The sequence below is a fragment of the Tropicimonas sp. S265A genome (genome assembly GCF_049800835.1).
Lineage (GTDB): Bacteria > Pseudomonadota > Alphaproteobacteria > Rhodobacterales > Rhodobacteraceae > Dinoroseobacter.
In genome coordinates, this window is the sequence record NZ_JBNAFU010000001.1 from 957,162 (window position 1) to 1,179,331 (window position 222,170).

Here is a 222,170-nt window from a genome sequence, read left to right on the forward strand (position 1 = left end):
CGGGGTAGGCATTGTGAATCCGAAACCCCAGTTTGCTTTTGGGGTCGCGTTGCAGAACGACGCGCGCGCCGTAAGACGGGATCGGTCTGCCGCCGGGCACCGCAGCCGTACCGATGCGTCCGCCTCCGGCATTGATGCCTTGCAGGGGCCTGGAGCCTTGCGTTCCCAGCGTCAACCGAGACCCCGGTTTGCCCTTCGATGACCTGAGCCACTGTGCAATCTGTTTGCTTTCGCCGCGAATGATGTTCTGCGTCGCCCTAACCGCCGCTTTCTTGTCGGTGAAACTGCTCTTGATCTTGCCGCTCTGGTTTGCAGCGGACTTCAGGGTCGACTTGCTTTGCCCGATATGGGTCTTGCTGTGGGTTGCAACGCGGGACAGTTCCTTGCCGACCCATTGCGCACGCGCCATCTTGCTGATCTGCGCGGCATTCGGTGTCGCATAGTCAGCAGCCGCGGAGGCAGTCGCGGCCAGCAGTGCGACAGTTGCCAGGGTATAAATCGTCTTCATGATCGTCTCCTTCAATGAGCGTATGCACCTCATTAAGGCGGGATTGCCGCGCGACAGCAGCCACACGGAATGGCATCAAAACGCCTGCGACCGGGATTAAATGGCAGATAAGTCCCCTGACCCAATTACTTCCCATTTCGTCCAGATTTCAGATTTGAAAACCGTGGCTTAGAGGTCCGATGTAGAGGCAGGCAACGGCACTGTTGTCCGTTTCAAACAGGAGAAGACCCAATGACCAAACCGACATTTTCCGTTCTGGCCGCCGCAACGGCGATCGGTATTTCGCTCGCGTCTTTCACGCCGGCAACTGCGCAGACCGCGTTTATCCCCGGCAGCGCACAAACCCAGACCAGCCAGGGTGCCGTTCACCCGGCCTTCGCGCATTTCCGTGAACCGCAGCTGATGACCGCGCTCTACCACGGTGATCTGCGCGCCACCGGCAAATCAAAGGTGGAAACGATGCACTACCTGATGAAGATCATCTCTGCATTTGACGAACCTCAGGTGTGGTTCCGTATCGGGCAGCATGCTGACGTGGCGCTCGACCCCGAACTTGCGCCGGTCGCACGCGGCATTTTCATGACCGATCCCTCGCTCATGCAACCGGCCGGAGAGGCCGCGCTGAAAGGTGTCCTCGATGCGTTCATCAACATGGGCCAAGAGCGCAAACGGCAGATGAACGGGGGCGAGTTCAACCCGTTCAAGGAGATCACCGCGTTCAACCGAGGCATGATCCAGAACACCAGCCCGTTCGCCCGGATCGCGGCGAATGCCGGGCATGATGCGAAGAACCTGATGTTGCTGGCGCAGGAGGACCCTGATGCCTTCATGCAGACCTACGGCGGCATTCGCACGTTCGTATATACCTATTGAGGCGCTGCGTGATGAACATCTTGAAATCTCCTCTTCCCTCGGTCGTTCTCATTGCAACCACACTTGCGCTCCTGGCAGCGACAGGGGCGGCCTCCGCCAAGCCGCCCTTTCTGAAACCCGGCTTCAATGCGGCCGCCAAGGGACCCAACCTCACCCCTAGGTTCAACGGCGCTGCAAAGCGTCCGGCCCCGGTCTCGCCCAAGTTCAACGGGGCGGCGTCTGGCAAACCTCCGGCGCTCAAGCCCACGTTCAATGGCGCTGCACGCAAACCCCTGGGGCCGCAACGCTCGACAACCGGGCGCGCAACGGGCTCCGCCGGGGGGAAAGCGGGGGCATCGACCCTCGGGCGGGCAGGACCGCGTTTCACGCCCGGAGGGTTCTGATCGCGCCATCCGGAAAAGCACCAACCCGATCGGGCCCGCGCCGCACCCCGCGACGCGGGCCTGAGTTGTTGTCAGCCGGCGTTTATTTGCTAGGTTGGCGCCATGAACAGCACGTGCCCTCACACATCCGAAAACAACCCGCTGAACGCAGCGGCACGTGCCCCCAATGCCCCACCCCGCAAGGGACGCCCCAGCGAAGCCCTCGGATCGTTCGATCTGCGCGACCACATTGACGTTGCAGCGCGGCTCCTGAGCTCAAAACCAAAAAATATCGACCGAGATCAATGGCTCCGGCAGGAATGGGCCGCGCGCAACCCCGCTGCCAGTCTGGAGGGGGAGACGTATTTCATTCGCAAGCTTCACGGCAAGCGCGATCTGGTAAGCCGGGATCTCAAGCAACTGCACGGTATCCTCGGGCTCTACAACATCGGCCTGATGGAATGTTGCGCGTGGCTGGACTTTGACGAAGGCTCTGCCGCACGCCGGGTGAAGTACTCCGCCGCGGAATTCGACGCAATCATTCGCGAGAAACTCAAGGACCATCAGAACCCGTTCGACATCTTCGTGCGCCACACCCGGCTTGAGATATTTGTAGAGTACGAACGCAGCGGTCTCGAGAACCTCGCGATGGTCGATGGGCACGAGACCACACGTCAGCCCGCAACCAATCCCCACACACGCCCCCGCAAGATCCGCGCGGGGGAGGCATACCGGCTGCTGACCGCCCCGCTGACGGCAGGTCACATGCTGATCCTGCATAACCGCGAAGGCAAAGACGTTGTGCAGGTCGCGAACGAGGCTTTCGGACTGGAACGGGGCGAGACGCTGGAACCCGGTGAGATGTTTGAAAGCCCGGTCGTCAATGCCCCACCGGACCCCGGATTACGCCAGGTGGTGATCGTGAACTGGCCAAGCGGGCTGGACCCCGCACACCATTCGTTGACCGACCTGTTCGATGCCAGCCAGTCGACCTTCGATTTGCAGGTCCTGAGCCGGATCGCCGGCGCTGTCCTGCAGACCCATCAGGCGCCAGACCCCGAGCGCGTCCATGTGCGGTTTCTGCCCATGGACGTTGTTACGGCGGCCTGAGCCGTCGCGGAACTGCAAAGCGCGTGCCGCTCGGCAAGGGTCTGATGGTCGCGCAAAGCCGGGTGGCGGAGAGACAGGGATTCGAACCCTGGGACCGCTCTCACGGTCAACGGTTTTCAAGACCGCCGCATTCGACCACTCTGCCACCTCTCCGGTGGGCCTGTTCGTAGCGCTCCGACTATCCGGGAACAAGACAAATGTGCCGCAACTTGCAGCAGATAATCGCAGAAGCGGGCGGATGTCTTTGCAACTTGCCGACAACACGGTAAGACTATTTTACGAATGGCGGAAACGCCGGGGAAACGGACCTCGCAGAAGGTCCACCCTTTCAGAGGCACACTGCGGGAGCAGGTTATGGGTAGACACACGGCAGGACGCGCTCTGCTACTCGGCACGCTATGTGTCGTGTTGGCCGCGTGTGAGGGGCAGGATCCTTTCGAATTTCTGAAGACTCCGCCAGCGTCCGAAAGCGGGGAAACGCCCGTTCAGACCGAAACGACCGGTCAGACGATCGAAGCCGAAGCCCCGGAGGTGTTCGGCGTCTCCGATACCGGGCTGTGGGATGGACGTCCTTCGCTTGGCGGTGTCTGGGTCGCCTATCCCGAGGTGGCCGATCCCGAGCGCGTGGTGATCCGGAATCAGGCCAACGGTTCGTTCGTGATCGGCGCGCTGTTCCGGCGCGAACGCGACAACCCCGGACCACGGTTCCAAGTTTCTTCCGATGCCGCGGCGGCGCTAAACATCCTTGCGGGTCAGCCGACCGAGTTGGAAGTTGTCGCCCTGCGAAAGGTCGTCACAGAGCGCGCGGCGCAGGAAGCCGAAGCCGCCGCAACCGCCGCTGCTGCCCCGGCACCGGAGCCGGAACCGGCAGGGATCGATCCGGCCGCCGTTGCGGCCGCCGCGATTGCCCAGTCAGAGGGGCGCGATATCGACTTCGACAGCGCGCTGCCGCAATCCGCCACCGCCGGACCCGTCGAAACAACCCCGTTGGAAGCCCCGGCGCCGGTCGCGTCCTCGCTTGAAAAGCCCTATATCCAGATCGGGATATTCAGCGAAGAAGCCAACGCGCGTCGCACGACCCAGCAGATGTCGGACGCCGGGTTGGCTGCGGAAACACTTGAGCAAGAATCCCAGGGTAAACAGTTCTTCCGGGTCATCGTTGGCCCTGCTCCGACGATCGAAGCGCGCGCCCAGGCTCTGGCCAGTGTGCGTGCTCTGGGCTTCACCGACGCCTATTTCGTCACGAATTAAGAGGCACGTGAGATGAAACGTTTGATCCTCGGCCTGTGCGCGCTGTTTGTGGCGGGCCTGCAACCGGCTTTCGCGGCGTTTGAGACACGCGCGAGTGCGGCCTATGTCGTAGACCTGACCACCGATACGGTCCTGTTGTCCAAAGACGCAGAGATCCCTCTGCCGCCCGCGTCCATGTCGAAACTCATGACGCTGTACATGTTGTTCGACGCGCTGGAAAAGAACCCCTCGGTCGACCTGGACACCCGGTTCGGAGTGTCCGCCAAGGCAATGGCCAAGGGCGGCTCGACGATGTTTCTGACAGAGCGCGACCGCCCGACCGTTGAAGAACTGATCAAGGGCATTGTCGTGCAATCGGGCAATGACGCGACCGTGGTGGTTGCCGAAGGCCTCGCCGGAACCGAAGACGCATTTGCCCGGTTGATGACCGAAAAGGCCCAATCGCTCGGGATGACCCAGTCGACCTTTGCAAATGCCTCCGGCTGGCCGGATCCGCGCCACCGGATGAGCATGAAGGATCTGGCCATCCTGACCGAGCGCATCATCGAGGATTATCCGCAGTATTATGGGTACTTCGCGCTGTCCGAATGGGGCTTTGACGAGCGTGCACCCAAGAATCGGTACAACCGTAACCCTTTGCTGAACCTCGGGATCGGGGCTGACGGTCTGAAGACCGGCCATACCCAGGAGGCCGGGTATGGACTGGTCGGATCGGCTCAACAAGGGGCGCGTCGGATTGTCTTTGTTGTTACCGGACTGGAAAGCGAGCGCGAGCGGGCGGAGGAATCCGAACGCATTGTCAGCTGGGCCTTCCGGCAATTCGTGCAAAGGCAGCTGGCGAGCGAGGGCACAAGGCTCGCCGATCTACCTGTCTGGGTTGGCGCTCAGAGCAGTGTCGGGGCAGTGGCCCCTGAAACGATCGCCCCACTCGTTCCCTTGCTTGCAACCGGTTCGCTGACCACGGAGGTGGAGGCAAACACACCGCTGGAAGCCCCGATTGCCGCCGGACAGGAGATTGCGACACTCGTCGTGAAGGGCCCGGAGATGGAGCCGCGCCGCTTCCCGCTCGTCGCTGAAACAGCCGTCGAAAAGGGCGGAGCGCTGGTACGGATGCAGGCTGCCGCACAAGTGCTGCTGCGCGAGGTTCTGGCAGATGATGAAGCCCAGGTCGAAACGCAATAGCCCTTCGTGACCGGACGTTTCATCAGCTTCGAAGGGATCGACGGGTCCGGCAAATCCACACAATCGCGACGTCTTGCGGACAGTTTGCGATCGCAGGGACACAACCCGCTTCTGACGCGGGAACCGGGCGGGTCCGCTGGGGCAGAAGACATCCGCGCGCTGTTGGTCTCGGGCGATCCGGACCGTTGGTCTCCGGAGACCGAGATCCTGCTGTTCACTGCGGCGCGGCGGGATCATCTGGAGCGCACGATTGCTCCCGCGCTGACCGCCGGGCGCGACGTGATCACGGACCGGTTTGCCGACAGCACCCGCGTCTACCAGGGCACCACGCGCGGCGACTTACGCGGACTGGTTGACGCGCTGCATGCGCAGGTGATCGGCACGGAACCCGATCTGACCCTGATCATCGACATGGACCCCGCCGAAGCGTTGCGGCGGGGCCTTGCGCGCGACAGTGGCGAGGATCGGTTCGAAGACTTTGGCCTGGATTTCCAGATGCGGTTGCGCGCGGGCTTTCTTGCACTTGCCGAAGAATACCCCGAAAGATGTGTCGTGATTGATGGCACCCGTGATGCCGACAGCGTGGCAGCGGACGTGTTGCAGACACTGGTGAAACGACACTGACACAGGCAGGCGAATGATGGACGTGCCCGCAGAGGCCCCTGCCCCCGAGGCAGACCGCCAGCCCGGCGCGCCCCACCCGCGCGAAACGACAACCCTGTTCGGCCAGGACGCGGCTGAGCGCGCATTTCTGGAGGCGTTCAATGCAGGGCGGCTGCATCATGCCTGGCTTCTCTCGGGTCCTGAAGGGATCGGAAAGGCGACGCTTGCCTGGCGTATCGCGAGGTTTCTCCTGACCCGGCCCCTTCAGAGCAGCAATGCAGGGGGCGGCCTGTTTGGCGAGGATCTGGCCCCCGCGCCGCCCCGGACGCTTGATACCGACCCTGATCATCCTGCGGTGCGCCGCGCGGCGGCCTTGTCCGAACCGCGGCTTTTTCTGCTACGGCGCCCTTGGGACGCTGAAAAGGGTCGCTTCAAACAGGACATCCCGGTGGACGAGGTGCGTCGCCTGAAGTCGTTTTTCAACTTTTCTGCGGTAGATGGCGGGCGGCGTGTCGTGATCGTGGATGCGGCGGACGACCTGAACACCGCCGCTGCCAACGCGTTGCTCAAAGTGTTGGAAGAACCGCCGCGGGACACAGTCCTTTTGCTGGTTAGCCACGCGCCCTCGCGGCTGCTTCCGACGATCCGCAGCCGGTGCAGGTCGCTGCCCCTCCGGCAGCTTGCAGATCAGGACCTGTCAGAGGCGCTGCGAGCCGCCTTTCAGGACGACGCGCCTGACCTGCCTGCTCTCATTGCGCTGGCAGATGGCTCCGCGGGCCGCGCTCTGCAACTGCATGAGGCAGGTGGGCCCGAGGCGTACGCCGCGCTGATTGCTCTGCTGTCCGACCTGCCGCGCCTTGACCGCCCTGCCATGGTCAAGCTAGCCGACAGCGCCGCTGCGCGCGGGGCGGAGGACCGCTTCGACCTGCTTCTGACCCTCACCGAGTTTTTTCTGCACCGTCTGGCGCGCACCGGCGCGATGGGTGCCGCGCCCTCAGAGGCTGTGCAAGGCGAGGGTGCCCTTCTTGCGCGGCTATGCCCGACACCCGCTCATGCACGGATCTGGGCGCAGACCGGGGCTGAGATTGTTCCCCGAGCGCGCGCGGGGCGTGCAGTGAACCTTGACGCTTCTGCGCTTCTGATCGATATGTTTCTTGGGCTGCAATCCACCGCTGCGGGGCCCGCGGCGGCCTGATCCTCCTGACCGTGGCCGCATTGAAAACGAAAGCCTCCCATGCCGCCTGCCGCCCTTGTCGACAGCCATTGTCATCTTGATTTTCCTGATTTTGAAGGTGAGCTGCCGCAGCTGATCGCGCGCGCCAACGCCGCCGGTGTGACGCGGATGGTCACGATCTGCACGCGCCTGCGCAACGAACCCATCGTACGCGCGATCGCGGAGGCCCACGCGCCGGTGTTCTACGCGGCAGGCACCCACCCGATGAGCGTGGCCGATGAACCGATGGCACGTGTCGAGGCGCTTGTGTCGCTGGCACAGCACCCGAAATTCGTGGGGATCGGCGAAACCGGCCTCGACTACCATTACACGTCCGAAACCGCCGCTGCACAGCAGGACAGCTTCCGCATCCACATCGAGGCCGCGCGCCAGACCGGCCTACCGCTCATCATCCACGCCCGCGCGGCGGATGAGGATATGGCGCGCATCCTGACAGAGGAATATCAGGCAGCCCCCTATAGCTGCGTCATGCACTGCTTTTCCTCCGGTGCTGGCCTTGCCCAAGCCGCGTTGGATCTGGGGTTCTACCTGTCGATGTCGGGCATCGCCGCGTTCAAGAAGAGCGCCGAACTGCGCGAGATTTTCTCAAGCGCACCAGTGGACCGCGTTTTGGTCGAAACCGACGCGCCTTACCTTGCGCCGCCTCCGCATCGAGGCAAACGCAACGAGCCGGCCTTTGTCGCCCTGACCGCGCAAACCGGCGCGGAGGTCTTCGGATTGACCCTCGATGCGTTCGCCGCGCAGACCAGCGCCAATTTCGACAGACTGTTTTCCAAGGCTGCCGCATGGGACGCGCAGCAAGGGGCGGCCTGATATGGATGAGTTGAAGTTCACCATTCTGGGCTGTGGATCCTCTGGCGGCGTTCCACGCCTTGGTGGGCTCTGGGGCGACTGCGATCCCGAAAACCCCAAAAACCGGCGCACACGCTGCTCGCTCTTGGTCGAAAGGACTGGCGCAGGGGGAACAACGCGGGTGCTGATCGACACCTCCCCGGATATGCGGGCGCAATTGCTGGACGCGGGCGTCGGCGCGCTGGACGCGGTTGTCTTCACCCATGCCCATGCGGATCATACCCACGGCCTCGACGATCTGCGGATGATCGTGTTCAACATGCGCAAACGCCTGAGTGTCTGGGCCGACAGCCCGACGCAGGCCAGCCTCATGGCGCGGTTCGGCTACGCGTTCGTCCAGCCCAAGGGCAGTTCCTACCCACCCATCCTCGACATGTACACGATCGACGGTCCGATCGAGATCGAGGGCCCGGGGGGCGTGCTGCGCTTGGAACCTTTCGAGGTGAACCACGGCGCGATCGACGCACTCGGGTTCCGTATCGCCGATGTCGCCTACTTGCCGGATGTTGCGGAACTGACGGACGAAGCGCGCGCCGCGCTACGGGATCTCGACATCTGGATTGTCGATGCCTTGCGCCGCGATCCGCATCCAACCCACGCACACCTGGCCAGGACACTGGAATGGATCAAAGCACTCGCGCCGAAGCAGGCCGTGTTGACCAACATGCATATCGATCTGGATTATGTGACGGTGGAGGCCGAAACGCCGGACCATATCACACCAGCCTATGACGGTATGGTGCTGCGCCGCCCCATTTCATGAGCGACCTGCTGCAAGTCACTCTGCCGGTGTTTCTGGTCCTGAGCGCCGGTTACGCCGCGGTCTGGCGCGGAGTCTTCTCTGACGACAATGTCGACGCGCTGATGCGGTTCACGCAGAATTTCGCAATTCCCTGCCTGCTGTTTGCCGCGATCTCGCGCCTTGATCTGCAGGCGACCTTCGACTGGCGGCTGCTCGTCAGTTATTACACCGGGACGGTTGCCAGCTTCTTCATCGGGATGGCCGGAGCGCGGCTGATCTTCGGTCGCCCGATGACGGATGCCGTGGCCATCGGGTTTTGCTGCTTTTTTGCCAACACCCTTTTGCTGGGGCTGCCGATCATGAGCCGGGCTTACGGCGAAGACTCGCTGGGGCCGGTGTTCGCGATCATCTCGCTGCATGCGCCGATCGGATACCTGCTTGGGATCACGACGATGGAAATGGTGCGCAGTTCGGGCAAGGGCGTCTTTCGGACGCTCACCGACATAGTCAAACAGATCCTGCACAACGCAATCATGATCGGTATTTTTCTGGGCTTTGTCGCCAACATCGGCCACATCACTCTGCCCGGCGTGGTGATGGAGGCGATCGACCTGATCGCGCGCGCGGGCCTGCCGGCAGCTTTGTTCGGCCTCGGCGGCGTGCTCTATCGGTACAAACCGGAGGGCGATCTGAAGGAGGTTGCTTTCATCTGCCTGACCGGGCTGGTTCTGCAACCCATCGTGGTCTGGGGCATGGCGCGCGGTGTGTTTTCGCTGAGTACCGAGGGGCTGCGGGCAGCGGTCGTTGTGGCTGCGATGGCGCCCGGCGTGAACACTTATGTGTTTGCCAACATGTACGGCGTGGCCAAGCGCGTGGCGGCAACTTCTGTCCTGCTGGGCACCGCCTTGTGCATTCTGACCACAGCTGTCTGGCTGACGCTTCTGCCCTAGTGCAGATTGTGCTGGCTGCCGGTCGCCTCCTCGTCGATCAGGTGCCCGGTCTCGAACCGGTCCAGCCTGTAGCGGGCCGCGACCTCATGCGGCTGATCGGTGGCCATCAGATGCGCCATGCACCAGCCTGAGGCCGGGACCGCCTTGAACCCTCCGTAGCACCAGCCGGCATCCAGATAGAGCCCCTCGATCGGTGTCCGGTCGATGATGGGGGAGCCGTCGGGTGTCATGTCCATGATGCCACCCCAGCTGCGCAATACCTTCGCCTTGCCGATCATCGGCATCAGGGTCATCGCCGCCTCCATCACGTGCTCGGCCATGGGCAGGTTCCCGCGCTGCGCATAGGAGGCGTAGAAGTCCAGATCGCCGCCGAACACCAACCCTCCCTTGTCGGACTGGCTGATATAGAAATGCCCCCGACCGTAGGTCACCACATGGTCCAGCACCGGTTTCAACCCCTCGGTCACAAAAGCCTGCAAGACATGGCTTTCAATGGGCAAACGCAAGCCCGCACGCGCCGCAAGCTGCCCTGAGCGCCCGGCGACAACCATCCCGACCTTGGGCGCGAGGATCGGACCGCGTGTAGTCTCGACCCCGGTGACCGCGCCGTTCCTGGTTGTGAAGCCGGTCACTTCGCAATTCTGGATCAGGTCCACGCCCAGCCGGTCTGCCGCGCGGGCATAACCCCAGGCCACGGCATCATGTCGCGCTGTGCCGCCGCGTGGGTGATACAGCCCGCCATAGATGGGAAACCGCGTATTCTCGAAATCAAGATAGGGCAGGATCCGTTCCACCCCGGCGCGGTCCAGCAGGATTGCATCGTCACCCTGGTTGATCATCGCGTTACCCCGCCGCGCAAAGGCATCGCGCTGGCTGTCGGAGTGGCACAGGTTGATGATCCCGCGTTGGGAGTGCATCACGTTGTAGTTCAGCTCCGCTTCCAATCCTTCCCACAGCTTGAGGGAGTGGGAATAGAACTCCGAATTGCCCGGCAGCAGGTAATTCGCCCGCACGATTGTCGTGTTCCGCCCTATATTGCCCTGCCCAAGCGCGCCTTTTTCCAGAACGGCGATATTGGTCATCCCGTGGGTCCGCGCCAAGTAGTAAGCGGTCGCCAGCCCGTGCCCCCCGCCACCGATCACCAGGGCATCATAGGCGGGTTTTGGCTCTGGGGTGCGCCATTTCGCGGTCCAGCCCCGGTTCCCGGTCAGACCCTGTCGAATGACTTCCCAACCGGAGTATCGCATGCATCCCTCCTGCGGCGGTGCGTGAACTCTAGCAGGTGAAAACACGGCATCTGAACCCGCAAAACGTCAAAAGCCCGCCGTTTTGCGACGGGTGCGGTTCCGTCGAGAAACCCGATTACGTCGGGCAATGTGGCGGAAATGTGGCGAGTACGCTGACCAGCTGTGGATAAACCCCATCGCGCATTGTTTCTGCGCCGGGTCAGGTGCCCCCGGTTTCCGCGATATTGACCGCCATTGCGACACGCGCCGAGCAACGGCGCTGGTGGGTGTCAGAATCCAAGGCGTGGAAACACTCCGTTGTGCATTCCGAGATGAAAACAACTAAGTCATTGATTTTACGTTGATTAACAAAGGGTTAACCATGACCCCGCAGCAATGATTAACCATCTGTATTCATTTGGTTTTAACAGTTCGGCGCGGATTCCTTGTTTGTCGCATCAAAAGTCAAACAATCGCCCGATTCATTTGGGAAAAGCAGGGGTGGTCCTAGGCGGACTCCGATGTTCGGTGTCGATTGGGAGAGTAACTGGAATGACGATGCATATTTGTTCTTACAAGCGTTTCATCGCGCGCGCTGCCCAAAGCGCTCGTACCTTTCGGCAGTCCGAAGAGGGCACGCTCACAGCGTTCTCACTATATATCTTCATCGGGATGTTCATGGTCTGTGGCCTGACCATCGACCTCATGCGCTACGAAGCTGTGCGCACCAGGCTACAATCCACCACCGACCGCGCCGTGCTTGCTGCGGCGGACCTCGACAACACCCAGGGTGCGAAGGAAGTCGTGGAAGACTATTTCGCGAAAGCCGGAATGTCAGAGTTCCTCAAGGGTGTGAATGTCGATCAGGGCCTCAACTACAAGGAAGTCACCGCGGTCGTGGAAGCAAAGATTCCGACGTGGTTCATGAACATGTCCGGCATTTATGAACTGGACGCGTTTGCGCAGTCCAAGGCCGAGGAGCGTATTCAGAACATCGAGATTTCGCTGGTGCTCGACATCTCCGGCTCGATGCGTGGAACCAAGAACGCCAACATGATCACGGCGGCCAACGAGTTCGTGGCCACCATCATGGAAGCCAACAACAACCTTGCCGCAGACGGCACGGGCCTCGCGGCGGTATCGATCATTCCGTATAATGCATCGGTCAGCGCGCCCGATTACCTGCTCAACCAGTACAACGTCAAAAACCATCAGACGTTTTCGAACTGCGTGCGGTTTGCGCCCAACGATTTCAATTCACTTTCGGTCAGCACGTCGCTGCTGCTGGATCGCCTGTCGCACTTTGACCGGAACAACAGCAACCTGAACGAAGTCAACGATCAGTTCCTGCTGAAACGGCCCTGGTGCCCGACAAGCGGTGCCGAAGACATCCTGCCGCTGTCGACCAACCTCGGGGACCTGCAAGCCAAAATCAGCTCGCTCGGGGCCGAAGGCAACACTGCAACCGACCTTGGCATGAAGTGGGCCGCAGCGTTGCTGGACCCGAATTCGCAAGGCATGGTGTCCAACCTCGTCAACAACAACGTGCTGGATGCGCGCCTCGATGGCCGTCCCGAGCCTTACGATGACATTGAAACCATCAAGGTCGTGGTACTGATGACGGACGGTGCGAACACTTCGCAGTATGACCTGAAATCCGAGTTCAAGGGCACCATGTCCCCGGTGTGGTATTCCGCCAACAACGATCGCTACTACGTCTACTTCGAGAACCGTGCCGACAACGGCGATCGCCCATGGTGGGATACCGGTCGTCGCCCCGACCAGGACACCAACGGCAATGACGAGGAAGACGGCTGGTGGCGCTGGAACCTGCCGAGCAGCGCAAACGATGCGGTGCAGCTGAGCCACACGGACCTCTTCTCGAATTTCAGCGTGCGCTACATCTCCGAGTTCTTCTTCCGGGTCGAAAACGACAGTCAGAAGTCTCTGCGCCAGAAATATCGCAATGCCTGGTATACCTATGCCGGCAACACCTCTGCGGACAACTACACCAAGAGCCTGTGCACCTTGCTGAAGAATCAGAACGTCCAGATCTTCACGATCGGGTTTGAAGCCCCGCAGCGTGGTCAGGACCTGATGAGCGCCTGCGCGACCTCACCCAGCCACTACTATGATGTGAACGGTGTCGAGATTTCCGAAGCGTTCAGCTCGATCGCAAACACGATCCAGCAGCTGAGGTTGGCGCTATGATCTCGCGTATCCGCAAGTTCTGGTCGCGGGACGAGGACGGCACCGCGACGGTGGAATTCGTCATCGTGTTCCCGCTGATCATGGCCGTCTTCATGTCGACCTTTGAACTGGCGATGCTGACGGCGAAGTACACGATGCTGGACCGAGCCCTCGATCAGACGATGCGGGACGTTCGGCTCAGTTCCGGCAACCCGCTGTCCTCGCAGGATGTGAAGAACTCGATCTGCAACCGCGCGCTGCTGATCAAGGATTGTCACGCTGAACTCGTGGTGGAGATGACGGATATTCTGCCCCCTGTCTGGACGTGGCCCACGACAACGACGTCCTGTGCCAACCGGGGCAACGGCACGCTGCCGGTCGTGAACTACACGCAAGCCACATCAAACAAGCTTGTTCTGGTGCGGGCGTGCGCACTGGTTGATCCCTGGTTCCCGCTAACGGGTCTGGGGATGCAACTGACCAAAGATCCGTCAGGGGCGTTCCAGATGACATCCGTATCGGCCTTCGTGGCCGAACCGTAAGAGAGTGAGTGTGTTATGTACCGGTTTCGCCTGAAGCCCCTGTTCCGCAGGTTCGCCCGTGAAGAAAAGGGCGCTGTGATCGCCGAATTCCTGTTCGCCATGTGCTGGCTCTGCTGGTGGTACGTCGCGGCCTTTGCATTCTTCGACGGCTTCCGGCAGTACAACGCCTCGATCAAGGCAACCTACACGGTTGGGGATATTCTGTCCCGCCAGATGTTTCCGGTCGACAGCAATTATCTTGAAGGCCTCAAGGGTCTTTACGAGTACTCCATCAAGTTCGGAAGCCTGCCGGAACTTCGGTACTCCTCCATCCGGTGGGTCGACAACCCGGGCCAGTACGAAGTGCACTGGTCGTATGCAACGGGGTCAAAGCCGACCCTGACAAATGCTGACATGCTGGAAATGCAGGCAAAACTGCCCATCCTGACCGACAATGAGCATGTTATACTGGTGGAAAGCAGCTCGATCTATCAGACGCTCTTTACAGTGGGCGTCCGCGAAGGTCTGGAGTTCAACAACTTCATGGTGACGTCCCCGCGTTTCTCGCCACGACTGGAATATGAACTCTCCGACGGCACGCTGGCAGGCAGCTGATCAAGGCGTATCGCGACGCACAAGCATGGTCGCTAGCGTCTCGGCCATGATGTTGGCGTCCACCTTGTTGGTGACGCCTCCAATACCCATCAGGTGCCCCCATCGCCACCACAGCCCCGGCGCCCAGCCCCGGGGTTGTTTCGTCTTGAGACGCAGAAGGAACCCGTTGGAGGGTTTGAAGGCAAAGGCGCCCCGCTCAACCGCACGAATATCGGCCAGATCGACCAGTCTCACACCATCCGCGCTGAAAAGACCGTCCTCGCGGAGGTGAAGGCTCTGGGCTGTTGCCTTTCCGGTGGCATTGGCCAAGACCAGCGTTGCCAGAGCAAACCCCCACAGAAACACATGCCAGCCCAGAGCAGCCGGTGGTTGAAACACCGCGACCCAAGCCAGCAAACCGGTCAGCAGGTACAGCATCGCCAAGGCGAGATAACGTTTCAACGGCACGGGTTTCAGTTCGATGACTGGCCCGGCGGGTGTTTGCGACATGCCTCTTCCTTCTGGCGTAGGATCCGCGCGCGCCTAGGCGGTGACCGGCGCCTGCACCCCGACAGCCTTGCGCACCATGTCCCAATAGATGTTCTGAATGTCTTCCCGGTCGAGGCGCCCATCCTCGCGAAACCAGGTCGTCAGCCCCGTCAGCATCGCGATCAGTCCCATCGTTGCCAACTTGGTATCGGGCACTTCGAAATCACCGCTCGCCTGCCCGCGCCTCAAGATTGTCTCCAGCAGGGTTTCGTACTGCCTGCGCAGTCCTTCGATGACGGCAAAATTCTCTGGCGTGAGGTTCCGCAACTCCATGTACGAGACAAACACCGCCTCCGCCCGGTCGAGGTGAAACTCGATGTGGAATCGCGCAAATGCCTCCAGCGCGCGCTCCGGGGCACCGGTCAGGTCGACACGTGTGACCGCCTCAAGCAATTCATCCATATGCGCTTTCATGAGGTCGAACAGCAACGTTTGCTTGTCCGGCGTATACAGATACAACGCCCCCGCCTGCACACCAACCTCGCGGGCGATCTGGCGCATGGAGACGGCCGCAAAGCCGTGACGCGCGATCAGACTGCGCGCCGCGGCGCGTACGCGCGGGCCGGTAATGTCGGAATGCGATCCAGTTTTGCGTGCCATGCTCGCGAGCCTATGTGAACGGACGTTCAATTCCTAGGACGAAATCCCGGTTTACCCGATTGCCTGCTGCGGCGGCCACACGATAGGAAGAGGGCATGCGCCTGCGATACACCCTGTTTCCCGCCATCATGTCGCTTTTCGCGATGAGCGGATGTGCCCCGCCGGAGGCGCTGGCCGTGGACATCACGCCCGAATCCCGGGACGCGCCCCGGCCGAAGATCGCGCCGCTCGGCCCTCTGTTGCAAGCGCCCGATCCGCGTCTCACGTCAGAGGATGCCGACCGGCTGATGGCCCGGGCACGGGCGGCACAATCCCGGGCGGATGCCGTACGCTGACCCATCGCTTTGACGCGTTGCGCCCGCCCCCCCAATTGGCTAGACGGGCGCAACATCCTTTCGTCCCTGTCACGATCGCCTGGAGGCCCCGCATGACCACCCCCCTTCGCCTAGGCATTGCCGGGCTTGGCACCGTGGGCGCAGGCGTAGCCAAAATCGTCGCCGCAAAATCCAATCTTCTGGCCGCCCGTGCCGGTCGACCGGTGGTCATCTCGGGCGTTTCGGCGCGCACGCGCGACAAGGATCGCGGTGTCGACCTGTCAGGCTACGCCTGGGAGGATGATCCGGTGGCGCTTGCAACACGTGACGACGTTGATGTGTTCGTCGAATTGATGGGGGGCGCGGACGGCCCTGCGAAAGACGCCACCGAAGCGGCAATCGCCGCTGGAAAACAGGTGGTTACAGCCAACAAGGCCATGCTGGCGCTTCACGGTCAGCACCTTGCCGAGACAGCTGAACGCGCCGGGGTGGCCCTCCGGTTCGAGGCAGCCGTTGCGGGCGGAATACCGGTGGTCAAGGCCCTGACCGAAGGACTGGCCGGCAACCAGATCACCCGGGTAATGGGCGTGATGAACGGCACCTGCAACTACATCCTCACACGTATGGAAACAGCCGGTCTTCCCTATGAGGAAGTGTTCGCCGAAGCCGACGCGCTGGGGTATCTGGAAGCGGACCCGACGCTTGATGTCGGCGGGATCGACGCCGGGCACAAACTGGCGATCCTTGCCTCGATCGCGTTCGGGACACAGGTGAATTTTGGCGCGATGCAGCTCGAAGGGATCGAACGCATCACCATCGAGGATATCCGCCAGGCCGCTGACATGGGCTACCGCATCAAACTGCTGGGCGTTGCACAGATGACCGGTCGCGGGCTGGAACAGCGCATGTCTCCGTGCCTTGTTCCCGCAGACTCCCCGCTGGGTCAGTTGGAGGGGGGCACGAACATGGTTGTCCTCGAAGGGGACGCGGTCGGCCAGATCGTGCTGCGCGGTCCCGGCGCCGGCGAAGGCCCCACGGCTTCGGCGGTTTTGTCTGACGTGATGGACATCGCGCGCGGCGACCGGATTTCGACCTTCGGTCAGCCCGCGGCGGATCTTGAACCTGCCGTCGGTGCCCAGACGGCCGTCCCGGCGCGGTACTACCTGCGGCTGGAGTTGCTGGACAAACCGGGGGCCCTGGCAAAAGTGGCGACGGTTCTCGGACAGGCCGGGGTCTCCATCGACCGGATGCGACAGTACGCGCACGAGGAAACCTCTGCCCCGGTTCTGATCGTGACGCACAAGACCGATCGCGCCTCCCTCGATCACGCGCTGGATGCGTTGCCGGGCACCGGTGTTCTGTCTGGACAGCCGGTGGCCATCCGGATCGAACAGGTGTGATCGGCGGAGGGCTGTTGCGATAGCGCACGGCACCGGCAAGACCGCCATCCGGGCGCTTTCCATTCGGGGCGCGGACAGGTATGCCAAGAGGCGACTGGACGACGTTTTTGCACAAGGTGCCTCATGACAAATTCTCCCGATTTCAATGACCGTATGCTTTCTCTGGGGCTTGCCCGCGTGGCCGAACAGGCTGCCCTTGCCTCTGCCAAGCTGATCGGTCGCGGCGACGAGAAAGCTGCCGACCAGGCTGCCGTCAACGCCATGCGTGATCAGTTGAACATGCTCGACATCAAGGGCGTTGTGGTCATCGGCGAAGGGGAACGGGACGAAGCGCCGATGCTTTACATCGGCGAGGAAGTCGGCTCTGGAAACGGACCGGAGGTCGACATCGCGCTCGACCCTCTGGAAGGCACCACATTGACCGCCAAGGACATGCCGAACGCGCTGACCGTCATCGCGATGGGCCCGCGCGGGTCCATGTTGCACGCCCCTGACGTGTATATGGACAAGCTGGCAATCGGCCCCGGATATGCCCCGGACACCGTGACGATGGATATGTCGCCCGGAGAACGCGTCCACGCATTGGCAAAAGCCAAGGGCGGCGACCCGTCGGACATCACTGTCTGCGTTCTGGAACGCCCGCGCCATCAGGATGTCATCGCGGAAATCCGCGAAACCGGCGCTGCGATCCGCCTGATCACCGATGGGGACGTGGCGGGTGTCATCCACTGTGCCGAGGCAGCGATCACAGGGATCGACATGTATATGGGCGAAGGCGGTGCGCCGGAGGGCGTTCTGGCCTCTGCCGCGCTGAAATGCATGGGCGGTCAGATGTATGGCAGATTGCTGTTCCGCAACGACGATGAAATCGGGCGCGCCCGCAAGGCCGGGATCGAGGATCTGGATCGGGTGTATACCCGCGACGAACTGGTTCGCAATGACGTCATCTTTGCCGCGACCGGTGTGACCGACGGTTCCGTCGTCTCCGGCATCAAGCGCGAGGTCGGGTATCTGACGACCGAAACCATTCTCATGCGCTCCAAGACCGGGTCCGTGCGCCGTATGACCTATCGGAACCCGACCAGCGCCATGTGAGATGAACGATGCTGCCGCGTTTCTGGGGGTCGCATCCTCTCTGACCGGGCGGCGCTGGACGGGGCTTAGCCCGGACCAGGACAGGCTCGCCGAGGCAATCCGTCAGGAGACCGCGCTGTCCGACCCGGTTTGTCGCATTCTCGCCCGGCGGGGTGTGCTGGCACAGGAGGCCGCGGCTTTCCTGGCACCGACCTTGCGCGACACGCTGCCCGATCCGATGGGACTGCGGGACATGGACCGGGCGAGCGCGCGGCTCGTACAAGCCGTGCAGGCGCGAGACCGGATTGCCATCTTTGCCGATTACGACGTCGATGGTGGGGCGTCGGCAGCACTCTTGCAGTGGTGGCTGCGCGCGCAGGGACATGGCGCAACGCTTTACGTTCCCGACCGGATCGATGAAGGATACGGTCCGAACCCGTCCGCGATGACGGCGCTGGCCGCCGACCACGACCTGATCATCTGCGTGGATTGCGGCACGCTCTCACACGAGGCGATTGGCGCCGCAAGGGCAGCGGATGTCTTGATCCTTGACCACCATCTGGGTGGAGAAACCCTTCCCGACGCGCTTGCCGTGGTAAACCCGAACCGGCAGGACGAAACCGGAGATCTGGCGCACCTTTGCGCTGCGGCTGTGGTGTTTTTGACGCTGGTGGCCGCAAACGCGCAACTGCGCGCGGCGGACCGACCGACACCGGATCTCATGGCGCTGCTCGACCTCGTCGCACTTGCCACCGTCGCCGATGTCGCGCCCCTGATCGGGGTAAATCGCGCATTGGTACGGCAGGGTCTGAAGGTGATGGGGCAGCGCACTCGTCCGGGGCTGCGCGCTCTGGCGGATGCGGCCCGGCTGGACACCGCGCCCGCCGCCTATCATCTCGGCTTCGTGCTTGGCCCCCGGATCAACGCAGGCGGGCGGATTGGCCAAGCCGATCTGGGCGCGCGCCTGTTGTCCACCGCGGACCCACACGAGGCAGACGCTCTGGCCGCGCGGCTAAGTGAGTTGAACGAGGAACGGCGCGATATCGAAGCACGGGTGCGCGCGGCGGCGTTGGCACAGGCCGAAGATCGGGGACTTGCGGGGCCACTGGTCTGGGCGGCGGGCGAGGGTTGGCATCCGGGCGTTGTCGGGATTGTGGCGTCACGCCTGAAGGAAACGACAAACCGGCCCGCAATCGTGATTGGTTTCGATGGCGGCGAAGGTAAGGGGTCGGGCCGATCCGTCACCGGCGTCGATCTTGGTGCCGCAATCCAAAGGCTTGCGAGCGAAGGCCTGCTGATCAAGGGCGGCGGGCACAAGATGGCCGCAGGCCTGACCGTCACGCGTGACAGGCTGGAGCCTGCGATGGCGCGGCTGTCGGAGTTGCTTGCAAAACAAGGCGCGGACCGGATGGGACCACGCGACCTGAAGCTGGATGGGCTGGTGATGCCCTCTGCTGCGCAACCTGAACTGATCACGCAGATCGAGGCCGCGGGCCCCTTCGGCGCGGCGGCCGCTGCCCCGCGATTTGCCTTGGCGGATATGGCGATTGCCTATGCCAAACGGGTTAGCGATACACATCTGAAACTCAGCGCCAAGGCCGCGGACGGGAGCCGGATCGACGCAATTGCCTTCGGGGCCTTCGACGGGCCACTGGGGGAGGCGTTGTCGGATACTGGCGGCACGCGGTTCCATCTTGCCGGACGATTGGAAATCAATACTTGGGGCGGGCGCCAAAGCGTGCAACTGCTGCTGGAGGATGCCGCCCCTGCTGCCTAGGCAGGGTGCAAGTTTCCTCAACCCCGGCGCCATTTTCCGCTTGCAGTGACAGCGCCCTTTTCCTAAACACCCCCTCACGACCCCGGTGGCCCGTTCGTCTATCGGTTAGGACGCCAGGTTTTCAACCTGGAAAGAGGGGTTCGATTCCCCTACGGGCTACCAATAATCCATTTTCCAGTTAATACTTGTAAAACAAGGGCTTTACAGCCTTTGTTGGTTACAAATTTGGTTACAAAACTGGATACAAGAGATGGCGAACCACCTCATAAAACGGGGCAGCACCTACCACGTGAAAGTGGCAATTCCTGACGATGTTTATGATCTGTTTGGCAAGCGAGTCTTTCAGCAAAGCCTAAAGACCTCGGACAGAGCGGTTGCAATCGCAAGGTCAGGTCCGCTGATCCTAGGTTTCAAGAAGCAGATCGAGGAAGCCCGTGGGAACCCAACACAGAAACTCGACGAGTATCTCGCGGACGTCCGAGTGTACCTCGAGGACCAGCGAGCGAACCCAAACTTTGACCCGGAAAGTGTAGCTTCACTCCAAGACGAGATAATCGACAAACTGGCGAAGTCGTTCGGAGCAAGGTACTCAGAAGAGCTTTCCGAGAAGCAGGAGGAACAGGCGGTCCGCGCTTACAAGATTGCTGACGGGCAGCTTACCCCGTTCGAGCGGCCCCTCGACGGCTACATCGCAAACCGCAAGGTGGAACCCAAGACAGAGCGCAAGGACCGCCACGCCGTTGGCAAGTTCGCCTCGAGTTGCCCGATGCTTGAGGACGTGGACCGTCAGGCTGTCAGGGCGTTTGTGAAGAAGCTCTCGCAGGAAGAGGGTCTCAAGAACCGGACCATCAAGGATAACCTGAGCACACTGCGGGTGTACTGGCGATATCTCGTCGAGACGGACATCGCGCCTGAGGACAAATCCAACCCATTCGAAAATGTCGCTCTACCTGCGGTGAACCGGAAGGACGCTGCGGAGAAGGTCCGCCTGCCCTTCACAGTCTCTGACATCCAGAAGCTCCGCGCAGCGATCTCCTCAGGTCGCAGTGAGATGATGCTCGCCACGTTTGAACTCGCGATCTACACGGGGTGTCGCCTAGAAGAACTGACGTCCCTCGAGACGGTGAACGTAACCGACGACGCGATCAAAATCGTGCGAGCGAAGACCGAGGCAGGCAACCGCACAATCCCTATCCATGACGCGCTAGGGCCGCTTGTGGCGGACTTGAGGGGACGTGGGAACAAGTACCTCCTACCGGGCCTCTCGCGAAACAAGTACGGCAAGCGAGGCGGTTCAATGTCGAAGCAGTTCGGGAAGGTAAAGAAGCGGCTCGAATACGATGAGAGATACGTGTTCCACTCGATAAGGAAGACGGTAACCACCTTGTTCGAACAGGCGGGTGTGCCTGAGAACGTCTCAGCGGACATCCTCGGGCACGATAAGCAGACCATGAGTTACGGCTTGTACAGCGGGGGTAGCTCGATGGATCAGAAGCTCGGGGCAATACGAAAGCTATACTATGGCTATCACTAGTAACTGAAGTTCGAGGGTCAGTGCACCTAAGAAGACGTATATCGCAACATCGCTTCCTCCATCTATAACCGCTTTGCGGACAAAGCGTGCTTTCGCTGTACTCGCTCGAACGACGGCAATGTGGTTTGCGCAACTGGTAACCCTGGTTCTCCGCATCTCCCAAAAGATTCAACCGGCTCTAGCACTACCATCCACAACATCTAGCCGCGCACAGAAAGAATCCCGTACAGCACTGCCATCGGGCCATAGAGTTCCGGCTTTTCAGTTACGACGCACCCTGACGCGTGGCAAAAAGCCAAGGAGGCATAAAGAACGCGGTGCGAGAAAACCGCGCTCAAAAACGCTTTTGCGTTAGTATTCTGTTTCTTCAGCTCGAACATCCTTTTTTACCTTTCGATGTTGAGCCGGGCCCGGCGGTTGAGAAAACGATATCGATGAGTAGGCTTGTGCCAGAGGTCGTTCGGACCGTCGTTTCTATTAGGTTACCGAGGTCAATAACTTTCGAGGGTCATGATGTCTGATGATGCTAAAGCGTTTGGAGCGTTGGTGCGACAGCGCCGGACAGCTTTGAAACTGACACAAGAAAACCTCGCCGATGCAGCGCTAGGTAATCTCGACCGCAAAGGCATGATCTCTCAGATCGAGAACGGCAAAATCCCCAATATTACAAGTGCTACAGTTAAAAAAGTGGCCGAAGCCCTTTCCATTGATGTGGAAGAAATCCCCACCTCTTTGCGCTGGTCCGAGGCCATTGAAGTAGCCACGGACACAAATACTGTCGTGCACAAATTGCAGGCGGCCTCAGAAAGGTCCCAAGCAATCGACGACAAGGTCCTGGCGAACACAGACAAACTGGTCGAACTGTTGTCCGAGCAAGCTCAGGACTTCAAAATCAAGGAGGGCATGTTGATAGCGCTCGCCAGGCGCTATGCAGAAGGAAGCCCGCATGATTTTGACGCGGCTTTTGCTGGGTTAGAGCAGGCATTGGAGGTTGCTGTTCAGGATCGGGAGCGGGGAAAGCTTCCCTCGAATACGGACGACGCGGTCAATGTAGTCATAGCTCGAGTCGATGCACTGAATGAAACAGGTGACATCGACCAAGCCGCAGCTCTGCTGGCAGAGGAAGAAGCCCGTGCTCAAGCTGGACTACTGCGTCTATACGAAAAGGCAATATCACAGGCGATTCTAACCCGCGACGTTGATGCAGCCGTGAGTTATGAACTCAAAAAACTGCCGCTGGAGGCACAGTCTCCATCACCTAAGGACAGCTACGCCTATCTGCGGAGTGTTTTTGTCGAGTGGTACAACAGGGGCGACCAAAGAGGCTTGAACTTCGATGGAGCGGTGGCCGTCGAGTTGATACGCGAGATGGTTCGCCGCTATCAAAATGATGAAGAGAGGATAGGATCGTGCCTCTCCAATCTTGGGCTAGCGCTTCACAGATTGGGTAGCCGCGAAGCCGATAGCCACAAAGTGTCGGAGGCCATAACTGTTTTTCGCGCTGCACTCGAAAAAACGGACGTTGACCACAATCCGCTCGATTGGGCGACGACCCAGATGAATCTTGGAAGCGCACTTAGAACTCTCGGGACAAGAAATAACTGCCCAAGGACACTAAATGAGGCAGTCGAAGCCTATCGTGCCGCGTTGACAAAAAGGACACGAGATCGGGTTCCCATGGATTGGGCGATTACAAAGACTAACCTGGGAAATGCGCTTTCAGTCTTGGGAGAGCGCGAAAGCGGAACCGAAACGTTAGAAGAGGCTTTGTCAGCCTACCGCGACGCTCTCAAAGAATTTACACGCGATCGAGCTCCTTCTAAGTGGGCAATGGTTCAGATGAACCTCTCAACAACTCTTCAAGTCATCGGAGAACGGGAGAACGGGACGGAAAAGCACAAAGATGCCGTTGCAGGCTACCGGGCTGTACTTCAAGAACTAAGCCGTAGCGATTTACCCTTGGAATGGGCTAGGACCCAAATGAACCTCGGTAATGCCCTGCAGGCCATTGGAGAGAGAGAAGTCTGTGCGAACAGTTTAGAGGAGGCAGCAACGGCATATCGGCTTGCTTTGGAGGAGTATACTCGTGACCGTGTTCCCCTTGATTGGGCTAGGGCTCAAATGAATCTCGGTGTCACGCTTCGTTCCCTAGGACAATTCGAAACCGGCACGCTACGGCTAGAAGAGTCCCTTATTGCTTATCGTAGCGCACTTGAAGAACTGACACGTGAGCGCGATTTAACAAGTTGGGCATTTACGAATGGAAATGAAGCGGTTGCCATGATGTATTTGGCCGACAGAACTGATAATGCCGCACTTGCAGCCCGCGCATTGGGTCAACTTGTTGAGACTGAATCGGCCTTGCAAAAAAATGGCCACGAAGCAGGAACCGAGGTGTTCGCTAAAAGTAGAATTGAAGCAGAAGCTCTTGTTGCTAAGCTGACCAACGCCGACTGACCAACTCCAGAAGTACATCTTCTTGTATTACCAGCCATTCAAACAGATTTCAGCATCGGTCAAAATGGGCTCGAAGCAAACCTTTGCTTCACCTCGGCACATGACTGCTGTGCGCTCAAAATTGTCATTAAGCGGTATCAACCTCGACCGAACTTTGTTGGAAAAATCTGAGGGGTATATAACACGTGAGCCTTCCGGTATTCCCCCCGTGGGGGCCTCGGGTGACCCCAAATTCACCGTAGTTACAACGGGGGGGGTACCCTTGTCGCTACCCGGGGCCGAGCCGCAGCGACAACGCCCGCCACCCCAGCCACCGCTTCGCCCGAATAGTCTCAATAGACCATGCCCGTGCGAGACGGCTCAACGGTAGCCCAAGAATGTCTCACACAGTCACCTATTGCACTTATGAGACATACGCCTTACATCGTCTTAGACTTTGTGAGACACTTGAGGAGCACTTGGAGATGATCGTTGGCTATGCTCGTACGTCCACGCTGGACCAGAAGGCGGGACTAGAAGCGCAGGAGACGGAGCTGGCTGCTGCTGGCTGCGAGAAGGTGTTCATAGAGCAGGTGTCCTCAGTGGACTTGGGAGCCCGTGAGAAGCTCGCTGAGGCGCTCGACTACATCCGGGAGGGTGACACGCTGGTCGTCACCAAGCTCGACCGTCTAGCCCGCTCAGTGGCTCACCTACTGGTCGTCTTGGAGACCATAGATACCAAGGGCGCATCCCTCCGCATCCTGTCGATGGGTATTGATACCGGCAACGCCACCGGCAAGCTGATGCTGACAATCCTCGGCGGGGTTGCTGAGTTCGAACGAGAGATCATGCTCGAGAGGCAGCGCGAGGGCATCGCCAAGGCCAAGGCCGCTGGCAAGTACCGAGGCAGAAAACCGACAGCGCAGGCCAAAGCGAAGGAGGTCAAGGAGCTACACGAGCAGGGCATCGGGGCTACCGAGATCGCCAAGAGGTTGGAGATCGGGCGTGCCAGCGTCTACCGGATACTGAACCCAGGATGATCTTAAGATGATCTCGGGTTCACTCCTGGTTACTAGCCCCGATACTTATGATATAGAAACTCCTAACATATTGTAATTAATGTATTTATTTGACATCTGCTCCGGCTGTGAGGTACTGGTTATGTGTTCCTGTCCGTCCCTGCGTCCGTGCTGGATGACGTAGACCAAGGACAGCGCTAATGATCCACTATTCATGAGAGAGCCATGTCACTTCTTCACTTCGGTACACCCCGCGAAGCAATCATCGCAGCACTCGACGAACACCTCTGTGATCTCAAGGAAGAACGCGCAGCGGCCATCGGCACCAAGTCTGAGCTGTACTCCGACGCCGAATACGAAGAACTCGAGGATAAGATAAGTGACCTCAAGCAGGTGCTATCGCAGACCAGAGAAGCACAGACTTTCCCGGCATAGGCTCTGGGAGCACCCGCAGCCCATGAGACCACGCTGTGTGGTGCCCGGTTAGTCGAGTGACCTAAGGTCCTGCCTGTTCGTGTATTTCCCTGAGGCACCACCGAAGAACTCAAAAAAGGGACCGATACGGACCTAAATCACTGTACAGTACTGCTGCCACTCGCACGACCAGAACTTGCCAAGTAAAACAGTGGGTTAAATTACTGCCCCCTCATGAGATGAAGACACCCTGAGATTTACGTATAGAGTGTACCTAGGGTGTTAGGATCAGGTGGTATTGGTCGGTGTTGTCCCACTCAAGTACACTCAGGTACACTCAGAGTTCACCTCAGTTGCTCCCACGGTGCACAGGTGCGGTAGATTACACGATCACATCAGCGTTGCACCTCTCAGCGTCCTGTCAGGTGCAACCACCACCAATCAACACCCCAAGTACACCCATGTACCCGGTCCATGCACGAACGTGATCTCGGTCTTCACCTCGCCAACAGCCGATGGAACAAGGCCGAAACGAATACTGCCCACTATCGATATAACGCCAAAACCTTGAGATGCGCCCAGCGTGTTTGCATCAAGGTGATTGCCTCTACTGGTCTCCGATCTTGAGTGCATCTCAAGACGCTCGGTGAGCACCCCGGCTCTCTTACCTATAGTGGCCTCCCGCTAAGGCCCCATTGCCCCCTCCCAAGAAAGAACCTTCATGATCGACACAACCTGCCATTGGTGCGGGGTGGTCTTCCCTGCCCAGCGTTCAACTGCAAGATACTGCAAGGACGCTTGCCGCAACGCTCAACGTGATGCGCTGAAGGGCCCACAGAACCGTACCACTTCCCCTACGAAAGCCAGACGCGAGGATGAACTCTTCGACCTACACATGGTCCTCACCGAAAGATACTACGGGATGCCCCCGAGTGACCGCCCGAGATACCTTGAGGAGTTGATCGACAGTGCCCGTGCTGGGGAAGCGAAGATCAAGGAGGTGCTAACAAACCTCCTGCTTCTGAAACCGCAAGAACCCCGCAGGCATACCCACTTCCGCAAGTCACTCGCGTATCCGACGTTAGCCCAGGAAGCGAACCGGTTCACCCGTTCGGAGTGGGGTGTGCACATCCGGGATGCCTGTACAGATCGTGGGGTACCGCCTTCCGCGTCTTAGTCAAAACCCAATGAAACAAGGCCGAAACGATTACTGCCCCCCCCATGAGATATCTATAACCCGAAATGCCCTCGCGATCACCGAGCTTCACCGCTCGCCATCGCTGGCTAGTGACCTCTCAAAAACTGGAGCACCCCCATGAACACTTGCCGCTGCCAATGCTGCTCTCGCGCAGTGATGGACCCTACGCCGCCCGAAGAGACCGAAAGCGTCCTGCCACAAGACGTGGTCTACGCCATTCTCGGCTTGCTTCTCAGAGCTTCCACGCAAAAGGGCTTTGGACCCCACGCATGGATGGAGATCAGGAAGCAGAAGCTCCATTAACGCCACACCGGAGGTGAACCATGCTTTGCGCCTCCGCACATTGCACGAACTCGCTCAGCCTCGCGTCCGTAACGATGCGGGACAGCAACAAGACTGGCCTTTGCGGAGGATGCTCTGCGATCCTATCAAAGCACGCCCTCCCAATAGGCGGCTTCATCCCTTCCCCTGCCCTACGTTCCCTCGCGAAGCTGGTCATTGCCAAGACCAACCCCACGCAAGCCGAAATCTCAGAAGCTATCCGCCATGCAAGAGGCCCGAGCTACCCCAACGGTCCTTGGGATAAGCGCCCAGCGTACCGGGTGAACCCTCTCGTGCATGGGAGGGCCACAAGGCGTTTGCCGCATATCCTGCTGGGCCGCAGAAAGGCTCCAACCGAGGTCACCATAGCGGCGTCATACATCCATGCAGCCCTTGCTAGAAGTGTCATCGGAACCGGCCCGAGATACCAGCGTTTTCTCGCGGGTGCTTCATTCTACGGGCGTCGCGGGGTCTGCCCCCCGAAAGGCAGAAAAGAAGAGGTCTTCCATGGGGGTCGAAAGGGGATTGGCTACCGACTTAGTAGCACCGACTTCGCGATGCTGGGAACTCACGCCCTGCGGTCAGCCAACAAACTCGGGTTGACCTTAAAGGACCGCTTCCTCCTCGAGTTCATAATGGTCACGTATCAGCGTGGTGTTTCGGATGGTCTTTACCACCCACCGGTCTCTGTCCCGCGACATGCCATCAAGACATGCCAAGCTGGGGACCACCCTCTCGACCATTTCCTAGCGGATAACTCAGGCGTACCGAGCCAATACCTCAGGAAGAACCGGAGAGCATCCGGCCTTATAGGCGGTCAGTGGCCAGTAGGAATTGATCCGTTGGACGAGCTTCTCCGCCACAACGATGCACCTCGGTCGGTACCTCCTGCAGAAGCGCTTCCGGTGAAGACGCCTGACACGAGGTGGATCTGGGCAAGCAAAGCCTAACGGGCGTTGCAAGCAACTCTCTCAACCACCGCCGATCAAACACTCCGAGCACACGAGGTGAACGCCATGCCCACCAAGCCGAAACCCAAGTCCGCCAAGGTATGCCTAGTGTGCGCGAAAGACTTCCTCGGTACACCCGCAGCCACCCGTTGCGACGACTGCCGAAGTGAGGGCCTCAAGGTTCCAACAGAGCTAAAGAGCGTGAGAGCATCTCGCTCTCCTAGTGTGCGCCCAGCGGAGCGTTCAGCGAAGTGTCCGAGCAGCAAGCATACGCAAGTGCACGAACGAACGTGCGGAGCCTGTCTCGAGATATTCACCACACACAAGCCGAAGGCCCGTAGGTGCCCCACGTGCATTGATGAGGACAGAAAGGTTCAACGCAGGATTTGCATTGAGTGCAACACCAGCTTCGCCCTGACCCATTCAGATCAAGTCAACTGCCAGTCATGCGCCTACAGGCTTGAGATCGGTATCACTGATATGACCCCCGAGCAGCGCGAAAGGTTCCGCGCCCAGCGCCGTCTCGAGGACTTCAAGCGTAGACGCGACGGGCAGTTAGCCTGGCTGGATAACCGCGCCAACCCCCCAAGAGGATACCCCCGCATGAAAAAGGCCGACTCCAAGAGTACCCTGAGCAAACTCTGGATCGCCATCTGTGCGTCAGATGGTGCCGCCTCTGCATCCATCGTTCGATCCTTGGGGGCGGACATCCAGCAGGAAGACCGGGTCTCACTACTGGTAGCATTCTTCAGACTGAGGGTCGACGGATACCACCCCACCGCACTCGCCAAGTTATGCCCCGAGGCGCTTCTGGGCGGTGCGCTCAAGTACCAAACAAACAACATCGATTTACCAGCGGTGAGCCTCGGGCTGACCGGGAAGGAACAAACAAAATGACCGTAACAGCAGTCACCTTAGGCCACGACGGAGAGTTCACCGACGGCACGGTGTTCTCCAACAAGCAATACGCCTCGAGCGAGAACTATCGGAGCAATTCGGTCGAGGTTCACCGCGAGGGTATGACCACTGCCGTGCAGTCCATGGACGATCTACGAGATACCGATATCGTTGTCATCCAAGGGATGCAGATGGATGTGGCAGGCGCTAAGAGCTTGGGCGTTATCGATCAAGTTTTCTCCGCGAACCACTCTCCGCAGACAGTTGAGCAGGCTCAAGAAGCCGATGAAGTCTCCAGCAAATCCAACACAGGCTTTCCGGTTTACGACAACGCCGTTGACGGCCTGAACAGCGCGGTTGAAGCGGGAGTTATGCAAATGTCGGAAGCACTCATCTACGATACTTCCGTCGCCGAAGTTGCGGGGACAGGCATGGACATTGACGAAGCCGCCGCTGTCATCGACGGTCTAGCATCAGGCGAAATAGCGGAAACTGAAGTTGATCCTGACACGCGATCCCTACTCAGCGCAGTCGAGCGATCCGTAGAGACAGCAGCCACGGACGCAGCCCGTGCGGAACTTGGTCGCGGACAATTCGAAGAGCTTGAGACACTCTCGTCGGTACATCCGGGTGTCACCGCTGTGATCCGACAGTACGCGATTGACCGAGCGAGCGGTCGTGCCGCCGACACCACGTGGACCGACGTCTACCACCACGTCCGATCTGAACTTGGTCTCTGATCTACGGGCTCAATGCTCACACAGGAACACGAACCTGTACCGTGTCCTGTGCGGGCAAAGATGAAGGATCAAAGAATGCTCAGCATATCCGAATGGGTGTGGGACACCGATATCCAGTCTGCGACCTTGGAAGTCGCTCGCTGCAGCAGGGAGACAGGCAACAGAGACTACTTCCTATCGACGGTCGAAACTGTAGAGCGCGGTCTGGACCCAGATACCCGACAACCCCTCACGCAGACTGCTCTACGCAGTTGGAAACATCGTTGCCTAGCGCCCCCTGCCCCAGCCCGAGAGGAGGCCACAGATGCAGATCAGCCCCGCATCCTCGTTCCTCAGAGTTGACCATCTCAAGACGCTTCCGCGAGAGGTTACAGAAGGCTTCATCGTTAACTACACAAACACCATCGCTGACCCTCGGATCGACGCTCACTTCTTCGATCACCTCGACGCCCAGCGCGGGTTCCTTGGGTGCGCGTTTCACTACATCGTCAAAACCAACGGAACGGTCGAGCTCGGGCGCGACCCTCTCACCGTTTCAACGAGAAGCAAGAACCACTTCGTTAGGGCAACACAGATAATGATCGGTGTGGTCGGGGGCCTCGATCATGAGACCGGCAAAGCGTCCAAGACGATTACGAAGGAGCAAGAAGCCGCTGTCGAGAACCTCATGCGACTGTTCACGGATGCACTCGGGGTCCCCTTAGCAGTGAGCTCATACGTGTCCCTGTCAGCCGACGAGCTAGAGCAAAACCACCTCGATCATCTGGCTGCAGAAGAGGAAGAGATGCTTCTGGAAGATGCGATGAACGAACTCGAACGAAACAAGCCCTAACACCTACCTCACATGTGCAAATGCAGCTCAAAAGATCATTGATTTTATTGAGAAATTTGCGTCACGAAACAGGGATGGAGACCTCCCGGCTATCACCATAGCTGACGGGCCGTAATCCCTGTCTCACAACCTCAGGAAAACCCATGTCCACCTCAGAACCAGTCGCTCTGTACAAGAGCGGCACCCCTTTGCGTGCCAACTCGAAACAACACAAGGAAGACCTACGGACCATCCGGGCCGCAACTCGGAAGATGGAAACCGCTGAGCGGCTTGTGCGCAAGCGACGGGACGACAGATTTGTTGCTCGTGTTGATGCGATGCTCTTCGAACTGCACGGCCGCAGAAAGCGGTATCCCTACGATCAAACGGCAGCGTTACAACTCGCCTACTTGGTCGATCAACCTTTGGACCCGATAACCCAGGTTCCCCTCTGGCGAGAACTAGTAGCCCTTACCAAGCACAGCCGGGTTGATCGCGCGACCTTCCTCAAGTTTGCGCGAAACATCCTTTGCCAACACAGCCTCTACGACAAGAAGTGGGTGTCTGATTGACACCTTGCGAGACCGGAGCCTGCTTGGCGTCCGACCCGCGACCTACACAACCCAACACCTCAAGAAAACATGGAGCCAACAATGGCGAAACAAACACGCGAAAAGACCGTTGAAGAAGCGGACCCGGAGCTGTCCACATGGGACATGGCCGTCGCTTGTCTCACGGCACTCCGTCAAACACACGCCCAAGCGCTTAGCGAGCGCAGCGAAATTTTGGCTGAGAGCGGACAGAACCCCTACGCTGCCGGGGTTGGTGTAAAAACCGACATCGCGCTGGCGGTTCAAGAAGCTGAGCAAGAGCTTGAGTGGACACTTTCTCGAGTGGCTAAATCCAACAACCTGCCGCTCCCCAAGTGACCATGGAGAACTCTTACTTACCCCCGTCCCGGCCCTCGGAAAACCTCACTGCCTCCTCCGCCACTTGGAAAGAACTCCTTAATACCATCGGCGACCTAAGACGCATCAGAACACAGCTTCTTGCTGAGGCAGAGCAAGCCCGACAGCAACGACCTCAGTTGGTATTCCTGCCTGCCAAAACAGATCGCCAACGACTCGCCACGTCGGTCGCCGAAGCGTCTGGGAAGTTACTGCAGGACATCCGCCAAACAGCCAAGCAACGAAGCATCGAGCTCCCCTCTGAGTATCGCGAGTTTTGAGCCCTTCTTGCCCAACAAGAAACAAGCAAAACACCACCTCCATTCCTGCAAGGCACAGAATCTATCAAGGTTGGCTTACACAGGTGCTTCCCTACACTGGCAGCGCTCGACCGGGTGTCGGAGGTCCGGTTTGCAGGACTTTCTCGACTTTCGCCGCGATTGCACCAACGGCGGCTCTCGTGAGAGCGCCAAAATCGGTCGTTTTCGCTCCGGCCACAAACCCTTTGCACAATCCAACACTTGGACGGTCTTCTAGCTAACAGGGAGGAGAAGCTAGTCATAATCACTGACATACAGTGTTTGTTGTGCTTTACCTCATGATCTTTGACGCCTAGTCCAGTTAGATCTACGGCATTTCAAAGTAGTTCACAGAATCCCGAACATGGTCAGTAATGATTTAGCCTTCTTATAGAGTTCAGAAGTCGTTTCGATTCTTTCGAGAAGCGAACCGAAGCGAGTCAAACAGGATTTAATGAAGCCTTCTTCAGCGTCTGCGCCCTTCGATATCTCGTCACGTGCTGATTGAATGAAACGCAGATAGGTTTCCTTTTCCTCTAGCTCTGAACGCTCTAGGATTGCTATCAGGTCATCTATTTCATCCACCACAGCTTGTGTGGACCTCTCTGCGCCGAGGTTACCCACCGTGCTGCTCGAGATTTCGGCACCTTTCGCGTGCTCTCCTTGCGTCGCGCCGGGCGAGTTCGTCTGTACGTATTTTGAGCTCATGTCCACAATCTCCGAAATTATGGTAATATTTCCTTGGTTTGTATTGCGAGCCGCGCCAGCCAGCTCACCAAGAAGCACCTTGTAGCTTTCCGCTACTGCTCGTTGTGTCTCGGCCTCATGTTTGGCCATAGATAGCCTCTGGTCAAGCGCAGATAGTATAAGCCTGTGTTCTGGACTATCGATCTCAACGGGTAGATCGGAGAAGTCACCACCGTTGCGCACTCGCTCAATGTACTCGGCTAAGTCAGATTTTACTTCTGAAGAGGTGATCTCTGTCTTTGCATCCAAAATGGTGAATTTCACCCCCACTCTGTCCTTTAAGGACGTATCGAGGGAAACAGATATACCGTATCCTCTCAACTTCGCGAAGCTTTCGAAACCAAGCATCGCTTCCCGAAACATTGCCTTTTTTTCTTCACCAACGTGAAAGTAGGTAAATTCGTGAGGCATCTCATTTGTTGGACCTCGCCTTCCAATGAACTCACCATCATCCATTCTGACTTGCTGAAGGTTAAAGATGCTTCTGACCGCGTTTTCCACGGCAACAACAATCATTGTCACGGCATCCAAAAAGCGGCGAAGAAAGGCGAGGCCAGAGTTCGAACGGAAGTAAAGCCAAAGCGAGATCAAGAAAACCCAGAATATGGCCGAGGACACTGCGATTTCACGCAGAGCGACTCCAACGCTACCTGATGGGATTTCAGAACGCAGGTATTCGTACAAGTTGTACCGTTGACAAATATCCACCTGCCGGAAGTAGAAAGCGGTGCTCTGACACTCCAATAACGCGCCGAGCACCCGGCCCAATGCGTGTTCGAGAGTTCGAGGGCTTTCGACGCTAATGCCTACTGCTTTATCGAGTACAACGCAGGATGCGAACAGATAGGTTAGCACCAAACGAAAGACGATCATTCCAAAGGGCGATTTTCGTTGGTCAACACCTTTGTTAATCTGTATGTCATCTGAAGGCATTTAGTTGGCACTCTTCTCTATGTGCTTCATCGGTGAATTGAGCGGACATCTAAAGCATAGCGCCTGCGGGGCCTTATTGCTGTAAAGCTGATAATCCAAGCCAGAGCACAATTATCTAGATCGGAAATTTGTTGCGTCAGTGAGGTTCTGGGCTTCGGCTGACCACCTGCTGCGTCTGAAGTACAAGGATGCTGATTAACTAGGTCTTGTATAGCCATCATCGTACCGGCCTCCCCGCGCCACTATCTCCAACCCATCATCTCGCAATGGCCTCTGAAGCCTCAGCGCCTCATCTTTGGGGGCGCGGAGCCATGTTTGAACCTCGTCCTGGTTCGTCAGAATGACCGGCATGGCTTTGGGGTGGATGGGCTTCACGACCGCGTTCGCATCGGTCGTCAGGAAGCCGTAAAGATTGTCTGTGGTTTCGCCCTCCTTCACCTTCCTGATAGATGTCCATCGCGTCCAGATACCCGCAAAGAAAGCCAGAGGACGGCTTTCATCCAGCGCAAACCAAATCGGACCCTTCTTCATATCGGGCAAGACGCCCGGTTCAGAAAAACTCGTGAACGGGACCACGCACCTGTTCTCTGGCCCTAGCCAACGCCGCCAGTGCCCGGAGGCGGTGTTCCTGATGTTCGTCAGCCCCGGATCGCGTCCACTGGCAGAAAGGCGGCTTTTCGGAGAAGGCATACCCCATCGCATCATTGTCAGCTCTGGTCCTCCGTCCTTCTGTCGGACAACTGGTGCCATCTGGTCGGGGTAGATCCCCGGTAGAGAGGGAAGGTTTCCGGTGGAATCGTTGAGTCCTTCGAAAAGCTGTCGGATCGCATCCTGAGCCTTTGTCATCGAGTACAGATTGCACATGGTTCACCTTTGGCTGCGCCTCAGCGCATTGGGCCTTCGTATCTCTCGCCAATCAAGGTGATATGGGGGCAACCCGCGACAAACATCACTGCGGTGTGCAAGTCACGAAAGTAGATGTTCACTGCACGTGTGGATGACCAGAGTGTTTTGGGGGCGCTGGCATAGTTGTGGCTGCCGACGTGCTTTTGCAGCCAGACGCGGGTCGCCTCGTTTTTTTCTGGCGTAGCCTTGACCGTTATTCGCACGGGGAACTCGCGGTCGATGATATCATATCGGTGTGGTTTTCGGCTTCCCATAAAGTGAGAACATTTCAGGAACAACCTGTGATCGCAACACTATCCTTCAACTTGCTCTCGACCGTTGAGGCGGCACGTTACCGTCTTGCCCCCCATAAGCTGATCGCGTTCAGTTCTTCGCTGATTGTCCGCCGGGTTCATCGTATTTGGACGGATGGAGTCCGTTGAGGCGTCCTTCGCGCCACCGGCAGCGATAGTGTGTCCGTCGAATACCCGGTCAACACGGCCCCTGATCTCGCAGTACCGCCGGAAGGCCAAGAGTGAACTCCCGGAACTCAAGGAACTCGAGGTGCAAGCCAAGCGGGACGCCTCCGGGCTCCTACGTCAGCAGAACCGAGAGTTCGACGCGATCCGCTTCCAAACTGTTCAGCAGATCGAAGCTGAGTTGTTCAGCGTGCCGAGCATCGAGGATGTGCAACAATAAGAAAGGAAGGAGCATTCGGTGAATTCCTCCTTTTTTGGGTCGCCTGAGCCTGACCTGCGTCAAAGGTTCTGTCGAACAACCAGCCTCATTGTGTGCAGTTCCTTGAGGCACTGATCAGCCCAACGAACGCAGTTCTCTTCCACCTTCATTGGGTCATCAAAGAAATCCCTGAGCCAGTCCTTCGACCACTGCACAGGGCTCTCAGTCACCTGCTCGACCTCTTCGTAGCACTTGTCTCCTGTGGAGTATTGGTTATCGAAAACAATCCCACGTTCTGTCCACTTCTGCCAGATCACTCGACCCATCGCTCGATGCAGCTTGTGTGCTTCCGCCTGATCGCCCTGACCTTCCGCCTCAGCCTTAGATACGGTTTCCATACCAACTGCAGCAAAAAGGAAGGCCTCCAAGGTTATCAGCCGTTTTGCCGAGAACCCGTCCAGCTTAGTCAGAGGTACACCGAGAGCCTCAGCATCAAGGTAGTTTTCAGAACCTTCGGCGGGCCCACCGCTGACGACAAGCGCCTCATAGAGGTTGTTCGCAAACTCCTCGTGGTATGGCGGCTTCTCTTTGAGCAGCTCTCTGAACCATCCCATGGTCGTCCTCTTAGAAACAATGAAAGCTGGAGCCTTGTCTAAGTTACCGTGCACCGAAAGGCGCTGGTTGCCAAGCGCGGAGACCGGCTTCAATAAGGCTACAGAAACCCGAAGCTCAACTTCTCCACGGCTTCTTGCCTCACTTTCAGGCTAGGCCCAGTTCCATACTGCCCAGCGACATCGCCAGAGCCATGCCCGTGATGAAGTCGTTGACCTCTTTGAATACCCCTGCTTGCTACTATTTTTGGTTACAATTTTGATTACAAATTATCAGCAACCATCCCTTCAAAACATTGTTTTTGTTTGCTTTTAACAATTACACAGAGAGTCCCCTACGGGCTACCACGAAACCCCCCTAGATTGTTGATGTGACATCACCGTTTAGGGAGGATCGTGTGCTGCTTTCAGCTCAGGTCGCCTGTCCTCTACATCACCGGCAATTCACGACACGAAACCCGTGATGCAACTCCGTGCAGTCCCGACCCTGTCGCCAGCGCGTAAGGTCCCTTGACCTGCGCGCGCCCTCATCGCGCGGCCGGTCCTGCTCCGTCGTCGTTGACGATGCGACCTTCCTCAAGCGTTACGATCCTGTCGGCAAGCTCCAGAACGCGGTTGTCATGCGTCACCATCACGGTTGTTGTTCCGCGCACCCTCCCGAGCGCTTTGAGCATTTCCACGACATTTCGACCCGAGTCCCTATCGAGCGCGGCGGTCGGTTCGTCGGCAAAGACGATCTCCGGGTTCGATACCAGCGCCCGGGCCACCGCAACCCTCTGCTTTTGTCCGCCCGACAGGTTCGACGGCAGGTAATCAAACCGGTCGGCAAGCCCGACCAGGCTCAAGGCATGGTGCGCAGCGCGTCTCTGTTGCGCAGCGCAGCCTCGCCCATGCACTTCGAGCCCCATCAGAACGTTCTGTGTCGCGGTCAGGCTTTCATGCAGGTTGTGGGCCTGAAAGATGAACCCGAGACGCCGGCGCAACGCCACGGCTTGCGCAGCGCTTGCGCCGTTAAGTTCCGCGCCCAGCAAGCGGACACTGCCTTTCTGCACCTCGCGCAGGCACCCCATCAGCGTAAGCACAGTGGTCTTGCCGGACCCTGAGGGTCCCATCAGGACTGTCAGGCTACCTTTGGCCACGGTCAGGTTCACATCCCAGATTGCCTGCTTGCGGCCATCTCCGGTGCCGAACCAATGATCGAGCCCCAGGACCGATATCGGGGGATCATTGCCGCCGACCTGCATCAGAAAAGGTCCGCAGGATCTGCGCCTGCCAACCGTCGCGTAGCGATTGCACCCGAAACGATACAGGCAACCACCGTGCCCAGAAAAACGAGACCGGCACGCACAGCATCCATTTCCATCGGCAGTCCCGTGGCAGCCGACATGCCACCATACAGCGCGATGGAGATCAGAAGCCCTGGCACGAATCCAAGAAGGGCCAGGATGACAGCCTCCTCGAAGATGATCCCGAGAAAGAAACGCTGATCGTACCCCATGGCCTTGAAGGTCGCATATTCCTTCAGGTGGTCGGCGACATCCGTAGACAGGATCTGATAGACGATCACGATCCCGACCAGAACACCGATGAGTACGCCAAACCCGAAAATGATGCCGGTGGGCCGTTCGGTGGTCTGATAGCTCAGATCGGCGGCGGCGGCGGCGGACAGAGTGTTCACCTTCACGCTGTCCGTCGGTAGCGCGCGCCTCAGTCGGTCAACAACGACCTGTGGATCAAGCCCATCGTGAACCTTCAGAAGGATGTGGTTCGGCGCCCCGGAGCTGCGGTTCGCAAACAGGCGCAGGAAGGTCTGATCAGACGCAAACAGTGTGCCATCAGCGGAAAACCCGCCCCCGACCTCCAGTGTGCCCACGGTCGACAGTGTCCGGCCGTTCGCCTCCAACACGAAGGGCTTTTCCGGGGAAACGTTCTGAAGTGCGCCAGACGGCAAGCCGCGCGTCAGGCGGTCGAGCAGGACGGTATCTTCCAGAACAAGCGTCCCGAAAACGTCAGCCAGCGGCGCAGTCAGAAAGCCCTTCGCATCCGAGGGCAGACCAAAAGATTGCAGGGTCGAGGTGGTACCATCCGGCCGCTGCCAGTCCAAGTTCGCGATGAAAACAGGGGTTCCGTCTGCAACCCCAGGGACACCAAGTGCCTGAAACAGGCGTTGGCGCGCGATATTGCTGCCGTCGGTCAGCGTTTTCGCATCGGACGAGGACACCATGATATCAGCATTCAGAAGCGCATATGGCGCAATCGTCGTCCCGTTGAGCGCGCCCAGGATGCCCAATTGCACGAAAACCAGAAGATTGGCGAACGCCACGCCTGCCAAGGCCGCAACCAGTCGCATCCGGTTGTGTAACAACTGCAACCATCCGATGGGCATACGCCCAAAGAGCGCGGTCAGCAAAGCCGTCATTGCGCCAAAAGCCCAGCATCAATGCGCGTGACGACTTGCAGGTTGGTCAACCTCTGCGCCTTGTCGCTGGAACCGGCATCGAGCGTCACAATGACATCGACGACGCGCGCATCCGTGTTTGCCGCCGGATCGTCGGAGGTGATCGACTGTCGGCCGATTTCCAACCCGATGGCCGTGACCTGCCCGGTCAGTTCCCCACGGATCGCCGGGGCGGTGACGGTCACCGGATCCCCGACGGCGACACGCCCGATCAGGGTCTGATACACTTCTGCCTCGACCGTCATCTGCGTGGTGTCCCCAAGATCGAGGACACCATCATTGCCTGGGCGTTCGCCCGCCTGCACGTCAATACTCAGGACCGTGCCAGAGATCGGCGCGCGGACGTAAGCTTTCTCCACATCCTGTTCGGCTTGAGTCACCTGCGCACGAGCCGCAAGAAGATTGGCCTGTGCCACGGCGATATCTGCCTGAACGCCGTCGCTGTTTACATCGTAGCGCGACAGGGTCGCGCGCGCCTTCTCGACGTCGCGCGTTGCTTCTGTTGCCCGCGCGATAGCAGCGTCCAGGACCGCCTTGGTCGTCACGCCACGGTCCACCAGTGACGTGGTGCGTGCCAGTGCTTCGGACTGCACACGTTCGGTCGCGAGGGCGCGTTGCAACGACGCCTCCGCCTCGTCTCGGCTGGCGCGAACGGCAGCGTCGGTCTGGACCAATGCGGCCTGCGCAACCGCGACATTGGCCCGCGCAGTCTCCAGTTGTCCTTCGAACTGTTGCAGGCTGTCGAGAACCGCAAGAATTTGCCCGGCTTCCACGGTCTGGCCTTCGATGACGCGGAACGAGCTGATACGCGCATCGCCCGCGCCGAACGGGGGGGCGACGGTAACAACATCCCCGCGGGGGGTGATCCGCCCAAGGGCAACAACATCGCCTTCGCTGACGACCGCAACCTCTTCGCCCTGTGTAACCTGCTGTGTGGCAACGGCAATCGGCGTATCTGTACCGCCTCCGGGTTCCAGACCGGTTGCACGAAACAGGCCCTGCAAACCGGGCGGCTGGAAATAAAGCCCCGTCACACCGCCTGCGAAAAACGTCAGGACGAGTATGCAGGCCAGCAGCACACGCCCTGGCCGGAACGAAGAGCGCCGCACTCCGTCTGCGATGTCGGATGCGCCGTTATCTATCAAAGGCAAATCGGTGGGATCTTTCGCCGTGTTGTTCATATGGCCGCCATGGTGGACTAGACTTATTACTGACACATATGTCATTAATATTCGAGAGACAAATGACACCGATGGGTTTCTTTTGGAAACCCGCCGTGCGGACGGTCAAATGATCGTAAGAATTCCTGCAGTTTTGATGCGTCGGGCCCCGGTGGCAATGACCCGCCCCACCGCGCATGTCACTGCACCAAGGCGTCGCTCCATGCTCCGAGAAAGGCTTCCCGATTTAACTTGTCGAGATATACGAGCAAGGCAGGACCAAGCCGGATCGGGCCGTAAGCCTTGGCTTCGGGCTGTGCGGCTGCACCGAGGGGCGGCAGAACCCAATCGCTGGTCGTCCGGCGCAAACCCTCTTGCAGGAGCCGGTCCACAAACAGGGCGGCGGCATCCACGTCTGTTGCCGTGACGGGTATCAGAACCGTGCGCAGCATGGCAGTCGCGTAATCCTCAAGCTCCAGGATCTCCAGACGGTCATCCCGGGCGATGCGTTCCTCAGCGTAGGAGCCCAGAACGTTATAGGCCAAAGCAAGTCGCCCTGCGGCCACCGCATCAATCATTTCGGCCGAACAACAATAGAGCTGCGCATTCCGGCGCCCAAGCAGTTCCGACAACCGCCAGAAAGTGTCCGAATTCCGCGCCTCCTGCGTCGCGAACAGATAGCCGAGACCACTGACCCGGACATCGTAAGTGCCGATGGCGCTGTCAAAAACCTCCGGATGCTGACGAAGCAGGGCAATCAGTTCCTGCCGGGTCTTTGGGCGCTCCAGCGCTTCGAAACGCGCACGAGATATCACGGTCACCGCAGGCTCTACGGTGAAGGCAAAGAGTTGATCCCGCCACCGCGCCCAGGATGGCAAGGCTTCTGTCACAGAGGACCGATAGGCTTGTGCCCCGCCGTCATTTGCAAGCTGGAACTGCAGATCCATCGCGGACGAGATCGCCACGTCGAAGGTCGCTCCGTTGCGGATCGCAGCATGCAACTGCGCGCTTGATGCGACCGTGTAATCGATGCTGATCCGGGGGTGTTCGGATTGAAACCGCAGGATGAACGGTTCGAAAACCGCAAGGTCCGCAGTCGAGATGACCCGGATCACGTCATCACTTATGCCGGGATAGAGCTTACGGTCCTCGATCTCCAGAGCCGGAAGCGCCCCGGCACCCAGGGTCGCCGCAAGAACGGCAATCAGGCAGCGGGCAAGATGAGCGAAACGCATGCGCCGTCTCCATCCTCAGGGGTGGACAATTCCAACCGACCGCCGTGGGCATGCAGCGCCTCTTCCGCGATCGTCAGTCCCAGACCCGACCCAACGATCTTCGTGGCGTTGCGCCCGCGTTTGAAGCGCACGGTCAGTTCGGGCAGCGGCTCGTCGGAGAACCCCCGTCCATGATCGCGCACGGTAAGCCGCCATGTGCCGGCGTCGGGCTCAAGCGTGACCGCGACTTCGGTTTCCTCGGCTGAATACTTCACCGAATTGTCCAACACGTTTCGGAGCGCGCTTTCCAACAAGATGGCATCTCCTCGCACCAGCGCCGGGCTGGTGGCGTGCAGCCGCAGGGTGATGTCCTTCATCTCCGCTGTCGGCTGAAGCGCGCCGGTCACACGCGCTGCAAGCTCTGCCAGATCTATGGGGTCTTGCGCCAGAGCATCCGCGCGCAGGCTGACCGTCGCATGATCCAGCAGCTGGCTGGCCGAGCGTGAGCTTTCGTCGACCGCGCGGATCATTTGCCGAAGCATCTTTTTTTCGCTGTCTTTTTCCACCGAATGCAGCGCCAACTCGGCCTGCGCGCGCACGGTCGCAAGAGGTGTCCGGATACGGTGCGCTGCCTCCGCGATAAATTCCTCGGATCGCCGAATGGACAACCCCAACCGGTCCATCAGACGGTTCAGGGCAGCCAGCAGAGGCGCAAGCTCATCCGGCACGCGGCGCTCAAGTGGCCGCAAATCTGACGGGCCGCGCCGCGCGACGGCTTGCGCAAAACTGTTGAGAGGTTGCAGGGAGCTGCGCGCCGCGACCGCGCCCAGAAAAACAGCGAGCACGAAAAATGCGACGGACAAAAGTGCGGCGGTGCGTGACAGCCCCAATCCGATCGCCTCCACCCCGCTGCGGGTCTGGGCGACCGTGACAAGCACGGGCACCGGTTGCTGATCGGCCAACACGGTCCGCCGCACGGTCACTGCACGAACCACGTCCTGGCGGAAATTGAGGGTATCGACCGCGACATCGCCAGGCCCAGTGGGTGAAGACTGCGGGATCAGATCATCATATCCCGTCAAGGTCGCCCCCTCTGCGGCGACCCGATAGAAAACCCGATCCTCGCCGATGGCATCGAGCATGGCGAACGCCGAATAGGGCAGCTCAAGCCGGATCTCGCCCTGTTCGCTGCGCAACGCCTCCGCGATGGTGGTGGCAGAGGCCACAAGAACGTTGTCTTGCGTCCGTTCGGCGGCCTCGTAGGCGAAGCTCGTGACCGTCCACCATGACAACGTCGCCAAGACCGCCGCCACCGCTGCAAGCAGAAGGGTCAGGCGCTGTCCGATGGATTGCCGCAGACGCGGCCCGATGGCCGCCCGCGTCATGGCGCGGTCATCCGGTACCCGACCCCGCGCACGGTTTCGATCTGAACGCCCGCTTGCTGCAACCGGCGGCGCAGGCGGCCGACATACACTTCAATGGCATTTTCCGTCACTTCGGCGTCTTGCGAAAACAGCCGGTCGAGCAGGTGCGACTTCGACAGAATCTGCCCCTTGTTGCGGGCAAAGACCTCAAGCAGGCGCAGTTCGCGATTACGAAGGCGCTGGCTTTCACCATCTTGGGTCAGTGTTCCGGAGGACGGATCAAACAACGCTGAACCCAGCGGGATCACGACAGGGGCCGGGGTGCCGCGCCTACGCAAGACCGCGCGGCAACGGGCCTCCAACTCAGCGAAATCAAATGGTTTTGTCAGATAGTCATCTGCACCCAGATCCAGCGTATCGACGCGGTCGGCGACCTGGCTGCGCGCGGTCAGCACGATGACCGGCAACCGCTCGGCCGTGCGCGTTTCGCGCAGGAAGCTCCGTCCGTCGCCATCGGGAAGCATCACGTCAAGCAACATCAGATCGTATTCCGCCACGGCAAGCCAGTCATGCGCCTCCGCAAGCGTCAGGGCGTGATCAACCGCATGCCCCTCCATCGACAACCATGCGACGACCGCGTCGCCCAGTTCGGCATTGTCCTCGACCAGCAGAAAACGCATGCAACCTCCCCGCCGCAGGCCTGTGGCCGTTTCCCGATCCGTGCTGTAGCCTGCACAAGGCCGTGTCAGGCTTGTGTCAGCTTGGCGTGCGGTAACTAGACCATGGGCGGCAGAGGACCGCCTGTCAAACGGGAGGAACACCAATGACATTCACCATGACCCGCCGGGTCGTGATGGCGGCGGCTGCCGCCACGATCGCATTCGCAAATCCGACCTTTTCCGGCGGCCATCAGGTCCTGGACGAAGTGCACTTCATCATCCCCGGCGGTGCCGGTGGCGGCTGGGACGGCACCGCGCGCGGAACCGGCGAAGCGCTGACCAACGCAGGCCTCGTGGGTTCCGCCAGCTACGAGAACATGTCCGGCGGCGGCGGCGGCGTTGCCATCGCGCACATGATCGAAAACGCGGATTCGCTGCAGAACACGCTGATGGTCAACTCGACCCCCATCGTGATCCGCTCGCTCACGGGCGTTTTCCCGCAGAGCTTCCGTGACCTGACCCTCGTGGCCGGAACCATCGGCGATTACGCGGCCATCGTCGTGAACACCGACAGCGATATCCAGTCCATGGACGACCTGTTGGCGGCCTACCGCGAGGATGGCATGCGCTTCGCAATCGGCGGCGGCTCGGTTCCGGGCGGCATGGATCACCTTGTGGCAGCGATGGCAATGCAGGCGGCCGGCGAAGACCCGACCGCCTTCAACTACATCCCCTATGACGCGGGCGGGGCCGCGATGGCGGGTCTGCTGTCAGGTGAAATCCAGGCGCTGTCCACCGGCTTCTCCGAAGCTGTGGCGCTGGCTCAGCAAGGTGAAGTGCGCATCCTCGGTGTGACCTCCGATGAACGTGTCGATACTTTCGCGGATGCACCGACGCTCAAGGAACAGGGCCTCGACACCACGTTCGTGAACTGGCGCGGGTTCTTCGCAGCCCCCGGTGTTCCGGAAGAGCAGGTTGCCAAGTTCCAGGATGCACTGGCGCAGATGTATGACACCGAAGCCTGGGAAGAGGTTCGGGCGCGCAACGGCTGGGTCAACATCCACAACAGCGGCGAGGATTTCCGGACCTTCCTGGAGAACCAGGAAAAGGTCATTGGCGACCTGATGAAGACGCTCGGGTTCCTCTGAAGCTACTCACATAACGACCGCCCCGCCATCGCGCGGGGCGGCTCATAACGATTGTTTCTGGGAGGGGACACCATGGCGCTCGACCGCTGGATCGCGCTCATCTTCGTGGCGTTTTGCTGCATCTATGGCTACGCCGCGTTTTTCACGATGGATCAACTCCTCCCCCCGTTCATGCAACGCAACCCGGTCTGGCCTTCGACCTTTCCCAAGGTGCTGGCCATTCTTGGCGTGATCGTTGGCCTGATTGTCCTGCTCGGCATCGAGAAGTCTGACGCGGATGACAGCGCGCCAAGCGCAACGGATATCAACTACCGCAAGCTGCATGAATATAAACTCGGGCAGGCCCTGATGCTGCTCGGCCTGATGGTCGCCTATGCGCTCATGCTTCGACCCGCCGGTTTCCTGCTGGCAACGACGGTGTTTCTGGTCGCGGGCAGCACGATCCTGGGCGAGCGCAAGTTTCACATCATGATCCCCGTCGCCGCCCTTGCCACCGGTTTCGTCTGGTACCTGGTGCAGGAGGTGCTTGGCATCTTCCTGCGGCCTTTTCCGTTCTTCATGGGGGCCTGAGCGATGATCGAAGGCATTCTGATCGGCCTGCAGGCCGCTTTTTCAATCCAGAACCTGCTGATGGTGATTGCGGGCTGTCTGATCGGCACATTCATCGGCATGCTGCCCGGGCTTGGCCCGATGTCCATTATTGCGATCATGATTCCGGTGGCGATCACGCTTGGTGATCCGGCGGCGGCGCTGATCCTGCTGGCCGGCGTCTACTACGGGGCGATTTTCGGCGGCTCGACCTCGTCGATCCTGCTGAACGCGCCTGGGGTCGCGGGAACGGTCGCCACCAGTTTCGATGGCTATCCGATGGCCCGCAAGGGCATGGCAGGCAAGGCGCTGACCATTGCGGCCGTGTCCAGTTTTGCAGGCGGGACAATCGGTGCGATCCTGTTGATGATCTTTGCCCCTGCCCTGTCCACCGTCGCGCTGTTGTTCCATTCGGCGGAGTATTTCGCCCTGATGGTCGTGGGCCTGTCCGCCATCGCGGCCTTTGCCGGCACCGGACAAGTGGCCAAGGCTCTGATGATGACGCTTCTGGGGTTGATCCTGGCGACCGTCGGCGAAGGCGCGCTGTTCAACATGCCGCGCTTCACGATGGGCCTGATGGACCTGCAATCGGGCATCAGCTTCATCACGCTTGCCATGGCGATGTTCGCCCTGCCGGAGGCCTTGTTTCTTGTGCTTAACCCGGCACGCGGGGCCAGCGGGTCCGAAGGGGATAGCAAGAAGATTACGAACCTGCGGTTTTCCCGCGCCGAGGGCAAATCCATGATCCCGGTGATCGGGCGCCAGTCCGTGCAGGGCTTCTTCATCGGCGTTCTGCCGGGTGCGGGCGCCACCATTGCGTCCTTCCTCGGCTACGCGGTGGAACGCAACATCGCCAAGGGCGACGAACAGGCAGAGTTCGGCAAAGGCTCCGTCAAGGGCCTTGCTGCGCCAGAGACCGCAAATAACGCGGCCTGCACCGGATCGTTCGTCCCGCTTCTGACGCTTGGCATCCCCGGATCAGGCACCACGGCGATCCTGCTGGGGGCCCTTATTGCCCTCAACGTCACACCGGGGCCGCGCCTGATGGTCGACACGCCCGAAATCTTCTGGGCGGTCATCATCTCGATGTTCATCGGCAACCTGGTGCTGTTGATCCTGAACCTGCCGCTGATCCCGTACATCGCGAAAATCCTCGCAATTCCACGTGAATACCTCATCCCGTTCATTTTGTTCTTTACCCTGATGGGGGCCTATATCGGGCAGAACAACGCCACCGAACTTCTGTTGCTGGTCGGGCTCGGGGTGATGGCGACGATTTTCCGGTTTGCGGACTACCCGCTTGCGCCACTGCTGATCGGGTTCATCCTCGGCACGATGCTGGAGGATAACTTTGCCCGCTCCATGCAGCTCTATCGCGGTCTGGGTTTCATTCTGGAACGCCCCATGACGCTTGGCCTGCTGGTTCTGGCGTTGCTGCTGGTGCTGCTGCCGAGCTACCGCGCGCGGCGCGCCCGAAAGCGGGCCGAGGGAGTTGCCGATGGCGATTAATCGGCGCACAAGGCCACCCAAGCGACCGACCGGATGACACCTGCGGCAAGCCTGTCCGGCATTCGCGTGCTGGACCTGACAAACGTTCTTGCCGGCCCGTTTGCCTGCCACCAGCTTGCCCATCTCGGTGCGGAGGTGATCAAGGTGGAGGCCGTCGGGCGCGGTGATCTGGCCCGCAACCTCGGCGCGGATCCCGAGTTGTCAGCCAAGGGCATGGGGGTCAGTTTTCTGGCCCAGAATGCAGGCAAACGCTCCATCGCGCTGAACCTCAAACACCCGGAGGGCAAAGCCGCGTTCCTGCGCCTTGTAAAAACCGCGGATGTTCTGGTGGAAAACTTTCGCCCCGGTGTCATGGCGCGACTGGACCTCGACTACGAAACGCTGCGCGAAGCGCAACCGAACCTGATCTATTGCGCGATCTCTGGCTACGGGCAGACCGGCCCGTGGGTGAAGCGACCGGCCTATGACCAGATCATTCAGGGGGCTTCAGGTGTGATGTCGATCACCGGGGACAGCGCCACCGCCCCCTTGCGCGTCGGCTATCCCCTGGCCGACACGGTCGGGGGCCTGACAGCGGCCATGGCGATCTGTGCGGCCCTGAACGCACCCAAGCGGGGGCAATTCATCGACGTGTCGATGATGGAGTCGTTGCTGGCGACCATGGGGTGGGTCGTCTCTAATCACCTGATAGCCGACGCACCACCACAGGCGCACGGGAACGAGAATCCGACCTCAGCCCCATCCGGGACATTCCAGTGCGCGGACGGCCTGTTGAACATCGCTGCCAACAAGGACGAGCAGTGGTATGCTCTGGCCCGTCACCTGAAACGCGCGGATTTGCTGGAACATCCGGATTATGCCACGCGCGAAGATCGCAAGCGGAACCGTGTGGCTCTGAAGTCGGAACTGGAGTCGGTGTTGCGCACCGGTACGGCCCGCGACTGGGCGCGCGCCTTGAACGAGATCGGCGTCCCTGCAGGCCCAGTTCTGGGCGTATCCGAAATCTTGAGCCACCCGCAAATCACATCGCGCGATTTTCTTGCGCAATATGCAGAGGTTCCGGACGTGGACCGCCCGGTCAAAGTTGTCCGTACGGGCTTCATGGTCGATGGCGAACGCCCGGGCGTTGAGGCTGGTCCGCCCACCCTTGGCGCCGACACCGACGAAATTCTGACCGATCTGGGATACGATGCAGACGAGATTGCACTGATGAAAGCCGAAAGGGCAGTACAATGACCGAAGGCCGGGATGTCTCCGACTGGTGGAAGACCGCGATCATCGACATGGAGCCCGGCCGGATCGCGTTTCGGGGCCGTCCGATCGAAGACATGATCGGAACGACGAGTTTTCCGCAGATGATCTGGTGGATGGTCATGGGGCAGAAGCTTGAGCCAGCCAGGGCGACCCTGCTCGAAGCTGCGCTCGTGGCAGCCGTTGACCATGGCCCGCAAGCCCCTTCGATCGCTGCGGCACGCATGGCCGCGACCTGCGGGGTCGGGCTCAACAACGCCATGGCGAACGGGGTGAACATGCTGGGCGATATCCATGGCGGAGCCGGAGAACAGGCGGTCGCCATGTATGCGGCCATTGCACAGGCTGGCCCGGAGATGCTTGCACGGACCCTTGATGCCTGGCGCGCGGACCATGGTCGCTATCTTCCGGGCTTCGGGCACCGGTTTCACAAACCTGTAGACCCACGCGCCCCGCGCTTGCTGGCGCTGGTAGACGCTGCCGCGACCGAGGGGCATGTTTCGGGTCGTTTTGCAGAGATCGGTCGGGCGGTCGAGGCACATCTCGCGCTTGAACGCTCAAAACCAGTGCCCATGAACATCGACGGCGCAACGGCTGTGATCTTCGCGGAGCTTGGATGCCCTCCGCCCGTTGCACGCGGACTGTTCTGCCTGTCACGATCCGTTGGCATCCTTGCCCACGCGTGGGAGCAGATGGAGCAAGGCGGTCGCAACAAGGGTCCAACACCGCCTGGCTATCGCTGGACCTATGACGGGCCGAATACGGCAGACTAGCCGCGTCTTCCGAGCGGCGCGAACGGTCCTCGGACGAAGCGTGCGGGCGCCACTTGGAGGCAACCCGGTTCTCTTCGATCCTATGTGAGATGCAGATTGCAGCTTGACCACAGCGACAACCACAACGACCTGATAGAAAACCCCGCTTGGGCGGCAGAAACTCAGGGAAGATCGATGATGACGACTTGGGCTAGATTTGGTTCGGTGGGGGTCGCGGTTTTTATGCTGTTGTCGGCTCCGCAGACAATGGCGCAGGAGGCTGCCAACGACAGGACTGCTGCCATCGAACTGGTCGAACGGGCGCAAAACACCCTCGACATCTTGCGGCCTCTCGTTGAACTGGAAACTGATCTGAAGACCCGGATTGCGGAGCTTGCGGGCGATGGGTCACGCGAGCAGAGCGAGGACACTGCAGAGGAACTCGAAGATCTGAACCGCGAGTTGAGCGACGTTCAGGAACAGATTTCAGTGCTGGTGACGGGCGTGTCCGAAGAAGGCTACCGGGCACTGGACGAAGCAGAGTTTGACCTGAACGCCGAGCTTCAGCAACTTGTGGAGCCGTTTGTGCTTTTGCTCAACCAGGCCACCAACGAGGCCCGCGCCCAGGAGCGCACGCGCCGCGATCTGGATATCGCAAACCAGCGTCTTGCGAGTGCCAACCTGGCACTGACGAACATCGAAGCTGCTCTGGACCGCGCAGGTGATCCAAGCGTGCTGGAGCGGCTGAACGCGAATGCGGAACTATGGCAGGACCGCCAGGCCTCCCACCAGACGCAGGTGGATGCCCTGACCCAGCGGCTGACTGACCTGCAAACCGAAAACGGGCCGGTCGGGCAGAACGTGAATTCGGCCTTTCAAGGTTTCTTTCAGGAACGCGGAACCAGCCTGATCATGGGGTTTGGCGCTTTTGTCGGGGTTCTGATTGCCACGCGCCTGTTGGCTTATGCCGGGCGCAGCGTTGCTGCCCGAAGGATCGAGAAACGAACATTCGCCATGAGACTTGGCGGTGTGCTGTTTGCCGTGTTCTCGCTCATTGCGGCGTTCGGCGCGATGATCTGGGTGTTCAACATGCGCAACGACTGGCTTCTGCTGGGGCTTGCCCTCTTGCTGCTCATCGCGGCTGTCTGGGTCGTTTTCAAGATGCTGCCCAGCCTGCTGGAACAACTCTCCGTGCTTCTGAACTTGGGCGCGGTGCAGGAAGGTGAGCGGGTGCTCTTCAACGATGTGCCCTACAAAGTACAGCGGCTGAGCTTTTTCACGGACCTCGTGAACCCGGCGCTCGATGGCGGAGAGTTCACCCTGCCCGTGCGTGAACTGGTCGGCATGCATTCGCGCCCCGCGGCCGAGGATGAAGCCTGGTTTCCATCCGAAAAAGGCGACTGGGTCCGCCTGGCCGATGACAATGCCGGTCAGGTTATCGCGCAGACCCCTGAAATGGTCGTGGTAGAGTTGTTGGGCGGCGCGCGCGTCACCTACCAGACTGCGGACTATCTGGCCGCGACCCCCGTGAACCTGTCCCATGGGTACCGGGTCGAGGTGGAGTTTGGCGTTGCCTACAAGCATCAGGACCAGTCAACGGACACCATCATCACACAGTTGCGCGACGGTGTCGCCGCGCATTTCGCGCGTCTGCTGGGTCCTGACGAGTTGCGCAACGTCGATGTGGAGTTCCTGCGCGCGGGGGCGTCATCTCTGGACTATGAGGTCGAGATTGATGTCGCAGGCTCTGCGGCCCACCGGTTCGAAGAGTTGGAGCGCGAATTGGCGCGCTGCCTTGTGCGCTTGGCCACCCGGCATGGATGGGAGATCCCGTTCCAGCAAGTCGTGATCCACAATCCCGAACCGCGGCAGGCCCACGCCGCACAGTAAAGCGCACAAGAAAGGCCCCGCATCACAGGATGCGGAGCCTTGGTACAAGACGGTCCGGCCCGAAGGGGCCAGTCCAATCCCCCGACCTTAGAAGAAGCCCAGTTTGTTGGGATTGTAGCTCATCAGGATGTTCTTGGTCTGCTGGTAGTGGTCAAGCATCATCTTGTGGTTTTCACGACCGATGCCAGACTGCTTGTATCCACCAAACGCGGCATGTGCCGGATAGGCGTGGTAGTTGTTTACCCAGACGCGACCGGCTTCGATGGCCCGGCCAAAGCGATAGCAGGTGTTCGCGTCACGCGACCAGACACCGGCGCCAAGGCCGTACATCGTGTCATTGGCAATCGCGAGGGCTTCGGCCTCATCCTTGAAGGTCGTGACGGACACGACCGGTCCGAAGATCTCTTCCTGGAACACGCGCATCTTGTTGTGGCCTTTCAGGATCGTCGGCTGGATGTAGTTGCCACCTTCCAGTTCGCCGCCCATCTGGGCTGCCGCGCCACCGGCCAGAACCTCGGCCCCTTCCTCGACACCGATGGTCAGGTAGGACAGGATCTTCTCCTGCTGCTCCTTGGACGCCTGCGCGCCGACCATCGTCTCGGGGTTGCGGGGATCGCCTTGCTTGATCGCCTTAACACGGGCAATGGCGCGCGCGATGAACTCTTCGTAGATGTCTTCCTGGATCAGTGCGCGGCTCGGGCAGGTGCAGACCTCACCCTGGTTGAAGGCGAACAGCACGAAACCTTCAACAGCCTTGTCGAGGAACGCGTCATCCTTCGCCATCACGTCCGAGAAGAAGATGTTCGGCGACTTGCCGCCCAGTTCCAGCGTGACAGGGATCAAGTTGACCGTTGCGGCCTCCATGATCTTGCGACCGGTTGCGGTGGATCCGGTGAACGCGATCTTGGCGATCCGCTTGGATGTGGCCAGCGCGCTGCCGACCTCTGCGCCGTAGCCATTCACGATGTTCAGAACACCGGCGGGCAGCAGGTCAGCGATCTTTTCCATCAGGACCAGAATGGCAGCCGGGGTCTGTTCGGCGGGCTTCATCACGATGCAGTTGCCGGCGGCCAGCGCAGGCGCCAGCTTCCAGGCCGCCATCAGGATGGAGAAGTTCCAGGGGATGATCTGACCGACCACACCCAGCGGTTCATGGAAGTGATAGGCGACAGTGTCATTGTCGATCTCGGACATATGACCTTCCTGCGCGCGCAGGGTGCCGGCGAAATAGCGGAAATGATCGGCTGCGAGCGGAATATCGGCGGCCATGGTTTCGCGGATCGGCTTGCCGTTGTCCCATGTCTCTGCCTGCGCGATCAGTTCGAGGTTTTCCTCGATCCGGTCCGCGATCTTGAGCAGAATGTTCGAGCGCTCGGTCGTGGACGTCTTGCCCCACGCGTCTTTTGCGGCATGTGCCGCATCCAGCGCCAGTTCAATATCCGCCGCGTCGGAGCGCGGGATCTCGTTGATCATGGCACCAGTGATCGGCGTGACGTTCTCGAAATAGCGACCGTTCACGGGGGGGACGAACTCACCACCGATGAAGTTCTCGTAGCGCAGCTTGAACGGCGAGGTATAGGTACCAAGCTCGGTTTGGGTCATATCATTCATTGAGTATTCCTCCTGATCCCGGGCAAATTTTCTCCGGGTGGTCCAGCGTTTGCCGTGTTCGTGCATGTGGGTCACCAGACGTTCCATGCCGCGACTGCAAAAGGTGTCTCAGCCCTGAGACAGGTGACCTCGCTTATCGTCCAATTGCAGACGTTTCATACGGCGGTAGAGCGTTGCGCGTCCGATCCCGAGATGTCGAGCGGCGGCGCTGACATTGCCGTTGGTGCGCGCAAGGGCCCGGACCACGGCCGCACGTTCCGCCTTCTCGAACCCAGATGGACCTTCGGTTCGGCCCAGAATATCGCTTGCGGGTTTGGGCGTGATGGTGCCGCTCGCATCGAGCGAGAAGACCCGCCGTGCGTCCTTGGTTGCGCCGATCACAAGGTCGTCGCTGTCGATGGCCAGCAAGGTGGCCGCTTCGGCATCCGTCCCCTCGGCCACGACGATCCGGGCGCTGGCATAGGTCAGTCGGAACATCGCTTCTTCGATGTACCGGGCCGTCTGAGTGACTTGTGCGGCGATCAGGTTGTTGAACGCCTCTGTCTGGTCGGCACGCGCCGAAGACACATCCAGCGCGGCAAGCACCTGCCCCTCGGGTCCAAAAATGGGGGCGTCAATGCAACTCATGCCGGTGTTGCGGGCAAAGAAATGGTCGTCGCGGTCGATGATAACCCGACGCCGCTCGGTCAGGCAGGTTCCGATCCCGTTCGTGCCTTCGCTCTTCTCGCTCCAGTCGGCCCCTTTGCTCAGACCCCAACTGTCGAAAACCGGCGCATCGGCGGCTTTGACCCGTTGTTCAAGGACAATCCCATCCGCATCGGTCAAAAGGACCGCGCAGCCCGACCACCCCACCAACCCGAACAGGGCATCGAGCCGGGGTGAGGCGATTTCCAGAAATTGCGCATGTGTCTCGAGCCGCAAGCACAAGTCGGATGCGTCAACACGCTCTGGCGCCCCCTGCCTGGCCGGGTCAAGCCCATGCACATCCACCGAGCGCCGCCAACTTGCCGCCAGACGCGATCTGGCCGCAGCCGACGAGGAGCGTAAAACCGCGTCTACTTTTTCAAGATGGTGCTTGGTGTAGAGTTGCAAACCGGGTCCACGCTGTGATTCAAGCCAATAGGCGGCACCATTTCACAGGCGACAGAAGTTTTGCATCAGACGTTCGTCGGTCTTACTTTGTCCTTTGGTCGCATAGGCATAGCCTGTTTTTTCGGCCTTGAAAGCTGCCGAAAAACATGGCCCGAAAATGTGTATTTTGCGCTTGTGCTTCCCCCGCCGGACCCGCAGGTTCCGCACAAAATGACATGGGAACAGTAAGATGAGCGGCTCGATCTACGACAACCTCAAGCAGTTGGGTGGCATGACGACCCTTCCCGACAGCCCAGAAGCGGCGGAACTGGAGCGTGTGGCGAACCCGCAACCGGATGTGTCGTACACCGTGCGGTTCACGGCACCCGAATTCACGTCGCTTTGCCCGATGACCGGCCAACCCGACTTTGCGCATCTCGTGATCGACTATGTTCCGGGCGCGTGGCTGGTCGAGAGCAAATCGCTGAAACTGTACCTCGGCGCGTTCCGTAACCACGGCGCGTTTCACGAGGATTGCACGATCTCGATCGCGCGGCGGCTGGTGACATTCCTGGAACCGAGCTGGCTGCGCATAGGCGGGTACTGGTACCCGCGCGGAGGTATTCCGATTGACGTGTTCTGGCAGACCGGCGCGCCACCCGAGGCGGTCTGGATACCGGATCAGGGCGTACCGCCCTATCGCGGACGCGGCTGATCCAGAAAAAAGAGCCGGCCCGTTGGCCCGGCCCTGAAGTGCGACGCCCCTTGTCCCCTAGCTGGCAATGGCCTTGCGACGTCTCAGCCCGCCAACGGCAGCAAGGCCAGTCAGCAACAACCAGGCTCCGGCAGGCAGGGGCACCGGTTCTAACGCGGCGCGAACTTCCGCGCCGATGATCGCATGGGCCGCCGAAGTGGGGTGGATCGGATCCCAGAACGGCGTGTCCGCGCAGTCAACCAGCGGTGAAAGTGTGCACGGGAAAAGGGTTGAGAACCCGAACGACGCCGGGTCAGCCACCGTCGCCCCGGTCAGCGAGAAAATGTCGATAAAGGTGATATTGACGTCAGTCGGCAAGATGGCCTGTAAGGTCGCATCAAACGCGCTCGACAGCAAAGACGCCTGCTGCTGCAAAGCCGGCGGAGCGGTGGAGGTCAGGGGAATTTTCCCCAGATCCGGCAGACCGAAGATCAGAAAGTCGCTGACACCATCGCCGATCAGAACGTCGACCTGCGCATCGATGGCGAAAGCTGCCGCCTGGGCATTGGCAAGGGTGAAATTGGCAAATGGCGCGTTGATGGGATCGTCCGGCAAAAGGTCATTTCCCCCGAACCAGAGCGAGACAAGGGGGCGGTCACCCTTGGGTGCTGCGAAGTTTTGGAACTGTGCCACCTGTGCCGCAAGATCGATCGCGCTTGTACCCGCAGCAGTCGCCCCGCCGGACGCAAGGTTCACGGATGTCTTTCCGGCAACTTCGAACTGCTCAAGCAGCGGGTCGTTCCAAACCGGACCGTTGCTGGAGACAGAGCCCACCGGCGCGGTGGTGCCGTTGTCGCTCAGACTGTCGCCGAGAATGAACAGACTGGTATAGATGTCAGGTAGTGACTTGGCTGCCGCAGGAAATGCGCTGGCCAGTGTGAACGTGAAGCAGATCAATCCTGTTTTTATCATTGAACATCCTCCTAGGTCGCGCAGGCAGTAAACGTCAGGAGTTGATCCGAAACAAGAATTGCTGACCCAACGTCACGTGCAGTCTGACGCAGGGTCAAAACACGCATATGACACGCTAAACAGCATAGCGGCGCCCCACAGGACGCCGCCTTGTAAGCTTGTGACAAACAGCTTAGAGGGCGACTTGCGTCGCTTCGCCCGTGGCGACGGCCTGCTCGGCGGCAACGGCCGCCACGGCAAGATCCTGAAGGCCAACCCCCGTGCCGTCGAACAGGGTGATCTCGTCATCCGAAGTTCGGCCCGGGTGATCACCATTGATGACCATGCCCACTGGCGTCACGTCCGCCTCCGAGATCAATCCCGCGGCGATGGCATGCTGGGTCTCGCCGATGGTCGTAGACTGCGCAACCTCGTCGGTAAAGAGCGTGGCTTTGGCCACGAGTTCGGTTGAAACCTCCTGCTTGCCCTTGGTGTCCGTCCCCATGCAGGCCAGGTGGGTGCCAGGCCGGATATAGTGCGCATCGATCAGGGACTCGAATGCAGAGGTGATGGTGATGATCACATCCGCTTCTGCCCCCAGTTGTTCCCGCTCTACCGCTTCGAATGGAATGCCCAACTCTCCGGCAACCTTGCCGAGGTTCGGGATCATCTCTGGATGGGCATTCCAGCACACGACTTTTTCGAAATCGCGCTGCTCGACGGCTGCGCGCAGCTGGAAGGTGGACTGATGCCCCGCACCGACCATGCCGAGAACCTTCGCGTCCTTGCGCGCCAACTGGTCGATGGACACCGCAGATGATGCCGCGGTGCGGATCGCGGTCAGGTAGTTGCCACCAACCAGCGCCTTGAGCTTGCCGGTGTCTGGGTCGAACAGAAACACCGTCGACTGGTGGTTGATAATGCCCTTGGCCATGTTGTTGGGCCAATAGCCCCCGGCCTTCACGCCCAGGACCATGCCTGCCTTGTCGAAGCCGGACTTGAAGCCATAAAGGGCATCCTCGTGGCCAATCGCCTCCCGGATGACCGGGAAGTTGTAAGCGTCCCCTCGGGCCATCGCCCCGAATACGTCCTTGACGGCATCAAAAGCCAGCGCGCGATCAACGACTTTCTGACAAACCTCTTCCGTGACGATCACGAGACCGTCGGTGTCCAGTTTCTGGAGCATGGCTGCCCTCCCCTCAGATGGCGGTCCGCTGGCAGGCATAGGGATGCCTCCGGCGGGAGTATTTCAGCAAAGAAGAAGGAGGCGACCTGCGCCCCCTGCTTCAGGTTTGGCTTAGTAGGCCAGACCGCGGGCCGTGACGGGCCACAGCGCCTCGACCTTGCCGCCGCGCACACCGACATACCAATCGTGCACGTTGCAGGTCGGATCGCAATGCCCGGGCACCAGCTTCAGCTTGTCGTTCACCTTGAGCTTGCCGTCGGGATCCATGATCACACCGTGCTCGTCCGAACATTTGACGTACTCGACATCGTCGCGCCCGAAGATGACCGGCAGGCCACTGTCCACCGACTGGGCCTTGAGGCCCGCATCGCAGATCGCCTTGTCTGCTTTCGCATGGCTCATGATCGAAGTCAGGATGAACAACGCGTTTTCCCATTCGCCCTGGTCAATGCGGTTGCCATTCTTGTCGAGGATACGCCCGTAATCCGCATCCATGAACGCATAGGATCCGCATTGGAGCTCGTTATAGACACCCGAGTTGCCCTCGAAGTAGTAGGAGCCGGTGCCGCCACCCCCAACGATGTCACATTCCAGACCTTCGGTTTTCAGCGTGTCGACCGCGTCTTTGACCATGGCGACCGCGATATCGATCTTGGCTTTGCGCTCGTCATAGCTGTCGAGGTGTTGCATCGCGCCCTGATAGGCCTGCAGCCCCGCAAACTTCAGGCCCGGCGCCGCGTCGATAGCCTTGGCAATTTCAACAACCTCGGGGGTCGTGGTCACACCACAGCGGCCTGCCCCGCAGTCAATCTCGACCAGGCATTCGATCTGCGTACCATGCTTCTGCGCAGCGGCAGACAGGTCGGCAACGTTTTCGACATCGTCCACGCAGCAGATCGCACGGGCGCCCAACCGGGGGATGCGTGCCAGCCTGTCGATTTTGGCCGGGTCGCGCACCTGGTTGGACACCAGGACATCAGTGATGCCACCGCGCGCGAAGGCCTCGGCCTCGGACACTTTCTGACAGCAAACACCGCAGGCACCGCCCAGTTCCATTTGCATCTTGGCCACATCGACCGACTTGTGCATCTTGCCGTGTACGCGGTGCCGGACGCCCATCTCCTTGGCGAACTGCCCCATCTTGGCAACGTTGCGCTCAAGTGCGTCCAAATCCAACACAAGGCATGGCGTCTGGATGTCGGCCTCGTCCATCCCGATGGCTGCCGGAATGTTGTAGCCGACTTCAAGATCCGCAAATTTTGCTTCTGCGTTCATGGTGGTTCTCCCCGCTTAGCTCATGATCCACGGCAGTTTGTCGAGATCGACATTGCCGCCAGTTACGATGACACCGACGCGCTTGCCGGCGAATTTCTCTTTGTTCTTCAGGATGGTGGCGAGCGGCACGGCGCAGCTCGGCTCCATCACGATCTTCATCCGCTGCCAGGTGAGCTTCATCGCATCGATGATCTCCTGCTCAGACGCGGTCAGGATGTCGGACACATGGTTCGACACGAAATGCCATGTCAGATCCTTGAGCGGCACTTTCAAGCCATCGGCAATTGTCACCGGCGCATCATCGGCAATGATGTGCCCGGCCTTGAAGCTGCGATAGGCATCGTCCGCCTGTTCGGGCTCTGCCGCGATGATTTCGACCTCGGGGGCGATGTTGCTGAGGGTCAGGCAGCAGCCAGAGATCATGCCCCCCCCGCCGATGGGCGCGATCACCATGTCCAGACCATCTGTCTGCTCCATGAATTCACGCGAACAGGTGCCCTGCCCCGCCACGACACGCGGGTCATTGTAGGGGTGCACGAATTCCGCACCGGTCCGTTCCTCGACTTCGGCAAACACGGCCTCGCGCGAGGTCGTGGATGGTTCACATTCGGTGATGAGACCGCCATATCCGCGCACTGCGGCTTTCTTCGCCTCTGGCGCCGTGCGCGGCATCACCACATGGCACGGTATACCCCGGCGACCGGCGGCATAGCTGAGAGACAGCGCGTGGTTGCCTGACGAGTGCGTTGCGACACCGCGTTCTGCCACGTCGTCAGACAAGCCGAACACCGCATTGGAGGCGCCACGGACCTTGAACGCGCCCGCCTTCTGGAAGTTCTCACATTTGAAGAACAGTTCCGCGCCAACCAGGTCGTTGAAGTAGGAGGAGGTCAGGACGGGCGTGCGATGGATGTAAGGTTTGATCCGCTCATGCGCCGTCACGACGTCGTCATAGGTCGGGATCACGGCTGGTTCGATGGTATCTTTCATGGTTTCCCCCGCTCGCCTGTCAGGCGGCTTTGGCAAGGCTCGCGCCTGCGGTTGTGCGATAGAACTGCTGAGCTGCGGCCACCCCTGACCCCAGCGTGATCGGATAGTCGAGATCCGCCATTGCCATTTCAATCGTCGCGAGGCCGGACAGAACGGTGACATCGGTCAACGCGCCCAGATGGCCGATGCGGAATGCCTTGCCGTTCATCATGCCGAGCCCCACACCAAACGACACATCGTATGTCTCGAGGGCATGCGCACAAAGCGCGTTGCTGTCGAAGCCCTCGGGAACGTAGATGGCGCTTACACTGTCGGAGTAAAGCTCCGGGCTCTGCGCGCACAGGGTCAGTCCCCACGCCTTCACGGCGCGGCGCACACCTTCGGCAAGGCGGTAGTGGCGCGCATACACGTTCTCCAGCCCCTCTTCCTCGAGCATGCGCAGGCTTTCTTCGAGGCCAAACATCAATTGGATCGGCGGCGTATAAGGATACCCGCCACCCGCGTTGGCGGTCATCATGTCATCAAAGCTCAGGAATGTACGCGGCAGTTGCGCTGTTTCGCGCGCTGCCAAAGCCTTGTCACCGATCGCCATGATGCACATGCCGGTAAACAGCATGAACCCTTTCTGGCTGCCGGTGATCGCGATATCAACGCCCCAGCCGTCCATGTCGAACGGCATGGACCCGAGAGAGCTCACGCAATCAACGAACAGCAACGCGGGATGGTTCGCTGTGTTCATCGCACGCCGTACCGCGCCGATGTCAGACCTCACGCCGGTCGCCGTTTCGTTGTGCGTGACAAGGACCGCCTTGATGTTGTGGTCGGTATCTGCGGAGAGAACTTCGGCGAACCGCTCGGCAGGCGCGCCGGTTCCCCACTCGCATTCAATGATCTGCACGTTCAGGCCATGACGCTCGCACAGGTCGATCCAGCGATGGCTGAACATTCCGTAGCGCGCGATCAAAACTGCGTCGCCAGGTGACAGGGTGTTGGACACGGCAGCTTCCCACCCGCCCGTCCCAGAGGCCGGGAAGAACAGGATTTCGGCTGCGCTTGTGTTGAAGACCTTGCGCACACCCGCCTTCAGCCGTGGCAACATGTCCGCAAACGCTGGCGACCGGTGGTCCACGGTCTGGCGATCCATAGCGCGCCGCAGCCGGTCAGGAACGTTCGTCGGTCCGGGAATGAAAATAGGGTTCTGATCGAACATGGGCCTTCCTCCTTGTACTTTCTATCTAGCAGGACGATCCATATTTTCCAATTTTTTTGGAATTATTTTTTATTTTCGAAGTAAATACATCAAGACTATGTTTATATTACTTATTTTGTTTTTCAGTACACGCTCAAGAATTTTATTGAAAATGTTTTTCAGAGAACAATACTTGTAGCCAAGACCAAGAGGACACGACATGAACGACCAATCGATTCCCAAACGCAGGGGGCGCGGGCGCCCGAAGTCAGCCTTTACCGACAGCTCTGCGAGCACGATTCAAGCTCTTGATCGTGGCCTTGCTGTTCTCAGTGCACTGGCGCGGGACGGCGGTGGAACTCTGTCGGACATGTCGATGCGGCTTGGAATGCCGGCTTCCACCGCGCACAGGGTGCTTGCCACGCTTGAAAAGCATGGGTTTGTCGACATGGACGAAGAAACACAGACGTGGCGCGTGGGGCTCGAAGCGTTCCGTGTCGGCTCAGCCTTCATGCAACGCACAAATCTTCTTGAGGTGGGCAGGTCCACAATGCGCGATCTGATGGAACACACCGGCGAGACGGCGAACATGGGCATTCTGGATGCCGATCACGTGGTCTTCATCGGTCAGGTGGAAACGCACAATCCGATCCGCGCCTTTCATCGTCCGGGCTCCCGCGGGCCAATGCATGCCAGCGGGATCGGCAAGGCGCTTCTGGCCGCGATGTCCGAGCAAGATACCCAGAAACTTCTGACACGGACCGGCTTGCAGCAATTCTCACCCAAGACCCTGACCGCACCCGAAGACCTGATGGCCGACCTGTCGGAAACCCGCATCCGGGGATGGTCGTTCGACGATGAGGAACGGTTTGAAGGCATGAGCTGCGTGGCCGCCGTGATCTATGATGGGTACGGCGAAGCCGTTGCGGGTATCTCCGTGTCCGGCCCTTCCGCCCGGTTTGCCGCCAGCGCCCTGCCCGGCCTCGGGGAGGCCGTGAAAGCGGCCGCTGCCGAAGTCACGAGCCGGATTGGCGGACAGATGCCAAGGGCCGCGGTTGCCCCGCCCTAGTCTTCGGCCAAATGACACGCCACACGGGCTCCGCCCAGGCCGCGCAGCTCGGGGCGTTCTTTTGCACAGCGTGCGACTGCTATCGGACACCGGGGGTGAAATGCACAACCCGTCGGCGGGTTGATCGGGTCGGGGATTTCGCCCTGCGGGGGATCAACCTCGCGCCCGAACCCGTCCATGCGCGGCGCCGCCGCCAACAGCATCTGCGTGTACGGATGGCGCGGGGTTTCGAACAGCTCAGCGGGAGAAGCCTCTTCCACCAGGCGCCCCAGATAGAGAACCCCGATCCGGTCCGCCATATGCTGCACCACGGTCAGGTCATGGCTGATGAACAGATATGTCAGGCCGAACTCGTCCTTCAGATCCGACATCAGGTTCAAGACCTGCGCCTGAACCGACACGTCCAGCGCGGACGTCGGTTCATCACACACGATCAGCTTAGGTCCCGAGGCCAGTGCACGCGCGATACATATCCGCTGCCTTTGCCCGCCGGAGAACTCGTGGGGGAATTTCAGGGCATCCTCTGCAGCCAGACCCACCTGCTCCAGCAGACGTTCAGCCAGTCCGGTTACATCCCCCCCCCGCGCCGAAACCGGCTCGTTGATGATATCGCGCACCCGCCAGCGGGGATTGAGGCTCGCGAACGGGTCCTGAAAGATCATCTGAATGTCGGAACGCACCGCATCCAGCTTGTCAGCATCGCTCTCGCGCGCAAGATCCGTGCCGTTGATCTCAACTCCGCCTTCCGACGGCGGCAGCAGCCCCACCACCATCTTGCCGATCGTCGACTTGCCCGAACCACTCTCGCCGACCAGGGCGTAGATCGTGCGGTTTTCGACATCGAAGGACACATCCGAAACCGCGGTCAGAATGGCTTTGGGCAGACGCTCCAGCATGCGGTTCAACCAGGGCTTTGAGACATCGAAGCGTCTGCTGAGGTTCTTGACGGAGACGAGCGTGGTCATGCCTCAACCTCCGCAGCGGTAGGTTTGAGCCCCTGCATGGGGAACCAGCACGCGGCGCGCCCGCCCGTGTCGCTGATCCTGGGTCCGGGGTCGGCCTGACACCGGTCTTCCACCCGAGGGCATCGGGCGGCAAAGGCGCAGCCCGGCGGCAACTGCCCAAGGCGCGGCATGGACCCCGGAATCTGGTGCAACCGTTTCCGTCCCTTGGAGGCCAGCGGCGTAGAGCCCATCAAGCCATAAGTATACGGATGACGCGGGTCGGTGATGACATCGCGTACCGGGCCCAGTTCTGCCAATCGCCCTGCATACATGACCGCGACCCGGTCTGCGGTTTCGGCAATCACGCCCATGTCATGAGTGATCAGCATGACGGCCGTCCCGCGTTCGCGACACAACCGCTTCAGCAATGCGATGATTTGCGCCTGAACCGACACATCCAGCGCGGTTGTCGGCTCATCGGCGATGACGAGGCTGGGCTCGGCACACAGCGCCAGCGCGATCACGACCCGTTGCCGCATGCCCCCGGAGAATTCATGCGGATAGGAATTGACGCGCTGGCGGGCGGCGGGAATGCCGACCTCTTCCAGCGCCTTGACCGCACGCTCCTCGGCTTCTTCCCGGGAGATCGGGAGGTGTTCCAGCATGGTTTCAGTCAATTGATCCCCGATCCTGAGCAACGGGTTGAGAGAGGTCAGCGGATCTTGAAACACCATCCCGATTTCCTTGCCACGCAAGCGCCGCATCTGCTCGCGAGACAAGCTGTCTATCCGCTGCCCGTTGAGCAAAATCTCCCCGCTCGTGATCCGGGCCGGTGGCGTGAGCAGGCCAATCACGGCGTTGCCTGCCATCGATTTCCCCGCACCCGACTCGCCGACAACACCCAGAATTTCACCCGCAGCAATGTCGTATGAAACAGCGTCGACGGGCCGCAGCAACGCGTGCCGGGTCGGAATCTCCACGACAAGATCGCGGATCGAGAGCACAGGATCAGTTTGCAATTTGCTTACCTTCTTCCTATATTTTTACCAGTGATGCCGGACACATCCGGCGTAGCAGGAGATCATCATGACGGGCCCAAAACCAACGGTTTGACGTCGTACCCGATCGCGCGCGTGTAGTCAGCGAGCGCGTCTTGTGGGTCTATACGCGCCAGTTCTTCAAATATTTCAGCGGCCTCTTCCGCGTTGTTGAAGCGCGTCCCATCTCCGCTCCGGATGAGTGTTGCAACCGCCTTATTATCATCCACATCCGACAGCAGACGTGCTGCGGCCGACCGGACATCACCGGTTGTCGGCAGATCCACCTGACCTTTGTCGATCAGATATGCCCTCAGCACCGCTTGCGCTCGAAGTGCTGCAAGCAGCGTCGTACGCCCGATCTCGCGGTAGTACACGACGGCCATCTTCTGGCGCTGAACTGCGATGCCGTTGAAGGCGCCGTCGCTCATGCGCTGCAAATAACGGTTCAGATAGAGATCGTTCTGGTAATAGCGCACCAGCGCGCGAATGACCGCATCGGGAAGTTCGTAAAGGCGGTCGGTATGATTGTCGAAAATGATATTCGGTTCCAGTGCTATACCACGCGGCATGGCTGTGGAACTGCCCGACGCGTCCAGAGCGTTATCAAGATTCGACCGGTCGACGGAGAGTTGATCCAGAATAGCGTCGTGGGTGAACTGCTCCGTCAGTCGCGACGCGCTTTCGCGGATCTCTGCACGCAAGGCGACCGCAAGGTTCACACGAAACCGCAGACGCTCCTGTTTGGCGTGGGCGTCTTCGCTCTCTCGTTCGGCGCGACGTTCATCTTCGCGCGCGGACTGTTGCCGGTTGAAGAGCAACACACCGACAATGGCGGACACCAATGTGCCAAGCACAGATAGTACCGAACCCACGAGGATGACCTGCGTGCGCGTACCGTCCGACCACAACAGTTGCGCGAAAGGCCAAAGCACCGCGAACACGACCAGCGCCCCGCCAAGCAGCAGAAAGCCACCGAAGCCCTGGCTGAAGTCGCGGTCTGCACCCGGCCTTGCCACTTAGCGCAGCCTCGGGTTCAACGCGTCGCGCAGCCAGTCGCCCAGCAAATTCACACTCAATGCCAGCGCCAGCAACGTGATGGCTGGAAACAGAAGGATCCACCACTCTCCCGAGAACAAGAAGCCCTGCCCGATACGGATCAATGTGCCAAGGGAGGGCTGTGTGGGTGGTGCGCCGACGCCCAAGAAGGACAGCGTTGCCTCTGCAATGATTGCCAGGGCGAGGGAGATGGTGGCGATAACGAGCACTGGCGACAGCACGTTTGGCAGGATGTGGCGCAGCATGATTGCGCCGGACCCGCGCCCGATAAGGCGTGCTGCCTGAACATACTCCTTGTTCTTTTCCACCAGCGTTGCGCCGCGCACGACGCGGGCGAACTGCACCCAGTCCGACAAGCCGATGGCCAGGATAAGCACCCAGATCGCCATCTGGTCGCGGTACTCAACCGGGGTGATGCCCTTGGCGATGCCAAAGATAAGCATCGCCACGAGGATCGCCGGAAAGGTCAGCTGCACGTCAGCCACACGCATGATCAGCGTTTCGACCCAGCCCCCCACATAGCCCGCGATCAGGCCCAGCGTGACGCCGAGGACAAGCGCAAAGCCAACGGCGGCGAAGCCGACGAACAGCGACACGCGCATGCCATACAGGATGGTGGAGAACACATCGCGCCCCTGATCATCCGTGCCCAACCAGAAGACGTCGCCTGTGAATGCATTTGGCTCCATCGGTTTCGAAAACCCGTTCATCAGGTTCAGCGAGGCCGGGTTGAACGGATCGTATGGTGCGACCCACGGCGCGAAAACAGCGGACAGGACCAGAACCAGGACGACAAAGGCGGACACAACGGCGACGGGAGACCGGCGGAAGCTGTAGGCGACATCGCTGTCCCAAGCCACGGCAAGTCGGGACTTGGCGCGCACCTCCGGGACGACAGGGGTCTCTTGCGGCAGATCGGTCATCAGTGTCCTCCGACAGTGCTGCGATCGGCGCGCAGACGCGGATCAATCGCGAAATAAAGCAGATCAACGATCAGGTTTATTCCGACAAACAGCACCGAGATGAGCATCAGGTAGGCGGCCATGACCGGAATATCGACAAACTGGATCGCGTTGATGAAGAGCAAGCCCACGCCCGGCCATTGAAACACGGTCTCGGTGATGATTGCGAACGCGATGATGGAGCCGAGTTGCAACCCCGTGACCGTGATTACAGGCACCAATGTGTTCTTGAGTGCGTGACGGAAATTCACTGTCTTCTCGCGCAGCCCGCGCGCGCGGGCAAACCGAATATAGTCCGCGCGCAGCACTTCCAGCATCTCGGATCGGACCAGACGCATGATCAAGGTCATCTGATACAGACCCAAAGTAATGGCCGGGAGTATGAGCGCCTTGAGCCCGCTAGACGTGAGGAACCCCGTCGTCCAGCCGCCCAGATCCACGACTTCCCCACGCCCGAAACTGGGCAGCCAGTTCAGTTCCACCGCGAAGATGTAGATCAAAAGGATGCCGATCAGAAACGTCGGCAAAGACACACCGATCAGTGAGACGGACATGATGACGCTGGAGGCCCAGCCATCGCGCCGGATTGCCGTGAAGATGCCCAGAAGGATCCCGAACCCGATCGCGAATAATCCCGATACCGCGGCGAGTTCCAGCGTGGCCGGCGCACGTTCCAGCAGGATTTCCGCCACCGGCCGCGACTGCCTGTAGGAAATCCCCAGGTCCCCCTGCATCGCGCGGCTCAGAAAGTTCCAATATTGCACCAGAAACGGATCATCGAGGCCCAGTTGAGTCCGCAGCCTCTCGATATCCTCAAGGGTGCGCTCCTGACCCAGCAGGTTGTCGATCGGATCGCCGACGAAACGGAACATCGAGAACGCCACAAGTCCGACAATCAAAAGTACGACGAACGACTGAAAGACCCGGCGAATGATATAGGCCAGCATGGCACCCCCACCATTTGATCAGGCAGTGTTCCCCTGCCGCGTGGTCAGCGTCAAGAGCCCCCGGGCCGGAGCGTTACGTCAGGCCGCCGCCACGCGTCAGTCGCAGCAGGCGGCCCGTTTTTTCGGCATGCTCAGTTTACAGTCACCCAGCGCAGGATGAAGAAGTTGTCCGGTCGTTGGGTCAGCGAAATATTGCCCTGCGCCCCCCAGAGCAACGGCTGGACGTACAAGGGTACATAGGCGGCGTCTTCCTGAAGGATCGCGGTCACTTCGTCCAGCATCGCCTGGCGGGTCGGCTCGTCGATTTCCGATTGGATCAGCGGCAGAAGCTCGTCGACCCGCGCGTTGGAGTAACCGCCGAAATTCCAGCTTCCCAGCTTCGTTTCATCGTTCGGCGTGGCTGCAAGGAACCGTACCGGGTGTTCGGCGTCGAACGTGCCAGGCGACCAGCCAAGCAGATACATGTCGAAATCGTCTTCGCGCAGACGCGGCCAGTACCCGCGCACGGGCATCGCTTCCAGTTGCGCCTCGAGTCCGACCTGAGCGAGCATGGAGGTGATCGCCTGACACACGGCCTCGTCATTCAGATACCGGTCATTGGGACATTTCAGCCCGAACGAGAACCCATCCGGATACCCCGCCTCCGCCAGCGCGGCACGCGCCGCATCCGGGTCGTGGGTGTAGGTCGCGGCGTTGGCCTTGGAATACCCGCGCATCGCCGGGCTGACCATCTGGCTGACAGCCTCCGCATTGCCCCGCATGATCGTTTGCAGGATCGCAGGCACGTTGATGGCCTGCGCGACCGCGCGACGGACACGCGGATCGGTGAACGGGTTGCCGGGATCATCGGTGACAGAGTATTTCAGCGCGTCCGCCTCATGCGCAAAACCCAGCATGATCACGCGCGCCTCGATCCCCTGGATCACCTGAACACCTGGTTGTTGCGAAAGACGGGCCGCATCCTGGATGGGCACCGGGTTGATCATGTCGATATCGCCCGACAAAAGCGCGGCCACCGCTGTTGCGGGGTTCTGGATCGGGGTGAACTCCGCACGTGTGATGTTGTGATCCACCTCGCCCCACCAGGCGTCGAACGGCTGCAATTCCGTGCGCAGACCCGGCTCGCGGGCAGTCACGCGAAATGCGCCGGTGCCATTGGTGTTCAGCGTTGCGAAGTTGCCTTGTTCCTTGTCCGGGCGGGTTGTTTCGTTTGCCTCTGCCCAACCGCTGTCCATGATCATCCAGTTCGCAATGCTGTCGGGAAAGATCGGATTGGGCGCAGTGGTCAGAATGTCGACAGTGAAATCATCCACGACACGCACCTCCGAGACCGGCGCAAACCAGCTGCGGGTGTCGGATTGCTCGGATGATGCCCGCTCATAGGAAAACAGCACATCCTCTGCCGTGAACGCCGCCCCGTCGTGAAACGTCACCCCCTCGCGAAGGGTGAAGCGCCACCCCTCTCCGTCGCCGATAGGCTCCCAGGACGTGGCAAGCGCCGGCTCGACAGCCATATCGCGCCCCCGGCGCACCAAACCTTCGTAGACATTGTTGAGGAACCCCAGCACCGGTGCCGAATTGACCGCGTGGGGGTCCATTGTTTGCGGATCGGTGGTCGATGACCAGCGAAATTCCTCGGCGGCGGCGGGCAGTGCGGTGCATATCGCTAGCACACTTGCGGTGAAACGGTTGAACATGGGACCCCCTGTGATCGGACGCGCGCCTTTGCGGCGCATTGCGCGCGAGTGTGACGCCGGATCGCCACCGGGTCATTGGCAAAACCGCCCGTTCACAGGGGTGTGATGACCTCGCACGGCTCAGGGTTTTGGAACCACTCCATAGGTGTCATGGGCGATCGCCTGCCGCTCCGCCTCGGTTCGATGCGGGAAAATCGTGTAGCTTGGCGCGCGAATGCGCGCGGTCCGTTCCACATCGACCACAATAAGCTGGCGAACCGGGTAATCGTCGCCGGCCATGGCGAGTACCACTGCGCCAATGCGGCGAAACTCTGTGCTGTCAGGTCCGACCAATTGCGCACGCCCATAAAGTTTATGCCCGCGTTGCCGAAAGACATCCACGAAACTGACGCAAACGCGCGGGTCAGCGCGGATGTTGCGCACCGAGTTGGGCGAGGCGATCTCGGCAATCACGACCCGGTCCGGACCGCTCGGCGCCCAGATCTGCTTGGGACTGACACTGGGCCAACCGTCCGCATCGGTTGTCGCCAACCAGCACAGAACCGATGTTTCGGCCTCGTCCAGTATCTCGGACGTAAAAAGCTGTGTGTCAGTCATAGGGAACCCCCAGTTTTGAGGTGAAGACCCATTTCCCATCGACAAGGTGGGCCTCCAGATCGTCATTCGGATAGCGCCCTTCGTCCCCGGCCGTGCGATCCCCGATTTCGAGGTACCGGACAGTGTCCCAGGTCTCGTTCACCAGATGATGCGCGATCCCGGCCGCAGGGAAGCCCGCGCACATGCCCGGTGCCAGCACGATCTCGCCCTGATCCGTTTTCAGGGTCGGATACCCGTCCAGGACATACACGAACTCATCCTGTTTGGTGTGACGGTGCAGCAAGGCGGATTGCGCGCCCGGAGCCAGTTCCGTGAGGTTCACACCGAAGTTGCGCACGCCGAACACATTGCCAAGCTGGCGCTTTGTCCGACCTGCAACGACACTGTCGAACGGGGGCGGATAGGCGGATTTGCTTATGCGCGGCGGAACGTTCAAGGCGGCAATTGCCAAGGGGGGATGGGGCATATTGGGTTCCTGTCTTGTCAGCCTGAAGGAGGTTTGCGCACGTCGCCCGGCGCCATTCCGAACCGGGCGCGAAACCGTTGCGAAAACCGCGAGGGCGAAGTGTAGCCAACCGCATGCGCGACCGAGGCGATCGGCCAGCGCGTGGTCTGAAGCAGGTGCAGGCCAGAGGCCAGACGCAACTCACGCAGCACGAAACTGAAAGCGGTTCCTTCGGCGCGCAGTCTGCGACGTATCGTGGAAGAGCTTATGCCAAGTGTGGCTGCCGCGCGCTCGGCTGTCCATGACCGGGAGATATCGGCGGCCAGACACTCCCTGAGCGTATCGGCAAAGCGTGTCGGCCTCGGATGGGGCAGGCACGCGCCGACAAGGGCCAGTTCCAGCGCAAGCCGCTCCGAAAGAAGATCAGTTCGCGGCTTCGGGGCGCCATTTGCAAGGCCCAGCATTGCGGCCTCGAAGGCCGCCGCGACCTCCGGTCCGGCAGCACAGGATTGAACGGTTTCCGCGCGGCCAAGAAGCATCGGATCGAACCTTGAATAGGCCGCTTCGAACACTGCACGGGAAAACGCGAGGGCGGTTGCCGCATAGCCCATACCGGGTTCCGGCAGGTTCTCGACGGTCATTTCGGTATGCTCTGGCAAAATCACGTAGGACCCGGCGCCGACAGAAAGCGTGTCTGCCCCGGCGCCGACCTTCTTTTCCCCCAACTCGACACGGATGACCCCCGGAAAAGGGCTGACGATCCGGTCGAACCGGGCCTGCCGGTACTGGCGAATATGCAAGCCCGGCATGATATCCTGAACAGAGGCGGTCATGGGGTCAGGCTACTGCGGCGGGCTCGCGCGAACCACAGCCGGTTTGCGCCCGAGCGGATCAATCCGCGCCTTTTGCGATCAACTGAACACGGTTGACCACAGGAATGATCGAAAAATGCAAAACGCCGGGCCATACGACCCGGCGTTTGTCGTCATGTTCGGGCCCGTCAGTTTAGTTCGAAGAACTTGAACTTTGGCTGGTCTTCCGGATCCACGTTCGGATACTTGACGTTCGCCTTGCCACCCCAGTTCAGCACCTGATGGTGTACCGGGATGTAAAGCTGCTGTTCCTGCACGACATTCCAGATTTCCGAGATCGTAGCATTCCGCGCAGCCAGATCGGTCTCGGAGGCGAGGCTCACGATCTTCGCATCAACGTCCGCATCGCTGAAGCCGGTGCCATTCCATGATCCGCGATCTCCACCACGGGTGTGAACGAGGAAGTTGAAGATATACTCGGAATCGTAGGTCGGCACCCCCCAGCCCAGCATGTAGAAATCCGTCTCGCCATTCTGAATGAGAGGGAAGTGCTGCGCCTTTGGTTTCGCATCAAGGTTCACGGTCACCCCGATCTGGCCCAACATGCCGACTGCCGCCTGACAAATGGCTTCGTCGTTGATGTAGCGGTCATTCGGGCAATCGAGCTGGATCGAGAACCCGTCCGCGTAGCCTGCCTCGGCCATCAGCGCCTTGGCCGCCTCGACATCGGTCGACGACATGGCGTCCATTTCGGCGGTCCAGCCGTTTACGAAGGGCGGTGCGATCATGCCGGCGGGCGCGGACTGGCCGCGCATCACGACTTGCTGGATCGCATCGCGGTTGATGGCCATCGACATTGCCTTGCGCACACGGACATCGGCAAGCGGGTTGGCGCCTTCGACGCTGTCACGGGTTATGTCATCAGCCCCGGAGTTCATTCCGAAGAAGATCACGCGGTTCTGCGGGGCGGTCCGGATCTCCAGCCCATCCGTACCAGCGACTCGGCCCAGATCCTGCACCGGCACATCCTGAATGAAATCGACTTCGCCCGACAGAAGCGCCGCGACACGGGTCGCCGCGTTCTGGATCGGCGTATAGATCACCTCCGTGACCTGCATCGGGAACTCGCCGGATCCCCAGTAGGTCTCGCTGGCCTGAATGACCGTGCGCACGTCAGGCTCGCGGACCACCAGCTTGTAAGGGCCGGTGCCGTTTGCGTTGGTCGCGGCAAAGGTCGTTTCGCCATTGGCGATGTCCTGCACCTTCGTCACGCCGTTCGCTTCGGTCCAGCCCTTGTCCATGATGAACAGGTTGGTGAAGTTGTTGGGCAGGATCGGGTTCGGTCCATCGGTGACGAACTCCACGGTGTAGTCGTCCACCGCGCGAATTTCGGTGATCGATGTCAGGAGTTCCTTCATCGCCGACGTTTCGGATTTTGCCCGCTCAAACGAGAACACGACATCTTCGGCGGTAAAGTCAGCGCCGTCCTGAAAAACCACGCCCTCGCGCAGCTTGAACACCCAGACGGTTGGGTCGTCGTCCTTGGGCCCCCATTCGGTGGCCAGCGCGCCCTGGAACTGACCAAACATGTCGCGGATGATCAGCGGCTCGTAGATCTGGTGCGCCAGCGCGTGGGTCGGTCCTTCGTTCTGCGCGTGGGGGTCCAGCGTCAGGCTGTCGCCCGCACGGGCCCAACGCAGCGTCTCGGCGCTGGCGAGGATCGGCGTGAGGACAAGGGCCGAGGTCGCCAGCAAAAGAGTGAGGTTTTTCATGATCGTCTCCCTGTTCGGTGATTGGTGCGCTGCGTGTCTGACGCACGCACAGCCCCAATGTGGCCGTTCTGACCCGGGCCTGCGCATTGGCAGCGCCCGACGGTACTGGGCAAAAGAATGACGCCCCATACGCTGAACGCAAGAGGCAATCTCAGGTAGCTCTCCGATCCCGTTGGGTTTTGAAAGGCTGGCGCGAATCACTAACAATTCACTAACGTTACGTCAGCCAAGCTTCCCATGCATTCGGACGGAATGCGGTCACTGCATCGGAAGAAGGCTTCAAACCTTTGAAACCAAGCAATTTTTCAGTAGCTAAATCTTTTGAACAAGGGCACTGTTCCCGCCCGACACGTTTGAAGAACCAAAAGCTGGAGTTGGACTTCGATGCACCCGCGTTTCGTTCGAATGCACCCTTCCCGGTGGAGCAACAGGGTCGCGGTCGTCCCCAGACGCAGCCTGCCCTTTTGCTCAACCCTATCGAACGGTGCGAAGTGAGTGGTCGCACAGCTCATAGGGACTCCCAACGGGTCAAGCTGTTCGTTCTTGGCCCGTTGGGACTTTTTTCTCCGACCGAACGGAACCTGACCCCGCGCGGGAAAAAGGCACAAGGCCTGCTGGCGCTGCTGGCACTGGCGCCACGCGGCACCCGGACACGGGTCTGGCTGCGCGACAAACTCTGGTCGGAGTCAGACGAGAAAAAGTCATCATCCTCGCTGCGTCAGACAGTGTTTGAGCTGCGCAAGGACCTTGGCGAGTACGCCGACGATGTTCTGGACATCAATCGTTTGTCGATCGGCCTGCGGCTTGACCGGGTGTGGATTGATTTTCACGCTGTCTCCGAAGACCCGGCCGTCTTCGCAGCACTCGACCTGAACGATGAAACCGACCTTCTCGAAGGCATGGACGTTGCCGACGAGGAGTTCGAGGACTGGCTGCAACTGGAACGGCAGGCCTGGTACGACAAGGCTGCGGCCTTTGACGAAGCCCCGGCCGCCACACCGGCAGCGGTGTCTTCCATCCTGTTGCCGACCGCCGCGACCGAGGGCGCGGAGGTGGTGCCGCAGGTGTCTTCCATAGGGTTTCTGCCCAACATTCAGCAGGGCTGTGATGCGCAAACAAGTTACCTTGCGGACTACGTCCTAGAAGGGGTGGCGCGGAACCTGCGTGAATTCGAACCCGTCGCCGTGTTCGATTTTCGTGACCCCGCCCTGCATTCGGACCACGTGAGCGGTGCGTTTGAGACCGAATACTATACCCGCGTGCGCACGCTTCAGGTGCGCGACAGCCTGACGCTCAGTTTTTTCCTGTACCGGTCTTCGCGCATGGCACTGGAATGGTCGCAATCGGTCCAGGCCAGCGTTGCGGAAATAACCGAGACCGGCATGCTTCTGGAAGGCTTCATCGCGCAGAACGTGGACCGCGTGGCAAAGTCGATCTTCGAGGACCGCCTGCGCATCTCTGATGGCGGGCAGGACGAGGGTGCGCCGCAGGTCGGCTACACCGCATTGAACCTGATGTTCAAGCTCGACGAAAACGCGCTGACCCATTCCGAAGACATCTTGCGGGATGGCGAGGCAGCAGGTGACAGTTCGATCTATCCTGCGCTGCGCGCCTATCTCGCGACCTTCAAACTGGGTGAGAACATGGGCGGCCTGAATCGCAGTGATCTGGAAGACGCCCGCATCATGGCGGATATGGCTGTCGGGGAAAATCCCTTCAATTCCATATCTCTAGCCTGTGTCGCTCATGTTTTCGGTTATCTTTTTCATGAGCATGATCTGGCCGGGAACCTGCTGGAACAAGCGTTGAATCTGAACCCGTCGCAACCCTTTGTCTGGGATCACTACGCGCTGCACAAGCTGTATACCGGCGAGTTCGAAGCGGCTTATGCGGCAGCGGAACGTGGCGCGACGCTGGGGGCCTTCAGCCCGATCAGCTACAGCTATGACACGACCCTCGCCATGGCGGCGACGATGGTCGGCGACAACCGGCGCGCGATCATGGCCGGGCAACGCGCATTGCGCAAACAGCCCCGGTTCGCGGCAGCCATGCGGTATTTGACCCTGAACTACGCACAACTCGGGCGCGAGATGGAGGCAGAAGCCATGCTGCACCGCGTGCTGGAGGTCGACCCCACGTTCAGCGATCAGGAAGTCCAGAAAGAACGCTTCCGCTTTGCTCATAAAGAGCATGAGCAATCCGTAATAAGTACTTTGCGTATGATAACAAATTAAAGGGAAGGTTATGGAACACGAGGACGGCGAGGGTCTGTTGCAGGACCACGAATTCATTGTCACGCGAACCGGGCTGAAGTTGACGAATGTGGCAATCGACATCTCCGGGGGCGAAGCGGTCGAGGCCCCTGCGCAAGCGGCGGCGTCCGGGGCGGTCCTGGTTGCGCTCAACCGGAACAGAAACCGCAACCGGAACCGCAACAGAAATCGCAACCGGAACAGAAACCGGAACAGAAACCGCAACCGCAATCGCAACAGAAACGACTTTCAGGAAGCGGGCGCGGGCATTCTGGAGCCATGGAAGGAACGCGAAGAGCTTCACAAGCGCCTGCACGAATGGGTCGACCTGCCGATGTCGCTGCCCCCAACACTGGAGCAATTGCGGCTTGAGGCTATCGATCTGCTGATCAAGCAGTACTACCTGCACAAGCCCGAGGGCGCAAAACGGCGCGAGGAAATCGCGATCGAAGCAAGCCTTGAGCTGTCCGGATATCTGCGCCCCCTCGGGATCGAGGAACTCGGTGGCTATGACAATACGGTGGGGCTGTTTCTGACCATCCTTGCGCTGACCGATGAGATCGGGTTGCGCTACAAGGCGCGCTACGAGGTGCCGCGCCCCAACCAGGTAGAGCCGCGCTTGCGTCCGGACCTGCCCAATCCGGCGCATGCCTCGTACAATTCCAACCACTCCTTCCAGTCGTTCGCCGTGGCTTTCCTGTTCTCACGCATGTTGCCGGAGCATCCGGCCAGCTCCGAGATTTTCCGCTCGGCCCGTCGGATCGCAGAGAACCGCGAATGGGCCGGGGTGCACTACGCCTCTGATACGCAGGCGGGGTACGAACTGGCGCGCCTTGTCGCGCCGGTTCTGGAAAAAGTTCTGAAACGGCAGATGCTTGCAGCACTGTCAGAGTGGATTTGAGGAAGACGCGTACGATGACGACAGGACAAGAAGACTACCCCGACTACGATGCGCTCTGGCATCTGGTGTCGATGGGCGTCCGCACCAAGGACAAGCACAAACCCAACGGCTGGAAGGCCAAGCGCACGGGCACGACGCGGGTTGCCATGATCGATACGTCCGCCGCGGTGGACCATCCGAACCTGAAGAAGGCCATCAACCGTGACCTCGCACTCGATCTGTTCACGGTGCCACTTGGCATTTTTGCATATCGCAGCCCTGCCGAACGGCTGGAGGATCTGGGCCTGAACACCGGAACCAGCGTTGCCGAGGGGCTGCCCGGGATCTCGGAGATTCTGGTCAAACTGATCGACCGTATGTCACACGGGGGGCTGACCTGGGCCGGGCGGCCGGCACCCGAAGGGCTGCCGATGCCATGGGATGGCACCATCTGGGAAGGGCTGGTCCAACCCACGGTGTCGCCTGAGTTTTCGAACCATGGCACGGCGATTGCCGGGCTTGTGGGCGCACGCGCGACGAGGGTCGAAGCCGCAAGGCCCGAGCCCCGCGAAGACGTGACCATGATCCCCCTGCCCTATGTGGGCGTGGATCCGCATTGCGAAATCGTTCCGATCTCAACCAATTTCGATCCAGACCCGGAAGTCCTGATCGTCGCCTTCCTGTATGCGGAGTTGATAGATGCGGATGTCGTCTTGTTGCCCCGCAGCATCCCGGACCCGGCCCGCACGGTCCCTGAACTGACGTCGACGACTGTTGATGACATTCCGCTGAACGAGGCGATTGCCCCGGCAGCCACCACACCGGAGGAGGCCCAGCTCTGGGCGGAACTCGCCCAATTGATCGTCAATGTCTCTTTGAACCGTCCGGTGGTTTGTGCCGCTGGCAACGCGAACGAGGATAACGGCATTTATCCCGCCAACCTCGCATCCGAACATAATGGGATCATTGCAGTCGGCGCGATGAATGCCAAAGGGTTCGTTTCGGGGTTCTCCGCAGTTCAGAACATGACCGTCATGGGGCCGTCCAACGATGCGGAGGTGTTTGACCGCCAGCAGGTGCGGCTGGACACACGGCAGCACGAATACGACCCCACCGGCGTGCCACCTGTGAATGAAAACGAGAAATACTCTCATTTCGATGTGATCAGCACGGATGTACCGGGGATGTATGGCTATTCAGACAGCCCGTTTGCATCTGCCGAGCCCGAGACGGGCATCCGGGAGTTCGGGTCGTATTTCTGTAGTTTCGGCGGCACATCCGCCGCATGCGCCTTGATCGCGGGGTTCCTTTCGCTTGCGAAGACATCCGGTGCCCTGGCGGTCGAGGCAGACGGTCTTGTCGCCAAGGCCTGGCTGCAGAACAACTGCACGGAAATCGAACACGACGGGCACGTCCTGCTCTATCCGGCCTGGAACGGCGATTACAGCTTCCCCGACGCCTGAGACGACGGCCACACCGCCCTTCATGAAAACCGGCGCTGCACGCGCCGGTTTTTTGCGCCCTGGACCAACTGCCATGCGCAACAAGGCGAAATTCCCACAATCATGACGCGAACATGTTCCGCCTTGGCCCTAACGCTGCCATGCGGCACCGCCATCTTTGCCGCAACGATTACAGTTTTAGTAAAGAGGTCTCCATGTTCCGCAAATCGCTTGCCGTTCTCGGCTTTGCTCTGCTCGCCGCCGCTCCGCTCAACGCCGCAACATACGATCCGCCACTTGGCATCCAAAGCGATGTCGAAGTGTCGGATGTTCTGTCCGGCGGCTGGAGCACCGTGTATTCCGGCACCTACGGCTCGTACGTGTCCTACAATGCCGCGTTCAACAACCTTGAGGATTGGCTCATCCTGGCCAGCCGCAAGGTCGGTTCCGCAACCTTCGATCTGCTCGCCGCCATCCGGGTAAGCGATTGGAATGCCCTGCCCACCGGTCGGAACCAGACCGCGTCGCATAACGGGGCAGAGTGGTACCGCAACGGCAGCTCGATGGGTTTTGCGCCCGAAGGCGCGGCAATCACTCAGAATTCCGCTGATACGGTTGACGCATTCGGCGGAGACGTGAGTGGCACGGGCGATTTCCGCCTGTCCTGGCACACCTCCGGTTACTACGGCGCGCCGACCGCGATCCGCGGCGGCTGGCGTTCGGGGAACAACATCTGGCTGAACTCCTCCAGCGACTGGGAACGCTATGTTCTGACAGCCTCGGACGCGGATCTGTCCGCAGTCCCGCTGCCCGCCTCCGGACTGTTGCTGGTTGCAGGTCTTGCCGGAGTGGCCGCGCTGCGGCGTCGCAAGACTGTCTGACCCGCACCTGCACCAAAATGAAAAGGGGGCCGAGATGGCCCCCTTTTTTGCGTCAGGCCAACCCGTGTTTCGAGAATGGCAGGTCCGTTACCACCTGCCCCGTTGCCGCGGCAACCGCATTGGCGACCGCGGGTCCGATGGGCGGTGTACCCGGTTCGCCGACGCCCGTCGGGTCTTCGGTACTTTCGATGATCTCGACCACAACCTCTGGCATATCTGTCATGCGCAGCGGGGTGTAATCGGGATAGTTGAATTGATCGACCTCCCCATCAGTCATGGTGATCTCCTCGCGCAGGACACCTGACAGGCCGTAGGCCATTGCACCCTCGACTTGCGCAACGACATTGTCCGGGTTGATCGCCACGCCACAGTCGATGGCGCAGGTGACTTTTTCGACCTTGACGGTGCCATCCTCGCGCATCCGGATATCAGCGACCTCACCGACATAGGAATTAAAGGACTTGTGCACGGCCACACCGCGATGTAGCCCTTCGGGCAGATCGCCCGCTGCCGATACCGCCCGGCGCAGGGCTGCGGCAAGGCGCGGCTCGCCCTCCAGATGGGCGAGGCGGAATTCCACCGGATCGCGGCCCGCGGCCCGCGCCAGCCGGTCCATCATCACTTCCATCACGTAGGCCGTGTGCGTGTGACCGACCGACCGCCACCACAGGATCGGCACGCCAACTTCCGTGTGATGCACTTCCGTGGACATGTCGGGGATCGCGTAGGGCGTGTCGACGACCCCTTCCACCGAAGAGTGGTCGACCCCGTCCTTGACCAGATATTCCTCGAACGCGGTACCAAAGAAAATGCCCTGGCCGACGATCCGATGGTCCCAGCCGCTGAGGTTGCCATCACCATCGACCCCCGCGCGCACGCGGTGCATGTGCATCGGTCGATAGTAGCCGCCCTTGATGTCGTCCTCACGGGAGTAGATCATCTTGATCGGCTGCGGTGCCCCGGTGGCCTCAAGCCACGCCTTGCCGATCATCGCAGCCTCGGCGGCGTAATGGCCATCCGCGATCGCACGACGCCCGAAGGAGCCTCCGGCCCAGGTGGTGTGGATTTCAACAGCATCCATCGGAATTCCGAGCACCGCAGAGGCGACGCTGTGATCGACTGTCTGCATCTGGAACCCGGACCAAAGCCGCGCGCGGCTGCCGTCGAACTCGATCGTGACATTGAGCGGTTCAAGTTGCGCGTGTGCGAGGAACGGAAAGGAGAAGTCCAGCTCAACGAGCTCTGCCGCGTCCGCAAGCTTGGCCGCGCCAGTCCCCCGTGTGCCTGCTGGCAGTCCGGTTTGGTCCAGCAGCGCCCGGTATTCGGCCTGCAACGCGTCGGTCCCCCGGTTCTCCGCGTTGGAGAAATCCCATTCGATGTTGAGCGCATCACGCGCCTGCATCGCCCGCCATGTATTGTCTGCCACAACAACAACACCCTGCGGAATGGTCAGAACCTGCTGAACGCCCGGCATCGCCAACGCCTCTGCGGCATCGACGGATACAACCGTGCCGCCAAAACGCGGGGGGCGTGCGGTGACGGCAATCAGAACATCGTCGGGCTGCACATCGACGCCGAACATGCCCACCGACCCCTTCGTCTTGGCAGGCAGTTCCACGCGGTTCATGGTCTTGCCGATCAGCACCCAATCCTCGGGTGCTTTCAAGGTCACGGCTTCGGGCACCGCTTGAGATGCGGCCGGTCCGGCCATCTCGCCAAAACTGGCGGAGTTTTCGCCACTGGTCAGGCGGCCTGCGGCCACCGTGATTGCGTCAGGTGCGACGCCCCATGCGTCAGCCGCGGCCGATACCAGCATGGCACGCGCAGCAGCTCCGGCTTCGCGGTACTGTGACCAGGAGTTGCTCATGGCGGTCGATCCGCCGGTGCCCTGAATTCCGAACGCAAGGTTTGCGTAGACCTGCGGGTTCGATGGCGCAAACTCGACCGCAACCTGAGCGGGGTCGGCATCCAGTTCCTCTGCCACAAGGGTGGCAAGACCGGTCGCGGCCCCCTGCCCCTTGTCCAGATGCTTGGAGAGCACGATGATCCGGTTGTCGGGCGTGATATGGACAAAGGGCTGGATCAGACCGTCATCGCCGTTCTGCGCCATGGCCGTATTTGGCAACTTCGCGCCCAGCAACAGTCCCCCAAGGGCACCGGCAGACAGCTTCAGAAAGCTGCGGCGCGACGGTTTCGGCGCGGCGAGCGCGTGTTCAAGGTAATGCAGCATCGCTCAAGCCTCCATGATTTCGGACGCGCGGTGGATCGCCTTGCGGATCCGCGCATAGGTGGCACAGCGGCACAAGTTGCCGTCCATGGCCGCGTCGATATCGTCATCGGTGGGTTGCGGCGTGTCTGCCAGAAGTGCAGAGGCGGACATGATCTGCCCTGATTGGCAGTACCCGCATTGAGGCACCTGCAACTCGACCCAGGCTTGCTGGATCGCGGCAGCGGCCTTGCTGTCTGCGCCTTCGATTGTCGTGACCTCGGTCCCGTCCACATCGGCAGACCAGGTCTGGCACGCGCGCGCAGGCGCGCCGTCAATATGCACGGTGCAAGCCCCGCAGGAGGCCACACCGCAGCCGAACTTCGTGCCGGTCAGTTTCAATTCGTCGCGCAGAAGCCAGAGAAGCGGCATGTCCTCCTCGACTTCGACGCTGACCGGATTGCCGTTAAGCGTAAAGCTGATCATGAAATTCCTCCTGTCAAATGCACCTCGTCGCGGATGCGTTGGTTGATTGTACCACGAGATATGCAACCTCGGGTGACATTCACCCCAAAAAACCGAAAAACACGAAAAAAGTGCGGGAATGGGCTGGAAGCCGCTGAGAATCCACCGCAGTCTGCGGCCTGCGCATTCATGCCTGTGGGAGGGACAAATGACCTGCGTTTTCGTACAGATCCGCTGCCGCCCGGGCACAGCCTATCAGGTGGCCGACGCCATCACGCTACGCGAAATTCATTCGGAACTCTACTCGACCTCGGGCGAGTACGACCTGCTGCTGAAGCTCTACATCCCGGCGGATGCCGATGTGGGCAAGTACATCAACGAAAACCTGCTCGACATCGACGGGATCGAGCGCACGCTGACAACGCTGACCTTCAAAGCGTTTTGAACACAGGGAGACGGGACAATGATCCTCAGGAAACTCGCACTTGCCGCTGGGATCGCGGCACTGAGCACAACGACCGCGTTGGCCGCAGGGCATGACACATCTGTCAAGGTGGGCATGATCACCACTTTGTCTGGCGGTGGCGCCGGCCTTGGCATTGATGTGCGTGACGGATTTCAACTGGCGCTGAAAATGGCTGGTGCCGACAATGTCGAACTGGTGATCGAGGATGACCAGCGCAAACCGGAAATCGCCGTGCAGCTGGCCGACAAGATGATCCAGTCCGAGCAGGTCGATGTCCTGACCGGGATCATCTGGTCTAACCTCGCCATGGCTGTCGTCCCTGCCGCAACCGCGCAGGGCAAGTTCTATCTGTCGCCCAATGCGGGCCCCTCGGCGCTTGCGGGCAGGGGATGCCATCCGAACTATTTCAACGTGGCGTGGCAGAACGACAACCTGCACGAGGCCGCAGGCGCCTACGCCAACGAGGCCGGGTTTGCGAACTCCTTCATCCTCGCGCCGAACTACCCGGCGGGACAGGATGCCCTGACCGGCTACAAGCGTTTCTACGAAGGCGAACTGGCGGGCGAGATTTACACCAAGCTCGGGCAGACCGACTATGCGGCCGAGATTGCGCAAATTCGGGCCAGCGGTGCCGACAGCGTCTTCTTCTTTCTGCCTGGCGGCATGGGAATATCGTTTCTCAAGCAATATGCAGGATCCGGTGTCGACCTGCCGGTCGTGGGGCCCGCATTCAGCTTTGATCAGGGCATCCTGCAAGCTGTCGGAGACGCTGCCCTCGGCGTCAAGAACACCAGCCAGTGGAACAAGGATTTGGACAATGCCGCGAACGTGGCGTTTGTCGCGGCCTTTCAGGAAGAATATGGCCGCCTGCCCTCGCTTTATGCGTCGCAGGGGTTCGACACTGCAAACCTGCTTCTGAGCGCGATTGCCAAGGCGCCCGTCTCGGACGCTGATGCGTTCCGTGCAGCCCTGAAAGAGGCGGACTTCGCCTCCACCCGCGGTGAATTCAGTTTCGGGCCGAACCACCACCCGATCCAGAACATCTACGTGCGCGAGGTGATCCGGGAAGGCGATGTCTTCACCAACAAGATCATCGCGACCGGGCTTGAGGCACGCGGCGACGCCTACGCAGAATTGTGCCAGATGTAACCTGACCCGGACGGCCCGCCGGCCCGCCCACCGGACCTTTTCCCATGTCGCTGCTGCTTGTTATCGAGCAGGTCCTCAACGGCCTGCAATTCGGGGTCATGCTGTTTCTGATGGCCGCTGGCCTGACGCTGATTTTCGGCGTGATGGGCCTGATCAATCTTGCGCACGGGTCGCTCTACATGATCGGCGCATTCGCAGCAGCGGCTGTCGCGGGCGCAACGGGATCCTTCCTGCTGGGGCTCGTGGCAGCGCTCACGGCTGCGGCGGCGATGGGGGCGCTTGTGGAACTGACGGTGATACGGCGGCTTTACAAACGCGATCATCTTGATCAGGTGCTCGCGACCTTTGCCCTGATCCTGATTTTCTCCGAAGGCACGCGCTGGCTTTTCGGATCTTTCCCGCTGTACCTCGATGTGCCCTCCTGGCTGGCCGGGCCGGTCACCCTGCCGGGCGGGATCGACTACCCGGCCTACCGGTTGGCGATTATCGTCGTGGGGTTTGCGGTGGCGGCGGGGCTTTTCTGGCTGATCGGGCGGACACGGATCGGAATCCAGATCCGCGCGGGTGACGCGGACCGCGAAATGATTGCCGCCCTCGGGATCAATATCGACAGGCTCTACACGCTGGTCTTTGCGCTCGGTGCGGCACTCGCAGGTCTTGCGGGTGCGCTGGTCGGCGCGATTCAGTCGGTGCAAGTGGGCATGGGCGAGCCGGTTCTGATCCTTGCTTTCGTGGTGATCGTCATTGGCGGGATCGGCTCGATCAAGGGCGCCTTCGTCGGCGCGATCCTGCTCGGCCTCACCGACACGCTCGGGCGATCTTTCCTGCCAGTGCTGTTCGGAACGGTCATGGACCCGTCGAGTGCCACGGCGGTCGGGTCTGCACTGGCCTCCATGCTGATCTACATCCTGATGGCGGGCGTTCTGGTGTTCCGGCCGACTGGCCTGTTCGGGCGGGCTTGATGATGCAGCGCGAAAGCACCGTAAACGCCGCGATTGCCCTGGGGCTGCTGCTTGTCCCGCTTTGGGCGCTTTGGGCCGGAGAGCCATTTACGATAACGCTGGCGACGAAGGTTGCCATTCTGGCGCTCGCCGGGGTCGGCCTTAACCTTGCGCTGGGATTGGGCGGTCTGGTCAGCCTGGGGCACGCGGTGTTTTTCGGCATCGGAGGGTATGCGATGGGCATTCTGGCCCACCACGCGCAGACCTTCGATCCGATCATCGAGGCCCCCTTTCTGGTTGAAGGCACCAAGTCCATGCCGGTGATCTGGCTGGTGGCAACGGCCACGTCCGCGCTTGCCGCGCTGGCGATCGGCGCGCTCAGCCTGCGGACCTCCGGCGTGTACTTCATCATGATCACCCTCGCCTTCGGGCAGATGTTCTACTACTTCGCGATCTCGTGGCCGGCCTACGGCGGCGAGGATGGCCTGTCGATCTACGTGCGCAACGGTTTTCCGGGGCTCAACACCCTGAACCCGATAGAGTTCTTCGCGATAGTCTACGTGCTGCTTCTGGCGGCTCTTTTCCTGTCGGCCCGCATCGCAACCTCGCCTTTCGGCCTCGCGCTGGATGCCGCGCGCCAATCGCCGCAACGGGTGGAGACGGTCGGCCTGCGCCCCTTCCGCCTCCGTCTGATGGTTTTTGTCATTTCCGGAACGATCACGGGACTGGCAGGGGCCCTGTTTGCGGACCTGAACCGTTTCGTGAGCCCAACCATGTTCAGTTGGCAGATGTCGGGTGAGATCATGATCTTCGTCATCCTCGGCGGTGTGGCGCGGCTGTTCGGTCCGGTTGCAGGTGCGGCCTTGTTCATTCTTTTGGAACACTGGTTGGGCGGTGTGTCGGAATACTGGCTGATCTGGGTCGGCGCGCTTCTGCTGGCAGTCGTTCTTTTCGCGCCGGGCGGACTGATCGGTGTTCTGACACGCCGGGGCAAACCATGAGCTTGCCGCTCCTCCAGGTCGACAGCGTGACCAAACGTTTTGGGGCGCTTACGGCGTCGGACGCGGTCACTCTTGACCTGCGCGCAGGCGAGATACACGCGCTGATCGGGCCGAACGGCGCGGGTAAATCCACGCTAATTGCCCAGATCGCCGGAGGGTTGGCGCCCGATGCCGGTCGGGTCTTGCTCAACGGGACAGATGTGACAGCACTCGACACCGCGGGGCGCGCGGCAAAGGGGCTTGCGCGGACATTCCAGATTTCCGCCCTCGCGATGGAGCACACGGTGCTTCAAAACGCGGTTCTTGGGGCACTCGGCGCGAAAGGCGGGCGGCTCGGTCTGTTTCGGTCCGTGCTGGGGGACCAAACCCTCCGCAAGACCGCAGAGGCCGCGCTTGAGCGGGTTGGGTTGAGCGACGCGGCCGGGACCGTCACTGCCGCGCTCAGCCATGGACAACGACGCCAGCTGGAGGTTGCTGTCGCCCTGACCCTGCGTCCGAAGGTTTTCCTGATGGACGAGCCGATGGCTGGCCTGGGGATGGAAGGGTCTGCCGCGATGACCACCCTTCTGGATGGCTTGCGCGCGGAAGCGCCGATCCTGCTGGTGGAACATGATATGGACGCCGTGTTCCGCCTCGCCGACAGGATCAGCGTGCTCGTCGCGGGCCGCGTCATTGCAACCGGACGGCCCGACGACATTCGCCAGAACGCCGAGGTGCGCGCGGCCTACCTTGGCGATGAGGCACTGCCATGACCGCTCTGATCTCGCTTTCCGATGTGCACGCAGGGTACGGGACCAGCACCGTGCTGGAGGGTGTCTCGTTCGCACTGGCCGAGGGCGAAACACTGGCCCTGATGGGGCGGAACGGCATGGGAAAGACGACAACCGTGCGGGTGCTGTGCGGCCTGTTGCCTGCCTCCGGAGGGGTGGTGCAGGTTGGCGGCACGCCGATCGCCGGAATGGCCGCGCACGCAGTCGCGCGCCTCGGTTTGGGACTGGTGCCCGAAGGGCGACGCTGTTTTGCCAATCTGACCGTCGCGGAAAACCTGACAGCCGCAGCGCGCCCTGGCCCATGGGATATGGCGCGCGTTGCGGGCTTGTTTCCCAGACTATCCGAACGCCGGGACCAGTTGGCGGCATCCTTGTCGGGGGGCGAACAACAGATGCTGGCCATTGGCCGCGCGCTCATGACCAATCCGCGCGCACTGATCCTCGACGAGGCGACAGAGGGGCTGGCCCCCGTTGTGCGCGGTGAAATATGGGCTGCGATTGCGGCGGTCAAAGCCGAAACCGGCCTTGCGATCATCGTGATCGACAAGTCTCTGACGGAGCTGCGCCGCATCGCGGATCGGGCGGTCATCCTTGACCGGGGGCGGAGTGTCTGGACCGGCAGCCTCCATCATCTTGAACCTCAGGAAGCTGCCCGACTACTGGGCGTCTGACCTACCAGCCAATCGCATCCGGCAACCAGGTGGCGATGCCCGGAAAATTGAACAGCAGCACAAGCGCCAGCGCTTGAATGGCGATGAAGGGCAGCACCCCTCGATAGATATCACTCGTCGACACCTCGGGCGGTGCGGCCCCTTTTAGGAAGAACAGCGCCCAGCCAAAGGGTGGCGTCAGGAACGAAGTTTGCAGGTTCAGCGCGATCAGCGCCGCCAGCCACACCATATCGACACCTGACGCTACGAAGAACGGGAGCAGCAAGGGCAGCGCAATATAGCTGATCTCGATCCATTCGAGGAAGAACCCCAGAATGAACAGGAGGACCATCAGGAAGATCAGAGCGCCAAGCTCCCCGCCCGGCATCAATGCCAGCGTATCCTGCACGATGTCCTCACCCTGCAGGCCCCGGAACGCGATGGAAAAGACCTGCGCGGCGATCAGGATAAAGAAGATCATCGCCGAGATGCGCAGGGCCGATTGCGCCGCGTCCCAGATCATCTGGAGGTTCAGGCGCCGGTAAAGGGCTGCGATCATGATGGACAAGGCCGCACCGACGCCGGCGGCCTCGGTTGGGGCGGCCAGACCACCGATGATCGTGCCGAGAACACCTCCGACCAGCAACAAGGGCGGCGCGAGCGCCATCACGGCCTTTTTCGCCAGATCCCATCCCTGAATGTCGGCGCGCTCCGCCGGAGGGATTGGTGGCATCATCTCGGGCTTCAGCTGGCCCAGAACCAGAAGGAAAGTGATATAGAGCCCTGCAAGCATCAAGCCGGGGACCATGGAAGCCGCAAAGAGCGTACCGACGCTTTCGCCCATGATGTCGGCCAGCAGGATCAGAACAAGCGACGGCGGAATGATCTGCCCCAGCGTCCCCGACGCGCAAATTGCACCCGCGGCCAGACCCTTGTCATAGCCCCGTCGAAGCAAAACCGGCATGGTCAGCATGGTCAGCGTCACAACCGTCGCCCCGACGATCCCGGTGGACGCGCCCATCAAGACACCCACGATGATGAGCGCGATGCCCATCCCGCCGTTGAGGCGCCCCGACAAGCGCCCGATGATTTCCAGCATGTCCTCGGCGACGCGGGATTTTTCCAGCATGACGCCCATGTAGACAAACAGCGGAATGGCGAGAAACTCGTATTTCGTGACCACCCCGTAGATGCGCGCAGGGGCGAGGTTGAACAGGAAGTCACCAAAGCCGATCCACCCGAAGATGAACCCGGCGGTGGCGATGCCGATACCCACCGGCATTCCGATCAGCAGAAACGCCATGAAGCCGAGCAGCATGTAAATGGCCAGCATGTCATCCATGGCGCAACTCCTTCAGCGCGGCCGCATGGCGGATCGCATTGGCCGCGCATTGCAGGGCAAACAGCGCAAAGGCCACCGGGATCATGCCCTTGACGAGATATCGCGCGGGCAATCCCCCCGGGTCAGGGGAGCCTTCGCGAATGGACCAGGCATTGTCTACAAAACCCCACGAATACTTGATGAAAAGGCAGGCAATCACCACGCCGCAGATCATCGAGAACAGATCGAGAGAGGACTGCCATTTCGGGCTGAGGCGATCGTAGACCATGTCCACGCGCACATGACCGTTTTCCAGCATCAGCACCGTGATACCCAAAAGAGCGATAGGGGCCATCAGGTGCCATTCCAGTTCCTGCGCCCAGATCGGGCTGGCGCCCACGACATACCGCCCGAACACGTTGAAAAACACCAGAGCGACCAGAGCCAGCAACAACGCCGCAGCAAGGCGCGACGCGCCTCGGGTGAGCCAGTCGATCCGGTCGGCCAGCCTGAGAGCAATTTCCATGGAAGTCCCCGTCCCCACAAAACGACGGGCACCGCGAAATGCGATGCCCGCCTGATCTTGTCTTCAACCGTTCAGCGGGCGCTTATGCGTCGCGCAGCTTGTCGTGCCACACCGCCTCCGAAGCCGCCGCCCAGATGTCATGCTCTTCCTTGAAGGTGAAATAGCTGTCCATCACCTTCTTGAACATCTCGTCATCATCGGCGAGGCCCGCATAGACCGGACCCATCGCCTCTTTGAGGGCTGCGATCACGTCGTCGGGCAGAACGCGCAACTGTGTCCCGTTGGCCTCGAACTCCTTGAGCGCCGCGGCGTTATTCGCCTCTGCCCAGGAATGGGAGATTACGTTACATGCGGCCGCGGCGTTCTCGACAATCGCTTGCAACTCTGGCGACAGCCCGTCCCACGCGGCTTTGTTGATCGACAATTCGGTGACGGTTGTCGGCTCATGCCAGCCAGTGGTGTAGTAGTACTGGGCTGCGGTGTTGAGGCCGAGGATCTTGTCCTGCGCCGGACCGACCCATTCGGCAGCATCGATGACGCCACGCTCAAGCGCCGGGAAAATCTCACCGCCTGGTAGAAGTTTCACATCCACGCCAACGGCCGAATAGGCGCGCGCGGCAAGACCGGGAATACGCATGCGCAGGCCCTGCAGGTCCTCAAGCGAGTTGATCTCCTTGTTGAACCAGCCGGTCATCTGGACGCCGGTTGCGCCGATGGGCATCGCGACAAGGCCGAGCGGTTCGTAGACCTCGTTCCACAGGTCGATCCCGCCGCCATTGTAGAACCAAGCGTTCTGGCCCTGGGTGGACATCCCGAATGGGACCGCGCCGAAGAACTGTGCTGCGGGCACCTTGCCCGCGCCGAAATAGCTGACCCAGCCATTCATCTGCACGATGCCTTGACGCACCGCGTCGAAGCCTTCGAACGCGGGGACGAGCTCTCCGCCGTGGTACACGGTGATATCCAGTGCGCCGTTCGACATGGCGCGGACCCGGTCCGTGAAATCCGTCAACGAGCCGGGGCCGGAGGAGTAGAAGGGCTGGCCTGGCGGAAAGGCCGTGGTCATACGCCATTCAACCGCCTGTGCGCGTGCAACGCTCGGTGCTGCCAGGGCTGCGGCGCCTACACCAACACCAGCTGTGCCAAGAAACTTACGACGATCCATTGTGGTTTTCCCCTGTGCTTGTCGCTTATTGCTTTTTACATCCGGGCACCTAGGCGCGCGTCGCGCACGAACTACCTGAGCGGCAACAAATAAGACGGAAAAATGGAAGGGTTTTCCATTTGCTGAAAAAACACGCAGTAATATCGATAAAGGGTCGCCTGATATGCAGGTTTTAACTTCATGCAGCACGCACCGATGAGGGAGAGCGTGCTTCCAAAACACGGGCGTTATGTCTATTCCCCGTTGCCGGATCGTCCCGACTTCAGCTGGCCCGAAGGACGCCGGCTCGCAGTGTATCTGGGCATGAACCTGGAGTGCTTCTCCTTTGGCGAAGGGCTTGGCGCGGCGTTGGCGCCACCGATCCCGCAACCCGATGTGCTCAACTACAGCTGGCGCGACTATGGCAACAGGGTGGGCGCATGGCGGATGCTGGAATTATTCGATGCTCTGCACCTGCCCTGCACGGCCCTTGTGAACTCCTATCTCTACGAGGAAGCCCCGGGCCTTGCAGAGGCCTTCGCTGCGCGCGGCGATGAAATTGCCGGTCACGGACGCACCAACGCGGAACGGCAGGGCGACCTGCCGGAGGCGGACGAAGCGGTTCTGATCGCCGAAGCCACGAGCGAACTGCGCCGCCGCACCGGGGTAGACCCCAAGGGATGGCTCGGTCCCTGGATCAGCCAAAGCCGCGTGACGCCGGACCTGCTGGAAGAGGCCGGGTACGAGTACCTGCTGGATTGGTGTCAGGACGATCAGCCGGTCTGGATGGCCACGCGCAGCGGGCGCCAAATCCTGTCAGTGCCCTATCCGCAGGAACTCAACGACATTCCGCAGATCGTGGCGCGCAAACGCGAGGGGTCGGAATTTGCGGACATGATCATCGACGCGTTCGACGTGATGCTGGCGGAGTCCGCGCGCCGCCCCTTGGTGATGGGCATCGCCCTGCATGGGTACCTGATGGGACATCCGCACCGGCTCAAGCATCTGGAGCGCGCCTTGCGCCACATGCAAGACCGCGCCGGCGAGACGGTTTGGTTCACAGCTGCCGGTGCGATCAACGACCATTACCGGCAGTTGGGGCTGTAGGTCAGGCGCCGAGCACGTCGCGCTTGCTGGCCAGAAAGTCCCGGATATCCATTTCGGATTTCTCATCGATCGAGACATAGACGAGGTGCATATTGGTCCGCTCACTGACCATGGATCCGGGAAATGGCAGGTAGCTGAGTTCCCGCGACCCGAAGGAGGGCGAGGCCGTGCCGACCTGCCACTCGGTGGTCAATTTCACATCCACGAGCTTCTGCGCAGTGGGCCCGGCGGACCCGGGCCGTTCCAGCGGCACACCAGCCAGCCGAAGATAGGCCGTCTTGTCTGCGGCCTGCTGGAACCCGTCGATGAACTGCGCGGTCAGAACCTGAAGCTCTGCCGCCGCGTCGGCGCTGTCGATATGAGAATGCAGATGGTCCGCGTGGTCATGGTTGTGGCCGATATGACCGTTGACGATGTCATGTGGCATTGGACCAGCGCCTCCCTTCAAAATCGCCATGCGGGATGCTGACGGGCTTGTCGATATGGGCCTTGTGCTTGCCAAGGGTGCCCGCGCTGACCATAGAGCCGAGCACATCCACGATCACGCGGGTGCCCATCAGCGCCGTGATGTCAGAGGTATCGTAGGGCGGGCTGACCTCTACCAGTTCCATCCCACAGATGCCCTCGGCGGCGACCTTGGAGGCGAGCGCCAAAGCCTCGCGCGGCAGGAATCCCCCCGGCTCCGGCCAGCCGGTACCAGGCACGAAGCCACAATCAATGCTGTCGATGTCGAAGGACATATAGACCATATCGACGCCGTCCCACGCCATCTCCAGCGCCATTTCTGCGGTCTTGTCGATGCCCATCTGCTCCATGTCCGACATGGTGATGATGTTCGTCTCACGTTCGCGCGCGACCTTCACCGCCTCCCGCGGGACCTGCCAGCCGCCGATCCCGACCTGCACGAGGTTCCTGGCCGGCACGTTGGGCAAGTTGGTCGAATGGAACCACGGCGTCGTGTGCATCCGTTCATCAAGGTCCTTTTCCTGAATGTCGGCGTGGCGATCGAAATGCACGATGCCGATTTTCTTGGACGTACACTCGGCAATCCCGCGCACGCAGGGAAAGCCGATGGAATGGTCGCCTCCGATCATGATCGGCAGGCTGCCGGAGCTGAACACATGGCTTACGGCCCGGCTGATCTGATCAAAGCTCTTTTCCAGATTGGCCGGGATGGTGAAAACATCGCCCGCATCGCAGAGCGTCATCTGCTCGCGCAGATCGACGCCCAACTCGTAGTTGTAAGGCGTGTAGAGCGCGGAGATTTTGCGCACGCCTTGCGGCCCGAACCGTGTCCCTGGGCGATAGGTCGTCCCACCGTCAAACGGAATACCCAGGACGGTGGCATCGTAGTGCCCGACCTCCAAGACATCCTCGGTATAGGGGGCCTTCAGAAAAGTGTTGATCCCTGCATAATGCGGCAACTCCCCCCGCGCGAAGGTCGGGATCGACTTGTCCTCGATCGTGTCCGCACCGGTCAGACCCATCCGCAAGGCCCAACGGCGCTCTTCGTCCCAGCGACCTTCGGGGATTTCCCCCTCTTTCTGCATCGCCTTCCAGCCAAGAAGCTTGGTCAGGTCGGGGTGGTGATGGCGCCGGTCATCGTGCCGCTGGTCGCTCGGATGATGGGAGCGCGTACGCTCCCCGCGAAATGGATGCATGAGGGGTCCTCCGTCCTCGGATATCAGGATGTTGTCGCCGCCGGGGCGGCGTCGGATGTTGCTTGCGCGGCCCCGCTCAGTCCGGGGGCTTGCGCGATCTGTTGAAACGGGATGCCGCCATCGCGGGCATCGAAATCGTAGGTGATCGTGGCCCCATAGGCTTCGGGGTCGTGCGGGTCCCAACGGGGCTTGTCGAACACCCAGACCCGGTCGCCGAGCTTGAACCCCTCTTCAAGATCATGGGTGACCATGAACACGGTCATGTTGGTCTCGGCCCGCAATTCCATCAGGAACGCGTGCATCTGCAAACGCGTGCCGGGATCGAGCGCGCCGAATGGCTCATCCAGCAACAGAATACGCGGGCGCGCGGCCAGCGCCTGTCCGATTGCCAGACGTTGCTGCATCCCACCGGACAGCGTCGCGGGATACTGATGTCCGACATGGGACAGCCCGATCCGGTCCAACGCAGCGTCGGCCCGCTCGGCGGCAGCCCGCTTGGCGCCCGGGCTGAATATACCAAATACATTCGCACTCAGGCCTTCGGCTGCCATGATATTTTGCCGCACGGTCATATGCGGAAACACGGAGTAGCGTTGAAACACGATGCCGCGTGTCGGACACGGCTCTCCCTTGAGGGGCTCGTTATCCACGAAGATATCGCCACGCGTCGGCCGTTCCTGGTCCAGAAGGAGTCGCAGGAACGTTGACTTGCCGCAGCCCGACGCACCGACGATGGAGATGAACTCCCCTTCTCCGGCGGTAATGTTGACACGCTCCAGAATGGGCCGCTGCCCATAGCTCTGAAACAGGTTTTCCACGCGGACGAAGCTCATAGCGATGCCTCCGTCCACGGGTACAGCTTGCGCGACAGCACTTTCAGCGCATAGTCGATGGCAAAGGCTAGGAACGTGATCCAGAGAACGTAGACGAGGATCACGTCCATCGCCAGAAAACGCCGCACAAGAAAGATGCGGTAGCCCAGCCCATCCTCTGACGCGATGGCCTCTGCCGCGATCAGGAACAGCCATGCCGGCCCGAGCGACAGGCGTACGGCGTGGATCAGGCGCGGCATGATCTGCGGCAACGCAACGCGCAAACCGATGGCCAGCGACGAGGCCCCCAGCGTTTGTGCCTTGATGATCTGTTCTGACGGCAACTCCAGCGTGCGCGCCGACAGGTCCCGGATCAGAAAGGGCGTGATGCCGATGACGATCAGGGCGACCTTGCTGACCTCCCCCAGCCCGAAGACGATGAACAGGATCGGCAGGATCGCGAGCGGCGGCACCATCGATACGACCGCCACGAAACCCGCCAGAGTTGACCGCATATATGGCAGAAGCCCGATCGCAAGCCCCGCGATCAGCCCGATCAGCGCTGCAATCCCGACCCCAAGTCCGAGCCGCGTCAGGCTGGACCAGGTATCTTTCCAGAACAGGATCTCGCCCGTCCGGCGACTGCCTTCGGTCGTCAATCGCGCAGCCGTGTCTGCAAGCGTCGACAGGGCAGGCAGCAGCTTGTCCTGCGGGTTGACCGCGAGACGCGCGTCCGATCCGAGTTTGTAAGCCAGCAACACGAGGATGAACGGCACCAGAAGCAGGAAAAGAGACAGCACCCGCCCCGGCTTTCGATTGATCAGTCGCATGGCACCCCCTCAAGGCTGGGCCGCCGGATCAGGGAGGGTGACCCGGCGACCTGCCTCTCCCCTCGCTCAAAGGGCGCCGTCTGCGGCCATCTGCATGTATGTCGTGTCAAACCGGAACTGGACGTTGTTCGCGTCCCCGGTGGTGGACCCGTCCGGATACTCCACACCGACAAAATCAGCGCTGGGGGCGCCCTCGCCCAGGATGCCCTTGTCAAACAGGAACTCGGCGACATTGGTCATTGTCGTTGGCAACTCGGGGGACTGTGTGAAGGCAACCGCATCAGCGGGCGCATAGAACATTTCGGTCGACGCGAGTTGCGCCTGGTACCCCGCCAAGTCCGTTCCGGACGCTTCCGCCATCGCCGTCAACGCGGCTTCGTCACCAGATGCCATCAGGCCCATGACCTCGTACCATGCTCCAACCAGGGCCTTGCCGAAATCGGGGTTGGCCTCCAGCGTGTCGGTGTTCACGACCATGAGGTCGATGATCTCGCCGGGGATATCCGAGCTGTCGAAGAGCTTGTTGGCGCCCGGTTCCTCGAGGATTGCAGACACCAGCGGATTCCATGTCACCACCGCTTCGACATCATCTGTGGCGAACGCGGCAATCATGTCCGCGTCGGACGTGTTGATCACACCGTCGAGGTCGGCTTCGGACAATCCGACGCTGTCCAGCCCCCGGGCCAGCAGGTAATGGCTGACCGACAGTTCCACGAGGTTGACAGGCTTGCCCGCAAGGTCGGCCAAGGTGCCGTCGCCCTTCAGGATGACCGCGTCATTGCCGTTCGAGTAGTCTCCCACGATCAACGCGGTCGTGTCGACCCCACCGCCTGACGGGATCGAAAGCGTATCCATGTTGGTGGCCGAGACTCCGTCAAACGCACCAGCAGTGTACTGGTTTATCGACTCGATGTAGTCGTTGATCTGTACGATCTCGACGTCGATGCCGTACTTGTCGGCCCATTTGTCCATGATACCGCTGTCTTCGAGGTACCCCCAAGGCATCCAGCCGACATAGATGGACCAGGCAACGCGGAATTCGGTTTTCTCTTGTGCCGCGGCTGGCAGGCTCAGCGCCCCTGCCAGCACGGCTGCGGTCAGGATAGTTGGTGTTCTCAGCATCGTCACGCTCCCTCTGGTTCTGCCATGGGTACTGAAGCTGTCCGCTGGCAGAACAAGGTAAGAGCGCGGACGAACCGACGCAGTAACCTCCCGGGATTTTGGCCCGCCGTGTACCCTGAGCGGAGTTTGCCGCGCGGGCGGCACTTCTCGGACCAGACCCGCACATTGCGGCGGAACCCTAAGTGCCCTGCATGACCTGCATAGGCATTGCACCCGGCACAGACCAAGTGCGCGGCCCGATCACTGGATACGCAGGCAGAAAAGCGATGAATTTACAGGCGAAAACACTCTGAACGTCTAGGAATTAAGCGCTGAGTCAGCCTTGAGCCGATCCATCAGGTCTGCCTTCAAGACGCAGATGGTGGCAAAAGCGAGTCCACCGATCAGCGACAACACGCCAAACAGAATGAATGCGCCAAAGGCCAGCAACAGCCCCCCGCCCGCATTCAGGGCTGCAACAGCTGCGGTGAGTCCGAGATAAAGACCGATCAAAACGTAAGACATGAAAAGGCTCCGCACCGAATTGTCATGGTGCAGAGCCTAGAGAACGGGTCTTGAAGCCCCGTTAAGATTTCCGTTCAAGTTTTAGCGGATCAACCGCGCCACTCCCAGGGTCGGGTGAAACTGCCCAAGACACCCGAAACGGCCTCGTCTGTGGCATCGCCGGTCTTGACAAGACGCGCGACCAACCCGCGTTTCTTGTCTTCGGTGACTTCCGCCACGACCGCTGCGACCCCGGCCTTGTCCAGCGCCTCGTTATAGGTGCGGGTGATCGCCGATTTGCGCAGGTCAGGCTTGAAGACCTTTCCGACAGCGGTTTTCGGCAGTTCGTCGAGGATCTCCACGTGTTTCGGGATCGCGGCCTTCTCGTGGATCGAGTCCTTCGCAAACTCCATCAATGCCTCGGGTGTGGTCGACTTTCCGGCGACAAGCTCCACAAACACCGCCGGCAACTCACCTGCGTAGCTGTCGGGCTGTCCAATTGCCCCGACCATCGCAACAGCAGGGTGGCCCATCATCGCTTCTTCGATAATGGCAGGATCAATATTGTGGCCGGAGCGGATGATCAGGTCTTTCGCGCGCCCGGTGATCCACAGATACCCCTCGTCGTCGATCCGACCCAGATCGCCGGTGCGCAGATAGATATCGTCGGCAAAAAGATCGAGGTTCTTGTCACTCTCGGTGTAGGTCGAGCCGGCGAAGACACCCGGGTTGGCGATACAGATTTCGCCGACCTCATCCAGGCCGCACTCCCTGTCGATCTTGCCGGTCTCGTCGCAGTGCAGGATGCGCACTTCCGTATGCGGGAGCGGGATACCAACCGAGCCGACCTTCTGCTTTCCGTCCATCGGGTTGCACGACACCAGGCAGGTCGCTTCGGTCAGGCCATACCCCTCAGCGATGCTGACCCCGGTCGCCTCCTTGAAGCGATTGTAGAGTTCCAGCGGCAATGGGGCCGACCCGGAAATCGCGATCCGCAGACTGGAAACGTCCGCATCCACCGGGCGCTGCATCAACGCGGCCAGCGCCGTCGGCACTGTAATCATGAAGGTGACGTTCCACCGCTCGATCAGTTTCCAGAAATTGTCGAAGACACCATCGCCCCGGTACCCTTGCGGCGTGGGGAACACCACGTGGCTGCCTGCCCCAATGACAGACATAAGAACCGGGTAGCATGCGAACACGTGAAACAGTGGCAGGGGGCAGATCAGCGTATCCTCGGGGCTGAATATCAACTCGGCACCCAGCCAGCCGTTGTAGATCATGCCCGAATACTTGTGCTGCGCGACCTTGGGCATGCCGGTGGTCCCGCCAGTGTGGAAATAGCCTGCCACGCGGTCCTCGAAACTGTCGGGGAAATCGAGGCCATCGCTGCGTTGCTTCGCCACCTCGGCGTTGAAATCGAGCACGGTCGCCTTGTGCGATACAGGGTTCTTCGGCCGCAGCAGACCGGCAATCCAGCTTTTGGGAGGGCTGAGATACCGCAGCAGGTCCACCTCTAGGACATGGGTCACCCCGGGCGCCATCGCAACAGCCTCCGCCGCCTTCTGCGCCACATCGGTTTTCAGAAAGCTCTTGAGTGTCACAAGAACCTTCGCCCCGGTTTCGTTCAGGATGGATGCGATCTGCTCGGGTTCCAACAGCGGGTTGATCGGGTTGACGATCCCTGCCGTTGCACCGCCCAACAACGCCCAGACAGTCTCGGACGCATTTGGCAGCATGTAGGCCACGACATCGTTCTCACCGACGCCTAGACTGCGAAACAGGTTTGCCGCCTGCGTGGCCTTCCCGTGCAAGTCTTCCCATGTCAGGGTTTCGCCCGCGTCCCGGGGGTCGGATGTCAGCGTGAACGTGACGGCCTTGCGTGCCCCGTACTGGGATTTTGCCTTGGTCAGGTATTCATATAGTGTGACCGCAGGTTGAACCTCTGCCCAAGGATGGCTCTGTTCGATATCGCTCTTGTCCTGCAACGTTCCTATGGAAATTGACATGCACGCCCTCCCCTGGTGATGTCCGGTGCGGCTTTTCGCGTTTCATTTTTAAGACCGCCCGCAACTAAGATAGGTGTTTCCCCGAGCCGCACAAGCAGCGGCGCGTCGGGGGCTATGTCACGAGGCGTGGCATGACCAGCGAAACGCTGCGTCATTCCTGCGAACGGCCTGGGTGGGCCCGTCAGCAGGGCAGATGGACATCGCGGCAACCACAGCCCCACAACCGCGAAAAGGCCAAGGGGTTATTCGGCAGCCAGTCCAGCTGTGAATTGCAGGCGCGCCAGTCGCGCATAGAGGCCACCTTCCGCCACCAGCGCATCATGGGTGCCTTCGGCGACGATCTGACCGTCGTCGAACACAAGGATCCGATCCGCCTTCTTCACCGTCGCCAACCGGTGCGCGACTATCAGCGTTGTGCGGTCTGCCGACAGCGCTTCCACGGCTTTCTGGACAGCCTGCTCACTTTCGGCGTCCAGCGCAGAGGTCGCCTCGTCAAGGAGCAGCACAGGCGCGTCGCGCAAGATCGCCCGGGCAAGGGCAATGCGCTGCTTCTGGCCGCCTGACAGCATCACGCCGCGCTCGCCCACATAGGTGTTGTAGCCATCCGGCAGCCGGCTCAGGAAGTCGTCGGCCGCGGCTGCCTTGGCCGCCTCCACCACTTCGGCATCCGTCGCATCGGGACGACCAAACCGGATGTTGTCCATGGCAGAGGCTGCGAAGATTACCGCGTCTTGCGGGACGAATGCGATCTGGCGGCGGAAGTCATCGCGCCGGAGGTCACGCAGATCGTGCCCGTCGAAACGTATCGATCCGCTGACAGGATCGAAGAAGCGCAACAAGAGTTGCAGAATGGTGGACTTACCCGCGCCGGAAGGACCGACAAGCGCCACGGTTTCGCCCGGCTTTATATCGATCGAGACATCGCGCAGAACCGAGACCTCGGGGCGGGCTGGATAGATGAACCCGACATTGTCGAACTCGATATGCCCAACACAGTCGGGCGGCAGAGCGATGGCAGCTGCCGGATCCTCGACATCGTCTTTCTGTGTCAGCAATTCGACGAGGCGTTCGGTAGCGCCGGCCGCGCGCTGCAACTCTCCCCAGATCTCAGAAAGCGCTGCAACGGCTCCCGCGACCATGACCGCGTAGATCACGAATTGCACAAGGGCCCCGGGTGTCATCAACTCATCCCGGACATTCCACGCACCGACCCACAAAACCCCGACGATGCCGGTAAAGATCAGGAAAATGACGATCACTGTCATCAGTGCGCGCACGCGAACGCGGCGCTTGGCACTGTCGAACGATTTCTCTGTCACATCCCCGAACTCGATGCGGCTTTCGGCCTCATGGGTGAACGCCTGCACCGTCTGGACGGAGGTCAGCGCCTCGGACGCATTGCCGGAGCTTGCTGCGATCCAGTCTTGGTTTTCTCGGCTCAGAACGCGCAGTTTGCGCCCCAGCACGATAATCGGGATCAGTACTGCGGGCACCAGCAACAGAACAAGTCCGGTCAGCTTGGCCGAGGTCAGGAGCATCAAGGCCAGGCCCCCGATCAGCAACAGCGCGTTGCGGAGCGCGATGGAGACGGACGAGCCGATCACGGACAGGATCAGTGTCGTGTCCGTGGTCAGGCGGCTCAGCACCTCGCCGGTCATGATTTTTTCGAAGAAAGACGGGCTCATGCCCAGCGTCCGGTTGAAGACCGCCTTGCGGATATCCGCGACCACACGCTCTCCCAGAATGGTCACGAGATAGTACCGAAGGCCGGTTCCGATCGCGAGAAGAGCCGCAATCAGGATCGCGCCCGAGAAGTATTGGTCGAGCAGTGCCGTATCCCGCGCGTCGAACCCGTCCACGACGCGGCGTACTGCCATTGGCAGCATCAGCGACAAGCAGGCGGTTGCAACAAGGGCCACAAGGGCCGCCACGATCAGTGCCTTGTAAGGCGCAATGAACGGGAAAAGCGTCTTGAGCGCGCCGATGTTCTTGGACTTTGCGCGGTCCTGATCCGAACTGGCGGTCGCAGGCTTTCGGGCCATAGGCGGCGGGCTCTCACTCAGACATCGGAGGGATGCGCGGCCCACCCCGGTACGCGGCCCCTCAGAAAATTTTGGAGCGGGCGGCGGGAATCGAACCCGCGTCATTAGCTTGGAAGGCTAAGGTCTTACCACTACACAACGCCCGCAGTCTGACGATTCACCTATTGGATGGCCCCGCCGAGGTCAAGGCTTCGTCACTGGGACAAAAAGGGACAGTTGAGCCAGAAAAACAGGGTCATCCGAAGCCCCGACCAATGTGCATGACAGGTCCGGCAGACGACCTTGCTTTGTTTGCGCGCGATCGGACCGTGCCCGTTCGCTTTTCGGACACCCGAGCGGGCATCCGGTTTCATTTGACACGAAAGTGCCACAATTCTGTCACCCCACGCCCAAGGTTCGCGCGCTAGCTGACACGCAGGGCGGTCTGCGCCGTGCACGCGCGCTGCCCTGTGCACACCGATTTCCCAAGTGTATCTCGCCGCCTTCGGGCGGCGCTTTTTTTGCCATCCTACGCTGCCAAAGGTGCGATCAGGCCAGGGCCAGATGCGCGATTGGAGTTCACCTGCGGATCGACCCGATAGTACGTAAACCGGCTGTTCGGCGCAGGGTGCATCAGTTGCGCAGCACCCTTACCGGCCTCTCCCAGCCAAAGCGGCCAGTCTTTTGCCTCCAGACTGAGGGGCATCCGGTGGTGGATGCGAGCCATGTGCGAGTTTGCCGCCGTGGTCACGATTGCGCATGTGGTCAGCATCGTATCGGCCTGTTCCCAGTCCTGCCAGATGCCGGCAAAAACTGTCGGTGCCCCATCTGATGCCGCAATGTACCAAGGCAGCCTGCTACCATCGGCATCCTTGGTCCATTCGTAAAACCCGGTTGCGGGGATCAGGCATCGCCGCGTACGGCAGGCGGCGCGAAAGGCCGGTTTGTCTGCCAGCGTCTCTGCCCGCGCGTTGATCAGCAACGGGCCATCCGTCGGTGATTTGTACCAATGCGGCAGGAATCCCCAGCGCATCGGGCGCAGACGGCGGCCATGTCCGTCCGCAGTGACCACGGCGACTTGGGTGGTGGGGCAGATGTTGAAATTCGGTATCGGTGGCAGATCATTCGATGGCGTCGCGCCAAATAGTTGCGCCATCGCCTCGGTGGGCAAAGTCAATGCAAACCGTCCGCACATGGCCCCAGCCTAGTCTGGACATCTGCGACAAACCAGCCTGATCACCCCGAAACCACGGTGACTTGCCCCAGATCATGGCGCGCCCCGCCCCTGTAAAGGAAACTTCGGGCCGGAGAGGGGACTACAATGCGGTACGCACGCATCTTTTTGGCCAGCCGGTGGGCGGTTCCAGCAGGCGTGTTCCTGTTGCTTTTGGCAAGTCTGATCGCACAGGGCATGGGCTGAGACGGGTTCGGACAGCGCCCGTGCAAATACATCTTGCTATTTCTGACTTTTTTAGTCAGCATTAGCGCCATGTGCACGTCCGACTTGGAACTTTCCGAATGAGCCTGGAACGCTGGAGCGCGTCCGGCCTTGTTCTGCTGGACGGCTTGCCCCCTACGCAGACGCAATTCATTCGCCTTATCCGCATGTGGACCACGGGCACAGATGGCAAGAACGCTGTCTGGACACTGCTGGCCAACAGACTGGGCACGCCGCGGGCACGGGTCGCCTTGCGCGCGATGGAACAGTCCGTGTCGTTGATCGATCGCTGTGGGCCACGACCTTTGACGCTGCGCCCCTCGGATGACGATCTGGTCAATCAGGACGAGCATTTGTTTGCAACTCTCGGAGAGGAGGCGCTGAGTCCGGACAGAGAGCATGCTTTGCTGCTGGCGATGCTTCTGGTGCGCCCGGATCTCGCACCGGCGCTGGTGGATCACATGACCCAGTTGTCTTTGCATATTCGCTGCATGGAACTGCCCGCACCTGATCGACGGACCCCGCGTACCCTGCACTAGCCGCGAGGCCGCGCGACCCAAAGCGTCAGCAGAGCCAGCAATCCGACTGCGGAGCCCGCGACGCCAAGGGCACCCTGCCCCGCCAGGTTCAGCACACCACCCCCAAGTGCGGATCCGACCGCAGCGCCGACATATATGGCCGCCGCATTCAAGGACAGGACCACGGGCGCAACATCAGGCGCGCGCGAGATCAGGCGTGCCTGCTGCGGGGCCATGAACGACCAGCCGCAGACCGACCAGGCGATAATCAGACCAAGCACCACCGGAAGGGCCAGCGGCAAAAAGGAAAACACCGGCATCAAAGCGATCTGGCTGATGCACAGCATCATCAGCGTGCGTTCCGGTCCGATGCGGTCGGCCAGCGCACCGCCGACGATGTTCCCGATCACGGCCCCGCCGCCGAAGATCAGCAAGGCGAGTGAAATCATCGTACTGCCGAAGCCCATCTGCGCGGCAAGAACCGGGGCCATGAACGTGTAAACAACGTAAATGGCACCCAGAAAAACCGACGTGAAAGCCACTGCCAGCATCAACGGTCCCTGCTTCAGAACCCGCCGGAGATCGACAAGTGCAACCGGCTGGAACTGCAAGCCGCGCGGCACACGGGTCCAGACCAGCCACAGGCATGGAACGGACAACGCCAGGACAACCCAAAAAGCCGGGCGCCACCCGATTTCGTACGCGATGAAAGCGCCCACCGGGATGCCCGCAACCTGCGCCAGCGTGATACCGAAAAACACGGCCGCCAGCGCGCTGGCCCTGCGCTCAGGCGCGCTGAGGCCTGCGGCCACGGCGGCAGACACGGGCGTGAAGATACCCGCCCCCGCAGCTGCAATGATCCGTGAGAGCCACAAAGCGCCCTCTGCGGTTGAAAGCGCGCAGCCCAGCATGCCGACCGCAAAAACACCGAGCCCCAAGAACAGAATCTTGCGTCGACCGACCCGCCCCGTGGCGGCAACAAGGATCGGTGAGGAAATCGCGTAGGCCAACGCATAAACGGTCATCATCAACCCGGCGCGCGCGGGCGTGATGCCCAGATCATCGGCCAGCGGCTCCAGCAGCCCCACGACCACGAACGCGCCCATTCCGATCACGAAATTCGCCGCCGACAGGATCGGGATCATGGATTTGGGGGCGCTCAGGGGCTCGGCCATTCAAACGTGGTGCCGTTTTTGCCCCGCCACGGCAACAAAAAACGGCGCGCAAAGCCTGCGCGCCGTTCGTGCCGAAAGTGGTCGGGGTTACTCGACCTGTTTGATCCGGCCTTCGGTAAACGGCTCATAAGCACCGCCCGCTTCGGCCAGATACTCTGCGACCACATCTGCAAGGTCTGGGCCAAAATCATAGGCGTTCTTGTCGTCGCCTGCGAACATGGCGTAACCATCGCCGCCGTTGCGCACGTAGTTGTTTGTGACCACACCATAAGTCGCTGCGGGGTCGATTGGGACGGAGGTGTCGCCATCAACCACCATAACTTCGGTGATCCGGCTGCCAGCCTCGGCGCTGGGGTCCCAGGTGAAGGTCATGCCGGCAACCTGCGGGAAGCGACCCGCCCCTTCGTCATACTTGCTGACCCCGTTTTCCAACGCGTCGATGAGCATTTGGCCAGTCGCCTGGAAGGTCGACAGCGTATTCTGGAACGGTAGCACAGTCAGCACTTCGCCCATGGTGATCTCACCCTCATCGATGGACGCACGAAGACCCCCACCGTTTTGGAACGCGATCTGAATGCCTTGGTCAGCAACGCGCGCAAGCATGGCGTCGGTGACAAGATTGCCCATCTCGCATTCCATCGCACGGCAAACAGACCGGTCCCCTTCGATTGGAGAGGCCGCATCCGAAACACGCTGCGCTTTCAATTCTTCAATCGGACCCGCCAGTTCCGAGACACGTGCGACAATCTCGGCGTCGGGTTCAATCGATGCGTCCAGTACGATGGTGTTGCCAGTAGCCGCAGTCACATTGCCTGCGTCGTCAAATGTCAGCTCAAGATGGCCGACGTATTTCGAATAGGCATAGGCCTGCACCACAGGCACATCGCCGACCATGACCGGATAAGGCGCCGAGGCGTCTTCATTGTCATTGCCAAGAAGCGTGTGCGAATGACCACCAACAACAGCGTCAAGCCCGGAAACGGCTTCCGCAATTGCCATGTCTTTTGGCAGACCGACATGGGTCAGCGCAATGATCTTGTTGACACCAGCGGCCTCAAGCTCTGACACGTCCTGCTGTAGGGCTTCGATCTCGTTCTGGAAGATCACATTCGGACCGGGCGAGGAGGTTTCGACCGTATCAACCGCCAATGCAGAGACGATACCAATCCGCTCGCCGCCGACCTCAAGAACCACATGGTCCATCACGTGGTCCTTTAGAAGCTCTTCGGCAGACAAATCCAGATTGCCTGAGATCACGGGGAAGCTGACCCGGTCGGTGAACTCGCGCAGCTTGATTGGCCCATCGTCGAACTCGTGGTTGCCGACCGCCATGGCGTCAAAGCCAATCTTCTCCATGAACTCTGCCTCGACCTCGCCTTTGTAGGTCGAGTACATCAGCGAGCCCTGAAACTGGTCGCCCGCATCCAGAACGATCACGTTCTGGCCGTCCGCGGTCAGCTGGTCGCGCAGCTCGTTGATCTTGGTGGCCACGCGCGCCACGCCGCCAAAGCACTTGCCTTCGCCCTCGTCCTCGGCCGAGCAGGTGCTGTCGAACCGGTTGATCGACTCAATCCGACTGTGCAGATCGTTGATGTGAATGATATGCAGACTGTACTCGGCGGATGCGATCCCTGAAGAGAGCGCCAAAACCGCGGCAGACGTCAGAATCCGATGCATTCGGATAACCCCCTGTTTAAAGCTTTTGTAACGAAAGCGTGGCGGCAAAAACCGGGAGTGTCAAAGGGCCTGTCGCGGTCGGCTTGACGTTGCCCAGCCGGGACCGCAAAGAAGGCCCATGCAAATCTACAAAATCTTCCGCGCCGAGGAGTTCTCGGCCTTCGAAGCGGCGGGCAAGACCGCCGGCGCCCCGGTCGATCTGGCCGATGGGTACATCCATTTCTCGACCGCCGCGCAGGTTGCCGAAACAGCGGCAAAGCACTTCGCCGGGGAGTCTGATCTGGTCCTTCTCGGGCTTGAGGCCGACGCGCTCGGCGATGCGCTGAAATGGGAGCCGTCGCGCGGCGGGGCTTTGTTCCCGCATCTTTATCGCGAGATGACATCGGCGGACGTTTTGTGGGTGCAACCCATACCGCTGGGGCCCGACGGTGTGCATGTCCTGCCTGAGGATTTGGGATGAGCCTATTGGAACAGGTCGGGCTGCGCGCCCTGCGCAGCCTTGATCCCGAAACCGCGCATGGCCTGGCGCTGAAGGCGTTGAACGCGGGGCTTGGCCCCCGGTCCGGACCGCTTACCAGCACGCGCCTGAAGACCGAGATTGCCGGTTTGGCGCTGCCGAACCCGGTAGGGCTGGCCGCCGGGTTTGACAAAAACGCCGAAGCCCTGGGGGCATTGGGCCGCGCGGGGTTCGGCTTCATCGAGGTGGGTGCCGCAACGCCGCGCCCGCAACCCGGCAACCCACGCCCACGCCTGTTTCGGCTGAGCGAGGACAAGGCTGCGATCAACCGGTTCGGGTTCAACAACGATGGGTCGGAGGCAATCGCCGCCCGCCTCGCCCGACGCCCCTCAGACGCGATTGTCGGACTGAACCTCGGTGCCAACAAGGACAGTGTCGACCGGGCGGCGGATTTCGCGGATGTCTTGCGGATATGCGGGCCCCATGTGGATTTCGCGACCGTCAACGTGTCCTCCCCAAATACCGAGCGTTTGCGCGACCTGCAGGGGGCAGACGCCCTTCGCAGTCTTCTGGAGGGCGTCGTGACCGCGCGGGACGGCCTCGACCACCCTGTCCCCGTGTTCCTGAAAATTGCTCCGGATCTGGATGAGGCGGGCTTGGAGGATATCGCTGCCATAACACGCGAAGGACAGATCGATGCGATCATCGCGACAAACACCACGCTGTCGCGGGCGGGGTTGGCATCCGCACACAAGACCGAAGGCGGCGGGCTGTCCGGCGCGCCCTTGTTCGATCGCTCGACACGTGTTCTGGCGCAGATGCGCCGCCTGACCGAAGGCACAGTTCCGCTGATCGGCGTTGGCGGCGTCGGCTCGGCAGAGCAAGCCTACGCCAAGATACGTGCCGGTGCTTCGGCGGTGCAGCTTTACACCGCGCTTGTTTATGGTGGGATGAGTCTCGTGGCCGGTATCGTCACTGGCCTCGACCGGTTGCTTGCACGGGATGGCTTCGAGACGGTGGCCGAGGCTGTCGGGACGGGAATGGAGGATTGGCTGTGACTGATGTGACGCTCTGGCATAACCCGCGATGCTCGAAATCGCGGGCGGCTCTGGCCCTTTTGGAGGATGCCGGACACACGGTTCTCGTGCGACGCTATCTTGAGGACACACCGAGCCTGCAAGACCTGCGCGACGTCCAAGTCGTGCTTGGCCTCACCGCGCTCGGCATGGCACGCACCCGTGAGGCTGCCTTCAAGGAGGCGGGGCTGACGAGGGCGTCGGATGACGCGGCAGTGCTGGCCGCAATGGTTGCCCACCCGATCCTGATCGAACGACCGGTTGCGATCACGCCAAAAGGTGCCGTGATTGGTCGCCCGCCGGAGCGTGTTCTGGAGGTGGTGTAACAGTGCGCATGTTGAGGCCGCAGGTTGCCAGTCGCCGGACGACTTAACGGCTTGAACCCATGGCGGGGGCGAGGCTTGCTTCCAACGCCGGGTAGCGCCACGCAAGGGTCAGCGCGCGGACCACGAACATCACCATCATCGCCGCCCACAGTCCGTGGTTGCCAAAGGCGGGCAGCAGAACAGCAAGCGCGACCAGATAGGTGAGAAAAGACAGCGCCATCATGTTACGCATGTCGCGCGTGCGGGTCGCGCCGATAAAGATGCCATCCAGCATCCAGGCGGCAACACCTAGAAGCGGGGCGACCACCATCCAGGGCAGGTAAGCGCGCGCGGCATCGCGCACATCCGGCGCGGTTGTCATCGTGTCGATCAACCACGGACCTGACAACGCGAAGCCAAGCGCAAGGGCAACAACACTGACCAGTGCCCAGACCGTCGCCAGTCGTGCGCCTTGCCGGAGCCGTGCAACGGAGGCAGAGCCGACCGCCTGCCCCACCAGCGCTTCGGCCGCAAAGGCGAACCCGTCGAGCGCATAGGCGGTGATGTGCAGGAATTGTAGCAGAACCTGATTGGCGGCGAGCGTCACATCGCCGAGACCTGCACCAAAGAACAGAAAAGACACGAATGCGGCTTGCAGAAGGACCGAGCGGATCAGGATATCGCCATTGACGACGCTCATCTGGATCAGCCGCGTCTTGTCGAACACCCGCGCGGCATTGCGCCAGTCAGGCTGCCGAAACGCAGCGCGACATAGCCACAGGCCCAACGCCAGACCGCTCCACTCAGCGATAAAGGTGGCGATGGCGACGCCTTCGACCCCCCAGCCAAGGCCGAGGACAAACCAAAGGTCCAGCACGATGTTCACGCCATTCATCCAGACCTGCAGAACCAGCACAGCCCGCGTGCGTTCTGCCGCGATCAACCAGCCTGTAATGCCGTAAATCGCGATCGCCGCGGGGGCGGACCAGATTCGGATGTCCATGTAGGATCGCGCGAGTGCCTCGACCTCGGGGCTAGCAGGGGCAAGCTGGAAGGCACCCCAGAAAACCGGCACGCGCAGCACGATCAGCAGAACGCCGAACACTCCGGCAATCAGCAACGCACGCGACAGAAGCGCGGCAACTTCGGGCAAGTCCCTGCGCCCGAGGGCTTGCGCCGCCAGACCAGTGGTGCCCATGCGCAGGAAGCCGAAAATCCAGTAGATCGCGGTAAGAATGATCGCCCCGATCCCGACCGCGCCAATAGGCGCAGCTTGCCCCATCTGCCCCACCACGCCCGTGTCCACCGCCCCAAGGATCGGCACTGTAGCGTTCGAAATGACAATTGGCACAGCGATGTTGAGCACCCGCCGATGGGTGAGCGGTGCCGTGTCGCGCATGATCCTAGACGTCACGCGCAGGCATCAGGAAGTGCACTGTTGCTTGCGCAAAAGGACGTTGCGCATTGTCCTGCCATGCTTCGGCAAACACCGTTGCATAGCGGCGGCCGAGCCGGGTGACGCGCGCACGCGCATACGCGTCCCGCGGCAGGCCCGAACGCAGATAATCCACGGTGAAATCGATGGTTTTGGGCAGGCGCGGCAGAGTTTCTTGCGACAGCGTCGTCGCGTCGATGCGACCCGCCTCCAGATCGTCCCACAGCATCGCCCAGCTGACCTCTATCTGGGCGGTGACTTCCAGGAAGGCGGCCGTGACGCCGCCGTGGATCGCGGGCAGAAGCGGATTGCCAATCAGCTTGTCATCAAAGGACAGGATTGCCGTCAACTCATCCCCGCGCCGGTCAACCGTCACCCCCAGAAACTGCACATAGGGCACGCCTTCGACAAGCGCGCGCAAGGCCCCGTCGCGGCGTTGCTTGACCACTTGCATCGGCTCGGGCTTCGCGCGGCTCATGATCCGTCCCCTTTGGAAGGCTCAACAGTGAAGGCCCCTGTGGCCATGGCGACCGGGCGCTCCGTATCCTCGTCCATTGCGACGGCGCGCACGAAAGCCACGTTGCGGGTGATGTGGTGACATTCCGCCCGTGCGGTGATCCGGTGATGGGGCGTGGCCGCGCGCATATAGTCGATCCGCAAGTCGATCGTGGCGGTTCCCCCGGGGGCGTCCGGGTGGCTCATGACCGCAGCCCCGCCGCAGGTATCCATCAATGCCGATACCGCGCCGCCATGGATCACTTCGGTGCGGGTGTCGCCGACCAGTTTTTGGTCATAGGGCATGGAAATCACGGCAACTCCTTCGCCGACTTCCTCGATGCGCATGTTCAGCGCCTTGGCGTGCGGAAGAAACGCGATGAACTGTGATGCGATGCGGGCTTTGTCTGTGCCTGTCATGAATCCTCGGGCAAGTTTCCCTCGTGCGGCCATTGCCCTTGCACCCTTAGCGCGTTGCGTCAAATATAAAGAACGCCGGAAGCCAAGCCTTGGGAGGGAGCATGGCGGAGGAAACGATCAGCTTCAAGGACATGTGCGCCCGTTTCGACGTGACGCCGCGTACCTTGCGTTACTACGAGTATATCGAACTTCTCTCCCCGATCCGGGAGGGACGAGCGCGGTTCTACACTGCGCGCGAGGTTGCACGCATGAAGCTGATCCTGCGCGGACGCCGGTTCGGGTTCAGCCTCGAAGAGATCCGGCAATGGCTGCTGATGTACGACCATCAGGGCACGGAAGTGCAGAACAAGGTCTGGGTCGAAAACGCGACGCTCAAGCTCGAGGAGCTTCAGAGGCAGCGCGACGAGTTGGACCGCACGATCGAAGACTTGCGAACCCTGCGCGACGAGGTGGCCTCCGCCGGAGATTGACAGTGTCGGCGGTGGTGTCGGTCCAACGCCCTGTCAAGCCCGATGCACACGGATCTGGTTGCCCAGACAGTTCGCCATGGGCCGCAATTAAACGCAGGGTGGTTCGATTGTCCGTATTTCGCAGGATGCGCCTGAAGTGACGCGACGTCCCGCTTACGTAAACGTCATCTGATCTTGTATATCGCATCCTGCGGAGGCACATGCACCCTGCTTCCGAGGAGAATGTTGTTATGACCGATACCGAGTACAAATCCATCAGGGACATGTGTGACGATTTCGATGTCACCCCTCGTACCCTGCGTTTTTACGAATCCAAAGAACTGCTCTTTCCCAAGCGCGACGGCCAGAAGCGCCTGTTCACGCGTCGCGACCGCGCACGTCTGAAACTGATCCTGCGCGGCAAACGCTTCGGGTTCAGCCTCGAGGAAATCCGGCAGTTGCTGGACCTCTATGACCGGGGCGACCGGCAACTCGCACAGTTGACAAAAACCTATGACATCGCGCGCGAGCGGCTTGCCGATATGGAACGCCAGCGTGCCGAACTGGACGAAGCCATCGACGAGCTTCGCGAACAACTCAAATGGGGGGAAGAGATGATCGTTTCCCTCAAAGCCAAAGAAAACGCCGCCGCCTGAGCGCGCACCCGACGGGAGACCACAATGCCGACCTACACCCCGCCCACCAAGGACATGCAGTATCTGTTGCACGACGTGCTGAACGTCTCGGCGCGCGATATCCCCGGCTATGACGAACTGGATCGTGATTTCACCAATGCGATCCTAGAGGAAGCCGGGAAACTGGCGACCAACGTCTTGCAGCCGCTCAATACGGTGGGGGACGCGCAGGGCTGCACCTTGGAAAACGGAGTCGTACGCACACCCGAAGGGTTCAAGGCCGCCTATGACGAGATGCGCGCAGGTGGCTGGACCGGTCTCGATATGGATCCTGAGTATGGCGGCCAAGGCATGCCGAACATCATGCTGACCTCCACCGGTGAGATGTTCAGCGCCGCCAACATGGCGTTCCAGATGTACAATGGCCTGACGCACGGGGCGATGTCGGCAATCCATGCGCACGGATCAGAGGCGCAGAAGGCCACGTATCTGCCCAAGATGATCGCTGGCGACTGGTCCGGCACCATGAATCTGACCGAGCCGCAATGCGGTACCGATCTGGGCCTGATCCGCACCAAGGCAGAACCGCAGGACGACGGCACCTACGCCATCACCGGGCAGAAGATCTGGATCTCCGCCGGTGAACACGACATGACCGATAATATCATCCACCTGGTGCTTGCGAAGATCCCGGGCGGACCAGAAGGTGTCAAAGGCATCAGCCTGTTCATCGTGCCGAAATTCATCGTCAACGAAGATGGCAGCCTGGGCGAGCGAAACGCACTTTCCTGTGGCGGTCTTGAACACAAGATGGGCATCCACGGAAACGCCACCTGCGTCATGAACTACGACGGCGCCAAGGGCTACCTGATTGGCGAGGTGAACAAAGGCATGCGCGCCATGTTCACCATGATGAACGAGGCGCGTCTGGCGGTGGGCACCCAGGGCTACGCACAAGGCGCGGTGGCCTATGAAAATGCGCTCGGCTTCGCGCTTGACCGCTTGCAGGGCCGCGATGTGACCGGCGTGAAAGCACCGGAAAAAGCGGCCGACCCGATCATCGTGCACCCTGATGTGCGCCGGAACCTCATGGACCAGAAGTCCTTCGTCGAGGGCGCGCGGGCTTTTGCGTTCTGGGGTGCGACCCTGATTGATGAGGCGCACCGCAACAACTCCAAGGAAGCCGAGGACATGATCTCGCTCCTGATCCCGGTGCTGAAGGGCTTCCTGACCGACAAGGGATTCGAGACCACGGTGCTGGCCCAGCAGACGCTTGGCGGGTCAGGTTTCACGCAGGAATGGGGTCTGGAACAATTCGTTCGCGATGCCCGGATCACGATGATCTACGAAGGCACAAATGGCATCCAGTCGCTGGACCTCGTCGGGCGCAAGCTGGGTCTGAACGGCGGCAAAACCGTCATGGATTTCTTCGCGCTGGTGAAGGGCTTCATCAAGGAAAACGAAGGCAACGCCGATCTGAAAACCGGCTTCCTCGACCCGCTCAAGACCGCGTCGAAAGACCTGCAAGCAGCCGGCATGTACTTCATGGCCGAGGGTATGAAGAACCCCAATAACGCGCTCTCCGGGTCCTATGACTTCATGCATCTCTTCGGCCATGTGTGCCTGGGTCTCATGTGGGCGAAGATGGCCAAGGCGTCGATGGCGGCACTGGACGCCGGGGACACCGATACCGAGTTCCACGAGACGAAGATCGCGACAGGTCGCTACTACATGGCGCGGCAACTGCCGATGACCGGGACGCATCTGGCGCGCATCACGTCTGGTGCGGAGCCTGTGATGGCGCTGGAGGCTGCGAACTTCTAAGGTCCGGGTCCGGCCCGATCCGGCCGGCCCCACCTAAAGGAGAGACATCAATGGCCAAACGCATCCGCCTCACCCGACGCTTCCCAGCCGCCATGACCGAGGATGGCTACCGGCGGCTTAGAAAACTGGCGGGCGAAGCGCAGATGAGCGAAGGCGATTTCCTGTCTTTCGTGTTCGAGAATTTCGACAGCGTCACGGATGACGACAACCTTACGCATCGCCTGCGACTTTGGCAGGCGGCGCTGGCCCATCAACGAGACTGACAAAACAACCGGGGGGACCATGAGCACAGATTGGATGACCGAAGAGCACGCGATGCTCGCGGAGATGACCAACAATTTCATCACGACCGAATGGGCCCCGCATTTCGAGCGGTGGCGCGACCAGGGCGAGATGGATCGTGAAATCTGGCAGCAAGCGGGAGAGTTGGGCTTGCTGTGCCCCTCGATCCCCGAAGAATACGGCGGACCGGGTGGCGATTTCGGGCACGAGGCCGCCATCCTGATCGAGATTGCGCGCACCAATCTGTCCGCATGGGGCGCAGGCCACGGCATCCATTCCGGGATCGTGGCGCATTACATCCTCGAATACGGCTCGGAAGAGCAGAAGAAGAAATGGCTGCCAAAAATGGTGTCGGGAGAAATGGTCGGTGCGCTTGCCATGACCGAACCGGGCGCAGGCTCGGACCTGCAAGGCATCAAGACCCGCGCGATCAAGGACGGCAACGCGTACAAGCTGAGCGGATCGAAGATTTTCATCACGAACGGGCAGCACGCCAACCTGATCGTGGTCGCTGCAAAGACGGACCCGTCCGAGGGCGCGAAGGGCGTGTCGCTGGTCGTGCTGGAAACCGAGGGCGCCGAAGGCTTCTCCCGCGGCAAAAACCTGCACAAGGTCGGCATGCACGCAGCCGATACGTCCGAGCTCTTCTTCGATAATGTCGAGATACCGCCGGAAAACATCCTTGGCGGGGAAGAAGGCCGCGGCTTCTACCAGATGATGACGCAGCTTCCGCAGGAACGGCTGATCATCGCGGCCGGAGCGGTTGGCGCGATGGAAGGCGCGGTCGAACGCACCATCGCCTATGCCAAGGAACGTCAGGCTTTCGGTGGCCCGATCCTGCAATTCCAGAACACGCGGTTCAAACTGGCCGAATGTCAGACCAAGGCCACCGTGGCCCGCGCGTTTCTGAACGAATGCATCTCGGAGCACATGCGTGGCGAGTTGTCAGTCGAGAAGGCCGCCATGGCCAAGTATTGGCTGACTGACACACAGGGAGAAGTGATCGACGAGTGCGTGCAACTGCACGGCGGCTATGGCTACATGGCCGAATACGACATCGCCCAGATGTGGTCGGACGCGCGCGTGCAGCGCATCTACGGCGGCACGAACGAGATCATGAAAGAACTGATCGGGAGGGCGCTGTGAGCGCGCTTCACGAAACGCTCGGCCAGAACAGACACGGTCGCCATGAGTATTTCGACAAAGAAGAAGTGAAAGGCGCGCCCCTGCCAATACGCCTCTGGTTAGACGGCCGCAGGGGCGACTTCTCCTTTGGCGGTCATCGGCTCTCCAGCCTGTACCGCATGCTGAAGGTGCACGTGTTAAGGTTAACGGCGGCTTTCTTCGCGTCTTCTTTGCAAAAATACTCGAAGTACAAACCATCCAGTGGCGCAACGAAGGGGGCGGACGCATGACCATGCAGCTTTACTGCTTCGGTGAATCCGGACACTCCTACAAAGCCGCCCTTGGCCTGACCCTTGCCGGGATTGACTGGGCGCCTGTGTATGTCGACTTCTTCAAGGGCGCGGGCCGCAGTCCGGAACACCTCGCGCGGAACGAGATGGGCGAATGCCCCGTTCTTGTCGACGGTGATCTGACGCTGACCCAATCGGGCGTCATCCTCGACTACCTGTCCGAGAAGACGGGTAAGTTCGGGTTGCAGGATACAGCCCAGCGGCGCGATGTGTGGCGCTGGGTGCTTTGGGACAATCACAAGCTGTCCTCGATGCTCGGCGTGACCCGGTTCATGATGAACTTCGTCCCCGAGGACAAACGCCCGACCGAGGTCATTGGCTGGCTTCAGGGCCGCAACAAAGGCGCGTACAGGACGCTGGAGGGCGCGCTCGAAGGGCGCGAGTGGCTGGTTGGCAACGCGATCACCGCCGCTGATATCTCGTGTTGCTCGTACCTTTATTATCCCGAGCCCTTCGGGTTCGACCGCAAAGACTTTCCCAATATCGACCGCTGGCTGGACGGCATTGCCGCCCAACCCGGCTGGAAACACCCCTATGACCTTATGCCCCGCGCCTTTCCGGCGGCGGCATGACCGGAGGACCTATGACCGAAGCTTACATCTATGACGCCGTGCGCACCCCTCGCGGCAAAGGCCGCAAGGATGGCAGCCTGCATGAAGTGACCGCAGCGCGCCTGTCCGCTTTGACGTTGAACGCCGTGAAAGACCGCAATGGCCTCGAAGGGCATGCGGTCGAGGACGTGATCTGGGGCAATGTCACGCAGGTGATGGAACAGGGCGGCTGCCTCGCCCGCACGGCCGTGTTGGCCTCTGACCTTGACGAATCCATCCCCGGCCTTGCCATCAACCGGTTTTGCGCATCCGGGCTTGAGGCGGTGAACATCGCGGCAAACCAGGTGCGCGGCGGCGGAGGCGATGCCTATATCGCCGGCGGGGTGGAGATGATGGGCCGCGTGGCCATGGGCTCGGACGGAGCGGCAATCGCCGTTGATCCCTCCATCGCGATGGACAGCTATTTCGTCCCACAAGGCATCTCGGCTGACATCATCGCGACCGAGTACGGGTTTTCACGCGATGATGCCGACGCACTTGCCATGGCCTCCCAACAGCGCGCGAAGGCAGCCTGGGATGACAAGCGGTTCGACAAATCGATCATCACCGTGCGCGACCAGAACGGCCTGCCCATTTTGGATCATGACGAATACATGCGCCCGCAAACGGACATGCAGTCGCTCGGCGGGCTGAAGCCGGCGTTCAAGGACATGGGGGAGCAGATGCCGGGCTTTGATGCCATCGCGCTGATGAAGTACCCGCATCTGGAAAAGATAGAGCATATCCACCACGCCGGGAACTCCTCCGGCATTGTGGACGGGGCGGCGGCCCTGTTGATCGGCAACAAAGCTTTCGGTGAGGCGCACGGGCTCAGGCCCCGCGCGCGCATCAAGGCGACGTGCAAGATCGGCACGGATCCCACGATCATGCTGACCGGGCCTGTTCCCGCCACTGAAAAGATTCTGGCCGATACGGGCATGAGCATCTCGGACATTGATTTATTCGAGGTTAACGAGGCTTTCTCGTCCGTCGTTCTGCGCTTCATGCAGGCGTTCGACGTGGACCATGACAAGGTCAACGTGAATGGCGGTGCGATTGCGATGGGCCACCCGCTTGGCGCGACCGGCGCCATGATCCTCGGCACGCTGCTGGACGAGTTGGAACGCTCCGGCAAAGGAACCGGCCTTGCCACCCTCTGTGTGGCCTCCGGCATGGGTGCCGCCACCATCATCGAACGCGTGTAAGGGAGACGGACAGATGAGCGATTTTTCTTACGCAGTGGACGCCGACGGCGTCGCGACAATCACATGGGATGTGCAGGGCAAGTCCATGAACGTGATGAACCAGCAGGGGTTCGTTGACCTCGATGCGCTGGTCGACAAAGCGCTTGCCGATGACGCGGTCAAAGGCATCATCATCACATCGGGCAAAGACAGTTTTGCCGGCGGCATGGACCTGAACGTCATCGCCAAGATGAAGGACGACGCGGGCGACAATCCTGCGCAAGGGCTGTTCACCGGTGTGATGGACATGCACGCCATCCTGCGCAAGATCGAACGCGCGGGCATGGACCCCAAGACCAACAAAGGCGGCAAGCCCATCGCGGCCGCCCTGCCCGGCACGGCGCTTGGTATCGGGTTGGAAATCCCGCTGGCCTGCCACCGGATCTTTGCCGCCGACAACCCGAAAGCCAAGATCGGCCTTCCGGAGATCATGGTCGGTATCTTCCCCGGCGCGGGTGGCACCATGCGGATCTCGCGCAAGCTGGGCCTGATGCAATCGGCCCCCATCCTTCTGGAAGGCAAGCTCTCAGACCCCAAGAAAGCCAAGATGGCGGGGATCGTCGACGAGGTTGTCCCCGCAGACGAGTTGCAAGCCGCGGCCAAGGCCTGGGTGCTGTCGGCGACTGATGCCGATATCGTCAAGCCCTGGGATCAGAAGGGGTACAAGTTCCCCGGCGGTGCGCCGTATCACCCCGCGGGTTTCATGACATTCGTCGGCGCCTCGGCGATGATCCACGGCAAGACCAAGGGCGCGTACCCGGCGGCCAAGGCGCTGCTGAGCGCCGTCTACGAAGGGGCGCTCGTCCCCTTCGACACCGCCCTGAAGATCGAGGCGCGCTGGTTCACCAACGTGCTGATGAACCCGTCTTCGTCGGCGATGATCCGGTCTCTCTTCATCAACAAGGAAGCGCTTGAAAAAGGCGCGGTGCGTCCCGCAGGCGTTGACGACCAGAGAGTTCAGAAGGTCGGCATTCTGGGTGCAGGCATGATGGGCGCCGGCATCGCCTACGTCTCGGCCAATGCCGGGATCGAGGTGGTGCTGATCGATGCGGCCCAGGATGCTGCGGATCGGGGCAAGGCTTATTCCGAAGGCATCCTCGACAAGGGGATCACCCGCAAGAAAGTCACGCCCGAGAAAAAGGAACAGGTCCTGTCGCGCATCACTGCGACCACGGACTATGCCGCGCTTGAGGGCTGCGACCTGGTGGTCGAGGCCGTGTTCGAAGACCCCGGCGTGAAGGCCGAGGTGACCGCGAAGGCAGAAGCCGTGATCGCGGACACCGCCATCTTCGCGACCAACACCTCCACCCTGCCGATCTCTGATCTCGCCAAGGCGTCCTCACGCCCTGAGCAGTTCATCGGCATCCACTTCTTCTCGCCAGTGGACAAGATGCTGCTGGTGGAGATCATTCGCGGCAAGCAGACCGGAGACCGCGCGGTGGCCAAAGCTCTCGATTTCGTGCGGCAGATCCGCAAGACACCGATTGTGGTCAACGACGCGCGGTTCTTCTACGCCAACCGCTGCATCATCCCCTATATCAACGAAGGCATCCGGATGGTCGCCGAAGGTGTGGAGCCGGCATTGGTTGAGAACGCAGCAAAGCTGCTCGGCATGCCGCTGGGTCCGCTGCAGCTGGTCGATGAGACCTCGATCGATCTGGGCGTCAAGATCGCCAAGGCCACCCGCGCAGCAATGGGCGATGCCTATCCCGATGGCGCGGTGGACGAGGTTCTGTTCTGGATGGCGGACGAGGGTCGCTTGGGCAAGAAATCCAACGCAGGCTTCTACAGCTATGATGACAAGGGCAAGCGCGGGCTTCTCTGGGAAGGTCTGGCCGACAAGTTCACGGTGGCTGACAACCAACCCGACCTTATCACCGTGCAGCACCGTCTGTTGATGGCACAGGTGCTTGAAGCGGTGCGCGCATTGGAAGACGGCGTCCTGATGGACATCCGAGAAGGGGATGTTGGCGCGATCCTCGGCTGGGGCTTCGCACCTTGGTCGGGCGGCCCCTTCAGCTGGCTGGACATGATCGGCGCGGAAAAGGCTGTCGAGATTTGCGATGGCCTGACCGAAGCGCATGGCGCACGGTTCACCACCCCTGAGTTACTGCGCGATCTGGCCGCCAAGGACGAAAGCTTCTACGGGCGGTTCGGGGCACCGGCAAAGGCTGCCGCTTGATCCGACACGCGGGACACCGGCAAGGCTTTTGCGGCGCTGGTGTCCCGCATCTTTCTGCTGCGGGACGCTACGGCTCCGGCTTGCGACTGCGCACCAGGATGACCACGCCAGCAACCACGATCAGGGCGATGCCGATCAGCGCCGGAGCGTCCGGCAATTCGCCGAAAACGCGCCATGCCCACAGACCGGCAAAGATCAGAAATGTATACTCGAAGATCGTCGTGAAGCTCGGGTCGGCGATCTGGTAGGCCCGCACAAGGCAGGCGACCGCCACGAGCGATCCGATCGCCTGCAAGGCGGTAAGCTGCAGGAACCGCGGGGTGATCGGCTGCCAGCCAGTCCGAAAGAAGTCTGGCCCATCCGTCGCGCCAAGAACCACAAGGCCTATGACGCCGAAAAGCCCCACCATTGCAAAGAACGCGGCGGTCAGAACGTGCGGCTCCTCCTGCGCGCAAAGTCGGCGGGTCGCAAGCGTGCCGCTCGCGTAAAATGCGCCCGCGAGGATCGCGATCAATGCGACCGGCTCGAATCCCGCGCCACCGGGGCGCAGGACCAGCAGCATCCCGCAGAACCCGATCAGAACCGCCGCAATCCGCCATGGGCCAACCGGTGCGCGCAGCACAAGGACCGAAATCAACAGCACGAAGATAGGCGAACTGAACAACCCCGCCCCCGCTGTCGCAATCGGCAGAACCGCCAGAGCGCCGAAATAAAGAAGTATCGATGTCGCAACGAGGCTGGATCGGAACAGGACCGCCCAGGGACGCACGACGCGCCAGCGCCATCCCAGAACCAGCCCGCCCCCGAAGACCAGCACCAGAACCATCACGCTTCGCACCGCGTGGAACTGCCACAAACCGGCGTCTTCGGCGATGAACCGCACGTAGTTGTCGATGACGCCGATAATGGCCATCGCCGCAACGATCAGGGCGGCGGACTCCTTTATGCGATTTTCCTCGACTGACATTGACCTACCCTTCGCGCTCGGGGGAGTTGACCACGCCCGCCCCGGGGCGTCTATTCGGAAAAAACGGTCGGGGAGGATCGATATGGGATGGCTGAGTGATGAGGGCGGGCTGAACAAGCGGGCCGCAAACCATGTGCCGCTGACGCCGCTGTCGCATTTGCAACGGGCCGCCCGGGTGTTTCCCAACCGCGAAGCGATTGTGTACGGGGGGCGCCGGTTCAGCTACGCCCAAATGCATGACCGCGTTAGCCAACTGGCCTCGGCCCTCGCGCAATCCGGGATCGCGCCCGGCGACGTCGTCGCCACCTTGCTGCCGAACGTCCCCGCCCAGATGGAGGCGCATTTCGGTGTGCCTGCCTGTGGCGCGGTGCTCAACACGATCAACATCAGGTTGGATGTCGATACAGTCGCCTACATCTTCGACCATGGCGGGGCGAAGGCTGTACTGGTTGATCCGCAGTTTCTACCCCTCGCAGCGGCCGCCTGTGACCTGATGGACGGGCCTGCACCCGCACTGATCGAGGTCGCAGATGATGCAGCGGGCGTGCACGCCACCGGCGCCTATCCAGAATACGAAACCTTTCTTCAGGGCGGCGACCCGGCATTCCCTTGGCTCATGCCGGAGGATGAGTGGGAAAGCCTCGCGCTGAATTACACATCAGGTACCACAGGCCGGCCCAAAGGCGTCGTCTACCACCATCGCGGGGCCTATCTGATGACGATGGGCACCGTGATCTCCTGGCGTATCACGCTCTACCCGCGCTTGCTCACGATTGTACCGCTCTTTCACTGCAATGGCTGGAATCATACGTGGATGATGCCGCTGCTCGGGGGCACGATCATCTGCTGCCGCGATGTCACCGCCGACGCGATTTATGCAGCGATCGAAGCCGAAGGCGTAACCCACATGGGCGGAGCGCCCATCGTGCTCAACATGATCGTAAACGCTCCCGACAGCGCGCGCCGTCCATTCGATCACACGATCGAAGTATATACGGCAGGCGCTCCGCCAGCGGCCGCCACCCTCGCCGCCATCGAAAAACTCGGGTTCAATATCACGCAGGTCTATGGGCTGACGGAAACCTACGGCCATGTCACCGAATGTGTCTGGGACCCGGCGTGGGATGCCAAGCCCGGAGAGGAGCGCGCAGCGATCAAGGCCCGACAAGGCGTCGCCTTTCCGATGATGGAAGAGATTACCGTCTTGGATGATCAGATGTCCCGGATCCCGCTGGATGGGCAAACCACCGGCGAAGTGATGATCCGCGGCAACGCGGTGATGAAGGGATACTTTAAGAACCCTGACGCCACCGAGGAGGCTTTTGCAGGTGGGTATTTTCATTCCGGAGACATCGCCCTCCAACACCCCGATGGCTACATCCAGATCGCAGACCGCGCCAAGGACATCATCATCTCCGGTGGCGAGAACATCTCGTCGGTAGAAGTCGAAGGCGCCTTGATGCACCATCCCGCAGTCATGCTGTGCGCCGTCGTTGCCAAACCGGATGACAAATGGGGGGAGGTCCCTTGCGCATTTGTCGAATTGAAAGATGGCCAGATGACCAGCGAAGAAGACCTCATCACCTTTGCGCGCGAGCGCCTTGCAGGGTTCAAGACGCCAAAGCAGGTCGTGTTTCAGGAGCTTCCCAAAACCTCCACAGGCAAGATCCAGAAATTCGAACTGCGCAAAATCGCAGCACGCCTCTGACCGGCTTCTTTTGTGCGCAAATACCTCGGGAGCGCGAGGGCAGAGCCCTCGCTCCCGGATTGAGCCAGACAGAGCAACCGGCTAAGGGTAAACGCAGCAGGCAATACAAAGGCACACAACAAGGCAGGCCGACGACGTGACCGCGCTCAAGGAGTATCTGAGGCTGGAGTCCACAGGCCTCTGGCGGCCTTCGGTGGAAGGCCAGAGGCGCGACGTCTACGTGTTCGTCGGCCAGGCGACCCTTGTCATCGCGGACAAGTCCGAAGCGCCGCTCAGCCACTGGTCGCTGGCCGCAATCGAACGCGTCAACCCAGGCGGGCGTCCTGCGATCTTCGCCCCCGGACCGGATGCCGACGAGACCCTCGAAGTGGCGGATCCCGATATGATCAATGCGATCGAGCGGGTTCAACGGGCTGTGCGTCGGGCGGACCCGAAACCGGGCCGTTTGCGGCTGCTCACGGCCAGCCTTTTCGGCTTCGCCGTGCTGGCTATCGGCGCGCTCTGGCTCCCCCGCGCCGTTGCCGATCACGCCGCGCGCGTGGTTCCGGAGGTGCAACGTGCGGCGGTGGGCGAGGCGCTCTTTGCCGAGATGCAGCGCTTGACCGGCCCGCCCTGCGGGCGCCCCGGGGATGCGGCGGTGCTGACCCGGCTGGCCACGCGTAGCCTTGGTCCGGGCGCCCCACCCGTACGGGTGCTGCGCGACGGGGTGGCCGACAGCCTGCAATTGCCGGGCGGTATGATCCTTCTGTCGCACCGCCTGGTCGAAGACTTCGAAACCGCATCACCTGCTGCCGGATTCCTGGTTGCGGCGCGCGAACGCGCGGAACGTGCGCCCCCGTTTGAAGTGCTGCTGGAGGAGGCCGGGGTGGTCGCAGTGCTGCGGCTGCTGACCACGGGGCAGATGCCGCAACAGGCCTTGCGAACCCATGCCCAGACCCTGGCCCGGTCCGCCCCTGCACCGCTGCGGGATACGGCGCTGGTGGAGGGTTTCGCCCGCGCGCGCCTGCCCACAACCCCTTACGCGCGCGCCATAGATATCACCGGCGAGACGACCAGCGATCTGATCGCAGCCGACCCGTTTGCCGATGGCGCGGCACCGATTGTTCTGGACGACAATTCGTGGGTGATCCTGCAAGGAATCTGCGGCAACTGAACCGATCAGCCAGTCCCGAATATGCGATCCCCGGCGTCCCCCAGACCCGGTACGATATAGCCGTTCTCGTTGAGCCTTTCGTCCAGTGCTGCGGTCACGATCGGAACATCGGGATGCGCGTCTTTCATCCGGGCGACGCCTTCCGGAGCAGCAAGCAGGCACATGAAACGGATTCGCTTTGCGCCTGCATCCTTGAGCAGATCAATCGCTGCGACACTCGAATTTCCCGTTGCCAGCATCGGGTCCAACGCGATCACGTCGCGTTCTCCGAGGGCATCAGGAACCTTGAAGTAGTACTGAACCGGTTCCAGCGTGTCTTCGTCGCGATACAGGCCAACAAATCCGACGCGCGCCGACGGAATAAGTGGCAGCACACCGTCGAGCAACCCGTTGCCCGCGCGCAGTATCGATATCAACGCCAGCTTCTTTCCCGCCAGTTTCGGTGCCTTCATCTCCGACATCGGGGTCTGTATGGTCACCGCGCCAACCGGCAGATCGCGCGTCACTTCATATGCCAGCAACAGCGCCACCTCCTGCAACAATCTGCGAAACTCCGGCGTCGGGGTTGCCACGTCTCGCATGATCGTAAGCTTGTGCTGCACAAGCGGATGGTCGACGACGGTCAGGTGCTGGCTCATGAAAGGTCCTTGTTTTCGCGGTCGGATGAGAGGGTTTTGCGAAGTCTCGCACGGGTCTGTTCGTCACAGAACGCAGCCTCCAGCGCGGTTTCCGCAACCGTGTTGAAATCCGAGACGTCCCAATCGAATGCAAGTGCAAGCTGTTCGAACTCAGCCGTCATCGTGGTGTGAAAGAATGGCGGATCATCGGTGGAGACTGTCACGGGCACTCCGGCCGCGCGCAACGGTTCTATCGGATGACGCGACAGGTCTGGATAAAGCCCAAGAGCAACATTGGAGCTTGGGCAAACCTCCAGAACCGTGCCGCGATCGGCAAGCTCGCGCACAAGCGCAGGATCCTCGATGGCGCGCACCCCATGCCCGATACGCTCGACCCCCAGATCCTCGATCGCCTCGCGCACAGACTGCGGCCCACCCCATTCGCCGGCATGGGTTGTCAGGCGCAAACCGGCTTCGCGGGCGCAATCGAAGCTCCACGCGAAATCGCCCTGATGGCCCTTGGTTTCATCACCGCCCATCCCGAAACCTGTCAGGAACGGTCCGGCTGTTTCGGCCGCGCAGATGGCTGTTTCCTTCGCAGCTTCGGGTCCGAAGTGGCGTATGCACGTGACAATCCCCCGCATCACGATCCCGTCCTGCGCTTCAGCATCTGACGCCGCTTCGGCAATGGCCGCCAGGTATTCCCGCCAGGCCGCCACGTCACGCTGCCCACAAAAATCGGGACTAAGAAACGCCTCGGTGTAAATCACGCCGTGCGCAGCGCTCTCTGCCAGGACCGCGCGCGTCAGGCGATAGAAATCCCTTGGGGACCGAAGAACCGTGCAGGCCGCTTCGTACACCTTAAGAAACTCCGGGAAGTCGCGATAGGCGTATCCACCCTGACGGTCGAAAATACCGCTCAGGTCGATGTTCTGTTCCGCCGCCAGACCACGAATGAAAGAGGGCGGAGCAGCCCCTTCGAGATGCATGTGAAGTTCGATCTTCAGAATACTGCGCATCACAGGAAACTCCGCCCCGAACCGCGCTCGGAAAGTCCCAGATGCGTTGCAACGGATGCCGCGACATCCTCGAACGCCACCTGACCGATGGCACGGGCGCCCACGCCGCAGCCCACGACGGGCACGCGCTCGCGTGTGTGGTCCGTGCCGTCCCATGTCGGGTCATTTCCGTGGTCGGCGGTAAAGAGAGCCAAATCGCGAGGGCGCAAACCCGAGAAGAAACGCGGTAGACACCTGTCGAACCATTCCAGTGCGCGCGCGTACCCTGCCACGTCGCGCCGGTGCCCATAGAGACTGTCAAACTCCACGAAATTGGCGAAGGTCAGGCTGCCTTCGTGGGAGGTTTCAGTGGCCGCAACCAGGTGCTCCATCAACCGCGCGTCCGGTCCTTTGACCACATCGGCGATGCCGTGCATCGAAAAGATGTCGCCGATCTTGCCAATCGCATGGACCGCGCGCCCGTCCTGCGCGGCCCAGTCGCACAAGGTCGGCTTTGGGGGCGCAACGGCATAGTCGCGCCGGTTTGCGGTGCGGGTAAATCCTGTCTCCGGGGTGCCCACGAACGGACGCGCGATCACGCGCCCCACACGCTGTGCATGAAGCGATGGCGCGAGCGCTGCGCATAGTTCAAGCAGCCGGTCGAGCCCGAACGCCTCTTCATGCGCTGCGATCTGAAAGACGCTGTCGACCGAGGTGTAGCAGATCGGCCATCCGGTGCGCAGATGCTCCGCCCCGAATGCAGCAATGACTTCGGTGCCGGAGGCATGGCAATTGGCCAGCGTTCCGGTCATCCCCGCGATCTTTTGCACACGGTCGAGCAACTCGGCCGGAAAGGCGGGGTGCGTGTCGGGAAAATAGCTCCAGTCCCAGGGAACCGGCACTCCGGCAAGCTCCCAGTGCCCGGACGGTGTGTCCTTTCCGGGCGATACTTCGGTTGCCGCCCCCCAAAGTCCGACCGGGTCTGCATCAAGCCCCGGTGGGGCGAGACCCGAAGCCAGTTCAGTGGCCGCGCCCAAGCCGAGCCGCGCAAGGTTCGGCATGGCAAGCGGCCCTGCGCGTCCTTCATCGGCCCGTCCCGCTGCGCAGGCCTCGGCGATGTGTCCAAGCGTGTTTGAGCCGCCATCACCAAACGCATCCGCATCCGGCGCACCGCCGCATCCGACGGAATCCATCACGATCAGGAAGGCGCGCGTCATGTGGAGACCTCTTGCAGGACCAGCGGCTCCGGCGCGTACCGTGACCCGGTTGAAAACGCCTTTTGAACCTGGCTCAGCGCGCGGGCCGCATCCGTCTCTCGCGCGGCATGGATGCGGGCAAGCGGCTGACCGCGGACCACGGACGTGCCGAGCGGCAGAAGATCCGATAGCCCGACAGCCGGGTCAACCCGATCTGTCTCGCGCATCCGTCCGCCACCCAGTTGCACAACGGCCCAGCCGAGGACGCGGGTATCACAAGCGGTCAGTGTGCCATCCTCTGGCGCGGGCACCTCGACCACCACGGGCGCCTCCGGCAGTCGCGCCAGCCCCGCTGTCATCACATCCGGCGCGCCGCCCAAGGCAACGATCATGCGCTCGAACCGGTCCGCAGCACGACCGTCAGCGATTGATGCTGCAACCATCGACCCCCCTTCCTCCGCCGAGGCTGCCAAGCCGCCAAGTGTCAGCAAAACGCCGCCGAGGGCGCATGTCACCTCCAGCAAGCGTGAAGCGCAAGCCTGTCCATCGAGCACGCGCAGGACCACCGCAAGTTCCAACGCGTTTCCGGCAGCGGGTGCGAGGCTCTGGTTCATATCCGTCAGCAGGCTTCTTGTCGCGCATCCGGCACCTTGCGCGGCAGCGGTCAACGCCTGCGCCAACGCCTGCGCCTGTGCAAACTTCGTCAGAAAAGCGCCCGAGCCGCATTTCACATCCAGAACAAGGCCGTCCAACCCGGCGGCAAGTTTCTTCGACAGGATCGACGCCGTGATCAGGTCGATGCTTTCAACGGTCGCGGTCACATCGCGCACCGCATAGAGCCGACGATCCGCCGGAGCGATCTCTCCCGTCGCGCCGACGATCGCGCAGCCGACCTCTGCTACGATCCGGCGCAGGCGGTCTTCAGAGACCTGAACACGCAGGCCATCACATGCCTCCAGCTTGTCGAGTGTTCCGCCGGTGTGCCCAAGCCCACGCCCCGAGATCATGGGCACGTAGGCGCCGCACGCGGCAAGCGCCGGGGCAAGCAACAGCGACACGCAATCCCCGACACCGCCGGTGGAATGCTTGTCCAAGACAGGACCGGGCAGATCCCAACTCAAGGTGTGCCCACTGTCGCGCATCGCGCGCGTCAGGGCCACGCGCCCCTCGTCGCCGAGACCGTTTAGCAAGACGGCCATCGCAAAGGCTCCGGCCTGTGCGTCGCTGACATCCCCGGAGGCCAGACCGTCTGCAAAGGCGCGCAGATCATCCTCGGACGGGCATCCCCCATCCCGAACGGTCGAAATCACGTGCCGCGCGTCCATTTTCGATCAGTCCATATGATGCGCGGAAAAGGCTCCGGGCAGCAACTCACCGACGGTTGTGACCCGCTTTTGTCCGGCTGTGGTCGCCAGGGTGACAGGGATATCCCGTGCGCCAAACTCCGCCAGTTTCTGACGGCAACCGCCGCAGGGCGGCACCGGGTCGGGGCTGCCAGCGATCACTGCAACCTCGGCAATTTCGCGTTCTCCGGCCGCAACCATCGCGGCAATCGCGCCAGCCTCCGCACAGGTACCTTCCGGGTAGGCGACATTCTCCACGTTGCAGCCGACATAAACGGTTCCGGCCGAGGTTCGGATTGCGGCCCCGACCTTGAAGTTCGAGTAAGGCGCGTGTGCATTTTCCCGCACCGCTGCCGCCTCTGCGATCAAATCCATCCCAGCCCTCTCGTATTTGCCCGTGCAGACTGCGCCCGCTTTGGAAGGCACGCAACCCCGCCGCAGCGTATTTTCGAAGCGGCTGCCTCCCGACCAGACGGGGATTTTTTGTTTCCCCCACCCCGGCGTTGGTTTAGGCGTGAACCACATGAGGATCCGGGGGGAGAGGACACCATGAGCAGCTCGAAAGACCAAACCGCACGCGAAGCGGCCCTGTACTACCATGAGCACCCGCGCCCGGGGAAACTCGAAGTGCGCGCAACCAAGCCGCTCGCCAACCAGATCGACCTGTCGCGCGCCTACAGTCCCGGCGTCGCAGAAGCCTGCCTGGAGATCAAATCAGACCCGTCTACCGCCGCGCGCTATACCGGGCGCGGAAACCTCGTGGGTGTGGTATCGAACGGGACAGCAGTGCTGGGTTTGGGAAATATCGGCGGCCTTGCCTCCAAACCGGTGATGGAAGGCAAGGCGGTGCTGTTCAAGAAGTTCGCCAACATCGATTGCTTTGACATCGAGCTTGATGAGAAAGACCCCGAAAAGCTCGCCGACCTCGTCTGCGCCATGGAGCCGACATTCGGCGCCATCAACCTCGAAGACATCAAGGCGCCCGATTGCTTTATCGTCGAAAAGATCTGCCGCGAACGGATGAACATCCCGGTGTTCCACGACGACCAGCACGGCACGGCGATCGTGGTGGGCGCGGCTGCACTCAACGCAATGCGGGTCACGGGGCGCAGGTTCGAAGATGTCAGGATCGTCTCCACCGGCGGAGGTGCGGCGGGTATCGCCTGCCTCAACATGCTGCTCAAACTCGGGGTGCGGCGAGAGAACGTGACGCTGGTGGACGTGGCGGGCTGCGTCTACAAGGGCCGGACAGAAGAGATGACCCCGCAGAAGGAGGCCTTCGCCCAGGACACCGACCTGCGGACCCTGGCAGAGGTGATCAAGGGGGCGGACATGTTCCTCGGCCTGTCGGCCCCCGGCATCCTTACACCGGACATGGTGGCCCAGATGCAGGACAAGCCGATCATTTTCGCGCTTGCCAACCCGACGCCAGAAATCATGCCGGAGCTTGTGCACGAGGTCGCCCCGGGTGCCATTATCGCCACCGGTCGGACCGACTACCCCAACCAGGTGAACAACGTCTTGTGCTTCCCGTTCATCTTTCGCGGCGCGCTGGATGTCGGCGCAACGGAAATCAACGACCAGATGCAGATCGCCTGTATCGAAGGGATCGCGGAACTGGCTCGTGCCACCACCAGTGCAGAGGCCGCCGCCGCCTATCGCGGTGAACAGATGACCTTTGGCCCGGACTACCTGATCCCGAAACCGTTCGACCCGCGGCTGATGGGCGTTGTGGCCTCTGCCGTAGCGCGCGCCGCGATGGAAACCGGGGTCGCCACGCGCCCCGTCGAGGATATCGACGCCTACAAGGCCAAGCTTGACGGGTCTGTCTTCAAATCGGCACTCTTGATGCGCCCCGTTTTCGATGCCGCGGCCAAGGCGGAACGCAAGATCGTCTTTGCCGAGGGCGAGGATGAACGCGTGTTGCGCGCCGCGACCTCGATGATCGAGCAAACCACCGACATTCCGGTCCTGATCGGGCGCCCGGACGTGATCGAGGCGCGCTGCGAGCGCGCGGGACTGCCGATCAAACACGGGCGTGATTTCGATCTGGTGAACCCGGAAAACGACCCCCGCTACCGCGAGTATTGGGAGACGTACCACCACATCATGCAACGCAAGGGCGTCACACCCGATATTGCCAAGGCGGTGATGCGTACGAACACCACAGCCATCGGCGCCATCATGGTACAGCGTGGAGAGGCCGACAGCCTGCTTTGCGGCACGTTCGGCCAGTACCTTTGGCATTTGAACTACGTGGTGGACATCCTGGGCACGCGCGAACACCGACCCGTCGGCGCCCTGAGCCTGATGATCCTTGAGGACGGACCACTCTTTATCGCTGACACCCACGTGCACGCTTCGCCCACCCCGGACCAGATCGCCCAGACCGTGATCGGCGCGGCCCGGCATGTCCGGCGCTTCGGGCTTGCGCCGAAAATCGCGCTTTGCTCGCACTCCCAGTTCGGAAATCTTGATATCGATTCCGGACACCGCATGCGCGCGGCGATGCAGCAACTGGACCTGCGCGATGTCGATTTCGAGTACGAGGGCGAGATGCACACCGACAGTGCCCTTGACGAAGACCTGCGGGCGCGCATCTTTCCCAACTCGCGTTTGACTGGCGTTGCGAATGTGCTCGTTTTTGCCAATTCAGACGCGGCCTCGGCTGTGCGCAACATCCTGAAGATGAAGGCAAACGGCCTGGAAGTCGGGCCGATCCTAATGGGCATGGGCAACAGGGCGCACGTGGTCACGCCATCGATCACGGCGCGCGGGCTGCTCAATATGTCGGCGGTAGCCGGAACACCGGTCGCCCATTACGGTTGAGCCATTGCTGCGTTGCAGCCATTGCGACGCAGCAACTCCGTATGCCCCTGCATACCGCGCGGGATGCCACAGTATACAGAAAAAGTATTTGTTGACAGACACTTAGCCGAAGCCCACCTTTTGTGCGTTGGGGCCGTCCGCTCGCGCAGACAGCCTGGATACGGGAGGGGATATCATGGCACCAGTGGAAACACGGGACACGGTCGGCATTGCGGCGCACAGCGCGGGCTTGCGTGGCGCGGAGGCCATCGGACGCACCGAAACCCGATCTGGCCGGATCAGCATCCGCGAGGCCGCCCACCTTGGCGCGATCTTGCGACACCCATCCGAGCCGCCTCTTGGGAGTGGTGATGTCCTGCCGCTTCTGTGGCATTGGGCTGCTTTCCCCGATGCGGCCCCGATGGAGGCGTTGGGCGGCGACGGGCATCCGGCCCTCGGGACTTTCCTGCCTGATCTGAGCTTGTCGCGCCGGATGTGGGCTGGAGGAACCATGCAGTTTCTGAAACCGCTGCATGTCGATGCCGACCTCACCCGCCGGAGTGAAATTCGTAACGTCGAGCACAAAGACAGCAGTGCCGGCCCGATGGCGGTCGTCACCTTGGAGCATCAGGTCAGCGACGTTCAAGGACCCGCTATCATGGAAACGCAAACCATCGTGTATCTGCGCATCCCGGACAGGTTCTCACCGCCCCAGGCGATCCCCGCGCCGAGCCATCCGGTTCTGGACGAAACGGTGCTTGTCGATCCGGTTTTGCTATTTCGGTACTCGGCGGTCACGTTTAACGGACACCGCATCCACTACGACCGCGATTACGCTACGCAGATCGAGCATTATCCGGGGCTTGTTACACATGGTCCGCTTCAGGCAACCTTGCTGGCCGATGCCGCAACCCGCCACCGGGGGAGCCCACCGGTGCGATTCAAGTATCGAGGCGTACGCCCGATGTTCGACACTCACAACCTGCGCGTGCTGGCCGAAGAAGGCCCGGCGGGCGCGCTGCAACTCTGCACAGCCGCGGCACCGGACGGCCCGCAAGGCATGCAGGCAACAGCGGAGTGGGACGCATGACCGGAATTCTGAACGGCATGCGGGTTGTCGAGGGTTCGGCCTTTGTCGCCATTCCGCTCGCAGGAATGACACTCGCCCAGATGGGGGCTGACGTGATCCGGTTCGATCGGCTCGAAGGCGGACTCGATGCGCATCGGTGGCCCGTGGCACCGAATGGCAAAAGCCTCTTCTGGGCGGGGCTGAACAAAGGCAAACGGTCGATCGCCGTAGACATGAAGTCGCCCCGCGGCAAGGAACTGGTGACCGAGATCATCACGGCCCCGGGCGAGGATGCCGGGCTGTTCCTGACCAACCTGCGGGTACGTGGCTGGATGGATCACGAGACACTCAGCAAACTGCGCAAAGACCTGATCATGGTATCGCTGCTTGGGGACCGTCATGGGCGGCCCGCAGTGGACTACACCGTGAACCCGTCCCTTGGGTTTCCCGATGCGACCGGAATACCCGGATCATCGGACCCGGTCGCACATGTCTTACCCGCTTGGGACTGTATCGCCGGCAACCTCGCGGTGTCGTCGCTTCTGGCGGCTGAACGTCACCGCTTGCGTACAGGGCAAGGGCAGGATGTGGAACTGTCGCTCAAGGATGTTGCAGCGGCCATGATGGGCCATCTGGGCATTATCGGGGAAGTTGCTGTCAATGGCGTCACGCGTGAGAAGTCCGGAACAGCGCTCTATGGCGCGTATGGACAGGATTTCATCTGCGCGGATGGACGCCGGATCATGGTGATCGGGCTGACAGACCGGCAGTGGCGCGGGCTGGTCAAAGTAACCGGAACGCAAGACGCAATCGGGCGTCTGGAATTGCTGTTGCACCTTGATCTCGGCCAGGAGGGCGCGCGCTGGGAAGCCCGCGAAGCGATCACGGAAATTCTGAAACCCTGGTTCGCCGCACGTGGGGCGGACGAGATCGGCAAGACATTCGATGCCGCTGGCCTGACATGGTCGGAGTTCAGGGATTTCGGGCGCGCGGTGCGTGAGGACCCCGATCTGTCATCGCAAAACCCGATGTTCCAGGATCTGGATCAACCCGGTCTTGGGCGTTTCCCCGTACCGCGGAGTCCGGTCAGCTTCTCGCAAACCGACCGACCGGATGCCTGCCCTGCCCCGGAACTGGGCGCCCATACCGAAGAAATCCTAGGTGACGTCGTTGGCCTGCCGGACCGCGAGATTGCATCGCTTTTTGATGACGGGATCGTGGCCGCGCCCCACAAGCACATCTATTTCGCAGCGACGCACCACCCGAAACAGGCACGGGTCAGCTAGGGTTCAATCTAACTCATCCAGGTCCAACGCCTCGTCGAGGGTGAAGTATTTCACGCATCTGTCCGCCCCGACGCCACCGCAAGATCCGCCATGCAGATGCAGGGTTATGACCGGCATCGTCTGCGCCTCATAGCCGCGAATGTTCGTCTCAAGCAGTTCCTTGTAGCCGCCGGTTTCGAGCGCCACGAACAACCCGTGTACGCAGCCGGCGGACCCGCAATAGGGTGACATTGCCCCGGTCGTGCACCCAAGTGCGCCCCAGTTCACGACGAGATCCTCCCGCCCATCGCCGTTCAGGTCGGGCTTGGAGACAAGGTCATCCGATACCTTAAGTGCCCCGCCCATCTGCTGGCAAAACCCGGCGGCCTCTGCCTGTGCCCGTGCAACCGGGTCCATGACGGCGGGCGGCGGTGGCAGGGGGCATGTCCGCACGACGTTCACAATCGGGGCCTGCGCCCCGGCAAGCGAAAAATCATATCCGGCGGTCCAGTTCGGCGCGGCCAGCGTCAAACGCGCCGAGCCTCCACCAACAAGTTGATCGGACAAAAGCGCATCGCGGTCCGCCTCCCAGTTGGCCTGCAACTCCACATAGTCGGGCCGAGGTACTTCCATGAATGTGAAATCGGCAGCACGGCGCCCGTTGATGGACAGGGTTGCCTGTACAGCCCCGCCCGGACTAGCCCCGCCCGCATAGGTGATGGTCCAGGCGCGCGGACCGTCATGGGAGCACGCAAGGGCAAAACAGAAGAAGTTTCCGGTTTGCGCATCACTGGTCGGGCACACCGCAGCACCAGCCTTGATCTGGTCATTGCTGTAGCTTTGCCATGGCGTTTGCGCGACGGCGGCGGGGGCCCATGTAACCGCGCCGTACAAACACGCCGCGGAAAAGACCCGAACAAAAGGAAACATGACACGCTCCCACACGAAACATTCTGACCCAGTGAACCGATTTCTTCTCTGCTTGTCACGGTGTTAGCGCAATAGGTCGCATTTTCGGCCCTTGCGCGGTGGGTCGCAAAAACAAGACACTGCGCGGAATCGGAGTGAGGGCATTCGTGGAGGGACACCAAATGAGTTACAAAGACACCTATGCGGCGTGGCAGGCCGATCCAGACGCCTTCTGGATGGAGGTCGCGCAAGGCATCGACTGGGTCGAACCGCCGACCAAGGCTCTTTTTGACGAGAACGCGCCGCTCTACGAATGGTTTGTGGATGCCAAGGTGAACACCTGCTGGAATGCTGTCGACCGGCATGTCGAGGCTGGGAACGGCGACCGTGTCGCGATCATTTATGACAGCCCGGTCACCCACACGAAACAGGAGATCACCTATGCCGAACTGCTGGCGCGAGTGTCGACCCTTGCCGGTGCGCTGCGCGACAAGGGTGTGGAAAAGGGCGATCGCGTCCTGATCTACATGCCCATGGTCCCCCAAGCCTTGGAAGCGATGCTGGCCTGTGCCCGCCTCGGGGCGATCCATTCGGTGGTGTTTGGCGGTTTTGCGGCCAATGAACTGGCAGTCCGGATCGACGATGCGCAACCAAAGGCGATCATTGCCGCCTCCTGCGGGATAGAACCGGGTCGCGTCGTGCACTACAAACCGCTTCTGGACGGAGCGCTTGAACTGGCCGAGCATGAACCCGCGTTCTGCCTGATCTTCCAACGCGAGCAGGAGGTCGCCACCCTCACCGAAGGTCGCGATTTTGACTGGCACGAAGCGCAGGCAGGGGTGGAACCGGCAGAATGCGAGCCGGTAGACGGCAACCACCCCGCGTATATCCTCTATACGTCCGGGACAACCGGGCAGCCCAAAGGGGTCGTGCGCCCCACGGCGGGCCATCTGGTGGCGCTGCAATGGACGATGAAGGCGATCTATGACGTGGAGCCGGGCGATGTGTTCTGGGCGGCCTCCGATGTCGGCTGGGTGGTCGGCCACAGCTACATTTGCTACGCGCCGCTGATCAACGGCAACACCACCATCGTTTTCGAAGGCAAACCCGTCGGCACACCCGATGCCGGCACGTTCTGGCGCGTCATCTCCGAACACCACGTCAAGGCGTTCTTCACAGCCCCCACCGCGTTCCGCGCGGTGAAGCGCGAAGACCCGAAGGGAGAGTTCGTCAAGAAATACGACCTGTCCTGCCTGAAGAACGTGTATCTGGCTGGCGAGCGTGCCGACCCCGACACCATTCAATGGGCGCAGGATCAGCTGGGTGTTCCTGTCATCGACCACTGGTGGCAAACCGAAACCGGATGGGCCATCGCCGCCAACCCGATGGGGATCGAGGCCCTGCCGGTCAAGATCGGGTCTCCGTCCGTGCCGATGCCCGGCTATGATGTGCAAATTCTGGACGAAGGCGGGCATGAGGTCGAACCCGGTACGCTCGGGGCGATCGCGATCAAGCTTCCCCTCGCCCCCGGCACGTTGCCCACGCTCTGGAATGCAGAAGAACGGTTCAAGAAATCCTACCTGACCGCGTTTCCCGGCTACTACGAGACCGGAGATGCCGGATACAAGGACGAGGATGGGTACCTGTATATCATGGCGCGCACCGATGACGTGATCAACGTCGCAGGGCACCGCCTGTCGACCGGTGCGATGGAGGAGGTTCTGGCAAGCCACCCCGACGTGGCTGAATGCGCGGTGATCGGTATTGCCGACACGCTGAAAGGTCAGATGGCGCTCGGCATGCTCTGCCTGAACTCAGGCGTGAACCGGCCGCATGAAGAAATCTGCGCCGAAAGCGTCAAGCTCGTACGTGAGAAAATTGGTCCAGTTGCTGCCTTCAAGCTCTGTACCGTTGTCGACCGGCTCCCTAAGACGCGCTCGGGAAAGATCCTGCGTGGCACGATGGTGAACATCGCCGACGGCACCCCGTGGAAGATGCCCGCCACGATCGATGACCCCGCGATCCTTGACGAGATCACCGAAGCGCTCAAGAGCATGGGACTGGCCAAGAACGCATAGGCGAAAAACCGATCAGTTCACTTCTGGTCGGTTTTTTCTTTGTTTGTGGGGGTCGGCTGGCGTACGCTTTGTGCAACCTCGCCGGGAACAGTGGCGGGCCCCTTGATCACACAGACTGTGTCTTTTCACTATGCCGTTGCCTGAAGGCCCGTCTTCTAAATCCATTCTGGGTACAGAGAAATCGTCGGCGCGATCCGATCAGATCGCACTGCTTTCTCACGATATTCGCGGCGCAATGTCGGATGTGATCGGGGGATTGCGCCTGATCGACATGGATGAACTTCACCCGGACGTCCGCGCGCAACTGCTGCGTGTTCAGGCATCGGGCGAGACATTGGCCCGTTTGCTGGAACAAACGATCGCGCATCTGGCGGAAGAAGTCGGCGATCTGAGCCAGCCATCGGACTACCTCAACCTCGTGCGTTTCCTTCACGATATCGAAAGCAGGTGGGCCGGGCGCGCCTCTGCAAGCGGTTTGCGGTTCGTGATAGAGACCTCAGGAACCATGCCAGCACTCGTTCGGCTGGAGCGGATTACGCTGGAACGGATAATCGGCAACATTCTGAGCAATGCGTTCAAATACACCGAGAAAGGCAAGGTACAACTGGATGTCAGCCTGAATGACGATCAGGGCCTGGTGTTCTGCATTTGTGACGACGGCCCCGGGTTTTCGGAAGAGGCGCTGGAACGACTGTTTGAAATGCGCGGTCGTCCGCGCGGCTCGGAGAAACCGGGCTCCGGGCTTGGTCTGCACATTGTCAAAGATCTGTCGGATCAACTGGGGGCCGAGCTTGAGGTGCAAAATCGCAAGTCTTGCGGGGCGCTGATCACCCTGACCGTTCCCGATTACGTCTGGCAAACCCCGCAACGCGCCGCCACCGGGGGCGTTTTGCCTGATCTGAGCGGACGGCGCATCCTCGTCGCCGAAGACAATCCGACCAACCAGATGCTGACGGTCCAGATGCTTGAGGCCCTGCACGCGGAAAGCCATGTCGCCGAAGACGGGTTGGCTGCGTTGGAAGCGCTGGAGCAGTATGAGTTCGACATGGCGCTGGTGGATATCGAAATGCCGAGGCTCAACGGGATCGCCTTCATGCGCGAAGTCAGGGCGCGGCCCGACCACCTGGCGCGCATCCCGCTTGTTGCGCTGACCGCGTATGTTCTGCGCTCAAACAGGGAGGTGATCTACGCCGCGGGTGCGGACGCGATTGTCGCCAAACCAATCATGAGCATCGACCGGTTCGCCGAAACGCTGGCACAATACCTCGATATTGACGAGACCCGCGACGCAACCACGACCACGAGCAGTCTCGAAGACCACACGCTCATGAACCGCGATAGGTTGGATCGGCTTTTGGAGATTGCCGGCCCCGACGGAGCCTCCGAATTGCTCAAACGACTGGGCTCGGATTTGCGTCGGGTGCATCAAAATCTCTTGCGCGGCGTGGCCGAAATGGACCAACCTTTACTGCGGGCTGAAACACATGTGTTGATTTCCCTCGCCGGTGCCGTGGGAGCGGAGAGTTTACACGCTCTGGCCAATCGACTAAACGGCGCTGCACATCGATTTGACGAGAGCGAGATCGTTGCGCTGGGGAGCGAGGCGGATACGCGGACAAAGGCGCTCATTGCGCTTGTGGACCGTGAGTTGGCCGAAAGGACGGCGCCGGTATGAGGCACAATGACATCCTGCTGATCGAAGACACACCATCGCTTCAGATGGTGTACGAAGCGCTGCTACGCTCCGCAGGGTTGAGCGTTTACTCCGCGGGCACGGCTCAGGAGGGCGAGGCGCTGTTTCAGGAGATCTCGCCACGCGTCATAGTTCTGGACCTGATGTTGCCGGACCGCGACGGGCTCGAGTTGATGCAGAGTTTCCTTGCAAAGGCCCCGGACACTCAAGTGATCGTCATCACCGCGAACGGCTCGATCAATCGTGCCGTGGAGGCCATGCGCGCCGGAGCACATGATTTTCTGGTCAAACCCTTCGATGAGAGCCGCTTCGTGGCAGCGGTCGAAAACGCCTTCGTCGAAGGGGCGCGCCTTGCCCGCGACATGCCCCCCGCCAAAGACGCCGGGTATCACGGCTTCATCGGTCGTTCTCCGGAGATGCAGGAAGTTTACCGGAGGATCGATTCCGTCAGCCGCTCCATGGCGACGGTGTTCATTACCGGCGAAAGCGGCACCGGCAAGGAGGTCTGCGCCCAGGCAATTCATGACAGCTCTGCCCGGTCGGACAAGCCGTTCATCCCGCTGAACTGCGGCGCCATTCCCCGCGATCTGTTGGAGTCGGAAGTTTTCGGCCACCTCCGCGGATCCTTTACGGGTGCAATTGTCGACAAGGTCGGTGCCGCGGCAGCTGCCGATGGCGGAACTCTTTTTCTGGACGAGATTTGCGAGATGGACCTGAAGTTGCAGACGAAGCTGCTGCGGTTCCTGCAAACCTCTACCATTCAGCCGGTGGGCGCGAACAAGCCGCGCAAGGTCAACGTCCGGATCATATGTGCAACGAACCGTGATCCACTGGTTGAAGTACGCGAAGGGCGTTTCCGAGAGGATCTGTACTACCGCTTGCAGGTGGTTCCGATCCACCTGCCGCCATTGCGGTCTCGCGGCAGCGACGTCATCGAGATTGCGCGCGATGCTCTCAAGCGCCTGAGCAGCGAAGAGAACGGACAGTTCACCGGGATGACGCAGGAGGTCGAGACCCTGTTCAGCGAACTGCCGTGGCCCGGCAATGTGCGGCAGCTTTTGAACGTGATACGCAATATCGTGATCCTGAACACCGGCCCGCTGGTCAGCAAGAACATGCTGCCTTTGGAAATCCTGCATCATCACGAGGAAGTCGCGCAGCGTAGCTACGACGTACAGGGCACTTATGCCGCCGACGAAGCCACGTCAAACCCGTCGGCAGGTGGGCTGGTCGGGCGCACCATGGCCGAGATAGAACGCATCGTGATAGAGGAAACCATCGCCCGGAACGGCGGATCAGTGACCAAAGCGGCGCGGGTTCTCGACCTGTCTCCGTCCACGATCTATCGCAAACGCGAAAGCTGGGTCCGGGCAGCGGCCGAATAGCAGCTCAGACGAATTGCTCGCGGATCAGGCGTTCCTCCAGCCCGTGCCCCGGATCGAACAGGATGCGATGGCGGACGCTGGGTTCAGAACGAATTTCCACCGAGATGACCCCATGGTTGGACCGGCTGTCGGCATCGGCCATGACAGGGCGTTTCGATGGCTCCAGCACGTCAAATCGAACCTTTGCCGATTTTGGTAGCAGCGCCCCGCGCCACCTGCGCGGGCGAAAGGCTGACATGGCCGTCAGCGCCAGAACGTCAGATCCAATCGGCAGTATCGGTCCATGTGAAGAATAGTTGTAGGCGGTCGATCCGGCGGGCGTCGCCACCAGTGCGCCATCGCAGACCAATTCCTCCATCCGCACTTTGCCATCGACGGAAATACGCAACTTCGCAGCTTGCGGTCCCGCGCGCAGCAGCGACACCTCGTTGATCGCCAGCGCCTCGTGGATCTTCCCATCGCTGCCAATCGCCCGCATGTGCAACGGGTTAATGATCTCTTCATTGGCCATGGCAAGGCGTTCTGACAGGCCGCTCTCGTCATATTCGTTCATCAGGAACCCGACCGTGCCGCAATTCATGCCGTATACCGGTTTGTCGAGGTCTTGCGTCCCATGCAGCGTCTGAAGCATGAACCCATCCCCGCCCAGAGCTACGATCACGTCGGCGTCCTCTGGCGGAACAGCCCCGTGAGCGTCTGCCAGAGCCTTCTGCGCTTCCTGCGCGATGGCGGCGGAACTTGCCAGAAACGCAATCTTTTCGCGCGGTTGCATGCATGGGCCTTTCGTTTCCGAAAGTGTTCGCCTGCCGCGCATCGAAACACAAGCCCCCTGTCTTTTACCCGGTTCCGCCGGCTAGCGTCGCAAAACCGTCATTCAAGTCTTTCGACACGACCCACAATAAGCTAGAGAACGCGCCAAAGCGTCAGACCCGTCTGGCCCGCACACGCCCACTGCATGCAAGGAGCTGTCCCCATGAATGCCCCCCATCGCGACAATGGTTTCTTCACCGAACCGCTCGCCACCCGCGACACCGAGCTTTTCTCGGCCATCACGCAGGAACTCGGTCGTCAGCGCGACGAGATCGAGCTGATTGCATCCGAGAACATCGTATCGGCCGCCGTGATGGAGGCGCAAGGCTCGGTGATGACCAACAAGTACGCTGAGGGGTATCCGGGTCGGCGCTACTACGGCGGCTGCCAGTACGTCGATATCGCCGAGAACCTTGCGATCGACCGGGCCAAGCAGCTGTTCGACTGCGGCTTCGCCAACGTCCAGCCAAACTCGGGCAGCCAAGCCAACCAAGGGGTTTTCACTGCCCTCTTGCAGCCGGGTGATACGATCCTGGGGATGAGCCTCGATGCGGGCGGGCACCTGACCCACGGCGCCAAGCCGAACCAGTCGGGCAAGTGGTTCAACGCAGTTCAGTACGGCGTGCGGCAGGACAATCTGGAGCTGGATTACGACCAGGTCGCATCGCTGGCGGCAGAGCATCAGCCGAAGATGATCATTGCAGGCGGCTCCGCAATCCCGCGGGTCATCGACTTTGCAAAGATGCGTGAAATTGCAGACAGCGTCGGGGCTTACCTGCTGGTCGACATGGCGCACTTCGCGGGTCTTGTGGCAGCGGGGCTCTACCCCTCCCCTTTCCCCCATGCGCATGTGGCAACAACAACCACCCACAAGACCCTGCGCGGGCCCCGTGGTGGCATGATCCTGACGAATGACGAAGCGTTGGCCAAGAAGTTCAACTCCGCAATCTTCCCCGGTATTCAGGGCGGACCGCTGATGCATGTGATCGCCGGCAAGGCCGTGGCCTTTGGCGAAGCCCTGCGTCCCGAGTTCAAGGATTACCAGACCCAGGTGATCAAGAACGCGCAGGCCTTGAGCGACCAATTGATCAAGGGTGGTCTGGACATCGTCACCGGCGGCACCGACACACACGTGCTGCTGGTCGACCTGCGCCCCAAGGGTGTGAAGGGCAACGCGACCGAGAAAGCACTCGGCCGCGCGCACATCACCTGCAACAAGAACGGCATCCCGTTCGATACCGAGAAACCGATGGTCACGAGCGGAGTGCGTCTGGGCTCGCCCGCAGGCACGACCCGCGGCTTTGGTGAGCCAGAATTCCGACAGATCGCGGACTGGATCGTCCGGGTCACGGACGGGTTGGCGGCCAATGGCGAAGACAACAACGCCGAGGTCGAAGCCGAAGTGCGCGCCGAAGTGCTGGAATTGTGCGCACGGTATCCGATCTATCCCAACCTCTGAGACAGGCGCTGAGGGTGCGCTAACCTTGAGAGCGGACCAGTAGAACCAAAAGACTAAGAAAGATCGTCATGTTGACGATGATGACGGTGGCGATCCCAAGCCACCGTCTTTCTCGTTCGCGTTTCGGATCGACGCGTTCAAGGTACTTGCGCGCGCGGGCATGGGCGAGCTGAACCCGCTCCATATCGATCTGACGCGCCAGCTTCGGCGCGCCGAGGTGCTGCTCGGCCTCCATCGCATAACGCAGTTCCTTGCGGATCTTCGCAGGCATCTTGGACCACTTGATCACCGGTCCAAGCCCATCGCCGCTGAGACGCAACTTGCGACGCGCCTCTTCCGCCAGATGCGCGTTGGCCTCCGGAATATCCTCGATATTGATCAGCCGGGTCTGTTTCATCGCACCGCAATCATCGGGCGACCAAAGGGGCAGTGCAAGCCCGCTGTGCGCCTCGATGCTCTGGCAGTTTTCGCAGCACTGCGATAGCAGGGCGTGCAACAATCCAGTCAGCGGGTAAGAGATGCTCAACACAGTTCTACACGGGGAAGGTCAGCCGGGCCGCCCATTGATCATCGCTCACGGTCTATTCGGCTCCGCGAGGAACTGGGGCGCGATCGCAAAACGCATGGCGAAGGCACGGCCCGTTGTGGCGGTGGACATGCGCAACCATGGCGATAGTCCGCACTTGGCCACGCACAGCTACGCAGATATGGCCAGCGACCTCGCCGATGTCATCACAGAGCACGGAGGCATCGCAGACGTGCTTGGCCACTCGATGGGCGGAAAGGCCGCGATGGTTCTTGCGCTCAGTCACCCGCAAACCGTGGCGCGGCTGATCGTGGCGGACATCGCACCGGTTGCCTACAGCCACACGCAGACCGGCTACATCGACGCGATGGAGGGTGTTGACGTGTCCAGCATCAAACTGCGTCGCGATGCCGACCTTGCGCTGCAAGCACAAGTGCCCGACCTGCCAACGCGCGCATTCCTGACGCAGTCACTCGACCTGAGCGGGGAACCAGCCCGCTGGCGCCTGAACCTTCCGGTCCTGCGGGCGGAGATGGACAAGATCATCGGGTTTCCCGATGTTACCGGCTCCTTTGCGGGGCCAGCACTTTTCCTTTCGGGTGGTGCGTCAGATTACGTGAAAGACTCGCACCATGCGGGCATCAAAGCACTGTTTCCAAATGCAGAATTCAGTGACATTGCGGGGGCCGGCCATTGGCTCCACGCTGAAGCCCCTGCTCCGTTCATAGCGGCCCTATCGGAGTTTCTGGAACGTACGTCAGCCTAGTCTTGTGTCCGGGTCATACGTTGCAGAAGGCCCGAGCGTAGAACCTTCTGGTGGAAGATGACGGCGCCGATATGGGCAAAGATCAGGGCAACAAGGATCAGACGCAGGATTTCGTGCACCTTCGACAGGGCGTCGGACTCCATACCCCACGCCAACCCGCCTGTAACAGGCAGCAGGATCAGCACCACGTAGAAACCCAGATGGGCCGCATGACCGGCGCGCTTGAGCACCTCTGGCTCTGCGGCCGGCGGCGGCGGAACCCCTTGTTCCTGTCGAACGGCAAAGCGCCACATCGTCAACCCGAGGATGCAACCGCCGATGACAAAGTGGACAACCACCGGCATTGACAGGGAAAAAACGCCTGTGGCCTGTGCGCGGTCCCAGGCATTTGCCATGCCGTTATGCAGCACCAGTTGCAGTGCCACGAGGCCGACACTGACCCAATGCAGCGCAATCTGCGTCTTCGAATATCCGGGTGGTTCGCTCACTTCACATCCCTCCGCACGCACAGGCTGCGGGCTTGTGGCCCCTCATGCAAGTCAGAACTGCTGGTAAGACACGCAACAGGCCGGCGGCATTGCAGGGGGCATGAGACACGTCGCAGGGCGGGCCGGGATAACTTGTGCCGCGAGCGGCACCCCCATCACTCCCATCACCGGCTGCCTTCGCGCGAATCGCGCGCGCGACGTGCCTCAGGAGGATTATAGGCCGGGTAAATTGCTAGATCGTTGATCTAAGACAAACAATTTGTAAACGCCCGAAGCAGTGACGGTGTCAGGAAGCTTTGTCAAAGCGTGACTTCGCGAAGAACCAACTGATCGGCAGCGCGGCGAGCATCGCGACAAGCATCAATGCGAGAATTGCCTCTGCAGACCGTTCCCCGAGCGACAGGGCGAACACGCCGCTGCTGAGCGCGAGGGTTGCTGCGATCGTGGCGAAGAGAACGAAAACTGTCTTACCCATGTCTTTCTCCTTTTCACTTAGGCGTCCAGAGCCCGCGCGATGCCGATGGCCACCGGGATCGCAACCAGCGCACCTAAGGCCGCTGCCGCGAGAAGGGACCAGAGCTCTGTCGCCCCAAAAACCAGCGCCACCACGGCGCCGCAGCCGGTAAGTGTTGGCCCCACAAGGGAAAATACCATCAGGCCAAGGCGGTGCATTGGGCGAACTCCTGCAATGCGCCGGACATTATGCACACGCAGCAATTCTGGCTTTGATCTGGATCAGATGCGTGGGTTGAGATGGGTCAAAGCGTCGATCCGCGCGGGCTGGCAATGTAACGGTCCGGTGACATTTCCATGAAGGAGGGGGAGGAATGATCACGCTCGAGGACATCGAAGACATCACGTGCCTGACCCGGGAGGAGATCGCGGCAGTGGCCGAGCATGAGCATACGGGCCTGCTAAATGCTTCAATTCAAAGCGAATATTTGATGCAGCAGCACCATGGTCCGCAGCAGGTGCAGCAGATGATCTGCGAGGATATTCGTGAGGCGTTGCACAAGGATGATGTTGCACATGCAAAGGAGCTGTTCGCGGTCTTGCGGCACTTCATGGCAGAGCATCCGGAAGCGGCGCGCGGGGTATCGCCCTGAGCCACGCCGTGGTAGCCTTCTGAAAAATCGGGAGGGTTATCAATGGCTTGGTCCATACATCATGTGAACTTGCAGGCGAAGGACGTCCGCAAGACAGCGGCGTTCTATACGGAGATCCTGGGGATGCAGGAAAAGCCCTGGGAATTCCCGCAATCGCGCGGCTATCTGCCGGGGGATCCGGACAAACTCGCGCTGCTGGCCGACGGGCGGGAGGGGCATACGGGCCTGCACCTGATCGCGCCTGACCCGGATTTCGCCAATAAAAACAACTTGATCCACAACCCGAGCGTGGGCGGGCACGTGGCGTTTCACGTGGATGACCTGCAAGCAGTGATCGACCGGCTGACCGCGGCGGGCATCCCGTTTTCAGTGACCGGAGAGTTCGCGATCCCCGGTTTGCGGCATGTCTATGTGGAAGACCCCGAGGGCAACTTGATTGAGATCAACGGGAGGGTCTGACCGCACGGTGGATGCAGGCGTTTTTTACGTTTTGTAGCAATCCTGAAAGGGCGTTTTTACAAAATGTAGCAAAGTCCGGAGGGCCCGATGAAGCCGCTCTACCCCCTGCCCATCGACGTCTCGACCACGGAGGCGCGCACGCAGCTGCCCCGGCTGATCCACCTTGTGCAGCACCCCGAACGCAACGTGCTGCTGACACGACACGGCAAGGTGATGGCGGCGCTGGTGTCGTTCGAGGATTACCAACGCATCAACCGACAGGTCGATATGGAGAATTTCATGCACCGGGGGTGGAAGCCCAGTTCGTTCCTTTGGGGCAGAAACTGGCGCGGACGGACCACACAGGCGCAGCAGGCCGAGAAGGTCCAGCAGATCCAGTTCGATCGGGCGATGGAACGCTCGGTGCTGAAGCACGCGGGGCTGGAACCAGTGCCCGGCGGCGAGTTGATGCTCAGCATGGCTGAGGTACGCGGGCGCACATGGCCGTGGTGGCTGCGCCCGTTTCGACGGCTGATCCGGCGCAAGGTCAGGGTCGTTCCGACAGACAAAAACGGTGCGGAGGCTTAGCCCCCGCACCGGTGCGCCCGCCGGTGGGATGAGGTCCGGCGACCGCCACGTGCAAGCGGTCCCCCGCTAGGCACGATCCGTAATGGCGCGGGCCACGAGGTACGACGCCGGGATACCCGCCACGAACCCGAGGGCCGCGGCAAGAATGACCGGCTGCGTGGTGGTGTACCCCATCGTCAGGGCCGCGATCAGGAACGCGCCTGCCAGAGAGGTGCCGATCATCGCGTAAAGAATGAGTGCCAGCCGTACCATCGTGAAAACCCCCTCGGTTTAGGTGTATTGACGATGTGCATTCTACGACTTTGGTCGCGGGCCCGTCTTTGATCTGGGGCAAGCCCGGACCGGGCGCGGGGATCAGACCTCGGGTGCGGAGGGCTTGAGGGCAGCGTGTCGGTCGACCCGCGTCTCGTCCCATTCCGGATCACGGCGCTTGATCCGGCGCGACACGAGATAGGCCGACGGCCACGCCAGGACGAAGCCAACAAGGGCGGAAATCGCGATGCCCCAGGCGGAATAGTAGCCGAGCGAGAACAGCGTGATGACCAGCGCGCCGGTGATCATAGCGCCGCTCATGAGGGTCCGGAAAATGCTTAGACGGTCCATTGGAAGTCTCCTTTCAGTGGATCAACGCATCCCCTCCGGTCGAAGTTCCGAAAACCGCCTCAGCCCGCCGCGCAGGTGCGGCAGAGGGCGGCGGTGGGCACGGCGGCGAGGCGCGCGTCGGAAATATCGCCCCCGCATTTCAGGCAGATGCCGTAGGAGCCGTCCGCGATGCGTTTCAGGGCCGCGTCGATCTGGGTGAGTTCGGCCTGTTCGAGCGCCCCGTGCGCCTCAAGAACCTCATCCTCCTGCCGCTCGGACGCGCGATCCTCCCAATCCTTGGACGGGGTGTCGTCGAGCGCATCCTCGATCCGGGTCAGATCCCCGACAATCTCCGCCCGGCGGTCGCGCAGGGTCTTCTCGGCAAGGGTGGTGTCCATTGGGTGCTCCTCCTCGTGGTTGGAGGAGGAGTGTGGGGGAAAGGTGTGTTGGGGAGTATGATTTAGGTCAAAGAAACTGCAACAAGAAAATTTAAGTGAGGACAGCCGACCTCATGGTCCCCAAAAAGTGAATTCAAAAAAGCCAGGCATCATTTGAGTCTAGCAGCAGATAATTGAAAGATACAGTCGACTATTTCTGCAAATTTGGATTAAGAGCGCATCCCAAACGAGTGATAAGAATTCATAAAAATTATTGAAAAAATTCTTCACACACTTAATTTTATAGATTTCTTCGCCTTATGCGCTTCTCAAACACTTTACTACAGTAATTACTATTATCAACAATTTTCGTTTCACGAAAATTAATTGGAAGCGCATCACCTTGTGGGCTTTCTAAAAACTTTAGAAATGCATATGCATCAAATATGGCAAACCTATGGTCAGTTAATTGGTATGTTACACAAATTTCGAGAATATTTGCCCCTTCTGGCACTTGGAAATAATCAGTTTCTTTCATTTTACCAGCAAAAATATATGAACTAGTGAAATGCTCGAGCACTTGCATATCATTTCTCAACAAAACTTCAACTGAAATTGGAATTACGAGGTTGAGCCCAAAGTTAAAAAATCTTAGATTGAATTGCAGACCATTCCAATTATTGTAAAAACCGGATAAATTTGGAATAACAGCCTGAATAGTTGTTGGCAAGTTTGCTTCGCCGTCGACTAGTCTAGGCAATTCAAACCCAGCATACGACTCTCCCAAAGTTGCGTCATCTGACAAAAGCCACCTGTCAGTTGCGGCAAAATATAGGCTTACAACTCCGATGAAAAGTGAAAAGGCCCCCAGAACCAAACTTAAAAAAGCATATTTGCTTGGCAACTTCCAATTTTGGAACTGCGATCGAGTTGGGAGCAAATCTCTAAGCATCCTTTTCACAACTGTTCGCCCTTAAATTCGATAGAAAACACGAAATGATGTTATGTTTACTACAACAAGTTCTACCTTCAGCCCATATCGCCTATCTGGTACAACCGAGATCAAAATCATTCTTTAATGAGTAGGCAATATGCAACCAAAGAGTTAACTTTGCCGCTTTACGCCAGCTTCATGAGAACATAGAGCTTACGCGCGGGATATGAAAGAGCAATACCACCAATCAGTTCATGGCTATTCAAACAAACCGTTGACACCGAGTTAGACTGCCAAAGTGATTGACACAGCTAAGCTGAAACGCGTCGCTTAGGTACCGGCATGCCGTGGTTGGTGCGCCGCGAATCCTACTGCAGCCGTAAAGCGCCCGTTGCTTCGCAACCTATTTCGCCCGATCGCCCGGCAAAACGGTGGCTGCCTTTTGATGTCCGGGGCTCCGCCCGTTCGCGCCTCAATCGCTCCACTGGAGCGATTGCCGGGCACGCCCGGACCGGCGCTTACCCATCCATTTTGAGGGCGGATATAAACGCCTCTTGGGGGATATCCACCTTCCCGAACTGGCGCATCTTTTTCTTACCGGCCTTCTGCTTCTCCAGCAGTTTCTTCTTCCGCGTCGCGTCGCCGCCGTAGCATTTCGCGGTGACGTCCTTGCGCAGGGCCGAGAGGGTCTCACGCGCGATGACCTTGCCGCCGATGGCCGCCTGGATCGGGATTTTGAACATGTGGCGGGGGATGAGGTCCTTGAGCTTCTCGCACATGGCGCGGCCGCGCTGCTCGGCCCGGTCACGGTGGACCATGGTGGAGAGCGCGTCGACGGGCTCGTCATTCACGAGGATCTGCATCTTGACGAGGCTGTCCTCGCGGTAGCCGGTCATCTGGTAGTCGAAAGACGCGTAGCCCTTGGTCACTGATTTCAGGCGGTCGTAGAAGTCGAAGACCACCTCGTTCAGGGGCAGGTCGTAGACGACCATGGCGCGGGTGCCGGCATAGGTCAGGTCGATCTGGATGCCGCGGCGGTCCTGGCAGAGCTTGAGCACATCGCCGAGGTAATCATCGGGCACGAGGATGGTGGCCTTGATGCGCGGCTCCTCAAGGTGGTCGACATGGGTGAGGTCGGGCATGTCGGCGGGGTTGTGCAGTTCGATCATCGACCCGTCCTTCATGTAGATGTGGTAGATGACGGAGGGGGCGGTGGTGATCAGCTCGATATTGTATTCGCGCTCGATCCGGTCGCGGATGACCTCGAGGTGAAGAAGGCCGAGGAAGCCGCAGCGGAAGCCGAAGCCGAGGGCGGCGGAGGTTTCCATCTCGTAGCTGAAGGAGGCGTCGTTGAGGGCGAGCTTCTCAATCGCGTCGCGCAGATCCTCGAACTCGGCATTGTCGACGGGGAAGAGGCCGCAGAAGACGACAGGCTGGGAGGGTTTGAAGCCCGGCAGCGGGGTTTCGGTGCCCTTTTTCTCATGCGTGACGGTGTCGCCGACGCGGGTGTCGCGGACCTGTTTGATGGAGGCGGTGAGGAAGCCGATCTCGCCGGGGCCCAATTCGTCGATCTGTTCCATCTGGGGGCGGAAGACGCCGATGCGGTCCACGGGGTAGATCGCGTTGGTGGACATCATGCGGATGCGGTCGCCCTTTTTCAGCACGCCGTCGACGATGCGGACGAGGACGATCACGCCGAGATAGGCGTCATACCAGCTGTCCACCAGCATGGCCTTGAGGGGGGCGTCGCGATTGCCCTTGGGCGCGGGGAGGTGTGCGACGATGGCCTCCAGCACCTCGTGGATGCCCTGCCCCGTCTTGGCCGAGACCGGGATCGCGCCGGAGGCATCGATGCCGATGACATCCTCCACCTGCTCGGCGACGCGGTCGATATCGGAGGCCGGCAGGTCGATCTTGTTGAAGACGGGGACAAGTTCATGGTCGGCGTCGATGGCCTGATAGACATTGGCGAGCGTCTGCGCCTCCACCCCTTGCGTGCTGTCGACGACCAGAAGCGAGCCTTCGACCGCGCGCATGGAGCGGGACACCTCGTAGGCGAAATCCACATGGCCCGGCGTGTCGATCAGGTTCAGCACATAGGCCTCGCCATTGTCGGCGACATAGTCGATGCGGACGGTATTGGCCTTGATGGTGATCCCGCGCTCGCGCTCGATATCCATGGCGTCAAGCAACTGCTCCTTCATATCCCGATCCTGCACCGTGCCCGTCTCCTGAATGAGGCGGTCAGCGAGGGTGGACTTGCCGTGGTCGATATGCGCCACGATGGAGAAATTGCGGATATGCGCGAGGTCGGTCATGGCCGAGGATATGTAGGGGTTTTGGGGGCTTGGCAAGTGTCGAAGATGATCCGCGCCCCGAGCGGTGATCCGCGCGGGGGACGGATCGAATTTGAGACGGGCGGAGCCCTTTCGTTGGGACCAACACAAGCTAAGCTTGGGTAGATGACTTGAAAGGTCACAATGCATCCAGTGACGGCGCAGGCGTTGGACTGATAGGCTTGAGGATATCGACTGTCATTAGACGGCTGGACTTGGTCTCCTGTCTCGGCAAGGCAGTGCAAAAAAGAGCAAGCGGGCTATGCCTTCTTGAAGGTTTTGACGCCAAATCAAGAGAATGGGGGAATATTTTTCTAGTCGCGATCACCGTCACCGATACTAGAAGAATGCCTGAGCCAGCCAATAACCCACATTAAGGGATCTTCGAAGCAGCATCAGCGAAGTTGACGGAGAAGCGCGGGAAAACAGCAACCACACTGAGGAGTTTCAGTTGCACAAACCTTGGAAAGGTGCAGTTTAATTCTCAGAGCATGATGACCCATAGATGAGAGTGCAATGAATTTAAATATGACCTCAAAAAACTTTGTTTCGCTAACTGTGTTATTGTGGTTTGGGTCAGCGACAGTCAATTCTGCTGAGACAATGTCTCTTGGGCGAGCGGTTGATTGTGCGGCAGATGCTAAATATGCCGCTGACGTAATTGAGTATCTGCGCAACAGCGGACTTGAAGTGAGCTTTGACCAGGTCGAAGCGGCTCAAGCTTTCAGGGCCAGAGCTTTTGAAAATGCAGCTAGGATCGCTGTCGAAAACAGTCTCACGGAAGACGATTTCTCTAAGCAGTTAGCATCAACCAACGAAAGCAAACAGCAAGGGTTCAATACGATGGTGCAGAGCCTAGGGGCTGAACAAGCTATGAGAACTGTTGTAGATCGAGCCTTAGAGTGCAGAAGTGAATTTACGGAGCTAGGAATAGCGGTTTTCTAATTTTGCTTCTTATTGGCTTTCGAGCAATCAGGAATGACTGACTAGCAGGAGGTCGGAAGCGGAGGGGGTGGCAGAATCCACGCCCGCAGCGGACGCGGTTTCGCTCCTGATAGGTCAAGAAAACACCAGGTTTCGTGGTTTTGAGATTGCTCTTTCGAGTTTCATCGCAACATATTGACTTTTTCTGGGGCACTTGACACGGTGAGAGTTGATCCCGTGCGTCAAAGCTTCGGGACCCGGTGAACCTGATAGCCGGGGCCATTGCCGACATATGGCTGAAATGGTTGCGGTATTACGGATACACGCCGCGGATGGGACGCAGATAACCAAGAGGGACCTGCGGCCTGCAAATTGCGAAGCTATGCCTAGAGCTACGGTGCGCGGAACGCGCGACTAGGCACAACGACATTCAGATAACCCTACGTTTCCGCATAGCGGCGCGTGGGGTTTTTCGTGGCCCTGTGGGATCGGCTCACAGGGCTTTTCTGCGTTCGCGTAAGCGAACACTCCTATCCTGACAGGATGTTGGATGCTGGAAGACCTTATTATCGGGCTTCCGCTCAACCTCTTGGCGTGTGCCATATGGCACTACATCGCCAAGTGGCTTGACCGGAAATAATCCCGGACATCGACCTACTCCAAGGTAATTTACAGAGCTGAAAAAACCGCTCTTGAGCGTATGGGGACGGTGCGCCTTTGAAATATTATGTCAGCACTAATGACCTTTTTAAGCGGCGCTCGCGAAGAAGCCTTTTTCTAAAGGGAGCCTCAAGGGCAGCGCCCGGCCCGAGGGTGGGTGCGGAAGCGCCCGCCCTTGGGGGCGGGTCGGGCGCTGCCCGACGTGCCGCCGGGCGAGGGAGTTGGGTGGCGTGGTCCTCTTTTTCTTCAGTTTTCGCCGCATGAGGCGTGTGGGATGGGATTGCCTTTCTGGGCATCTGGGGCGCTGTGGTTAAGGTCTCTGGGGAGGCGGTGCGACGTTGGTTTGCGCCCAGCTTTGAAAGGGTGTGCGCCCGCAGTTGGCTTTGCCAACCGCGTATCCGCACGCGTTGACCGCGATTGCGCGGTCAACGGGGACAAAAACCCGTGTGTAAGTCATTGAAGGCTTGGGAAAACGGGCCATATCGCGGTATGGTTGTGGTGCGCCCCTCTGCGCCCGGAAAGGATGACATGCTCTCTGTGACCCGCCTTGTTGCTGCGCTGGCGCTTGTTGCGCCGACGGTTGCGCTTGCGCAGGACGCGCCGCGCGAGGGGCGGCAGGATGGATGGAGCCTCGGGCTCCTGGTCATTGGGGACACCAACCCGTACCTGGGGCAGGACGAAGATATCCTGCCGCTGCCGCTGATCAGTTTCCGGCAGGGCCCGTTCGCGGTCAGCACCGAAGGGGTGGAGTATTCGTTTCTGGAAAGCGGGCCATGGCGGCTGACGGCGGCGGCGCGGCCGCGGTTTTCGGGCCTGATCTCCACCGATGGGGACCAGCTTGACGGGATCGACCGGGAGGTGACCGGCGATCTGGCCCTGGAGGCGCAGTACGATATCGGGCGGTTTTATGCGCGCGGGGCGTTGCGGCAGGAGTTCACCGGCGAGCATGACGGGCAGGAGGCGCGGTTGCGCTTTGGCGCGCGGCAGCGGTTGGGGACGGTCGGCCTCGACTGGTCGGCAGGAGCCGCGTGGCAGAGCGGCGATCTGAGCCGGTACATCTACGGTGTGGACACGGATGAGGTGGCGCCCGGGCGTCCGACCTACGATCCGGGCAGCGTGGTGGTGCCGTTTGTCTCGCTCTCGGCGCGGTATCAGATCAACGAGAGCTGGAGCCTGCTTGGCTCGCTACGCGGCGATTTCTTCTCGGACGACATTACCGACAGCCCGATCATCGAGGATGACACGCTGGTCTCGGGCGGTGTCGGGTTCGTGTTCCGGTTCTGAGCCGGGCGTTTCGCAGCCTTGATTTCTGTCTGGGCGCAGGGTACGCCCAGCGCAGCACAACCGTGAAAGGGACGGCCATGATCGCCGTGACAGACATCCGACGAGGTTTGCGCCGCTAGGCGACCCCCTTCCCTGCCCCGCGCGCCGGGGCATTCCGTGCTGCAACTCAAATCGAAATTGACACTGGACGGGGCCCTTGGCACCAATGGGCCTTCCTGCATCCCGAGAGGACAGACCGATGATCCCTGCGATCCTGCCGACCTATAACCGTGCGCCTTTGAACTTCGTCAAGGGCGAGGGCACGTGGCTGATCGAGGCGGATGGGCGACGTTTTCTGGATCTGGGCGCGGGGATTGCGGTGAATGCGCTGGGGCATGCGCACCCGGGGCTGGTCGCGGCGCTGACGGCGCAGGCGGAGACGCTTTGGCATGTCTCGAACCTCTATCACATCGGGCCGCAGGAGAAGCTGGCGGAGATGCTGGTGGCAGCGACCTTTGCCGACACCGTGTTCTTCACGAACTCGGGCACGGAAAGCTGCGAGTTGGCGGTGAAAATGGCGCGCAAGTATTTCTTTGACGCGGGCCAGCCCGAGCGGGTGGAGATCCTGACGTTTTCGGGCTCCTTCCACGGGCGGTCGGCGGCGGGGATTGCCGCGGCGGGGTCCGAGAAGATGACGCACGGGTTCGGCCCGCTTCTGCCGGGGTTCCGGCATCTGCCGTTTGGCAACCATGAGGCGCTGCAGGGGGCGATTGATGATCGCACCGCAGCGATCCTGGTGGAACCGATCCAGGGCGAGGGTGGCATCCTGCCCCTGCCCGACGTTTGCCTGAAGGGTCTGCGGGAGCTGTGCGACGCCAATGGCATCCTGCTGATCCTGGACGAGGTGCAATGCGGGATGGGGCGGACCGGCAAGCTGTTCGCGCATGAATGGGCCGGGATCGCGCCGGATATCATGATGGTCGCGAAGGGCATTGGCGGGGGCTTCCCGCTGGGTGCGGTTCTGGCCACCGAGGATGCGGCTTCGGGCATGACGGCGGGCACGCACGGCTCGACCTATGGCGGCAACCCGCTGGCTTGCGCGGTGGGCTGCGCAGTTATGGAGGCGGTCACAGCGCCGGGCTTTCTTGAGGAGGTGACCGCGCGCGCAGGCCAGTTCCGGCAAGGGTTGGAAGGACTGGTCGCGGAGTATCCAAGCGTGTTCAGCGCAGTGCGCGGATCGGGTCTGATGCTGGGGATCGTCTGTGCAGCGCCGAACATGGACGTGGTGAACGCGGGCTACGGGGCAGAGGTTCTGATGGTGCCAGCCGCAGACAATGTCGTGCGCCTGTTGCCGCCGCTGAACATCTCCGAGGCGGAGGTGGCCGAGGCGCTCTCGCGGCTGCGGGCCACGGCGGAAACGGTGCAGGCCCATGCCGCCTGAGTACCGGTTTGAACCGGTCACGCGGGCGGATTACCCGATGCTGCGCGGATGGCTCGCCCTGCCCCATGTCCGGGCGTGGTGGGGCGATCCGGACTATGAGATCGGCCTGATCGAGGACGAGGTCGAGGGCGATCTGTGCGACATGCGCGTGGTCTGGGCCGATGCGCCCTTTGCGTTCGTGCAGGACTATCCCGCAAAGGCTTACGGGTCGCCGCAATATGGCTATCTGCCCAAGACAGCCCGCGCGATTGACACGTTTCTGGGTGATCCGGCCTATCTGGGGCGCGGGCACGCGGCGGGCTACCTGAGGGCGCGCGCGACGCAGCTTCTGGAGGGGGGCGCGCCGGTCGTGGTCGTTGACCCGGACCCGACAAACACACGCGCGATCGCGGCGTATGAGCGGGCGGGCTTTGTGGCCGGTCAGGTCGTGCCCTGCGAAGATGGCGAGGAGGTCCTGGTGATGGAAATGCAGCGCCAACACCCCACAAGCAAGACGGACGGGCCACGTGCGCCTGCAAAGGACGATTGAGATGACGCATTTTCTGGACATTCACAAAACCGACGCGGGCGAGTTGCGCCGCATGCTGGACCACGCCGCGGCGATGAAGACCGCGCGCGCCGGACGCCCCAAGGGCATGCCCGACGATGAAAGTCCGCTTGCCGGGCGTATGGTCGCGCTGATCTTCGAGAAACCCTCGACCCGCACGCGCGTCAGCTTTGACGTGGGCGTGCGCCAGATGGGCGGGCAGACGATGGTCCTGTCGGGCAACGACATGCAACTGGGGCATGGAGAGACCATCGCCGACACCGCCCGAGTTCTGAGCCGCTACGTCGACATGATCATGATCCGCACCTTCGAGGAAACCACGCTGCAGGAGATGGCCGATCACGCCACTGTGCCGGTGATCAACGGGCTGACCAACCGCACGCACCCCTGTCAGATCATGGCAGACATCCTGACCATCGAGGAGCATCGCGGGCCGGTTGCGGGCAAGAAAGTGGTCTGGTGCGGCGATGGCAACAATGTCTGCGCGTCCTTCCTGCATGCCGCCGGGCAGTTCGGCTTCGACATGGTGTTCACCGGCCCGCCGACGCTGGACCCGGAGGCCGAGTTCATCGAAGGGGCGCGCGCCAAGGGTGTCTCGGTCGAGATCGAGCGCGACCCGATCCGCGCCGTCGCGGATGCGGACGTGGTGGTGGCCGACACCTGGGTGTCGATGCATGACAGCCAGACGACGAAGGAACGCCGCCACAACCAGTTGCGCGCCTATCAGGTCAACACCGATCTGATGGCGCGGGCCAAGCCCGATGCCCTGTTCATGCACTGCCTGCCCGCGCATCGCGGGGAGGAAGTGACCTCGGAAGTGATGGATGGCCCGAACTCGGTGATCTTCGACGAGGCCGAGAACCGCCTGCACGCGCAAAAGGCGATCATGCGCTGGTGTCTGGGCGTCTAGCCGCCCTTGTGCCGAAACGGGGATTGAGGGATCGTCCCACCCTGTAAAGGTCGGAGGGTGCAGGTGGATATCGCGATTATCCTGGGCGCGTTTTGTGTTGGCGTGATCTCGGTCACGCTCGCCTACTGGCGCGGCGGGCGCAGTTGGACGATCCTCGGCGCGATCCGGGGGCCGTTGGACAAGGACGGCAAACGCGTGCGCCGTCTGAAATTCAAACCCCGCTCGGGCGTTTACGGCGAGATTCTTACCCTTTTCCTGCTGGCCGTGCTGGTATTCGGGGTCAATTTCCTGACCGACGATGTCAGCATCTGGGGCCTGGTGCAGCAGTTCCCGTCGGTCGCAGTGTCGTGTCTGACACTGATCTGCATCCTGGTGCTGCTGTTTGACAGCCAGATCATGCGGAAGGCGGCGCAAGACGGTCGAAGCCAACGCTATCGCACATGGCTCAAGGCGGGGTATGTCGCGTACTTCCCGTATGCCGTCGTGAATTTCTCGTTCATGATCCTGATCGTTGTGCTGGTTGTCGCGCAGACGTTCGCGTTCGCGCCGGATATCCGCGCCATAACATCCCTGCTGGACACGCAAGTGGCCAACCTGGGCGCGGCTGCGCTGTCGCCGGATGACAGGATGGTTGTCGTCGAAGAAATCTTCGGCACGATGGCAAAGGGCGCGGGACTGATGGTGGATCAGATCAACGCGCTCATCCTTTTGGTGCTGGCGAGTTTTTGCGTGCGCGTTCTGGTGCGCTATACACCGATTTCACAAGCCTATACCGAAACGTCTTTGCAGTGGTTCGACCGCCTGTTGTTCTTGTCCATCGCTTGCGTCGCGGCAGCGGCATGGTCTGTGCACTACTTCACGTATGACGGGTTTTTCGGCACGGCTCTGGTGGCGCTGGACCAGCAACGCGCGGCCATCGCAGCCGGCGGGTGGGAGATGTTGCAGCGGTTCAATGACATCTACCTGAGCCTCAGCAAACAACGCGGGCTGACCGGCTTCATGATCGCGCTGACCAGTGACCGGGGCGGGTTGCTTCTGGCATTGAGCCTTGCGGTCTGGCTGAGCGAGCGCCGCAAGACCCAGCTGGACGCGGACACAGACGCGCAGGATCGCGTGGTGCACGTACAGTGCCCGGCCACCGAGGCCGCCAAGACACGACAATCGGCCGATGCGTCCTAGGTTCCGGATCGGACGCGGCGCGTGAGCCTTTGGAGCGTCCTCACGGCCGGGCTGGTGGCCTACGTGGCTGCCGTGGTCTGGCTCAACCGGACAGCTGTGTCGGATGCGGGCCCGGTGGTTCTGACAGCGCAGGCTGCGTCGCGGGTTCTGGACCGGTCCGAAATCTCGGTGAGCACATGGAACCTCGGCTATGGCGGACTGGGGGCCGGTTCTGACTTCGTCGCAGATGGGGGCGCGCGGTTCTTTCCGCCTTCTCGCGCGGATGTGGCGCGCAACATAGACGGGATTGCCGCGATCGCCGCGGAGTTGGGCACGGATGTCATGCTCTTTCAGGAGGTGGCAGACCCCGGGCCGCTCACCCTCTGGCAGCCTTTGACCGCTGCGCTGCGCGACGCCGTTGCCGCGCCGGTTTTCTGGGTCAAGCCCGATGTCGCGACCCGGTTGCTGCCCTGGCCGTTCAAACTGCGGCACGGGATGGTCGTTGCGACCGACCTGACACCGACAGAGGGCCTTGTGACCCCGATTGCGGGGGAGCCGAAGCCGATGCTCGGGCTTCTGAACCGGCGCTACGGGCTGCAAACCCTGATCACCGAGGCAGAGAACGGCGCGCAGTGGGCCCTCGTCAACATCCACCTGTCCGCGTTCGACGATGGCGGGCATTTGCGTCGGCGCCAGATCGGGGCGGTGTTCGCGCATGCACAGGCGCTCCATGCGCGCGGGATGCATGTGGTGATCGGCGGGGATTGGAACATGCAGTTGACCGAGACGGATTTTCCGCACCAGACGCCGGACGACATGCTGTTCTGGCTGCACCCGTTTCCCGATGGCGCGCTGCCCGCGGGCTGGACGCTTGCGATCGACCCGACGACGCCCACGAGCCGCTCGTTGGACCGGCCATTCACGCCCGGGATCAACTACACCACCATTCTGGACGGGTTCGCGGTTTCGCCCAACGTCGAGGTCGTGTCGGTCACGACGCGCGACACGGGTTTCGAGATGTCGGACCACATGCCGGTCAGCGGGCGATTCCGGGCGCGCGTCCGCAAATAAGGCAGCGAATTGCAAACAGTAATCCGGAAATGCGCGGATTGCCGCCAGATCGGCTCCAGTTGGCCCATGACCTGTGGATTGTAGCAAGAATGCGCCACAAGCCCCGGCGAATGCAGCATTTTTTTGGCAAGGCCGTGCGAATCGCGGTATACAACGAAAAGTGTGTGTATTTGGGTGTCAAACCTGCCTGTTCATCGCGTTTTTCTGCTCATCGGCGCCTGCCGCCATTAACACAAGTTGATAATATGCTGCGTTCTACAACTCTTAAGCGAACAGCGCCCGCCTTCGTGCTTGCGACATGTCTTGCAGGCACCGTTGGCCATGCCGCCACCTGCGATACGGGCTGCACCCCGCTGACGATCGAGTTTTCTTCAGGCCCGTATGCGAGCACCATCTACAACCTGCCCGCACCGTTCGCGAAGCCGGGCGACGAGATCGGCCCCTACACCACAGGTATGGGCGCATCCGGCTCCGTGACGCTGGATGTGAGCGGCAAGACCGGGCCGGGTGCGCAACTCTTCCCGGTTCTGTCCTTTGGCGTCTCCGACGGTTTGTTTGACGTTACCGAAAAGATGCCCGATGTGTCTGCCTCTGCCGAAGCCGCAATTGACGAGGACGGCAACCTGACATTTTTCGAAGTGGTCCTTGGCTGGTTCGGCATTCTCCCGACCAGCGCCAACGGCATCGAGGTCAGCAGCGTGACCGGGACCAAGGTCGGGTATTCGACAGAGTATTTCGCGGATCAGTCCGCGGTATCGACCAATCCGGACGACGAGTGCTCGATCCTCGACGACACCTGCATCGTGTCCGCTTCCGCCAGCACGGATGCGCCCGCGAAAGTGTCGGTGAAGGACGACCCACAACTGAAACTGGCCGGTGCAGACCCGCTGACGGCAGTGCCGCTTCCGGGGGCGCTTCCGCTTCTTGTCATCGGTTTGGCAGGGTTCGCCGCCCTGCGTCGCAAGGCGTAGCGACCTTCGCAAGAGCGCAACAGGCCCCGGCATTGCCCGGGGCCTTTTTTTGCCGTTTGCATGCGACCTTCGGCAGGGCGCGGGTCATTTCCGCGGTTTCGCCCGCACGGTCGGGTCGGCGGTGGTCGGGTCCTCGGGCCAAGGGTGCTTGGGGTAGCGCCCGCGCATGTCCTTGCGCAAGTCCAGATACCCTCCCCCCCAGAACCCCGGCAAGTCAGAGGTCACGGCCACCGGCCGGTGCGCCGGGGACAGGAGGCTGAGTTTGACCGGCACGCGCGCCGGCCCCACGCACGGGTGCCGGGTCGTGCCGAAGAACTCCTGCACGCGCGCGGCGGCTTCGGGACCGGTCTCGGTATACTCGATGGGCAGTTTGCGCCCCAGAGGCGTCGTGATGTGCGGTGGGGCCAGATGGTCGATCTGCGCAAGCGTGTCATAGCCGATCCACCCGGCGAGCGCGTCATGGGGGTCGATCCCCTTGAGGTCGCTCGCCCCGCGTACCTCACCCAACAGCGGCAGAAGCCAGGCGTCGGCTGCCTCCAGAAGGCCGGTTTCGGTGACATCCGGCACATCCATGCCCCCGGCCCTGCACAAGGCGGCCCGGGCCAGCAGGCGCCGGGTGCGCCCGGACAGGCCAAGGGCTTGCAAACCCAGATCCCGCACCCCGTCCAGCGCGGCCGCGGCGCGGGCCTGCGCCGGTGCGTCGACCCAGGTCCGCGCGTCGAGCACAAGGGCACCGAAACGTTCCTCGTTCCGGGCAATGACACGGCGGTCGCGCTTGGACCAATGGCACGTGTCGTGCCAGGCGATCTGATCGGCGAAAAGCGCGCGCATGTCTGCATCGGAGATTTCAACGGCCTGGCGGATGCGCGCCTCGCGCGGGTCGCCGTCAAGATCGGTGGCCACCAGAAGGCGGGTTCCCGACAGGGCAGCACCGGGGGCCATGTACGCCCCCTTCCCGCCCGAAAGCAGCCAGCGCGGCGCGGCGCCCGCGCGCCGAAGACCAATGCGGTCGGGATAGGCCAGCGCGGCTTGCGCGCCAAGAGTCATGGGGACGGCGTCGGGCAAGCCTGCGCCAAGGCGCTTTGCCTCCGCCCGCACCCGGTCACGCGCGGTCTTGCTGGGCGCAGGGGCACGCCCGCGCAACACGTCGAGCCGCCGGTCGAGCCGCACGCCCGCGTCCCGGTCAAGATCCCGCTCCGACAGGAGGGCGGCCAGATCCGCGGCCTGCCGCCCGGCAACCCCCAGCATGTGCGCGATCCGCGGGTGGGTCGGGCGGGCCGCCACCGCGCGGCCATGCTCGGTGATCCGGCCCGCAGGGTCGAGGGCGCCGAGCATTTGCCCCAGGTGCACGGCCTCCGCCCAGGCCCCTTCCGGCGGCGGGGTCAGAAATGGCAGGTCGCCCGGCACCGCCCCCCACAAGGCGAGTTCCAGCACCAGCGCGCTCAGGTCGGTCATCTCGATCTCTGCCGGGGCGAAGGCCGCCAGCGCGCCTTCCTCCCCCTTGGTCCACATCCGGTAACACACCCCCGGCGCCACCCGGCCAGCGCGCCCGGTACGCTGCGTGGCCTCGGCCCGCGTGACCCGCTCGGTCACGAGGCGCGCCATGCCTGAGCCCGGATCGAATCGCGCACGCCGCGCGCGTCCGCCGTCCACAACGATCCGCACGTCTTCGATCGTCAGGGATGTTTCGGCGATGGACGTGGCCAGCACCAGCTTGCGCCCCGACGACACGGGCGCAATCGCGGCGCGTTGTTCGGACAGGGGCATCGCGCCAAAGAGCGGTCGGATCGCCATGTCACCGGGCACCCGCCCCGCCAAAAGCGCCGCCGTGCGACGGATCTCCCCCTCGCCCGGGCAAAAGACCAGCGCACTGCCCGGGGCTTCGGCAACCGCCTGCACGGTCAGATCTGCCAGAGCAGCCTCGAACCGCGCCTTCGGTCCCAGCGGTCTGGGCAGGTGGCGTAAGTCCACATCGAAGGCGCGCCCTTCAGACGTGATCACCGGCACATCGCCCATCAACGCCGCCACCGGGTCTGCGTCGAGCGTAGCCGACATCACCACCAGCCACAGATCGTCCCGCAGCGCGCCCCGCACCTCTAGCGCCAGCGCGAGGCCCAGATCGGCGTTCAGCGAGCGTTCATGGAACTCGTCGAAGATCACCGCCGCGATGCCGGGCAGGTCCGGGTCGGACTGGATCATCCGGGTCAGGATGCCTTCGGTCACCACCTCGATCCGGGTGGCGTTGCTGCGCTTCGACTCCCCGCGGATCCGGTAGCCGACGGTCTGTCCCACATCCTCGCCCAGGGTCGCCGCCATACGCTCCGCGGCGGTCCGGGCGGCCAGCCGTCGCGGCTCCAGCATCACGATGCGGCCAGCGATGCCGGCCTCCAGCAGTGCCAGCGGCACACGGGTGGTCTTGCCCGCGCCCGGCGGAGCCTGCAGCACCGCGCCGCCCCGCGCCCGCAGGGCCGCGACCAGCTCGGGCAGCACCCCATCCACGGGCAGGGATCCGTCAAGAACACTCATGTCCGCAGGCTTATCCCGGCGGTTACCGGCGGCGCAACTCCGCGCGGCCAAAGCTGGTCTGCGTGGTCACCCGCGTCACCTGCCAGTCGCCTTGCGGGCTTTGCGCATAGGTCATGGTGAAGGGAAACCGCGACCGCTCCGCCATTTTCTCGGGCGACCAGCCCTGAATGCGACGATACTCGCCCTGGCAGGTGATCGAGCCGTTGTCCTGCACGGCGGGGTTGCGCAACCGAACGCCGCTGCGGCGTTTTCCGTCGAACACCGTGATGTCGAGCGCACAGACACTGTCGCGCGGCTGGTCGCGCAGGCTGGCCCAGATCGCAGTCATCGGATCGACCGTTCCGCCCTGCCCCGACGGATCGACGGCAAACGGATCACTATCACGCGGCGGGGTATAGCGCTTGACGGACGGCGTCCCGCGCCGATAGCCCATCTCGGCGGTGGTGACCCCCTCCCCATCGTTGCGGGTTTCGGTGAACGAAAACGGGGTGTAGCGGCCGGGTCCGCGTTTCCGCCCGCGCGCGGTCGCCTCGTAGCTGGCGTCGGAGACGAACCGCGCCAGCCCGGTCGTGCGCAGGACACCGGTCACGGCGTATGCCGTACCTTGCGTGTTGGCGATGTATTCGACATTCGCCGCGGTCACGCCGCGCAGGCTGACATCGAACACCGCGCGCTCGGTTTCGGTGGCCGCAGCAGGCAGGCTCAGGGCAAGGCTCAGACAAAGGACGAGAGGGCGAAGAGGTCTGGTCATGGCGGGTTCAAGCCTCCGGAACGGCTGGTGCAAGGCTGGACAAGCCTGCCCTGCACAAGGCAGATAGGGCGCGTCCGTTCCCCTGACAGATGGCGCGCAGGGGGGTGCTAGTCCATAGCAGCGCCGAACTGAGAGCCTGAACGCCCCGTGACCGCCGAAACCGCCCCTGCCCGCACCCCCGACCTTGACACGCTGGCCACCCGCATCGCCGACGGAGAGCGTCGCGCGCTGGCACGGGCGATCACGCTGGTCGAAAGCACCCGGGCCGAAGACCGCGCCAAGGCGACCGCGCTGTTGCAGCGCCTGGCCGGGCTGAAGCGCGAGGCGCTGCGGATCGGCCTGTCAGGCACCCCTGGGGTTGGTAAATCGACATTCATCGAAGCGTTCGGCATGAGCCTGACCGCACAGGGGCTCAAGGTCGCCGTTCTGGCGGTGGACCCCAGTTCCACGCGCACGGGCGGCTCCATCCTGGGCGACAAGACCCGGATGGAGCGGCTGTCGCGCGAGCCGAACGCGTTCATCCGCCCCTCGCCCTCGCTATCGGAACTGGGCGGTGTGTCGCGCCGCACGCGCGAGGCCGTGGCCTTGGTGGAGGCCGCCGGATTCGATGTCGTGCTGATCGAGACGGTCGGGGTCGGTCAGTCCGAGACCATGGTCGCCGAGATGTCGGACCTGTTCATCCTGCTGCTCGCCCCGGCGGGAGGCGATGAGCTGCAGGGGGTCAAACGCGGGATCATGGAGACAGCCGACCTGATCCTCGTGAACAAGGCCGACGGCGATTTGAAACCGGCAGCCACCCGGACCTGCGCCGACTACGCTGGGGCATTGCGGCTGCTGCGCAAGCGCCCCGAGGACCCCGAGGGCTTCCCCAAGGCGCTGATGGTCTCGGCAATCGAGGAAAACGGGCTGGCGGAAGCCTGGGCGGAGATGACCGCACTGGCGGACTGGCGGCGCGAGACCGGACACTGGGCCCGGCGGCGTGCCGATCAGGCCCGAGGGTGGTTCGAGGCGGAGGTCCGTCAGGGTCTGCTGGCGCGCCTGACCGAGGATCACCGGACTCGCGCGCGCATGGACGCGCTTGGTGCACAGGTGGCCGAGGGCGCGGTGTCGGCCAGTCAGGCGGCGTCGGATATCCTCGCCGCACTTGAAAAACCGCACGAAAAGCCTTGATGAATCGCTTGACCTGCCCGGGCATCCATCGTATCCGGCACGCCTGAGATTTGAGGCGTGCCCTGCGCGCGCCCAGGACGACTGCGAGATCACCCGGATTTCAGGTCTTCCGAACCGAGACCGAAACGTAACTGAGACGAGGAGCGAGCCGATGTCGCGCCGCTGCGAATTGACTGGAAAAGGCGTCATGGTTGGCAACAACGTGAGCCACGCCAACAACAAGACCAAGCGGCGCTTTCTGCCGAACCTGAACGATGTGACCCTGCAATCCGAAGCGTTGGGTCAGGGTTTCAAGCTGCGGATCTCTGCTGCGGCGCTGCGCACGGTCGATCACCGTGGCGGTCTGGATGCCTTCCTTGCCAAGGCAAAAGACGCTGAGCTGTCCGCCAAGGCTCTGAAAATCAAGAAAGACATCGCAAAGGCGCAGGCCGCCGCCTGACGCGCTTGCACCGTTGCATGGGCATGTGCCCCGCCGGACCTCCGGCGGGGTTTTTTCATGTCATGCCGCCGGCAACGGCAACGGTTTGTTAAGCAGATTTCGCTAGCGTCCAGGGCAATCGCGGCCCGGATTCCTGTCCGGTCCGCCGTCCTCTGACCTGCGGGGTTCCCGATGCGCCTGTTCCTGATCGCTGTCCTTTGGGCTTTGATTGGTCCTGCCGTTGCGGCATCCGCTGCGACGCTGCAAGTCTATACCGACGAACAAGGCCTGCAGGCGGACCTGCGCAGCTATCAGGTTGAACGTTTCGCGCATGTGGTCGGGGATGGGGTCGAAACACCTTACAACGACTACGATATCCCCGCGGCCTTTCGCTACAATGGGTTCACGATCATCAAGACATATGCGCGTTTTGGCACGGGGTCCCTGCCGGGCACATGGCGGGGACGACCCAGCTCGGTTCAGCCCGATGTCATTGTCTTCGACGCCCCCATCACCGGCTGGGGCGCGCAGATCCTGACCCAGGATGGCGGCAACGGAACGGGTATCCTGATCTTCAATGGGTCCGACATGGTCGGCGCGGTCGGCACCGGCAAGACCATGAACAACGCCTATTTCGGCTTCGTGAGCGATACGCCGTTCACGGAAATCGTGCTGCTGTCGGGCCTGCGCAAACACGGCAAATCCGGAGCGGACACGTACCGGCTGGACAACATGACCTTCGGCAACAGCGTGAGCGTCGTTCCCTTGCCCGCGGGTGTCTGGCTGTTGCTGTCGGCTCTGGCAGGTCTGGCGATCGTGCGGCACCGACGCCCGTGACGTGCGCGGAACACGCCAGTCAGATCTTTACGCTGCGGTTGGCATCCATGACCTCTCGAAGGGCTTGAAGTTTCGGCGCGAGAGCCCGAACCGTATCTTCGGGCACGAGGGATGCAAGATGCGCGATATCCGGACCCAGCGCCGCAATGGCCTCGTCGCGAAAGCTGCGTCCCGCCGGAGTGATCCACACCTGCTTGGAGCGTTTGTCATCGGGGTTTGGACGGATTTCCACCAGCGCGGCGGTCTCCAGCCCGGACAGGGTGTGGGTCATGGTGGTCTTGGGCACCTGAAATGCCCGGGCCAGCGCAAGCGGGGTCTGCCCGTTCCGCACGCGGATCAGATGGTTGAGGACGGTGAAATGCGACACCAGGAACCCCTTGGGCAACCGCGCCTCAAGCAAGGTGCGGCTGAGTTGTTCCAGGATGCCTATTTCATTGAAAACCTTGAAATAAAGCGCATGTAAGTCGTCAGACATTCCGCAATCGCGTTTCCACTGGCCAGCGCGGGGTGCGCGGGGTCAGGGCACCGTAGCCGAGTAGGCCCAGCATTTGAACCGTCTCGCCCGGAGCGGCAAACTCGGCGTGCACCGCCTCGTGGAACGGCTGCACCTCGGCGTATTCCTGCAAGGCCTGGCTGACCGGGCGGAGGGCCAGCCCCGCAGCAGTGGTCGCGAGGTTCAATCGCAGCCAGCGGCGGCCCGTTTCGACCTGGTCCACGCGGGTGTTGCCGCGTGTCTTGAGCACCACCATGGCCGGGGCGCCTGCGATGGCGTTGGATGTGTCCTCGATCACGCCTCTGGTGCCCGGATTGTCGGGATCTGCCGCCGCCTCCCGCGAGAGGAGGCCCAGCAGTGCGAGACTTTCCATCATCGGTCCGCCGACATCGATGCCATCGGGGTGCGCGTTGATCTCGGCCTTGCCGATCCGCAGCAGGTCCACGCTCTCGTGCCACGCGGCTGGGGTGGCAGCCTCTGCCAGCCAGGCCTGCCGGGCGAGCTCGCGCAACCGGTCGCGGCGAGGGCCGCTGTCATGGATGTTGGCAAGGCGTGACAGAGAGGGCAAGAGTTCGGGGGGAACCGCTCGCGCCTCGAACCCATCCTTGTGCGACCGGCGGTTCATGACATGCGCAAAGAGCGGATCTGGCCTGGCGCGTCCGGCGCGAAACGTGCAGGCGGCAACCGGTCCCTCCTCCCCCGCCGGAAAAAGGTGTGTGTCCACAGCGAACCCCTCCTCGGCGGCGGCAATCTGCATCAGGCCCAGAAAGCACCCCATGCTGATCGTCAGTTGCCGGGCGTACGGGTCCGTGACCGGCAGATCGCGGGTCGGATCGCGCCAGATCGTGACCCTATCCGCGCCAGAGAGTTCGGCCAGCCAAGGCTGCCGGTTATGAGCGTTTGGCGCAAGCACGGCGAACGAGAGAGCCCGCAAACGCGGATCGGCGTACTGTCCTGCGGCGTCCCATGGCGCAAGGGCCCGGGTTGGCGTCCGTGTGGCCAGAAACGCTGTCGTCGGCAGAGCAGCCAGCACGACCCCTCCCCCGACCAGCCCGATCATCTTTCTGCGTGACATGGTCATGATATATCTCCGTCGTAATACCGTACGATATCGCACTATATACAATTCGATATCGAACTATCAAGCGCGTGTGCGAAAAAGTCACTGGCGAAGAAGAAGTGGAGCGCATACATCGACGTCATGCGGTACACGCGGGTCTTTTTTGCTGCGCTTCTGGCGGTGATCCTGGGGATCACAAGCATGACAATGGCCGTCGCCCGGGGCGAGATGGCATCCGGAGTGATGCTGCATGAGCTGTGCATCGATGGCGAAGCGCGCTTGGTGGCGATCGGACCGGATGGCGCACCGGTCGAAGACGGACATGTTTGCCCCGATTGCGTGATGGGTACGCTCGGGGCGCCCGGCACAGGGCAGCCGGATGCTTCGGTATCCACTGCGGCGCGCGCGGCTGACCCGCTTGCCCCGCCCGTCCGGCTTGTATCGCGCCGTATCTGGCAGGCCGCCCCCGCCCGTGCACCCCCTTCGTACGTCTGAACCCTTCCATCTTTTCAGACACATTCGGAGACTGACATGTCCTTCAAATCCTTCCTTCTGGGCGGCGCGGCGGCGCTGCTGACCCTGCCTGCTTTCGCCGGCGATATCCTCGTGAAAGACGCATACGCGCGATCCGCTTCCGCAGTTGCCAAAACCGGCGCAGCCTTCATGGAAATCGAGAACACGGGCGCCGTGGCGGACCGTCTGGTTGCAGTGCGGTCCGATGCGGCGGCGCGGGTCGAGCTTCACACGCACCTGAGCGGTGGCGACGGCATCATGCGCATGGTTGAGGTCAAGGATGGTTTCGAGATACCAGCCAACGGCGCGCACATGCTGAAACGCGGCGGCGATCACGTCATGTTCATGGGGTTGACCGGACCCCTGACAGATGGCGAGACCGTTTCGGTCACGCTGGTGTTCGAGCACGCCGGCGAGGTCGCCGTGGAGATCCCCATCGACAGCAAGCGTATGCCCGAAGGTCACGGAGGCCACGGGGCTCATAAAACGCACTGAGGCTTGGCGTGAACGGGGCGAGGCTCTAGGTCTCGCCCCATGAGCGTGCTGAGCTTCACCGACCGGGGGATCTATTGCGCTGCGGGCGATTTCTTCATCGATCCGTGGCGCCCGGTCGACCGTGCGCTGATCACCCACGGGCATGCAGACCATTCGCGCCCCGGCCATATGCGGTACTTGTCGACGCAGGCCGCGGCCCCGGTGATCCGGCACCGGCTGGGAGCCATCGATCTGGACACGGTTGCTTATGGTGAAGCACGCAGGATCGGCGATGCGCAGGTCAGCTTCCACCCAGCGGGCCACGTGCCCGGCTCCGCCCAGATCCGGGTGGAGGTGGATGGCGAGGTCTGGGTCGCCTCGGGCGATTACAAGATCGAGAATGACGGGCTGTCAGAGCCGTTTGAACCCGTGCCGTGCCATGCATTCATCTCAGAATGCACCTTTGGCCTGCCGGTGTTTCGCTGGGATGCGCAGGCGGATGTAATGGCCGCTGTGAACGCGTGGTGGGCGGCTTGTGCCGCGGCGGGCAAAACCGCGGTGCTGGGCGCTTACGCGCTTGGCAAGGCGCAGCGGTTGCTGGCGCATCTGAACACCGAACAGGGGCCAATCCTGACGCACGGCGCGGTGGAGGCGACAAACGCAGTGCTACGCACGCAAGGCGTCAGGTTGCCCGACACCGTGCAAGTGACGGCAGACGTCACCGCGAAAACCCACCCTGGAGCCATCGTGCTGGCCCCACCATCGGCCATGGGAACGCCTTGGATGAAGCGGTTTGGCACCGTGGAGACGGGCTTTGCCAGCGGCTGGATGCGGCTGCGCGGGGTGCGGCGCAGGCGGGCGGCGGACCGGGGGTTCGTGATGTCGGATCATGCCGACTGGGCCGGATTGAACACGGCGATCGCGGAGACAGGCGCCGAACGCATTTTCGTCACCCATGGCTACACATCCGTCTTTCGCCGCTGGCTGGAAACACAAGGCTATGACGCGCAGATCGTAGAGACCGAGTTTGAGGGCGAAAGCGTTGATGCCGCCGAGACCAGCGAAGAGGCCGAGGCATGACCGGTCTGAGCCCGATGGATCTGGCGATCCGTGCCTCTGCGCGCTGGGTCAGCAAACCGCTGATGGCAGCGCCCTTGCCCCCAACGGTGCTGCGCAATATCGCAGAAACCTCCGCCACCCTCAGTTCGCGCCCTCCGGCGGGCACTCGGACACGATGGGTCGGCGACTGCTTGTATCTGACGCCGCCCGGTGTACCGGAGGATGCAGGTGTGGTGTTTCACATCCACGGCGGTGGGTTCGTTCTGGGCAGCCCACGCACCCATGCCGCCCTTGCGGCGTACATGGCGCAGGCCGCCGGGTTGCGCGCGGTGTTGCCGCGCTATCCGCTGGCACCCGAGGCCCCGTTTCCCGCTGCACGTGACGCCTGCATCGCGGCGTGGGAAGCCGTGTGCGAAACGGGCAAAACACCGGTTGCGATCTCAGGCGACAGCGCGGGTGGATGCCTCGCCCTGCAAGTCCTGCTGCACGTCCGCGACACGGGGCGCACGCTTCCTGCGCGGGTTGGATTGATCTCACCGCTCGCTGATCTGACCGGCACCGCACCGGAGTTGCACGAGAACAGGCACAGCGAGCATCTGATCCCGGAGCGGTGGGCGCGGTCGTCGATCGCGGGGTATCTGGCAGGCGCGGACCCGACCTCACCCGAGGTCTCACCGCTGTTCGCGGACCTTTCGGGGCTTCCGCCCGCGCGCATCCAGTATTCGGAGACCGAAGTGCTGGCGGGCGATGCAAAGCGGTTGGCCAAGGCCCTGCCACAGGCAGAGCTGTCGCCGCTCCCGGACCTGCCGCATCTCTTTCATATCTATGCGGGCTTCAGCCCGGCAGCGCAGGACGCGCTGGCTGACCTGGGCAGGTTTCTGGGGGACCGGTCCCCGTGAAACGTTTTGCCGCTCTGTTCACCGCGCTGGACCAGACCACCAAGACCAATCGTAAGGTGGCCGCCCTTACCGAGTATTTTCGCACCGCCCCGGATGACGACAAGCTCTGGACCATCGCCCTTCTGTCTGGACGGCGGCCCAAGCGGGCGGTCAACACCACGCGTCTGCGCGAATGGGGGGCGGAGGCGGCAGGCATCCCGCTGTGGCTCTTTGAGGAGGCCTATCCGATTGTCGGCGATCTGGCCGAGACGATCGCGCTGGTTCTTCCCGAAGGCTCCGGAAGCTCGGACCGCAGCCTGTCGGACTGGATCACCGAGTTGCGCGGGCTGGCCACGCAGGAGGAACCCGCGCGCAAGGCCGCGGTGCTGGCGGCGTGGAGCAGCCTCGGACCCGTTGAGCGGTTCGTCTACAACAAGCTGCTGACCGGCGGGTTCCGGATGGGCGTGTCCGCCAAGCTGATGACGCGCGCGCTGGCCCAGGCCACCGAGGTGCCGGAAACCGAACTGGCGCACCGGCTCATGGGCGACTGGACACCGGAGACGGTCAGCTTCGAAAGCCTCGTTCTGACCCGCGATCCGGAGGCGGACCTTTCGAAACCCTATCCGTTCTATCTGGCCTACCAGCTGGAGGAGGACCCGCAGGCGCTCGGCCCCCCATCCGACTGGCTGGCCGAGCACAAATGGGACGGCATTCGCGGGCAGCTAATCCTGCGCGGGGGCCAGCATTTCGTCTGGTCGCGCGGCGAAGAGTTGATGACAGACCGCTTCCCCGAACTGGCCCGCGCGCTGGACTTCGTGCCGGGCGGCACGGTGTTGGACGGCGAAATCCTCGCCTGGGCGGACGATGCCCCCCTGCCCTTCAACGCGTTACAGAAGCGGATCGGGCGCAAGACGGTGCCGAAGAAACTGCTGGCCGAGGCGCCTGTGATCCTGCGCGCCTATGATCTGCTTGAGGAGGGCGGAACCGACCTGCGCGACCGCCCCATGGCTGAGCGGCGCAGCAGGCTGGAGGCGTTGCTGGCCGATCTGCCGATTGCGGCCCCGCTGCGCCTGTCGCCGAAACTGGGTTTTGCCACTTGGGAAGCGCTGGCGGAGATACGCGAAGGCGCCCGTGATCTGGGGGCCGAGGGCGTGATGCTGAAACGTCTGTCATCGCCCTACGGCACCGGTCGCAAGAAGGGTGATTGGTGGAAGTGGAAGGTCGATCCGCTGACCATCGATGCCGTGATGATCTACGCGCAGGCCGGTCATGGGCGGCGGGCGAACCTATATACCGATTTCACCTTCGCCGTCTGGCAGGGCAACGAGTTGGTGCCGTTCACCAAGGCCTATTCAGGGCTGACGGATGCGGAGTTCCGCCAGATCACGGCGTGGGTCCGCAAGAACACGCTGGAACGCTTCGGCCCGGTACGGCGCGTGAAGCCCGAGCACGTGTTCGAGATCGCCTTTGAGGGCATACAGGAAAGCCCGCGTCATAAATCCGGCGTCGCCCTGCGGTTTCCGCGCATGAGCCGGTGGCGTCAGGACAAGCCTCTGGCCGAGGCGAACACGCTGGAGGATTTGAAAGACATGCTGGCAATGTATGGCTAGGCATTGCAAATCCGTCCCCGCGCCTTAGGCTTTGCGGCACACACACCGAAGGCCCCCGCATGCGCCCAGTGTATTCTCTGATTGTCTGCGCGCTTGCGCTGGCTGCGTGTGACCAAACCGCGCTGCAACCCGGCCCAGACCCGATCACCGCCGCGATCTCCGGCAAGACACTGGTGAATGAGGACGCCACCTTCACCCTGAACCCGGATGGCACCGCAAGCGGCACCCTTGGCACCGAAACCTACGAGGGCACATGGCGCATCGCCCGGGGCCAATTCTGCGGCGCGGCCGTGAAACCGGAGCGGTTTTCCGGGCTGGGGCTGTGCCGTGACATCATCCTGAACGACAACGGTACCGTGACATTGGTCGGCGGAGGGCGTCGATCGGTTTTCGCGATCCGGTAAATCGCACCCAGTGCCAGAAAGTGCGTGTGCGCAGCACACTCCGCTGGATCACGCCCTTTCCTTTGGCGAGCGCCGGGCTTACCTCTAGGCCAACACGACATGACCCGGAGGTTTCACGATGTTCCACCTGCCCTTCCCCCTGCGCGACGTAGCGACCGAGACCGGGGCCGAGCCCTTGGGGGACCTGCCGGACTGGGACCTGAGTGACCTCTACCCCGCCCCGGATGCCGCGGAGTTCAAGCGCGATATGGACTGGCTGGAGGCAGCGTGTCGCGATTTCGCTGCGGACTACGAGGGCAAGCTGGCGGATCTGGATGCGGCGGGCATGCTCGACTGCGTGCTGCGCTATGAGCGGATCGATGTCGTCGGCGGGCGCATCATGTCCTATGCCGGTCTGCGGTACTACCAGAACACCACCGATGCCGAACGCGCCAAGTTCATGGCGGACGCGCAGGACAAGATCACGACCTTCACCACGCCGCTCGTGTTCTACACGCTGGAGATCAACCGCATCCCGGACGCGCAGCTCGATGCGATGTTCGCCGCGAATGCCGATCTGGGCCGCTACAAGCCGGTATTCGACCGGTTGCGTGCGATGAAACCCTATCAGCTGAGCGACGAGTTGGAGAAGTTCCTCCACGACACGTCAACCGTCGGAGCGGCGGCGTGGAACAGGCTGTTCGATGAGACCATAGCCGGGTTGGAGTTCACGGTCGACGGCGAGACGTTCGGCATCGAAGGCTGCCTGAACTTCCTGTCCGAGCCGGAGCGCGCCAAGCGCGAGGCGGCGGCGAAGGAACTGGCCAATGTGTTCGGGCGGAACATCAAGCTCTTTGCGCGGGTGCACAATACACTGGCCAAGGAAAAAGAAATCACCGACCGCTGGCGTGGCCTGCCTACTCCGCAGGCCGGACGGCACCTGAGCAATCATGTCGAACCCGAGGTGGTCGAGGCATTGCGCAACGCGGTCGTCGCAGCTTACCCGAAGCTGAGCCACCGGTATTACAAGCTGAAGGCCAAGTGGCTGGGGCTGGACACGTTGGAGGTCTGGGACCGCAACGCGCCCCTGCCGATGGAGGAAAACCGGCTGGTAAACTGGGACGAGGCGCGGTCGACCGTTCTGGACGCCTATGCGGGGTTTGATCCGGAAATGGCGCGGATCGCCGAGCCGTTCTTTGACAAGGGCTGGATCGATGCCGGTGTGAAGCCGGGCAAGGCCCCGGGTGCGTTTGCGCATCCGACCGTGTCGGAAGTCCACCCTTACGTGATGCTGAATTACCTCGGCAAGCCGCGCGATGTGATGACCCTGGCACATGAACTGGGCCACGGGGTGCATCAGGTCCTGGCCGCGGGTCAGGGGGAATTGCTGTCGTCTACCCCGCTGACGCTGGCGGAAACCGCGTCGGTCTTTGGCGAGATGCTGACGTTCCGCAAGCTGCTGGACGGGGCGGCGGATGACGCCCAGCGCAAGGTGATGCTGGCCGGCAAGGTGGAGGACATGATCAACACGGTGGTCCGCCAGATCGCGTTCTATGACTTCGAATGCAAACTGCATGACGCGCGCCGCAACGGCGAGCTGACCCCCGAGGAGATCAACGCGCTTTGGATGTCGGTGCAAGCCGAAAGCCTTGGCCCGGTGTTCAACTTCATGGACGGGTACGAGACGTTCTGGGCCTATATCCCGCATTTCGTCCACTCCCCCTTCTACGTCTATGCCTATGCGTTCGGCGACGGGTTGGTGAACGCACTCTATGCTGTCTACGAGGAAGGCGACGCGGACTTCCAGGCGAAGTATTTCGACATGCTCAAGGCGGGCGGATCAAAGCACCACAAGGAGCTTTTGGCTCCGTTTGGTCTGGACGCGTCCGATCCGGCGTTCTGGGACAAGGGCCTGTCGATGATTTCCGGCTTCATCGACCAACTCGAAGCGATGGACTAAACCCGGCCGGTCCGAGGCGGGTCATTTCACCCGCCTCGGCATTCTTCAGAGAATTCTTTCCCATGGACCTTTCTTTCATGCTGATTTTCCGAAACCTTCTGCCGAGCAACGTCTGGTTGCGCCCCCTTGCGCTTGCTGTGTGTTGCGTCACCTCTGCCGCCGCGGCGCAGACCCCTGACTACAACCGTGTGGAACGGGAGGGGATCTCCTTTCAAACGGCGCTGCCGGATCAGCTTTGGTGTTCCGAGCATGTGGCGGTCAAGGCAAGCTATACGCCCGAGCGGTATCCGCCTACGACCGAGCGGGTTCATTCCAGGTTGTTGGTGCAGCAGGGACAGGCGTTTTCCTGGGTGCCGCCGGTCTCTGCCTATCTTCAGGCACTGGCCGCCCGGTGCCCGCAGATGCGCAGCGCCGACGTCCAGACAAGACCCGTCGGCCAGCAACCGATGCGGCTTCCCGTGACCCGCACCACGCGGCTAAGCAATTACACGCGCGTATATCAGGAGTTCGGCAAGATCGAAGGGTTGGTCGGGATTGTCACAGAACCCGTGACCGACTGCGACCGGGTTGGCGGTATTCGGAACGATCCCGACCTGCCGGTCGGTGTCGAAGGCGTCGCCCCCCATGGGGAAGGATGGAACCCCGAGGCCGTACTTGCCGCCTGCGGCACCGCGATTGCGCAATACGGTCAGAAACGACGGTTCCTGTCACAGGGTGGGCGTGCCTTGCTGTTCGTTGGCCGGTTCGAGGACGCCAAGCTGTATCTTGAGGCCGCTCATACTCTGGGCAGTCCGATGGCTCCGAGCATGCTGGGCACCCTCTATGCGCAGGGTTGGGGCGTACGCCCGGATCTCGGCAAGGCCAACGCGCTGTGGCGTGCGGATGATCACTACGCGGTACCGCCGATGGGCGGATTGGATGACGCCGTGAACCGGGCCAATAACCGCCAGTCCCAACAGGAAATCGAACGTCAATCCGAGCGCGATGCGCTCATGCGGCTTGCGACTGGCATCGGGCTGGCGATGGGGGATGCCAACGCATCCGTCACACTGTGCAACAAGGGCGGGTCCGACTTGCGTTACGGGTATGTCGCTGCAGTCCCGGTGAAATTTGCCCGAATGGACTCATTCGGGTTCGAGACCATTTCCTCAAACACCTGTTCGACGGTCAGTCCCCTCCACCCGAGAACCGTTCTCGGATTTGCCGTGCTCAAGCAGGACTCTCAAGGCGCATGGCGCCCCGTTGGCTACGATATTCCGCCAGACCAGCCTATCCCTCACAAGTTCGACCACCTCTGCGCCCCTGCGGATATGAGCGGTTTCGAGCGAATGTTGGGGGAGTTTCCAGATGAAATCAGTTGCGAGGACGGCGATCTGCGGTATCCGCTTTCGTTTCATGTGCGGGTGGGTACCAGTCGTCTGACTTTGGACCTGAACTGACTTGGGACGTGCCGTGGCGGCCCGGGCAGGCTATCCTGCCCACGCCATGACGAAACCGACCGATCCAGACAGACCCTCCTCGTTGCGGGCGTTCGTGACACTCGCGCGGGACCGGGTGGCGCGGGTCGTCCCACCTGGCTTTCGCTGGCTGGTCGGCGTCTTGTTGATGCTTGGTGGCGTGCTGGGGTTTCTGCCGATCCTTGGGTTTTGGATGATCCCGCTCGGGCTCGCTGTCGCGGCGCTGGACGTCATGCCGCTCTGGCGCCGCTTGCGGAAACGGAGTTAGCCTTGGGGTGGCCAGTGGGGCCTTGGGCCGAACGCGTTGTCGCCCGGATCGCTGGGGCGGGTGAAGAAGTAGAGAAGCACCAGAAAACCCACAAGTGGGATAAGACCCAGCAACAACCACCACCCGCTGCGCCCGATATCATGCAACCGGCGGGCGCCGACAGCTACGTTGGGCAGGATCAACGCGAGGCTGGCCAGGAATGACAGAGGTTGCGACGGGTTTTCACCGGTTCCGTCGATCCCGAGGAGCGGGGCCACGACAAACGCATCCAGCACCCCGAGGCCAAGCATGAGCAGAAAGATCGAGAGCGCCCACCACCAATAGGCCGGGCGTGAGTCCCTACCGGAAAAGGTCGCATAGTTCGACAGTGCGGATCGGACGGCGAGAGAGAGATTTTCCATGGCGTACCTCGTTATACCTCAGTTCGTGAGTGCGCCGAGCCCCGATGTGTCCATGCCGTCCACGGTTTCCTGTGCGATACGGTCGAAGTCCTGAGACTGCTCGATCTCGCGCTGCATTTCGGCCGCCTCCATGTCACGGACAACCTCTTCGGACAGCGCCTCGGCCTCTTCGTCGCTCAGACCACACCCGGCAAGCAACAGGGCGCCCAACACGGCGGCAAGTCGCACAGTACCAGACATCGCATCAGGTTTCATGTGGCACTCCGGGCGGTTGAAGATGTCACGATATGTAGAGCCGAACACGCGTAAAGGGTCAAGCAGCGTGGCTCAAAGCGTGTTGTGCGCGCCGTCACATAACGGGGCGGTCGCAGTGGCCTTGCAGCCGCAAAAGAACAGCCGCTTGTCCTCGGTCGCCTCGTACTTCATCGGGGCAAGCCCGGTCTCCTTGTGCGAGCCGTCGCAAAAGGGTTGCGTGTCGGAGCGCCCGCACGTGCACCAGAAATACGTCTTTCCGGCGGTCACTTCGACAGGGTACGGGCCTTTTTGCGCGATAATGGGGGCGTCTGCCATGGGAACCTCTTGCGTTGGTATCCATCACGTAGCTTTGCAGCCGCCGGCGTCGAGGGCTGGGGCCGATGGTGTGGCCACAGCCCGAAGCCGTGCGTTCCGGGACCTTCGGACCAACAGGGCGCGGGGCCTCTCAAAGGTTCGGGCATTCCTTTCGGGCGATGGCCCGGATCCGCCCCTCTTCCTGACGTCTGGGGTTCCCGTAGCCCACGTTCCGCGCAGTGGTGCGCGGTCGTGGACCCGCCGTGCGGGCGGATTTGATGGCGGTCAAAGCAGACAGGGACAGGTTTTGAATGCATTCATCCGAAACGCCTGCCCTGCGCATGGAAGACGTGAGTTGGGCGCGCAATTGCTCGGTGCCGGCATTGGTGCCGGGGGCGGTGGTGGTTTCGCACCCGGCAAGAAACATGACGGCCAGTCCTGCGGTAAGTGAGCATGCTTTCTTCAAGACGGACCTCATTTGACGACGGGGCGCTGCCCAGCCTGCGGCTTGCGGAACACTCTGGCAAGTCAACTCTTGGCGAAACAGCATGCGCAAGGAAGCGGCCGCGAGGCTAATCGAGGTCGGTCCAGGGCCACGGTTTGACCTCGGACGCGGCGGTCTGATAGCGCGCGGCCTTGGCGATCCAGATGCCCAGATCGGTGCCAAACTCTGACAATCGCGCGTTGGGCTGGCGGTTGTTGACCAGCATGATCACAAACTGAATGACCGTCAGCGCGGTGAGAACAGTCGAAGCAAGGCTGAGCATCAGCGCTATCAGCACCACGTGCACAAGGCGCATCCCCATGTTGTCCTGCGCGCCGGGATCGGGCTGTTCACCGTGAATGCGCCCTGAAACCTTGTCTTCATCGCTTGATGTCATCGTCGCGCCCCCGTGTTTGTCAGCAAGAGTTTATACCGGGGGATTGGCCACTGCATAGACCGCATCAAGCGCCGTCTGCGTCCCGGTCGCGTCTGCAAGAGACCAGGGGAAAGGCGCCTCCCCGCGCAAGGCCGCGCCGAAAGCCTCGACTTGCAGGATGTAATGATCGACACCCGGAAACCGCTCGACCCGCAGACCGTTTGCGTCGGACAAGTGGATTTGCGCCTCGGCAAAACTGCCCGGATTGAACGGGGCGGGCATGTGAATTTCCCCGTCTGTGCCATGAAACGTCATGCTCTGCCGCTTGGCCATGCGCATGGAGACGAGGATATTGAGTTGCGCCCCCGCAATCCCGGCGCGCACCTGAGCTGTCGCATCGACCCCGTCCTCCCACTTGATCTGGGCGGACGTGATCGTCGGCTCAGCCGCCAACGCATACCGCGCAGCGCCCATCGGATAGACCCCGACATCCGGCAAGCCGCCGCCACCCGTTTCGGCACGATTGCGGATGTTTCCCGGATCCGAACGGTTGTCGTAGGTGAACGTGCCGTCGATCTGGAGGATCTCGCCTATCGCACCGCTCTGGATCAACGCGCGTACACGGTGCCATTGCGGGTGATGTACGATCATGTACGCCTCTGCCGCCAACAGCCCCGTCTCTGCCTGGGCAGCAACCAGGGGGTCAATGTCGGCCGCTCTGAGGGCGAGTGGCTTTTCAATCAGCACCGGTTTGCCGGCATGCAGCGCCTTGACGCCCCAAGGCACATGGAGGGTATGCGGCAATGGGACATAGACCGCGTCGATCTGCGGATCTGCCAACAGCGCGTCGTAGCTGTCATGTACACGGATGTCCGGGCAGAAATCGAACAGCGCTGCCTTGGCCGGGGTCCGCGTGGCCACCGCATCCAGCACCGCGCCGCGTGCGCTGTGGATCGCCGGACCCATCGTGGTGCTGGCGAACCTGGATGCCCCCAGAATGCCCCACCGGATCGTCTTCATCAGAAATCCTCCCCCTGACTGTTAGCGCCAACAGTGCGGTCTGGAGCCTGATTTCGCAAGACCCGCGCAAAGAAAAGGGGCGCCGATGTCCGGCGCCCCTATGTCTCGGCTTGGGTTTACCTCAGGCGGTCATCAGGCCCTTCTCCCGGGCGAGGTCGCGCATGGCCTTTTGCAGCTTTTCAAAAGCACGCACCTCAATCTGGCGGATCCGCTCCCGGCTGACATTGTAGACCTCCGAAAGATCCTCCAGTGTCACCGGCTTGTCCTGCAAGCGCCGTTGGGTCAGGATATCCTTTTCGCGGTCGTTGAGGACATCCATCGCCTCGGCCAAGAGCTCGCGCCGGACATTCATTTCGTCTTTTTCTGCCAGATCGCTCGCCTGGTCGGCATCTTCGTCCTCAAGCCAGTCCTGCCATTCGGTGGCCCCTTCGCCGTCCGAACCGATCATCGCGTTAAGCGACGCATCCCCCCCCGACAGACGCCGGTTCATGGAGATGACCTCGGTTTCGGTGACGTTCAGATCATTGGCAATGCGCGCGACGTTTTCCGGGCGCAGGTCGCCCTCTTCCAGTGCGCCGATGCGGTTCTTGGCCTTGCGCAGGTTGAAGAACAGTTTTTTCTGCGCGCTGGTCGTGCCGAGTTTCACAAGGCTCCAGGACCGCAGGATGTATTCCTGAATGGAGGCGCGGATCCACCACATGGCGTAGGTCGCGAGGCGAAATCCTTTTTCAGGATCGAAGCGTTTGACAGCCTGCATGAGGCCCACATTGGCCTCCGAGATGACTTCTGCCTGCGGCAGGCCATATCCACGATAGCCCATGGCGATCTTGGCGGCCAAGCGCAGGTGCGACGTGACCATCTTGTGAGCGGCTTCGGTGTCTTCGTTTTCGACCCAGCTTTTGGCAAGCATGTATTCTTCTTCGGGCTCCAACATGGGGAATTGCCGGATTTCCTGAAGATAGCGGTTCAGACCCTGTTCCGGCGACGGGGCCGGGAGGTTGGTGTAATTCGCCATTAAATGCCTCCTCGTTGCAGCGCCAGTTTCGGGGCAGGCGCGTTGTTCCACCTAATATGTTAATCAGGTGTACATTGTTCAAGGGCTGGTAGCGTCTGCGCCACCTCCCTATGGGATCAGGGCCGATATAAGAGAGGACAGCGCGCAACTGCAGCCTTGTGTCAGCGCTATCACGGGCTTGTGCAGGCTGTTACAGCGGCCCCGCCAGAAGTCTGCGAAAACTCGCCAAGGACCCGGCTGACTAGACCCCAATCAGGGCTTTGACCTTTGCGGCGGCGTCTAGGATCGGCAACGCGGCTTTGCCAAGCGCTTGGGCCGTCTGAGCCAAACCGTCCAACTGGCCCTTCACCTTGGATTTACGCGGCGCATCCCGACCCACTTCACGGGCCAAACCTTCGGCATCAATGGCAAGGTCTTCGGTCGTGTCAGCGGGCAACGCCTCGCCGGTCTCCGCGATTGCCTTGATCAGATCCTGCACCGCCGCCTTCAGGTCATCATCAGCTGTGCTGGTGTTGATGTGTTTCAAGCTGTCTTTGATGGTGTCAGCGATTGCGATTGGTGCGGTGAATGTGTTGTTGTCGCCAATTTTCACTGTGATCACGGTTTGTCCCTTCACTGTCTTTTGATCCTCGATCTGCATGTTGGCCCACAGAAGCCATGACTGGGCATTTCGTATGAATGTCCGGGTAGCTTGAAGCCAGCTTGTCAGGTTGTCGACGCGAGCGGCGTGCTCTCGGTTGACCTGCCCCATGTTGCTGAACACTTCGACCGAATACTGGTTCAAATAAGATCCCTGGTGGAAACGCGTTTCCGAACGCCGTTGCGAGGTCACAAGGTCAAGCGCATGTCCCGCGAGAGAGTCAGGTGTAGCGGGGGCTTTCGGCGGATCGACCCCACGGTTGGGCTTCAGATAAGACTTGAGGAACCAGTCAGTTAGCGAGGCAGAAAGGTCACGGGGATTATCGGCATCCCTCTCAGGAACGGCCCTTCCAAGAGGATCGTCGCAATAAAGCGCCGAGGTTGCCGATGCGTGCCGCTGCGTTTGATCGAGGCGTGGCCAGAGAGCCGAAATCTCTGACTCGATTGACGCGAGAGGGCCCTGAAGCCGCGCGACGGCTTTCGCGAGTTCGATGCCTTGCGCATTGATCTGACGGTCGTAGAAGTCCGTGCTCCCGAGGATATGTCCGCCAACCTGCTTTTGCGCAAACCGCCTGAACCGGTCGATGACAACTTCGGCCTCTGCAAGGGCTTCAAATGCAGTCGTGTATCTGTCGTTCATCGGGACGCACTACAGACCTGTTCGAAATTGCTTTTCGTGCAGCCCGTCGAAAAAGGCGGCACAACACTTGAGAAAAAAGAAAATCAGCATCACAGATCGATACCGAGTTTCTGCCAATGGAATGAACGCGACGAAGCTATCACAAGTCGCAGTTTCAAAAAACCTTTTGTCTTTGAAACGGTCATTGCCCTTTGCGGGCGGGCTCCGACAACACGTTGATCAACCGGGTCAGATCCTCGGGCAACGGAGCCTCGAAGGACAATGCCTGTCCGGTAACCGGGTGCGTGAAGCCGAGCGTGCGGGCGTGGAGCGCCTGCCGCGGAAAGGTGCGGGCGGCCTCGATTGCCGTGTCAGAAAACGCTTTGCTCGACAGTCGTTTGGGCCCGCCATAGGTGGGATCACCGATCAGTGCGTGGCCGATATGGGCAAGGTGTACGCGAATCTGGTGGGTGCGCCCGGTTTCCAGACGACAGCTCAGATGTGCCGCCCCGGCAGGCGTCCCGAACGTTGCCTCGCGCGTGGCGCGGGTGACCGCGTGACGCCCCTGCCCCGGCGCGCATACGGCCATGCGCTGGCGATCAGTGCGATGACGCGCGAGCGGGGCACGCACCACCAGCACGCCGCCCGGCTCGAACGTAACCCCCTGCAACCCGCGCAGGCGCGGATCGGCCGCATCGGGAGCGCCATACACAAAGGCATCATAGACCCGTTGGGCCGAATGGGCGGCAAACTGGGCGGCAAGGCCCTGATGCGCCTGGTCGGACTTGGCCGCCACCAGAAGGCCGGAGGTGTCCTTGTCAATCCGGTGGACAATTCCGGGACGTGCCTGTCCGCCGATGCCAGACAACGCGCCCGCGCAGTGATGCATCAGTGCGTTTGCCAGCGTGCCACGCGGGCTGCCCGGCGCCGGGTGAACGACCATGCCCACCGGCTTGTTGATCACGATCAGGTCGGCATCCTCGTAGGCAATGTCGAGGGGGATGTTTTCGGGCACCAGATCGGTCGGCACCGGGGTGCCGAGGGTCAGGGTCAACGCATCCCCTTCGGACACGCGCGCCTTGGGCGAGGTCAGGATGTCAGTCCCGCGCGCAACGGCCCCATCTGCAATGAGCTTGGCCAGACGCGAGCGGCTCAGGCCCATCCCCTCTGGCACATCGCGGGCCAGCGCCTTATCAAGGCGCGGCGGGGGATCGGCGGCGATCGTGACCGTGAGCGTCTGATCAGAGGGGTCCGACATGCGCGAAGATGATCCTGACGAAGCGTTCGGGCCGGAGCCGGCCAATTTGCGGTTTCTGCGCCGCCTTGTGACGGTGCTGACACTGGTGATGATTGGCGGGCTTGTAACCGTGATCGCACTGCTTGTCATCCGCCTGCAGGCCCCGGCACCGGCGGTCCCACAATTACCGGATACAATCTCGCTGCCAGCAGGGGTTTCGGCAGAGGCGGTCACCTTCGGCGCCGGCTGGGTGGCCGTGATCGCGGGCGACCGGATCCTCGTTTTCGACGCCGGCACCGGTGACCTGCGCCAAGAGGTTGTCGTGGACGGATTGCGCTGACGCGTGAGGCCGTCGGCGAGGACATTTCGAGGCCTATGGCTCAGAGGAGCGTGCCGACCCAGTCGGGCACGGTTTGCGTGGCCGGGCCGTGGACCGCGCGGTGGAAGAGCGACGCCCCGTCGGAGGGCTCAAGGTTGATCTCCAGCGTCTCGATGCCTGCCGCGCGCGCCTCCTGGACGAACCCTGCGGCGGGGTAGACCTGGCCGGAGGTTCCGATGGCAACGAACAGACCGCAGGCGCTGAGTGCGGCATAAATCTCATCCATCCGGTACGGCATCTCACCGAACCAGACAATGTCTGGCCGCGTGTGCGGGCGGGTACAGGCCGGGCAAGGATCGGTCGGATGCATCTCGCGCGGGGCCGGCCAACGGTGCCCGCACGAGGCACAGAGCGCGCCGGTCAGCGCGCCGTGCATGTGGATGATGTCGCGCGTGCTGCCCGCGCGTTCGTGCAGATCATCTACATTCTGCGTGACGATCAGAACCTCGCCGGGGCGGGCCGCCTGAAGACGCGCCAGAGCGTGATGTGCTGCATTCGGACCGGCGTCCAATGCATTGGCGCGCCGCGCATTGTAGAAGCCGTGCACCTTGGCCGGATCAGCCGCGAAGCCTTCGGGGGTTGCGACCTCCGACAGGTCATACTTGGTCCAAAGTCCGTCCTTGTCGCGAAACGTGCCAAGACCGCTTTCGGCGGAGACGCCCGCGCCGGTGAGGATCACGATGTCATACATTGGCGTTCCGGAGGTCAGACCCTAGAATGCGGCGATCCTAACGGAGGAGCCATAGTGATGACCACCCGTATCCTGTTTGTTTGCCTTGGAAATATCTGCCGCTCGCCCACGGCGGAAGGCGTTTTCAGGGCACTGGCGGCAGAGGGCGGCGTAGATGTAGAGGTCGACAGCGCGGGGACGAGTGCCTGGCATGTGGGCAGCCCGCCGGACAGTCGCGCCATGGCCGAAGCCGCAGGGCGCGGCATTGACCTGTCCGGGCTGCGCGCGCGCCAGGCAGAGCCCGAGGATTTCGAGCGGTTCGACCTGATCGTGGGGATGGACCGCAGCAATGTCACCCGGCTCGAGGCGTTGCGCCCCGCAGGGAACACGACACCTGTCGCGCTGTTTCTCGGCTATGCCGAGGGCGGCCTGCCGACCGAGGTGCCGGACCCCTATTACGAAGACAACTTCCCGCAGGTCTTCGACATGCTCGATGCGGCAAGCCGGGGCCTTGTCGCGCGGATTGCGGCAGGTCAGGAACTGGCGCAATAGGCGCGCGCGGCGTTCCCGAATTCCTGATACCGGTCCCAGAATTTCTCGTCCGAGCGGCGGTCCGACATGCGCACATCCTGCGCGCGCTGCGGATCGACGAAGAACTTCGCTGCCTTGCGCTGATCCGACCGGCTGAGCGTGATGTCTGCCACGTTCTGGATACAGCCGCAGAGCGACCTGCTGGGCGCCCGGCCCGCCTGAATACAGGCCCGTTCGATGGTGCCGGCCTGTGCCGACCCCGTGGCCAACGGGACGACGGCACCTGCCGAGAGCCCCAGACCGACTGCCATGGATAGAATAAGTGCTCGCATCAAAGCTACCTCGCGCTGATGACCATACCTGCCTCGTACCGGTGTGCCTCTGTGATCGAAGCCTTGTGCCGATTGGTTAAGGATAGCTTTAGATCAGCCTTTTTTCAAACCCGATTACGGTTTCAGCCTGTAGCCTGTCCGAAACAACTGCCAGCAGATGAGCTTTACAACCGCTGCCGCACCCACGCAGACGGCAAAGCCCAGCATTGGCGGGCTGTCGGATACGCCGATCACCCCGTAACGCACCCCATCGATCATGTAGAACATCGGGTTGATGTGGCTGAGGGTCTGCATCAATGGCGGCATCGCCTCCAGCGAATAGAACGTGCCCGACAGGAAGCTGAGCGGCGTGATCACGAAATTGGTGATCGCGGCCATCTGGTCGAACTTGTTTGCGAAGATCGCAGCGATGATGCCAAGCCCGCCCAGAACGGTGGCCCCCGTCAGCACAAACAAAAGCAGCCAGACCGGGTGCGCGACCCCCATGCCCAGAACGAGGATCATCGCGATCAGGATAACGACCGCCACCAGAACACCTCGGATGATCCCTCCCAAAAGGTAGCCTGCCAGAAGCTCGCCTGCCGACAGCGGCGGCATCAGCGTGTCCACGATGTTGCCCTGCACCTTGGCCACCATGATCGAGGACGATGTATTCGCAAACGCGTTCTGGATCACGGTCATCATCAGGATGCCGGGGGCCACGAATTCCATGAAGGGCACGCCCATCACCTCGCCGCGGCGGGGGCCGATGGCGAGGCTGAAGATCAGGATGAAAAGCCCCGCTGTGACCAGCGGGCCGCCCACGGTCTGGGTCCAGACCGCCATGAACCGCCGCGTTTCACGCTCTGCCAGCGTGGCCACGCCAAGCCAGTTCACGCGCCCGAAGCGGCGCGTGCCCATCTGAAGTTGCTGTGACATGGGGCACTCCTGTCAACGCGCCGCTGACGGGCGCTTGTATCCTGCTTGTGGACCGGTAAAATAGCAGCAGAACAGAAAACTCCAAGGGGCGGGGTTGGGTCACGCAGACCCGACCCCGTCCTTTATCCTAGCCCGAGGTGGCCATGTCCTGGACTGACGAGCGCGTAGAAATCTTGAAGACCATGTGGGGCGAAGGCAAAAGCGCCAGCCAGATCGCCAAGGAGCTGGGCGGGGTGACCCGCAATGCCGTGATCGGCAAGGTGCACCGGCTGGGCCTGTCGAACCGCAATGGCGGTGCGAGCCCGGCCAAGGCCGCGCCGAAAGAAGCCGCCCGCGCCAAGGCCCCTGCGGCAGAGGCAAAGCCGACCACGCCCAAACCAGCACCCAAACCCGCGCGCGCACCCGAACCCGCCCCGGCAGCCGCCGCGGCCGCACCGGCGCCGACGCCGATGCGCAAGGCGATCGTGCCCGCCGGTCAGCCCCTGCCCCCCCAGCCCTCGGCGAACGAGATCAGCCCCGAGGCTCTGGCCTCCGTCCGCGAGGTGGAAAAGAAAGCCAAGAAGCTGAACCTGATGGAACTCACCGAACGGACCTGCAAGTGGCCCATCGGGGATCCGGCGACCGAAGAGTTCTGGTTCTGCGGCCTGCCCGTTCAGGCTGGCAAACCCTATTGCGAAGCGCATGTGGGCGTCGCGTTCCAGCCGATGTCGAGCCGCCGGGACCGCCGTCGCTGAAACCCGCTCCGAGCACGTCATGAAAAAAGGCGCCCGCTGGGGCGCCTTTTCTTTTCGGACTGACGTCTAAAGGGTCAGTTGGCTGCCTTGCGGCGCCGCGCTGCCCAGCCAAGACCGCCCATACCGGCCAGCAGCATGAGTGCCGGCGCGGGAAGCGGAACGGCAGACACCTGAAGGTTGTCGATCGCGCCGGACTGCTTGCCAAAGTCGAACGACACGCTGGTGATGCCCGTGAAGGCTGTCGACAGGCTGGCGAACTGGTTGTCCGCCGCCACGTTGACGGACGTGGACGACCCGTCGCTGGCCGTAACGGTCAGCGACACATCGTCAAAGGCGTCGAAGCCGGACAGTTTGACGGCCGAATCAAAGGTAAAGGTGATGATCCCGCCTTTGCCTTCGTCGTCCGGGTCGGAGCTGTCACCATCTTCGGAGATGATCAGCACATTGCCCGGAGACAGCGTGCCACCAAGACCATCGTTGAACGGCGCAGCAAGGTCGCCGTCGCCGCCTGTCGGGTTGTTGGTGTCGAAGATCATCGCGATATCGTTGTTGCCATTGCTGGAAACGCTGATTTCGAATCCGACGCCATCGACGGTGAAGCCTTGGGCCCCGGAGACAACGTCACCCGCCGAGAAGCTCTCGAAATCGATGACCGCTGCATTTGCAGCCGACGCAGCAAGAAAGATGCCGACGGCTGCGGTAGAAAGATATTTCATGATAGAGTCCACTCACAAACACTCAGAAAACACATCTGAGGTACCACATAAGTGCAGCGCGACAAGTGGTCGATTTTACTAATATCGACTTTTTTGCGATGACTTTTGGGTGACACTTGGCTTTTTGGACAGGTCATTCGCGCGGAAGTTGTTCCCACCGGAGGACGCTCCGCCCTAGGGAAGATACGCGGATGTCGCCGCAGAAGGCTCTTTTCCGACCTCGCGATTTAGGCGTATAGCGCAGGCCATGAGCACCAACCCCCCAAACCTGCGCCCCGATCTTGCCCCTGCGGCCCGGCTTGAGACCACGTCGCGGGATGGTCAGCCCAAAATCGGCATGGTCAGCCTGGGATGCCCGAAGGCGCTGGTGGACAGCGAGCGCATCCTGACGCGCCTGCGCGCAGAGGGGTATGCCATCAGCCCGGAGTACAGCGGTGCGGATGCCGTCATCGTCAACACTTGCGGGTTTCTGGACAGCGCCAAGGCCGAAAGCCTTGATGCGATCGGAGAGGCCCTGACGGAGAACGGTCGGGTGATAGTCACCGGGTGTCTGGGGGCGGAGCCCGATTACATCACAGGCGCGCACCCGTCGGTTCTGGCCGTGACGGGCCCACATCAATACGAACAGGTCCTGGATGCAGTGCATGCCGCTGTGCCGCCCAGTCCCGATCCGTATGTCGATCTGATCCCGGCGCAAAACGTGTCGCTGAGCCCGCGGCACTACAGCTACCTCAAGATTTCGGAAGGCTGTAACCACAAATGCAAGTTCTGCATCATTCCGGACATGCGCGGGCGTCTGGTCAGCCGCCCGGCTGCCGCCGTGGTGCGCGAGGCCGAAAAGCTGGTGGAGGCCGGGGTCCGCGAGTTGCTTGTGATCTCGCAGGACACCTCCGCCTATGGTGTGGACATCAAGCACGCTGAAGACCGGGGCCACCGCGCCCATATCACCGATCTGGCCCGCGATCTCGGCAGTTTGGGCGCGTGGGTGCGGTTGCACTACGTCTACCCCTACCCGCATGTGCGCGACCTGATCCCGCTGATGGCGGATGGGCTGGTCCTGCCCTATCTGGACATCCCGTTCCAGCACGCCCACCCGGAAACGCTGCGCCGCATGGCGCGACCGGCGGCAGCGGAACGCACGCTGGACCGGATCGCCGAGTGGCGGGGGATTTGCCCGGACATCACCCTGCGGTCGACCTTCATTGTCGGCTATCCCGGCGAAACCGAAGCCGAATTCCAAACCCTGCTGGACTGGCTGGACGAGGCACAACTGGACCGGGTCGGATGCTTTCAGTACGAAAATGTCGAAGGCGCCCGGGCGAATGCCCTGCCCGACCATGTGGCTGCGGAGGTCAAGCAAGACCGGTGGGAGCGGTTCATGGCAAAAGCACAGGCCATCTCTGCCGCCAAGTTGCAGGCCAAGGTCGGCGCACGCATGGACGTGATCGTCGACGAGGTGGACGCCGAGGCCGCGACCTGCCGCACGCAAGCCGACGCGCCCGAAATTGACGGGAACCTGTTCATAGACGCAGGGCACGAGGCCCTGAGTCCCGGACAGATCGTCACCGTGACCGTGGATGAAGCGTCCGAATACGACCTGTGGGGACGCCTCGACTGATCACCCGGTCGGGACCGAAAACAGGACGTAGCCTTGTGTCCGCGCGACCGCGACCGCGCCGGTCTCGGTCACGAACACGCCCAGATTCTCCATGTCTTCGGGGCACCCGACGAAATCCGCCGTGTGGTCGAGAAACTGGTTGGTATAGTCGTTCTCGCCGATGCGGCGGCACTGGTCGCCCGGCGCCCGGTAGCCATCACCAAAAAATGGCAGCGGATCGGTCGTGACGGTTTCCGGCGGCAACTCCAACCCACCCGGTGTCGGATCGGTCATCGGATCGCAGGCGGCAAGCGCGAGCAGGGCAAACAAAAGAACCGGTTTCATGGCAATGTCCTTCGGATAATGTGTCGTGAGCCTAGACCAACAATGCCCATCACCCAACACCGGAAACTGCCATGCCGCTGACCGTGTCCGTCACCTGCCCCGATCTGACCACCGCCCGCGCGCTTGCCAGAGCAGCGCTGGAGGCGCGTCTTGCGGCCTGCGCCAACATTCTGCCCGGGGTTGAAAGCCATTTCTGGTGGGACGGGGCGCTGGAACAGGACACAGAGGTTTTGCTGAGTTTCAAGACCGCCACCGCCCACCGTGACGCCCTTGTTGACGTGATCAACGCAGCGCACCCTTACGACCTGGCCGCAATAACGTGGTCAGACGACGGGGCTCCGGAAGCCGTTCATGACTGGATCGCGCAGGAGACCGCCTCAGGCGGCTGACGCTGCATCGACCATGGCGCAGGCGCGTTTCAGTGCGTCCATACGCCCCCGGTTCAGACAGCCTTCGGGTGGGATATCGGTGTCCTGGCCCGGAATCGCGAGCCAGTCCTTGCAACCCTCGGCCCAGGCGCATCCACGGCACCGTTGCACCATCCCTGCCCACTCCTCTTGCGACAGCAGTCCTTCGTCAAAGGCCCAGGCCAAGTCCACATGCGCGGTCTTGGCCATGCGCTGAACAAGCCAGTAGTGGTCGACCTCCTGCCCAAGTTGCTTGGGACAGGGCGAGGCTTGAGTTGATAAGGCACGTGTCATTGCAGGCTCCCTCTCCGCTGTTGGTTGGGTTGTGCCAAGATGCCGCGCGCGCTGCCTTGATGTGGGTCAAACCAGGCCTGCGCGGAGGGTCGAGCCTAGTCCGCCCGGGTGGCAAGCTTCGCCAGGGTGTCGCGGTTCACACAATACTCCGGCGCCTCCGCAAGACTCTGCGTGGCGCGCAACAGGCGTGCGCATGCCTCGGGGTTGGAGCACTTGGTGCAGCGCAGAACGAGGTCGGGAATGACATCGGGGGCCAGCGCGCCGCGCATCACGGATTCTTCGAGATCAACGCCCACATGGTCGGCCATCCGATCCACGAGCGAGGCATGTTTGCGCAGGGTTTCGGCGTTTTGCATTTGTGGTCTCTCCGTCAGGGGTCGCAGACAGAGTAGCCACTGGGTCATTCGCGTCCTTGCGCCAGATCAAGGCCGCATCAAAGCCCGGCAGCCACCTCGCGCACGACCCGAATACGATCGGCATTTGGGGGGTGAGAGCCTAGAAACTGATCGCCCGGGTCCGGCAGACGGTTAAAGAACGCAGCCCCGCGCACCGGATCGAAGCCCGCGCGCGCGGCGATGACCGTGCCCAGCGCGTCCGCTTCCAACTCGTTGGCCTTGGAATAGGTGCGCGCGCCCACGAACGCCCCCGCCTGCGCGGCCTGGTCGATGGCGGTCTGTCTGACCGCCTCGCTTGCGCCGCCGGTCAGGACAGACGCCAGAACGCTGCCCGCCAGCGCGCCCAGCGCAGCGTCCTGCTGCATCTGCGTCAGGTGCCCCGCGATGTGGTGCGCGGCCTCGTGCCCCAGCACGAAGGCCAGTTCGTCACGGTTGCGGGCATCGGCAATCAACGCGACGGTGAACACGATCAGCGGCTGTCCGTCTTCGGTCACGGTCTGAAACGCGTTGACCGGCTGGTCGGTGCGGGTATCGACCTGAATCAGGAAGTCGCAGTTGGTGTTTTGCGTGCGTGCGCGGCATTGTTGTTCCGCCACCGGTTCCACTTGCGCGACCACAGCGCTGAAATTGTCCACCGCCTGACGCGCGGTCACGCGGGGTTCCGCCGAAGCGACGGCCGGCCCGGGCGCCTGTGGAGGTGGCGCCGCAGTCGGCGCGACGGTACAGCCCGCAACCGCCAGAACGACGGAAATGAACGCGATGCGCGTGCAGATCATCATCTTGTGCATCCTTTCGCCCCCCTTGGCCGCCTGAGAGTGGCGGCACCATTGATTTAAGTTGCGGCGTTTGCGCCTGCCACCCCTGCGGGCCTTGGCAGAGGCGGGATGCGCCTTATTTCGCCGCGCATGACCGAGCAAACCAAAGCCGCCGCCGATATCGCCGTCCTTTACAACGCGTCCTGCCCTGTATGCAGGTCGGAGATTGCGCATTACGAGGCTTATGCCAGCACGCGCAACCTGCCCTTGCGGTTCGAGGACCTGGGAGACACAGACCTTTCGGCATGGGGTCTGACGGCAGATCAGGCCGCCCGCCGCCTGCATGTTCTGCACGACGGAGAGGTTCTGTCCGGCTTGCCGGCCTTCCGTGTTTTGTGGGCACAGATGCCGCGGTATCGCTGGCTTTCCCGCGTGACGGGGTGGCCGGTGATCCGCCCGGCGGCAGCGGCTGTCTACGATCACGTGCTTGCGCCCTTATTGTATCACTGGCATCGCAATCGTTATGCAGGTGCAGAAAAAACTGGAAAAGCGCGACGCGCACCTTAACGTTACATCATGTTTACGATTGAACACGAGTTCGATTCGACCGTGGTCACGCTGGTCGATGAGGGCGCACAAAACCTTCAGGAAGACGTTATTATCAACGCCTTCGAGGAATGTGTGACCCTTGAACAATTCGACCCGCGCACGGATCGGATGATGCGGGTGACGCTGTCTATTGCCCAACTCAACGACCTTGCGGCGGCACTCGATCTGCCCGAAGGCGTCTACCGGTTGCGGCGGGAACCCGCCAACGCGGTCGAGTAGCGCCCGGTCGGCACTGCGTCGCCAACCCGCAAGTTTCGCTTCTCAGATCATTGCCGGGTTGGGGTTGAAGCGGCGCGCAAAAAGGCCGACCTAGAGCGTGTTGACGATCGCCAAAGGTCCCATTCATGTCCGAAATCCGCCCTCTGTCTCCGCTGCCACAGGTGCTTGAATTCCTGCGCACGCGTCGGTCCCGCCCGGCAAAGACCCTGCGCGCACCCTATCCGGACCGCGCCACCGTGGCGGAGTTGCTGGAGATAGCCGCCCGTACGCCGGATCACGGCAAGCTGGAACCGTGGCGCTTCATCGTGCTGACACAGGGGGCGCTAACACGGCTTGCCGATCTGGCAGAGGCGCGTGGAACCGATCTGGGGATCGACCCCGACAAGGTCGCAAAGGCGCGCGCGAGTTTCGACACCGCGGGGTGCATCGTGGCGGTGGTCGCCAGTCCGAAACCGTCGGAGAAGATCCCCCAGTTGGAACAAACGCTGTCGGCGGGCGCCGTGTGTCTGGCCCTTGTCAACGCCGCACAGGCGGCGGGATGGGGTGCGAATTGGCTGAGCGGGTTTGCTGCGCATGATCAGGAGTTCCGAGCGCAGGGCCTTGGCCTCACGCCAGAAGAAACAGTCGCAGGGTTCATCCATCTCGGTACCGAAGGCGCGGTCCCCCCGGACCGCCCCCGCCCAGATACCGCTGCCTTGACAGACTGGGTATCGACATGATCCTCACATCGTTTTCACGCGCCTTGGCGCAGTTGCCGGACGCGGCCTTTCGCCGGGTACTTCTGATCGGGATCGGGGCCACGATCGGATTGCTGGCGGCGATTACCTGGGGCTTCGTGCTGCTGATCGGTTGGCTGGTTCCCGAGGCGTTCAGCCTGCCCTGGATCGGTGAGATCACGTGGGTCGACGATGTGGCATCGGGCCTGGGGATCGGTGCGATGCTGGTCCTTTCGGTGTTTCTGATGGTGCCGGTCGCGTCGGCCTTCACCGGCCTTTTCCTCGAAGATATCGCCGATGCGGTAGAGGCGAAATACTATCCCGCGAGTGGCCACGCGCCACGCACCCCGATGGCCGAGGGGCTGCGCGATACACTGTCGTTTCTGGGCGTTCTGATCGTCGTGAACCTGGCCGCGTTGGTACTTTACCTGATGTTCGCGCCGCTCGCGCCCGTGATCTTCTGGGCGCTGAACGGGTTTCTGCTGGGGCGGGAATACTTTCAGGTCACAGCCATGAGGCGACTGGGGCGCGAAGGAGCCGCACGGATGCGCAAGAAACACATCATCACGATATGGCTCGCGGGCACCCTGATGGCGGTGCCGCTGACGATCCCGCTGGTGAACCTGCTGGTGCCTGTGCTGGGTGCGGCAACCTTCACACATCTCTACCATGCGCTGGACAGCAGCAGGTGATCAGAGCGCGCCGTCCGGCGCCTGCCACCCTGCGGCTTCCAAAGGTGTCAGCACCTGCTCTGCCAGTGTCGGCTCCGCATACAACCGGTTGATGCCGATATCCGGGCGCGCGTCCGGCCATGTCGTGCTCAGTTCCTGCGCATAGGCCTGTGCCTGCGCGACGTTGCCTGCCTTCTGATTTGCGGAGACGAGGTAGACAAGCGTCAACGGGCTTACGGGATCACCGTTTTGAATGGCCGTTTCAATGGACGCGATGGCGGCTTCGTAATCCCCGAGATGGTACAGCGCGACTGCGCGAATGTTGCTGCGGGCAAACTTGACACTGCCAAAGTCACGCGGGATGCCCGGGTCGGTCGCCGCCAGAGCCGTTTGGAAATCGCCCGTCACCGTGGCAATTGTAGCCCGGAAATCGAGAACATTACCGTCGCTTGGCCCGAGCTTCGCAGCCAGGGCTGACAGGCGCTCAGCCTCTGCATAGTCCCGTTTGGCGTAAGCGGCCCACGCTGCCGCAGATTGGCTCCAGCCATCGGTCGGGGCCAGATCGACTGCGCGCCGCGCGGAGCGCGCTGCATGTTCGATCAGCGTTTCCCGCTGCGCTCCGGTCCCCGATAGCAGCGCCAGGGTGGCCTGCGCATGGGCAAGCCCGGCATACCCGCATGACAGACCCGGATCTGTTTCGCTGGCCCGCCGAAAGATCGCGATGGCCGTTTGCTGGCTTTCCACATCGGCAATCGGAAACAGGAACCCACGGGCCTGGTCGCACAAGTTGGCGGCCTGTACGGCGGCTGCGGATTTGGCGGCCAGCGCTTGCCGTTCAATTTCACGGGCGCTCTCGGGGGGGGCAACGGAGGCTGCGCGCTGCGCGGTCCAGAAGACCCCTGCGCCAACTGCCAGAGCGAGCGCTGCGGCAGAGCCGAGCATCACCGAAACGCGGCGCCTGTTCGGCACCGCTGGTTCGGGCGTTGGCACCGCCGGATGAACCGACGGCACGAACCGCGGGGCGTACCCCCCCGGATCCATCACGATCCTCAGCGGATCGGCCGCGCCTTCGGCTGCGTAGAACGCCTCCAGTTTGCGCCGCAACCGGCCGGCATCCACACGCACGAGGTTTTCAGCCGTTTCGGTCCGCGACGGGTCGCGGTCATAGACATCCTGCGCGATGGTCTTGCCGAGGATCGCTTCCCCGCGTCCCGCAAGCGCCTCCTCGACGATATAGGACAGAAACGCCTTGAGCCGTTCGGACCGCGCAAACGCGTCACTGCGCACAACACGGGCCAGTGCCCGCCGAATGTCATCTGGCGCCTCATCAGGATCGAGATCTGTCGGAGCCGTCACGCCGCCCCCCATAAGCCGCTGACATCAAAATGAATTCCGGACCGCCAGCTCGCCTTGTCACCCCCGTGTCACGGTAAAACACTCCGGCGTGCCTTGGTCACGGATCATAGTACCCGTAGACCAGCGCGCAAGGCACCCGATGCAATTCGAAGACCTCGATACCAGCTTTTTCCAACGGCGCGCGCTGATCGCAAGGCTGCGCAGCCAGATGCCCGTATTCGACGAGATTTGCCGCGATTACTGCGCGATGCATGACGAGCTTGTGCGCATCGAAAATCAGGTGAGCCCGGTCGACACCGTCTGGCGGGCAAGTGTGACAGAGACTCTCGCGGCCCTGCACGAGGAAATCGCCGCAACGCTGGAAGATCAGGCCGCGTGCCTTGAGCGCGTGGCGCCCCCGTACGCCCCACAAAAGAAGACGATCCAGAAACGGAGAAAGACATGAGAGAAAAACATCCAAAACGCCTTTTGGGCAGAGTGATAGGGGGGGCTGCACTCACGGCCGCCCTCACACCACTTTCCGGAGCGGCCCTCGCCCAAGACGGCGAGATCGTTCATGACGCCGAATACTACGTTCTCGAAGCCCAGAACGGCGAGGTTTGGGCGGCCGAAGACGAAGCTCTTCAGGCGCGGCTGGCGGAACTGGAAGAGCGTTTCGGCACACCGCCGAACCTGATCCACATCATGTGGGACGATACCGCCTATGGCGACCTGGGCATTCCGGCCATCCAAGCGGTGCGCGGTCTCGATACCCCGAACATCAACAAGCTGGCCGAAGACGGCATGATGTTCACCCGGATGTACACCGAGGTCGGCTGCACCCCCAGCCGCGCCGCCGCCGCGACCGGCCGCATGGCGATCCGGTCGGGCATGTACAATATCGGCATGCTGCAGGAGAGCCATGGCCTGCACGCAGACGAGGTGACGATGGCCGAGGTGCTGGGTGCGGCGGGCTATAACACCGCGTTCTACGGCAAATGGCATTTGGGCGATATCGAGCAGAGCTATCCGCACAATCAGGGTTTCGACGAGGCGCTCTTCACCGGCTACAACCAGATCCTGTCGCTCAACACACGCGAAGCCGAACAGGGCAATGGGTCCATCGGGCTTTTTGAGGATATGCTCGCCGAAAACCCGTACAAGCTCGACGACACGTTCGTCACCAAAGATTGGGTGATGGTGGCCGAGGGCACTAAGGGCGGTGAAACGCTGCAATGGCGCGACAATACCCACGATTCCTATCAAATGATCGACGATGAAGGTCTGGACCGCATGTTCGCCTTTATGGAGCGCAGTGTCGAAGCGGGCGAGCCCTTCTACGTCGCCAACTGGCCGATCATGACGAGCTTTCTGCCTACGGAGCCGAAATGCGCTGTTGCGCGCGCGATCCTGCAGGACGGGCTGCAATGCGTCGTTGATCCGATGATTGCGAACATTCGGGCCAAGCTCGAAGAGTTGGGGATCGCCGAGAACACCTTGATCGTCGCAATGGCTGATAATGGGCCGATGTCGCACAATCCACCCCCGGGTACAGGTTTTGCGGAAACGATCTTCCGCGGCGGCAAGGGTGACTTCCTTGAAGGTGGCGTGCGCGTTCCGGCCTTCGCTGTCTGGCCGGGTATGATCGAGCCGGGGTCGCTGCCCGGTGATATGATACACATCACCGACCTGTTCACGACCTTCGCAAGTCTCGGCGGGGCGCTGGAGAACGTTCCGACCGATCGCGTGATCGACGGATTGGACCAAACTTCTCTGCTGCTAAACGGCGACGGTCACAGCCGTCGCGACTACACCTTCACCTATGCCGGACCAATGCTCGGTGCGATCGTAAAGGGCAATTACAAGCGCCACTTCATCTCGCCCGACCCGGTGGGGGATGCGAGCGGCATTCCGGCGGCGTTCTACTTCCTGCCGTCCGATCCGCGGGAGGTGCAGCCGATGCTGACGAACCTCATCCATCTGAAGCGGCCCTTCAACCGGATGCGCCTGCGCCACGATCTGTGGAAGGACCGCTACCCGGATCGTCCGGAAACCCACGGAATCCCGTGGACCGGCATTGCCAACGCGTCGGAGCAATTGCAGCGCGAACAGAACCCGCAACTGGTTCTGGGTGATCTACCGTTCGATCCGCTGGAATACATCGAGCATCTGGACGAACTGCCTTTCGATCCCGCTGGCGATCCGAGCATCGGTCAGTAACCACTTCGATCAGAACACAAACCGGGCGCCTAGCGCCCGGTTTTTCGTTCAGCTTTCCTCGAATGCCATCGATTCGGGCAGGAACACCTCGTCCAGTGTCAGCACGCGGGACGCCAGACCCTGACGGTGAGAGTAATCGAACAGTTTTTCAAAGGTCGCGCGGTTTGCGTCCATGCCTAAGGGGTAGAAATTCCGCCCCATCAACCGCCGCGTGTCTTCGACTTCCGCGCCATACCAGGGCAGCATATCGGTGGCCCAGGTGATCCGGTCCTTCTCCCGATAGGCCAACGACTTGGCTTCCGAATAGGCATCAAACACGGCCCGCGCGAGCCACGGATGCGCGTCTGCGGTATCTCGTCGGATGGCGAGCACGTGCATGATCGGAAAAATACCGGTCCGCGCAAAGTAGTCCTGCTCAACACTGCGGACGTCCGGAAACAGACGCTCGATCCTTGGATCACCATCGATGAAGGCCGCCGGAGTTGCAGCGTGAAAAAGCGCATCGACGTGGCCGGTCAACAAAAGCTGGCTTTCGTCCATCCCTTCGGGTCCGACCTCCGCAACGATACCTTCCGGAACGATCCCTTCCTGTGCCGAGATATTGCCTGCGGCACTTGCGGAACTGTCCGCGTTCGAGATGACCCAGGTCATGTCAGACGGGGCGACCCCGTATTCATCCTCCATGATGCCACGGATCCAAGTCAGCGACGTGGAAGAGTACCCCGGCGTGCCGACGCGACGCCCCACGAGGTCTTCGGGGCGGGTGATGCCCGCGTCTGCATTCACGAAAACACTCTTGTGCCGGAACTGGCGCAAGAGCGGGATGGGCAGCAGGGCGTAGTCGCGGAACCCCTCGTTCGCAAAAGCCAGCATGAAGGGGTGCAAGCCAAGCTCCGTGATCTCACGCGTACCAGTTCCCGTGAAGGCGGCGGTATTCATGTCCCCGATGGCGTCTTCGTGAAACGTGGCGGTCACCCCCTCGATCCGGACCCGTCCATCGAACAGCGCCGCTGTCCGGTCAAGCCTGTAGCTTGAAACATCGATCGAGAGCGGCGTCTGTGCGTGCCCCTTGGTGCGCAACAGCGCTGGGGCCGCCAGAAAAGCCGCTCCTGCCATCACCACGGTTCTGCGATCTGTCATGCTGCCCCCCGACGAGACGGGCCTATTCGAGCGGGGCAAGTCCGCCGCCAAAGCGGTTGAACAGGTCGAAGTCATCCACCGTGATCATGCCCGAGAGGATAATCGCACAAAGCGGGACCCAGATGACGACCGCGACGATCGAAGTGATCTTGATCTTGCGCTTCATGTTGATGTGCGCGGGGGCGCCTGCGGGGGTGCCCATGGTGACCTTGCCGGTATCGCCCTGGGTCTGCATGCGGATCGGCAGGACGACAAACAGCGTCATGAACCAGATGACGGCCAGCAGTACGAGGGCGGATGTTATCCCCATCTGCGATCAGACCTGTTCCAGCTCGACAAGCGTGCCGTTGAAATCCTTGGGATGCAGGAACAGAACGGGCTTGCCGTGGGCGCCGATCTTGGGCTCGCCAGTGCCCAGAACGCGCGCGCCGTCGGCCTTCAGGCGGTCACGCGCCTCCAGGATGTCGTCAACCTCGTAGCAGATGTGATGGATGCCGCCCGCCGGGTTTTTCTCAAGGAAACCGGCAATCGGGGAGTCGTCCCCAAGCGGATACAAAAGCTCGATCTTGGTGTTCGGCAGCTCGATGAACACCACCGTCACGCCATGATCCGGCTCGTCCTGCGGTGCGTTCACCTTGGCCCCGAGGGTCCCGGAATACTGTTTGGAGGCGGCCTCCAGGTCGGGGACAGCGATAGCAACGTGGTTCAGACGACCGATCATCGAAGTGCTCCTGCAATACGTGACATTCTGGAGCCTTATGGCCCTTGAAAAGCGCGCAGGCAACTAGGCTTGAGAGCTTGTCAGCGGCGCATTTACGACCTGTTCACCAATACCGGCAAAGCTTTGGGGAGATTCGAAGGAAGGCTGCCATGGACGATGCTCCTGATCCCCTTGCCGTAACCCTACGCCCCACCGCCGCCCGCCCGTTGCTGGGTGTAACGGTGTTGCTGGTCGAAGACAGCCGATATGCCTCCGAGGCGATGCGCCTCCTGTGCCTGCGGTCCGGCGCACGGTTGCGGCGCGCGGACTGCCTGCGATCCGCGCAGCGACACCTCAAGACCTATCGCCCGACCGTTGCGATCATCGATCTGGGTCTGCCTGACGGCGAAGGGGTCGATCTGATCGAGGAACTGGCGACATCCGTACCGCGGCTGCCGGTCATCCTCGGTTTTTCCGGCGCGCTGGAGGGGGAAGACGCCGCACTGGCCGCCGGGGCGGACGGGTTTCTGGCCAAACCCCTGACACGCCTTGCGGAATTCCAGCAAACCTTGCTCGCGCACTTGCCCGAGCAGGCGCGCCCGGGCGGCCCACGGTCCTTGCCTGAAACGGTGGTGGAACCTGATGGCCTTGCCTTGCAGGACGATCTTGCCCACGTGCGCAGCCTTCTTACCGATGACGATGACCCGGTTGCGCGCGCCTACTCCGCCCAGTTCCTGCAGGCGCTGGCGGTGTCAGCCTCCGATGCGTCGCTGGCTGAGGCCGCACGAAGTCTGTCGCAGGATGGCGCGCCGGCATCGATCACACGGGTGCGGATGATCCTTGACTCGCGCATGCGACCACGACAGGCTGTCTAAACGCATAGGTTGTATTTGTATCGGCAGTTTCCCGCCTAAACGCAATTCTGCCACATTTTGGACATTCGGCAGTCACAGCTCACAACGACCATTCGGGGCACAGAAAATAAAAAAAGTTCCCGAGACCGAAACAAAAACCACGGCTCGATCATTGAGAACGCGCAGTACATAGGAGGGGTCCCCATGATCCAGAAATTTAAGACTACGATTTACAGCGTGAACAATCCGCCGATTACATCGATCGCGGCGAATGTTATCCTCGGCCTTGCAATGCTTGGCGCAGTTCTGATCGGAACGAACGATTTTTCCGTTCGGTCACTGGCCTACGATCTTGGCGAAACACTGGAAGTGCAAGGCACGCTCAGCGCGTCCCCGGCACTCGGCTCGGCGCACTAGAAACCGTGCTTGTCACTCCTGCGGGATGACGCGCAGGCCGAGTTCGCGCAGTTGTTCGCCTGTCGGATCCGACGGAGCGTTCATCATGAGGTCTTCGGCCCGCTGGTTCATCGGGAACATGATAACCTCTCGGATGTTCGCGGTGTCGGCCAGCAGCATGACGATGCGGTCGATCCCCGCCGCACAGCCGCCATGCGGAGGTGGGCCGTATTTGAACGCGTTGACCATTCCGCCAAAGCGTTTCTCGACCTCATCCGCGCCATAGCCCGCAATCTCGAATGCCTTGTACATCACGTCGAGCTTGTGGTTCCGGATCGCCCCGGACACCAGTTCGTACCCGTTGCATGCCAAGTCATACTGATAGCCCAGCACGTCTAGCGGATCGCCTGACAAGGCGTCCATCCCGCCCTGCGGCATGGAAAACGGGTTGTGCGAGAAGTCGATCTTGCCCTCGTCATCCTTCTCGTACATCGGGAAGTCGACGATCCAGGCAAAGGCGAACCGGTCCTGATCGACCAGACCCAGTTCTTCGCCGATCACGGTGCGCGCACGACCCGCGACACCCTCGAATGTCTCGGGCTTGCCGCCAAGGAAGAACGCCGCGTCTCCGCCTTTAAGGCCGAGTTGCTGGCGGATCGCCTCGGTCCGTTCGGGTCCGATATTCTTGGCAAGCGGCCCCGCTGGCTCGAAATACTCTCTGGGTACTGCATCCGCTTGAGACAACAAGCCATCAGCCTGCTGAGACATAATCGTGCTATACAAAGGGTGCTTTTCAAGTTCAGCAAACACCTCATTTGGCACAACGGCGGGTCTCCAGAAGATGTAGCCCATGCCCGGCAGGCCCTGTTCTTGCGCGAACTTGTTCATGCGGTCACAGAACTTGCGCGAGCCGCCGCCCGGCGCCGGGATGGCGCGAATCTCGGTGCCATCCTGCTCCAGCAGTTTCGCGAAAATCGCGAAACCAGAGCCGCGAAAGTGGTCGGAGACCACTTGCATCTTGATCGGGTTGCGGAGATCGGGCTTGTCGGTGCCGTACCAGAGCGCGGCATCGCGATAGCTGATCTGCGGCCAGTCCTGATCGACCTTGCGACCGCCACCAAACTCCTCGAAAAGGCCCTTGATCACCGGCTGGATCGTGTCGAACACGTCCTGCTGATTGACGAAGCTCATCTCCAGATCAAGCTGGTAGAAATCGGTCGGTGAGCGGTCGGCGCGCGGGTCCTCGTCGCGGAAACACGGGGCGATCTGGAAATATTTGTCGAACCCGCCCACCATGATGAGCTGCTTGAATTGCTGCGGGGCCTGCGGCAGCGCGTAAAACTTGCCGGGATGGAGGCGCGAGGGCACCAGAAAATCGCGCGCGCCCTCGGGGCTGGAGGCGGTGATGATCGGCGTCTGAAACTCGGTGAAGTCGATGTCCCACATCCGCTTTCGGATGGATTGCACAACCTTCGATCGCAGCATGATATTGTCGTGCAGGCTCTCACGGCGCAGGTCGAGAAAGCGGTACTTCAGACGCGTTTCCTCCGGGTACTCCTGATCGCCGAAAACAGGCAGGGGCAGTTCGTCCGCCGTGCCCAGAACCTCCATGTCGCGGATAAACACCTCGACCTCGCCGGTCGGGATCTTGGGGTTGATCAGGCTCTCGTCACGCGCCTTTACCGTGCCGTCGATGCGGATACACCATTCGGACCGGACTTTCTCAACCTCTGTAAACACCGGGCTGTCGGGATCGCAAAGCACCTGCGTCATCCCGTAATGGTCGCGCAGGTCGATGAACAGAACGCCTCCGTGGTCGCGCACGCGGTGCACCCAACCGGACAGGCGAACGGTCTGGCCGACAGCGTCTTTCGTCAGATCGGCGCAGGAATGGGTGCGATAGGCGTGCATGGAGGTCCCCGAAACTCTGGTGATAAGTCTGGGGTCATACATACGAGCCCGCCCCCCGTGTCAAGGCAAGGCGGGCGCGGGCGCGGTCACAGTGGGATACGGGTCAACTCAAACCGGCAGGCGAGTGCGCCGCAGGCACAGCAGCGGGTTTCGCGCGCAGTGTAGTCGGGCGCAACCAAACGCCGGAACAGCGTTTCGAACACGGCCATGTGCCAGAAGCAGATCGGGGCTTCGGCGTGTTCCCCCCGCACCACCGGGTTATTCTCGATCTCGAAGACCAGCGGGCGGGTCGACAGGACCCGAAAGTCGCCGGACCCCATGAACGTCCAGGCGTTTTTGCGAATGGCCTTGGTGAGCATCCGCGAGGATGGCCCGGGGGGAAGCGCGCGCAGCACAAGACGCGCAAACCGCGGAATGCGATTGGCGATGATGTAATTTGCCGTCGCCTCCCCCGCGGCCCAAGCCAGACGCGGGGCGCGGTTGGGCATGTCCCGGCGCAGGGCCTGATGGATGCGGGCGACGGGACGCTCATCGATCATGCCCGTCTCAGGCGGGAGGTCGAATATACCGGCGAGGGCCAGGATATGGGCGGCCAGTGTCGGGCCGCCCTCCTCTTCCAGAACGGTCAACAGCTGCAGGACCGCGTTAGGGCCGATCCGCGCGGTCGTGTCCGGCGGGGCCCAAACCTGATCGCTGCCGCCATCAAGGGGCATCAGACATCTTCCATCTGTTGCGTGCCACCGCCGCAGGCCTTGATCGGTTCCCGCGCTTCGCGTCCCTCGGGCATCTTGAAGGAGGTATCGAGCGCCTTGCGCCGCGCACGGGCCTGGCTGGCGCGGTCGGCGGCAGCCTCCCAATCGTCCATCTGGGCCTTCGCGATCTTGCGGGTGCGATCGAAGTTGAAGTTGACCTTGTCCTTCGACTGCGGGCCCCAGTAGTTCGCCTTGCCCAGATCATAGAACTTGCGCTCAAAACCCGCCTTGAGGAACGCCTTGAGGCATCCGAGCAGGTATTTCCGCCGGTATCCCGTGCCGCGCCACGGGTAATGGAACAGCGCTTTTTGCATGTAGAACCGGCGATAGTTCTTCATCACACCGTTCAGCAACTCGCCCCGCGTCATCGCCTCGGGCGCCATGATCGGCGTGACGAAGTTGTATTTCGAGAAATCGAAAATCTCGACCTTGTCGCCCAGCTCATGAAACAGGGGCGTGAAAGGCCAGGGCGTGTACATCGCCCAGTTGGCAAGGTCCGGCTGCCAGTCCCACGCCATGCGATAGGTTTCTTCGAGCGTTTCGGGCGTCTCGTTGTCCAGCCCAACGATGAATTGCGCCTCGACGAAAATATCGGCCTCGCGCAGCAGGCGGATCGCCTCCTTGTTCTCTTCGACCTTGGTTTCCTTGTTGAACTGGTCGAGCTTGAGTTGCGCAGCCGCCTCGGTGCCGAGGCTGACATGCACAAGACCCGCCTTGCGGTAAAGCGGCAGCAATTCCCGGTCACGGTAGATATCGGTGACGCGGGTGTTGATGCCCCATTGCACCTTCTCGGGCAGACCGCGGGCGATCAGTTCCTCGCAGAACTTGATGAACTTCTTGCGGTTGATGGTCGGTTCCTCGTCCGCGAGGATGAAAAACCCGACATCGTGGTCGTTCACCAGACGTTCAATCTCGTCCACCACCTTGATCGGATCCCGCACGCGGTAATCGCGCCAGAATTTCCACTGCGAACAGAACGAACAGGTGAACGGGCAGCCCCGTGCCATGTTCGGGATCGCGACACGGCGGTTGAGCGGGACGTAGATGTATTTTTCCCACTCCAGCAGCGACCAGTCAGGGTCGATCCCGTCGAGGTTCTTGACCGTGCTGGCGGCTTGCGTGGCGACGATCTTGTCCCCTTCGCGGAACGCGAGCCCTTTGACTTTGCGCCGGTCCTCGGGCCAGCGGCCTTCGGCGACGGTCTGGGCAAGCTCTGTCATGATCTCTTCGCCCTCGCCGCGGACAATGACGTCGACTTCCAGCGCTTCGGAGAATACCTGCTTGTACATGAAGGTCGCATGAATACCGCCCAGCACGCGCAGCGCGTCCGGGGCTTCTTCGGACGCGATCTTCAGGACCTTTTCAGCCTCGTAGATCGCGGGCGTGATCGCGGTGGTGCCGATGATATCCGGAGCAATTTCGCGAATGCGGGCGCGCAAGGCGTCCTCCGGCAGATCGTTGGTCATCGCATCGACGAAATGGATATCGTCAAAGCCGGCCGATTTCAGGCTCCCGGCGAGGTAGGCCACCCACGCAGGCGGCCAGTTGCCCGCGATTTCGGCGCCGCCGGAATGATAGTTCGGGTGGACAAAAAGAATCCGCATGTAACCCTCCGCAGTTTCGCGAAGCGTGACACGCCTTGTGTCAATTTAAATTGACACACATCAAGTCAAGGGGAGGAGACGCGCGTTTCAATCCGGCCAGACGGTTGTCGCGTCCTTGAACTCGGTCGACATGAAGTCGCTTTCGAGTTGCCCATTCAGCGACCCGGCCTGCGTTGTCATGGCAGGTTCAATCGTAAGCCGCACGGCAATACCCAGGCCGACAATCGCTGCAGTGATCACCACCCAGTCGACCGTCACGGCACCTTCATCCGCACGCCAGAACTCTCTCATCCAAACCATCATCACGCTCGTCCATTTTTTTCAGCGTCAGCAACACGACGCAGAAACAGTCTTAACGAGTGGCATTGGCGAAAATACGGCGAATTTCAGAAAGGTCGGGCCACATTGCCCGAATAAAAATAGAGACCGAGGCCCAAAGCGAAAACAATGTTGCCGGAGATCGCATGTAAGACCACGGTTTCGGGAAAATTGCGCCGCGCTTCGTAGGAATACGCGAATGCGAGCCCCCCGAAGAACGTCATCGCAAGCACGACCCAGTGCCAATACATCAGATGCGCCCAGGAGAAGAGCGCGGCGTTAAGCAAGATCTTCGGCCAAAGCCCCTCTGGAAGGATGGATTGGTACCTTCGGAAGAACAGTGGCCGAAACACCAGCTCCTGCGGGAGGGCTGAAAAGATCGGATAGAGCAGCATGATCATGAGCAACAGCGCGGGTTGCGTCCGCGCGAGGATCAGAAAGGCGTCGGGTTCAAGCGTCAGCACCACAGTTGTTGCCGTCACAATGGTCAGCAGCGTAAACAACCCGACAAAGCGCCAGTTGACCCGGCCAAACCCCGTGACCAGTCCCTGCCACCGGAAATCCGCCGTGATGTGCAGCAGAAACAGCCCGAGCACCATCGACGCAAACAGCGCCGAAAACATCCGTTCGGGTGGCAACGCCAAGGCGATCACAGCCGGCGTCAGGATGAAAAACGCTCCGAACTCCGCCCTCAGCCGCCAGAGGTGGCGGGACTGCGCAGTCTGCAAAAGGCTGGTCATCGCGGCTCCTGTCATCGCGGGCAGTGCCCCTGACATAGGCGGGTCAGCCGGCACGCCAAGGCAGGCCCATTCCCGCCCTTGCGGACAGGCGGCGGCCATGTATAACCCGGCTAATTTTGCGCCACTGGAGTCTGCCCGATGCCCAAACGTACCGATATCAAGTCCATCATGATCATCGGCGCCGGGCCCATCGTCATCGGACAGGCCTGCGAGTTCGACTACTCCGGGGCTCAGGCCTGCAAGGCCCTGCGCGAGGAAGGGTACCGCGTCATTCTGGTTAACTCCAACCCCGCCACGATCATGACCGACCCCGAACTGGCGGACGCGACCTATATCGAGCCGATCACGCCCGAGGTCGTCGCAAAGATCATCGAAAAGGAACGCCCCGACGCGCTGCTGCCTACGATGGGTGGCCAGACTGGGCTGAACACCTCCCTCGCGCTTGAAGAAATGGGCATCCTGGAGAAGTTCGGCGTCGAGATGATCGGCGCCAAGCGCGCCGCGATCGAGATGGCCGAAGATCGCAAACTGTTTCGCGAAGCGATGGATCGGCTGGGTCTCGAAAACCCCAAGGCCACCATTGTTACGGCGCCGAAAGGCAAAGATGGCAAGGCTGACCTGAATGCGGGCGTCAAAATCGCCCTCGAAGCCCTTGAAGAGATCGGCTTGCCGGCAATTATCCGGCCTGCCTTTACCCTCGGCGGGACCGGCGGTGGCGTGGCCTATAACCGCGACGACTATGAACACTTCTGCCGGTCGGGGATGGATGCCTCTCCGGTAAACCAGATCCTCGTGGACGAGAGCCTGCTGGGTTGGAAAGAGTTCGAGATGGAGGTGGTGCGCGACACCGCCGATAACGCGATCATCGTATGTTCTATCGAAAACGTTGACCCGATGGGCGTCCATACCGGTGACAGCATCACCGTGGCCCCTGCCCTGACGCTGACCGACAAGGAATACCAGATCATGCGCAACGGCTCGATCGCCGTGCTGCGCGAGATCGGCGTGGAAACCGGCGGGTCAAACGTGCAATGGGCGGTGAACCCGGCAGACGGGCGGATGGTCGTGATCGAGATGAACCCGCGCGTCTCGCGGTCCTCTGCACTGGCCTCCAAGGCGACCGGCTTCCCCATTGCCAAGATCGCGGCGAAACTGGCGGTAGGGTACACGCTGGACGAGTTGGACAATGACATCACCAAAGTCACACCCGCCTCGTTCGAGCCGACGATTGACTATGTGGTCACCAAGATCCCGAAATTCGCGTTTGAGAAATTCCCCGGCTCCGAGCCGCATCTGACCACGGCGATGAAATCCGTGGGCGAGGCGATGTCTATCGGGCGGACCTTCCACGAGAGCGTACAAAAGGCGCTCGCATCGATGGAATCCGGTCTGACAGGGTTTGACGAGGTCGAGATCGATGGCGCACCCGACAAGGCGTCGGTCGTGAAAGCCATTTCCAAGCAGACACCGGACCGGATGCGCACCATCGCGCAAGCCATGCGGCACGGGCTCACCAACGACGAAATTCAGGCCGCCACGGCGTTCGATCCGTGGTTCCTCGACAGGATACGCGAGATCATCAATGCGGAGATGGTCGTGCGCAAGGACGGTCTGCCGATGGATGAAGTCGGCCTGCGCAAGCTCAAGATGCTGGGCTTTACCGACGCGCGTCTGGCCAAGCTCACCGGACGGTCCGAAGGTCAGGTCCGCCGCGCGCGCCAGCGGTTGGGTGTTGTCGCCCAGTTCAAGCGGATCGACACGTGTGCCGCGGAGTTCGAAGCGCAGACGCCATACATGTACTCGACCTATGAGACCCCGGTCATGGGCGAACCTGAATGCGAGGCGCGCCCGTCGGATGCCAAGAAGGTCGTCATCCTCGGCGGTGGCCCGAACCGGATCGGTCAGGGCATCGAGTTTGACTATTGCTGCTGTCATGCCTGTTTCGCCCTGACCAAGGCCGGGTTCGAGACAATCATGATCAACTGCAACCCCGAAACCGTCTCGACCGACTACGACACCTCGGACCGGTTGTATTTCGAACCCCTGACTTTCGAGCACGTGATGGAGATCCTGCGGGTGGAACAAGAAAACGGCACGCTGCACGGGGTGATCGTGCAGTTCGGCGGGCAGACCCCGCTAAAGCTTGCCAACGCGCTGGAAGCCGAAGGTATTCCGATCCTCGGCACGACGCCGGACGCAATCGATCTGGCCGAGGACCGGGAGCGGTTCCAGAAGCTCGTCAACGATCTGGGCCTCAAGCAGCCCAAGAACGCGATCGCCTCGACCGAGGCAGAGGCGTTTGCCGCTGCGGGCGAGATCGGCTTCCCGCTGGTGATCCGCCCCTCCTACGTTCTGGGGGGCCGCGCGATGGAGATCGTCCGCGACATGCCCCAGCTGGAGCGCTACATCAACGAGGCCGTTGTGGTGTCGGGCGACAGCCCGGTCCTGCTGGACAGTTATCTTGCGGGCGCGATTGAACTGGACGTGGATGCGCTGAGCGATGGCAAGGATGTCCACGTATCGGGCATCATGCAGCACATCGAGGAAGCCGGGGTTCATTCAGGTGACAGCGCCTGTTCCCTGCCACCCTATTCGCTTGGTGCGGATGTGCTGGCCCGGATCGAAGAACAGACCGTCGCGCTGGCCCGCGCGCTGAACGTGGTGGGTCTGATGAACGTACAGTTCGCCATCAAGGATGACGTCATCTACCTGATCGAGGTAAACCCGCGCGCTTCTCGCACGGTGCCGTTCGTGGCGAAGGCGACAGATTCGGCCATCGCCTCCATCGCGGCGCGCGTCATGGCGGGCGCGCCGTTGGCGGATTTCCCGAAGCGACCAAAACATACCGGCGAATACGGCCAGTCCCAACCCATGGCAGACCCGATGACCCTGGCCGACCCGAACATGCCCTGGTTCTCCGTCAAGGAAGCCGTCATGCCCTTTGCGCGCTTCCCCGGCGTCGACACCATCCTTGGCCCCGAAATGCGTTCCACCGGAGAGGTCATGGGGTGGGATCGGTCCTTCCCGCGCGCCTTTCTGAAGGCGCAGATGGGCGCAGGGACGATCCTGCCGAAATCCGGCACCGCTTTTTTGTCGATCAAGGAAGCCGACAAGGGGGAGATGCTGCGCGATCTGGCGCAGACCCTGATCGATCTTGGCCTCGATATCGTCGCCACGCGGGGCACCGCGGCCTTCCTGAAGGAACACGGCATCCCGTCCGAGATCGTAAACAAGGTCTACGAAGGGAGGCCTGACGTGGTCGACATGCTGAAGGACGGGCGCATCGCCGTGGTCATGAACACCACCGAAGGCGCGCAAGCCGTCAATGACAGCCGGGAGATTCGATCCGTCGCGCTGTATGACAAGATCCCGTACTTCACGACCCTCGCGGCGTCCCACGCGGCGGCTCAGGCCATGAAGGCGCGCGAAGAAAGTGAGATCGAGGTTCGCGCGCTTCAGGAGTAGCAGCCGCGAAACGGCGCAAAAACGGACTTCTTGGGACCGCAATTCCGAGTCACTATGCAAGTGCCTCAATTTTGGGGGCGCGTCGTTGATGTACCCGGAGACCGTAACCGTTGTTCGAATTCATTTTGCTGACTCTGGTCGCGCTTGGGCTGGCTGTTTTCCTGACCCGGCCCAAAAAACGCCCGCGCAAGAAGCCTTCCCGGTCGCGGCAGCGAAAGCATGACGCAACCACCGGTGGGGCACAGGACCCATCCGGTATCCTTCAAGCGGCACAAATCGACGCGCGCCCCCTGTTTGGCAGCGATGAACGCCGTGTTCTGTGCGCGTTGCTCGATTGGGAAAGACAGCACCCTGATGCCTACATGGTTCTGCGCAAGGTCGCGCTTTCGGACATGTTTCGGCTCAGCAACACCGGAAGCCGCTCAGCCTGGGACTCCGCGCGCACCTGCTTTGACACACGGCATGTCGATTTTCTGATCGTCGATGCCGATGGCTGGCCAGTTCTGGCGATCGACTACCACGAGACCGGGCACTATGAGCGGGGGGCGGGCCGCCGGGACGAGGTCAAGGCCCTGATCTTCAAACAGGCGGGCGTGACGCTGACACAGATCGACAAGCACACCGCACTGCCCCGTTTTCTGGACGACATTGATGCGATGCTGACGACGCGCCTAGAGGGTCTTGCCTGATCCGAAGCGTCGAAATCGAACCAGAAAGCCGAGGAGTTTCCAAGGCTTTGCCACAATTTTTGCACTTTGGTTGTCGATGCTCGACGCTGTTATCCACAGGAGGCAGCCATGCTTGAGACCTCAGGCTCCACGTCTTTTTTCGATATCCTCGCGCAGATGGGCGGCTCGGCAACGCTGCTGGCGTTCCTTGCGGTCGGCGTTTTGCTAGGGGTACGCTCGGTGTTGAAACGCAAGTTTGCGCGGGCGGAACAAGTGCCCTCGGCCCTGTCGACGATCCCCGATCTGCCGGGGGACGCGCTACTGCGCGCTGTCGAGACGACGCGGTTCACCCGCAAGGCCCCGTTGTCAGAAGCAGAGATGCGCCTGATGCGGTCCCTGTCCGTTTGGGAGCGGCGTCAGGGCAAGGGGTACAGCGTGGTAACAGGTCTGACGCTGGGTACAATTCTGAGCCCTGCGAATGATGATCCCTCGCTTCTTCCGGCGCTGGAACAGCTTGCCCACGTGCGAACGGATTTCATGATCCTCGACAAATCGGGCCTGCCGGTTCTGGCCGTGGATCTGCCCGGGCGCTGCATGGGCGGACCGGACGCGGAACGGGACGCGGCCCTGCGCCAGATCGCCTTCGACGCAGCCGGCCTGCCCCTGATCGCCCCCGAGGCGGGCACCAGCGGGGCAGACATCGTCGCGCGCGTGGATCGCATGCTCGACACCGGATTGATCAAGCCCAAGGGCGCGCCGGTCTCGCCGCACAGGGTGGCCCAGGTCGCTTGACCACCGACGGGGCGGCTACGCCTCCACCGCTTCGAGGCGCAGCTTCATTTCCATCAGCACAGTCTGAAGGGCGGCTGTCTCGCGCAGCATGCGCCGGGCTTCGTTGGCCGAGATTTTTCCATCGGCGATCGACTGGTGGTATTCGCTCATCAGCATTGCGAACCTCTCGCAAAGCGCGATGACATCCTCGTTGACACCACCCGGCCCGGCGTTACGCCGCGCCGGATCGTGCGACACCAAGAGCCCGTTCACCTCTGCAAGCGCGGTGGTGACATGTGGAAACTCTGCTTCCGCCTCCAGGGCAACCACCGTATCGATTGGCATGAAACGGCCGGCATGCTCCGGCGCATCCGAGTAATAGCGCCCTAGGGTCGCCTTTGACTTTCCGCTCAATTCGGCCGCCGCCTCGATCCCGAGCGCTTTAACCAAGGCCTCTGTATGCCGGCGCAGATAGGCCGTTCTTTCAGTCATGCGCTGCGCCCCTTCGGCTATGCCGCTGGTCTGGCCGGGGAATTCCCGATCATTGTTCCCATTAAGCACAAGGCGTCAATCTGCGACAAGACCAGTCCAGAGGCCCACGAAAACGGTCGCTGGATCCGTGCGAGTGACCGGGTCTGATCCCCCAGACCCATCGTGTTGGGTTGGGGTCTGTCGCATCTGCGGCAGGCCCTTCTTGCGTGCGCGACCACCCTTGCACACGCAGTCCGTTCTGCGGCATCTGAAAGCATGGCGAAGCTCTATTTTCACTACTCAACCATGAATGCCGGCAAGTCGACTGCGCTGCTGCAAGCCTCCCATAACTATAACGAACGTGGCATGGAGACGTTGTTGCTGACGGCAGCGTTCGACACGCGCACGGGGGTGCGTCAGATCGGGTCCCGGATCGGCCTGTCCGCGCCGGCCCAGGGGTTCGGTTCGGACACCAACTTGTTTGCCGCGCTGGAAGACGCTTTGAAAACGCGGGCCCTCGCCTGCGTCTTTGTCGACGAGGCGCAGTTTCTGAGTGAAGCGCAAGTCTGGCAACTGGCGCGCGCGGTAGATGATCTGAGCGTGCCGGTCATGTGCTACGGGCTTCGGGTCGATTTTCTGGGCAAGCTGTTTCCCGGATCCGCGGCATTGCTGGCCCTTGCCGATGAAATGCGGGAAGTGCGCACCATCTGCCATTGCGGAAAGAAGGCGACCATGGTGGTGCGGCAGGACGATCATGGCCGCGTCCTGACCGAGGGCGCGCAGGTACAGATCGGCGGCAACGAGGTCTATGTCTCGCTGTGCCGCAAGCATTGGCGCGAAGCAACGGGCGATCGCCCCTCCACCTAGACTGGGTTCGGCAAGGGGCGTCCTTCGGCGAAGGCGATGAGGTTATCGACTGCCATCAACCCCATATCCGTGCGCACCTCCAGCGCAGCGGTTCCGAGGTGCGGCAGCAGTGCGACGTTTTCCATCTCCTTGAGGGCTTGGGGTACGGCTGGTTCGAACTCGTAGACATCAAGCCCCGCGCCCGCCAATTGACCCGCCTGCAACGCAGCGATCAAAGCTGCCTCGTCCACGACGTCCCCACGGGCGGTGTTCACGAAAATCGCATGGGGCTGCATGGCGTCAAAAATGGGCTTTCCGACAAGGTGACGGGTCTCGGCACCGCCGGGGACGGAGACGACCAGAACATCGGCCTGCGCCGCGACCTCCTCCATCGTGGGAAGTTGCCGCGCAGGCAACTCCAGCGTTTTGGGAGATCGGTTCTGAAACACCACATCCATACCGAACCCGTGGTGGCATCGATGGGCAATGGCCTGCCCGATCCGCCCCATGCCGATCACACCCAGCGTCTTGCCAGAGACATGCAGCCCGAGCATCTGGGTCGGATGCCAGCCGTGCCAGGTTCCGGCGCGGACCATGCGCTCGCCCTCGCCCGCGCGGCGCGCAACCATCAGCATCAGGGTTATCGCGATATCCGCCGTCGCATCCGTGACCGCACCGGGTGTGTTGGTCACAGCGACACCCGACGCATGGGCTGCTGCCACGTCGATGTGATTGTACCCCACCCCGAAATTCGCCAGCAGTTTTGCGCGTGGCGCGGGCACATCCGAAAAAACCTCAGCTGAAAAGAGATCGCCGAGCGTCGGCAGAACGACGTCGAAATCGCCCAATGCGGCGCGCAGTTCGGTGGGGCTGAGTGGCGTGGTTTCGGCCCGGATGGTCACGTCGAACCGGGCCTGCGCGGCCGCTATCGCGGGGTCCGGCAACGGGCGGGTGATCAGCAGCTTCATCAATAGAGCCTTCCGCCAAGGGGCACATCGAGGTCCGGTTTGAGCAAGACGACTTCGCCATCTTCATCGGGCACCCCCAACACCAACACTTCGGACATGAACTTGCCGATCTGGCGCGGCGGGAAGTTCACGACGGCCACAACACGTCGTCCGATCAGCGCCTCGGGGGTATAGTGCCGGGTGATCTGTGCGGACGATTTCTTCTCTCCTACCTCAGGGCCAAAATCGAGTCGCAGCTTGATGGCGGGCTTGCGGGCCTCGGGATAGGGTTCGGCATGCGTGATCTGGCCCACGCGCACATCGACTTTCAAGAAGTCGTCGAAGGTTATGTTTTCCATTGGTCTACCCTGCCAGTTCACGGCCCCGGTCGGCGGCTGCCTTGACCGCGCGTTTCAGGAGCGGAGGGAATCCGGCTTCGGGATCCATAAGGACGCCGAGCGCAGCCGCCGTTGTGCCACCCGGAGATGTCACATTTACACGCAACTGGGCCGGCGTGTCTTCGGAGGCCTCGGCCAGGGCACCGGCGCCGGCCACGGTGGCCCGCGCCAGATGCAGCGCCAGGTCGGGCGGCAATCCCTCGGCCTCACCAGCGGCGGCAAGGGTTTCGATCAGATGAAAAACATAGGCCGGCCCGGACCCGGACACGGCCGTGACAGCGTCCATCTGATGCTCCCCATCGAGGCGCACGGTTTGACCGATGGCAGACAACAGTGTTTCTGCAAGGCTCAGGTCCGCCTCCGACGCGGCGGCATTGCCGGTCAGCGCCGTGATCCCGCGCCCGATGGCGGCAGGCGTGTTGGGCATGGCGCGCACGATCGGCGTCGCCGCACCCAACATCTGTTCGAAATAGTGGATCGGGGTGCCCGCGGCGATGGACAGGATCACCGTTTGGCCGCCGCCGAGGGCAGAGACCGGCGCGAGCGCATCGCCCATCATCTGCGGTTTCACGGCCAGTAGCGCAATCGCCGGAACGTCGGGCACGCCTTCATTCAAATGCAGGCCCTGTTCCGCCAGTCCACGCACCCAATTCGACGGGGAAGGCTCAAGCACCCAAACCGCAGAGGGTGCGATCCCCTGATCGAGCCAGCCTTTCAGCATGGCCGATCCCATCTTGCCGCAGCCGAGCAAGAACAGTCCCCGGCTACGAACCGCGTCAAGTGTCATGGACGTGGTCCCCCCCTGTGTGTCGGGGGGCAGATTAGGCGCGCCCGTAGGCCTCTGCAATGGCGACCTGAATGGCCTCCTTCGCGGGCCGCTCACCCCAGACCGCCAGTTGGAAGGCCGGATAGAACCGTTCGCAATTGCTGACCGCGGTCCGCATCATCCGATTGATCTGCTCGGGGCTGGCGATCGCCCCGCCCGACAGAACCAGACCGTAGCGATAGACCATGAGCTTCTGGTCGGCCCAATGGCTGAAAGCGCCCGTCCAGCACATGTCGTTGGCTGAATTTAACACCTCGAACAGGGCGGGCTGGCGCTCTGCTGGGGGGTCCATCTCGAAGGTCACGACCAGACGCAGCGTCTCGTCATACCCGGACCACGCCAAGGTGACAGAATACGTCCGCCACTGGCCCTCGACCGCCATGGCGATCTGGTCATCCGCAATGCGGTCAAACTCCCAATCGTGATGCTCCGCCAACCCCTCGACGATGTCGATGGGATGAAGGTCTTCTGTCTCGTACTGCTCGACAAGTGACATACCCGGCCCCGTTTTACATTGGCCTGATGTGGGCTTTCACCCACAATAGGCTGGGTGTCGTTACAAGACCCGCGACTGCCTGCCTCGCGTCTTACTAAATATGGTGTGTCGGAATTGGAGACCTGTAAAGTGAATATTTTGCCTCAAAAGCTAAACATCCGCTTTATCCACAAAAAAAATCGCCCCGGCTCTCGACGGGGCGGTGTTTGTAAACAGAGAGTTAACAAGAGAGGTCAGCTTTTGCCCTCTTCCAGCGCGGCGATACGCGCCTTCAGGGATTCGTTCTCCTCGCGGGCTTTCTGCGCCATGGCGCGGACGGCGTCGAATTCCTCGCGCGTGACGAAATCGCGGTCGGCAAGCCAGCGATCCATCACCGACTTCATCGCCGTCTCGGCCTCGTCCCGCGCGCCCTGGGCCACGCCCATCGCGTTGGTCATCAATTGGCCGACATCATCAAAGAACTTGTTGCGGGTTTGCATGGGGCGCTCCATTTGCGGTTTCGACTTATATGGTCGCCAGCGGCGAAATTCTCAAGGTTGACTTCTGTCGCACGAAGCCTGACCCATCGGGCAAACCGGAGGATGCGATGCCCTTTGCCATTCCCTTTCCGCCCCTGTCGCCAGAGCTGTTCAGCATCGACGTGTTCGGGTTTACGCTGGCGCTGAGGTGGTATGCGCTGGCCTATATCATCGGGCTGATCGCTGGCTGGCGGATTGTCGTGGCGCTAGTCGCGCGCCCCGGTCTTTGGGGGCCGCGCGGTGCGCCCATGACACCCCCGCAAGTCGAGGCACTGCTGACCTGGGTGATCGTCGGGGTGATCGTCGGGGGGCGCCTGGGATACGTGCTGTTCTATCAGCCGGGCTATTACCTTGCGCACCCGGCGGAAATTCCGATTCTTTGGCGCGGTGGCATGGCATTTCATGGCGGGCTGGCGGGCGTGGTCATCGCGGTCGCGCTGTTCTGCCGGTCTGAAAAAATCCCTGCCGTGGGTGCCGCGGATGCGCTGGCCGTGGCTACCCCGTTGGGCCTTCTTCTGGGGCGGCTTGCGAATTTCATCAACGCAGAGCTGTGGGGGCGCCCAACCGATGCCCCCTGGGGCGTAATCTTTCCCGGCAACGCCGCACAGGCGTGCGGTCAGGCGATTGGCGAGCTGTGTGCGCGCCATCCCAGCCAGCTCTATGAGGCCGGGTTGGAGGGGCTGGTGCTGGGCCTTGTCCTGATCTGGCTGGTTTTGCGAGGCGCCCTGCAAAAACGCGGGCTGGTGTTTGGTGTCTTTCTGGCGGGCTACGGCGCGGCACGGTTCGTCGTGGAGTTGGTTCGGCAGCCGGATGCACAGTTTGTCAGCGCCGAGAATCCGGTGGGCTACGCGCTTCAGTTCTGGGCGAACGGACCCGGCCTGACGATGGGACAGCTGCTGAGCCTGCCCATGATCGCGCTTGGTCTGTGGCTGGTTCTGCGCGCCCGCCCCGCCCCCGCGATGGCATGACCACGCCCTTGGCCGATATCCTGATCGCGCGGATTGCGGCGACGGGACCGATCACGGTGGCCGATTACATGGCCGAATGCCTGCTGCATCCAGAGCATGGGTACTACACCACGCGTCCGCCCTTCGGAACGGAGGGAGATTTCATCACCGCCCCAGAAATCAGCCAGATGTTCGGGGAGTTGATTGGCCTTGCCCTGGGTCAGGCTTGGATGGATCAGAACGGGCCCGCTGGCGCCATCCTCGCAGAGGTCGGACCCGGACGCGGGACGCTGATGGCGGACATGCAACGCGTGCTCGGCAGGCTTCCGGGGGCCGAAGGTTTGGTCCCGCATCTGGTCGAGGCCTCGCCCCGACTCCGCGCGGAACAGGCTCGGGTCGTGCCCGGTGCGACATGGGTCGACGATATCTTTGCATTGCCGGAGGGGCCGCTGTTTCTGGTTGCCAACGAGTTTTTTGATGCCCTGCCAATACGTCAGTTCGTGCGCACGGAAACAGGCTGGTCCGAGCGCATGGTGGGGCTGGCAGAGGATGCTCTGTCCTTCGGAATGTCGCAGTCTGCGCCGCTGGCGGCCCTGGACCATCGTCTTCACGATACCAGACCCGGCGATCTGGTGGAGACCTGTGCGCCAGCCCTGCCAATCATCACCGAGATCTCGCGCCGGATCGCGGACCATGGCGGGGCTGCACTGATTATCGACTATGGCGGCTGGCACAGTCAAGGCGACACGCTGCAGGCGTTGCGCAAGCATGTCACAGACCACCCGTTGGCGCATCCCGGCCACGCCGATCTGACCGCCCATGTGGATTTCGAACCTCTGGCGCAAGCTGCCGCGGAGGCCGGCGCGCAATGCGCTGCATTAACTGCGCAAGGCGTATTTCTCGAGCGGCTCGGCATCACCACGCGAGCACAGGCGCTCGCGCGCGCGATGTCCGGGGCTCAGCTTGATGCGCATATCGCAGCACATCGACGCTTGACCCACCCGGACGAAATGGGAAACCTGTTCAAAGTGCTGGGCGTGACCCCGGTTGGCGGCCCGCGACTTGCCGGGACGGTAAACTGAACGGCCCGGACACCCTGCTGCCCTTCAGACAAGGTCTGGACATTCATGACGCTCGAAATTCTGACCGCGCCTTCCCTGTCCGTGCCGCATGGCTTTTTTACCCGTAAGGGGGGCGCTTCCTCTGGCGTGTTCGAGGGGCTGAACTGCGGACCGGGATCGTCGGACCAGCGGCAGGCCGTCGCGATGAACCGGTCCCGCGTGGCGCACGCCATGGAGGTCGCGGATGCCTCCCTGGTGACGATCCATCAGACCCATTCACCCGATGTGGTGGAAATCACGGCCGCGCTTGGTGCCAGCCCGCCACCAGAGGCCGATGGCATGGTCAGCCGCACGGAGGAGGTCGTTCTGGGCATCCTGACTGCTGACTGCATGCCGGTCCTGTTTGCCGATACGACGGCCGGAGTGATCGGCGCTGCTCACGCGGGCTGGAAAGGCGCCTTGGCAGGCGTTTTGGAGCGTACGATCGACGCCATGGAAAATCTGGGCGCAGATCGAAGGCAGATCGCGGCCGTGATCGGCCCCTCCATTTCGCAGCGCGCCTACGAGGTTGGCCCGGACTTCATGGACAGATTTCTGGACGATGACCCGGGAAACGACCGCTTCTTTGCCGGTGGCGTGGGCGACCGGGTGCAGTTCGACCTGATCAGCTACGGCCTGACGCGGCTACGCGCCGCCGGGATCGGCGCCGCGGAATGGACCGGGCACTGTACGTACAGCGACCCGAAACGATTCTTTTCCTACCGCCGCAGCGTCCATGAAAAACAAGCGGATTATGGCCGACTGATTTCTACGATAAGACTCTAAAGGCACGCATTTCCGCCACATTCTCGCCATATTGCTCAAAGGGCTTTGGCTGGAAGTGTTAATTATAAGTTAATTTCGGCGTTTTTCAGCCTTTGTTCGCTTTTTCAGTGCCAAAGTTGACGCAGCGTTCGTGCGGAGGTTGCGGTCAAACCGCTGCCGTTTTCCTGCGCGACACTGTTATGTGTAACGAGACCGCGAAGAATGAGCAGAACGGTAACAAACGCGGCGTCAACTTATTGGGGATGAACTAAGGGACGGCGTTAATGAAGAAGACTCCAAGATGGCTGCGGTCTGTGCTCAAGGCGGCCGAGGAAACCACTCCACAGATGACTTATGAACGTGAAAACCGCCCGGCACTGGTCTTGCGTCGGGATACTGAAGACACCGTGCGCCCGCGGCGCGCGAAGGCATAAGGCAGGCGGCGAGCGCGCCGGAACACGCGCTGGTCCGAATCACAGGCGCCCAGATCGGGCACTTTCACGCCGCGACAGACCCCGAACGGGCCTGCGCGGCGTGTGTCTTTTCCAACTCCCGAAACAAACGCCTCCACCGATTGGCTTTGTCCGCCACGCGATCCGCAATCGAGCGATTTCTTTGACAATTTGAACCAAAACCCGCAGGTTCGGTGGGCTGACACGGTGGGGGCCGTACAGCACCCGTGAGGTAACGAGTATGTCCTTTCACGAACGTCCGCCCCATCCGGCGGTCGGTCCCCACACTGCGGGCTTGCCCGTACCGGTCGACCCCAAATCCGTTCCTCAAGCCGATAGCCGCACCTTGCCCGTGCTCGCCAAATTTCAGGGGCGGTGCCGCGAATTCGGAACCCGTGGATACGTCTCCCGCCACATCGAAGTGACCGAGAAACTGCTGCCGGCGTTCGGCGTGTTCGCACAGGGCATCCAGCTGCGGACCTCGGGTGCGTCGATCGCGATCGAGGACGCCGAGCTGGGCGATACGATCCTCGACCATCTCGGCCGCCCGGTTGAAATCACCTGGATCGGAGAGGTGACAATCGCCCCGGGTGCCGGAGACGCTCCCTACATGCGACGGGTCCAAGCGGAACGCTTCGGCCTCGCGCGACCGCTGAGCGACGTCGTTCTGGGCGCGGGTGCAGAGGTACAGATCGACCCCTATGGAGACACCACCGTTCCGCTGTCCCGGTTGGACGGGGATGAGATGATCCTGCCCGTGCGCCCGCCTGCGGCTGTCCGCATGTTCCACATTGCGGTCGATGGACACCAGCCAGCTTTTGTCGGGGCAGACGGTATCGGCATTCGGACGCTTGATGGCCGAAACTTCATGGCCGATCAGGATCCGCTGTTTGTGCGCAACTTCTCCAAACTGCTTCCCGGTGGTCCGGACTGCGCGCGACCACAGGCATTTGTGACCGCATCGCCGTTCCGGCGCGCGCGCCTTGGCTGAAAGAAAAAACGCCCGCGCGAGCTTGCGCGGGCTTTTGCTTTCTCCGGAAAGGTCACGCGATCTCGCGCAAGCGCTCTTCCATGACCTCGAACGGCACACCGGGATCGTCTTTCGCCCCGCGAATAACGAGAGACGTCTTGACACTGGCGACGTTGTCGGCAGCCGTAAGTTCCCCTGTCAGAAAACTCTGGAAAGTCGGCAAGTCGGGCGCCACGCATTTCAGAATGAAATCGATCTCACCATTGAGCATGTGGCATTCGCGCACGAGCGGCCACCCCCGGCAGCGGTCCTCGAACGCCGACAGGTCGGCTTCGGCCTGACTGGACAGCCCGACCATCGCAAAAACCTGCACTTCGAAGCCGAGCGCACGGCTGTCAACCTCGGCATGGTAGCCGCGAATGAAGCCGGCTTCTTCCAGCGCGCGCACCCGCCGCAAGCAGGGCGGCGCGGAAATGCCGACACGTTTGGCCAGCTCCACGTTCGTCATGCGCCCGTCCGCCTGCAGCTCTGCAAGGATTTTGCGATCAATCGGATCTAGCTTGGATGCGTGCATCGTTTCCTCGTTCCCTCTTGCTTTTCTTACGCGAAGTGGCGAGGTCGCGCAATATTATTTCGCGCGTCACGGCAGCAGGCCGACTTGGGCCCCGCGGTGCGTGAGACCTTTTCCTCCTTCCCTGCGCTCTCTATATCGGGAGGGTTCGCACAGACTCAGACCGCAAGGAGCGCGCGCCATGTCCGAAGCCCCGACACGTCACAGCAAGGTTCTGATCATCGGCTCTGGGCCGGCAGGCTACACCGCCGCTGTTTACGCGAGCCGGGCCATGCTGGAGCCGATCCTGATTCAGGGCACACAGCCTGGCGGTCAATTGACCATCACAACAGAGGTGGAGAACTGGCCGGGCGACAGCATGGTGATGGGCCCCGACCTGATGGTGCGGATGGAAGCGCATGCCAACGAGGTCGGGACGGAGATCATCGCCGATCACATCAACGCGCTGGATCTGTCGCAACGGCCTTTCACGGCGCATGGCGACAGCGGCACGACGTATACCGCCGATGCGTTGATCCTGGCCACGGGCGCGCAGGCAAAATGGCTCGGCTTGCCCTCCGAAGAACACTTCAAGGGCTTCGGCGTATCGGCCTGCGCGACCTGTGACGGCTTCTTTTATCGCGGCAAGGAGGTTGTCGTGATCGGGGGTGGCAACACAGCCGTGGAAGAAGCCCTGTTCCTGACCAATTTCGCATCCAAGGTCACACTGGTGCACCGTCGCGACAGCTTGCGGGCCGAGAAGATCCTGCAGCACCGCCTGTTCAACAACCCGAAGGTCGAGATCATCTGGGACCACACGGTCGAAGAAGTGATCGGCGGAGACAACCCGCGCGGCGTCGAAGGCGTGGTGCTGCGCCACGTGTCCAGCGGCGAAAAGCGCACAGTCCCCTGTGCCGGGTTCTTTGTCGCGATCGGCCATGCCCCGGCCTCGGATCTGGTTAAGGACCAGCTTGAGACGCATATGGGCGGCTACGTCGTGACGAAACCCGACAGCACCGCCACGTCGATCCCAGGGGTCTTCGCGGCGGGCGATCTGACCGATCACGAGTACCGTCAGGCAGTAACCAGCGCCGGGATGGGGTGCATGGCCGCGCTTGAAGCCGAGCGGTTCATCGCGAGCCTTGACGCACCTGCTGCCGAGGCGGCCGAGTGATCCGGTCGTTCAAAGCGCGTTTTACAAACATTCGAAAAAGACCTGCCGGACAGTTTTGACTTGCCCGTCCGGTAACGTCCGTGTGGATGTGCCAAGGTCTTTGCGCACGCCGACCTGCCCGTTCAGCCGTTGCGTGTTCTGGCGGCGACAGAAGCCTTCGACACGGCGGGTGATTTCGAATTCCGTAACCTCGCTCGGATACCAGATCACCTCCAGCACGCGGTACAGGCCGCCGGATTCCATCGGGAAGGTCATGAACACGCCCTGTCGGTCATAGGGTTCGGGAAAAACCTTGGATGTCAGGGCCGCGCGGCGGTCGGCGGCCGCGTGGGGGTCGACCGCACACCCGGCGAGTGTTGCAGTGACGGCTAGCAGTGTGATCAGGCGACGCGGTGTCATCTCGAAAACCTCAAGTGTTCAGTAGCGCGTTCGGGATGCCGGGCGGATGCGGTCAATTGAAGGCGCGAGGATGGCGGCTACAGGGAATGCGGCGCGCGTTTGCTGCGCCGTGCGTCCCCAAGGCGGAAACAATCCCTGATCATGGCGCAACATTTGCGCAACAACGCAGCAGCAACCTGCCCTAAAGCTTTTCTGCAAGTGCGAAATGTGCGATGCGTTCAGCGTTGAACATACTTTCGAGTCGCCCGGGTACACATGCCAGAAACACCGCCCCCCCTTCTGGAAGAGGACCTCCTTTTCCGTCTTCTGCGTCAGATCGATCAGGCGCCCGAAGCGTCGCAGAGGGCCATGGCAGAGGCGTTGGGCGCATCGCTTGGTCGGCTGAACGCGTACCTGCGCACTGCGGCGGAGGCCGGCTTCGTCACGATTTCGGATCGAAACGGCCCCGACCGACGCCAACGCTTCATTTACACGCTGACGTCGCGCGGAGCTGCTGAGAAGGCCCGGCTGACCGATCGTTTCCTTGCCCGCAAGTTCGCCGAATATGACGCCCTTCACGCCGAATTAACCGGCAAATCCACAGATTTTGTCCCAACAACCTTCAGGACCAGACCCATGCAAAACAACCTTGCCCCGATCCCCGAACTCTACGTGTCGTATGAAAGCGCGCAAAAGCTCAAGAGCGAAGCTGCAGAGCTGCCATCGCTTGATCTGACGCCGCGTCAGATCTGTGACCTCGAACTCCTGATGAACGGTGGTTTCAACCCGTTGAAGGGCTTTCTGGGCAAGGAAGACTACGACAGCGTCGTCGAGAAAATGCGGCTGGCCGACGGATCGCTCTGGCCGATGCCGATCACGCTGGATGTCGGGCAGGAGTTCGCGGACAGCATCGCCGAAGGGCAGGACATCGCCCTGCGCGACCAGGAAGGGGTGATCCTCGCCATTCTGTCGGTGTCCGACATCTATACCCCGGACAAGGCGCGTGAGGCCGAAAAGGTCTTCGGTGCGGATGATCTGGCCCACCCAGCGGTGAACTACCTGCATCACGTGGCAGGTCCGGTGTATCTGGGTGGCGCGATCACCGGCATTCAGCAGCCGATCCACTATGATTTCCGCGCGCGTCGCGACACACCCAACGAATTGCGCGCCTACTTCCGCAAGCTCGGCTGGCGCAAGATCGTGGCGTTCCAGACACGCAATCCGCTGCATCGGGCGCATCAGGAGCTTACATTTCGTGCAGCCAAGGAAGCACAGGCAAACCTGCTGATCCACCCGGTCGTCGGCATGACCAAACCGGGCGATGTGGACCATTTCACCCGCGTGCGCTGCTACGAGGCGGTGCTCGACAAGTACCCGGCAGCCACCACCACCATGAGCCTACTGAATCTCGCCATGCGCATGGCCGGCCCGCGCGAGGCTGTCTGGCATGGCATCATCCGCCGCAACCACGGCTGCACGCACATGATCGTTGGCCGTGACCACGCAGGCCCCGGCAAGAACTCCGCAGGGGACGATTTTTACGGCCCCTACGATGCGCAGGAGCTCTTCCGCGCGCATGAGGAGGAAATCGGCATCGAGATGGTCGATTTCAAACACATGGTCTACGTGCAGGAGCGTGCCCAATACGAACCCGCCGACGAGATTGAAGAGGGCGTCACGGTCCTGAACATCTCGGGTACGGAACTGCGGCGCCGCCTGGCTGAGGGGCTTGAGATTCCGGAATGGTTTTCCTTCCCCGAGGTCGTGACCGAGCTGCGCAAGACCCGTCCACCGCGCGCAAAGCAGGGGTTTACAGTGTTCATGACCGGTCTTTCGGGATCAGGGAAATCGACAGTGGCGAACGCGCTGATGGTCAAATTGATGGAAATGGGCGGGCGCCCGGTTACACTGCTGGACGGCGATGTCGTGCGCAAGCATCTCAGCTCGGAGCTTGGTTTTTCGAAAGAACATCGCGACATCAACATTCGCCGCATCGGCTATGTTGCCTCCGAGATCACCAAGAACGGCGGTATCGCCATCTGCGCGCCGATCGCACCGTATACATCCACCCGCCGATCGGTGCGTGAAATGATCGAAGCTTTTGGAGCGTTTGTGGAAGTTCACGTGGCCACCTCGCTGGAGGAATGCGAGCGCCGCGATCGCAAGGGCCTCTACAAGCTTGCGCGCGAGGGCAAGATCAAAGAGTTCACGGGTATCTCAGACCCCTACGAGGAACCCGCGAACCCCGAGTTGCGGCTGGACACCGAAGGCACGGATGTCGACTTCTGCGCTCAACAGGTGCTGCTGAAGCTCGAAGGTATGGGCCTGGTCGCGGCCTGACCTGAAACTGCAACGAGGAAAGAGCCGCCCCGAGAAGCGGCTCTTTTGCTTCGTCGGAGACTCTTCCTGAGCCGAATGCCCCGCGGTTTTCTTTTGTGCACAAATACCTCGGGGGTGAATGGCAGCCTTGCTGCCAGAGGGGGCAGCGCCCCCTGCCACCGACACAGTAGCCCCCGCCCAAGCAGTGGCTCAGACGGGGGTCATTTGGTCATCGGCGCGTAGGTGTCAGGCGGCACCGGTCACTGCACGTGCGGTCATCACCTTGACCAGATGCGCGCGATACTCCGACGTGCCGTGCAGGTCCGAGATCATGCCATCGGCCGGGACACTCAGGTCTGCTAGCGCATCGGCGGAGAAGTTCCCGGAAAGTGCGGCTTCGGCCTCACTCCAGCGGAACACCCCCTCCTCGGAGGCGCCGGTCACGGCGACACGGACGCCATCTGCGAACTTGGCGACGAACACACCGACGAGGCTGAAGCGCGACGCCGGTTGCAGGAACTTCTGCCAGTCGGATTTCTCCGGCACCGGGAAGCGCACCTCGGTCACGATCTCCCCTTCTTCCAATGCGGTGGTGAACATGCCCTGGAAATAGTCATCCGCCGCAATCTCGCGGGTGTTGGTCACAACGGTCGCGCTGGAGCCCAACACGGCCGCAGGGTAGCAGGCAGCCGGGTCGTTGTTGGCAATTGAGCCACCAATGGTACCACGGTTGCGCACGGCCGGATCGCCGATCATGCCCGCAAGCTTCGACAGACCCGGATAGCTCGACGCGGTTTCGGCAGAGACCACCGCATGCGTCGTTCCGCCCCCGACGCAAACCTCGCCCGCGTCATTGGTGCAGACACCCTTGATCTCGGCAATCCCGTTGAGGCTGACGAGGGTTTCCGGCGCGGCAAGCCGCTGTTTCATGGTGGGCAAGAGGGTCTGCCCCCCGCCCAAGGCCTGTGCGTCTTCGCCCGCCAAAGCGGCTGCGGCATCAGCGACAGAGCTCGGTTTCACAAACTCGAAATTGTGCATCTTCTTCTCCCTTGAAAGGGAGCCCCGCGCATCCTCTGCGCAGGGCCCGTCGCTTACTTGTCGTGCATCGCGGCCCAGACGCGGCTTGGCGTCAGGGGCATGTTGATATGGGACACATGGGTGTGACCGCCGCGGTGCAACGCATCGATGACCGCGTTCACGACCGCAGGGGGCGAGCCAATCGCCCCGGCCTCGCCGCAGCCCTTCACACCCAACGGGTTGTGGGTGCACGGCGTGATGCAGGAATGATCGACCTCGAACATCGGGACGTCATCGGCGCGCGGCATGGTGTAGTCCATGTACGACCCTGACAGGAGCTGGCCGTTTTCGTCATACGAACAGTTCTCCAGCAACGCTTGGCCGATGCCTTGGGCGACACCACCATGGACCTGTCCCTCGACGATCATCGGATTGATGACATTGCCGAAGTCGTCCGCCGCGGCGAAGCCGAGCACGTCGACCTTGCCGGTGTCGGGGTCCACTTCAACCTCGCAGATATACGCGCCGGAGGGGTAGGTGAAATTCGACGGATCATAGAACGCCGTCTCCTCCAGCCCCGGTTCGATATCCTCAAGCGGGTAGTTGTGCGGCACGTAGGCTGCCAGCGTCACGTCCCCCCAGGCAACCGACTTGTCAGTGCCTGCGACCGAGAAGGCCCCGTCCTTGAGCTCGATATCCGCCTCCGAGGCTTCGAGCAGGTGTGCGGCGATCTTCTTGGCCTTGTTAATGATCTTTTCGGTGGCACGCACCATGGCCGACCCACCAACCGCGATGGAGCGGGATCCGTAGGTGCCCATCCCCATCGGGGTGTTGGCCGTGTCGCCATGGACCACTTCGATCATGCCTTCGTCGATGCCGAGCATCTCTGCCACAACCTGCGGGAAGGCCGTCTCGTGGCCCTGCCCGTGGCTGTGGCTGCCAGTCATCACGCTGATCGAGCCTGTGGCGTTCACCCGGACGGTCGCACTTTCGTAAAGACCGGCCCGCGCGCCAAGCTGACCCACAAGGTTCGAGGGCGCGATGCCGCATGCCTCGATGAAGTGGGCGATCCCGAGCCCGCGCAGCTTGCCGTTCTTGGCGCTCTCGGCGGCGCGGGCTTCGAACGTATCGACGCCCGCCATCTCAAGGCCCTTCTCGAGCGTCGCATGGTAGTTCCCGGTGTCATAGACAACCGCCACGGGCGTCTCGTAAGGGAACTGCTCCGGCTTGATGAAGTTGCGGCGCCGCAACTCCGCCGGGTCCATCCCGATCTCGCGGGCGGCCTTGTCGACCACGCGCTCCAACTGGAACGTCGCCTCGGGGCGACCGGCCCCGCGATAGGCATCCACCGGCGTCGTGGTCGTGAAGACGGCCTTGACGTTGGTGTAGATCAGCGGCGTGCGATAGTTGCCGGCCAGCAGCGTGCCGTGAAGCCAAGTCGGGATAGACGGTGCGAAGGTGGACAGATACGCGCCCATGTTGGCGTAGGTGTCACAGCGCAGGGCCGTGAAGTTGTAGTCCTCGTCCATGGCAAGGTCGATCTTGGTGACATGGTCACGACCATGCGCGTCCGAGACGAACGCCTCAGACCGGGTAGAGGTCCACTTGACCGGGCGGCGCACCTGCGCAGAGGCGAAGGTGACAAAGGCCTCTTCGGCGTAGTGGTAGATTTTCGACCCGAATCCACCCCCCACGTCCGGCGCAATGACGCGCAGTTTGTGCTCGGGAATACCAAGGACGAACGCGCCCATAAGCAGCCGGATCACGTGCGGGTTCTGCGAGGTGGTGTAAAGCGTGTAATCCTCGGTGCCGGGGTTGAAATCCCCCACGGCAACGCGCGGCTCCATCGGATTGGCGACCAGACGATTGTTGGTCAGCTCCAGCGTGGTGACGTGATGGGCGTTCTTGATCGCCTCGTCCACGGCGGCGCGGTTGTCTTCGACGAACCCCCACTCATAGCACAGGTTATCGTCGAGATCGTCGTGCACCCTGGGGGCACCGGCGGCCAGGGCGTCCTTCATGTCCATCACGGCAGGAAGTTCGGTGATGTCCACGTCGATCGCTTCGGCGGCATCGCGCGCCTCTTCGAGCGACTCCGCGACCACCACGGCGATCGGATCGCCCACATGACGGACCTTGCCCTCGGCGAGCACGGGGTGCTTGGGCTCTTTCATCGGGTTGCCGTGCAGGTCTGTGATCTGCCAGCCGCAGGGCACACCGCCGACGCCCTCGAAATCCTTTGCGGTGAAAACCTTGACCACACCGTCCATCGCTTCGGCGGCGGAGGTGTCGATCGAGTTGATCGTTCCGTGCGCAACTTCGGAGCGCAGGAACCACGCATAGGTCTGGTTGTTCAGGTTGATGTCGTCGGTATAGCGACCGCGTCCGGTCAGAAACCGGACGTCTTCGCGGCGCTTTGAGCTGGCGCCAATGCCACCATCTTTGGGCATGTGATCCTCCCTCGAAAAACTCGGGTCATGTCAGGCCGGGCACACCATAGTGCCGGGCGCGCTGTCTGTTGGTGTTATTCCGCAGCCATCGGCGGCGCGACGTCCTGCCCGGAGGCTGCCATGATCGCCTTGACGATGTTGTGGTAGCCCGTGCAGCGGCAGATATTGCCTTCCAGATACTCGCGAATCTCGTGCTCTGTCGGCTTCGGGTTGTCCTTGAGCAGTGCCGCAGCCGACATCACCATGCCGGGCGTGCAGAACCCGCATTGCAGGCCGTGGTGGTCCTGGAACGCCTGCTGGATCACACCGAGCGAGCCGTCGGCATTCGCCATGCCTTCGATCGTCGTGATCTCGGCTCCGTCCACATCTGCTGCCAACACCGAGCAGGCCTTGACGGCTTCGCCATCCACATGCACCACGCACGCGCCGCATTGGCTGGTGTCGCACCCGACATGGGTGCCGGTCAGTGTCAGGCTATCGCGCAAAAATGACGACAAGAGCGTGCGGCCCTCGACTTCGCCGGAACGGGTTTTGCCGTTCACGGTGACGGTAACGGATGTCATACGTATCCTCCCTTGCTACCTGTGAATGCCCAATGAACTCAGCTGACGAGTTTCTTGAGCCAACCTTTCTTCTTGGCGCCATCGTCCGGGGCACCATCCTCGCCATCCGGCGCGGGGCCTTCTATGGCTTCCTTGAAATTCGTGAAGAACTGATCCGCCATTTTCTTGGCGAACCCGTCGATGATGCGCGAGCCGAGCTGGGCGAGCTTTCCCCCGACATTGGCTTCAACATCATAGTGCAGCCGTGTTCCGTCCTCGATCGCTTCGAGGCGGACATTCGCGCCACCCTTGGCAAATCCGGCAGCACCGCCCTTGCCCTCTCCAACGATCTTGACGCTTTCGGGAGGCATCATGTCCTGCAACTCAACAGCGCCCTTGAAGGTCGCCTTCACCGGACCGACCTTCTGCACAACCGTGGCGTGAAATCCTTCCTCCGGAGAGCCGGTCATCTCCTGACAACCAGGCACGCAGGCCTTGAGAACCTCAGGATTCAGGATCGCGGCCCAGACGGTTTGCGGGTCCGCGGCGATGTCGCGACTGTCGGTTAAATGCATTGGGGCCTCCTCAAGTTTCGGTCAGAGCGTATCAGACAGTTCTGCCGCGCCTATTCGTACCAAAGTTGTAGACATCAGCGTTCCGGCGCACGGTGGGTGAGGCCGTATTCGGCGAAGATCGCCTCGATCTTGCCGGAGTTCAGCCCGTCGAAGATCGCGTCATCGACGGTGTAGGCCAAGGGCCTGTACCGAAAATTCACGCCCAGACCGATTGTCCAACTGCTCCGGGAAAACCCGGGAAGAGGAGGTTCGTGAATGCCGATCTTGTCGGTCAGACCATGTTCCAGCTGCAATCGGGGCCCCATGGCCGCCATCACTTCCCCTGCATCAAGCGCAGCCATCGCCTCGGCCATCGTCGGATAACGCTTGATGTTTCCGATAAGCTGGCCCCGCGCCGTGGAAGACAGAAAGAAATCCGCAATCGAGTCGTTTTCGACAGCAACCGTGTCATACCGGAAATAGGCCGGCACCGGCTTGTCCTCGGGATAGCTCGCCTTGTCGTAAGCGATTGCGATGCTTTCCTTATAATACTGACCGGTGAACACGACCTGCTCGTGTCTACAAGCGTATTCGCTGTCATAGGGAACACGCATCATGACGTTCGATACACGCCCCCCGACGATGGGGCCGCGCCAGACATTGTTGCGCAAGTCCGCGTCAAGCGTCTCTCCAGCGTTCACGAAGTTGAAGCGCGGCTCAACATCGATATACGCCGCAATGAGTTTGGCTATATCCACATCGACACCGCGCGGTGTCGATCCCTCCTTCCACGAATAAGGCGGGAAGTCGTCATACACCGCGAACTCGATGAAGCCGCGATCGATGATCTGGTCAAGCTCCTGCCCGACAATATCGCGGCTGGCATTTTGGGGTTTGGGTTGTGGAACCCAATCCTTGCAGCGGGCCTCAAGTGGCGCGCTCACTGACATCAACATGCAAATGGCTGCAGCAATCCAAACGGAAACGCGGACCATTCATCCTCCCACAGATTTGGTCGAGTTGTTGCGGCGCGCGCCTGGTTTTTTTTATCGCGCGCCGGAGGTCGGTATTAGTGAGCAGCCGACAGGCCTACCGTCAAGGTCTCGGCCGCGGCCTTGTAGCTTTCGGGCGTACCGGCAAGCTGCGCTGCCGCGCGCCATGCGATACTGTCGGCCAATGGTGCGCCGGATTCGGTGTAAACCTCGGCTGCGATGGCTTCGAGTTCGGCCTTCATCGCCGCCTCGTCCGCAACGGTACCGGATTCCAGCTCGTCCCGCATCGCCTTCAGGCGGTCCTGATAATCATCCAGAGCACCTTCGCCGGGCCGTGTTTCCACGTAAAGGCGGATTGCCCATGCCGCTTCCTGGCCCAGCAATTCGCCAAAGGCTGGCATCTTGGTGATGCCGTTCTGGGTGTAACCGTAGATATAGCGTTCCATGAACCACTCATCGCCGTACTCTTCGGCTTCGAGGTAGCGCAAGTCCGGCGCCAGCCCGCCCGAAACGGCGCCAAGGCCGTGGCAGCGTGCGCAGTTCTGGTTGTAGCCCGAAGACCCGATATCAATCGCCGCTTTCCACAGTTCGGGGTCAAGTTCGCGGTACGGGTTCTCGGTCAGCCACTCTTCGCCCACATCGGGCAGAGCGTCTGTGTTCACCGGTTGTGGTGCGACATCCCCATGCGCATGCGCCATGGTGGCGGCAGCGATGGCAAAGGCAGCGAGTAAATTCGTATTGGCAATAGTCATCGGGCGGCTCCCATCCATGGTCCTCGTTGCAGTCCTTGTAGCGACTTGTTTGCATCCGCAGAATTCGACTTTGGTTTGAGGGGTCGCAGGTGCCCGCGCGACGCGGTCCAAAACCCTTATCCTAAAGTCTCATTTCGACTCGCCCGTGCCCCGATAAACTGCCTGAAAAAGTGGGAGGTTTCAGATGCGTGGCCGGATCGGTCTTGTTCTTTTTTGCGTTGCGATTTCGGTGGGAACCGGACCTGCGAACGCCGCAGAGGTGCTTCTTCACTACCTCAAGAGAGACATCCCGCCGCCGCCCACACTCTCCAACCTCGATCCGATTCCCGAAGATCTCGGCCTCGCCGGCGCGCGGGTGGCGATCGATGACAACACCACGACCGGTCGGTTTCTCGGACATACCTACACCTTGGCCGAAACGGTCGTCCCGGAAGAAGGTGATCTTCTGGACGCAGCCCGCGCCGCACTTGGCACCACCCCCTTCCTGATCCTCGATGCACCTGCAGCAGACATGCTGGCCATTGCCGACCTGCCCGAAGCGCAGGACGCCATTCTGTTCAACACTTCCGAAGGGGCGCGTGATCTGCGCGACGACGAGTGCCGCGCTAACCTGCTGCATACCAAGCCCTCGGACGCCATGAGAACCGATGCGCTCGCCCAGATGTTCGTCAGCAAACGCTGGACCGATCTGGTGATGATCACGGGCAGCTACCCCGCAGACAAGGCCTACGCGGATGCCATGCGTGCCTCGCTCGCCAAATTCGGACTTAAGCTCAAGGCCGAAAAGACGTGGGAATTCGGAGCCGATATGCGGCGCAACGCGGCACAGGAGGTGCCGCTCTTCACTCAGGATTTCGGTGACTACGACGCCTTGATCGTCGCTGATGAAACCAACGATTTCGGGCGCTACATTCAATACAACACATGGCGCCCCCGCCCGGTGGCAGGCTCCGAAGGGCTGAGCCCGCAGACCTGGGCCCCGGTGGTCGAACAATGGGGTGCGGCGCAATTGCAATCGCGCTTTACCGAAACCACCGGGCGGGACATGAAACCGCGCGACTACGCGGCGTGGGCCGCCGGACGCGTAATCGGCGAGGCCGTCACGCGAACCAATACGGCAGATCCCGCGACCTTGCGCGACTACATATTGTCCGACCAGTTCGAACTGGCCGGGTTCAAGGGCCGTCCTCTGACCTTCCGTGCGTGGAACGGTCAGATGCGTCAGCCGATCCCCATCGTGCATCCGCGCGCGCTGGTCGCACAAGCGCCGCTGGAGGGGTTCCTGCACCAGACCACGGAACTTGACACACTGGGGATCGACGCCCCGGAAAGCACCTGCACCGCGTTCGACTGA

At 61.5% G+C, this 222,170-nt stretch carries 227 protein-coding genes, 3 tRNA genes and 1 riboswitch (1 of these 231 only partly in view); of the genes, 117 read left to right on the forward strand and 113 right to left on the reverse strand.

What is annotated here, in order from left to right; all coding sequences use genetic code 11:
• On the reverse strand, positions 1-508 hold the 5' portion of the coding sequence (locus ACP15N_RS04725) for an RNase A-like domain-containing protein (RefSeq protein WP_425091062.1). It extends 110 nt beyond the left edge of the window; only the first 508 of its 618 coding nucleotides appear in the window; the start codon lies at positions 506-508; its stop codon lies off the left edge, out of view.
• A gap of 231 nt (positions 509-739) precedes the next feature.
• On the opposite strand from ACP15N_RS04725, the gene ACP15N_RS04730 reads away from it, so the two are divergent.
• From ACP15N_RS04730 to ACP15N_RS04740, 3 genes are all read left to right on the forward strand, one after another.
• Entirely contained in the window at positions 740-1,381 is a 642-nt protein-coding gene (locus tag ACP15N_RS04730; RefSeq protein WP_425091063.1) for a hypothetical protein, read from the forward strand.
• An 11-nt stretch (positions 1,382-1,392) separates the two neighbouring features.
• Positions 1,393-1,764, forward strand: coding sequence for a hypothetical protein (locus ACP15N_RS04735; RefSeq protein WP_425091064.1), 372 nt, complete (start codon positions 1,393-1,395; stop codon positions 1,762-1,764).
• Between the two features lie 102 nt (positions 1,765-1,866).
• Positions 1,867-2,853 (forward strand): hypothetical protein, encoded by a 987-nt coding sequence (locus ACP15N_RS04740; RefSeq protein WP_425091066.1) that lies wholly within the window; start codon positions 1,867-1,869, stop codon positions 2,851-2,853.
• Between the two features lie 63 nt (positions 2,854-2,916).
• Here the strand turns inward: ACP15N_RS04740 and ACP15N_RS04745 are convergent.
• A tRNA-Ser gene (locus ACP15N_RS04745) sits at positions 2,917-3,006 on the reverse strand.
• A gap of 201 nt (positions 3,007-3,207) precedes the next feature.
• Here ACP15N_RS04745 and ACP15N_RS04750 point away from each other — a divergent pair.
• The 7 genes from ACP15N_RS04750 to ACP15N_RS04780 are packed head-to-tail and all read left to right on the forward strand — an operon-like array spanning position 3,208 to position 9,667.
• Positions 3,208-4,104: an SPOR domain-containing protein gene (locus tag ACP15N_RS04750; RefSeq protein ID WP_425091067.1), complete on the forward strand. Its 897-nt coding sequence runs from the start codon at positions 3,208-3,210 to the stop codon at positions 4,102-4,104.
• A 12-nt stretch (positions 4,105-4,116) separates the two neighbouring features.
• On the forward strand, positions 4,117-5,286 hold the full coding sequence (locus ACP15N_RS04755; RefSeq protein ID WP_425091068.1) for a D-alanyl-D-alanine carboxypeptidase family protein: 1,170 nt from the start codon (positions 4,117-4,119) through the stop codon (positions 5,284-5,286).
• Positions 5,287-5,292: 6 nt separating this feature from the next.
• Entirely contained in the window at positions 5,293-5,910 is a 618-nt protein-coding gene (tmk, locus tag ACP15N_RS04760) for a dTMP kinase (RefSeq protein ID WP_425091069.1), read from the forward strand.
• 16 nt (positions 5,911-5,926) lie between these two features.
• Entirely contained in the window at positions 5,927-7,084 is a 1,158-nt protein-coding gene (locus ACP15N_RS04765; protein ID WP_425091603.1) for a DNA polymerase III subunit delta', read from the forward strand.
• A gap of 39 nt (positions 7,085-7,123) precedes the next feature.
• A complete protein-coding gene (locus tag ACP15N_RS04770; protein WP_425091070.1) occupies positions 7,124-7,936 on the forward strand; it encodes a TatD family hydrolase in 813 nt (270 codons plus the stop codon).
• A gap of 1 nt (position 7,937) precedes the next feature.
• Positions 7,938-8,738 carry an MBL fold metallo-hydrolase gene (locus tag ACP15N_RS04775; protein ID WP_425091071.1) on the forward strand — a complete coding sequence of 267 codons (801 nt, stop codon included), beginning with the start codon at positions 7,938-7,940 and terminating at the stop codon, positions 8,736-8,738.
• Entirely contained in the window at positions 8,735-9,667 is a 933-nt protein-coding gene (locus tag ACP15N_RS04780; RefSeq protein WP_425091072.1) for an AEC family transporter, read from the forward strand. The genes ACP15N_RS04775 and ACP15N_RS04780 overlap by 4 nt, the downstream gene beginning before the upstream one ends.
• Here the strand turns inward: ACP15N_RS04780 and ACP15N_RS04785 are convergent.
• Complete coding sequence (locus ACP15N_RS04785) at positions 9,664-10,914, reverse strand: sarcosine oxidase subunit beta family protein (protein ID WP_425091073.1); 1,251 nt, start codon at positions 10,912-10,914, stop codon at positions 9,664-9,666. The two genes, ACP15N_RS04780 and ACP15N_RS04785, sit on opposite strands and share 4 nt — an antisense overlap.
• 531 nt (positions 10,915-11,445) lie before the next feature.
• On the opposite strand from ACP15N_RS04785, the gene ACP15N_RS04790 reads away from it, so the two are divergent.
• From ACP15N_RS04790 to ACP15N_RS04800, 3 genes are read left to right on the forward strand one after another with little or no spacing between them, the layout of a single operon-like run.
• Positions 11,446-13,104, forward strand: a complete 1,659-nt coding sequence (locus ACP15N_RS04790; RefSeq protein WP_425091074.1) for a pilus assembly protein TadG-related protein — start codon at positions 11,446-11,448, stop codon at positions 13,102-13,104.
• A complete protein-coding gene (locus tag ACP15N_RS04795; RefSeq protein WP_425091075.1) occupies positions 13,101-13,625 on the forward strand; it encodes a TadE/TadG family type IV pilus assembly protein in 525 nt (174 codons plus the stop codon). The genes ACP15N_RS04790 and ACP15N_RS04795 overlap by 4 nt, the downstream gene beginning before the upstream one ends.
• 15 nt (positions 13,626-13,640) lie before the next feature.
• Complete coding sequence (locus tag ACP15N_RS04800; protein WP_425091076.1) at positions 13,641-14,219, forward strand: TadE/TadG family type IV pilus assembly protein; 579 nt, start codon at positions 13,641-13,643, stop codon at positions 14,217-14,219.
• Here the strand turns inward: ACP15N_RS04800 and ACP15N_RS04805 are convergent, their stop codons facing one another.
• Positions 14,220-14,708 (reverse strand): hypothetical protein, encoded by a 489-nt coding sequence (locus tag ACP15N_RS04805; RefSeq protein WP_425091077.1) that lies wholly within the window; start codon positions 14,706-14,708, stop codon positions 14,220-14,222.
• 33 nt (positions 14,709-14,741) lie between these two features.
• On the reverse strand, positions 14,742-15,347 hold the full coding sequence (locus ACP15N_RS04810; protein WP_425091078.1) for a TetR/AcrR family transcriptional regulator: 606 nt from the start codon (positions 15,345-15,347) through the stop codon (positions 14,742-14,744).
• A 95-nt stretch (positions 15,348-15,442) separates the two neighbouring features.
• Between ACP15N_RS04810 and ACP15N_RS04815 the strand changes: the two genes are divergently transcribed.
• The 6 genes from ACP15N_RS04815 to ACP15N_RS04840 all read left to right on the forward strand — a co-directional run bounded on the left by ACP15N_RS04815 (position 15,443) and on the right by ACP15N_RS04840 (position 21,446).
• The gene (locus ACP15N_RS04815; protein ID WP_425091079.1) at positions 15,443-15,682 is read left to right on the forward strand and encodes a hypothetical protein; all 240 of its coding nucleotides are present in this window, start codon (positions 15,443-15,445) and stop codon (positions 15,680-15,682) included.
• A 92-nt stretch (positions 15,683-15,774) separates the two neighbouring features.
• A complete protein-coding gene (locus ACP15N_RS04820) occupies positions 15,775-17,061 on the forward strand; it encodes a homoserine dehydrogenase (protein ID WP_425091080.1) in 1,287 nt (428 codons plus the stop codon).
• Between the two features lie 123 nt (positions 17,062-17,184).
• The gene (gene glpX, locus ACP15N_RS04825) at positions 17,185-18,156 is read left to right on the forward strand and encodes a class II fructose-bisphosphatase (RefSeq protein WP_425091081.1); all 972 of its coding nucleotides are present in this window, start codon (positions 17,185-17,187) and stop codon (positions 18,154-18,156) included.
• Position 18,157: 1 nt separating this feature from the next.
• Entirely contained in the window at positions 18,158-19,912 is a 1,755-nt protein-coding gene (recJ, locus tag ACP15N_RS04830; RefSeq protein ID WP_425091082.1) for a single-stranded-DNA-specific exonuclease RecJ, read from the forward strand.
• 87 nt (positions 19,913-19,999) lie between these two features.
• A tRNA-Glu gene (locus ACP15N_RS04835) sits at positions 20,000-20,074 on the forward strand.
• 88 nt (positions 20,075-20,162) lie between these two features.
• On the forward strand, positions 20,163-21,446 hold the full coding sequence (locus ACP15N_RS04840) for a DUF6538 domain-containing protein (RefSeq protein ID WP_425091083.1): 1,284 nt from the start codon (positions 20,163-20,165) through the stop codon (positions 21,444-21,446).
• Positions 21,447-21,646: 200 nt separating this feature from the next.
• Here the strand turns inward: ACP15N_RS04840 and ACP15N_RS04845 are convergent, their stop codons facing one another.
• The gene (locus ACP15N_RS04845; protein WP_425091084.1) at positions 21,647-21,826 is read right to left on the reverse strand and encodes a hypothetical protein; all 180 of its coding nucleotides are present in this window, start codon (positions 21,824-21,826) and stop codon (positions 21,647-21,649) included.
• A 133-nt stretch (positions 21,827-21,959) separates the two neighbouring features.
• Between ACP15N_RS04845 and ACP15N_RS04850 the strand changes: the two genes are divergently transcribed.
• The 9 genes from ACP15N_RS04850 to ACP15N_RS04890 all read left to right on the forward strand — a co-directional run bounded on the left by ACP15N_RS04850 (position 21,960) and on the right by ACP15N_RS04890 (position 31,161).
• Positions 21,960-23,903, forward strand: coding sequence for a helix-turn-helix domain-containing protein (locus ACP15N_RS04850; RefSeq protein WP_425091085.1), 1,944 nt, complete (start codon positions 21,960-21,962; stop codon positions 23,901-23,903).
• 464 nt (positions 23,904-24,367) lie between these two features.
• A complete protein-coding gene (locus tag ACP15N_RS04855) occupies positions 24,368-24,922 on the forward strand; it encodes a recombinase family protein (RefSeq protein ID WP_425091086.1) in 555 nt (184 codons plus the stop codon).
• 204 nt (positions 24,923-25,126) lie between these two features.
• Positions 25,127-25,336 (forward strand): hypothetical protein, encoded by a 210-nt coding sequence (locus ACP15N_RS04860; protein ID WP_425091087.1) that lies wholly within the window; start codon positions 25,127-25,129, stop codon positions 25,334-25,336.
• A gap of 1,333 nt (positions 25,337-26,669) precedes the next feature.
• Entirely contained in the window at positions 26,670-26,816 is a 147-nt protein-coding gene (locus ACP15N_RS04865) for a hypothetical protein (RefSeq protein WP_425091088.1), read from the forward strand.
• A 1,571-nt stretch (positions 26,817-28,387) separates the two neighbouring features.
• On the forward strand, positions 28,388-28,681 hold the full coding sequence (locus ACP15N_RS04870; RefSeq protein WP_425091089.1) for a hypothetical protein: 294 nt from the start codon (positions 28,388-28,390) through the stop codon (positions 28,679-28,681).
• On the forward strand, positions 28,678-29,421 hold the full coding sequence (locus tag ACP15N_RS04875; protein ID WP_425091090.1) for a hypothetical protein: 744 nt from the start codon (positions 28,678-28,680) through the stop codon (positions 29,419-29,421). The genes ACP15N_RS04870 and ACP15N_RS04875 overlap by 4 nt, the downstream gene beginning before the upstream one ends.
• A 304-nt stretch (positions 29,422-29,725) precedes the next feature.
• Positions 29,726-30,253: a hypothetical protein gene (locus ACP15N_RS04880; RefSeq protein ID WP_425091091.1), complete on the forward strand. Its 528-nt coding sequence runs from the start codon at positions 29,726-29,728 to the stop codon at positions 30,251-30,253.
• 143 nt (positions 30,254-30,396) lie between these two features.
• Positions 30,397-30,804 (forward strand): hypothetical protein, encoded by a 408-nt coding sequence (locus ACP15N_RS04885; protein WP_425091092.1) that lies wholly within the window; start codon positions 30,397-30,399, stop codon positions 30,802-30,804.
• 81 nt (positions 30,805-30,885) lie between these two features.
• Positions 30,886-31,161, forward strand: coding sequence for a hypothetical protein (locus ACP15N_RS04890; protein ID WP_425091093.1), 276 nt, complete (start codon positions 30,886-30,888; stop codon positions 31,159-31,161).
• Between the two features lie 665 nt (positions 31,162-31,826).
• Here ACP15N_RS04890 and ACP15N_RS04895 read toward each other — a convergent pair.
• The 9 genes from ACP15N_RS04895 to ACP15N_RS04935 form a co-directional block, all read right to left on the reverse strand.
• The gene (locus tag ACP15N_RS04895; RefSeq protein WP_425091094.1) at positions 31,827-33,158 is read right to left on the reverse strand and encodes a hypothetical protein; all 1,332 of its coding nucleotides are present in this window, start codon (positions 33,156-33,158) and stop codon (positions 31,827-31,829) included.
• 195 nt (positions 33,159-33,353) lie between these two features.
• A complete protein-coding gene (locus tag ACP15N_RS04900; RefSeq protein WP_425091095.1) occupies positions 33,354-34,022 on the reverse strand; it encodes an SOS response-associated peptidase in 669 nt (222 codons plus the stop codon).
• A 779-nt stretch (positions 34,023-34,801) separates the two neighbouring features.
• Complete coding sequence (locus tag ACP15N_RS04905; protein ID WP_425091096.1) at positions 34,802-35,335, reverse strand: hypothetical protein; 534 nt, start codon at positions 35,333-35,335, stop codon at positions 34,802-34,804.
• Between the two features lie 524 nt (positions 35,336-35,859).
• A complete protein-coding gene (locus tag ACP15N_RS04910) occupies positions 35,860-36,576 on the reverse strand; it encodes an ATP-binding cassette domain-containing protein (protein WP_425091097.1) in 717 nt (238 codons plus the stop codon).
• Positions 36,576-37,751, reverse strand: a complete 1,176-nt coding sequence (devC, locus tag ACP15N_RS04915; RefSeq protein WP_425091098.1) for an ABC transporter permease DevC — start codon at positions 37,749-37,751, stop codon at positions 36,576-36,578. The genes ACP15N_RS04910 and devC overlap by 1 nt, the downstream gene beginning before the upstream one ends.
• On the reverse strand, positions 37,748-38,971 hold the full coding sequence (locus ACP15N_RS04920) for an HlyD family efflux transporter periplasmic adaptor subunit (protein ID WP_425091099.1): 1,224 nt from the start codon (positions 38,969-38,971) through the stop codon (positions 37,748-37,750). The genes devC and ACP15N_RS04920 overlap by 4 nt, the downstream gene beginning before the upstream one ends.
• A 179-nt stretch (positions 38,972-39,150) precedes the next feature.
• Positions 39,151-40,185 carry an extracellular solute-binding protein gene (locus ACP15N_RS04925; RefSeq protein ID WP_425091100.1) on the reverse strand — a complete coding sequence of 345 codons (1,035 nt, stop codon included), beginning with the start codon at positions 40,183-40,185 and terminating at the stop codon, positions 39,151-39,153.
• Positions 40,155-41,549, reverse strand: coding sequence for a sensor histidine kinase (locus ACP15N_RS04930; protein ID WP_425091101.1), 1,395 nt, complete (start codon positions 41,547-41,549; stop codon positions 40,155-40,157). The genes ACP15N_RS04925 and ACP15N_RS04930 overlap by 31 nt, the downstream gene beginning before the upstream one ends.
• The gene (locus ACP15N_RS04935; RefSeq protein WP_425091102.1) at positions 41,546-42,208 is read right to left on the reverse strand and encodes a response regulator transcription factor; all 663 of its coding nucleotides are present in this window, start codon (positions 42,206-42,208) and stop codon (positions 41,546-41,548) included. Before ACP15N_RS04935 ends, ACP15N_RS04930 begins: the two co-directional genes overlap by 4 nt.
• A 143-nt stretch (positions 42,209-42,351) precedes the next feature.
• Between ACP15N_RS04935 and ACP15N_RS04940 the strand changes: the two genes are divergently transcribed.
• The 6 genes from ACP15N_RS04940 (at position 42,352) to ACP15N_RS04965 (ending at position 49,325) form a co-directional block, all read left to right on the forward strand.
• Entirely contained in the window at positions 42,352-43,335 is a 984-nt protein-coding gene (locus tag ACP15N_RS04940) for a tripartite tricarboxylate transporter substrate binding protein (RefSeq protein WP_425091103.1), read from the forward strand.
• Between the two features lie 72 nt (positions 43,336-43,407).
• On the forward strand, positions 43,408-43,905 hold the full coding sequence (locus ACP15N_RS04945) for a tripartite tricarboxylate transporter TctB family protein (protein ID WP_425091104.1): 498 nt from the start codon (positions 43,408-43,410) through the stop codon (positions 43,903-43,905).
• Between the two features lie 3 nt (positions 43,906-43,908).
• Entirely contained in the window at positions 43,909-45,432 is a 1,524-nt protein-coding gene (locus ACP15N_RS04950) for a tripartite tricarboxylate transporter permease (RefSeq protein WP_425091105.1), read from the forward strand.
• 33 nt (positions 45,433-45,465) lie between these two features.
• Positions 45,466-46,668 carry a CaiB/BaiF CoA transferase family protein gene (locus tag ACP15N_RS04955; protein ID WP_425091106.1) on the forward strand — a complete coding sequence of 401 codons (1,203 nt, stop codon included), beginning with the start codon at positions 45,466-45,468 and terminating at the stop codon, positions 46,666-46,668.
• Entirely contained in the window at positions 46,665-47,456 is a 792-nt protein-coding gene (locus ACP15N_RS04960) for a citryl-CoA lyase (protein WP_425091107.1), read from the forward strand. Before ACP15N_RS04955 ends, ACP15N_RS04960 begins: the two co-directional genes overlap by 4 nt.
• A gap of 222 nt (positions 47,457-47,678) precedes the next feature.
• Complete coding sequence (locus ACP15N_RS04965) at positions 47,679-49,325, forward strand: hypothetical protein (protein ID WP_425091108.1); 1,647 nt, start codon at positions 47,679-47,681, stop codon at positions 49,323-49,325.
• A gap of 87 nt (positions 49,326-49,412) precedes the next feature.
• On the opposite strand, the gene adh is transcribed toward ACP15N_RS04965, so the two are convergent.
• Positions 49,413-50,936: an aldehyde dehydrogenase gene (gene adh, locus ACP15N_RS04970; protein ID WP_425091109.1), complete on the reverse strand. Its 1,524-nt coding sequence runs from the start codon at positions 50,934-50,936 to the stop codon at positions 49,413-49,415.
• 108 nt (positions 50,937-51,044) lie between these two features.
• The gene (locus tag ACP15N_RS04975; RefSeq protein ID WP_425091110.1) at positions 51,045-52,028 is read right to left on the reverse strand and encodes a GAF domain-containing protein; all 984 of its coding nucleotides are present in this window, start codon (positions 52,026-52,028) and stop codon (positions 51,045-51,047) included.
• A 229-nt stretch (positions 52,029-52,257) separates the two neighbouring features.
• On the opposite strand from ACP15N_RS04975, the gene queF reads away from it, so the two are divergent.
• The gene (gene queF / locus ACP15N_RS04980; RefSeq protein WP_425091111.1) at positions 52,258-52,722 is read left to right on the forward strand and encodes a preQ(1) synthase; all 465 of its coding nucleotides are present in this window, start codon (positions 52,258-52,260) and stop codon (positions 52,720-52,722) included.
• A 57-nt stretch (positions 52,723-52,779) separates the two neighbouring features.
• Here the strand turns inward: queF and ACP15N_RS04985 are convergent, their stop codons facing one another.
• The 5 genes from ACP15N_RS04985 to bhcA form a co-directional block, all read right to left on the reverse strand.
• On the reverse strand, positions 52,780-53,673 hold the full coding sequence (locus tag ACP15N_RS04985; RefSeq protein ID WP_425091112.1) for an SGNH/GDSL hydrolase family protein: 894 nt from the start codon (positions 53,671-53,673) through the stop codon (positions 52,780-52,782).
• Between the two features lie 172 nt (positions 53,674-53,845).
• Positions 53,846-54,838 (reverse strand): iminosuccinate reductase BhcD, encoded by a 993-nt coding sequence (gene bhcD / locus ACP15N_RS04990; RefSeq protein WP_425091113.1) that lies wholly within the window; start codon positions 54,836-54,838, stop codon positions 53,846-53,848.
• A 111-nt stretch (positions 54,839-54,949) separates the two neighbouring features.
• Positions 54,950-56,113 (reverse strand): 3-hydroxy-D-aspartate aldolase BhcC, encoded by a 1,164-nt coding sequence (gene bhcC / locus ACP15N_RS04995; protein ID WP_425091114.1) that lies wholly within the window; start codon positions 56,111-56,113, stop codon positions 54,950-54,952.
• Between the two features lie 15 nt (positions 56,114-56,128).
• Entirely contained in the window at positions 56,129-57,103 is a 975-nt protein-coding gene (bhcB, locus tag ACP15N_RS05000) for a beta-hydroxyaspartate dehydratase BhcB (protein ID WP_425091115.1), read from the reverse strand.
• A 19-nt stretch (positions 57,104-57,122) separates the two neighbouring features.
• Positions 57,123-58,313: an L-aspartate--glyoxylate aminotransferase BhcA gene (gene bhcA, locus ACP15N_RS05005; RefSeq protein ID WP_425091116.1), complete on the reverse strand. Its 1,191-nt coding sequence runs from the start codon at positions 58,311-58,313 to the stop codon at positions 57,123-57,125.
• A 199-nt stretch (positions 58,314-58,512) separates the two neighbouring features.
• On the opposite strand from bhcA, the gene bhcR reads away from it, so the two are divergent.
• A complete protein-coding gene (bhcR, locus tag ACP15N_RS05010) occupies positions 58,513-59,361 on the forward strand; it encodes an HTH-type transcriptional regulator BhcR (protein WP_425091117.1) in 849 nt (282 codons plus the stop codon).
• Here the strand turns inward: bhcR and ACP15N_RS05015 are convergent.
• The 10 genes from ACP15N_RS05015 to ACP15N_RS05060 form a co-directional block, all read right to left on the reverse strand.
• Positions 59,358-60,326, reverse strand: coding sequence for an ABC transporter ATP-binding protein (locus ACP15N_RS05015; RefSeq protein WP_425091118.1), 969 nt, complete (start codon positions 60,324-60,326; stop codon positions 59,358-59,360). The genes bhcR and ACP15N_RS05015 overlap by 4 nt on opposite strands.
• A complete protein-coding gene (locus ACP15N_RS05020; protein ID WP_425091119.1) occupies positions 60,323-61,324 on the reverse strand; it encodes an ABC transporter ATP-binding protein in 1,002 nt (333 codons plus the stop codon). The genes ACP15N_RS05015 and ACP15N_RS05020 overlap by 4 nt, the downstream gene beginning before the upstream one ends.
• Before the next feature lie 65 nt (positions 61,325-61,389).
• A complete protein-coding gene (locus ACP15N_RS05025; RefSeq protein WP_425091120.1) occupies positions 61,390-62,361 on the reverse strand; it encodes a hypothetical protein in 972 nt (323 codons plus the stop codon).
• Positions 62,362-63,324, reverse strand: coding sequence for an ABC transporter permease (locus ACP15N_RS05030; protein WP_425091121.1), 963 nt, complete (start codon positions 63,322-63,324; stop codon positions 62,362-62,364).
• Positions 63,324-64,310: an ABC transporter permease gene (locus ACP15N_RS05035; RefSeq protein WP_425091122.1), complete on the reverse strand. Its 987-nt coding sequence runs from the start codon at positions 64,308-64,310 to the stop codon at positions 63,324-63,326. Before ACP15N_RS05035 ends, ACP15N_RS05030 begins: the two co-directional genes overlap by 1 nt.
• A 131-nt stretch (positions 64,311-64,441) precedes the next feature.
• Positions 64,442-66,007, reverse strand: coding sequence for an ABC transporter substrate-binding protein (locus ACP15N_RS05040; protein WP_425091123.1), 1,566 nt, complete (start codon positions 66,005-66,007; stop codon positions 64,442-64,444).
• Between the two features lie 120 nt (positions 66,008-66,127).
• Entirely contained in the window at positions 66,128-66,604 is a 477-nt protein-coding gene (locus ACP15N_RS05045) for a pyridoxamine 5'-phosphate oxidase family protein (protein ID WP_425091124.1), read from the reverse strand.
• On the reverse strand, positions 66,597-67,070 hold the full coding sequence (locus tag ACP15N_RS05050) for a cupin domain-containing protein (protein WP_425091125.1): 474 nt from the start codon (positions 67,068-67,070) through the stop codon (positions 66,597-66,599). The genes ACP15N_RS05045 and ACP15N_RS05050 overlap by 8 nt, the downstream gene beginning before the upstream one ends.
• Positions 67,071-67,087: 17 nt before the next feature.
• The gene (locus tag ACP15N_RS05055; RefSeq protein WP_425091126.1) at positions 67,088-67,882 is read right to left on the reverse strand and encodes a helix-turn-helix transcriptional regulator; all 795 of its coding nucleotides are present in this window, start codon (positions 67,880-67,882) and stop codon (positions 67,088-67,090) included.
• A gap of 167 nt (positions 67,883-68,049) precedes the next feature.
• A complete protein-coding gene (locus tag ACP15N_RS05060; RefSeq protein ID WP_425091127.1) occupies positions 68,050-69,633 on the reverse strand; it encodes an ABC transporter substrate-binding protein in 1,584 nt (527 codons plus the stop codon).
• A gap of 551 nt (positions 69,634-70,184) precedes the next feature.
• Between ACP15N_RS05060 and ACP15N_RS05065 the strand changes: the two genes are divergently transcribed.
• From ACP15N_RS05065 to ACP15N_RS05080, 4 genes are all read left to right on the forward strand, one after another.
• On the forward strand, positions 70,185-71,867 hold the full coding sequence (locus tag ACP15N_RS05065; RefSeq protein ID WP_425091128.1) for a tetratricopeptide repeat protein: 1,683 nt from the start codon (positions 70,185-70,187) through the stop codon (positions 71,865-71,867).
• A 10-nt stretch (positions 71,868-71,877) separates the two neighbouring features.
• Entirely contained in the window at positions 71,878-72,786 is a 909-nt protein-coding gene (locus tag ACP15N_RS05070; protein ID WP_425091129.1) for a phosphatase PAP2 family protein, read from the forward strand.
• A 14-nt stretch (positions 72,787-72,800) separates the two neighbouring features.
• Complete coding sequence (locus tag ACP15N_RS05075) at positions 72,801-74,228, forward strand: S8/S53 family peptidase (protein WP_425091130.1); 1,428 nt, start codon at positions 72,801-72,803, stop codon at positions 74,226-74,228.
• A 194-nt stretch (positions 74,229-74,422) separates the two neighbouring features.
• Positions 74,423-75,088 carry a VPLPA-CTERM sorting domain-containing protein gene (locus tag ACP15N_RS05080; protein ID WP_425091131.1) on the forward strand — a complete coding sequence of 222 codons (666 nt, stop codon included), beginning with the start codon at positions 74,423-74,425 and terminating at the stop codon, positions 75,086-75,088.
• A 52-nt stretch (positions 75,089-75,140) separates the two neighbouring features.
• Here the strand turns inward: ACP15N_RS05080 and ACP15N_RS05085 are convergent, their stop codons facing one another.
• Both ACP15N_RS05085 and ACP15N_RS05090 read right to left on the reverse strand, forming a co-directional pair.
• Positions 75,141-77,318 carry a molybdopterin cofactor-binding domain-containing protein gene (locus ACP15N_RS05085; protein ID WP_425091132.1) on the reverse strand — a complete coding sequence of 726 codons (2,178 nt, stop codon included), beginning with the start codon at positions 77,316-77,318 and terminating at the stop codon, positions 75,141-75,143.
• A gap of 3 nt (positions 77,319-77,321) precedes the next feature.
• Positions 77,322-77,780 (reverse strand): (2Fe-2S)-binding protein, encoded by a 459-nt coding sequence (locus ACP15N_RS05090; protein ID WP_425091133.1) that lies wholly within the window; start codon positions 77,778-77,780, stop codon positions 77,322-77,324.
• Between the two features lie 187 nt (positions 77,781-77,967).
• On the opposite strand from ACP15N_RS05090, the gene ACP15N_RS05095 reads away from it, so the two are divergent.
• The 6 genes from ACP15N_RS05095 to ACP15N_RS05120 are packed head-to-tail and all read left to right on the forward strand — an operon-like array spanning position 77,968 to position 82,757.
• Positions 77,968-78,204, forward strand: a complete 237-nt coding sequence (locus ACP15N_RS05095; RefSeq protein WP_425091134.1) for an Lrp/AsnC ligand binding domain-containing protein — start codon at positions 77,968-77,970, stop codon at positions 78,202-78,204.
• Positions 78,205-78,222: 18 nt separating this feature from the next.
• Positions 78,223-79,374, forward strand: a complete 1,152-nt coding sequence (locus ACP15N_RS05100; RefSeq protein ID WP_425091135.1) for an ABC transporter substrate-binding protein — start codon at positions 78,223-78,225, stop codon at positions 79,372-79,374.
• Between the two features lie 44 nt (positions 79,375-79,418).
• Entirely contained in the window at positions 79,419-80,336 is a 918-nt protein-coding gene (locus ACP15N_RS05105) for a branched-chain amino acid ABC transporter permease (protein WP_425091136.1), read from the forward strand.
• Between the two features lie 2 nt (positions 80,337-80,338).
• Positions 80,339-81,316 (forward strand): branched-chain amino acid ABC transporter permease, encoded by a 978-nt coding sequence (locus ACP15N_RS05110; protein ID WP_425091137.1) that lies wholly within the window; start codon positions 80,339-80,341, stop codon positions 81,314-81,316.
• Complete coding sequence (locus ACP15N_RS05115; RefSeq protein ID WP_425091138.1) at positions 81,313-82,068, forward strand: ABC transporter ATP-binding protein; 756 nt, start codon at positions 81,313-81,315, stop codon at positions 82,066-82,068. The genes ACP15N_RS05110 and ACP15N_RS05115 overlap by 4 nt, the downstream gene beginning before the upstream one ends.
• Complete coding sequence (locus tag ACP15N_RS05120) at positions 82,065-82,757, forward strand: ABC transporter ATP-binding protein (RefSeq protein WP_425091139.1); 693 nt, start codon at positions 82,065-82,067, stop codon at positions 82,755-82,757. Before ACP15N_RS05115 ends, ACP15N_RS05120 begins: the two co-directional genes overlap by 4 nt.
• 1 nt (position 82,758) lies before the next feature.
• On the opposite strand, the gene ACP15N_RS05125 is transcribed toward ACP15N_RS05120, so the two are convergent.
• From ACP15N_RS05125 to ACP15N_RS05135, 3 genes are all read right to left on the reverse strand, one after another.
• Complete coding sequence (locus ACP15N_RS05125) at positions 82,759-84,078, reverse strand: TRAP transporter large permease (RefSeq protein ID WP_425091140.1); 1,320 nt, start codon at positions 84,076-84,078, stop codon at positions 82,759-82,761.
• Positions 84,071-84,583: a TRAP transporter small permease subunit gene (locus tag ACP15N_RS05130; protein WP_425091141.1), complete on the reverse strand. Its 513-nt coding sequence runs from the start codon at positions 84,581-84,583 to the stop codon at positions 84,071-84,073. The genes ACP15N_RS05125 and ACP15N_RS05130 overlap by 8 nt, the downstream gene beginning before the upstream one ends.
• Before the next feature lie 82 nt (positions 84,584-84,665).
• On the reverse strand, positions 84,666-85,748 hold the full coding sequence (locus tag ACP15N_RS05135; RefSeq protein ID WP_425091142.1) for a TRAP transporter substrate-binding protein: 1,083 nt from the start codon (positions 85,746-85,748) through the stop codon (positions 84,666-84,668).
• Between the two features lie 207 nt (positions 85,749-85,955).
• On the opposite strand from ACP15N_RS05135, the gene ACP15N_RS05140 reads away from it, so the two are divergent.
• Positions 85,956-86,834 (forward strand): polysaccharide deacetylase family protein, encoded by an 879-nt coding sequence (locus ACP15N_RS05140; RefSeq protein ID WP_425091143.1) that lies wholly within the window; start codon positions 85,956-85,958, stop codon positions 86,832-86,834.
• A 1-nt stretch (position 86,835) separates the two neighbouring features.
• Here ACP15N_RS05140 and ACP15N_RS05145 read toward each other — a convergent pair whose 3' ends face one another.
• The 10 genes from ACP15N_RS05145 to ACP15N_RS05190 form a co-directional block, all read right to left on the reverse strand.
• The gene (locus ACP15N_RS05145) at positions 86,836-87,261 is read right to left on the reverse strand and encodes a hypothetical protein (protein ID WP_425091144.1); all 426 of its coding nucleotides are present in this window, start codon (positions 87,259-87,261) and stop codon (positions 86,836-86,838) included.
• Positions 87,251-88,495: an agmatinase family protein gene (locus tag ACP15N_RS05150; RefSeq protein WP_425091145.1), complete on the reverse strand. Its 1,245-nt coding sequence runs from the start codon at positions 88,493-88,495 to the stop codon at positions 87,251-87,253. Before ACP15N_RS05150 ends, ACP15N_RS05145 begins: the two co-directional genes overlap by 11 nt.
• 23 nt (positions 88,496-88,518) lie before the next feature.
• Complete coding sequence (locus ACP15N_RS05155) at positions 88,519-89,328, reverse strand: ABC transporter ATP-binding protein (RefSeq protein WP_425091146.1); 810 nt, start codon at positions 89,326-89,328, stop codon at positions 88,519-88,521.
• A complete protein-coding gene (locus ACP15N_RS05160; RefSeq protein WP_425091147.1) occupies positions 89,325-90,137 on the reverse strand; it encodes an ABC transporter permease in 813 nt (270 codons plus the stop codon). The genes ACP15N_RS05155 and ACP15N_RS05160 overlap by 4 nt, the downstream gene beginning before the upstream one ends.
• A gap of 66 nt (positions 90,138-90,203) precedes the next feature.
• Positions 90,204-91,259, reverse strand: a complete 1,056-nt coding sequence (locus tag ACP15N_RS05165; RefSeq protein WP_425091148.1) for a putative urea ABC transporter substrate-binding protein — start codon at positions 91,257-91,259, stop codon at positions 90,204-90,206.
• Between the two features lie 85 nt (positions 91,260-91,344).
• A riboswitch (guanidine-I (ykkC/yxkD leader) is annotated at positions 91,345-91,452 on the reverse strand.
• Between the two features lie 104 nt (positions 91,453-91,556).
• Positions 91,557-91,763: a hypothetical protein gene (locus ACP15N_RS05170; RefSeq protein ID WP_425091149.1), complete on the reverse strand. Its 207-nt coding sequence runs from the start codon at positions 91,761-91,763 to the stop codon at positions 91,557-91,559.
• An 89-nt stretch (positions 91,764-91,852) separates the two neighbouring features.
• The gene (locus ACP15N_RS05175) at positions 91,853-93,751 is read right to left on the reverse strand and encodes an acyl-CoA synthetase (RefSeq protein WP_425091150.1); all 1,899 of its coding nucleotides are present in this window, start codon (positions 93,749-93,751) and stop codon (positions 91,853-91,855) included.
• Positions 93,752-93,993: 242 nt separating this feature from the next.
• Positions 93,994-95,793 carry an ABC transporter transmembrane domain-containing protein gene (locus tag ACP15N_RS05180; protein ID WP_425091151.1) on the reverse strand — a complete coding sequence of 600 codons (1,800 nt, stop codon included), beginning with the start codon at positions 95,791-95,793 and terminating at the stop codon, positions 93,994-93,996.
• Positions 95,794-95,865: 72 nt separating this feature from the next.
• Positions 95,866-95,939 (reverse strand) — tRNA-Gly (locus ACP15N_RS05185).
• A 362-nt stretch (positions 95,940-96,301) separates the two neighbouring features.
• Positions 96,302-96,967 carry an SOS response-associated peptidase gene (locus ACP15N_RS05190; protein WP_425091152.1) on the reverse strand — a complete coding sequence of 222 codons (666 nt, stop codon included), beginning with the start codon at positions 96,965-96,967 and terminating at the stop codon, positions 96,302-96,304.
• A 323-nt stretch (positions 96,968-97,290) separates the two neighbouring features.
• Here ACP15N_RS05190 and ACP15N_RS05195 point away from each other — a divergent pair, with 323 nt between their 5' ends.
• Positions 97,291-97,749, forward strand: coding sequence for a hypothetical protein (locus ACP15N_RS05195; RefSeq protein ID WP_425091153.1), 459 nt, complete (start codon positions 97,291-97,293; stop codon positions 97,747-97,749).
• Here the strand turns inward: ACP15N_RS05195 and ACP15N_RS05200 are convergent.
• Both ACP15N_RS05200 and ACP15N_RS05205 read right to left on the reverse strand, forming a co-directional pair.
• Positions 97,746-98,903: an MFS transporter gene (locus tag ACP15N_RS05200; protein WP_425091154.1), complete on the reverse strand. Its 1,158-nt coding sequence runs from the start codon at positions 98,901-98,903 to the stop codon at positions 97,746-97,748. The two genes, ACP15N_RS05195 and ACP15N_RS05200, sit on opposite strands and share 4 nt — an antisense overlap.
• A gap of 87 nt (positions 98,904-98,990) precedes the next feature.
• Complete coding sequence (locus ACP15N_RS05205; RefSeq protein ID WP_425091155.1) at positions 98,991-100,580, reverse strand: bifunctional metallophosphatase/5'-nucleotidase; 1,590 nt, start codon at positions 100,578-100,580, stop codon at positions 98,991-98,993.
• A 118-nt stretch (positions 100,581-100,698) separates the two neighbouring features.
• Here ACP15N_RS05205 and ACP15N_RS05210 point away from each other — a divergent pair, with 118 nt between their 5' ends.
• The 3 genes from ACP15N_RS05210 to arsC are packed head-to-tail and all read left to right on the forward strand — an operon-like array spanning position 100,699 to position 102,439.
• Complete coding sequence (locus ACP15N_RS05210) at positions 100,699-101,040, forward strand: DUF952 domain-containing protein (protein ID WP_425091156.1); 342 nt, start codon at positions 100,699-100,701, stop codon at positions 101,038-101,040.
• Positions 101,037-102,095, forward strand: coding sequence for a quinone-dependent dihydroorotate dehydrogenase (locus tag ACP15N_RS05215; RefSeq protein ID WP_425091157.1), 1,059 nt, complete (start codon positions 101,037-101,039; stop codon positions 102,093-102,095). Before ACP15N_RS05210 ends, ACP15N_RS05215 begins: the two co-directional genes overlap by 4 nt.
• Positions 102,092-102,439 carry an arsenate reductase (glutaredoxin) gene (gene arsC / locus ACP15N_RS05220; protein WP_425091158.1) on the forward strand — a complete coding sequence of 116 codons (348 nt, stop codon included), beginning with the start codon at positions 102,092-102,094 and terminating at the stop codon, positions 102,437-102,439. Before ACP15N_RS05215 ends, arsC begins: the two co-directional genes overlap by 4 nt.
• Before the next feature lie 43 nt (positions 102,440-102,482).
• Here the strand turns inward: arsC and ACP15N_RS05225 are convergent, their stop codons facing one another.
• Genes ACP15N_RS05225 through ACP15N_RS05235 form a run of 3 tightly spaced genes read right to left on the reverse strand, consistent with a single transcriptional unit; the run spans position 102,483 to position 104,768 of the window.
• Complete coding sequence (locus ACP15N_RS05225; protein WP_425091159.1) at positions 102,483-103,817, reverse strand: MATE family efflux transporter; 1,335 nt, start codon at positions 103,815-103,817, stop codon at positions 102,483-102,485.
• 4 nt (positions 103,818-103,821) lie between these two features.
• A complete protein-coding gene (locus ACP15N_RS05230; protein WP_425091160.1) occupies positions 103,822-104,331 on the reverse strand; it encodes a PaaI family thioesterase in 510 nt (169 codons plus the stop codon).
• Positions 104,328-104,768, reverse strand: a complete 441-nt coding sequence (locus tag ACP15N_RS05235) for a PaaI family thioesterase (RefSeq protein WP_425091161.1) — start codon at positions 104,766-104,768, stop codon at positions 104,328-104,330. The genes ACP15N_RS05230 and ACP15N_RS05235 overlap by 4 nt, the downstream gene beginning before the upstream one ends.
• A gap of 101 nt (positions 104,769-104,869) precedes the next feature.
• Here ACP15N_RS05235 and ACP15N_RS05240 point away from each other — a divergent pair, with 101 nt between their 5' ends.
• From ACP15N_RS05240 to ACP15N_RS05280, 9 genes are all read left to right on the forward strand, one after another.
• On the forward strand, positions 104,870-105,238 hold the full coding sequence (locus tag ACP15N_RS05240) for a MerR family transcriptional regulator (RefSeq protein WP_425091162.1): 369 nt from the start codon (positions 104,870-104,872) through the stop codon (positions 105,236-105,238).
• A 230-nt stretch (positions 105,239-105,468) separates the two neighbouring features.
• Positions 105,469-105,873: a MerR family transcriptional regulator gene (locus ACP15N_RS05245; RefSeq protein WP_425091163.1), complete on the forward strand. Its 405-nt coding sequence runs from the start codon at positions 105,469-105,471 to the stop codon at positions 105,871-105,873.
• A 24-nt stretch (positions 105,874-105,897) separates the two neighbouring features.
• Positions 105,898-107,676 (forward strand): acyl-CoA dehydrogenase C-terminal domain-containing protein, encoded by a 1,779-nt coding sequence (locus tag ACP15N_RS05250; RefSeq protein ID WP_425091164.1) that lies wholly within the window; start codon positions 105,898-105,900, stop codon positions 107,674-107,676.
• A gap of 50 nt (positions 107,677-107,726) precedes the next feature.
• Complete coding sequence (locus tag ACP15N_RS05255; protein ID WP_425091165.1) at positions 107,727-107,939, forward strand: hypothetical protein; 213 nt, start codon at positions 107,727-107,729, stop codon at positions 107,937-107,939.
• A 19-nt stretch (positions 107,940-107,958) separates the two neighbouring features.
• Positions 107,959-109,104 (forward strand): acyl-CoA dehydrogenase family protein, encoded by a 1,146-nt coding sequence (locus ACP15N_RS05260; RefSeq protein WP_425091166.1) that lies wholly within the window; start codon positions 107,959-107,961, stop codon positions 109,102-109,104.
• Positions 109,101-109,373: a hypothetical protein gene (locus tag ACP15N_RS05265; protein WP_425091167.1), complete on the forward strand. Its 273-nt coding sequence runs from the start codon at positions 109,101-109,103 to the stop codon at positions 109,371-109,373. The genes ACP15N_RS05260 and ACP15N_RS05265 overlap by 4 nt, the downstream gene beginning before the upstream one ends.
• The gene (locus ACP15N_RS05270; protein ID WP_425091168.1) at positions 109,370-110,005 is read left to right on the forward strand and encodes a glutathione S-transferase family protein; all 636 of its coding nucleotides are present in this window, start codon (positions 109,370-109,372) and stop codon (positions 110,003-110,005) included. The genes ACP15N_RS05265 and ACP15N_RS05270 overlap by 4 nt, the downstream gene beginning before the upstream one ends.
• An 11-nt stretch (positions 110,006-110,016) precedes the next feature.
• Entirely contained in the window at positions 110,017-111,228 is a 1,212-nt protein-coding gene (locus ACP15N_RS05275; protein WP_425091169.1) for an acetyl-CoA C-acetyltransferase, read from the forward strand.
• Positions 111,229-111,241: 13 nt separating this feature from the next.
• Positions 111,242-113,449: a 3-hydroxyacyl-CoA dehydrogenase NAD-binding domain-containing protein gene (locus ACP15N_RS05280; RefSeq protein ID WP_425091170.1), complete on the forward strand. Its 2,208-nt coding sequence runs from the start codon at positions 111,242-111,244 to the stop codon at positions 113,447-113,449.
• 67 nt (positions 113,450-113,516) lie between these two features.
• On the opposite strand, the gene ACP15N_RS05285 is transcribed toward ACP15N_RS05280, so the two are convergent.
• Positions 113,517-114,416 carry a DMT family transporter gene (locus ACP15N_RS05285; protein WP_425091171.1) on the reverse strand — a complete coding sequence of 300 codons (900 nt, stop codon included), beginning with the start codon at positions 114,414-114,416 and terminating at the stop codon, positions 113,517-113,519.
• 82 nt (positions 114,417-114,498) lie between these two features.
• Here ACP15N_RS05285 and ACP15N_RS05290 point away from each other — a divergent pair, with 82 nt between their 5' ends.
• Both ACP15N_RS05290 and ACP15N_RS05295 read left to right on the forward strand, forming a co-directional pair.
• Positions 114,499-116,124 carry an AMP-binding protein gene (locus ACP15N_RS05290; RefSeq protein WP_425091172.1) on the forward strand — a complete coding sequence of 542 codons (1,626 nt, stop codon included), beginning with the start codon at positions 114,499-114,501 and terminating at the stop codon, positions 116,122-116,124.
• A gap of 136 nt (positions 116,125-116,260) precedes the next feature.
• Positions 116,261-117,277, forward strand: a complete 1,017-nt coding sequence (locus ACP15N_RS05295; protein WP_425091173.1) for a hypothetical protein — start codon at positions 116,261-116,263, stop codon at positions 117,275-117,277.
• Positions 117,278-117,282: 5 nt separating this feature from the next.
• Here ACP15N_RS05295 and upp read toward each other — a convergent pair whose 3' ends face one another.
• From upp to ACP15N_RS05320, 5 genes are read right to left on the reverse strand one after another with little or no spacing between them, the layout of a single operon-like run.
• Entirely contained in the window at positions 117,283-117,915 is a 633-nt protein-coding gene (upp, locus tag ACP15N_RS05300; protein ID WP_425091174.1) for a uracil phosphoribosyltransferase, read from the reverse strand.
• Positions 117,912-118,913, reverse strand: coding sequence for an adenosine deaminase (locus ACP15N_RS05305; RefSeq protein WP_425091175.1), 1,002 nt, complete (start codon positions 118,911-118,913; stop codon positions 117,912-117,914). Before ACP15N_RS05305 ends, upp begins: the two co-directional genes overlap by 4 nt.
• A complete protein-coding gene (locus ACP15N_RS05310; protein WP_425091176.1) occupies positions 118,913-120,109 on the reverse strand; it encodes a phosphopentomutase in 1,197 nt (398 codons plus the stop codon). Before ACP15N_RS05310 ends, ACP15N_RS05305 begins: the two co-directional genes overlap by 1 nt.
• Complete coding sequence (locus tag ACP15N_RS05315; RefSeq protein WP_425091177.1) at positions 120,106-121,413, reverse strand: thymidine phosphorylase; 1,308 nt, start codon at positions 121,411-121,413, stop codon at positions 120,106-120,108. Before ACP15N_RS05315 ends, ACP15N_RS05310 begins: the two co-directional genes overlap by 4 nt.
• 6 nt (positions 121,414-121,419) lie before the next feature.
• Entirely contained in the window at positions 121,420-121,806 is a 387-nt protein-coding gene (locus ACP15N_RS05320) for a cytidine deaminase (protein WP_425091178.1), read from the reverse strand.
• A gap of 174 nt (positions 121,807-121,980) precedes the next feature.
• Here ACP15N_RS05320 and ACP15N_RS05325 point away from each other — a divergent pair, with 174 nt between their 5' ends.
• The 3 genes from ACP15N_RS05325 (at position 121,981) to ACP15N_RS05335 (ending at position 126,594) form a co-directional block, all read left to right on the forward strand.
• Positions 121,981-124,260: an NADP-dependent malic enzyme gene (locus tag ACP15N_RS05325; RefSeq protein ID WP_425091179.1), complete on the forward strand. Its 2,280-nt coding sequence runs from the start codon at positions 121,981-121,983 to the stop codon at positions 124,258-124,260.
• 175 nt (positions 124,261-124,435) lie between these two features.
• Positions 124,436-125,329 (forward strand): FAS1-like dehydratase domain-containing protein, encoded by an 894-nt coding sequence (locus ACP15N_RS05330; protein WP_425091180.1) that lies wholly within the window; start codon positions 124,436-124,438, stop codon positions 125,327-125,329.
• The gene (locus tag ACP15N_RS05335) at positions 125,326-126,594 is read left to right on the forward strand and encodes a CoA transferase (protein ID WP_425091181.1); all 1,269 of its coding nucleotides are present in this window, start codon (positions 125,326-125,328) and stop codon (positions 126,592-126,594) included. Before ACP15N_RS05330 ends, ACP15N_RS05335 begins: the two co-directional genes overlap by 4 nt.
• A 3-nt stretch (positions 126,595-126,597) precedes the next feature.
• On the opposite strand, the gene ACP15N_RS05340 is transcribed toward ACP15N_RS05335, so the two are convergent.
• Positions 126,598-127,503, reverse strand: a complete 906-nt coding sequence (locus tag ACP15N_RS05340; RefSeq protein WP_425091182.1) for a hypothetical protein — start codon at positions 127,501-127,503, stop codon at positions 126,598-126,600.
• 161 nt (positions 127,504-127,664) lie between these two features.
• Between ACP15N_RS05340 and prpE the strand changes: the two genes are divergently transcribed.
• The 3 genes from prpE to ACP15N_RS05355 all read left to right on the forward strand — a co-directional run bounded on the left by prpE (position 127,665) and on the right by ACP15N_RS05355 (position 132,638).
• Positions 127,665-129,560 carry a propionate-CoA ligase PrpE gene (gene prpE, locus ACP15N_RS05345; protein ID WP_425091183.1) on the forward strand — a complete coding sequence of 632 codons (1,896 nt, stop codon included), beginning with the start codon at positions 127,665-127,667 and terminating at the stop codon, positions 129,558-129,560.
• A gap of 130 nt (positions 129,561-129,690) precedes the next feature.
• Positions 129,691-131,235: an ATP-binding protein gene (locus tag ACP15N_RS05350; protein WP_425091184.1), complete on the forward strand. Its 1,545-nt coding sequence runs from the start codon at positions 129,691-129,693 to the stop codon at positions 131,233-131,235.
• Positions 131,232-132,638, forward strand: a complete 1,407-nt coding sequence (locus ACP15N_RS05355; protein ID WP_425091185.1) for a sigma-54-dependent transcriptional regulator — start codon at positions 131,232-131,234, stop codon at positions 132,636-132,638. The genes ACP15N_RS05350 and ACP15N_RS05355 overlap by 4 nt, the downstream gene beginning before the upstream one ends.
• Before the next feature lie 4 nt (positions 132,639-132,642).
• Here the strand turns inward: ACP15N_RS05355 and ACP15N_RS05360 are convergent, their stop codons facing one another.
• Positions 132,643-133,410, reverse strand: coding sequence for an NAD kinase (locus ACP15N_RS05360; RefSeq protein ID WP_425091186.1), 768 nt, complete (start codon positions 133,408-133,410; stop codon positions 132,643-132,645).
• A gap of 201 nt (positions 133,411-133,611) precedes the next feature.
• On the opposite strand from ACP15N_RS05360, the gene glyA reads away from it, so the two are divergent.
• Complete coding sequence (glyA, locus tag ACP15N_RS05365; protein ID WP_425091187.1) at positions 133,612-134,907, forward strand: serine hydroxymethyltransferase; 1,296 nt, start codon at positions 133,612-133,614, stop codon at positions 134,905-134,907.
• 19 nt (positions 134,908-134,926) lie between these two features.
• Here the strand turns inward: glyA and ACP15N_RS05370 are convergent, their stop codons facing one another.
• Positions 134,927-135,304: a hypothetical protein gene (locus ACP15N_RS05370; protein ID WP_425091188.1), complete on the reverse strand. Its 378-nt coding sequence runs from the start codon at positions 135,302-135,304 to the stop codon at positions 134,927-134,929.
• A gap of 121 nt (positions 135,305-135,425) precedes the next feature.
• Between ACP15N_RS05370 and ACP15N_RS05375 the strand changes: the two genes are divergently transcribed.
• Positions 135,426-136,199, forward strand: coding sequence for an alpha/beta fold hydrolase (locus ACP15N_RS05375; protein ID WP_425091189.1), 774 nt, complete (start codon positions 135,426-135,428; stop codon positions 136,197-136,199).
• Here the strand turns inward: ACP15N_RS05375 and ACP15N_RS05380 are convergent.
• The 3 genes from ACP15N_RS05380 to ACP15N_RS05390 all read right to left on the reverse strand — a co-directional run bounded on the left by ACP15N_RS05380 (position 136,196) and on the right by ACP15N_RS05390 (position 137,341).
• Positions 136,196-136,687: a cytochrome b gene (locus ACP15N_RS05380; protein ID WP_425091190.1), complete on the reverse strand. Its 492-nt coding sequence runs from the start codon at positions 136,685-136,687 to the stop codon at positions 136,196-136,198. The genes ACP15N_RS05375 and ACP15N_RS05380 overlap by 4 nt on opposite strands.
• A gap of 286 nt (positions 136,688-136,973) precedes the next feature.
• On the reverse strand, positions 136,974-137,162 hold the full coding sequence (locus tag ACP15N_RS05385) for a hypothetical protein (RefSeq protein ID WP_425091191.1): 189 nt from the start codon (positions 137,160-137,162) through the stop codon (positions 136,974-136,976).
• Between the two features lie 17 nt (positions 137,163-137,179).
• Positions 137,180-137,341 carry a hypothetical protein gene (locus ACP15N_RS05390; RefSeq protein WP_425091192.1) on the reverse strand — a complete coding sequence of 54 codons (162 nt, stop codon included), beginning with the start codon at positions 137,339-137,341 and terminating at the stop codon, positions 137,180-137,182.
• Between the two features lie 173 nt (positions 137,342-137,514).
• On the opposite strand from ACP15N_RS05390, the gene ACP15N_RS05395 reads away from it, so the two are divergent.
• The 3 genes from ACP15N_RS05395 (at position 137,515) to ACP15N_RS05405 (ending at position 138,819) form a co-directional block, all read left to right on the forward strand.
• On the forward strand, positions 137,515-137,793 hold the full coding sequence (locus ACP15N_RS05395) for a hypothetical protein (protein WP_425091193.1): 279 nt from the start codon (positions 137,515-137,517) through the stop codon (positions 137,791-137,793).
• A gap of 42 nt (positions 137,794-137,835) precedes the next feature.
• Entirely contained in the window at positions 137,836-138,252 is a 417-nt protein-coding gene (locus tag ACP15N_RS05400) for a VOC family protein (protein ID WP_425091194.1), read from the forward strand.
• 87 nt (positions 138,253-138,339) lie between these two features.
• Entirely contained in the window at positions 138,340-138,819 is a 480-nt protein-coding gene (locus ACP15N_RS05405; protein WP_425091195.1) for a type II toxin-antitoxin system Phd/YefM family antitoxin, read from the forward strand.
• A 66-nt stretch (positions 138,820-138,885) separates the two neighbouring features.
• Here the strand turns inward: ACP15N_RS05405 and ACP15N_RS05410 are convergent, their stop codons facing one another.
• From ACP15N_RS05410 to lepA, 5 genes are all read right to left on the reverse strand, one after another.
• Positions 138,886-139,071, reverse strand: a complete 186-nt coding sequence (locus ACP15N_RS05410) for a CTP synthetase (protein ID WP_425091196.1) — start codon at positions 139,069-139,071, stop codon at positions 138,886-138,888.
• A gap of 102 nt (positions 139,072-139,173) precedes the next feature.
• Positions 139,174-139,422 carry a hypothetical protein gene (locus ACP15N_RS05415; protein WP_425091197.1) on the reverse strand — a complete coding sequence of 83 codons (249 nt, stop codon included), beginning with the start codon at positions 139,420-139,422 and terminating at the stop codon, positions 139,174-139,176.
• Between the two features lie 59 nt (positions 139,423-139,481).
• Positions 139,482-139,799 (reverse strand): TraR/DksA family transcriptional regulator, encoded by a 318-nt coding sequence (locus ACP15N_RS05420; protein ID WP_425091198.1) that lies wholly within the window; start codon positions 139,797-139,799, stop codon positions 139,482-139,484.
• Between the two features lie 280 nt (positions 139,800-140,079).
• On the reverse strand, positions 140,080-140,682 hold the full coding sequence (locus tag ACP15N_RS05425) for a hypothetical protein (protein WP_425091199.1): 603 nt from the start codon (positions 140,680-140,682) through the stop codon (positions 140,080-140,082).
• 548 nt (positions 140,683-141,230) lie between these two features.
• Positions 141,231-143,030 carry a translation elongation factor 4 gene (gene lepA / locus ACP15N_RS05430; RefSeq protein ID WP_425091200.1) on the reverse strand — a complete coding sequence of 600 codons (1,800 nt, stop codon included), beginning with the start codon at positions 143,028-143,030 and terminating at the stop codon, positions 141,231-141,233.
• Positions 143,031-143,564: 534 nt separating this feature from the next.
• Between lepA and ACP15N_RS05435 the strand changes: the two genes are divergently transcribed.
• The 8 genes from ACP15N_RS05435 (at position 143,565) to ACP15N_RS05470 (ending at position 151,993) form a co-directional block, all read left to right on the forward strand.
• Positions 143,565-143,993, forward strand: a complete 429-nt coding sequence (locus ACP15N_RS05435; RefSeq protein ID WP_425091201.1) for a hypothetical protein — start codon at positions 143,565-143,567, stop codon at positions 143,991-143,993.
• 1,167 nt (positions 143,994-145,160) lie between these two features.
• Entirely contained in the window at positions 145,161-145,916 is a 756-nt protein-coding gene (locus tag ACP15N_RS05440) for a MipA/OmpV family protein (RefSeq protein WP_425091202.1), read from the forward strand.
• 238 nt (positions 145,917-146,154) lie between these two features.
• Positions 146,155-147,336, forward strand: a complete 1,182-nt coding sequence (locus ACP15N_RS05445; protein ID WP_425091203.1) for an aspartate aminotransferase family protein — start codon at positions 146,155-146,157, stop codon at positions 147,334-147,336.
• The gene (locus ACP15N_RS05450; RefSeq protein ID WP_425091204.1) at positions 147,326-147,865 is read left to right on the forward strand and encodes a GNAT family N-acetyltransferase; all 540 of its coding nucleotides are present in this window, start codon (positions 147,326-147,328) and stop codon (positions 147,863-147,865) included. Before ACP15N_RS05445 ends, ACP15N_RS05450 begins: the two co-directional genes overlap by 11 nt.
• A gap of 1 nt (position 147,866) precedes the next feature.
• Complete coding sequence (gene argF, locus ACP15N_RS05455; RefSeq protein ID WP_425091205.1) at positions 147,867-148,793, forward strand: ornithine carbamoyltransferase; 927 nt, start codon at positions 147,867-147,869, stop codon at positions 148,791-148,793.
• 63 nt (positions 148,794-148,856) lie between these two features.
• Complete coding sequence (locus ACP15N_RS05460) at positions 148,857-149,972, forward strand: hypothetical protein (protein ID WP_425091206.1); 1,116 nt, start codon at positions 148,857-148,859, stop codon at positions 149,970-149,972.
• 21 nt (positions 149,973-149,993) lie between these two features.
• Entirely contained in the window at positions 149,994-151,022 is a 1,029-nt protein-coding gene (locus ACP15N_RS05465; protein ID WP_425091207.1) for an endonuclease/exonuclease/phosphatase family protein, read from the forward strand.
• Positions 151,023-151,309: 287 nt separating this feature from the next.
• Positions 151,310-151,993 carry a VPLPA-CTERM sorting domain-containing protein gene (locus ACP15N_RS05470; RefSeq protein ID WP_425091208.1) on the forward strand — a complete coding sequence of 228 codons (684 nt, stop codon included), beginning with the start codon at positions 151,310-151,312 and terminating at the stop codon, positions 151,991-151,993.
• A gap of 84 nt (positions 151,994-152,077) precedes the next feature.
• On the opposite strand, the gene hrpB is transcribed toward ACP15N_RS05470, so the two are convergent.
• Both hrpB and ACP15N_RS05480 read right to left on the reverse strand, forming a co-directional pair.
• Positions 152,078-154,519, reverse strand: a complete 2,442-nt coding sequence (gene hrpB / locus ACP15N_RS05475) for an ATP-dependent helicase HrpB (protein WP_425091209.1) — start codon at positions 154,517-154,519, stop codon at positions 152,078-152,080.
• Between the two features lie 22 nt (positions 154,520-154,541).
• The gene (locus ACP15N_RS05480; RefSeq protein ID WP_425091210.1) at positions 154,542-155,270 is read right to left on the reverse strand and encodes a DUF3108 domain-containing protein; all 729 of its coding nucleotides are present in this window, start codon (positions 155,268-155,270) and stop codon (positions 154,542-154,544) included.
• A gap of 147 nt (positions 155,271-155,417) precedes the next feature.
• On the opposite strand from ACP15N_RS05480, the gene meaB reads away from it, so the two are divergent.
• The 3 genes from meaB to ACP15N_RS05495 all read left to right on the forward strand — a co-directional run bounded on the left by meaB (position 155,418) and on the right by ACP15N_RS05495 (position 157,695).
• Entirely contained in the window at positions 155,418-156,440 is a 1,023-nt protein-coding gene (gene meaB / locus ACP15N_RS05485; RefSeq protein ID WP_425091211.1) for a methylmalonyl Co-A mutase-associated GTPase MeaB, read from the forward strand.
• A 151-nt stretch (positions 156,441-156,591) separates the two neighbouring features.
• Positions 156,592-156,879, forward strand: a complete 288-nt coding sequence (gene rpmB / locus ACP15N_RS05490; protein ID WP_425091212.1) for a 50S ribosomal protein L28 — start codon at positions 156,592-156,594, stop codon at positions 156,877-156,879.
• Positions 156,880-157,050: 171 nt separating this feature from the next.
• Positions 157,051-157,695, forward strand: a complete 645-nt coding sequence (locus ACP15N_RS05495) for a VPLPA-CTERM sorting domain-containing protein (protein ID WP_425091213.1) — start codon at positions 157,051-157,053, stop codon at positions 157,693-157,695.
• 19 nt (positions 157,696-157,714) lie between these two features.
• Here ACP15N_RS05495 and ACP15N_RS05500 read toward each other — a convergent pair whose 3' ends face one another.
• Positions 157,715-158,170 carry a MarR family winged helix-turn-helix transcriptional regulator gene (locus ACP15N_RS05500; protein WP_425091214.1) on the reverse strand — a complete coding sequence of 152 codons (456 nt, stop codon included), beginning with the start codon at positions 158,168-158,170 and terminating at the stop codon, positions 157,715-157,717.
• Entirely contained in the window at positions 158,163-159,269 is a 1,107-nt protein-coding gene (locus tag ACP15N_RS05505; RefSeq protein ID WP_425091215.1) for an Acg family FMN-binding oxidoreductase, read from the reverse strand. Before ACP15N_RS05505 ends, ACP15N_RS05500 begins: the two co-directional genes overlap by 8 nt.
• A gap of 120 nt (positions 159,270-159,389) precedes the next feature.
• Here ACP15N_RS05505 and ACP15N_RS05510 point away from each other — a divergent pair, with 120 nt between their 5' ends.
• The 9 genes from ACP15N_RS05510 (at position 159,390) to ACP15N_RS05550 (ending at position 167,850) form a co-directional block, all read left to right on the forward strand.
• Positions 159,390-159,743 carry a hypothetical protein gene (locus tag ACP15N_RS05510; RefSeq protein ID WP_425091216.1) on the forward strand — a complete coding sequence of 118 codons (354 nt, stop codon included), beginning with the start codon at positions 159,390-159,392 and terminating at the stop codon, positions 159,741-159,743.
• Between the two features lie 36 nt (positions 159,744-159,779).
• Positions 159,780-160,256 (forward strand): copper chaperone PCu(A)C, encoded by a 477-nt coding sequence (locus tag ACP15N_RS05515; RefSeq protein WP_425091217.1) that lies wholly within the window; start codon positions 159,780-159,782, stop codon positions 160,254-160,256.
• Between the two features lie 39 nt (positions 160,257-160,295).
• Positions 160,296-161,315 carry a ligase-associated DNA damage response exonuclease gene (locus ACP15N_RS05520; RefSeq protein WP_425091218.1) on the forward strand — a complete coding sequence of 340 codons (1,020 nt, stop codon included), beginning with the start codon at positions 160,296-160,298 and terminating at the stop codon, positions 161,313-161,315.
• Positions 161,312-162,193, forward strand: a complete 882-nt coding sequence (locus ACP15N_RS05525; RefSeq protein ID WP_425091219.1) for an alpha/beta hydrolase — start codon at positions 161,312-161,314, stop codon at positions 162,191-162,193. Before ACP15N_RS05520 ends, ACP15N_RS05525 begins: the two co-directional genes overlap by 4 nt.
• Positions 162,190-163,782, forward strand: a complete 1,593-nt coding sequence (locus ACP15N_RS05530) for an ATP-dependent DNA ligase (protein WP_425091220.1) — start codon at positions 162,190-162,192, stop codon at positions 163,780-163,782. The genes ACP15N_RS05525 and ACP15N_RS05530 overlap by 4 nt, the downstream gene beginning before the upstream one ends.
• 59 nt (positions 163,783-163,841) lie before the next feature.
• Complete coding sequence (locus tag ACP15N_RS05535) at positions 163,842-164,186, forward strand: hypothetical protein (protein ID WP_425091221.1); 345 nt, start codon at positions 163,842-163,844, stop codon at positions 164,184-164,186.
• A 118-nt stretch (positions 164,187-164,304) separates the two neighbouring features.
• Positions 164,305-166,125: a M3 family oligoendopeptidase gene (locus ACP15N_RS05540; RefSeq protein WP_425091222.1), complete on the forward strand. Its 1,821-nt coding sequence runs from the start codon at positions 164,305-164,307 to the stop codon at positions 166,123-166,125.
• Positions 166,126-166,187: 62 nt separating this feature from the next.
• The gene (locus ACP15N_RS05545) at positions 166,188-167,564 is read left to right on the forward strand and encodes a hypothetical protein (RefSeq protein WP_425091223.1); all 1,377 of its coding nucleotides are present in this window, start codon (positions 166,188-166,190) and stop codon (positions 167,562-167,564) included.
• Between the two features lie 46 nt (positions 167,565-167,610).
• Complete coding sequence (locus ACP15N_RS05550; RefSeq protein ID WP_425091224.1) at positions 167,611-167,850, forward strand: hypothetical protein; 240 nt, start codon at positions 167,611-167,613, stop codon at positions 167,848-167,850.
• Here the strand turns inward: ACP15N_RS05550 and ACP15N_RS05555 are convergent.
• The 9 genes from ACP15N_RS05555 to ACP15N_RS05595 form a co-directional block, all read right to left on the reverse strand.
• A complete protein-coding gene (locus tag ACP15N_RS05555) occupies positions 167,847-168,251 on the reverse strand; it encodes a DUF805 domain-containing protein (RefSeq protein WP_425091225.1) in 405 nt (134 codons plus the stop codon). The genes ACP15N_RS05550 and ACP15N_RS05555 overlap by 4 nt on opposite strands.
• Before the next feature lie 18 nt (positions 168,252-168,269).
• Positions 168,270-168,506: a hypothetical protein gene (locus ACP15N_RS05560; protein WP_425091226.1), complete on the reverse strand. Its 237-nt coding sequence runs from the start codon at positions 168,504-168,506 to the stop codon at positions 168,270-168,272.
• A gap of 72 nt (positions 168,507-168,578) precedes the next feature.
• Positions 168,579-168,821 carry a CDGSH iron-sulfur domain-containing protein gene (locus ACP15N_RS05565; protein WP_425091227.1) on the reverse strand — a complete coding sequence of 81 codons (243 nt, stop codon included), beginning with the start codon at positions 168,819-168,821 and terminating at the stop codon, positions 168,579-168,581.
• A gap of 130 nt (positions 168,822-168,951) precedes the next feature.
• Positions 168,952-169,266 carry a hypothetical protein gene (locus ACP15N_RS05570; RefSeq protein WP_425091228.1) on the reverse strand — a complete coding sequence of 105 codons (315 nt, stop codon included), beginning with the start codon at positions 169,264-169,266 and terminating at the stop codon, positions 168,952-168,954.
• A 106-nt stretch (positions 169,267-169,372) separates the two neighbouring features.
• Positions 169,373-169,681, reverse strand: a complete 309-nt coding sequence (locus tag ACP15N_RS05575) for a DUF4389 domain-containing protein (protein WP_425091229.1) — start codon at positions 169,679-169,681, stop codon at positions 169,373-169,375.
• Positions 169,682-169,711: 30 nt separating this feature from the next.
• Complete coding sequence (locus ACP15N_RS05580; protein ID WP_425091230.1) at positions 169,712-170,680, reverse strand: Gfo/Idh/MocA family protein; 969 nt, start codon at positions 170,678-170,680, stop codon at positions 169,712-169,714.
• Between the two features lie 121 nt (positions 170,681-170,801).
• The gene (gene rpoH, locus ACP15N_RS05585; RefSeq protein ID WP_425091231.1) at positions 170,802-171,695 is read right to left on the reverse strand and encodes an RNA polymerase sigma factor RpoH; all 894 of its coding nucleotides are present in this window, start codon (positions 171,693-171,695) and stop codon (positions 170,802-170,804) included.
• Positions 171,696-171,936: 241 nt separating this feature from the next.
• Positions 171,937-172,974 (reverse strand): hypothetical protein, encoded by a 1,038-nt coding sequence (locus ACP15N_RS05590; protein WP_425091232.1) that lies wholly within the window; start codon positions 172,972-172,974, stop codon positions 171,937-171,939.
• A gap of 181 nt (positions 172,975-173,155) precedes the next feature.
• Positions 173,156-174,211: an RluA family pseudouridine synthase gene (locus tag ACP15N_RS05595; protein WP_425091233.1), complete on the reverse strand. Its 1,056-nt coding sequence runs from the start codon at positions 174,209-174,211 to the stop codon at positions 173,156-173,158.
• On the opposite strand from ACP15N_RS05595, the gene ACP15N_RS05600 reads away from it, so the two are divergent.
• Positions 174,210-174,530 carry a DUF6476 family protein gene (locus ACP15N_RS05600; protein WP_425091234.1) on the forward strand — a complete coding sequence of 107 codons (321 nt, stop codon included), beginning with the start codon at positions 174,210-174,212 and terminating at the stop codon, positions 174,528-174,530. The genes ACP15N_RS05595 and ACP15N_RS05600 overlap by 2 nt on opposite strands.
• Before the next feature lie 40 nt (positions 174,531-174,570).
• Here ACP15N_RS05600 and ACP15N_RS05605 read toward each other — a convergent pair whose 3' ends face one another.
• Positions 174,571-175,260 carry an NAD-dependent deacylase gene (locus ACP15N_RS05605; protein WP_425091235.1) on the reverse strand — a complete coding sequence of 230 codons (690 nt, stop codon included), beginning with the start codon at positions 175,258-175,260 and terminating at the stop codon, positions 174,571-174,573.
• Between the two features lie 57 nt (positions 175,261-175,317).
• On the opposite strand from ACP15N_RS05605, the gene ACP15N_RS05610 reads away from it, so the two are divergent.
• Positions 175,318-175,791 (forward strand): low molecular weight protein-tyrosine-phosphatase, encoded by a 474-nt coding sequence (locus tag ACP15N_RS05610; RefSeq protein ID WP_425091236.1) that lies wholly within the window; start codon positions 175,318-175,320, stop codon positions 175,789-175,791.
• Here ACP15N_RS05610 and ACP15N_RS05615 read toward each other — a convergent pair.
• Positions 175,773-176,102, reverse strand: a complete 330-nt coding sequence (locus ACP15N_RS05615; RefSeq protein ID WP_425091237.1) for a hypothetical protein — start codon at positions 176,100-176,102, stop codon at positions 175,773-175,775. The two genes, ACP15N_RS05610 and ACP15N_RS05615, sit on opposite strands and share 19 nt — an antisense overlap.
• A gap of 114 nt (positions 176,103-176,216) precedes the next feature.
• Entirely contained in the window at positions 176,217-177,020 is an 804-nt protein-coding gene (locus ACP15N_RS05620; protein ID WP_425091238.1) for an ABC transporter permease, read from the reverse strand.
• A gap of 143 nt (positions 177,021-177,163) precedes the next feature.
• Here ACP15N_RS05620 and ACP15N_RS05625 point away from each other — a divergent pair, with 143 nt between their 5' ends.
• Positions 177,164-177,754, forward strand: coding sequence for a GcrA family cell cycle regulator (locus ACP15N_RS05625; protein WP_425091239.1), 591 nt, complete (start codon positions 177,164-177,166; stop codon positions 177,752-177,754).
• Between the two features lie 74 nt (positions 177,755-177,828).
• Here ACP15N_RS05625 and ACP15N_RS05630 read toward each other — a convergent pair whose 3' ends face one another.
• A complete protein-coding gene (locus tag ACP15N_RS05630) occupies positions 177,829-178,470 on the reverse strand; it encodes a VPLPA-CTERM sorting domain-containing protein (protein ID WP_425091240.1) in 642 nt (213 codons plus the stop codon).
• 247 nt (positions 178,471-178,717) lie between these two features.
• Here ACP15N_RS05630 and rimO point away from each other — a divergent pair, with 247 nt between their 5' ends.
• On the forward strand, positions 178,718-180,088 hold the full coding sequence (gene rimO / locus ACP15N_RS05635; protein WP_425091241.1) for a 30S ribosomal protein S12 methylthiotransferase RimO: 1,371 nt from the start codon (positions 178,718-178,720) through the stop codon (positions 180,086-180,088).
• Here rimO and ACP15N_RS05640 read toward each other — a convergent pair whose 3' ends face one another.
• Positions 180,089-180,412 carry a hypothetical protein gene (locus ACP15N_RS05640; RefSeq protein WP_425091242.1) on the reverse strand — a complete coding sequence of 108 codons (324 nt, stop codon included), beginning with the start codon at positions 180,410-180,412 and terminating at the stop codon, positions 180,089-180,091.
• Between the two features lie 71 nt (positions 180,413-180,483).
• Here ACP15N_RS05640 and cutA point away from each other — a divergent pair, with 71 nt between their 5' ends.
• Entirely contained in the window at positions 180,484-180,801 is a 318-nt protein-coding gene (gene cutA / locus ACP15N_RS05645; protein WP_425091243.1) for a divalent-cation tolerance protein CutA, read from the forward strand.
• On the opposite strand, the gene ACP15N_RS05650 is transcribed toward cutA, so the two are convergent.
• The 3 genes from ACP15N_RS05650 to ACP15N_RS05660 all read right to left on the reverse strand — a co-directional run bounded on the left by ACP15N_RS05650 (position 180,790) and on the right by ACP15N_RS05660 (position 182,296).
• Complete coding sequence (locus tag ACP15N_RS05650) at positions 180,790-181,113, reverse strand: DUF6455 family protein (protein ID WP_425091244.1); 324 nt, start codon at positions 181,111-181,113, stop codon at positions 180,790-180,792. The genes cutA and ACP15N_RS05650 overlap by 12 nt on opposite strands.
• 95 nt (positions 181,114-181,208) lie before the next feature.
• The gene (locus ACP15N_RS05655) at positions 181,209-181,469 is read right to left on the reverse strand and encodes a DUF6455 family protein (RefSeq protein WP_425091245.1); all 261 of its coding nucleotides are present in this window, start codon (positions 181,467-181,469) and stop codon (positions 181,209-181,211) included.
• 77 nt (positions 181,470-181,546) lie between these two features.
• Complete coding sequence (locus tag ACP15N_RS05660; protein ID WP_425091246.1) at positions 181,547-182,296, reverse strand: M48 family metalloprotease; 750 nt, start codon at positions 182,294-182,296, stop codon at positions 181,547-181,549.
• A gap of 117 nt (positions 182,297-182,413) precedes the next feature.
• Between ACP15N_RS05660 and ACP15N_RS05665 the strand changes: the two genes are divergently transcribed.
• From ACP15N_RS05665 to ACP15N_RS05680, 4 genes are all read left to right on the forward strand, one after another.
• On the forward strand, positions 182,414-182,830 hold the full coding sequence (locus ACP15N_RS05665; protein ID WP_425091247.1) for a thiol-disulfide oxidoreductase DCC family protein: 417 nt from the start codon (positions 182,414-182,416) through the stop codon (positions 182,828-182,830).
• Between the two features lie 9 nt (positions 182,831-182,839).
• Positions 182,840-183,091, forward strand: coding sequence for a hypothetical protein (locus tag ACP15N_RS05670; protein WP_425091248.1), 252 nt, complete (start codon positions 182,840-182,842; stop codon positions 183,089-183,091).
• Between the two features lie 125 nt (positions 183,092-183,216).
• Positions 183,217-183,810 (forward strand): nitroreductase family protein, encoded by a 594-nt coding sequence (locus ACP15N_RS05675; protein ID WP_425091249.1) that lies wholly within the window; start codon positions 183,217-183,219, stop codon positions 183,808-183,810.
• Positions 183,807-184,499, forward strand: coding sequence for an EI24 domain-containing protein (locus tag ACP15N_RS05680; protein ID WP_425091250.1), 693 nt, complete (start codon positions 183,807-183,809; stop codon positions 184,497-184,499). Before ACP15N_RS05675 ends, ACP15N_RS05680 begins: the two co-directional genes overlap by 4 nt.
• Here ACP15N_RS05680 and ACP15N_RS05685 read toward each other — a convergent pair whose 3' ends face one another.
• On the reverse strand, positions 184,500-185,834 hold the full coding sequence (locus tag ACP15N_RS05685) for a tetratricopeptide repeat protein (protein ID WP_425091251.1): 1,335 nt from the start codon (positions 185,832-185,834) through the stop codon (positions 184,500-184,502). It lies immediately after the preceding gene.
• Between the two features lie 139 nt (positions 185,835-185,973).
• On the opposite strand from ACP15N_RS05685, the gene ACP15N_RS05690 reads away from it, so the two are divergent.
• Positions 185,974-186,279 (forward strand): hypothetical protein, encoded by a 306-nt coding sequence (locus ACP15N_RS05690; protein ID WP_425091252.1) that lies wholly within the window; start codon positions 185,974-185,976, stop codon positions 186,277-186,279.
• A gap of 32 nt (positions 186,280-186,311) precedes the next feature.
• Complete coding sequence (locus ACP15N_RS05695) at positions 186,312-188,033, forward strand: sulfatase-like hydrolase/transferase (protein ID WP_425091604.1); 1,722 nt, start codon at positions 186,312-186,314, stop codon at positions 188,031-188,033.
• 48 nt (positions 188,034-188,081) lie between these two features.
• Here ACP15N_RS05695 and ACP15N_RS05700 read toward each other — a convergent pair whose 3' ends face one another.
• From ACP15N_RS05700 to mce, 3 genes are read right to left on the reverse strand one after another with little or no spacing between them, the layout of a single operon-like run.
• The gene (locus tag ACP15N_RS05700) at positions 188,082-189,173 is read right to left on the reverse strand and encodes an ABC transporter substrate-binding protein (RefSeq protein WP_425091253.1); all 1,092 of its coding nucleotides are present in this window, start codon (positions 189,171-189,173) and stop codon (positions 188,082-188,084) included.
• Positions 189,174-189,195: 22 nt separating this feature from the next.
• Positions 189,196-189,483, reverse strand: coding sequence for a DUF1467 family protein (locus ACP15N_RS05705; RefSeq protein ID WP_425091254.1), 288 nt, complete (start codon positions 189,481-189,483; stop codon positions 189,196-189,198).
• A gap of 6 nt (positions 189,484-189,489) precedes the next feature.
• Positions 189,490-189,894 (reverse strand): methylmalonyl-CoA epimerase, encoded by a 405-nt coding sequence (gene mce, locus ACP15N_RS05710; RefSeq protein ID WP_425091255.1) that lies wholly within the window; start codon positions 189,892-189,894, stop codon positions 189,490-189,492.
• A gap of 149 nt (positions 189,895-190,043) precedes the next feature.
• Between mce and ACP15N_RS05715 the strand changes: the two genes are divergently transcribed.
• Both ACP15N_RS05715 and ACP15N_RS05720 read left to right on the forward strand, forming a co-directional pair.
• Positions 190,044-190,748, forward strand: coding sequence for a response regulator (locus ACP15N_RS05715; protein WP_425091256.1), 705 nt, complete (start codon positions 190,044-190,046; stop codon positions 190,746-190,748).
• A 183-nt stretch (positions 190,749-190,931) separates the two neighbouring features.
• Positions 190,932-191,144, forward strand: a complete 213-nt coding sequence (locus ACP15N_RS05720; protein ID WP_425091257.1) for a hypothetical protein — start codon at positions 190,932-190,934, stop codon at positions 191,142-191,144.
• Positions 191,145-191,156: 12 nt separating this feature from the next.
• Here the strand turns inward: ACP15N_RS05720 and aspS are convergent, their stop codons facing one another.
• The 5 genes from aspS to ACP15N_RS05745 all read right to left on the reverse strand — a co-directional run bounded on the left by aspS (position 191,157) and on the right by ACP15N_RS05745 (position 196,448).
• Positions 191,157-193,034 carry an aspartate--tRNA ligase gene (aspS, locus tag ACP15N_RS05725; RefSeq protein ID WP_425091258.1) on the reverse strand — a complete coding sequence of 626 codons (1,878 nt, stop codon included), beginning with the start codon at positions 193,032-193,034 and terminating at the stop codon, positions 191,157-191,159.
• An 86-nt stretch (positions 193,035-193,120) separates the two neighbouring features.
• Positions 193,121-193,747: a bacteriochlorophyll 4-vinyl reductase gene (gene bchJ / locus ACP15N_RS05730; RefSeq protein ID WP_425091259.1), complete on the reverse strand. Its 627-nt coding sequence runs from the start codon at positions 193,745-193,747 to the stop codon at positions 193,121-193,123.
• The gene (gene bchE, locus ACP15N_RS05735) at positions 193,747-195,390 is read right to left on the reverse strand and encodes a magnesium-protoporphyrin IX monomethyl ester anaerobic oxidative cyclase (RefSeq protein ID WP_425091260.1); all 1,644 of its coding nucleotides are present in this window, start codon (positions 195,388-195,390) and stop codon (positions 193,747-193,749) included. The genes bchJ and bchE overlap by 1 nt, the downstream gene beginning before the upstream one ends.
• Positions 195,391-195,477: 87 nt before the next feature.
• Positions 195,478-195,690: a pilus assembly protein gene (locus ACP15N_RS05740; protein ID WP_425091261.1), complete on the reverse strand. Its 213-nt coding sequence runs from the start codon at positions 195,688-195,690 to the stop codon at positions 195,478-195,480.
• A gap of 86 nt (positions 195,691-195,776) precedes the next feature.
• Complete coding sequence (locus ACP15N_RS05745; RefSeq protein WP_425091262.1) at positions 195,777-196,448, reverse strand: type II CAAX prenyl endopeptidase Rce1 family protein; 672 nt, start codon at positions 196,446-196,448, stop codon at positions 195,777-195,779.
• 138 nt (positions 196,449-196,586) lie between these two features.
• On the opposite strand from ACP15N_RS05745, the gene carB reads away from it, so the two are divergent.
• The 3 genes from carB to ACP15N_RS05760 all read left to right on the forward strand — a co-directional run bounded on the left by carB (position 196,587) and on the right by ACP15N_RS05760 (position 201,373).
• Entirely contained in the window at positions 196,587-199,913 is a 3,327-nt protein-coding gene (carB, locus tag ACP15N_RS05750) for a carbamoyl-phosphate synthase large subunit (protein ID WP_425091263.1), read from the forward strand.
• A gap of 110 nt (positions 199,914-200,023) precedes the next feature.
• Entirely contained in the window at positions 200,024-200,602 is a 579-nt protein-coding gene (locus ACP15N_RS05755; protein WP_425091264.1) for a DUF2726 domain-containing protein, read from the forward strand.
• 108 nt (positions 200,603-200,710) lie between these two features.
• Positions 200,711-201,373, forward strand: a complete 663-nt coding sequence (locus tag ACP15N_RS05760) for a hypothetical protein (protein ID WP_425091265.1) — start codon at positions 200,711-200,713, stop codon at positions 201,371-201,373.
• A gap of 15 nt (positions 201,374-201,388) precedes the next feature.
• Here ACP15N_RS05760 and ACP15N_RS05765 read toward each other — a convergent pair whose 3' ends face one another.
• Positions 201,389-201,844, reverse strand: a complete 456-nt coding sequence (locus ACP15N_RS05765) for a hypothetical protein (protein WP_425091266.1) — start codon at positions 201,842-201,844, stop codon at positions 201,389-201,391.
• A gap of 255 nt (positions 201,845-202,099) precedes the next feature.
• Here ACP15N_RS05765 and ACP15N_RS05770 point away from each other — a divergent pair, with 255 nt between their 5' ends.
• Positions 202,100-202,690, forward strand: coding sequence for a thymidine kinase (locus ACP15N_RS05770; protein ID WP_425091267.1), 591 nt, complete (start codon positions 202,100-202,102; stop codon positions 202,688-202,690).
• Here the strand turns inward: ACP15N_RS05770 and ACP15N_RS05775 are convergent.
• From ACP15N_RS05775 to ACP15N_RS05795, 5 genes are all read right to left on the reverse strand, one after another.
• Positions 202,687-203,637, reverse strand: coding sequence for a 2-hydroxyacid dehydrogenase (locus tag ACP15N_RS05775; protein WP_425091268.1), 951 nt, complete (start codon positions 203,635-203,637; stop codon positions 202,687-202,689). The two genes, ACP15N_RS05770 and ACP15N_RS05775, sit on opposite strands and share 4 nt — an antisense overlap.
• A complete protein-coding gene (locus ACP15N_RS05780) occupies positions 203,637-203,975 on the reverse strand; it encodes a tRNA-binding protein (protein WP_425091269.1) in 339 nt (112 codons plus the stop codon). The genes ACP15N_RS05775 and ACP15N_RS05780 overlap by 1 nt, the downstream gene beginning before the upstream one ends.
• 4 nt (positions 203,976-203,979) lie before the next feature.
• On the reverse strand, positions 203,980-204,801 hold the full coding sequence (gene proC, locus ACP15N_RS05785) for a pyrroline-5-carboxylate reductase (RefSeq protein WP_425091270.1): 822 nt from the start codon (positions 204,799-204,801) through the stop codon (positions 203,980-203,982).
• A gap of 34 nt (positions 204,802-204,835) precedes the next feature.
• A complete protein-coding gene (locus ACP15N_RS05790; protein ID WP_425091271.1) occupies positions 204,836-205,336 on the reverse strand; it encodes a YbjN domain-containing protein in 501 nt (166 codons plus the stop codon).
• A 233-nt stretch (positions 205,337-205,569) separates the two neighbouring features.
• The gene (locus ACP15N_RS05795) at positions 205,570-205,815 is read right to left on the reverse strand and encodes an accessory factor UbiK family protein (RefSeq protein WP_425091272.1); all 246 of its coding nucleotides are present in this window, start codon (positions 205,813-205,815) and stop codon (positions 205,570-205,572) included.
• 107 nt (positions 205,816-205,922) lie between these two features.
• On the opposite strand from ACP15N_RS05795, the gene lgt reads away from it, so the two are divergent.
• The 4 genes from lgt (at position 205,923) to ACP15N_RS05815 (ending at position 210,109) form a co-directional block, all read left to right on the forward strand.
• Complete coding sequence (gene lgt / locus ACP15N_RS05800) at positions 205,923-206,822, forward strand: prolipoprotein diacylglyceryl transferase (protein WP_425091273.1); 900 nt, start codon at positions 205,923-205,925, stop codon at positions 206,820-206,822.
• A complete protein-coding gene (locus ACP15N_RS05805; protein WP_425091274.1) occupies positions 206,819-207,883 on the forward strand; it encodes a class I SAM-dependent methyltransferase in 1,065 nt (354 codons plus the stop codon). Before lgt ends, ACP15N_RS05805 begins: the two co-directional genes overlap by 4 nt.
• A gap of 45 nt (positions 207,884-207,928) precedes the next feature.
• Positions 207,929-208,687, forward strand: coding sequence for a peptidoglycan editing factor PgeF (pgeF, locus tag ACP15N_RS05810; RefSeq protein ID WP_425091275.1), 759 nt, complete (start codon positions 207,929-207,931; stop codon positions 208,685-208,687).
• A 672-nt stretch (positions 208,688-209,359) separates the two neighbouring features.
• Complete coding sequence (locus ACP15N_RS05815) at positions 209,360-210,109, forward strand: hypothetical protein (protein ID WP_425091276.1); 750 nt, start codon at positions 209,360-209,362, stop codon at positions 210,107-210,109.
• Positions 210,110-210,161: 52 nt separating this feature from the next.
• Here ACP15N_RS05815 and ACP15N_RS05820 read toward each other — a convergent pair whose 3' ends face one another.
• A complete protein-coding gene (locus ACP15N_RS05820; protein WP_425091277.1) occupies positions 210,162-210,662 on the reverse strand; it encodes an Lrp/AsnC family transcriptional regulator in 501 nt (166 codons plus the stop codon).
• Positions 210,663-210,840: 178 nt separating this feature from the next.
• On the opposite strand from ACP15N_RS05820, the gene trxB reads away from it, so the two are divergent.
• Positions 210,841-211,812, forward strand: a complete 972-nt coding sequence (trxB, locus tag ACP15N_RS05825; RefSeq protein WP_425091278.1) for a thioredoxin-disulfide reductase — start codon at positions 210,841-210,843, stop codon at positions 211,810-211,812.
• A gap of 21 nt (positions 211,813-211,833) precedes the next feature.
• On the opposite strand, the gene ACP15N_RS05830 is transcribed toward trxB, so the two are convergent.
• A complete protein-coding gene (locus ACP15N_RS05830) occupies positions 211,834-212,211 on the reverse strand; it encodes a hypothetical protein (RefSeq protein WP_425091279.1) in 378 nt (125 codons plus the stop codon).
• 255 nt (positions 212,212-212,466) lie between these two features.
• On the opposite strand from ACP15N_RS05830, the gene ACP15N_RS05835 reads away from it, so the two are divergent.
• Positions 212,467-214,530, forward strand: a complete 2,064-nt coding sequence (locus ACP15N_RS05835; RefSeq protein ID WP_425091280.1) for a bifunctional sulfate adenylyltransferase/adenylylsulfate kinase — start codon at positions 212,467-212,469, stop codon at positions 214,528-214,530.
• Positions 214,531-214,755: 225 nt separating this feature from the next.
• On the opposite strand, the gene ACP15N_RS05840 is transcribed toward ACP15N_RS05835, so the two are convergent.
• The 6 genes from ACP15N_RS05840 to pedF all read right to left on the reverse strand — a co-directional run bounded on the left by ACP15N_RS05840 (position 214,756) and on the right by pedF (position 220,816).
• Positions 214,756-215,547, reverse strand: a complete 792-nt coding sequence (locus ACP15N_RS05840; RefSeq protein WP_425091281.1) for an FAD binding domain-containing protein — start codon at positions 215,545-215,547, stop codon at positions 214,756-214,758.
• A gap of 53 nt (positions 215,548-215,600) precedes the next feature.
• Entirely contained in the window at positions 215,601-217,976 is a 2,376-nt protein-coding gene (locus tag ACP15N_RS05845; protein WP_425091282.1) for a xanthine dehydrogenase family protein molybdopterin-binding subunit, read from the reverse strand.
• A 74-nt stretch (positions 217,977-218,050) separates the two neighbouring features.
• Positions 218,051-218,539: a (2Fe-2S)-binding protein gene (locus tag ACP15N_RS05850; RefSeq protein ID WP_425091283.1), complete on the reverse strand. Its 489-nt coding sequence runs from the start codon at positions 218,537-218,539 to the stop codon at positions 218,051-218,053.
• Between the two features lie 38 nt (positions 218,540-218,577).
• Positions 218,578-219,093: a CoxG family protein gene (locus ACP15N_RS05855; protein ID WP_425091284.1), complete on the reverse strand. Its 516-nt coding sequence runs from the start codon at positions 219,091-219,093 to the stop codon at positions 218,578-218,580.
• A 74-nt stretch (positions 219,094-219,167) separates the two neighbouring features.
• Positions 219,168-220,022, reverse strand: coding sequence for a substrate-binding periplasmic protein (locus tag ACP15N_RS05860; protein ID WP_425091605.1), 855 nt, complete (start codon positions 220,020-220,022; stop codon positions 219,168-219,170).
• 119 nt (positions 220,023-220,141) lie between these two features.
• Positions 220,142-220,816 (reverse strand): cytochrome c-550 PedF, encoded by a 675-nt coding sequence (gene pedF / locus ACP15N_RS05865; protein WP_425091285.1) that lies wholly within the window; start codon positions 220,814-220,816, stop codon positions 220,142-220,144.
• 184 nt (positions 220,817-221,000) lie between these two features.
• Between pedF and ACP15N_RS05870 the strand changes: the two genes are divergently transcribed.
• A complete protein-coding gene (locus tag ACP15N_RS05870) occupies positions 221,001-222,170 on the forward strand; it encodes an ABC transporter substrate-binding protein (RefSeq protein WP_425091286.1) in 1,170 nt (389 codons plus the stop codon).

Coding starts and splice junctions, on each gene's coding strand:
- ACP15N_RS05090 (WP_425091133.1), bottom strand. CDS start 77,780: ATGATCAGCTTTACGCTTAACGGCAATCCGGTCAGCGTCGAAGTCGAG.
- ACP15N_RS04960 (WP_425091107.1), top strand. CDS start 46,665: ATGACCGAAGGCCGGGATGTCTCCGACTGGTGGAAGACCGCGATCATC.
- ACP15N_RS05625 (WP_425091239.1), top strand. CDS start 177,164: ATGTCCTGGACTGACGAGCGCGTAGAAATCTTGAAGACCATGTGGGGC.
- ACP15N_RS04805 (WP_425091077.1), bottom strand. CDS start 14,708: ATGTCGCAAACACCCGCCGGGCCAGTCATCGAACTGAAACCCGTGCCG.
- ACP15N_RS04895 (WP_425091094.1), bottom strand. CDS start 33,158: ATGCCTTCAGATGACATACAGATTAACAAAGGTGTTGACCAACGAAAA.
- ACP15N_RS05830 (WP_425091279.1), bottom strand. CDS start 212,211: ATGACACCGCGTCGCCTGATCACACTGCTAGCCGTCACTGCAACACTC.
- ACP15N_RS05040 (WP_425091123.1), bottom strand. CDS start 66,007: ATGTTCAACCGTTTCACCGCAAGTGTGCTAGCGATATGCACCGCACTG.
- ACP15N_RS05360 (WP_425091186.1), bottom strand. CDS start 133,410: ATGCAACCGCGCGAAAAGATTGCGTTTCTGGCAAGTTCCGCCGCCATC.
- adh (WP_425091109.1), bottom strand. CDS start 50,936: ATGAATGATATGACCCAAACCGAGCTTGGTACCTATACCTCGCCGTTC.
- ACP15N_RS05525 (WP_425091219.1), top strand. CDS start 161,312: ATGACCGGTCTGAGCCCGATGGATCTGGCGATCCGTGCCTCTGCGCGC.
- ACP15N_RS05290 (WP_425091172.1), top strand. CDS start 114,499: ATGGGATGGCTGAGTGATGAGGGCGGGCTGAACAAGCGGGCCGCAAAC.
- ACP15N_RS05495 (WP_425091213.1), top strand. CDS start 157,051: ATGCGCCTGTTCCTGATCGCTGTCCTTTGGGCTTTGATTGGTCCTGCC.
- ACP15N_RS05415 (WP_425091197.1), bottom strand. CDS start 139,422: ATGGACCGTCTAAGCATTTTCCGGACCCTCATGAGCGGCGCTATGATC.
- ACP15N_RS05760 (WP_425091265.1), top strand. CDS start 200,711: ATGCTTGAGACCTCAGGCTCCACGTCTTTTTTCGATATCCTCGCGCAG.
- ACP15N_RS05670 (WP_425091248.1), top strand. CDS start 182,840: ATGTTTACGATTGAACACGAGTTCGATTCGACCGTGGTCACGCTGGTC.
- trxB (WP_425091278.1), top strand. CDS start 210,841: ATGTCCGAAGCCCCGACACGTCACAGCAAGGTTCTGATCATCGGCTCT.
- ACP15N_RS05435 (WP_425091201.1), top strand. CDS start 143,565: ATGAATTTAAATATGACCTCAAAAAACTTTGTTTCGCTAACTGTGTTA.
- ACP15N_RS04775 (WP_425091071.1), top strand. CDS start 7,938: ATGGATGAGTTGAAGTTCACCATTCTGGGCTGTGGATCCTCTGGCGGC.
- ACP15N_RS05320 (WP_425091178.1), bottom strand. CDS start 121,806: ATGGATTTGATCGCAGAGGCGGCAGCGGTGCGGGAAAATGCACACGCG.
- ACP15N_RS05335 (WP_425091181.1), top strand. CDS start 125,326: ATGACCGGAATTCTGAACGGCATGCGGGTTGTCGAGGGTTCGGCCTTT.
- ACP15N_RS05060 (WP_425091127.1), bottom strand. CDS start 69,633: ATGAAAAACCTCACTCTTTTGCTGGCGACCTCGGCCCTTGTCCTCACG.
- ACP15N_RS05790 (WP_425091271.1), bottom strand. CDS start 205,336: ATGTCACTTGTCGAGCAGTACGAGACAGAAGACCTTCATCCCATCGAC.
- ACP15N_RS05350 (WP_425091184.1), top strand. CDS start 129,691: ATGCCGTTGCCTGAAGGCCCGTCTTCTAAATCCATTCTGGGTACAGAG.
- ACP15N_RS05230 (WP_425091160.1), bottom strand. CDS start 104,331: ATGAGCCGCGCGAAGCCCGAGCCGATGCAAGTGGTCAAGCAACGCCGC.
- ACP15N_RS05680 (WP_425091250.1), top strand. CDS start 183,807: ATGATCCTCACATCGTTTTCACGCGCCTTGGCGCAGTTGCCGGACGCG.
- ACP15N_RS04770 (WP_425091070.1), top strand. CDS start 7,124: ATGCCGCCTGCCGCCCTTGTCGACAGCCATTGTCATCTTGATTTTCCT.
- ACP15N_RS05155 (WP_425091146.1), bottom strand. CDS start 89,328: ATGAGCTTCGTCCGCGTGGAAAACCTGTTTCAGAGCTATGGGCAGCGG.
- ACP15N_RS05165 (WP_425091148.1), bottom strand. CDS start 91,259: ATGCTGAGAACACCAACTATCCTGACCGCAGCCGTGCTGGCAGGGGCG.
- ACP15N_RS04875 (WP_425091090.1), top strand. CDS start 28,678: ATGACCGTAACAGCAGTCACCTTAGGCCACGACGGAGAGTTCACCGAC.
- ACP15N_RS05420 (WP_425091198.1), bottom strand. CDS start 139,799: ATGGACACCACCCTTGCCGAGAAGACCCTGCGCGACCGCCGGGCGGAG.
- ACP15N_RS05085 (WP_425091132.1), bottom strand. CDS start 77,318: ATGCTGCATTACCTTGAACACGCGCTCGCCGCGCCGAAACCGTCGCGC.
- ACP15N_RS05340 (WP_425091182.1), bottom strand. CDS start 127,503: ATGTTTCCTTTTGTTCGGGTCTTTTCCGCGGCGTGTTTGTACGGCGCG.
- ACP15N_RS05285 (WP_425091171.1), bottom strand. CDS start 114,416: ATGTCAGTCGAGGAAAATCGCATAAAGGAGTCCGCCGCCCTGATCGTT.
- ACP15N_RS05105 (WP_425091136.1), top strand. CDS start 79,419: ATGTCGCTGCTGCTTGTTATCGAGCAGGTCCTCAACGGCCTGCAATTC.
- glyA (WP_425091187.1), top strand. CDS start 133,612: ATGAATGCCCCCCATCGCGACAATGGTTTCTTCACCGAACCGCTCGCC.
- glpX (WP_425091081.1), top strand. CDS start 17,185: ATGACAAATTCTCCCGATTTCAATGACCGTATGCTTTCTCTGGGGCTT.
- ACP15N_RS05780 (WP_425091269.1), bottom strand. CDS start 203,975: ATGGAAAACATAACCTTCGACGACTTCTTGAAAGTCGATGTGCGCGTG.
- ACP15N_RS05225 (WP_425091159.1), bottom strand. CDS start 103,817: ATGCGCGACACGGCACCGCTCACCCATCGGCGGGTGCTCAACATCGCT.
- bhcD (WP_425091113.1), bottom strand. CDS start 54,838: ATGCTCCAGAAACTGGACACCGACGGTCTCGTGATCGTCACGGAAGAG.
- ACP15N_RS05030 (WP_425091121.1), bottom strand. CDS start 63,324: ATGACCGATCTGCCGCAAGAGACCCCTGTCGTCCCGGAGGTGCGCGCC.
- ACP15N_RS05055 (WP_425091126.1), bottom strand. CDS start 67,882: ATGACCGCCTCTGTTCAGGATATCATGCCGGGCTTGCATATTCGCCAG.
- ACP15N_RS05100 (WP_425091135.1), top strand. CDS start 78,223: ATGATCCTCAGGAAACTCGCACTTGCCGCTGGGATCGCGGCACTGAGC.
- ACP15N_RS05395 (WP_425091193.1), top strand. CDS start 137,515: ATGATCACGCTCGAGGACATCGAAGACATCACGTGCCTGACCCGGGAG.
- ACP15N_RS05610 (WP_425091236.1), top strand. CDS start 175,318: ATGACCACCCGTATCCTGTTTGTTTGCCTTGGAAATATCTGCCGCTCG.
- ACP15N_RS04735 (WP_425091064.1), top strand. CDS start 1,393: ATGAACATCTTGAAATCTCCTCTTCCCTCGGTCGTTCTCATTGCAACC.
- ACP15N_RS05835 (WP_425091280.1), top strand. CDS start 212,467: ATGCCAGAAACACCGCCCCCCCTTCTGGAAGAGGACCTCCTTTTCCGT.
- ACP15N_RS05375 (WP_425091189.1), top strand. CDS start 135,426: ATGCTCAACACAGTTCTACACGGGGAAGGTCAGCCGGGCCGCCCATTG.
- prpE (WP_425091183.1), top strand. CDS start 127,665: ATGAGTTACAAAGACACCTATGCGGCGTGGCAGGCCGATCCAGACGCC.
- ACP15N_RS05150 (WP_425091145.1), bottom strand. CDS start 88,495: ATGCATCCATTTCGCGGGGAGCGTACGCGCTCCCATCATCCGAGCGAC.
- aspS (WP_425091258.1), bottom strand. CDS start 193,034: ATGCACGCCTATCGCACCCATTCCTGCGCCGATCTGACGAAAGACGCT.
- ACP15N_RS05145 (WP_425091144.1), bottom strand. CDS start 87,261: ATGCCACATGACATCGTCAACGGTCATATCGGCCACAACCATGACCAC.
- ACP15N_RS05540 (WP_425091222.1), top strand. CDS start 164,305: ATGTTCCACCTGCCCTTCCCCCTGCGCGACGTAGCGACCGAGACCGGG.
- ACP15N_RS04905 (WP_425091096.1), bottom strand. CDS start 35,335: ATGGGATGGTTCAGAGAGCTGCTCAAAGAGAAGCCGCCATACCACGAG.
- ACP15N_RS04940 (WP_425091103.1), top strand. CDS start 42,352: ATGACATTCACCATGACCCGCCGGGTCGTGATGGCGGCGGCTGCCGCC.
- ACP15N_RS05650 (WP_425091244.1), bottom strand. CDS start 181,113: ATGACACGTGCCTTATCAACTCAAGCCTCGCCCTGTCCCAAGCAACTT.
- ACP15N_RS05440 (WP_425091202.1), top strand. CDS start 145,161: ATGCTCTCTGTGACCCGCCTTGTTGCTGCGCTGGCGCTTGTTGCGCCG.
- ACP15N_RS05545 (WP_425091223.1), top strand. CDS start 166,188: ATGGACCTTTCTTTCATGCTGATTTTCCGAAACCTTCTGCCGAGCAAC.
- ACP15N_RS05870 (WP_425091286.1), top strand. CDS start 221,001: ATGCGTGGCCGGATCGGTCTTGTTCTTTTTTGCGTTGCGATTTCGGTG.
- ACP15N_RS04870 (WP_425091089.1), top strand. CDS start 28,388: ATGAAAAAGGCCGACTCCAAGAGTACCCTGAGCAAACTCTGGATCGCC.
- ACP15N_RS05850 (WP_425091283.1), bottom strand. CDS start 218,539: ATGACATCCGTTACCGTCACCGTGAACGGCAAAACCCGTTCCGGCGAA.
- ACP15N_RS05390 (WP_425091192.1), bottom strand. CDS start 137,341: ATGGTATTTTCCCTTGTGGGGCCAACACTTACCGGCTGCGGCGCCGTG.
- ACP15N_RS04840 (WP_425091083.1), top strand. CDS start 20,163: ATGGCGAACCACCTCATAAAACGGGGCAGCACCTACCACGTGAAAGTG.
- pgeF (WP_425091275.1), top strand. CDS start 207,929: ATGACGCTCGAAATTCTGACCGCGCCTTCCCTGTCCGTGCCGCATGGC.
- ACP15N_RS04740 (WP_425091066.1), top strand. CDS start 1,867: ATGAACAGCACGTGCCCTCACACATCCGAAAACAACCCGCTGAACGCA.
- ACP15N_RS05845 (WP_425091282.1), bottom strand. CDS start 217,976: ATGCCCAAAGATGGTGGCATTGGCGCCAGCTCAAAGCGCCGCGAAGAC.
- ACP15N_RS04910 (WP_425091097.1), bottom strand. CDS start 36,576: ATGCAGGTCGGCGGCAATGATCCCCCGATATCGGTCCTGGGGCTCGAT.
- ACP15N_RS05715 (WP_425091256.1), top strand. CDS start 190,044: ATGGACGATGCTCCTGATCCCCTTGCCGTAACCCTACGCCCCACCGCC.
- ACP15N_RS05080 (WP_425091131.1), top strand. CDS start 74,423: ATGTTCCGCAAATCGCTTGCCGTTCTCGGCTTTGCTCTGCTCGCCGCC.
- ACP15N_RS04885 (WP_425091092.1), top strand. CDS start 30,397: ATGTCCACCTCAGAACCAGTCGCTCTGTACAAGAGCGGCACCCCTTTG.
- ACP15N_RS05560 (WP_425091226.1), bottom strand. CDS start 168,506: ATGAAACCTGATGCGATGTCTGGTACTGTGCGACTTGCCGCCGTGTTG.
- ACP15N_RS04880 (WP_425091091.1), top strand. CDS start 29,726: ATGCAGATCAGCCCCGCATCCTCGTTCCTCAGAGTTGACCATCTCAAG.
- ACP15N_RS05095 (WP_425091134.1), top strand. CDS start 77,968: ATGACCTGCGTTTTCGTACAGATCCGCTGCCGCCCGGGCACAGCCTAT.
- ACP15N_RS04750 (WP_425091067.1), top strand. CDS start 3,208: ATGGGTAGACACACGGCAGGACGCGCTCTGCTACTCGGCACGCTATGT.
- ACP15N_RS05550 (WP_425091224.1), top strand. CDS start 167,611: ATGACGAAACCGACCGATCCAGACAGACCCTCCTCGTTGCGGGCGTTC.
- ACP15N_RS04950 (WP_425091105.1), top strand. CDS start 43,909: ATGATCGAAGGCATTCTGATCGGCCTGCAGGCCGCTTTTTCAATCCAG.
- ACP15N_RS05505 (WP_425091215.1), bottom strand. CDS start 159,269: ATGACCATGTCACGCAGAAAGATGATCGGGCTGGTCGGGGGAGGGGTC.
- ACP15N_RS05815 (WP_425091276.1), top strand. CDS start 209,360: ATGTCCTTTCACGAACGTCCGCCCCATCCGGCGGTCGGTCCCCACACT.
- ACP15N_RS05675 (WP_425091249.1), top strand. CDS start 183,217: ATGTCCGAAATCCGCCCTCTGTCTCCGCTGCCACAGGTGCTTGAATTC.
- ACP15N_RS05745 (WP_425091262.1), bottom strand. CDS start 196,448: ATGACCAGCCTTTTGCAGACTGCGCAGTCCCGCCACCTCTGGCGGCTG.
- ACP15N_RS04850 (WP_425091085.1), top strand. CDS start 21,960: ATGTCTGATGATGCTAAAGCGTTTGGAGCGTTGGTGCGACAGCGCCGG.
- ACP15N_RS05555 (WP_425091225.1), bottom strand. CDS start 168,251: ATGGAAAATCTCTCTCTCGCCGTCCGATCCGCACTGTCGAACTATGCG.
- ACP15N_RS05520 (WP_425091218.1), top strand. CDS start 160,296: ATGAGCGTGCTGAGCTTCACCGACCGGGGGATCTATTGCGCTGCGGGC.
- ACP15N_RS05170 (WP_425091149.1), bottom strand. CDS start 91,763: ATGTCTTACGTTTTGATCGGTCTTTATCTCGGACTCACCGCAGCTGTT.
- ACP15N_RS05510 (WP_425091216.1), top strand. CDS start 159,390: ATGCGGTACACGCGGGTCTTTTTTGCTGCGCTTCTGGCGGTGATCCTG.
- ACP15N_RS05620 (WP_425091238.1), bottom strand. CDS start 177,020: ATGTCACAGCAACTTCAGATGGGCACGCGCCGCTTCGGGCGCGTGAAC.
- bhcA (WP_425091116.1), bottom strand. CDS start 58,313: ATGTTCGATCAGAACCCTATTTTCATTCCCGGACCGACGAACGTTCCT.
- lgt (WP_425091273.1), top strand. CDS start 205,923: ATGCCCTTTGCCATTCCCTTTCCGCCCCTGTCGCCAGAGCTGTTCAGC.
- ACP15N_RS04815 (WP_425091079.1), top strand. CDS start 15,443: ATGCGCCTGCGATACACCCTGTTTCCCGCCATCATGTCGCTTTTCGCG.
- rpoH (WP_425091231.1), bottom strand. CDS start 171,695: ATGGCGAATTACACCAACCTCCCGGCCCCGTCGCCGGAACAGGGTCTG.
- ACP15N_RS05175 (WP_425091150.1), bottom strand. CDS start 93,751: ATGTCAATTTCCATAGGAACGTTGCAGGACAAGAGCGATATCGAACAG.
- ACP15N_RS04790 (WP_425091074.1), top strand. CDS start 11,446: ATGACGATGCATATTTGTTCTTACAAGCGTTTCATCGCGCGCGCTGCC.
- rimO (WP_425091241.1), top strand. CDS start 178,718: ATGAGCACCAACCCCCCAAACCTGCGCCCCGATCTTGCCCCTGCGGCC.
- ACP15N_RS05515 (WP_425091217.1), top strand. CDS start 159,780: ATGTCCTTCAAATCCTTCCTTCTGGGCGGCGCGGCGGCGCTGCTGACC.
- ACP15N_RS05700 (WP_425091253.1), bottom strand. CDS start 189,173: ATGACAGATCGCAGAACCGTGGTGATGGCAGGAGCGGCTTTTCTGGCG.
- ACP15N_RS05035 (WP_425091122.1), bottom strand. CDS start 64,310: ATGCTGGCCTATATCATTCGCCGGGTCTTTCAGTCGTTCGTCGTACTT.
- ACP15N_RS05195 (WP_425091153.1), top strand. CDS start 97,291: ATGAGCCTGGAACGCTGGAGCGCGTCCGGCCTTGTTCTGCTGGACGGC.
- bhcC (WP_425091114.1), bottom strand. CDS start 56,113: ATGAACGCAGAAGCAAAATTTGCGGATCTTGAAGTCGGCTACAACATT.
- ACP15N_RS04945 (WP_425091104.1), top strand. CDS start 43,408: ATGGCGCTCGACCGCTGGATCGCGCTCATCTTCGTGGCGTTTTGCTGC.
- cutA (WP_425091243.1), top strand. CDS start 180,484: ATGCCGCTGACCGTGTCCGTCACCTGCCCCGATCTGACCACCGCCCGC.
- ACP15N_RS05135 (WP_425091142.1), bottom strand. CDS start 85,748: ATGGATCGTCGTAAGTTTCTTGGCACAGCTGGTGTTGGTGTAGGCGCC.
- lepA (WP_425091200.1), bottom strand. CDS start 143,030: ATGACCGACCTCGCGCATATCCGCAATTTCTCCATCGTGGCGCATATC.
- ACP15N_RS05775 (WP_425091268.1), bottom strand. CDS start 203,637: ATGAAGCTGCTGATCACCCGCCCGTTGCCGGACCCCGCGATAGCGGCC.
- bchE (WP_425091260.1), bottom strand. CDS start 195,390: ATGCGGATTCTTTTTGTCCACCCGAACTATCATTCCGGCGGCGCCGAA.
- ACP15N_RS05325 (WP_425091179.1), top strand. CDS start 121,981: ATGAGCAGCTCGAAAGACCAAACCGCACGCGAAGCGGCCCTGTACTAC.
- ACP15N_RS05315 (WP_425091177.1), bottom strand. CDS start 121,413: ATGGACGCGCGGCACGTGATTTCGACCGTTCGGGATGGGGGATGCCCG.
- ACP15N_RS04920 (WP_425091099.1), bottom strand. CDS start 38,971: ATGAACAACACGGCGAAAGATCCCACCGATTTGCCTTTGATAGATAAC.
- ACP15N_RS05575 (WP_425091229.1), bottom strand. CDS start 169,681: ATGACATCAAGCGATGAAGACAAGGTTTCAGGGCGCATTCACGGTGAA.
- ACP15N_RS04820 (WP_425091080.1), top strand. CDS start 15,775: ATGACCACCCCCCTTCGCCTAGGCATTGCCGGGCTTGGCACCGTGGGC.
- ACP15N_RS05250 (WP_425091164.1), top strand. CDS start 105,898: ATGCCGACCTACACCCCGCCCACCAAGGACATGCAGTATCTGTTGCAC.
- queF (WP_425091111.1), top strand. CDS start 52,258: ATGAGCGGCTCGATCTACGACAACCTCAAGCAGTTGGGTGGCATGACG.
- ACP15N_RS05330 (WP_425091180.1), top strand. CDS start 124,436: ATGGCACCAGTGGAAACACGGGACACGGTCGGCATTGCGGCGCACAGC.
- ACP15N_RS05205 (WP_425091155.1), bottom strand. CDS start 100,580: ATGCATCGGATTCTGACGTCTGCCGCGGTTTTGGCGCTCTCTTCAGGG.
- ACP15N_RS04730 (WP_425091063.1), top strand. CDS start 740: ATGACCAAACCGACATTTTCCGTTCTGGCCGCCGCAACGGCGATCGGT.
- ACP15N_RS05765 (WP_425091266.1), bottom strand. CDS start 201,844: ATGACTGAAAGAACGGCCTATCTGCGCCGGCATACAGAGGCCTTGGTT.
- ACP15N_RS05200 (WP_425091154.1), bottom strand. CDS start 98,903: ATGGCCGAGCCCCTGAGCGCCCCCAAATCCATGATCCCGATCCTGTCG.
- ACP15N_RS05480 (WP_425091210.1), bottom strand. CDS start 155,270: ATGACCAGACCTCTTCGCCCTCTCGTCCTTTGTCTGAGCCTTGCCCTG.
- ACP15N_RS05075 (WP_425091130.1), top strand. CDS start 72,801: ATGACGACAGGACAAGAAGACTACCCCGACTACGATGCGCTCTGGCAT.
- ACP15N_RS04755 (WP_425091068.1), top strand. CDS start 4,117: ATGAAACGTTTGATCCTCGGCCTGTGCGCGCTGTTTGTGGCGGGCCTG.
- ACP15N_RS05805 (WP_425091274.1), top strand. CDS start 206,819: ATGACCACGCCCTTGGCCGATATCCTGATCGCGCGGATTGCGGCGACG.
- ACP15N_RS05405 (WP_425091195.1), top strand. CDS start 138,340: ATGAAGCCGCTCTACCCCCTGCCCATCGACGTCTCGACCACGGAGGCG.
- ACP15N_RS05795 (WP_425091272.1), bottom strand. CDS start 205,815: ATGCAAACCCGCAACAAGTTCTTTGATGATGTCGGCCAATTGATGACC.
- ACP15N_RS05705 (WP_425091254.1), bottom strand. CDS start 189,483: ATGGGGATAACATCCGCCCTCGTACTGCTGGCCGTCATCTGGTTCATG.
- bchJ (WP_425091259.1), bottom strand. CDS start 193,747: ATGCCCCTTGATGGCGGCAGCGATCAGGTTTGGGCCCCGCCGGACACG.
- ACP15N_RS05565 (WP_425091227.1), bottom strand. CDS start 168,821: ATGGCAGACGCCCCCATTATCGCGCAAAAAGGCCCGTACCCTGTCGAA.
- ACP15N_RS05400 (WP_425091194.1), top strand. CDS start 137,836: ATGGCTTGGTCCATACATCATGTGAACTTGCAGGCGAAGGACGTCCGC.
- ACP15N_RS05110 (WP_425091137.1), top strand. CDS start 80,339: ATGCAGCGCGAAAGCACCGTAAACGCCGCGATTGCCCTGGGGCTGCTG.
- ACP15N_RS05840 (WP_425091281.1), bottom strand. CDS start 215,547: ATGCACAATTTCGAGTTTGTGAAACCGAGCTCTGTCGCTGATGCCGCA.
- ACP15N_RS04780 (WP_425091072.1), top strand. CDS start 8,735: ATGAGCGACCTGCTGCAAGTCACTCTGCCGGTGTTTCTGGTCCTGAGC.
- ACP15N_RS04845 (WP_425091084.1), bottom strand. CDS start 21,826: ATGTTCGAGCTGAAGAAACAGAATACTAACGCAAAAGCGTTTTTGAGC.
- ACP15N_RS04985 (WP_425091112.1), bottom strand. CDS start 53,673: ATGATAAAAACAGGATTGATCTGCTTCACGTTCACACTGGCCAGCGCA.
- ACP15N_RS05245 (WP_425091163.1), top strand. CDS start 105,469: ATGACCGATACCGAGTACAAATCCATCAGGGACATGTGTGACGATTTC.
- ACP15N_RS04765 (WP_425091603.1), top strand. CDS start 5,927: ATGGACGTGCCCGCAGAGGCCCCTGCCCCCGAGGCAGACCGCCAGCCC.
- ACP15N_RS04785 (WP_425091073.1), bottom strand. CDS start 10,914: ATGCGATACTCCGGTTGGGAAGTCATTCGACAGGGTCTGACCGGGAAC.
- ACP15N_RS05260 (WP_425091166.1), top strand. CDS start 107,959: ATGAGCACAGATTGGATGACCGAAGAGCACGCGATGCTCGCGGAGATG.
- ACP15N_RS05070 (WP_425091129.1), top strand. CDS start 71,878: ATGGAACACGAGGACGGCGAGGGTCTGTTGCAGGACCACGAATTCATT.
- ACP15N_RS05180 (WP_425091151.1), bottom strand. CDS start 95,793: ATGGCCCGAAAGCCTGCGACCGCCAGTTCGGATCAGGACCGCGCAAAG.
- ACP15N_RS05115 (WP_425091138.1), top strand. CDS start 81,313: ATGAGCTTGCCGCTCCTCCAGGTCGACAGCGTGACCAAACGTTTTGGG.
- ACP15N_RS04800 (WP_425091076.1), top strand. CDS start 13,641: ATGTACCGGTTTCGCCTGAAGCCCCTGTTCCGCAGGTTCGCCCGTGAA.
- ACP15N_RS05630 (WP_425091240.1), bottom strand. CDS start 178,470: ATGAAATATCTTTCTACCGCAGCCGTCGGCATCTTTCTTGCTGCGTCG.
- ACP15N_RS05280 (WP_425091170.1), top strand. CDS start 111,242: ATGAGCGATTTTTCTTACGCAGTGGACGCCGACGGCGTCGCGACAATC.
- ACP15N_RS04865 (WP_425091088.1), top strand. CDS start 26,670: ATGGACCCTACGCCGCCCGAAGAGACCGAAAGCGTCCTGCCACAAGAC.
- ACP15N_RS04860 (WP_425091087.1), top strand. CDS start 25,127: ATGTCACTTCTTCACTTCGGTACACCCCGCGAAGCAATCATCGCAGCA.
- bhcB (WP_425091115.1), bottom strand. CDS start 57,103: ATGAAAGATACCATCGAACCAGCCGTGATCCCGACCTATGACGACGTC.
- ACP15N_RS05690 (WP_425091252.1), top strand. CDS start 185,974: ATGCAATTCGAAGACCTCGATACCAGCTTTTTCCAACGGCGCGCGCTG.
- ACP15N_RS04925 (WP_425091100.1), bottom strand. CDS start 40,185: ATGCGTTTCGCTCATCTTGCCCGCTGCCTGATTGCCGTTCTTGCGGCG.
- ACP15N_RS04810 (WP_425091078.1), bottom strand. CDS start 15,347: ATGGCACGCAAAACTGGATCGCATTCCGACATTACCGGCCCGCGCGTA.
- ACP15N_RS05355 (WP_425091185.1), top strand. CDS start 131,232: ATGAGGCACAATGACATCCTGCTGATCGAAGACACACCATCGCTTCAG.
- ACP15N_RS05190 (WP_425091152.1), bottom strand. CDS start 96,967: ATGTGCGGACGGTTTGCATTGACTTTGCCCACCGAGGCGATGGCGCAA.
- ACP15N_RS04955 (WP_425091106.1), top strand. CDS start 45,466: ATGACACCTGCGGCAAGCCTGTCCGGCATTCGCGTGCTGGACCTGACA.
- ACP15N_RS05385 (WP_425091191.1), bottom strand. CDS start 137,162: ATGGGTAAGACAGTTTTCGTTCTCTTCGCCACGATCGCAGCAACCCTC.
- devC (WP_425091098.1), bottom strand. CDS start 37,751: ATGACGGCTTTGCTGACCGCGCTCTTTGGGCGTATGCCCATCGGATGG.
- ACP15N_RS05310 (WP_425091176.1), bottom strand. CDS start 120,109: ATGACGCGCGCCTTCCTGATCGTGATGGATTCCGTCGGATGCGGCGGT.
- ACP15N_RS05125 (WP_425091140.1), bottom strand. CDS start 84,078: ATGGATGACATGCTGGCCATTTACATGCTGCTCGGCTTCATGGCGTTT.
- rpmB (WP_425091212.1), top strand. CDS start 156,592: ATGTCGCGCCGCTGCGAATTGACTGGAAAAGGCGTCATGGTTGGCAAC.
- ACP15N_RS05770 (WP_425091267.1), top strand. CDS start 202,100: ATGGCGAAGCTCTATTTTCACTACTCAACCATGAATGCCGGCAAGTCG.
- ACP15N_RS05740 (WP_425091261.1), bottom strand. CDS start 195,690: ATGGTTTGGATGAGAGAGTTCTGGCGTGCGGATGAAGGTGCCGTGACG.
- ACP15N_RS05450 (WP_425091204.1), top strand. CDS start 147,326: ATGCCGCCTGAGTACCGGTTTGAACCGGTCACGCGGGCGGATTACCCG.
- ACP15N_RS05640 (WP_425091242.1), bottom strand. CDS start 180,412: ATGAAACCGGTTCTTTTGTTTGCCCTGCTCGCGCTTGCCGCCTGCGAT.
- ACP15N_RS04795 (WP_425091075.1), top strand. CDS start 13,101: ATGATCTCGCGTATCCGCAAGTTCTGGTCGCGGGACGAGGACGGCACC.
- bhcR (WP_425091117.1), top strand. CDS start 58,513: ATGAACGACCAATCGATTCCCAAACGCAGGGGGCGCGGGCGCCCGAAG.
- ACP15N_RS05050 (WP_425091125.1), bottom strand. CDS start 67,070: ATGCCCCATCCCCCCTTGGCAATTGCCGCCTTGAACGTTCCGCCGCGC.
- ACP15N_RS04855 (WP_425091086.1), top strand. CDS start 24,368: ATGATCGTTGGCTATGCTCGTACGTCCACGCTGGACCAGAAGGCGGGA.
- ACP15N_RS04965 (WP_425091108.1), top strand. CDS start 47,679: ATGCTGTTGTCGGCTCCGCAGACAATGGCGCAGGAGGCTGCCAACGAC.
- ACP15N_RS04900 (WP_425091095.1), bottom strand. CDS start 34,022: ATGTGCAATCTGTACTCGATGACAAAGGCTCAGGATGCGATCCGACAG.
- ACP15N_RS05045 (WP_425091124.1), bottom strand. CDS start 66,604: ATGACTGACACACAGCTTTTTACGTCCGAGATACTGGACGAGGCCGAA.
- ACP15N_RS05580 (WP_425091230.1), bottom strand. CDS start 170,680: ATGAAGACGATCCGGTGGGGCATTCTGGGGGCATCCAGGTTCGCCAGC.
- ACP15N_RS05445 (WP_425091203.1), top strand. CDS start 146,155: ATGATCCCTGCGATCCTGCCGACCTATAACCGTGCGCCTTTGAACTTC.
- ACP15N_RS05370 (WP_425091188.1), bottom strand. CDS start 135,304: ATGAAACAGACCCGGCTGATCAATATCGAGGATATTCCGGAGGCCAAC.
- ACP15N_RS05305 (WP_425091175.1), bottom strand. CDS start 118,913: ATGCGCAGTATTCTGAAGATCGAACTTCACATGCATCTCGAAGGGGCT.
- ACP15N_RS05605 (WP_425091235.1), bottom strand. CDS start 175,260: ATGTATGACATCGTGATCCTCACCGGCGCGGGCGTCTCCGCCGAAAGC.
- ACP15N_RS05660 (WP_425091246.1), bottom strand. CDS start 182,296: ATGCACAAGATGATGATCTGCACGCGCATCGCGTTCATTTCCGTCGTT.
- ACP15N_RS05590 (WP_425091232.1), bottom strand. CDS start 172,974: ATGAACGACAGATACACGACTGCATTTGAAGCCCTTGCAGAGGCCGAA.
- ACP15N_RS04890 (WP_425091093.1), top strand. CDS start 30,886: ATGGCGAAACAAACACGCGAAAAGACCGTTGAAGAAGCGGACCCGGAG.
- ACP15N_RS05820 (WP_425091277.1), bottom strand. CDS start 210,662: ATGCACGCATCCAAGCTAGATCCGATTGATCGCAAAATCCTTGCAGAG.
- ACP15N_RS05860 (WP_425091605.1), bottom strand. CDS start 220,022: ATGTCAGTGAGCGCGCCACTTGAGGCCCGCTGCAAGGATTGGGTTCCA.
- ACP15N_RS05120 (WP_425091139.1), top strand. CDS start 82,065: ATGACCGCTCTGATCTCGCTTTCCGATGTGCACGCAGGGTACGGGACC.
- ACP15N_RS05600 (WP_425091234.1), top strand. CDS start 174,210: ATGCGCGAAGATGATCCTGACGAAGCGTTCGGGCCGGAGCCGGCCAAT.
- ACP15N_RS05615 (WP_425091237.1), bottom strand. CDS start 176,102: ATGCGAGCACTTATTCTATCCATGGCAGTCGGTCTGGGGCTCTCGGCA.
- ACP15N_RS05535 (WP_425091221.1), top strand. CDS start 163,842: ATGCGCCCAGTGTATTCTCTGATTGTCTGCGCGCTTGCGCTGGCTGCG.
- ACP15N_RS05655 (WP_425091245.1), bottom strand. CDS start 181,469: ATGCAAAACGCCGAAACCCTGCGCAAACATGCCTCGCTCGTGGATCGG.
- pedF (WP_425091285.1), bottom strand. CDS start 220,816: ATGACTATTGCCAATACGAATTTACTCGCTGCCTTTGCCATCGCTGCC.
- argF (WP_425091205.1), top strand. CDS start 147,867: ATGACGCATTTTCTGGACATTCACAAAACCGACGCGGGCGAGTTGCGC.
- ACP15N_RS05665 (WP_425091247.1), top strand. CDS start 182,414: ATGACCGAGCAAACCAAAGCCGCCGCCGATATCGCCGTCCTTTACAAC.
- upp (WP_425091174.1), bottom strand. CDS start 117,915: ATGAGCCAGCACCTGACCGTCGTCGACCATCCGCTTGTGCAGCACAAG.
- ACP15N_RS05275 (WP_425091169.1), top strand. CDS start 110,017: ATGACCGAAGCTTACATCTATGACGCCGTGCGCACCCCTCGCGGCAAA.
- ACP15N_RS05130 (WP_425091141.1), bottom strand. CDS start 84,583: ATGGAAATTGCTCTCAGGCTGGCCGACCGGATCGACTGGCTCACCCGA.
- carB (WP_425091263.1), top strand. CDS start 196,587: ATGCCCAAACGTACCGATATCAAGTCCATCATGATCATCGGCGCCGGG.
- ACP15N_RS05160 (WP_425091147.1), bottom strand. CDS start 90,137: ATGCGACTGATCAATCGAAAGCCGGGGCGGGTGCTGTCTCTTTTCCTG.
- ACP15N_RS05270 (WP_425091168.1), top strand. CDS start 109,370: ATGACCATGCAGCTTTACTGCTTCGGTGAATCCGGACACTCCTACAAA.
- ACP15N_RS05015 (WP_425091118.1), bottom strand. CDS start 60,326: ATGACCACGCTCGTCTCCGTCAAGAACCTCAGCAGACGCTTCGATGTC.
- proC (WP_425091270.1), bottom strand. CDS start 204,801: ATGACACTTGACGCGGTTCGTAGCCGGGGACTGTTCTTGCTCGGCTGC.
- ACP15N_RS05240 (WP_425091162.1), top strand. CDS start 104,870: ATGGCGGAGGAAACGATCAGCTTCAAGGACATGTGCGCCCGTTTCGAC.
- ACP15N_RS05720 (WP_425091257.1), top strand. CDS start 190,932: ATGATCCAGAAATTTAAGACTACGATTTACAGCGTGAACAATCCGCCG.
- ACP15N_RS05410 (WP_425091196.1), bottom strand. CDS start 139,071: ATGGTACGGCTGGCACTCATTCTTTACGCGATGATCGGCACCTCTCTG.
- ACP15N_RS04935 (WP_425091102.1), bottom strand. CDS start 42,208: ATGCGTTTTCTGCTGGTCGAGGACAATGCCGAACTGGGCGACGCGGTC.
- mce (WP_425091255.1), bottom strand. CDS start 189,894: ATGATCGGTCGTCTGAACCACGTTGCTATCGCTGTCCCCGACCTGGAG.
- hrpB (WP_425091209.1), bottom strand. CDS start 154,519: ATGAGTGTTCTTGACGGATCCCTGCCCGTGGATGGGGTGCTGCCCGAG.
- ACP15N_RS05235 (WP_425091161.1), bottom strand. CDS start 104,768: ATGACAGGCACAGACAAAGCCCGCATCGCATCACAGTTCATCGCGTTT.
- ACP15N_RS05215 (WP_425091157.1), top strand. CDS start 101,037: ATGAGCCTATTGGAACAGGTCGGGCTGCGCGCCCTGCGCAGCCTTGAT.
- ACP15N_RS05210 (WP_425091156.1), top strand. CDS start 100,699: ATGCAAATCTACAAAATCTTCCGCGCCGAGGAGTTCTCGGCCTTCGAA.
- ACP15N_RS05500 (WP_425091214.1), bottom strand. CDS start 158,170: ATGTCTGACGACTTACATGCGCTTTATTTCAAGGTTTTCAATGAAATA.
- ACP15N_RS04930 (WP_425091101.1), bottom strand. CDS start 41,549: ATGACGCGGGCGGCCATCGGGCCGCGTCTGCGGCAATCCATCGGACAG.
- ACP15N_RS05255 (WP_425091165.1), top strand. CDS start 107,727: ATGGCCAAACGCATCCGCCTCACCCGACGCTTCCCAGCCGCCATGACC.
- ACP15N_RS05855 (WP_425091284.1), bottom strand. CDS start 219,093: ATGCATTTAACCGACAGTCGCGACATCGCCGCGGACCCGCAAACCGTC.
- recJ (WP_425091082.1), top strand. CDS start 18,158: ATGAACGATGCTGCCGCGTTTCTGGGGGTCGCATCCTCTCTGACCGGG.
- ACP15N_RS05595 (WP_425091233.1), bottom strand. CDS start 174,211: ATGTCGGACCCCTCTGATCAGACGCTCACGGTCACGATCGCCGCCGAT.